Source organism: Curtobacterium sp. 260, from assembly GCF_030803485.1.
GTDB lineage: Bacteria > Actinomycetota > Actinomycetes > Actinomycetales > Microbacteriaceae > Curtobacterium.
In genome coordinates this window covers 57,672-280,959 of the sequence record NZ_JAURUY010000001.1, presented here as the reverse complement: position 1 = coordinate 280,959, position 223,288 = coordinate 57,672, and the positions used below count along the sequence as shown (strand labels likewise).

The 223,288-nt window shown below is 72.7% G+C and carries 221 protein-coding genes, 2 pseudogenes and 1 riboswitch (2 of these 224 only partly in view); of the genes and pseudogenes, 96 read left to right on the top strand and 127 right to left on the bottom strand.

Annotated elements, in window-relative coordinates:
- Positions 1–582, top strand: the end of a protein-coding gene (locus J2X59_RS01360) for an isochorismate synthase (protein ID WP_326495434.1). Its footprint begins 771 nt before the window's first position; 582 of the gene's 1,353 nt are visible here — the last part of the coding sequence; its start codon lies beyond the left edge, outside the window; it ends in the stop codon at positions 580–582.
- Here the strand turns inward: J2X59_RS01360 and menD are convergent.
- Both menD and J2X59_RS01350 read right to left on the bottom strand, forming a co-directional pair.
- On the bottom strand, positions 533–2,320 hold the full coding sequence (gene menD, locus J2X59_RS01355) for a 2-succinyl-5-enolpyruvyl-6-hydroxy-3-cyclohexene-1-carboxylic-acid synthase (RefSeq protein WP_326495433.1): 1,788 nt from the start codon (positions 2,318–2,320) through the stop codon (positions 533–535). The genes J2X59_RS01360 and menD overlap by 50 nt on opposite strands.
- On the bottom strand, positions 2,268–2,645 hold the full coding sequence (locus J2X59_RS01350) for a PLDc N-terminal domain-containing protein (protein ID WP_251154611.1): 378 nt from the start codon (positions 2,643–2,645) through the stop codon (positions 2,268–2,270). Before J2X59_RS01350 ends, menD begins: the two co-directional genes overlap by 53 nt.
- Before the next feature lie 78 nt (positions 2,646–2,723).
- Here J2X59_RS01350 and J2X59_RS01345 point away from each other — a divergent pair, with 78 nt between their 5' ends.
- Positions 2,724–3,065, top strand: coding sequence for a DUF4229 domain-containing protein (locus J2X59_RS01345; RefSeq protein ID WP_066655275.1), 342 nt, complete (start codon positions 2,724–2,726; stop codon positions 3,063–3,065).
- Between the two features lie 82 nt (positions 3,066–3,147).
- Here the strand turns inward: J2X59_RS01345 and J2X59_RS01340 are convergent, their stop codons facing one another.
- The 4 genes from J2X59_RS01340 to J2X59_RS01325 form a co-directional block, all read right to left on the bottom strand.
- Complete coding sequence (locus tag J2X59_RS01340; protein WP_235426349.1) at positions 3,148–4,143, bottom strand: 1,4-dihydroxy-2-naphthoate polyprenyltransferase; 996 nt, start codon at positions 4,141–4,143, stop codon at positions 3,148–3,150.
- 24 nt (positions 4,144–4,167) lie between these two features.
- Positions 4,168–5,319 carry an AMP-binding protein gene (locus J2X59_RS01335; protein ID WP_326495432.1) on the bottom strand — a complete coding sequence of 384 codons (1,152 nt, stop codon included), beginning with the start codon at positions 5,317–5,319 and terminating at the stop codon, positions 4,168–4,170.
- Positions 5,320–5,335: 16 nt separating this feature from the next.
- Positions 5,336–6,265 carry a 1,4-dihydroxy-2-naphthoyl-CoA synthase gene (locus J2X59_RS01330; protein ID WP_066655279.1) on the bottom strand — a complete coding sequence of 310 codons (930 nt, stop codon included), beginning with the start codon at positions 6,263–6,265 and terminating at the stop codon, positions 5,336–5,338.
- Positions 6,266–6,344: 79 nt separating this feature from the next.
- Positions 6,345–6,929, bottom strand: coding sequence for a hypothetical protein (locus J2X59_RS01325; protein WP_066655281.1), 585 nt, complete (start codon positions 6,927–6,929; stop codon positions 6,345–6,347).
- A 198-nt stretch (positions 6,930–7,127) separates the two neighbouring features.
- On the opposite strand from J2X59_RS01325, the gene J2X59_RS01320 reads away from it, so the two are divergent.
- On the top strand, positions 7,128–8,108 hold the full coding sequence (locus J2X59_RS01320) for an o-succinylbenzoate synthase (protein ID WP_066655283.1): 981 nt from the start codon (positions 7,128–7,130) through the stop codon (positions 8,106–8,108).
- 249 nt (positions 8,109–8,357) lie between these two features.
- Here the strand turns inward: J2X59_RS01320 and ccsB are convergent, their stop codons facing one another.
- From ccsB to J2X59_RS01290, 6 genes are all read right to left on the bottom strand, one after another.
- A complete protein-coding gene (gene ccsB / locus J2X59_RS01315) occupies positions 8,358–9,338 on the bottom strand; it encodes a c-type cytochrome biogenesis protein CcsB (RefSeq protein WP_209685265.1) in 981 nt (326 codons plus the stop codon).
- A gap of 8 nt (positions 9,339–9,346) precedes the next feature.
- Positions 9,347–10,975: a cytochrome c biogenesis protein ResB gene (gene resB, locus J2X59_RS01310; protein WP_251154660.1), complete on the bottom strand. Its 1,629-nt coding sequence runs from the start codon at positions 10,973–10,975 to the stop codon at positions 9,347–9,349.
- Between the two features lie 73 nt (positions 10,976–11,048).
- The gene (locus J2X59_RS01305) at positions 11,049–11,747 is read right to left on the bottom strand and encodes a cytochrome c biogenesis CcdA family protein (protein WP_251159651.1); all 699 of its coding nucleotides are present in this window, start codon (positions 11,745–11,747) and stop codon (positions 11,049–11,051) included.
- A 45-nt stretch (positions 11,748–11,792) separates the two neighbouring features.
- Positions 11,793–12,404 (bottom strand): TlpA family protein disulfide reductase, encoded by a 612-nt coding sequence (locus J2X59_RS01300; RefSeq protein WP_066655286.1) that lies wholly within the window; start codon positions 12,402–12,404, stop codon positions 11,793–11,795.
- Positions 12,404–13,060 carry a histidine phosphatase family protein gene (locus J2X59_RS01295; RefSeq protein ID WP_326495431.1) on the bottom strand — a complete coding sequence of 219 codons (657 nt, stop codon included), beginning with the start codon at positions 13,058–13,060 and terminating at the stop codon, positions 12,404–12,406. Before J2X59_RS01295 ends, J2X59_RS01300 begins: the two co-directional genes overlap by 1 nt.
- 108 nt (positions 13,061–13,168) lie before the next feature.
- Positions 13,169–14,659, bottom strand: a complete 1,491-nt coding sequence (locus J2X59_RS01290) for a SulP family inorganic anion transporter (RefSeq protein ID WP_066655289.1) — start codon at positions 14,657–14,659, stop codon at positions 13,169–13,171.
- A 136-nt stretch (positions 14,660–14,795) separates the two neighbouring features.
- On the opposite strand from J2X59_RS01290, the gene J2X59_RS01285 reads away from it, so the two are divergent.
- Positions 14,796–15,170: a MerR family transcriptional regulator gene (locus J2X59_RS01285; RefSeq protein WP_235426653.1), complete on the top strand. Its 375-nt coding sequence runs from the start codon at positions 14,796–14,798 to the stop codon at positions 15,168–15,170.
- Between the two features lie 39 nt (positions 15,171–15,209).
- Here the strand turns inward: J2X59_RS01285 and J2X59_RS01280 are convergent, their stop codons facing one another.
- Positions 15,210–15,422 (bottom strand): hypothetical protein, encoded by a 213-nt coding sequence (locus tag J2X59_RS01280; RefSeq protein ID WP_251154607.1) that lies wholly within the window; start codon positions 15,420–15,422, stop codon positions 15,210–15,212.
- Between the two features lie 475 nt (positions 15,423–15,897).
- Between J2X59_RS01280 and aspS the strand changes: the two genes are divergently transcribed.
- A complete protein-coding gene (gene aspS / locus J2X59_RS01275; protein WP_066658463.1) occupies positions 15,898–17,238 on the top strand; it encodes an aspartate--tRNA(Asn) ligase in 1,341 nt (446 codons plus the stop codon).
- Between the two features lie 72 nt (positions 17,239–17,310).
- Here the strand turns inward: aspS and J2X59_RS01270 are convergent, their stop codons facing one another.
- The 5 genes from J2X59_RS01270 to J2X59_RS01250 all read right to left on the bottom strand — a co-directional run bounded on the left by J2X59_RS01270 (position 17,311) and on the right by J2X59_RS01250 (position 19,016).
- Complete coding sequence (locus tag J2X59_RS01270) at positions 17,311–17,604, bottom strand: Dabb family protein (protein WP_209685037.1); 294 nt, start codon at positions 17,602–17,604, stop codon at positions 17,311–17,313.
- Complete coding sequence (locus J2X59_RS01265) at positions 17,601–17,864, bottom strand: glutaredoxin family protein (protein WP_066655297.1); 264 nt, start codon at positions 17,862–17,864, stop codon at positions 17,601–17,603. The genes J2X59_RS01270 and J2X59_RS01265 overlap by 4 nt, the downstream gene beginning before the upstream one ends.
- A gap of 71 nt (positions 17,865–17,935) precedes the next feature.
- A complete protein-coding gene (locus J2X59_RS01260; RefSeq protein ID WP_003792170.1) occupies positions 17,936–18,034 on the bottom strand; it encodes a 30S ribosomal protein bS22 in 99 nt (32 codons plus the stop codon).
- A gap of 125 nt (positions 18,035–18,159) precedes the next feature.
- Positions 18,160–18,354 carry a helix-turn-helix domain-containing protein gene (locus tag J2X59_RS01255; protein WP_058729786.1) on the bottom strand — a complete coding sequence of 65 codons (195 nt, stop codon included), beginning with the start codon at positions 18,352–18,354 and terminating at the stop codon, positions 18,160–18,162.
- Between the two features lie 146 nt (positions 18,355–18,500).
- The gene (locus J2X59_RS01250; RefSeq protein ID WP_066655298.1) at positions 18,501–19,016 is read right to left on the bottom strand and encodes an ArsR/SmtB family transcription factor; all 516 of its coding nucleotides are present in this window, start codon (positions 19,014–19,016) and stop codon (positions 18,501–18,503) included.
- A 71-nt stretch (positions 19,017–19,087) separates the two neighbouring features.
- Here J2X59_RS01250 and J2X59_RS01245 point away from each other — a divergent pair, with 71 nt between their 5' ends.
- Together J2X59_RS01245 and J2X59_RS01240 are read left to right on the top strand one after the other, a co-directional pair.
- Positions 19,088–20,527: a TrkH family potassium uptake protein gene (locus J2X59_RS01245; protein WP_066655299.1), complete on the top strand. Its 1,440-nt coding sequence runs from the start codon at positions 19,088–19,090 to the stop codon at positions 20,525–20,527.
- Between the two features lie 67 nt (positions 20,528–20,594).
- Positions 20,595–21,233 carry a potassium channel family protein gene (locus J2X59_RS01240; RefSeq protein WP_066655303.1) on the top strand — a complete coding sequence of 213 codons (639 nt, stop codon included), beginning with the start codon at positions 20,595–20,597 and terminating at the stop codon, positions 21,231–21,233.
- Positions 21,234–21,327: 94 nt separating this feature from the next.
- On the opposite strand, the gene proC is transcribed toward J2X59_RS01240, so the two are convergent.
- Entirely contained in the window at positions 21,328–22,158 is an 831-nt protein-coding gene (gene proC, locus J2X59_RS01235) for a pyrroline-5-carboxylate reductase (protein WP_326495430.1), read from the bottom strand.
- A gap of 95 nt (positions 22,159–22,253) precedes the next feature.
- Here proC and J2X59_RS01230 point away from each other — a divergent pair, with 95 nt between their 5' ends.
- Positions 22,254–23,210 carry a cation diffusion facilitator family transporter gene (locus tag J2X59_RS01230; protein WP_271825128.1) on the top strand — a complete coding sequence of 319 codons (957 nt, stop codon included), beginning with the start codon at positions 22,254–22,256 and terminating at the stop codon, positions 23,208–23,210.
- Between the two features lie 67 nt (positions 23,211–23,277).
- On the opposite strand, the gene J2X59_RS01225 is transcribed toward J2X59_RS01230, so the two are convergent.
- Complete coding sequence (locus tag J2X59_RS01225) at positions 23,278–23,709, bottom strand: nucleoside deaminase (protein WP_251154659.1); 432 nt, start codon at positions 23,707–23,709, stop codon at positions 23,278–23,280.
- 75 nt (positions 23,710–23,784) lie between these two features.
- On the opposite strand from J2X59_RS01225, the gene upp reads away from it, so the two are divergent.
- The 6 genes from upp to J2X59_RS01195 all read left to right on the top strand — a co-directional run bounded on the left by upp (position 23,785) and on the right by J2X59_RS01195 (position 30,200).
- Entirely contained in the window at positions 23,785–24,420 is a 636-nt protein-coding gene (gene upp / locus J2X59_RS01220; RefSeq protein ID WP_066655308.1) for a uracil phosphoribosyltransferase, read from the top strand.
- A gap of 709 nt (positions 24,421–25,129) precedes the next feature.
- Positions 25,130–25,900, top strand: coding sequence for a winged helix-turn-helix domain-containing protein (locus J2X59_RS01215; protein WP_144411342.1), 771 nt, complete (start codon positions 25,130–25,132; stop codon positions 25,898–25,900).
- 309 nt (positions 25,901–26,209) lie between these two features.
- Entirely contained in the window at positions 26,210–26,704 is a 495-nt protein-coding gene (locus tag J2X59_RS01210) for a MarR family winged helix-turn-helix transcriptional regulator (RefSeq protein ID WP_326495429.1), read from the top strand.
- Positions 26,701–28,050 (top strand): cryptochrome/photolyase family protein, encoded by a 1,350-nt coding sequence (locus J2X59_RS01205; RefSeq protein WP_326495428.1) that lies wholly within the window; start codon positions 26,701–26,703, stop codon positions 28,048–28,050. The genes J2X59_RS01210 and J2X59_RS01205 overlap by 4 nt, the downstream gene beginning before the upstream one ends.
- Positions 28,047–29,537: a serine hydrolase domain-containing protein gene (locus J2X59_RS01200; protein WP_326495427.1), complete on the top strand. Its 1,491-nt coding sequence runs from the start codon at positions 28,047–28,049 to the stop codon at positions 29,535–29,537. Before J2X59_RS01205 ends, J2X59_RS01200 begins: the two co-directional genes overlap by 4 nt.
- Before the next feature lie 90 nt (positions 29,538–29,627).
- Positions 29,628–30,200: a hypothetical protein gene (locus J2X59_RS01195; protein ID WP_326495426.1), complete on the top strand. Its 573-nt coding sequence runs from the start codon at positions 29,628–29,630 to the stop codon at positions 30,198–30,200.
- A gap of 149 nt (positions 30,201–30,349) precedes the next feature.
- On the opposite strand, the gene J2X59_RS01190 is transcribed toward J2X59_RS01195, so the two are convergent.
- The 5 genes from J2X59_RS01190 to J2X59_RS01170 all read right to left on the bottom strand — a co-directional run bounded on the left by J2X59_RS01190 (position 30,350) and on the right by J2X59_RS01170 (position 36,462).
- The gene (locus J2X59_RS01190) at positions 30,350–30,964 is read right to left on the bottom strand and encodes a superoxide dismutase (protein WP_065960721.1); all 615 of its coding nucleotides are present in this window, start codon (positions 30,962–30,964) and stop codon (positions 30,350–30,352) included.
- Positions 30,965–31,008: 44 nt separating this feature from the next.
- Complete coding sequence (locus tag J2X59_RS01185) at positions 31,009–31,518, bottom strand: flavin reductase family protein (RefSeq protein WP_326495425.1); 510 nt, start codon at positions 31,516–31,518, stop codon at positions 31,009–31,011.
- 131 nt (positions 31,519–31,649) lie between these two features.
- Positions 31,650–33,173 carry an MFS transporter gene (locus J2X59_RS01180; RefSeq protein ID WP_066658484.1) on the bottom strand — a complete coding sequence of 508 codons (1,524 nt, stop codon included), beginning with the start codon at positions 33,171–33,173 and terminating at the stop codon, positions 31,650–31,652.
- Positions 33,174–33,397: 224 nt separating this feature from the next.
- Entirely contained in the window at positions 33,398–34,420 is a 1,023-nt protein-coding gene (locus J2X59_RS01175) for a LacI family DNA-binding transcriptional regulator (RefSeq protein WP_326495424.1), read from the bottom strand.
- On the bottom strand, positions 34,399–36,462 hold the full coding sequence (locus tag J2X59_RS01170; RefSeq protein ID WP_326495423.1) for an aldo/keto reductase: 2,064 nt from the start codon (positions 36,460–36,462) through the stop codon (positions 34,399–34,401). The genes J2X59_RS01175 and J2X59_RS01170 overlap by 22 nt, the downstream gene beginning before the upstream one ends.
- A 136-nt stretch (positions 36,463–36,598) precedes the next feature.
- Here J2X59_RS01170 and J2X59_RS01165 point away from each other — a divergent pair, with 136 nt between their 5' ends.
- The gene (locus J2X59_RS01165) at positions 36,599–37,153 is read left to right on the top strand and encodes a TetR/AcrR family transcriptional regulator (protein WP_066655324.1); all 555 of its coding nucleotides are present in this window, start codon (positions 36,599–36,601) and stop codon (positions 37,151–37,153) included.
- 91 nt (positions 37,154–37,244) lie between these two features.
- Complete coding sequence (locus tag J2X59_RS01160; protein ID WP_153257430.1) at positions 37,245–37,415, top strand: hypothetical protein; 171 nt, start codon at positions 37,245–37,247, stop codon at positions 37,413–37,415.
- Between the two features lie 279 nt (positions 37,416–37,694).
- Here the strand turns inward: J2X59_RS01160 and ribH are convergent, their stop codons facing one another.
- The 7 genes and pseudogenes from ribH to J2X59_RS01125 all read right to left on the bottom strand — a co-directional run bounded on the left by ribH (position 37,695) and on the right by J2X59_RS01125 (position 47,255).
- The gene (ribH, locus tag J2X59_RS01155) at positions 37,695–38,174 is read right to left on the bottom strand and encodes a 6,7-dimethyl-8-ribityllumazine synthase (protein ID WP_066655326.1); all 480 of its coding nucleotides are present in this window, start codon (positions 38,172–38,174) and stop codon (positions 37,695–37,697) included.
- Positions 38,175–38,194: 20 nt separating this feature from the next.
- Positions 38,195–38,833, bottom strand: a pseudogene (gene ribB / locus J2X59_RS01150) (3,4-dihydroxy-2-butanone-4-phosphate synthase); the annotation flags it as partial.
- Between the two features lie 29 nt (positions 38,834–38,862).
- Positions 38,863–39,504, bottom strand: a complete 642-nt coding sequence (locus tag J2X59_RS01145; RefSeq protein WP_326495421.1) for a riboflavin synthase — start codon at positions 39,502–39,504, stop codon at positions 38,863–38,865.
- A 96-nt stretch (positions 39,505–39,600) separates the two neighbouring features.
- Positions 39,601–39,734, bottom strand: a riboswitch (FMN riboswitch).
- 182 nt (positions 39,735–39,916) lie between these two features.
- Positions 39,917–42,361 (bottom strand): bifunctional lysylphosphatidylglycerol flippase/synthetase MprF, encoded by a 2,445-nt coding sequence (locus tag J2X59_RS01140; RefSeq protein ID WP_326495420.1) that lies wholly within the window; start codon positions 42,359–42,361, stop codon positions 39,917–39,919.
- Positions 42,358–43,686 carry an alpha/beta hydrolase gene (locus J2X59_RS01135; RefSeq protein ID WP_326495419.1) on the bottom strand — a complete coding sequence of 443 codons (1,329 nt, stop codon included), beginning with the start codon at positions 43,684–43,686 and terminating at the stop codon, positions 42,358–42,360. Before J2X59_RS01135 ends, J2X59_RS01140 begins: the two co-directional genes overlap by 4 nt.
- A 171-nt stretch (positions 43,687–43,857) precedes the next feature.
- Positions 43,858–45,777, bottom strand: coding sequence for a hypothetical protein (locus J2X59_RS01130; RefSeq protein ID WP_326495418.1), 1,920 nt, complete (start codon positions 45,775–45,777; stop codon positions 43,858–43,860).
- Between the two features lie 92 nt (positions 45,778–45,869).
- Entirely contained in the window at positions 45,870–47,255 is a 1,386-nt protein-coding gene (locus tag J2X59_RS01125; RefSeq protein WP_326495417.1) for a hypothetical protein, read from the bottom strand.
- Between the two features lie 111 nt (positions 47,256–47,366).
- Between J2X59_RS01125 and J2X59_RS01120 the strand changes: the two genes are divergently transcribed.
- On the top strand, positions 47,367–47,798 hold the full coding sequence (locus tag J2X59_RS01120) for a GNAT family N-acetyltransferase (RefSeq protein ID WP_126892230.1): 432 nt from the start codon (positions 47,367–47,369) through the stop codon (positions 47,796–47,798).
- An 82-nt stretch (positions 47,799–47,880) separates the two neighbouring features.
- Here the strand turns inward: J2X59_RS01120 and J2X59_RS01115 are convergent, their stop codons facing one another.
- The 3 genes from J2X59_RS01115 to J2X59_RS01105 are packed head-to-tail and all read right to left on the bottom strand — an operon-like array spanning position 47,881 to position 49,375.
- A complete protein-coding gene (locus J2X59_RS01115) occupies positions 47,881–48,408 on the bottom strand; it encodes an Lrp/AsnC family transcriptional regulator (RefSeq protein ID WP_066655337.1) in 528 nt (175 codons plus the stop codon).
- 31 nt (positions 48,409–48,439) lie between these two features.
- Positions 48,440–48,955, bottom strand: a complete 516-nt coding sequence (locus J2X59_RS01110) for a hypothetical protein (protein WP_066655339.1) — start codon at positions 48,953–48,955, stop codon at positions 48,440–48,442.
- Between the two features lie 30 nt (positions 48,956–48,985).
- The gene (locus J2X59_RS01105; RefSeq protein ID WP_066655342.1) at positions 48,986–49,375 is read right to left on the bottom strand and encodes a DUF5997 family protein; all 390 of its coding nucleotides are present in this window, start codon (positions 49,373–49,375) and stop codon (positions 48,986–48,988) included.
- A gap of 33 nt (positions 49,376–49,408) precedes the next feature.
- Between J2X59_RS01105 and J2X59_RS01100 the strand changes: the two genes are divergently transcribed.
- Together J2X59_RS01100 and J2X59_RS01095 are read left to right on the top strand one after the other, a co-directional pair.
- The gene (locus J2X59_RS01100) at positions 49,409–50,191 is read left to right on the top strand and encodes a LysR family transcriptional regulator substrate-binding protein (RefSeq protein WP_326495416.1); all 783 of its coding nucleotides are present in this window, start codon (positions 49,409–49,411) and stop codon (positions 50,189–50,191) included.
- A complete protein-coding gene (locus J2X59_RS01095; protein WP_326495415.1) occupies positions 50,188–50,658 on the top strand; it encodes a GNAT family N-acetyltransferase in 471 nt (156 codons plus the stop codon). The genes J2X59_RS01100 and J2X59_RS01095 overlap by 4 nt, the downstream gene beginning before the upstream one ends.
- Here the strand turns inward: J2X59_RS01095 and J2X59_RS01090 are convergent.
- The 4 genes from J2X59_RS01090 to J2X59_RS01075 all read right to left on the bottom strand — a co-directional run bounded on the left by J2X59_RS01090 (position 50,624) and on the right by J2X59_RS01075 (position 53,987).
- The gene (locus J2X59_RS01090) at positions 50,624–51,265 is read right to left on the bottom strand and encodes a DNA-3-methyladenine glycosylase I (RefSeq protein WP_326495573.1); all 642 of its coding nucleotides are present in this window, start codon (positions 51,263–51,265) and stop codon (positions 50,624–50,626) included. The two genes, J2X59_RS01095 and J2X59_RS01090, sit on opposite strands and share 35 nt — an antisense overlap.
- A 55-nt stretch (positions 51,266–51,320) precedes the next feature.
- A complete protein-coding gene (locus J2X59_RS01085; protein ID WP_326495572.1) occupies positions 51,321–51,728 on the bottom strand; it encodes a VOC family protein in 408 nt (135 codons plus the stop codon).
- A gap of 237 nt (positions 51,729–51,965) precedes the next feature.
- A complete protein-coding gene (locus J2X59_RS01080; protein ID WP_194074877.1) occupies positions 51,966–52,292 on the bottom strand; it encodes a hypothetical protein in 327 nt (108 codons plus the stop codon).
- A gap of 24 nt (positions 52,293–52,316) precedes the next feature.
- The gene (locus tag J2X59_RS01075; protein ID WP_066655354.1) at positions 52,317–53,987 is read right to left on the bottom strand and encodes a sodium:solute symporter family protein; all 1,671 of its coding nucleotides are present in this window, start codon (positions 53,985–53,987) and stop codon (positions 52,317–52,319) included.
- Between the two features lie 136 nt (positions 53,988–54,123).
- On the opposite strand from J2X59_RS01075, the gene aroQ reads away from it, so the two are divergent.
- Positions 54,124–54,603 carry a type II 3-dehydroquinate dehydratase gene (gene aroQ / locus J2X59_RS01070; protein ID WP_326495414.1) on the top strand — a complete coding sequence of 160 codons (480 nt, stop codon included), beginning with the start codon at positions 54,124–54,126 and terminating at the stop codon, positions 54,601–54,603.
- 236 nt (positions 54,604–54,839) lie between these two features.
- On the opposite strand, the gene J2X59_RS01065 is transcribed toward aroQ, so the two are convergent.
- Entirely contained in the window at positions 54,840–55,436 is a 597-nt protein-coding gene (locus J2X59_RS01065; protein ID WP_209685020.1) for an NAD(P)H-dependent oxidoreductase, read from the bottom strand.
- 87 nt (positions 55,437–55,523) lie between these two features.
- Between J2X59_RS01065 and J2X59_RS01060 the strand changes: the two genes are divergently transcribed.
- Positions 55,524–55,985, top strand: coding sequence for an MSMEG_6728 family protein (locus tag J2X59_RS01060; RefSeq protein WP_326495413.1), 462 nt, complete (start codon positions 55,524–55,526; stop codon positions 55,983–55,985).
- A 361-nt stretch (positions 55,986–56,346) separates the two neighbouring features.
- Here J2X59_RS01060 and J2X59_RS01055 read toward each other — a convergent pair whose 3' ends face one another.
- The 6 genes from J2X59_RS01055 to J2X59_RS01030 all read right to left on the bottom strand — a co-directional run bounded on the left by J2X59_RS01055 (position 56,347) and on the right by J2X59_RS01030 (position 62,537).
- Positions 56,347–56,613 (bottom strand): hypothetical protein, encoded by a 267-nt coding sequence (locus tag J2X59_RS01055; protein ID WP_326495412.1) that lies wholly within the window; start codon positions 56,611–56,613, stop codon positions 56,347–56,349.
- 79 nt (positions 56,614–56,692) lie between these two features.
- The gene (locus J2X59_RS01050) at positions 56,693–57,877 is read right to left on the bottom strand and encodes a cysteine desulfurase family protein (protein ID WP_326495411.1); all 1,185 of its coding nucleotides are present in this window, start codon (positions 57,875–57,877) and stop codon (positions 56,693–56,695) included.
- Between the two features lie 4 nt (positions 57,878–57,881).
- Positions 57,882–58,769 (bottom strand): carboxylating nicotinate-nucleotide diphosphorylase, encoded by an 888-nt coding sequence (gene nadC, locus J2X59_RS01045; protein ID WP_326495410.1) that lies wholly within the window; start codon positions 58,767–58,769, stop codon positions 57,882–57,884.
- Positions 58,766–60,505 carry an L-aspartate oxidase gene (locus tag J2X59_RS01040; protein WP_326495409.1) on the bottom strand — a complete coding sequence of 580 codons (1,740 nt, stop codon included), beginning with the start codon at positions 60,503–60,505 and terminating at the stop codon, positions 58,766–58,768. Before J2X59_RS01040 ends, nadC begins: the two co-directional genes overlap by 4 nt.
- Positions 60,506–60,537: 32 nt before the next feature.
- On the bottom strand, positions 60,538–61,809 hold the full coding sequence (nadA, locus tag J2X59_RS01035; RefSeq protein ID WP_326495408.1) for a quinolinate synthase NadA: 1,272 nt from the start codon (positions 61,807–61,809) through the stop codon (positions 60,538–60,540).
- A gap of 8 nt (positions 61,810–61,817) precedes the next feature.
- Positions 61,818–62,537 (bottom strand): NUDIX hydrolase, encoded by a 720-nt coding sequence (locus tag J2X59_RS01030; protein ID WP_209685015.1) that lies wholly within the window; start codon positions 62,535–62,537, stop codon positions 61,818–61,820.
- Between the two features lie 102 nt (positions 62,538–62,639).
- Here J2X59_RS01030 and J2X59_RS01025 point away from each other — a divergent pair, with 102 nt between their 5' ends.
- From J2X59_RS01025 to J2X59_RS01015, 3 genes are all read left to right on the top strand, one after another.
- Entirely contained in the window at positions 62,640–62,921 is a 282-nt protein-coding gene (locus J2X59_RS01025; RefSeq protein ID WP_326495407.1) for an acylphosphatase, read from the top strand.
- 142 nt (positions 62,922–63,063) lie between these two features.
- Positions 63,064–64,548, top strand: coding sequence for an MDR family MFS transporter (locus J2X59_RS01020; RefSeq protein WP_326495406.1), 1,485 nt, complete (start codon positions 63,064–63,066; stop codon positions 64,546–64,548).
- A gap of 70 nt (positions 64,549–64,618) precedes the next feature.
- The gene (locus J2X59_RS01015) at positions 64,619–65,866 is read left to right on the top strand and encodes a D-arabinono-1,4-lactone oxidase (RefSeq protein WP_326495405.1); all 1,248 of its coding nucleotides are present in this window, start codon (positions 64,619–64,621) and stop codon (positions 65,864–65,866) included.
- Positions 65,867–65,893: 27 nt separating this feature from the next.
- Here the strand turns inward: J2X59_RS01015 and J2X59_RS01010 are convergent, their stop codons facing one another.
- Positions 65,894–66,385 carry a 2'-5' RNA ligase family protein gene (locus tag J2X59_RS01010; protein ID WP_209685012.1) on the bottom strand — a complete coding sequence of 164 codons (492 nt, stop codon included), beginning with the start codon at positions 66,383–66,385 and terminating at the stop codon, positions 65,894–65,896.
- A 237-nt stretch (positions 66,386–66,622) separates the two neighbouring features.
- On the opposite strand from J2X59_RS01010, the gene J2X59_RS01005 reads away from it, so the two are divergent.
- From J2X59_RS01005 to J2X59_RS00995, 3 genes are read left to right on the top strand one after another with little or no spacing between them, the layout of a single operon-like run.
- On the top strand, positions 66,623–67,573 hold the full coding sequence (locus J2X59_RS01005) for a MetQ/NlpA family ABC transporter substrate-binding protein (RefSeq protein WP_326495404.1): 951 nt from the start codon (positions 66,623–66,625) through the stop codon (positions 67,571–67,573).
- Positions 67,573–68,613: a methionine ABC transporter ATP-binding protein gene (locus J2X59_RS01000; RefSeq protein ID WP_326495403.1), complete on the top strand. Its 1,041-nt coding sequence runs from the start codon at positions 67,573–67,575 to the stop codon at positions 68,611–68,613. The genes J2X59_RS01005 and J2X59_RS01000 overlap by 1 nt, the downstream gene beginning before the upstream one ends.
- Positions 68,610–69,284, top strand: a complete 675-nt coding sequence (locus J2X59_RS00995; RefSeq protein ID WP_326495402.1) for a methionine ABC transporter permease — start codon at positions 68,610–68,612, stop codon at positions 69,282–69,284. The genes J2X59_RS01000 and J2X59_RS00995 overlap by 4 nt, the downstream gene beginning before the upstream one ends.
- 404 nt (positions 69,285–69,688) lie before the next feature.
- On the opposite strand, the gene J2X59_RS00990 is transcribed toward J2X59_RS00995, so the two are convergent.
- Entirely contained in the window at positions 69,689–70,468 is a 780-nt protein-coding gene (locus tag J2X59_RS00990; protein ID WP_251154580.1) for an endonuclease/exonuclease/phosphatase family protein, read from the bottom strand.
- Positions 70,469–70,634: 166 nt separating this feature from the next.
- Positions 70,635–72,047, bottom strand: a complete 1,413-nt coding sequence (locus J2X59_RS00985) for an MFS transporter (protein ID WP_326495401.1) — start codon at positions 72,045–72,047, stop codon at positions 70,635–70,637.
- A 165-nt stretch (positions 72,048–72,212) separates the two neighbouring features.
- Between J2X59_RS00985 and J2X59_RS00980 the strand changes: the two genes are divergently transcribed.
- The 5 genes from J2X59_RS00980 to J2X59_RS00960 are packed head-to-tail and all read left to right on the top strand — an operon-like array spanning position 72,213 to position 77,713.
- Positions 72,213–73,448 (top strand): alanine racemase, encoded by a 1,236-nt coding sequence (locus J2X59_RS00980; protein ID WP_326495400.1) that lies wholly within the window; start codon positions 72,213–72,215, stop codon positions 73,446–73,448.
- Positions 73,448–74,299, top strand: a complete 852-nt coding sequence (locus J2X59_RS00975) for an IclR family transcriptional regulator (RefSeq protein ID WP_326495571.1) — start codon at positions 73,448–73,450, stop codon at positions 74,297–74,299. Before J2X59_RS00980 ends, J2X59_RS00975 begins: the two co-directional genes overlap by 1 nt.
- Positions 74,296–75,378, top strand: coding sequence for a sugar kinase (locus tag J2X59_RS00970; protein WP_326495399.1), 1,083 nt, complete (start codon positions 74,296–74,298; stop codon positions 75,376–75,378). The genes J2X59_RS00975 and J2X59_RS00970 overlap by 4 nt, the downstream gene beginning before the upstream one ends.
- A gap of 56 nt (positions 75,379–75,434) precedes the next feature.
- The gene (locus tag J2X59_RS00965) at positions 75,435–76,103 is read left to right on the top strand and encodes a bifunctional 4-hydroxy-2-oxoglutarate aldolase/2-dehydro-3-deoxy-phosphogluconate aldolase (RefSeq protein ID WP_209685004.1); all 669 of its coding nucleotides are present in this window, start codon (positions 75,435–75,437) and stop codon (positions 76,101–76,103) included.
- Positions 76,100–77,713 carry an N-acyl-D-amino-acid deacylase family protein gene (locus tag J2X59_RS00960; protein WP_326495398.1) on the top strand — a complete coding sequence of 538 codons (1,614 nt, stop codon included), beginning with the start codon at positions 76,100–76,102 and terminating at the stop codon, positions 77,711–77,713. Before J2X59_RS00965 ends, J2X59_RS00960 begins: the two co-directional genes overlap by 4 nt.
- Positions 77,714–77,747: 34 nt before the next feature.
- Here the strand turns inward: J2X59_RS00960 and J2X59_RS00955 are convergent, their stop codons facing one another.
- The gene (locus J2X59_RS00955) at positions 77,748–78,134 is read right to left on the bottom strand and encodes a RidA family protein (RefSeq protein ID WP_066655379.1); all 387 of its coding nucleotides are present in this window, start codon (positions 78,132–78,134) and stop codon (positions 77,748–77,750) included.
- Positions 78,135–78,387: 253 nt separating this feature from the next.
- Here J2X59_RS00955 and J2X59_RS00950 point away from each other — a divergent pair, with 253 nt between their 5' ends.
- Positions 78,388–79,641 carry a hypothetical protein gene (locus J2X59_RS00950; RefSeq protein ID WP_326495397.1) on the top strand — a complete coding sequence of 418 codons (1,254 nt, stop codon included), beginning with the start codon at positions 78,388–78,390 and terminating at the stop codon, positions 79,639–79,641.
- Positions 79,642–79,753: 112 nt separating this feature from the next.
- Here the strand turns inward: J2X59_RS00950 and J2X59_RS00945 are convergent, their stop codons facing one another.
- The 3 genes from J2X59_RS00945 to J2X59_RS00935 all read right to left on the bottom strand — a co-directional run bounded on the left by J2X59_RS00945 (position 79,754) and on the right by J2X59_RS00935 (position 82,586).
- Complete coding sequence (locus J2X59_RS00945) at positions 79,754–80,245, bottom strand: pyridoxamine 5'-phosphate oxidase family protein (protein WP_326495396.1); 492 nt, start codon at positions 80,243–80,245, stop codon at positions 79,754–79,756.
- 389 nt (positions 80,246–80,634) lie between these two features.
- Entirely contained in the window at positions 80,635–81,261 is a 627-nt protein-coding gene (locus J2X59_RS00940) for a hypothetical protein (RefSeq protein ID WP_326495395.1), read from the bottom strand.
- A gap of 215 nt (positions 81,262–81,476) precedes the next feature.
- Positions 81,477–82,586, bottom strand: coding sequence for an LLM class flavin-dependent oxidoreductase (locus J2X59_RS00935; protein WP_326495394.1), 1,110 nt, complete (start codon positions 82,584–82,586; stop codon positions 81,477–81,479).
- 114 nt (positions 82,587–82,700) lie between these two features.
- Here J2X59_RS00935 and J2X59_RS00930 point away from each other — a divergent pair, with 114 nt between their 5' ends.
- Complete coding sequence (locus J2X59_RS00930) at positions 82,701–83,630, top strand: SDR family oxidoreductase (RefSeq protein ID WP_326495393.1); 930 nt, start codon at positions 82,701–82,703, stop codon at positions 83,628–83,630.
- Positions 83,631–83,688: 58 nt separating this feature from the next.
- Here the strand turns inward: J2X59_RS00930 and J2X59_RS00925 are convergent, their stop codons facing one another.
- The gene (locus J2X59_RS00925) at positions 83,689–84,456 is read right to left on the bottom strand and encodes an SGNH/GDSL hydrolase family protein (protein WP_326495392.1); all 768 of its coding nucleotides are present in this window, start codon (positions 84,454–84,456) and stop codon (positions 83,689–83,691) included.
- A gap of 87 nt (positions 84,457–84,543) precedes the next feature.
- Complete coding sequence (locus J2X59_RS00920; RefSeq protein ID WP_326495391.1) at positions 84,544–85,332, bottom strand: NRDE family protein; 789 nt, start codon at positions 85,330–85,332, stop codon at positions 84,544–84,546.
- 65 nt (positions 85,333–85,397) lie between these two features.
- Here J2X59_RS00920 and J2X59_RS00915 point away from each other — a divergent pair, with 65 nt between their 5' ends.
- From J2X59_RS00915 to J2X59_RS00885, 7 genes are all read left to right on the top strand, one after another.
- A complete protein-coding gene (locus J2X59_RS00915) occupies positions 85,398–86,684 on the top strand; it encodes a bifunctional phosphopantothenoylcysteine decarboxylase/phosphopantothenate synthase (RefSeq protein ID WP_251154657.1) in 1,287 nt (428 codons plus the stop codon).
- Positions 86,685–86,729: 45 nt separating this feature from the next.
- The gene (locus J2X59_RS00910) at positions 86,730–87,128 is read left to right on the top strand and encodes a DoxX family protein (protein WP_326495390.1); all 399 of its coding nucleotides are present in this window, start codon (positions 86,730–86,732) and stop codon (positions 87,126–87,128) included.
- Positions 87,125–87,922, top strand: a complete 798-nt coding sequence (locus tag J2X59_RS00905; RefSeq protein ID WP_326495389.1) for a DUF2071 domain-containing protein — start codon at positions 87,125–87,127, stop codon at positions 87,920–87,922. Before J2X59_RS00910 ends, J2X59_RS00905 begins: the two co-directional genes overlap by 4 nt.
- A complete protein-coding gene (locus tag J2X59_RS00900; RefSeq protein ID WP_326495388.1) occupies positions 87,919–88,350 on the top strand; it encodes a DUF1810 domain-containing protein in 432 nt (143 codons plus the stop codon). The genes J2X59_RS00905 and J2X59_RS00900 overlap by 4 nt, the downstream gene beginning before the upstream one ends.
- A gap of 107 nt (positions 88,351–88,457) precedes the next feature.
- The gene (locus J2X59_RS00895; RefSeq protein WP_326495387.1) at positions 88,458–89,120 is read left to right on the top strand and encodes a GntR family transcriptional regulator; all 663 of its coding nucleotides are present in this window, start codon (positions 88,458–88,460) and stop codon (positions 89,118–89,120) included.
- A 166-nt stretch (positions 89,121–89,286) separates the two neighbouring features.
- Positions 89,287–89,748 (top strand): MarR family winged helix-turn-helix transcriptional regulator, encoded by a 462-nt coding sequence (locus tag J2X59_RS00890; RefSeq protein WP_326495386.1) that lies wholly within the window; start codon positions 89,287–89,289, stop codon positions 89,746–89,748.
- A gap of 295 nt (positions 89,749–90,043) precedes the next feature.
- Positions 90,044–90,925, top strand: coding sequence for a phospholipase (locus tag J2X59_RS00885; RefSeq protein ID WP_326495385.1), 882 nt, complete (start codon positions 90,044–90,046; stop codon positions 90,923–90,925).
- Between the two features lie 127 nt (positions 90,926–91,052).
- Here J2X59_RS00885 and J2X59_RS00880 read toward each other — a convergent pair whose 3' ends face one another.
- The 3 genes from J2X59_RS00880 to J2X59_RS00870 are packed head-to-tail and all read right to left on the bottom strand — an operon-like array spanning position 91,053 to position 92,577.
- Positions 91,053–91,361, bottom strand: coding sequence for a hypothetical protein (locus J2X59_RS00880; RefSeq protein WP_251159616.1), 309 nt, complete (start codon positions 91,359–91,361; stop codon positions 91,053–91,055).
- Complete coding sequence (locus tag J2X59_RS00875) at positions 91,358–92,032, bottom strand: hypothetical protein (protein WP_326495384.1); 675 nt, start codon at positions 92,030–92,032, stop codon at positions 91,358–91,360. The genes J2X59_RS00880 and J2X59_RS00875 overlap by 4 nt, the downstream gene beginning before the upstream one ends.
- On the bottom strand, positions 92,023–92,577 hold the full coding sequence (locus tag J2X59_RS00870; protein ID WP_066655417.1) for an RNA polymerase sigma factor: 555 nt from the start codon (positions 92,575–92,577) through the stop codon (positions 92,023–92,025). Before J2X59_RS00870 ends, J2X59_RS00875 begins: the two co-directional genes overlap by 10 nt.
- 98 nt (positions 92,578–92,675) lie before the next feature.
- On the opposite strand from J2X59_RS00870, the gene J2X59_RS00865 reads away from it, so the two are divergent.
- Positions 92,676–93,311 carry an MOSC domain-containing protein gene (locus tag J2X59_RS00865; protein WP_251154568.1) on the top strand — a complete coding sequence of 212 codons (636 nt, stop codon included), beginning with the start codon at positions 92,676–92,678 and terminating at the stop codon, positions 93,309–93,311.
- Here J2X59_RS00865 and J2X59_RS00860 read toward each other — a convergent pair.
- The gene (locus J2X59_RS00860; protein WP_326495383.1) at positions 93,213–93,695 is read right to left on the bottom strand and encodes an MmcQ/YjbR family DNA-binding protein; all 483 of its coding nucleotides are present in this window, start codon (positions 93,693–93,695) and stop codon (positions 93,213–93,215) included. The two genes, J2X59_RS00865 and J2X59_RS00860, sit on opposite strands and share 99 nt — an antisense overlap.
- Before the next feature lie 131 nt (positions 93,696–93,826).
- Between J2X59_RS00860 and J2X59_RS00855 the strand changes: the two genes are divergently transcribed.
- A complete protein-coding gene (locus J2X59_RS00855) occupies positions 93,827–94,126 on the top strand; it encodes an excalibur calcium-binding domain-containing protein (RefSeq protein ID WP_326495382.1) in 300 nt (99 codons plus the stop codon).
- A gap of 91 nt (positions 94,127–94,217) precedes the next feature.
- Here J2X59_RS00855 and epsC read toward each other — a convergent pair whose 3' ends face one another.
- The 4 genes and pseudogenes from epsC to J2X59_RS00840 form a co-directional block, all read right to left on the bottom strand.
- Positions 94,218–94,802 carry a serine O-acetyltransferase EpsC gene (gene epsC, locus J2X59_RS00850; protein WP_235426355.1) on the bottom strand — a complete coding sequence of 195 codons (585 nt, stop codon included), beginning with the start codon at positions 94,800–94,802 and terminating at the stop codon, positions 94,218–94,220.
- Positions 94,799–95,737 (bottom strand): cysteine synthase A, encoded by a 939-nt coding sequence (gene cysK / locus J2X59_RS00845; protein WP_209684990.1) that lies wholly within the window; start codon positions 95,735–95,737, stop codon positions 94,799–94,801. Before cysK ends, epsC begins: the two co-directional genes overlap by 4 nt.
- A gap of 355 nt (positions 95,738–96,092) precedes the next feature.
- Positions 96,093–96,365: pseudogene (locus tag J2X59_RS15890) on the bottom strand (DUF1016 N-terminal domain-containing protein); the annotation flags it as partial.
- 157 nt (positions 96,366–96,522) lie between these two features.
- Positions 96,523–97,557, bottom strand: coding sequence for a dipeptidase (locus J2X59_RS00840; RefSeq protein WP_326495381.1), 1,035 nt, complete (start codon positions 97,555–97,557; stop codon positions 96,523–96,525).
- Positions 97,558–97,602: 45 nt separating this feature from the next.
- Here J2X59_RS00840 and J2X59_RS00835 point away from each other — a divergent pair, with 45 nt between their 5' ends.
- The gene (locus J2X59_RS00835; RefSeq protein ID WP_326495380.1) at positions 97,603–98,175 is read left to right on the top strand and encodes a GNAT family N-acetyltransferase; all 573 of its coding nucleotides are present in this window, start codon (positions 97,603–97,605) and stop codon (positions 98,173–98,175) included.
- The gene (locus tag J2X59_RS00830; RefSeq protein ID WP_326495379.1) at positions 98,172–98,666 is read left to right on the top strand and encodes an SRPBCC family protein; all 495 of its coding nucleotides are present in this window, start codon (positions 98,172–98,174) and stop codon (positions 98,664–98,666) included. The genes J2X59_RS00835 and J2X59_RS00830 overlap by 4 nt, the downstream gene beginning before the upstream one ends.
- On the opposite strand, the gene J2X59_RS00825 is transcribed toward J2X59_RS00830, so the two are convergent.
- The 6 genes from J2X59_RS00825 to J2X59_RS00800 form a co-directional block, all read right to left on the bottom strand.
- Complete coding sequence (locus J2X59_RS00825; RefSeq protein WP_326495378.1) at positions 98,633–99,463, bottom strand: MurR/RpiR family transcriptional regulator; 831 nt, start codon at positions 99,461–99,463, stop codon at positions 98,633–98,635. The genes J2X59_RS00830 and J2X59_RS00825 overlap by 34 nt on opposite strands.
- Positions 99,460–100,761, bottom strand: coding sequence for an allantoate amidohydrolase (locus J2X59_RS00820; RefSeq protein WP_326495377.1), 1,302 nt, complete (start codon positions 100,759–100,761; stop codon positions 99,460–99,462). The genes J2X59_RS00825 and J2X59_RS00820 overlap by 4 nt, the downstream gene beginning before the upstream one ends.
- Positions 100,758–101,999: a pyridoxal-phosphate-dependent aminotransferase family protein gene (locus J2X59_RS00815; protein WP_326495376.1), complete on the bottom strand. Its 1,242-nt coding sequence runs from the start codon at positions 101,997–101,999 to the stop codon at positions 100,758–100,760. Before J2X59_RS00815 ends, J2X59_RS00820 begins: the two co-directional genes overlap by 4 nt.
- Complete coding sequence (gene allB / locus J2X59_RS00810; protein WP_326495375.1) at positions 101,996–103,402, bottom strand: allantoinase AllB; 1,407 nt, start codon at positions 103,400–103,402, stop codon at positions 101,996–101,998. The genes J2X59_RS00815 and allB overlap by 4 nt, the downstream gene beginning before the upstream one ends.
- A complete protein-coding gene (locus J2X59_RS00805; protein ID WP_326495374.1) occupies positions 103,399–104,175 on the bottom strand; it encodes an aspartate/glutamate racemase family protein in 777 nt (258 codons plus the stop codon). The genes allB and J2X59_RS00805 overlap by 4 nt, the downstream gene beginning before the upstream one ends.
- Positions 104,176–104,295: 120 nt before the next feature.
- Positions 104,296–105,858: an NCS1 family nucleobase:cation symporter-1 gene (locus J2X59_RS00800; RefSeq protein WP_326495373.1), complete on the bottom strand. Its 1,563-nt coding sequence runs from the start codon at positions 105,856–105,858 to the stop codon at positions 104,296–104,298.
- A 215-nt stretch (positions 105,859–106,073) separates the two neighbouring features.
- On the opposite strand from J2X59_RS00800, the gene J2X59_RS00795 reads away from it, so the two are divergent.
- Positions 106,074–106,628 (top strand): VOC family protein, encoded by a 555-nt coding sequence (locus J2X59_RS00795; RefSeq protein WP_209684983.1) that lies wholly within the window; start codon positions 106,074–106,076, stop codon positions 106,626–106,628.
- A 97-nt stretch (positions 106,629–106,725) separates the two neighbouring features.
- On the opposite strand, the gene J2X59_RS00790 is transcribed toward J2X59_RS00795, so the two are convergent.
- Both J2X59_RS00790 and J2X59_RS00785 read right to left on the bottom strand, forming a co-directional pair.
- Positions 106,726–107,301 (bottom strand): uridine kinase family protein, encoded by a 576-nt coding sequence (locus J2X59_RS00790; protein WP_326495372.1) that lies wholly within the window; start codon positions 107,299–107,301, stop codon positions 106,726–106,728.
- A gap of 159 nt (positions 107,302–107,460) precedes the next feature.
- Complete coding sequence (locus J2X59_RS00785; RefSeq protein ID WP_251159625.1) at positions 107,461–107,877, bottom strand: SecDF P1 head subdomain-containing protein; 417 nt, start codon at positions 107,875–107,877, stop codon at positions 107,461–107,463.
- Positions 107,878–108,048: 171 nt separating this feature from the next.
- On the opposite strand from J2X59_RS00785, the gene J2X59_RS00780 reads away from it, so the two are divergent.
- Both J2X59_RS00780 and J2X59_RS00775 read left to right on the top strand, forming a co-directional pair.
- The gene (locus J2X59_RS00780; protein WP_326495371.1) at positions 108,049–108,624 is read left to right on the top strand and encodes a VanZ family protein; all 576 of its coding nucleotides are present in this window, start codon (positions 108,049–108,051) and stop codon (positions 108,622–108,624) included.
- 16 nt (positions 108,625–108,640) lie between these two features.
- Positions 108,641–109,120, top strand: a complete 480-nt coding sequence (locus J2X59_RS00775; RefSeq protein ID WP_326495370.1) for a hypothetical protein — start codon at positions 108,641–108,643, stop codon at positions 109,118–109,120.
- 23 nt (positions 109,121–109,143) lie between these two features.
- Here the strand turns inward: J2X59_RS00775 and J2X59_RS00770 are convergent, their stop codons facing one another.
- From J2X59_RS00770 to J2X59_RS00760, 3 genes are all read right to left on the bottom strand, one after another.
- Complete coding sequence (locus J2X59_RS00770; protein WP_271825056.1) at positions 109,144–109,677, bottom strand: GNAT family N-acetyltransferase; 534 nt, start codon at positions 109,675–109,677, stop codon at positions 109,144–109,146.
- Between the two features lie 88 nt (positions 109,678–109,765).
- Positions 109,766–110,125: a hypothetical protein gene (locus J2X59_RS00765; protein WP_326495369.1), complete on the bottom strand. Its 360-nt coding sequence runs from the start codon at positions 110,123–110,125 to the stop codon at positions 109,766–109,768.
- A 134-nt stretch (positions 110,126–110,259) separates the two neighbouring features.
- A complete protein-coding gene (locus tag J2X59_RS00760; RefSeq protein ID WP_326495368.1) occupies positions 110,260–110,406 on the bottom strand; it encodes a hypothetical protein in 147 nt (48 codons plus the stop codon).
- A gap of 140 nt (positions 110,407–110,546) precedes the next feature.
- On the opposite strand from J2X59_RS00760, the gene J2X59_RS00755 reads away from it, so the two are divergent.
- Positions 110,547–111,002, top strand: a complete 456-nt coding sequence (locus tag J2X59_RS00755) for a VOC family protein (protein ID WP_326495367.1) — start codon at positions 110,547–110,549, stop codon at positions 111,000–111,002.
- Positions 111,003–111,101: 99 nt separating this feature from the next.
- On the opposite strand, the gene J2X59_RS00750 is transcribed toward J2X59_RS00755, so the two are convergent.
- From J2X59_RS00750 to J2X59_RS00740, 3 genes are all read right to left on the bottom strand, one after another.
- Entirely contained in the window at positions 111,102–111,824 is a 723-nt protein-coding gene (locus J2X59_RS00750; protein WP_209684975.1) for a VIT1/CCC1 transporter family protein, read from the bottom strand.
- A gap of 87 nt (positions 111,825–111,911) precedes the next feature.
- On the bottom strand, positions 111,912–112,406 hold the full coding sequence (locus tag J2X59_RS00745) for a GNAT family N-acetyltransferase (protein WP_066655463.1): 495 nt from the start codon (positions 112,404–112,406) through the stop codon (positions 111,912–111,914).
- A 61-nt stretch (positions 112,407–112,467) separates the two neighbouring features.
- Positions 112,468–113,868, bottom strand: a complete 1,401-nt coding sequence (locus J2X59_RS00740) for an LLM class flavin-dependent oxidoreductase (protein ID WP_326495366.1) — start codon at positions 113,866–113,868, stop codon at positions 112,468–112,470.
- 113 nt (positions 113,869–113,981) lie between these two features.
- Here J2X59_RS00740 and J2X59_RS00735 point away from each other — a divergent pair, with 113 nt between their 5' ends.
- Entirely contained in the window at positions 113,982–114,470 is a 489-nt protein-coding gene (locus J2X59_RS00735; protein WP_326495365.1) for an SRPBCC family protein, read from the top strand.
- A gap of 10 nt (positions 114,471–114,480) precedes the next feature.
- Here the strand turns inward: J2X59_RS00735 and sufU are convergent, their stop codons facing one another.
- From sufU to J2X59_RS00705, 6 genes are all read right to left on the bottom strand, one after another.
- Complete coding sequence (gene sufU / locus J2X59_RS00730) at positions 114,481–114,927, bottom strand: Fe-S cluster assembly sulfur transfer protein SufU (protein ID WP_326495364.1); 447 nt, start codon at positions 114,925–114,927, stop codon at positions 114,481–114,483.
- Entirely contained in the window at positions 114,924–116,219 is a 1,296-nt protein-coding gene (locus J2X59_RS00725; protein WP_326495570.1) for a SufS family cysteine desulfurase, read from the bottom strand. Before J2X59_RS00725 ends, sufU begins: the two co-directional genes overlap by 4 nt.
- Before the next feature lie 98 nt (positions 116,220–116,317).
- Entirely contained in the window at positions 116,318–116,530 is a 213-nt protein-coding gene (locus tag J2X59_RS00720; protein ID WP_066655469.1) for an antitoxin, read from the bottom strand.
- A gap of 169 nt (positions 116,531–116,699) precedes the next feature.
- Positions 116,700–117,995 carry a chloride channel protein gene (locus tag J2X59_RS00715; protein ID WP_209684972.1) on the bottom strand — a complete coding sequence of 432 codons (1,296 nt, stop codon included), beginning with the start codon at positions 117,993–117,995 and terminating at the stop codon, positions 116,700–116,702.
- Positions 117,996–118,116: 121 nt separating this feature from the next.
- Positions 118,117–120,237, bottom strand: coding sequence for an alpha-galactosidase (locus J2X59_RS00710; RefSeq protein WP_326495363.1), 2,121 nt, complete (start codon positions 120,235–120,237; stop codon positions 118,117–118,119).
- A 136-nt stretch (positions 120,238–120,373) separates the two neighbouring features.
- Positions 120,374–121,357: a magnesium and cobalt transport protein CorA gene (locus tag J2X59_RS00705; RefSeq protein ID WP_326495362.1), complete on the bottom strand. Its 984-nt coding sequence runs from the start codon at positions 121,355–121,357 to the stop codon at positions 120,374–120,376.
- Between the two features lie 99 nt (positions 121,358–121,456).
- On the opposite strand from J2X59_RS00705, the gene J2X59_RS00700 reads away from it, so the two are divergent.
- On the top strand, positions 121,457–122,305 hold the full coding sequence (locus tag J2X59_RS00700) for a tryptophan-rich sensory protein (protein ID WP_326495361.1): 849 nt from the start codon (positions 121,457–121,459) through the stop codon (positions 122,303–122,305).
- A gap of 147 nt (positions 122,306–122,452) precedes the next feature.
- Here the strand turns inward: J2X59_RS00700 and ald are convergent, their stop codons facing one another.
- The 3 genes from ald to J2X59_RS00685 all read right to left on the bottom strand — a co-directional run bounded on the left by ald (position 122,453) and on the right by J2X59_RS00685 (position 125,702).
- Positions 122,453–123,553 (bottom strand): alanine dehydrogenase, encoded by a 1,101-nt coding sequence (gene ald / locus J2X59_RS00695; protein WP_066655475.1) that lies wholly within the window; start codon positions 123,551–123,553, stop codon positions 122,453–122,455.
- Between the two features lie 141 nt (positions 123,554–123,694).
- Entirely contained in the window at positions 123,695–124,699 is a 1,005-nt protein-coding gene (locus tag J2X59_RS00690) for an AraC family transcriptional regulator (protein WP_326495360.1), read from the bottom strand.
- A gap of 61 nt (positions 124,700–124,760) precedes the next feature.
- Entirely contained in the window at positions 124,761–125,702 is a 942-nt protein-coding gene (locus J2X59_RS00685) for a sugar-binding transcriptional regulator (RefSeq protein WP_251154656.1), read from the bottom strand.
- Positions 125,703–125,931: 229 nt separating this feature from the next.
- On the opposite strand from J2X59_RS00685, the gene J2X59_RS00680 reads away from it, so the two are divergent.
- Positions 125,932–127,674, top strand: a complete 1,743-nt coding sequence (locus J2X59_RS00680) for a glycerol-3-phosphate dehydrogenase/oxidase (RefSeq protein WP_326495359.1) — start codon at positions 125,932–125,934, stop codon at positions 127,672–127,674.
- A gap of 216 nt (positions 127,675–127,890) precedes the next feature.
- Here the strand turns inward: J2X59_RS00680 and J2X59_RS00675 are convergent, their stop codons facing one another.
- Both J2X59_RS00675 and ykgO read right to left on the bottom strand, forming a co-directional pair.
- Entirely contained in the window at positions 127,891–128,547 is a 657-nt protein-coding gene (locus tag J2X59_RS00675) for a histidine phosphatase family protein (RefSeq protein WP_326495358.1), read from the bottom strand.
- Between the two features lie 27 nt (positions 128,548–128,574).
- Entirely contained in the window at positions 128,575–128,697 is a 123-nt protein-coding gene (ykgO, locus tag J2X59_RS00670; protein ID WP_058743312.1) for a type B 50S ribosomal protein L36, read from the bottom strand.
- Positions 128,698–128,756: 59 nt separating this feature from the next.
- On the opposite strand from ykgO, the gene J2X59_RS00665 reads away from it, so the two are divergent.
- Complete coding sequence (locus J2X59_RS00665; protein WP_326495357.1) at positions 128,757–129,794, top strand: GTP-binding protein; 1,038 nt, start codon at positions 128,757–128,759, stop codon at positions 129,792–129,794.
- Positions 129,795–130,003: 209 nt separating this feature from the next.
- On the opposite strand, the gene J2X59_RS00660 is transcribed toward J2X59_RS00665, so the two are convergent.
- The 3 genes from J2X59_RS00660 to J2X59_RS00650 form a co-directional block, all read right to left on the bottom strand.
- Positions 130,004–131,506, bottom strand: a complete 1,503-nt coding sequence (locus J2X59_RS00660; RefSeq protein ID WP_326495356.1) for an MFS transporter — start codon at positions 131,504–131,506, stop codon at positions 130,004–130,006.
- Between the two features lie 310 nt (positions 131,507–131,816).
- On the bottom strand, positions 131,817–132,782 hold the full coding sequence (locus J2X59_RS00655) for a sugar-binding transcriptional regulator (protein ID WP_326495355.1): 966 nt from the start codon (positions 132,780–132,782) through the stop codon (positions 131,817–131,819).
- A gap of 52 nt (positions 132,783–132,834) precedes the next feature.
- Complete coding sequence (locus J2X59_RS00650) at positions 132,835–133,653, bottom strand: GolD/DthD family dehydrogenase (RefSeq protein ID WP_326495354.1); 819 nt, start codon at positions 133,651–133,653, stop codon at positions 132,835–132,837.
- A gap of 142 nt (positions 133,654–133,795) precedes the next feature.
- On the opposite strand from J2X59_RS00650, the gene J2X59_RS00645 reads away from it, so the two are divergent.
- The 4 genes from J2X59_RS00645 (at position 133,796) to J2X59_RS00630 (ending at position 138,726) form a co-directional block, all read left to right on the top strand.
- Positions 133,796–134,971 carry a zinc-binding dehydrogenase gene (locus tag J2X59_RS00645; protein ID WP_326495353.1) on the top strand — a complete coding sequence of 392 codons (1,176 nt, stop codon included), beginning with the start codon at positions 133,796–133,798 and terminating at the stop codon, positions 134,969–134,971.
- A gap of 19 nt (positions 134,972–134,990) precedes the next feature.
- The gene (locus tag J2X59_RS00640; RefSeq protein WP_326495352.1) at positions 134,991–136,316 is read left to right on the top strand and encodes an MFS transporter; all 1,326 of its coding nucleotides are present in this window, start codon (positions 134,991–134,993) and stop codon (positions 136,314–136,316) included.
- 155 nt (positions 136,317–136,471) lie between these two features.
- Entirely contained in the window at positions 136,472–138,211 is a 1,740-nt protein-coding gene (locus J2X59_RS00635) for a dihydroxyacetone kinase family protein (RefSeq protein WP_326495351.1), read from the top strand.
- Positions 138,208–138,726: a ribose-5-phosphate isomerase gene (locus tag J2X59_RS00630; RefSeq protein WP_326495350.1), complete on the top strand. Its 519-nt coding sequence runs from the start codon at positions 138,208–138,210 to the stop codon at positions 138,724–138,726. The genes J2X59_RS00635 and J2X59_RS00630 overlap by 4 nt, the downstream gene beginning before the upstream one ends.
- Here the strand turns inward: J2X59_RS00630 and J2X59_RS00625 are convergent.
- Positions 138,648–140,279, bottom strand: a complete 1,632-nt coding sequence (locus J2X59_RS00625; protein ID WP_326495349.1) for an FGGY family carbohydrate kinase — start codon at positions 140,277–140,279, stop codon at positions 138,648–138,650. The genes J2X59_RS00630 and J2X59_RS00625 overlap by 79 nt on opposite strands.
- A 150-nt stretch (positions 140,280–140,429) precedes the next feature.
- Between J2X59_RS00625 and J2X59_RS00620 the strand changes: the two genes are divergently transcribed.
- The 3 genes from J2X59_RS00620 to J2X59_RS00610 are packed head-to-tail and all read left to right on the top strand — an operon-like array spanning position 140,430 to position 143,315.
- Positions 140,430–141,500 carry a LolA family protein gene (locus J2X59_RS00620; protein WP_326495348.1) on the top strand — a complete coding sequence of 357 codons (1,071 nt, stop codon included), beginning with the start codon at positions 140,430–140,432 and terminating at the stop codon, positions 141,498–141,500.
- Positions 141,497–142,486, top strand: coding sequence for an ABC transporter ATP-binding protein (locus tag J2X59_RS00615; RefSeq protein ID WP_326495347.1), 990 nt, complete (start codon positions 141,497–141,499; stop codon positions 142,484–142,486). Before J2X59_RS00620 ends, J2X59_RS00615 begins: the two co-directional genes overlap by 4 nt.
- Positions 142,473–143,315: an ABC transporter permease gene (locus tag J2X59_RS00610; RefSeq protein ID WP_326495346.1), complete on the top strand. Its 843-nt coding sequence runs from the start codon at positions 142,473–142,475 to the stop codon at positions 143,313–143,315. Before J2X59_RS00615 ends, J2X59_RS00610 begins: the two co-directional genes overlap by 14 nt.
- A gap of 76 nt (positions 143,316–143,391) precedes the next feature.
- Here the strand turns inward: J2X59_RS00610 and J2X59_RS00605 are convergent, their stop codons facing one another.
- Both J2X59_RS00605 and J2X59_RS00600 read right to left on the bottom strand, forming a co-directional pair.
- Positions 143,392–144,453, bottom strand: coding sequence for an NADP-dependent oxidoreductase (locus J2X59_RS00605; RefSeq protein WP_326495345.1), 1,062 nt, complete (start codon positions 144,451–144,453; stop codon positions 143,392–143,394).
- 81 nt (positions 144,454–144,534) lie between these two features.
- Positions 144,535–145,455 (bottom strand): metallophosphoesterase, encoded by a 921-nt coding sequence (locus tag J2X59_RS00600; RefSeq protein ID WP_326495344.1) that lies wholly within the window; start codon positions 145,453–145,455, stop codon positions 144,535–144,537.
- 96 nt (positions 145,456–145,551) lie between these two features.
- Between J2X59_RS00600 and J2X59_RS00595 the strand changes: the two genes are divergently transcribed.
- The gene (locus J2X59_RS00595; RefSeq protein ID WP_326495343.1) at positions 145,552–146,562 is read left to right on the top strand and encodes a threonine aldolase family protein; all 1,011 of its coding nucleotides are present in this window, start codon (positions 145,552–145,554) and stop codon (positions 146,560–146,562) included.
- A 42-nt stretch (positions 146,563–146,604) separates the two neighbouring features.
- On the opposite strand, the gene J2X59_RS00590 is transcribed toward J2X59_RS00595, so the two are convergent.
- From J2X59_RS00590 to J2X59_RS00575, 4 genes are all read right to left on the bottom strand, one after another.
- Positions 146,605–147,039 carry a hypothetical protein gene (locus J2X59_RS00590; RefSeq protein WP_326495342.1) on the bottom strand — a complete coding sequence of 145 codons (435 nt, stop codon included), beginning with the start codon at positions 147,037–147,039 and terminating at the stop codon, positions 146,605–146,607.
- A 72-nt stretch (positions 147,040–147,111) separates the two neighbouring features.
- Positions 147,112–147,387, bottom strand: coding sequence for a type II toxin-antitoxin system RelE family toxin (locus tag J2X59_RS00585; RefSeq protein ID WP_066655542.1), 276 nt, complete (start codon positions 147,385–147,387; stop codon positions 147,112–147,114).
- The gene (locus J2X59_RS00580; RefSeq protein WP_066655545.1) at positions 147,380–147,643 is read right to left on the bottom strand and encodes a type II toxin-antitoxin system prevent-host-death family antitoxin; all 264 of its coding nucleotides are present in this window, start codon (positions 147,641–147,643) and stop codon (positions 147,380–147,382) included. Before J2X59_RS00580 ends, J2X59_RS00585 begins: the two co-directional genes overlap by 8 nt.
- 60 nt (positions 147,644–147,703) lie before the next feature.
- Positions 147,704–148,903 carry an ROK family protein gene (locus J2X59_RS00575; RefSeq protein WP_326495341.1) on the bottom strand — a complete coding sequence of 400 codons (1,200 nt, stop codon included), beginning with the start codon at positions 148,901–148,903 and terminating at the stop codon, positions 147,704–147,706.
- Between the two features lie 134 nt (positions 148,904–149,037).
- Here J2X59_RS00575 and J2X59_RS00570 point away from each other — a divergent pair, with 134 nt between their 5' ends.
- From J2X59_RS00570 to J2X59_RS00545, 6 genes are all read left to right on the top strand, one after another.
- Positions 149,038–150,336: an ABC transporter substrate-binding protein gene (locus J2X59_RS00570; protein ID WP_311206052.1), complete on the top strand. Its 1,299-nt coding sequence runs from the start codon at positions 149,038–149,040 to the stop codon at positions 150,334–150,336.
- Between the two features lie 10 nt (positions 150,337–150,346).
- Positions 150,347–151,297, top strand: coding sequence for a carbohydrate ABC transporter permease (locus J2X59_RS00565; RefSeq protein ID WP_326495340.1), 951 nt, complete (start codon positions 150,347–150,349; stop codon positions 151,295–151,297).
- The gene (locus J2X59_RS00560; RefSeq protein ID WP_066655554.1) at positions 151,297–152,202 is read left to right on the top strand and encodes a carbohydrate ABC transporter permease; all 906 of its coding nucleotides are present in this window, start codon (positions 151,297–151,299) and stop codon (positions 152,200–152,202) included. The genes J2X59_RS00565 and J2X59_RS00560 overlap by 1 nt, the downstream gene beginning before the upstream one ends.
- Before the next feature lie 86 nt (positions 152,203–152,288).
- Positions 152,289–153,950 (top strand): glycoside hydrolase family 13 protein, encoded by a 1,662-nt coding sequence (locus J2X59_RS00555; protein WP_326495339.1) that lies wholly within the window; start codon positions 152,289–152,291, stop codon positions 153,948–153,950.
- 185 nt (positions 153,951–154,135) lie between these two features.
- Positions 154,136–155,104, top strand: coding sequence for an ABC transporter ATP-binding protein (locus tag J2X59_RS00550; protein WP_326495338.1), 969 nt, complete (start codon positions 154,136–154,138; stop codon positions 155,102–155,104).
- Positions 155,101–156,327: an ABC transporter permease gene (locus J2X59_RS00545; RefSeq protein ID WP_326495337.1), complete on the top strand. Its 1,227-nt coding sequence runs from the start codon at positions 155,101–155,103 to the stop codon at positions 156,325–156,327. The genes J2X59_RS00550 and J2X59_RS00545 overlap by 4 nt, the downstream gene beginning before the upstream one ends.
- A 64-nt stretch (positions 156,328–156,391) precedes the next feature.
- Here the strand turns inward: J2X59_RS00545 and J2X59_RS00540 are convergent, their stop codons facing one another.
- Complete coding sequence (locus tag J2X59_RS00540) at positions 156,392–157,024, bottom strand: TetR/AcrR family transcriptional regulator (RefSeq protein WP_209684953.1); 633 nt, start codon at positions 157,022–157,024, stop codon at positions 156,392–156,394.
- A gap of 74 nt (positions 157,025–157,098) precedes the next feature.
- A complete protein-coding gene (gene pnuC, locus J2X59_RS00535; RefSeq protein WP_326495336.1) occupies positions 157,099–157,764 on the bottom strand; it encodes a nicotinamide riboside transporter PnuC in 666 nt (221 codons plus the stop codon).
- Positions 157,765–157,863: 99 nt separating this feature from the next.
- On the opposite strand from pnuC, the gene J2X59_RS00530 reads away from it, so the two are divergent.
- Positions 157,864–158,406 carry a hypothetical protein gene (locus J2X59_RS00530; protein WP_326495335.1) on the top strand — a complete coding sequence of 181 codons (543 nt, stop codon included), beginning with the start codon at positions 157,864–157,866 and terminating at the stop codon, positions 158,404–158,406.
- Positions 158,407–158,431: 25 nt separating this feature from the next.
- Here J2X59_RS00530 and J2X59_RS00525 read toward each other — a convergent pair whose 3' ends face one another.
- Positions 158,432–159,190, bottom strand: coding sequence for a TetR/AcrR family transcriptional regulator (locus J2X59_RS00525; RefSeq protein ID WP_326495334.1), 759 nt, complete (start codon positions 159,188–159,190; stop codon positions 158,432–158,434).
- 85 nt (positions 159,191–159,275) lie between these two features.
- On the opposite strand from J2X59_RS00525, the gene J2X59_RS00520 reads away from it, so the two are divergent.
- On the top strand, positions 159,276–160,139 hold the full coding sequence (locus J2X59_RS00520) for an NAD(P)H-binding protein (RefSeq protein WP_326495333.1): 864 nt from the start codon (positions 159,276–159,278) through the stop codon (positions 160,137–160,139).
- Positions 160,140–160,196: 57 nt separating this feature from the next.
- On the opposite strand, the gene J2X59_RS00515 is transcribed toward J2X59_RS00520, so the two are convergent.
- A complete protein-coding gene (locus J2X59_RS00515; protein WP_326495332.1) occupies positions 160,197–160,937 on the bottom strand; it encodes a hypothetical protein in 741 nt (246 codons plus the stop codon).
- A 68-nt stretch (positions 160,938–161,005) separates the two neighbouring features.
- Between J2X59_RS00515 and J2X59_RS00510 the strand changes: the two genes are divergently transcribed.
- Positions 161,006–161,560, top strand: a complete 555-nt coding sequence (locus J2X59_RS00510) for a TetR/AcrR family transcriptional regulator (RefSeq protein WP_326495331.1) — start codon at positions 161,006–161,008, stop codon at positions 161,558–161,560.
- A 12-nt stretch (positions 161,561–161,572) separates the two neighbouring features.
- Here the strand turns inward: J2X59_RS00510 and J2X59_RS00505 are convergent, their stop codons facing one another.
- Positions 161,573–162,457 carry an aminoglycoside phosphotransferase family protein gene (locus J2X59_RS00505; RefSeq protein WP_326495330.1) on the bottom strand — a complete coding sequence of 295 codons (885 nt, stop codon included), beginning with the start codon at positions 162,455–162,457 and terminating at the stop codon, positions 161,573–161,575.
- A gap of 191 nt (positions 162,458–162,648) precedes the next feature.
- Here J2X59_RS00505 and J2X59_RS00500 point away from each other — a divergent pair, with 191 nt between their 5' ends.
- From J2X59_RS00500 to J2X59_RS00485, 4 genes are all read left to right on the top strand, one after another.
- Positions 162,649–164,418 (top strand): hypothetical protein, encoded by a 1,770-nt coding sequence (locus tag J2X59_RS00500; RefSeq protein ID WP_326495329.1) that lies wholly within the window; start codon positions 162,649–162,651, stop codon positions 164,416–164,418.
- 218 nt (positions 164,419–164,636) lie between these two features.
- Positions 164,637–166,142 carry a cryptochrome/photolyase family protein gene (locus tag J2X59_RS00495; protein WP_326495328.1) on the top strand — a complete coding sequence of 502 codons (1,506 nt, stop codon included), beginning with the start codon at positions 164,637–164,639 and terminating at the stop codon, positions 166,140–166,142.
- A gap of 196 nt (positions 166,143–166,338) precedes the next feature.
- Positions 166,339–167,655 (top strand): GNAT family N-acetyltransferase, encoded by a 1,317-nt coding sequence (locus J2X59_RS00490; protein ID WP_326495327.1) that lies wholly within the window; start codon positions 166,339–166,341, stop codon positions 167,653–167,655.
- On the top strand, positions 167,655–168,119 hold the full coding sequence (locus tag J2X59_RS00485) for a DUF2087 domain-containing protein (protein WP_326495326.1): 465 nt from the start codon (positions 167,655–167,657) through the stop codon (positions 168,117–168,119). Before J2X59_RS00490 ends, J2X59_RS00485 begins: the two co-directional genes overlap by 1 nt.
- A 122-nt stretch (positions 168,120–168,241) precedes the next feature.
- On the opposite strand, the gene J2X59_RS00480 is transcribed toward J2X59_RS00485, so the two are convergent.
- The 5 genes from J2X59_RS00480 to J2X59_RS00460 form a co-directional block, all read right to left on the bottom strand.
- Entirely contained in the window at positions 168,242–169,240 is a 999-nt protein-coding gene (locus J2X59_RS00480; protein ID WP_326495325.1) for an ABC transporter permease, read from the bottom strand.
- Entirely contained in the window at positions 169,237–170,175 is a 939-nt protein-coding gene (locus J2X59_RS00475) for an ABC transporter permease (protein WP_326495324.1), read from the bottom strand. Before J2X59_RS00475 ends, J2X59_RS00480 begins: the two co-directional genes overlap by 4 nt.
- Positions 170,172–171,836 carry an ABC transporter ATP-binding protein gene (locus J2X59_RS00470; protein ID WP_326495323.1) on the bottom strand — a complete coding sequence of 555 codons (1,665 nt, stop codon included), beginning with the start codon at positions 171,834–171,836 and terminating at the stop codon, positions 170,172–170,174. Before J2X59_RS00470 ends, J2X59_RS00475 begins: the two co-directional genes overlap by 4 nt.
- Positions 171,833–173,500, bottom strand: a complete 1,668-nt coding sequence (locus tag J2X59_RS00465) for an ABC transporter substrate-binding protein (RefSeq protein WP_209685711.1) — start codon at positions 173,498–173,500, stop codon at positions 171,833–171,835. The genes J2X59_RS00470 and J2X59_RS00465 overlap by 4 nt, the downstream gene beginning before the upstream one ends.
- Positions 173,501–173,847: 347 nt before the next feature.
- Positions 173,848–175,128, bottom strand: a complete 1,281-nt coding sequence (locus J2X59_RS00460; RefSeq protein ID WP_326495322.1) for an MFS transporter — start codon at positions 175,126–175,128, stop codon at positions 173,848–173,850.
- Between the two features lie 56 nt (positions 175,129–175,184).
- On the opposite strand from J2X59_RS00460, the gene J2X59_RS00455 reads away from it, so the two are divergent.
- Positions 175,185–176,141: an ArsR/SmtB family transcription factor gene (locus J2X59_RS00455; protein ID WP_326495321.1), complete on the top strand. Its 957-nt coding sequence runs from the start codon at positions 175,185–175,187 to the stop codon at positions 176,139–176,141.
- 18 nt (positions 176,142–176,159) lie between these two features.
- On the opposite strand, the gene J2X59_RS00450 is transcribed toward J2X59_RS00455, so the two are convergent.
- The 6 genes from J2X59_RS00450 to J2X59_RS00425 all read right to left on the bottom strand — a co-directional run bounded on the left by J2X59_RS00450 (position 176,160) and on the right by J2X59_RS00425 (position 183,885).
- Entirely contained in the window at positions 176,160–177,110 is a 951-nt protein-coding gene (locus J2X59_RS00450; protein WP_326495320.1) for a cation-transporting ATPase, read from the bottom strand.
- 210 nt (positions 177,111–177,320) lie between these two features.
- Entirely contained in the window at positions 177,321–178,580 is a 1,260-nt protein-coding gene (locus J2X59_RS00445) for an FAD-binding protein (protein WP_326495319.1), read from the bottom strand.
- A 10-nt stretch (positions 178,581–178,590) separates the two neighbouring features.
- Entirely contained in the window at positions 178,591–180,117 is a 1,527-nt protein-coding gene (araA, locus tag J2X59_RS00440) for an L-arabinose isomerase (RefSeq protein ID WP_326495318.1), read from the bottom strand.
- A complete protein-coding gene (locus J2X59_RS00435) occupies positions 180,114–180,824 on the bottom strand; it encodes an L-ribulose-5-phosphate 4-epimerase (RefSeq protein WP_326495317.1) in 711 nt (236 codons plus the stop codon). Before J2X59_RS00435 ends, araA begins: the two co-directional genes overlap by 4 nt.
- Complete coding sequence (locus J2X59_RS00430) at positions 180,821–182,599, bottom strand: xylulokinase (RefSeq protein WP_326495316.1); 1,779 nt, start codon at positions 182,597–182,599, stop codon at positions 180,821–180,823. Before J2X59_RS00430 ends, J2X59_RS00435 begins: the two co-directional genes overlap by 4 nt.
- 281 nt (positions 182,600–182,880) lie before the next feature.
- Positions 182,881–183,885: a LacI family DNA-binding transcriptional regulator gene (locus J2X59_RS00425; RefSeq protein ID WP_326495315.1), complete on the bottom strand. Its 1,005-nt coding sequence runs from the start codon at positions 183,883–183,885 to the stop codon at positions 182,881–182,883.
- Positions 183,886–184,036: 151 nt separating this feature from the next.
- Between J2X59_RS00425 and J2X59_RS00420 the strand changes: the two genes are divergently transcribed.
- Entirely contained in the window at positions 184,037–186,106 is a 2,070-nt protein-coding gene (locus tag J2X59_RS00420; protein WP_326495314.1) for a glycoside hydrolase family 127 protein, read from the top strand.
- Positions 186,107–186,223: 117 nt separating this feature from the next.
- Here the strand turns inward: J2X59_RS00420 and J2X59_RS00415 are convergent, their stop codons facing one another.
- Positions 186,224–187,273, bottom strand: a complete 1,050-nt coding sequence (locus tag J2X59_RS00415; RefSeq protein WP_326495313.1) for a LacI family DNA-binding transcriptional regulator — start codon at positions 187,271–187,273, stop codon at positions 186,224–186,226.
- A 181-nt stretch (positions 187,274–187,454) separates the two neighbouring features.
- Between J2X59_RS00415 and chvE the strand changes: the two genes are divergently transcribed.
- The 3 genes from chvE (at position 187,455) to mmsB (ending at position 191,409) form a co-directional block, all read left to right on the top strand.
- A complete protein-coding gene (gene chvE, locus J2X59_RS00410; RefSeq protein ID WP_066655659.1) occupies positions 187,455–188,588 on the top strand; it encodes a multiple monosaccharide ABC transporter substrate-binding protein in 1,134 nt (377 codons plus the stop codon).
- Between the two features lie 102 nt (positions 188,589–188,690).
- Positions 188,691–190,241 (top strand): multiple monosaccharide ABC transporter ATP-binding protein, encoded by a 1,551-nt coding sequence (gene mmsA, locus J2X59_RS00405; RefSeq protein ID WP_066655660.1) that lies wholly within the window; start codon positions 188,691–188,693, stop codon positions 190,239–190,241.
- Entirely contained in the window at positions 190,228–191,409 is a 1,182-nt protein-coding gene (gene mmsB, locus J2X59_RS00400) for a multiple monosaccharide ABC transporter permease (protein ID WP_066655663.1), read from the top strand. The genes mmsA and mmsB overlap by 14 nt, the downstream gene beginning before the upstream one ends.
- Positions 191,410–191,512: 103 nt before the next feature.
- Here the strand turns inward: mmsB and J2X59_RS00395 are convergent, their stop codons facing one another.
- Positions 191,513–192,793: an alpha-amylase family glycosyl hydrolase gene (locus J2X59_RS00395; protein WP_326495569.1), complete on the bottom strand. Its 1,281-nt coding sequence runs from the start codon at positions 192,791–192,793 to the stop codon at positions 191,513–191,515.
- Between the two features lie 124 nt (positions 192,794–192,917).
- Here J2X59_RS00395 and J2X59_RS00390 point away from each other — a divergent pair, with 124 nt between their 5' ends.
- The 3 genes from J2X59_RS00390 to J2X59_RS00380 all read left to right on the top strand — a co-directional run bounded on the left by J2X59_RS00390 (position 192,918) and on the right by J2X59_RS00380 (position 194,753).
- Complete coding sequence (locus tag J2X59_RS00390) at positions 192,918–193,316, top strand: DUF3253 domain-containing protein (RefSeq protein WP_066658549.1); 399 nt, start codon at positions 192,918–192,920, stop codon at positions 193,314–193,316.
- Positions 193,317–193,351: 35 nt separating this feature from the next.
- Entirely contained in the window at positions 193,352–194,446 is a 1,095-nt protein-coding gene (locus tag J2X59_RS00385; RefSeq protein ID WP_326495312.1) for an SDR family oxidoreductase, read from the top strand.
- Between the two features lie 130 nt (positions 194,447–194,576).
- The gene (locus J2X59_RS00380) at positions 194,577–194,753 is read left to right on the top strand and encodes a CsbD family protein (protein ID WP_126891475.1); all 177 of its coding nucleotides are present in this window, start codon (positions 194,577–194,579) and stop codon (positions 194,751–194,753) included.
- Between the two features lie 65 nt (positions 194,754–194,818).
- Here the strand turns inward: J2X59_RS00380 and J2X59_RS00375 are convergent, their stop codons facing one another.
- Positions 194,819–195,892, bottom strand: coding sequence for a spore photoproduct lyase family protein (locus J2X59_RS00375; protein WP_326495311.1), 1,074 nt, complete (start codon positions 195,890–195,892; stop codon positions 194,819–194,821).
- A gap of 45 nt (positions 195,893–195,937) precedes the next feature.
- On the opposite strand from J2X59_RS00375, the gene J2X59_RS00370 reads away from it, so the two are divergent.
- Entirely contained in the window at positions 195,938–196,258 is a 321-nt protein-coding gene (locus J2X59_RS00370) for a biopolymer transporter Tol (protein WP_326495310.1), read from the top strand.
- A gap of 9 nt (positions 196,259–196,267) precedes the next feature.
- Here the strand turns inward: J2X59_RS00370 and J2X59_RS00365 are convergent, their stop codons facing one another.
- The 4 genes from J2X59_RS00365 to J2X59_RS00350 all read right to left on the bottom strand — a co-directional run bounded on the left by J2X59_RS00365 (position 196,268) and on the right by J2X59_RS00350 (position 201,519).
- The gene (locus J2X59_RS00365; protein ID WP_326495309.1) at positions 196,268–198,094 is read right to left on the bottom strand and encodes a glycoside hydrolase family 35 protein; all 1,827 of its coding nucleotides are present in this window, start codon (positions 198,092–198,094) and stop codon (positions 196,268–196,270) included.
- 75 nt (positions 198,095–198,169) lie between these two features.
- Complete coding sequence (locus J2X59_RS00360) at positions 198,170–199,501, bottom strand: ABC transporter substrate-binding protein (RefSeq protein ID WP_326495308.1); 1,332 nt, start codon at positions 199,499–199,501, stop codon at positions 198,170–198,172.
- Between the two features lie 102 nt (positions 199,502–199,603).
- Positions 199,604–200,587, bottom strand: coding sequence for a carbohydrate ABC transporter permease (locus J2X59_RS00355; protein WP_066655680.1), 984 nt, complete (start codon positions 200,585–200,587; stop codon positions 199,604–199,606).
- Complete coding sequence (locus J2X59_RS00350) at positions 200,584–201,519, bottom strand: carbohydrate ABC transporter permease (protein WP_066655681.1); 936 nt, start codon at positions 201,517–201,519, stop codon at positions 200,584–200,586. Before J2X59_RS00350 ends, J2X59_RS00355 begins: the two co-directional genes overlap by 4 nt.
- 188 nt (positions 201,520–201,707) lie before the next feature.
- Here J2X59_RS00350 and J2X59_RS00345 point away from each other — a divergent pair, with 188 nt between their 5' ends.
- From J2X59_RS00345 to J2X59_RS00335, 3 genes are all read left to right on the top strand, one after another.
- The gene (locus J2X59_RS00345) at positions 201,708–202,736 is read left to right on the top strand and encodes a LacI family DNA-binding transcriptional regulator (RefSeq protein WP_326495307.1); all 1,029 of its coding nucleotides are present in this window, start codon (positions 201,708–201,710) and stop codon (positions 202,734–202,736) included.
- 63 nt (positions 202,737–202,799) lie between these two features.
- Positions 202,800–203,657: a 3-hydroxyacyl-CoA dehydrogenase gene (locus J2X59_RS00340; RefSeq protein ID WP_066655686.1), complete on the top strand. Its 858-nt coding sequence runs from the start codon at positions 202,800–202,802 to the stop codon at positions 203,655–203,657.
- Positions 203,658–203,681: 24 nt separating this feature from the next.
- Positions 203,682–205,190, top strand: a complete 1,509-nt coding sequence (locus tag J2X59_RS00335) for a GNAT family N-acetyltransferase (RefSeq protein WP_326495306.1) — start codon at positions 203,682–203,684, stop codon at positions 205,188–205,190.
- Between the two features lie 258 nt (positions 205,191–205,448).
- Here J2X59_RS00335 and arfA read toward each other — a convergent pair whose 3' ends face one another.
- Positions 205,449–206,951, bottom strand: a complete 1,503-nt coding sequence (gene arfA / locus J2X59_RS00330) for an arabinosylfuranosidase ArfA (RefSeq protein ID WP_209685681.1) — start codon at positions 206,949–206,951, stop codon at positions 205,449–205,451.
- Positions 206,952–207,182: 231 nt separating this feature from the next.
- On the opposite strand from arfA, the gene J2X59_RS00325 reads away from it, so the two are divergent.
- The 3 genes from J2X59_RS00325 to J2X59_RS00315 all read left to right on the top strand — a co-directional run bounded on the left by J2X59_RS00325 (position 207,183) and on the right by J2X59_RS00315 (position 210,489).
- A complete protein-coding gene (locus J2X59_RS00325) occupies positions 207,183–208,550 on the top strand; it encodes an extracellular solute-binding protein (protein ID WP_326495305.1) in 1,368 nt (455 codons plus the stop codon).
- A gap of 123 nt (positions 208,551–208,673) precedes the next feature.
- Positions 208,674–209,570: a carbohydrate ABC transporter permease gene (locus J2X59_RS00320; protein WP_066655692.1), complete on the top strand. Its 897-nt coding sequence runs from the start codon at positions 208,674–208,676 to the stop codon at positions 209,568–209,570.
- Between the two features lies 1 nt (position 209,571).
- A complete protein-coding gene (locus J2X59_RS00315) occupies positions 209,572–210,489 on the top strand; it encodes a carbohydrate ABC transporter permease (RefSeq protein ID WP_066655694.1) in 918 nt (305 codons plus the stop codon).
- Between the two features lie 244 nt (positions 210,490–210,733).
- Here J2X59_RS00315 and J2X59_RS00310 read toward each other — a convergent pair whose 3' ends face one another.
- Both J2X59_RS00310 and J2X59_RS00305 read right to left on the bottom strand, forming a co-directional pair.
- Positions 210,734–211,111: a VOC family protein gene (locus J2X59_RS00310; RefSeq protein ID WP_066655697.1), complete on the bottom strand. Its 378-nt coding sequence runs from the start codon at positions 211,109–211,111 to the stop codon at positions 210,734–210,736.
- Positions 211,112–211,134: 23 nt separating this feature from the next.
- Positions 211,135–211,962 carry a siderophore-interacting protein gene (locus tag J2X59_RS00305; RefSeq protein ID WP_066655700.1) on the bottom strand — a complete coding sequence of 276 codons (828 nt, stop codon included), beginning with the start codon at positions 211,960–211,962 and terminating at the stop codon, positions 211,135–211,137.
- 29 nt (positions 211,963–211,991) lie between these two features.
- On the opposite strand from J2X59_RS00305, the gene J2X59_RS00300 reads away from it, so the two are divergent.
- The 4 genes from J2X59_RS00300 (at position 211,992) to J2X59_RS00285 (ending at position 216,190) form a co-directional block, all read left to right on the top strand.
- Positions 211,992–213,071, top strand: coding sequence for a FecCD family ABC transporter permease (locus J2X59_RS00300; RefSeq protein ID WP_326495304.1), 1,080 nt, complete (start codon positions 211,992–211,994; stop codon positions 213,069–213,071).
- A complete protein-coding gene (locus J2X59_RS00295) occupies positions 213,068–214,189 on the top strand; it encodes a FecCD family ABC transporter permease (protein ID WP_326495303.1) in 1,122 nt (373 codons plus the stop codon). The genes J2X59_RS00300 and J2X59_RS00295 overlap by 4 nt, the downstream gene beginning before the upstream one ends.
- Positions 214,186–215,091: an ABC transporter ATP-binding protein gene (locus tag J2X59_RS00290; protein ID WP_326495302.1), complete on the top strand. Its 906-nt coding sequence runs from the start codon at positions 214,186–214,188 to the stop codon at positions 215,089–215,091. Before J2X59_RS00295 ends, J2X59_RS00290 begins: the two co-directional genes overlap by 4 nt.
- A 73-nt stretch (positions 215,092–215,164) precedes the next feature.
- Positions 215,165–216,190, top strand: a complete 1,026-nt coding sequence (locus tag J2X59_RS00285) for an ABC transporter substrate-binding protein (protein ID WP_326495301.1) — start codon at positions 215,165–215,167, stop codon at positions 216,188–216,190.
- A gap of 81 nt (positions 216,191–216,271) precedes the next feature.
- On the opposite strand, the gene J2X59_RS00280 is transcribed toward J2X59_RS00285, so the two are convergent.
- Positions 216,272–218,332, bottom strand: a complete 2,061-nt coding sequence (locus J2X59_RS00280) for a transglycosylase domain-containing protein (RefSeq protein WP_326495300.1) — start codon at positions 218,330–218,332, stop codon at positions 216,272–216,274.
- Positions 218,333–218,551: 219 nt separating this feature from the next.
- Between J2X59_RS00280 and J2X59_RS00275 the strand changes: the two genes are divergently transcribed.
- The gene (locus J2X59_RS00275) at positions 218,552–219,544 is read left to right on the top strand and encodes an alpha/beta hydrolase (protein ID WP_326495299.1); all 993 of its coding nucleotides are present in this window, start codon (positions 218,552–218,554) and stop codon (positions 219,542–219,544) included.
- A 21-nt stretch (positions 219,545–219,565) separates the two neighbouring features.
- Here the strand turns inward: J2X59_RS00275 and bla are convergent, their stop codons facing one another.
- Positions 219,566–220,525, bottom strand: a complete 960-nt coding sequence (gene bla / locus J2X59_RS00270) for a class A beta-lactamase (protein ID WP_442781406.1) — start codon at positions 220,523–220,525, stop codon at positions 219,566–219,568.
- 171 nt (positions 220,526–220,696) lie between these two features.
- Positions 220,697–222,178, bottom strand: a complete 1,482-nt coding sequence (locus J2X59_RS00265; protein ID WP_326495297.1) for a mannitol dehydrogenase family protein — start codon at positions 222,176–222,178, stop codon at positions 220,697–220,699.
- 182 nt (positions 222,179–222,360) lie between these two features.
- On the opposite strand from J2X59_RS00265, the gene J2X59_RS00260 reads away from it, so the two are divergent.
- Both J2X59_RS00260 and J2X59_RS00255 read left to right on the top strand, forming a co-directional pair.
- A complete protein-coding gene (locus J2X59_RS00260) occupies positions 222,361–222,996 on the top strand; it encodes a TetR/AcrR family transcriptional regulator (RefSeq protein WP_158407762.1) in 636 nt (211 codons plus the stop codon).
- Between the two features lie 72 nt (positions 222,997–223,068).
- Positions 223,069–223,288, top strand: the beginning of a protein-coding gene (locus J2X59_RS00255) for an MMPL family transporter (protein ID WP_326495296.1). 2,489 nt of this gene lie beyond the right edge of the window; 220 of the gene's 2,709 nt are visible here — the first part of the coding sequence; the start codon lies at positions 223,069–223,071; the stop codon falls past the right edge of the window.

The following is a 223,288-nucleotide window of genomic DNA, read 5'->3' as shown; positions in this document are numbered from 1 at the left end:
GCCGAGGCCCTCGCGTCGAGCGCGAAGGACGTCGAGGAGCACGGCTTCGCGATCGCCAGCCTGCTGCAGGCGCTCCGGACCGTCGCCACCGACGTCCGCGCGGACCCCGAGCCGTTCCGGCTCCAGCTGCCGAACCTGTGGCACCTGGCCACCGACGTCCGCGCGACCCTGCCGGTCGGCACCACCTCGCTCGACGTCGCCGACGCCCTGCACCCGACCGCGGCCGTGGCGGGCACCCCCACCGACGTCGCCGTCCGACTGGTCGCCGAGCTCGAGGGCGTCGACCGCGGTCGCTACGCGGGGCCGGTCGGCTGGCTCGGCGCGAACGGCGACGGCGAGTGGATGCTCGCGCTGCGCAGCGCCCGGATCGACGACGACGGGACCGTGCGCGCGTGGGCCGGCGCGGGGATCGTCGCGGGGTCGGACCCGGCGCGCGAGGTCGCCGAGACCGCACTGAAGTTCCGTCCGATCCGCGACGCGCTCGCCGACCCCCGACTCCTGAGCCCTGGCCTTCGGTCCCTGGCCCCCGTGGTCAGTCGGTCAGCGGCACCTCGACCACCAGGCGCTGGGCCGGATCGGTGAGTGCACCCTCGAGGTCGCCCCACGTCCCGGCCCGTCGGTAGGACCAGCCGAGACCGGTCACGACACGCTCGACGTCGACGTGCTGCGGCGTCGTCATCATGCGGCGCATGTCCTGCTCCGGGGTGGTCGCGGCGACCTCCAGCCCGCGGAAGATCGCACCGCCACCGTCGTTGCCGACGACGACCTGGACGCGGTGGGTCGGCTCCTCGGTCCCGGTGACGAACGCCCCGAGGTCGTGCAGGAAGGTCAGGTCGCCGACGAGCACCCGCGTGGTGCCGACGGAGTCGGGCGTCCGTTCGAGCGCGGCCGCGATGCCGAGTGCGGTCGAGACCGTCCCGTCGATGCCGGCGAGACCGCGGTTGGCGTGCACCCGGACCTTCTTGCCCGGAACGTGCGCGTCGGCGACACGGATGAGCTGCGAGGCACCGAGGACGAGCCGGTCGTGCGGCCAGGTGGCGCCCCAGACGGCGTCGACCAGCATGGTGCGGTCGACGGGCCTGCGACGCAGGGCGACCTCGTCGCGCAGGTACCGGTTGCGCTCGGCGCGGTCCCCCGAGCGCTTCGCGTCGAGGTCCGGACCGGCGTCACCGTCCCCGAGGAGCGCGCGACTGGTCGTCACCCACCGCCCGACCCACGCGCGGTGTCCCGGGGTGGTGCGCCCCGTCACGCGCACGTCGGACACGAAGGTGGTCGCGGCGTCCGGCCGGGAGGCACGGGCCGGGTCGAACGGGTCGGCCCCGGGTCCGCGGACCACGATCGTCTCGACGTCGGCCCGCTGCAGCAGGGCCGGGACCTCGCGACTGAGCGTCGGGTGTCCGAGGACGACCGCGCGACGGACCGCTCCGCCGAGCTCGGGGTCGCGCAGCAGCTCGCGGTAGGTGACGACCAGGTTGCGCCCGAACCGCGCGCCGCTCGACACCTCGGCCAGCAGCGGCGCACCGAGCTCCCAGGCGATCCGTTCGGCGTCCTCGCCGGCGTCGTGTCCGGCGATGACGACCGTCGCGGGTTCGTCGTCCGGCGCGAGTTCGACGACCGGCAGTCCGGCGTGCACCCGACGACGGGCGTGGTCGGTGTCGACCTCGTCGTGCGGCACGGCGGCGACGTCCTCGGCACGCAGCCCGGCGGAGAGCGGTTCGCGGAACGCGACGTTCAGCTGGACGGGACCGGGCTGCCCGGTGTACCCGGCGGCGACGGCGACGGCCTCCCGGGCGAGCGTCCGGACGGCGCCCGCGTCGACAGCGCCGTCCGCGGTGGGCGCCTGCACGTCGCGCACGAAGGACACGGCAGGGCCGAACATGCCCGGCTGGACCGTGGTCTGGTTGCTGCCGATGCCCCGCAGCTCGTCCGGCCGGTCGGCGGAGAGGACGACCATCGGCACGCCGGAGTGGTGCGCCTCGAGCACGGCCGGGTGCAGGTTGGCGACGGCGGTGCCCGAGGTCGTGACGACCGCGGCCGGACGGCCGGACTCGACGGCGAGCCCGAGGGCGAAGAACCCGGCGGTCCGCTCGTCGAGCCGGACGTGCACCGTCGTGCCGCCCGCGCGCTCGAGCGCGACCGCCGCGAGGGCGAGCGCCTGCGACCGGGAGCCCGGGCTGACGACGACGTCGGTCACCCCGGCACGGGCGAGTTCCCGCAGCAGTGCCAGGGCGAAGTCGGTGGCAGCGCTGCCGGACCCCGCGGACCCGTCAGCGATCGGCGGGGCGGTCGTCGTCTCGTTCGTCGCGGTCGCGTCGTTCATCGCGGAACTGGTCCTCGAGGTCTCGGAGGGTTTCGTCGTCCTGGTCCGTTCCGGTGCGGAGTGTCCCGGGGCCGCGCGGGCCACCGAGGAAGTCGGGGTCGTCTTCGGGTCCACGGTACCGGGGCGTCGGCCCCGGGGTGGCGGGCGCCCGGCCGAGCACGAACCACAGCAGGCCACCGAGCACCGGGAGGACGAGCACGAGGAGGATCCACCACCCGCGCCGCAGGGAGCGGATGCGCTGCCGCGGCATGGTCGCGCAGTCGATGACCGCGTAGACCGTGAAGGCCACGGCGGCGACGGCGATGATCAACCACAGACGGACCATGCGACGACTCTAGGCAGCGCGCCTGGGACCGGGCTGCCCGTCAGCCGGTGCACGAACGACGCCACGTAGGATCATCGGGTGAAAGCGTGGCTCGTCTACACCCTTGCCCGACTCGGCATCTTCGCCGCGGCGCTGGCGGTCCTGTTCGTCATCGGCCTGCGGTGGTACTGGGCGGCGATCGGCGCCGCGCTGATCGGCCTGCTCGTGTCGTACATCGCGCTGCCCGGGCTCCGCGGTCGGGTGACCTCGGACATCGCCGCTCGCCGGGGTCGACCGGAGCGGGACGCCGACTCGGACTTCGAGGACGACTTCGTCGACGCCGCCGACACCGACGCGGCCGACACCGGTGCGCCCGCCGCCGACCGAGCGGTCTCGGACGCCGACCGGCACCGCGCGCGTCGCGAGCACGACGAGGACTAGTCCCGGTCCTCGTCGTTCGTGCGGGCGTTCGAGCGACCGAGGTCGAGCGGCGGCTCGACCTCGGTCCCCGCGTCCGACGCCGCTACGGCAGGAGGACCAGGGTCAGGCCGAGCACCACGCCGTAGGCGAGCGACGCGAACGACGACAGCTGCAGCGCCGTGATGAGCTCGCGGGGCTTGCGGGACGAGACGCCGATCGCGAGCGCGGGGAGCGCGAGCAGGAGCGAGAAGTACGCGAAGCCGGTGCGGAAGTACAGCAGCACGAACCAGAGCAGCACCACGTACGGCAGCATCAGGAACAGGCCGAACAGGACCCGTGCGACGGGTCGGCCGACCACGACGGCGAGCGTGCGCTTGCCGGCCTGTCGGTCCTCGTCCACGTCGCGGATGTTGTTGACCATGAGCACGGCGCAGGCGAAGAACCCGGCGGCGACCGCAGCCGCCCAGCCGCTCGTGGTGACCGCCTGGATCTGCACGTACTGGGTGCCGAGCACGGCGACCAACCCGAAGAACACGAAGACGAAGACCTCGCCGAGGGCGTTGTAGCCGTAGGGCTTCTTCCCGCCCGTGTAGTACCAGGCCGCGACGATCGCCGCCGCCCCGACGAGGAGCAGCCACCACGTGCCGGTGAGCAGCACGATCACCAGTCCGGCGACCGCCGCCAGTCCGAAGAACGTGAGCGCGACCGTGAGCACGGTGCGCGGCTTCGCCAGCCCCGCACCCGTGAGCCGGGCCGGGCCGACGCGGAACTCGTCGGTGCCCCGGACGCCGTCCGAGTAGTCGTTGCTGTAGTTCACGCCGATCTGCAGGAACAGCGCGACCGCGAGCGCGAGCAGGGCGACCGCCAGGTGGTGGTCGCGGCCGAGGTACGAACCGAAGTCGCCCGGTTCACCGGAGTCGACGAACGCGACGCCGGTGCCGAGCACGACCGGCACGACACCGAGCGTGAGGGTCCGGAGCCGGGCGCCGCCGATCCAGTCGCTCGCGGTCGCCCGCTGCTTCGTGCGCTGCGGTGCCGCGGCCTTCGCCGGGTTGCCGCTGCGGCCCTTGACCGGGGTCCTGTTCTTCGTACGTGCCACGGCCGACCATCGTATCCGTGACCGCTAGGGGGTCGGTGCGCCCCCGCGGTCCGCGAGTGCCCGGACGGCCCGGCGGTCGGGCTTGCCGGACGCGAGCATCGGCACCGCGTCGACGACCAGGACCTCCGCGGGACGGGCCGCACGGCCCAGGGTCTCTGCGACGTGGGCGCGGACCTCGTCGAGGTCGAGCGGACGTTCCGTGACGACGACGGGCACCTCGCCCCACTCCCCGGACGCGCGCCGCGTGACGACCGCGGCGTCCTGGCCCGCGAGCTCGCGCACGCGCCGTTCCACCGCCCCGAGCGGGACCTTCTCGCCACCGGACACGATGACGTCGTCGAGCCGCCCGAGCACCCGCAGCCGTCCGTCGTCGTCGGCGGTCGCAGCGTCGCCGGTCCGGTACCAGCGGTGGCCGTCGCGCTCGACGAAGGTACGGGCCGTGCGCTCGGGGTCGTCGAGGTACCCCTCGGCGAGCATCGGGCCGGCCAGTTCGAGGGCGCCGTCGACGAGTTCCGCGCGGACCGTCCCGAACGGCGTGCCGTCGTACACGCAGCCACCGCTCGTCTCGCTCGCGCCGTACGTCGTGACGACCCGGACACCGGCGTCGAGGGCACGCTGCCGGAGCGGTGCGGGCGTGGCCTGGCCCCCGACGAGCACGGCGTCGAAGCGGGTCGCGGCGGCGGTGGCGCGGGGGTCGTCGAGCACGCGGGCGAGCTGCACCGGGACGAGCGAGGTGTAGCGCCGCGGCGCCTCGGGACCGACGTCGAGCCGGTCCACCGCGTCGGCGAACGCCCGGCCGTCGAAGTGTCCCGGCGGGAGGACGACGGGCGTCGTGCCCGCCGTGACCGATCGGGTCAGCACGTTGAGCCCGGCGATGTAGTGCGTCGGCAGCGCGAGCAGCCACCGGCCGGGCCCGCCGAGCGTCGCGTCGGCGGACGCGGCGCCCGCGAGCAGCGCCTCCGACGACAGTGCCACGCGCTTGCCGGTCCCGGTGGAACCGCTCGTCTCGACCACCAGGGCGACCCGGCGGGCGACGTGCGACGGCGGGCGCGTGGGCAGCGCCGGGCCGTCCTCGGCGACGGGGAGCAGCGCGGGTCCGCCGGCGAGGGCAGCCTCCAGGCCGCGCAGCACCGCCGACGGGTCGGACGCGCCGACGGCGACCAGCGCGCGGTTCACCGGTGGGCCCGCGGGGTCAGTAGTGCCACGGGAAGGACGTCCACTCCGGCGGGCGCTTCTCGAGGAAGGCATCGCGGCCCTCGACCGCCTCGTCGGAGGCGTAGGCGAGGCGCGTCGCCTCGCCCGCGAAGACCTGCTGGCCGACCATGCCGTCGTCCACGGCGTTGAACGCGTACTTGAGCATGCGGATGGCGGTCGGGGACTTGCCGAGGATCGTCTCGCCCCACCGGATCGCCTCGCGTTCGAGGTCCTCGTGCCGGACAACCCTGTTCACCGCGCCCATCTCGTACGCGCGCTGCGCCGAGTACTCCTCCGCGAGGAAGAAGACCTCGCGCGCGAGCTTCTGGCCGATCTGGCGGGCGTAGTAGGCGCTGCCGTACCCGCCGTCGAAGGACCCCACGTCGGCGTCGGTCTGCTTGAACCGGCCGTGCTCCGCGCTCGCGATCGTCAGGTCCGCGACTGCGTGCAGCGAGTGCCCGCCGCCGGCGGCCCACCCGGGCACGACGGCGATGACGACCTTCGGCATCATGCGGATGAGGCGCTGGACCTCGAGGATGTGGAGCCGCCCCATCGACGCCTGGGCGGCAGCGGGGTCGACGCCCTCCGGCGGGGCGCCCTCGTCGCCGACGTACTGGTAGCCGCTGCGGCCGCGGATGCGCTGGTCACCGCCGGAGCAGAAGGCCCAGCCCCCGTCCTTCGGGCTCGGGCCGTTGCCCGTGAGCAGGACGACACCGACGCGGGGGTCCTGTCGCGCGTCGTCGAGGGCGCGGTACAGCTCGTCGACGGTGCGGGGGCGGAAGGCGTTGCGGACCTCGGGCCGGTCGAACGCGACGCGGACGATGCCCTGCGAGACGTGCTTGTGGTACGTGATGTCGGTGAAGTGCTCAGCGACCGGTGCGGCGGTCCAGACGTCGGGGTCGAACAGGTCGGAGACGGGAGCAGCCATGTGCCCACCGTATCGCCGGCGCCCGGCGCCCGGCGCCGGCCCGCGCCCGAGGCGGGCCGTGGTGCGGTGCCGTCCCGCGCTAGGTGCCCGAGAGGGCCTCGGGCACGAGGACGACGAGCAGCACGATGAGGATGACCGGGTTCGCGAAGAAGGCGAGCACGACCCCGATCGCGCCGTACCAACGGCCGAACGACCCGACCGCGGCGATGAAGCCGAGCACCGCAGCGATGAGGGTGAGGAAGACCACCACGAAGCAGATGCCGAACGCGAAGGTGGTGTCGCCGCCCATGAAGACCGCGAACGCACTCGCGTCGACCGCGGCGGAGACGACGGCGAGCCCGAGGGCGATCTTGCCGACGATCGGGTTCCGACGCCGCCGGGCGGACCGTTCGAGGGCCCGGGCGTCGACGGTGTTCCGCTGCATCAGCCGCTCGAAGTCGCCGGTGTCACCGGACCGGCTCCCGGCGCTCGCTGTCGGCCGTGTCGTCCCGGGGGCGGCGGCGCGCTGCGGCGCCGCCGGTCGCGCGGCACCGGAGCGCTGCACTGCCGAGCGCTGGGCTGCGGCACGTTGGGCCGCCGCGCGCTGGGCCGCGGTCGGCTGCGCGGCCGCACGCTGCGCTGCTGCACGCTGCGCGGCTGCGCGCTGCTGCGGATCCGACGCCACCGGCCCTCCCTCTCCTCGGTCCCCTCACGGACGCGCCACGGTGGTCCGTGACGACGCCGGCGCTGGGCCGACCGGTGCATGCTAGTGCCCGGCCCTGGCGGTCGGCTCCGAGGAACCGGCGGGAGCGCTGGACGCGCGACCAGCCCCTGCCGCCCACCGCGTCCGGGCACCGCACCTGCCCGTGCGCGAGGATGGGGTGTGCTCCCCGACCTCGCCGACCTGACCGCCGACGCCCACGTCGTCGCACTCCCGATGCGCGTCCGCTTCCGCGGCATCACCGTCCGCGAGGCCCTGGTGCTCCGCGGACCCACCGGGTGGACCGAGTTCTCGCCCTTCGTCGAGTACGACGACCGGGAGGCGACCGCGTGGCTCCGGAGCACGATCGACTTCGGGTGGACCGAGCACGACCCCGCCGCCGACGCCGTGCCCGTCAACGCCACGGTGCCCGCCGTCGGACCGGACGCGGTCGCCGACCTCCTGGCCCGCTACCCCGGCTGCACGACCGCGAAGGTCAAGGTCGCCGAGCCCGGCACGAGCACCGACGACGACGTCGCCCGCGTCGCCGAGGTCCGTCGGGTGATGGGGCCGGGAGCGGCCGTCCGGGTGGACGCCAACGGGCTCTGGTCCGTCGACCAGGCCGTCGAGGCCCTCGAACGACTCGCGCCGTACGGACTCCAGTACGCCGAACAGCCGTGCCGGTCGGTGCCGGAACTCGCTGAGCTCCGACGCCGGATCGCGGGACTCGACGTGCCCGTGGCCGCGGACGAGAGCGTGCGCCGGGCCTCGGACCCGCTCGCCGTCGCCCGGGCGGGGGCGGCGGACGTGCTCGTCGTGAAGGCCCAGCCCCTCGGCGGGGTCACCGCGGCACGGGCGATCGTGGCCGAGGCGGGGCTGCCGTGCGTCGTGTCGAGTGCGCTCGACACGTCCGTGGGGCTCGGGACCGGGGCGTTCCTCGCGGCGGCGGCGATGAGCCCCGGCTACGCCGCCGGGCTCGGGACGGCGGCCATGTTCGAGACGGACGTCACCGACACGCCACTGCTGCCGGTCGACGGTCGGGTGCCGGTCCGCCGTGCGGAGGTGTCGCGGGAGCTGCTGGAGCGGAACGCGGCATCGCCGGAGCGGACGGCGTGGTGGCTCGCGCGGCTGGAGCGCGTCCACGCCCTGCTCGCCGCCGCGTAGACCGGGCTGCCGCGGGCGACGACGAGGGAGCAACCGACCGAACGGTGTCCGGGCGGCGACGAGCGCGCAGGACGTGCCGCTCACGTCCGCCGGACGGGCGAGACTCGTCGGCCTCGACCGCCGAGCGTGACAGATCGTGCCCGCTCTCGCGAGGCAGGAACGCCCGGACACGACGGACGGGAGGCGCGGTGCCCGATGGCACCGCGCCTCCCGTCCCGGGGTCGCCGCCGCAGCGACGCCCGGTCGGCCTCACAGGCCGGAGTAGCTGTGCAGGCCCTTGAAGAAGACGTTGACGACCGAGAAGTTGAACATCACCGCGGCGAACCCGATGAGCGCCAGCCACGACGACCGCGCACCGCGCCACCCGCGGGTCGCACGCGCGTGGATGTACCCGGCGTAGACCACCCAGATGATGAAGGTCCAGACCTCCTTGGTGTCCCACCCCCAGTACCGGCCCCAGGCGCGCTCGGCCCAGACCGCACCCGCGATGAGCGTGAAGGTCCACAGCACGAAGCCGACGAGCAGCACGCGGTAGGTCAGGACCTCGAGCCGTTCGGCGTCGGGGAGCGTCTCCATGAAGCGGAGCTGCTTCGACGCGGGACGACCCTGGCGGTACGTCTGCACGAGCTGCGCCACGGCGAGCCCGGCGCCGAGGGCGAAGAAGCCCGTCCCGGCGATCGCGACGAAGACGTGGATGACCAGCCAGTACGACTGCAGCGCGGGCTGCAGCGGCACGACGGGCACCCAGTAGTTCACGGTCGCGATGCCGAGCAGGATGATCGTCAGACCGGTGATGAACACACCGAGGAACTTCAGGTTCTGCCAGAGCTGCACGAGCAGGAAGATCAGCGTGATGAGCGCCGTGCCCGTGAGCGAGAACTCGAACATGTTGCCCCACGGGACACGGTCGGCCGCGATGCCGCGCAGGACCGTGGCACCGACGTGCAGCACGAGCGCGAGGATCGTCATCGCCATGCCGACCCGCTCGAACTTCGTCCCGCCGCCGCCGGGGCGACCCCGGTCGGCCTCGACCTTCTCGAGCACGACCGTCCCGCCCTGCACCGTCGCGACGGTGCGCGCGGCGGGCGCTGCCGGCGCAGCAGCCGAGGCGGACGCCACCTGACCCGACCGCTTCGCCATGTCGAGCGCGAACGAGATGAACGCGATGACGTAGACCGCCATCGCGGAGTACGTCAGGACGACCGAGTAGGTCGCGAGGTTGGTCGTCATGTCCGGGTTCACGCAGGGATCCTAACTCCGAGGTCCGACAGGTGCCTCTTGGCGATGTCGTCGACGGCGCGCTCGAGGTTGGGGTCCTCGCCGCGCGCCAGGCCGGCGTACTCGAGGTCGTACTCGCCGTGCTCGGCTCCCCGGCGCGGGACCGCCTTCACCCACACGCGGCGGCGGGGCACGAACAGCGAGGTGAGCAGGCCGAGCACCGCGAGCACCGCGAACCCGGCGACGAACGCCTGCGAGGGGTCGTGGTGCACGTCGAGCGAGACGTAGCGCTTCACGCCGTCGAAGGTGATCGAGCCGGTACCGTCCGGCAGGGTCTTCGTCTGGCCGGGCTTCAGCTCGATGCTCGGGGTCGTCGACTGCCGCCCGGCGATCTGCTCGAGACCGCTGGTGTCGAGCGAGTACACGCTCTGCGGGACGCCGCTGTCGAGACCGAGGTCGCCGCGGTACACCTGCAGGGTCAGGAGCGGGTTCTGCGCGTCCGGGTAGGCGCTGGCGAACGCACCGGTCGACAGCTTCGACGCCGTCGGGTAGAAGAACCCGACGAGCCCGAGCTGCGACGGCGAGGCGTCGGGCACCTTGATGACGCCGGTGGACGTGTAGTTCGCGTCCTCGGGCAGGAACGGCACGACGTCCTGGAACGCCACGTTCCCCTTGCCGTCGCGGATCGTGACCTGCATCGCGTAGCCGTTGCCGAGCAGGTAGACGTTCGTGCCACCGACCGACAGCGGGTCGTTCACGCCGATGCGACCGGTCTTCGGCTCCTGGCCCTTCTCGCGGCTCGTCACCGTCGCCGAGTAGTCCAGTGCCTGGCCGAGGGCGTCGAGGTTCTTCTCCTCGTACGTCGTGGTGAACTTGTCGAGCGTCAGGTTGTAGCCCTGCAGGTCGGTCTGCCGGAACCAGCGGCCGGGGTTGAACGAGTCGTAGGAGCCGAGGACGTTCGAGAACGTCTGCCCCTCGACGAGGAGTCGCTGCCCGGTGTAGCTGAAGCCACCGCCGAGGCCGACCGCCACGAGCACGCCGACGAGCGCCGCGTGGAAGACGAGGTTGCCGGTCTCGCGCAGGTACCCGCGCTCCGCGCTCACGGAGTCGCCGAACCGCTCGACCCGGTAGCCGGACCGCTTGAGCAGTGCCGCCGCGCGGGTCACGGCGTCGTCGACGGACGGGAGGCTCGTGGTCGCGTCCGCCTCGACCGGGACGGACCGGTAGCCGGCGAGTCGGCCGAGACGCACCGGCGTCCTCGGCGGTCGCGTCCGGAGCGCCTGCCAGTGGTGCTTCGTGCGCGGGACGATGCACCCGATGAGCGAGACGAACAGCAGCAGGTAGATCGCCGAGAACCACACCGAGGTGTAGGTGTCGAAGACCTGCAGTGTGTCGAGCACGGGGAAGAGCTGCGGGTGGTCCGCCTTGTACTGCACGACGCCGTTCGGGTCGGCGGTGCGCTGCGGCACGAGGGATCCCGGGATCGCCGCGAGCGCCAGGAGCATGAGCAGGAAGAGCGCCGTCCGCATGCTCGTCAGCTGCCGCCAGAAGAAGCGGACGTAGCCGACGAACCCGAGCTTCGGCTGCGTCGGGCCGTCGTCCGCTCCGGGGGCCGGTGCGGCACTGTCGACGTGGTCGGACGGCCGCATCGGGTCGGCGCCCGCGGACACGTCGTCCGCGGACCCCGGTCCGCTACCCGACCGCTCGGGGGTGGTGTCGCGCTCAGACCGCGGGGACAAAGCTCTGGATCACCGCCCCGAGGCTCGACATGACGGCCGACCAGATGCCGGTGACCATGAGCAGACCGATGACGATCAGGATCGCTCCTCCGATGATGTTGACGGTGCGCATGTGACGCTTCACGATGCGGATCGCGCCGGTCGCCCACCCGGCGCCGAGCGCGACGAGGACGAACGGGATGCCGAGCCCGAGGCAGTACGCGACGCCGAGCCACATGCCCTGCCACGCGCTGCCGGACTGCACGCTGAGCAGGTTGATCGCTGCGAGCGTCGGCCCGAGGCACGGGGTCCAGCCGAGGCCGAACACGATGCCGAGCAGCGGCGCCCCGACCAGGCCCGTCGCGGGGGTCCACGACGGCTTGATCGAGCGCTGCAGGAAGGTGAAGCGTCCGATGAACACCAGGCCCATCGCGATCACGACGACACCGAGGACCTGCGTGATGAGGTCACGCCACCGGACGAGCCAGAAGCCGAGCGCACCGAAGACCGTCGTGTAGGCGACGAACACCGCGGTGAAGCCGAGCACGAAGAGCACGACGCCGAGCACGACCCGACCGCGGCGCTGCCCACCCTCGGCGATCCCGCCGACGTACCCGAGGTAGCCCGGTACGAGCGGGAGCACGCACGGGGAGAGGAACGACACGAGTCCGGCCAGTGCTGCCACGGGCAACGCGACCAGCATCTGGCCGCTCAGGATCGCGTCCGCGAAGGGGTTGCCGGGCACGGGTCAGGACGCCTTGCCGTCGAGCTCGTCGCTGACCAGGGTCTGCAGGATGCTCTTGCCGTCGATCGCGCCGAGGACGCGGGCGGCGACGCGGCCCTGCTTGTCGAGGACGATCGTGGCGGGCACGGCGTTCGGAGCGATCTGCCCGGACAGCGCGAGCTGCACGGTGCCGTCGCGGGCGTCGAGGACGGTCGGGTAGTCGACGCCGAAGGTGCGCTCGAACGCCGCCGCCGTGCCCTCCTCGTCACGCACGTTGACGCCCACGAAGACCACGTCGTCGTCGGCGTACTGGTCGTGCACCTGGTTGAGGTACTTCGCCTCGGCCCGGCACGGCGGGCAGCCGGCGTACCAGAAGTTGAGCACGACGACCTTGCCGCGGAGCTCCTCCGCCGAGACGGTGTCGCCGTCGGTGTCCTTCGTCGTGAAGTCGACCGGGGCGCTCCGCTCGTCCGTCGCGACCTCGGTCACCGCACCGGTGCCGGAGATGTAGTTCTGGGTGGTGCCGCTGCCGTACTGGCGGGACAGGTCGTCGTTCGACGACGAGCACCCGGCGAGCGCCAGGGCTGCGATCACCGCCGAGGCCGCGACGGCGGCGATCCGGCTGCGTGCGGACATCAGACTGCTCCTTCGTCGACCGCGGACGCACGCAGGGACTGCGCGGGGTCCGCGTACCCGACCTCGGTGAACCGACCGGACGAGGTGGCGGGCACACGCTCGAGGGTCGTGATGCTGGACAGGTCGCACCGACGCTTGCGCGGGTCGTGCCAGAGCGGCTCCCCCGCGAGCTTGCGGTGCACGGTCCAGATGGGGAGCTGGTGGCTGACGAGGACGACGTCGCCGCCGTCGACGCTCTCCCAGGCGGAGGCGACCGCGGCGAGCATGCGGTTCGCGATGGACTCGTAGGCCTCGCCCCAGCTCGGCCGGAACGGGTTCGCGATCCAGGGCCACTCCGCAGGGCGTCCGATGGAGCGCTTCGTGAAGCCGGGGCGCTGGCCCTCGTAGCGGTTCGTGGGCTCGATCAGGCGCTCGTCGAGCGAGACCTCGAGCCCGTAGGCGGCGGCCCAGGGCGCCGCGGACTCCTGCGTGCGCTGCAACGGCGACGCGACGATCCGTCGGACGTCGACCCCGGCGTCGTACCAGGCGGTCGCCGACGCACCGGCCATCCGGGCGCCGAGTTCGCTGAGCCCGAAGCCGGACAACCGGCCGTAGAGCACGCGCCCCGGGTTGTGGACCTCGCCGTGCCGGACGAGGTGGATCCGTGTCGCGGGCATGGGTTCCAGTCTAGGTCGCTCCACCGTCATCACCCGCCCCACAGCGGATTCACCGGATGTGCGACCGTTCAGCCCCTGCGACCGTTCGGCCCCGCTCGGTCGCTGCCGTCAGCCCAGCCGTCCGGTCAGTCGGCCGTGCAGTGCCACCGACCCGGTGTTCAGGTTCACGACCTCGACGGTCGATCCGTGTCGCGCGTACCGCTGTTCCACGCCGTCGAGTGCCGCGACGGTGCTGGCGTCGAACACGTGCGCGCCCGACATGTCCACGATCACCCGCTCCGGGTCCTCGGCGTAGGAGAACCGCGTCACCAGGTCGTTGGACGACGCGAAGAACAGGGCCCCGTGCACGCGGTACCGCACGGTGCGCTCGTCGACCGGCTCGCGCACCACGGACACGACGTGCGCCGCGCGACGGGCGAAGACGAGGGCCGCGACGACCACGCCCACCAGGACACCCGTCGCGAGGTTCTGGGTGACGACGACCACCACGACGGTCACGACCATGACCGCCGTCTCGCCGAGCGGCATCCGCCCGAGCGTGCGGGGCCGGACGCTGTGCCAGTCGAAGGTCGCGACGCAGACCATGAGCATCACGGCCGTCAGGGCCGCCATCGGGATCTGCGCGACGAGGTCGTGCAGCACGATGGTCAGGACGAGCACCGCCGCGCCCGCCGTGAAGGTGGACACCCGGGTCCGGGCGCCGGCGGTCTTCACGTTGATCACGGTCTGGCCGATCATCGCGCAGCCACCCGTGCCGCCGAAGAACGCCGAGGCGATGTTGGCGATGCCCTGGCCCCACGACTCGCGCCAGCCGCTGGACCGGGTCTCGGTCAGGGAGTCGACGAGCTGCGCGGTCAGGAGCGTCTCGATGAGGCCGACGATCGCGACCCCGAACGCGTACGGCGCGATGATCTGCAGGGTCTCGAGCGACAGCGGGACCGTGATGCCGCCGAACCCGGGCAGCGCGGTCGGCAGGGAGCCCTCGTCGCCGACCGTCGGCACCGCGACCCCGAACACGATCGTGATCGCCGTGACCACGACGACCGCGATCAACGGCGCGGGGACGGCCTTGGTCAGGAAGGGGAACGCGACGATGATGCCGATGCCGAGCGCCGTCAGCGGCCAGACCACGAACGGGACGTCGTCGCCGAGGAGGTTGGGCAACTGCGCCGTGAAGATCAGGATCGCCAGCGCGTTGACGAAGGCCACGTTGACGCTGCGCGGGATGAAGCGCATCAGTCGGGCCACCCCGAGGAAGCCGAGCACCAGCTGGACCACACCGCCGAGCACCACCGCGGGGACGAGGTAGGCGACGCCGTGGTCGCGCACGAGCGGAGCGATCACGAGCGCGACCGATCCGGCTGCGGCCGAGATCATCGCGGGTCGCCCGCCGACGATCGAGATGACCACCGCGATGACGACGCTCGAGAAGAGGCCGACGGCCGGGTCGACCCCGGCGACGACCGAGAAGGAGATGGCTTCGGGGATGAGGGCGAGTGCCGTGACCACGCCGGCCAGGACCTCACGGGTGAGGAGCCGGGGCGACCGGAGCGCGGTGAGGACGGTGGGTGCCGCGGGGGCGAGCGGTGCGAGGGACATTGCCAGCGACCATACCCTGACGTGAGGGGAGGGTTGCGCCGGGCAGACGAGCACTCCGAGCGACCCCGGACGGCGGTCTGCCACCATGGCTGCCGTGCACGCGATCGACTCCCCCGCCCCGACGCCGGGCGACACCATGCACATCGGTGAGCTCGCCGAGCGCGCCGGCATGTCCCTGCGGACGATCCGGCACTACGACGAGGTCGGGCTGCTCGTGCCGAGCGGACGGACCACCGGAGGGTTCCGGGTCTACACGGCGCAGGACCTCGAGCGACTGCTCGTCATCCGTCGGATGAAGCCGCTCGGGTTCTCGCTGGACGAGATGGCGGAGCTCCTGCGCGTCGTCGACGCCCTCGCCGACGCCGGACCCGAGGACCAGCCGGCACTCGCCGCCCGCCTCGACGCGTCGCTCGAGGACGCCCGCGCCCGGCACGCGAAGCTCGTCGAACGGGCCGGCATGGCCGAGGAGTTCATCGGCACGCTCAGCACGCTGCGCGCCACGCTCCCCTGAGCCCCGGACGACACCCGGCAAGCCGGAGACACCGCTCGGTCACCGGTCGACCTGCAGCTCACCGGACTCGATGAGCCGCGCCCGCTCCCGTTGTGCCGCCCGGAGTTCATCGCGCCACCGGAGCAGGTCGTCGTGGACCCGGATGATCCGTCGTGCCTCCCAGGGTCGGAAGCGGTACTGCCGTCGGATCAACTGCCGCCACTCGTCACGATCGCGTTCGATGAGCGCGACCACCGGGTCTTCCACTGCCATCTGCGTTCCCTTCCGTGATGAGGTCGAGCACGATCTTGCCGATCGCGGCGTCATCGGCGCGAAGGATCTGCATTCTGGACATCGCCCGAGCGCTGAACCGACCGACCTCAGCCCGGCCGACGTCGCCGTCGCACACCTGGTCGACAGTCCACACGAACCGCGCCCAGGCCCGGTCGCGTTCCTCGCGCCCGACGTCCCGCCGCCACCGCACCAGCGCCCAGACGCCTCCCACGGCCGCGCCGACCAACGTCAGCACCGACCCGACCGCAGCCGCGACCACCGCCGCCACCGCGACGGGCGGCCAGGCCGCGAGCCCCGCTCCCGTTGCCGTCATCCGGGATCCCCTCTCGACTCGCGACCCGACCACACGGACGACGCTACGGACGTGCCGGGGCCGAACCGCGCCTCCCGGCCGACGCTGTGGAGAGAACGGACCGGGACCCCACCTGTGGAGGAGGCCGTAGACTCGACGACCGTGATCGAACGCACCCGCATCGCCGACCTCGCCGCCCTCCCCGACGGCCCCGTTGCCGTCGCCGGCTGGGTGGAGACCGTCCGCGACCAGAAGAAGGTCCAGTTCGTCGTCCTCCGCGACGAGACCGGCGCCGCGCAGCTGGTGAACCCCGCCACGCGCGAGGCCGAGGACGGCGACGACGACGCCCAGGCCCGGCTCGCCGTCACGAACGAGGTCTCCGGGCTCGCGCACGGCACCTTCGTGCACGTCCGCGGCACCCTGAAGCACGACGAGCGCGTGAAGCTCGGCGGGCTCGAGGTCAAGGTCGGCTCGCTCGAGGTGGTCAGCGCCGCGAAGCCGGAGACGCCCATCGCGGACGACTCCTCGCTCGACAAGCGTCTCGACTGGCGCTTCCTCGACCTGCGCAACCGCAAGCAGAACCTGATCTTCCGCATCCAGACGACGCTGGAGCACGCGTTCCGCACGTACTGGGTCGAGCGTGACTACATCGAGATCCACACCCCGAAGCTGATGGCGTCGGCGTCCGAGTCGCGCGCCGAGCTCTTCCAGCTCGAGTACTTCGAGACCACCGCCTACCTGGCGCAGTCCCCGCAGAACTTCAAGCAGATGGCGCAGCCCGCCGGCTTCGGCGCGGTGTTCGAGATCGCGGACGCGTTCCGCGCGGACCCGTCCTTCACGAGCCGTCACGCCACCGAGTTCACGAGCGTCGACGCCGAGATCTCGTGGGTCGAGTCGCACGCCGACGTCATGGCGATGCACGAGGAGCTCCTCGTCGCCGGCTTCACCGCCGTCAAGGACAAGTACGGCAAGGAGATCGAGGAGGTCTTCGGCTTCGAGTTCGTCGTCCCGACCGCTCCGTTCCCCCGCGTCACCCTGGCCGAGGCCCGGAAGATCGTCGCCGACAGCGGACACGACGTCGTGCGGGCGGACGGCGACCTGGACCCCGAGGGCGAGCGTCGCGTCAGCGCCTGGGCGAAGGAGACGCACGGCTCGGAGTTCGTGTTCGTCACGGACTACGACGCCTCGATCCGCCCGTACTACCACATGCGTCACGCCGACGACCCGACGCTCACGAACAGCTACGACCTGCTGTTCAACGGCGCCGAGATCTCCACGGGTGCCCAGCGTGAGCACCGCGTCGACGTGCTCGAGGCGCAGGCCGTCGAGAAGGGCCTCGACCCCGAGGAGCTCGGCTGGTACCTCGACTTCTTCCGCTACGGCGTCCCGCCGCACGGCGGCTTCGGCATGGGCCTCGCCCGCGTGCTCATGCTCGCCCTGCACGAGCCGTCCATCCGCGAGGTCACCTACCTGTTCCGCGGACCGACGCGCCTGACCCCGTAGTCACCACCGACGACGACGGCCACCCTCCGACAGGAGGGTGGCCGTCGTCACGTGCGGGCCGGGAGGCGCGGGTCAGCTCTCCCAGTCGATGGCCGCTCGCCCCGTGACGAGCTCGCGGATCTCCGCTGCCGCCGCCTGGTGGTCCGGGTGGAACTGGTACTCGTCGAGACCGGCCAGGTCGTCGAACGTCGCCACGACGGCCAGGTCCTGGTTCTTCCCCGGGTAGGCCACGTTGTCGACGACCTCGAGCGACCGGATCGAGCCGATCGTGCCGACGAGCCCGGTCAGGAGCTCGCGGACGTGCTCGACCGTCGCGGTGCGGTCGAGGTCCTCGCGGACGGTCCAGGAGACGACGTGGTGGATCATGCGCTGGCCTCGGCCTTCTCTGCCTTCTCGAGGGCACCGTGCAGCCGGTCGGCGTCCACGTGCCAGTTGCTGTGGACCCGGCCGTCGACGAGGACGACCGGGATGTCCTCGGCGTACTCCTCGCGCAGCGCGTCGTCGTCGAGGATCGACCGCTCCTCGAGGGTGACACCGGGGTGGGCGGCCACGACCTGCTCCACGACCGGACGGGCGTCGTCGCAGAGGTGGCAGCCGGGCTTCGTCAGGAACGTCACGGCGGGCATGTCCCCCACGATAACGCGCCCGGGAACACGAAAGCCCCGGCGGACCGGGGCTTCGGGTGCAAGTACTGGACTTACTTCTTGTTGCGACGCTGGTGACGCGTCTTGCGAAGGAGCTTGCGGTGCTTCTTCTTCGCCATGCGCTTGCGACGCTTCTTGATGACAGAACCCATAGTGGACCTCGCTCGGAACGATGCAGATGTGTGGACACCGGGCCCGAAGAGACCGCGGAAAATCAACCCGGCCGAGTCTAGCGGAGCGCAGCGGTCCTGTCGAACGGGCGCGCGCCGGGCCGACCTCAGCCGACGTCGGCGATGCCGCCGCGCAGGAGTTCGGCGACCGCCGACTCCGGGACGCGGAAGGACCGGCCGAACCGGATCGCGGGGAGCTCCCCCGCGTGCACCATGCGGTACACCGTCATCTTCGAGACGCGCATCATCTCGGCCACCTCAGCGACGGTGAGGAAGCGCACGTCGTCGAAACTGCCGGTCATGGTCCGCCTTCGGGTTCCCGCGGATCGCGCGGGGTCGGTGTGACCAGTGTGGTCAAGGGCGAGTGTAGGGGCGCGTGGGACCACGTGTCCAGGAGACTCCGAGCGGACGCTCGACCGCGGTGCGCGAGGGGTCTCCGACCCGTCGGTCAGTCGTCCTCACCGCGGCGCGTGAAGCGCTTCCGGCTGCGGTCGACGACACGCTCCCAGCCCTGCTGCGCACCCGAGAACGCGGCGGTCGCGCGGTGCGAGGCCTCCGCCATGACGCGACCCAGCTCGGTGCCGACCTCGACGGTGGACCGCGCTGCGGTGCCGGTCCGGCGGAACGAGACCGGCTGCCCGTCGAGCGTCCACGAGGTCGTCGCCGGGGTACCGTCCGCGTCGACCGCTCCCGTGAAGGGGACGACCCACTCCTCGAGCCGGACGAGCGGCTCCGGGTCGAGCCGGTAGAAGCGGTGCTGGCCCTCCTCACGGCTGGAGACGAGACCGTGGTCGCGCAGGACGCGGAGGTGCTTCGACACGGTCGGCTGGCTGACGCCGATCTTCTCGACGAGCTGCCCGACGCTGAGTTCGCCGCCGGTGGCGTCCGAGCCGTACGCCGTCAGCAGCGCCCCGAGCAGCTCGCGCCGGGTCGGGTCCGCCACGACGGTGAAGATGTCGGCCATGCGGCAAGGCTAGCCGGACCCGTACGCATGTACCATGACCGCTGACCTGCCCACGGCTCCGGAGGCACAGGATGCTCGACCGCACCGAGCCGCTCAACCGGCACACGCCGACGAGCGGGGTGAGACGGCGTCTGGACGGTGCCCTCGGCGTCCTCCGGTCGTCGCCGTCGCGGCTCGCGATCCTGGTGTTCGTCGCGCTGATCCTCATCTTCACGACCCTGTTCATGACGCCCTGGGCGGCTGCGGACCGGACCCCGACGCACTTCGCGGACGCGCTGTTCACGGCGGCGTCGGTCGTCTGCGTGACCGGGCTGGCGACGGTCGACATGGCCACGCACTGGTCGGTCTTCGGCAAGGTGCTCATCGTCGTCGGGACCCAGATCGGCGCCGTCGGCGTCCTCACCTTCGCCTCGATCCTCGGCCTGGTCGTGACACGGCGGCTGGGGCTCCGTGCCAAGCTCATCGCCGCCGGCGACTCGAACCCGCTCCGCACGCACTCCGGCGCCGTCCCCGAGGGGCAGGCCGTGCGGCTCGGGGAGGTCGGCACGCTCCTGCTCACCGTGGCGGTGAGCACCCTGACGATCGAGATCGCGATCGGCGTGCTCCTGCTGCCGTCCACGCTCGCCGCCGGCTACCCGTTCTGGACCGCCGTCGGGGACGCCTTCTACTACTCGGCGATGGCCTTCACGAACACGGGCTTCTCGCCGAACGCCGAGGGGCTCACCCCCTTCGCGAACGACTACTGGTTCCTGTCGCTCCTCATGGTCGCGGTCGTGGCGGGCTCGATCGGGTTCCCGGTGATCCGGGCCGTCACCAAGCAGTTCCGCACCCCGCGGCGGTGGCCCATCCACGTGAAGCTCACGCTGGCCACCAGCGCGGTGCTGCTCGTCCTCGGCGCGGTCGTCTACACGGCGCTCGAGGCCTCGAACCCCCGCACGCTCGGGGACGCCGGCGCCGGACACACCGCGTTCCAGGCGCTGTTCTTCTCGACGATGACGCGGTCCGGCGGGTTCGCCACGATCGACGTCGAGCAGATGCACGGCGCCAGCCTGCTCGTCACCGACATGCTCATGTTCATCGGTGGCGGTTCGGCGTCGACGGCCGGCGGCATCAAGGTGACGACGCTGGCGGTGCTCTTCCTGGCCGCGGTCGCCGAGGCCCGCGGGCGCCAGGGCATGGAGGCGTTCGGGCGCCGCATCCCCGGTGACGTCCTGCGCGTCGCCGTCGCGGTCGTGCTCTGGGGGGCGACGATCGTCGCCGTCATGACGGTGGTCCTGCTGCAGATCACCGGCGACTCGCTCGACCGCGTGCTCTTCGAGGTCATCTCCGCCTTCGCGACCTGCGGCCTGAGCTCCGGCATCTCCGCCGAGCTCCCGGAGGCGGGCAAGTACGTCCTCGCCGCCACGATGTTCCTGGGCCGGGTCGGTACAGTGACCATCGCCGCCGCGCTGGCCGCAAGCCAGAGCCGGCAGTTGTTCCGCCGCCCCGAGGAGAGGCCGATCGTTGGCTGACCGCCGTCCCCGCGCCGACCGTCGCGCACCCCACCCCGTCACCGGAGCCGTCAGCCACGACGCCCCCGTGCTCGTCCTCGGCCTCGGCCGCTTCGGCGCCGCCACCGCCGGTCAGCTCGAGCGCCAGCACCGCGAGGTCCTGGTCGTCGACACCGACGCCGGCCTCGTCCAGAAGTGGTCGGACCGCGTCACCCACGCCGTGCAGGCGGACGCGACGGACATCGACGCCCTGCGGCAGATCGGCGCGCAGGACTTCGCGATCGCGGTCGTGGCAGTCGGTTCGCACCTCGAGTCGAGCGTGCTCATCACCTCGAACCTCGTCGACCTCGGCATCCCGCAGATCTGGGCGAAGGCCGTCAGCCGCTCGCACGGCACGATCCTGTCCCGCATCGGGGCGAACCACGTCGTGTACCCGGAGCGCGAGGCCGGCGAACGGACCGCGCACCTGGTGTCCGGTCGGATGCTCGACTTCATCGAGTTCGACGACGACTTCGCGGTCGTCAAGATGTTCCCGCCGCGCGCCGTGCGCGGCAAGGACCTCGCGACGACCGTCATCCGGACCCGGCACGGCCTCACGGTGCTCGGCATCAAGTCGCCGGGCAGGGCGTTCGTGCCGGCAACCCCGGACAGCGTCATCGGCGAGGACGACGTCATCATCGTCTCGGGGACCGAGACCGACCTGGAGCGCTTCGCCGCGCTCGAGTAGCGACCCGACGTCGGACGGGAGGCCCGTGGCGGCGCTGCCACGGGCCTCCCGTCCGTCCCGTGGTCACGCCGGACAGGCCGACCGGCACCCGCGGTCAGGACGCGGCGATCTCCTCGGCCCGGGCGATCGCGGCGCGCGACGCGCGGGTGAAGGTGCCGGCGAGGTCGGCCTCCTGCAGGACGGCGACCGCACGCTCGGTGGTGCCCTTCGGACTGGTGACGGCGCGGCGCAGGTCGGCGGGCTCCCGCCCGGACGCGGCGAGGAGTTCGACGGCTCCCCGCACGGTCCCCTGCACCATCGTCGCGGCCTGCTCCGGGGTGAACCCGAGCGACTCGGCGGCCTGCTGCCACTGATCGACGAGCAGGAACACGTACGCGGGCCCCGATCCGGAGACGGCGGACAGGGCGTCGAGCTGCGACTCCGGCACCTCGATGACCTGTCCGGACGCGGCGAACACGCTCGAGGCGAGCCCGACCGCCTCGTCGTCGGCCGTGGACCCTGCGCTGATGCCGGTGACGCCGTGGCCGACGCCGATCGGGGTGTTCGGCAGTGTCCGGACCACACGGACGCCCGCCGGGACACGCGCCTCCATCGAGGCGAGCGTGGTGCCGACCGCGACGCTCACGACCACCGTACCGGGGTGGAGCGACGCGGCGACCTCGTCGAGGACCTCGCCGATCATGTGGGGCTTGACCCCGAGGACGACGAGCCCGGCCCCGCGGACGGCCTGCCGGTTCGCGTCCGGGTCGGTCTCCGTCGCCGACGCCTCGAGCCCACGCTCGCGCCATGCCGCCGCCGACGCTCCGGACCGGGTGGTGAGCGTCACGGTCGCGGGGTCGAGGCCGGCGGCGAGCAGGCCCTCGAGGACGCTGCCGGACATGGAGCCGACGCCGAGCATGGCGGTGCGGGGCAGTTCGATCGTCATGGTCCCGACCCTACCCAGCGCCCACGCCTAGGATCGGTCCGTCAGGGGGCCGCCTGCGGTGCGGGCCCGGTGCACGGCAGGGAGAAGGGACACCCGTGAGCGCTTCGGGAGGCACGAGGGCGATCGTCGCCGCACTCGCCGCGAACGTCGGCATCGCGATCGTGAAGTTCGTCGCGGCCGCGATCAGCGGGTCCGCCGCGATGCTCGCCGAGGGCGTGCACTCCCTCGCCGACTCCGCGAACCAGCTCCTGCTCCTGCTCGGCGGCCGCCGTGCGCGCCGCGCAGCCGACCAGGAGCACCCGTTCGGCCACGGCCGCGAACGGTACGTGTACGCGTTCGTCGTCTCGATCATCCTGTTCACCATCGGCGGGGTGTTCTCGTTGTACGAGGGCATCGAGAAGCTCGCCGACCCGCACCCGATCACGAACTGGTGGCTCCCCGTCGCCGTGCTCGTCGTCGCGATCGGCCTCGAGGGCTTCTCGCTCCGCACCGCCCTGCGCGAGGCCCGTCCGCACAAGGGCTCGCAGTCGTGGGTGCAGTTCGTGCGTCGGGCGAAGGCCCCGGAGCTCCCCGTCGTCATGCTGGAGGACACCGCGGCGCTGACCGGTCTCGTGTTCGCACTGCTCGGCGTCGGGCTCACGGTGGTCACCGGCAACGGGGTGTTCGACGCGATCGGCACGATCCTCATCGCCCTGCTCCTCATCGCGGTCGCCGTCGTGCTCGGCATCGAGACGAAGAGCCTGCTCGTCGGCGAGGGCGCGAGCGTCGCCGACGTGGAGCGCATCAGGGCCGCCGTGCTCGACGGTCCCGAGGTCGAGTCGATCGTGCACCTCAAGACGCTGTACCTCGGGCCGGACGAGCTCATGGTCGGCATGAAGGTCGCGGTCGACGGGGACCGCCGGCTCGGGGACGTGGCCGCGGGCATCGACACCGTCGAGCAGCGCATCCGCGCCGCGGTGCCGGTCGCCCGCGTGATCTACGTCGAGCCGGACGTCCTCCGGACCGGACCGCGGCCGCCCACCGAAGCGATCGTCATCCGCGCCGCCGACTGAGCGCAGGCCCGTCGAGCCAGGCCTGTCCGGACAGAGCCGTCCGGGCAGGGCCGTCCGGGCAGAGCCGTCAGCGGCGATCGCGGAAGAACGCGTCGAGCAGGTCGGCACAGGCCTGCTCGCGCACCCCCGCGACGACCTCGGCACGGTGCGGCAGACGCCGGTCCCGCGCGATGTCGTAGACGCTGCCGCTCGCCCCGGCCTTCGGGTCCCAGGCCCCGAACACGATCCGCGGCACCCGTGCGGCGAGTGCGGCTCCCGCGCACATCGGGCACGGCTCGAGCGTGACGACCAGGGTGTGCTCGGCGAGGTGCCAGTCCCCCGTCGCCTCGGCCGCCGCCCGCAGCGCGAGCACCTCGGCGTGGGCGGTCGGGTCCTGCCGGGCCTCGCGTTCGTTCCGGCCGACCGCGACGACCTCGCCCGCAGCGTCGAGGACGACGGCACCGACCGGCACGTCCCCGGTCGACAGGCAGGCACGCGCCTCGTCGAGCGCTCGGTCCATCGCCGCGGTGAACGGTCGTCCGGCTGGGTGCTCCACGCGTCGATCCTGCCCCATCGGCACGGTACGCTCGACACCATGCGAGTCCACGTCGCCGACCACCCGCTCATCACCCACAAGCTCTCGGTGCTCCGCGACCGGACCACACCCTCCCCGACCTTCCGTGCGTTGACGGAGGAGCTCGTGACGCTGCTCGCCTACGAGGCCACGCGCAGCGTCCGGGTCACCGCCACGCCGATCGACACCCCCGTCGCGCACACGATGGGTGTCGCGATCGCGAAGCCCCGTCCGCTCGTCGTGCCGATCCTGCGCGCCGGGCTCGGCATGCTCGAGGGCATGGTCAAGCTCGTCCCCACCGCCGAGGTCGGCTTCCTCGGCATGGCCCGCAACGAGGACACGCTCGAGCCGCAGACCTACGCGGAGCGCCTGCCCGACGACCTGTCCGGTCGGCAGTGCTTCGTGCTCGACCCGATGCTCGCGACCGGTGGCACGCTGGCCGCCGCCATCGACTTCCTCTTCGACCGCGGCGCGGAGGAGGTCACGTGCGTCTGCATCCTCGGCGCACCCGAGGGCCTGGCCGCCGTCGAGCAGGCCGTCGGTGACCGCAACGTGAGCATCGTCCTCGGCGCCCTCGACGAGAAGCTCGACGAGAACGGCTACATCGTCCCGGGTCTCGGCGACGCCGGCGACCGCCTGTACGGCCTGGCCGAGTAGCACCCGCTCCCCCGACGCCCCCGTCGACCCGGCTCCGGCCGTGTCGACGGGGGCGTCTCGCGTCTTCGGCGCTCGCGCGGGACGGTGTCGTCGTCGCGAGACGCCGCCGACTCGACGAGACACCGCCGCTTCCGGGTGCGTCTCGCGCGAAGGGCGGCGTCTCGCGCGAGAAGCGGCGTCTCGCGCGCCGACCGCGTCACGCGCACCGCGCCCCGCCCACGCGACGGCGGACGGGAGGCCCGTGGCGGGCCGGCAGCGCGCCTCCCGTCCGGCAGCGGGGTCCGCCCGACCACCGGCTGTCCGCTCTCGTCACCGTCCGTGCGGACGGTTGACAGCGCCTTGGTATACCGCGGATACTCGTCCCATGACTGCAACCGTGTCCTCCCGAGTCCTCTCCGAGGCCCTGGGGAACGCCGGCACCATGATGCCGGCGTCGGCGGTCATGCGTTGTCGAATGTGTGCCTGATCGGTACCCGTTCCAGCCGGATCCCCCGCGACACCACCCCGGTCGCGCGCATGTGATCCCCGGGTGACAGCACCTCGACGACGCCCCCACACCGCGTCCCATCGGAGCGCAGACCACCCGTACCTCCCGGGAGGCCCCGGTCCACCGCAGGACCGCTGGGCGACACGGCGATCAGCCGTACCCGGACCGACGCACTCGACACCGCACGGTGCACCGCACCGCAGCCCCGCCCGGAGAACCGCCATGTCGCTCACGATCCCCCAGCCCCGCACCGCCCTCCGTCCCGCCACCACGGTGCCGACCGACCTCGGCACGGTCACGCCGATCCGTCCGCGTCGCACGCCCGTCGCCCCGCCGGTACCGAGCGGGATCCCGACGAGCCCGGTCGTCGCACCGCAGCGGAACCGGGCGCTCCCCGAGGGCACCGAGGCGCGTGGCTTCGCGCTCTACGTCGGCATCGACGAGGCCGCGGCCGCTGCCGCCGGGACGAGCCTCGCGGCCGTGGTCGAGCAGCTCAAGGCCCTCACCGCCCAGCTCGTCCCGTCGTCGGAGACCTACGCCGCCGTCGCCGTCGCCGCCGAGGGGTCCGGGGGCCGCGACGTGGACGTGGTCCGTCTCGCGCTGCAGGACCGCTCCGCCGTGGCCGCCCGCAAGCAGGCCGAGAAGCCCGAGCCGGAGGAGACCGGTGTCGTCATCGACATCTCCCGGAAGCGCGTGACGCTCGACGGCGAAGCCGCTCCCCTGACCTACAAGGAGTTCGAGCTCCTGCAGTTCCTCGTGCTGCGCGAGGGCCAGACCGTCGACCGTGCCGCGATCATCGAGGGCCTGTGGTCCGACGATGAGGACGAGACCCCGAACGAGCGCACCATCGACGTGCACGTGCGTCGGCTCCGCTCGAAGCTCGGTGCGTTCGAGGAGATCGTGCGGACCGTGCGCGGCGTCGGCTACCGCTTCGACCGGCACGCCGACGTCGCGGTGCGCTACGCCTCGACGCCGTCGCCCGACCTCTTCTGATCTGCTCCGACGACGTTCGGCGAACTCGCAGCGAACGGAGCCCGGACACGCTGGCGCGCCGTTACCTCGCCGTTATACAGTCGGAGTCGCAGGCAGTGTTTGCTGTGGCACCGCCTGCGGAATGTGATTGCAGGACACTCTTGGTGCAAGGGAGAGGGCCGGTCGCTCAGAAGGCGACCGGCCCTCGTCACGTCCCGGCCCTCGTCACGTCCCGGCCCGGCCCACCGGTCCGCTGTCCCCCGCGACCCGACCGGTGTCACACGCCCCTCGGTAGTGTGGACCGACCGTACGACCGGAGGGACGACGACCGTGGACGACGTACGCCGCAGCGACAAGGCGACCGCCGTCGCGGCCTGGGAGGCCCTGTTCCGGGCACAGGTGACCGTGATGCGCGCACTCAACACCGACTTCCCGGGCGGTGAGATCTCCTTCAACGAGTACGACGTCTGCTTCAACCTGTCGACGCAGCCCGGACGACGCTGCCGGATGCGCGACCTGACCGGTCACCTGCTCCTGACCCAGCCGAGCGTGAGCCGCCTCGTCGACCGCCTCGCCTCGCGCGGCATCGTCGAGAAGCAACCCGACCCGTCGGATGCGCGCGGCGTGATCGTCGCCCTCACCGCGCACGGCTTCGACGTCTACCGCTCGGTGGCGGTGCAGCACGCGCAGACCATCGCCGACCAGGTCGGAGCCGGACTCGACGACGACGAACTCCGCACCCTCACGGAGCTGTGCACGAAGCTGCGCACCGCAGCCGGCGGTACCGACCCCCGTCCCCGTCCGGCCGAGGCGGTGTCCGCATGAGCGGCGCGGTCGTCTGGCTGCGCGAGGACCTGCGGCTCGGCGACAACCCGGCGCTCCGTGCCGCGATCGACCACGGCGGCCCGGTCACCGTCGTGGTCGTGCTCGACGAGGAGTCCGCGGGCATCCGTCCCGTCGGCGCCGCGAGCCGCTGGTGGCTCCACCACTCCCTCGCCGCCCTCGACGCCGAACTGCGGTCCCGGCACTCGCGGCTCGTCCTGCGCCGTGGCGGTGCCGCGCGGGTGATCCCCGCGGTGGTCGCGCAGGCCGGGGCGGACGCCGTCTACTGGAACCGTCGGTACGGCAGGGTCGAGCGCGATCTCGATGCGGGGATCAAGAGCGCCCTGACGGACGACGGCACGGAGGCCCACAGCTTCGCGGCGAACCTGCTCTGGGAGCCGTGGACGGTGCTCACCGGTCAGGGCGAGCCGTTCAAGGTGTTCACCCCGTTCTGGCGAGCGGCACAGGCCATGCCCGAACCGCGGCACCCGCTGCCGAAGCCGCGCGACCTGCCCGCTCCTGCGGACGTGGACTCCGACGACCTCGACGACTGGGCCCTGCTGCCGACGGAGCCGGACTGGGCCGGCGGCCTCCGCGACGCGTGGGAGCCCGGCGAGGCGGGGGCGCACCGCAAGCTCGAGCAGTTCGTGCACGACGCGCTCGAGGACTACGACCAGCGTGACGAGCCCGCGATGGCGGCGACCAGCGACCTGTCGCCGCACCTGCGCTGGGGCGAGGTCAGCCCGTACCAGGTGTGGCACCGCCTGCACGGCGAGCTCGAGCCCGAGCAGCGCCGCCAGGCCCCGGCGTTCCTCCGCCAGCTCGCGTGGCGGGAGTTCAACTGGAACGAGTACTTCCACTGCGACGACATCGCGACCGTGAACGTCCGCCGCGAGTTCGACGCGTTCCCGTGGCGTGACGTCGACGACGACGAGCTCGACCGCTGGCGGCACGGGCGGACGGGCTTCGACCTCGTCGACGCCGGCATGCGGGAGCTCTGGCACTCGGGGGCGATGCACAACCGCGTCCGGCTGGCCGCGGCGAGCTTCCTCGTGAAGAACCTGCTCGTCGACTGGCGCATCGGCGAGCAGTGGTTCTGGGACACCCTGGTCGACGCCGACCCGGCGAACAACGCGGGCAACTGGCAGTGGGTCGCGGGCTCGGGCTTCGACGCCGCGCCGTACTTCCGCGTGTTCAACCCCGACCGGCAGATGGAACGCTTCGACCCGCACAGGGAGTACGTGCGGCGCTGGGTCCCCGCGGACGAGGAACGCCCCGAGCCGATGGTGGACCTCAAGGCCTCCCGGCAACGTGCACTGGACGCCTACGACCAGATGCGTCGCGCATGACGGTCCCGCGAGACGTGCTCGCCGAGGTCGACGCCCTGTTCGCCGCGCGGGTCGCCGACCGGGTCGCGCCGAGCAGCGTCTGGGGCGTGTTCGACCGGGAGGGCCTGGTCGCGTCCGGAGGTCACGGTGACCGAGGCGACGGGCGCGCGCCCGACGCCGACACCGTCTACCGGATCGCGTCGTGCACCAAGAGCGTGACCGCGGCGACGCTGCTCACCCTGGTCGCCGAGGGGTCCGTCGCCCTCGACGACCCGATCACCACCGCCGTACCCGCCTTCGCCGAGGTCGCCCTCCCGTCGCCGGACGCCCCGGTGCCGACGCTCCGGATGCTCCTGACGATGTCCGGCGGGCTGCCGACCGACGACCCGTGGGCGGACCGGCAGGAGTCGATCGACGACGACGCCCTCGACGCCGTCCTCCGGGCAGGGCTGCTGTTCGACTCCGTCCCGGGCACCCGCTTCGCGTACTCGAACACCGGTTACGCCCTGCTCGGGCGCGCGATCGCCCGAGCAGCCGGCACGCCGTACGCCCGGGCGGTGACGGACCGCGTGCTCCGGCCGCTCGGGCTGACCGACACCGTGTTCAGCGCCGTCGAGGCGCGCGGTTTCGTCGTCGTCGGCCAGCGCGACGACGACGGGTCGTGGACCCCGCAGCCGATGTCCGGGCCGGGCGCGTTCTCGCCCATCGGCGGACTCTTCTCGACCGTCCGCGACCTGGCGCGGTGGGCCCGGTACCTCGCGTCGGCGTCCACCGCTGCGCCGGAGGACGGGCCGGTCTCCCCCGCGGACCGTCGCGCGATGCAGCAGGCGATGCGGATCGTGCCGTCCGCGGTGGTGCCCGCGGCGAAGCGACCGACGGCGTACGGGTTCGGGCTGTTCGTGGAGCAGGACGACCGCGCGGGTGAGATCGTGTCGCACTCCGGCGGCTACCCCGGCTTCTCCGCGCACGTCCGGTGGTCGGTGGAGCACGGGCTCGGCGTGGTCGCGTTCGAGAACGCCACGCAGGCGAAGGTCTCGGCACCGGCCGAGCGGGCGCTCGACCTGCTGCTCGCCGAGACGCTCGACGCCCGTGCGGCGGCGCCGGCGGCCTCCACCACCACGAGCGGATCAGCAGCCACGCCGGGCGTCCGTCGGACCACGGAGGCCACGCACACCGCGCGTCGGGCCGTCACCACGCTGCTGCGGGCCTGGGCCGACCCGGCCGTCGACGACGACATCGCGGCAGACCTCGGCGCCGCCGTCTGCACGCCGAACGTCCCCCTCGACCGCGCGTGGACCGCTCGACGGCGCGCCCTGCTCGAGTCCGCGCACGCCGTCGGTGCAGACCTCGCCGCCGCACCGGTCGACGAGCAGTCCTCGGTGCCGTCGCACCTGCGCTGGTGGCTGCCCGGCAGCGCCGGCCGTCTGCGGATCGAGATCCGGCTCGCCCCCCTCGCGGCGGGTCGGGTGCAGAGCCTGACGGTGACGCCGGAGCGTGCCGAGCACTGAGTCACGCGGACCGGCCGGTGATCGGCTAACATATCAGGTGATCGTGTGCGCACGGTCGCCGACCGATCACTCGACCTCGCGGGAGACGCCATGCCCAGGAGACCCGACCCGACCCTGAAGCCCGCGATCGTCGCGAAGGTCGCCCGGCACCTGCAGGACACCAAGCTCGAGGACGCCTCCGTCCGCAGCCTCGGCCGGGTGCTCGGCACGAGCGCCTACCCGATCGTGTACCACTTCGGCTCGCGGGAGTCCCTGATCGACGCCGTGGTCGACCACCTGTCCGTCGACCAGGACCGGGCGCTCGACCCCGCCGCGGAGCCGTGCGCGCTCACCGACCACCTGCTCGCCGTCTTCGGCGGGCTCGACACTCCGGAGCGGCGACTCGCGGCCCGTCTGACGTTCGAGCTCGGCTGCGTCGAGGGCCTCGACGGTCGTGACCACCAGCAGCGGCTCCACCGACGACGGGTCGACGAGCTCGCGGCCTGGTGCCGTGCGCACGGCCGGTGCGGGACGGACGCCGAGCGGACCGCCCGGGCGGTGGTCGCTGCGGCACGCGGTGCCCAGTGGAGCGCACTCGTCGACCCCGACCGCTCGGACGTGGACGGCGCGCTGCGGGCGATCGCCGAGGAGCTGGCGTCGTCCGTCCGTCTGGCGGCCGCCTGACGGCCACACGGCACGACGGACGGACCGGCACCGTCGGATCGAGCGGCACCGTCGGACGGACCGGCACCGTCGGACGGACGGGAGGCGCGGTGCCAGCCGGCACCGCGCCTCCCGTCCGTCAGCCGGTCAGCACGTGACCGGCAGCCGCGTCACAGGGTGACGAACGACTGCGACTTGGCGTTCGCGAAGCGGGCCGCGACGTTCTCCCAGTCGACGATGTTCCACACGGCCTTGACGTAGTCGGCCTTGACGTTGAGGTAGTCGAGGTAGAAGGCGTGCTCCCACATGTCGAGCATGAAGATCGGCACGACGCCCAGCGGCACGTTGGCCTGCTGGTCGAAGAGCTGGAAGGTCACGAGCTTCTGACCGACCTGGTCCCACGCGAGCACCGACCAGCCGGAGCCCTGGATGCCGTTGGCGACGGCGGCGAACTGCGCCTGGAACTGCTCGAACGAGCCGAAGAACTCGTCGATGGCGGCGGCGAGCTCGCCCTCCGGGACCTTCGTGTCGGGGCCGAGGTTGGTCCAGAAGATCGAGTGGTTGACGTGGCCGCCGAGGTGGAACGCGAGGTCCTTCTCGAGCTTGTTGATCGCACCGAAGTTGCCGGACTCGCGCGCCTCGCCGAGCTGCTGCAGCGCGGTGTTCGCACCGGTCACGTAGGCCTGGTGGTGCTTGTCGTGGTGCAGCTGCATGATCTTGCCGCTGATGTGCGGCTCGAGGGCGGCGTAGTCGTACGGCAGCTCGGGCAGGGTGTACTCGGCCATTCGAGGTCCTTTCGATCTGGGGTTGGTGGAGCGGGCTCCGCGGCTCAGGAGAGCCGGGAACGTTCGGAGAGGGAGTGGAACTCCCGGTTGTGGTAGACGAGCGGCTCACCGTGCGCCTGACCCACCACGATGTCGAGCACCTCGGCGACGACGACGGTGGACGAGCCGATCTCGGTCGTCGATCGCGGTCGGCACCGCAGCGCCGTCGCGGCGGCGGGCAGGTACCGGTCCCCGGTCGGCAGCGTGCCCCACATCGGGTCGCCCGCTGCGGGGCTGCCGGTCGCGGCGAACCGCTTGGCGAGGCCCACGCTGAGCGAGTCCACGAGGTGCACGACGAAGACGTCCGCGCCGAGCACGACGCCGGCCGAGCCGGACTTGGTCGACAGCGAGAAGACGAGCACGGGTGGGTCGACCGCGACGCTCGCGACGCTGGAGGCGGTCAGGCCCGTGGGACCGTCCGGCCCCTCGGCGGTGATGACCGCGACACCGGCGGGGTGTCCGCGGAAGGCGGCCTTGTACGCGTCGGCGGTCGTGGCCGGGGCTTCGTCGGGCATGGCAGTCGTGGTGTTCCTCCGGGTGGGATCGGCCGCGGCTGCGCGGCCACCTCCCAACGTAGGACCTCGACCGGGGTTCCGGTCAACGATTCCCAGCTTCGTCCGATCCCGGGCGCGCCGGACGACCCGGCTCAGTCGCGCTTGAGCATGACCACGGAGGCCGCCGCGGCGACGAGCATGAGCACCGCCGCCACGGCGCCGGTGATCGTCACACCGGAGTCGAACGCCGCACGAGCGCTCTCGAGCAGCGCCTGACCGGCCGAGCCTCCGAGGTCGGCGGCGGCCGACACGGCACCGCCGAGGGTCTCCTGCGCCGCCGTCCGCGCCGAGCCGGCGAGGGCGTCCGGCACCACCACGTGCGACCGGTACGCGGTCGCGAGGATCGTCCCGAGCACCGCCGTGCCGAGCACCGCGCCGATCTCGTACGCGGTCTCGGACACGGCCGACGCGGCACCGGCCTTGTCCGCGGGGGCCGTCGAGATGATGAGGTCGTTCGTGACGGTCTCGGACGCCCCGATGCCGATGCCGAGCAGCACGAAGGCGAACGCCAGCGCGACGATCGACGCGTGGTGTCCGAGGACCGACACCATCGCGTACGCGGCGGCCGAGAACGTCAGGGAGACGGCCACGACCCAGCGGGGTGCCACCCGCGCGACGATCGGCACGACGACGAGTCCGGCGACGATGGTGAGCACCGAACCGGGCACGAGCACCAGACCGGACGCGAAGGGGTCGAGCCCGGCGACGAGCTGCAGGTGCTGCGCGATGAAGAACAGGAAGCCGGTGAGCGAGAACATCGCGGCCATGTTCATGAGCACGCTGCCCGTGAACGCGGTGCTGCGGAACAACCGCAGGTCGAGCATGGGCGCGCGGGAGCGGAGCTGGCGGCGGACGAAGGCGATCCCGCAGAGCACGCCGACGGCGAGCAGCGCGATCGCGAACCCGCGCTCCTCGGGGTGCACGACCGACTTGATCGCCCAGGCGGTGGGGGCGAGGGCGCCGAGCGACAGGAGCATGCTCGGGACGTCGACGGGGCCGGGCTGCGGGTCGCGCGACTCCGGCACGGTGAACGGCACCGCGACGAGCATGACGACGAGGATCGGCACCGCGACGAGGAACACCGCACCCCAGTGGAAGTGCGCGAGCAGGACGCCGCCGACGAGCGGACCGAGTGCGTTGCCGGCCGCGAACATCGTCGACCAGACGGCGAGCGCCATCCGCCGTTCCCCGGCGTCGACGAAGACGTTGCGGATGATGGAGAGCGTCGCCGGCATGAGCATCGCACCGAAGACCCCCATGACGGCGCGGGCTGCGACGAGCATCCAGGCCTCGGTCGCGAAGGCCGCCGCGACGGACAGCAGTGCGAAGCCGGTCGCGCCGATCACGAGGATCCGGCGTCGCCCGATGCGGTCGCCGATGCTGCCCATCACGACGAGCAGGCCGGCGAGCACGAGGGGGTAGGCGTCGACGATCCAGAGCTGGGTCGTCGCGCTCGGGTCGAGGGCGCGCGCGATGGTCGGCAGCGCGAAGCTCAGCACGGTGTTGTCGACGGAGATGAGCAGCACCGGCAGCATCAGGACGGCGAGCGCCGCGAACCGTCGGGCGCGGCTGCCGGTGACGGCGGTGGCGACGGGGCTGGTGAGCAGAGTGGACACGGTGACTCCCTGGGGAACGAGCCGGACCAGGTCGACGGCGGACACTTTCGGTGGGGCAGACGAGACGGGACGCGGAAGTGGTCACGCGCCCCGTCAGGACTCCATGAGTGTACCGTCTGGACGGTTGTGGTTGCAAGTGCAACCAACGGGCGGACGGGAGGCCCGTAACCGGACCGCCACGAGCCTCCCGTCCGCCTTCCGCGCTCGCCGGCGGCCGTGGGCACTCAGGCGGACTCGCGCACCAGCAACCGGTGGCGGACGGTGCGCTGCACCGCCGCGCCGGAGCGCGGCAGGTCACCGGCGAGCATGCCGATGGCGAGGTCGAGGGCCTCGCGCGCGACCGCGTCGAGGTCGACCGCGAGCGTCGTGAGGGTCGGCGCGACGAGCGTGCCGATCGCGAGACCGTCGACCCCGACCACCCGCACGTCGCCCGGCACGTCCACCCCGGCCCGGCGGCAGGCACCCAGGACCCCGAGCGCCATGAGGTCGTTGAAGGCCAGCACCGCGTCGACGCGACGGAAGCGCTCGAGCGCCCTGGTCGTCATCGCCGCGCCCAGCTCCGAGGTCGGCGCGTCGGCGATCGCGATCTCGGGCAGGTACCCACGGCGCCGGAGGGCGTCGAGCATGAGCCGACCGCGACCGCTCGGACGGCCGGTGTCCGACGCATCGACGATCACCGGGTGCCGGACCCCCGTGTGCACGAGGTGGTCGGCGAGGTCCTCGACCGCCTCGGCGGGGTCGATGCGGACGGCACCGCGGAGGACCTCGCCGGCGGGGTCGAGCTCCACCACGGGGACGGAGCCCAGGCGCTCGATGAGCTCGGGCGCCCGGGCACCGAGGTAGCCGAGCACCACGTCCGTCTGGACCCCGAGCGCCTGGACCGCGCGGTCCGAGTCGCCCGCGAGCCCCGCGTCGGCCAGCATGACGTCCCACCCACGACCCGCCGCGAGCCGGAGCACCGCCGCCGCGAGCTCCGGCGAGTACGGGTTCCGCAGGTCGTCGACGACGAGACCGAGCTGCCGGTCGCCACCCGTGACGAGCCCACGGCCGAAGCGCGACGGGCGGTAGTCGAGCGCCGCAGCCGCCGCGAGCACGCGCTCCTTCGTCGCCGGGCTGATGCCGTACAGGCCGTTCACCGCGCGGGTGACCGTCTGGCGCGAGACCCCGGCCGCGGCCGCGACGTCGTGGATCGTGGCGCGCGCCGGGGTCCGGCCGACGGTGCGGCTCAGGCGCGCAGGTCCAGCCACGCGACCTGCTCCGCGCTGAGCTCGACCGACAGCCCCGTCATCGATGAGCGGGCCTCGGCGATCGTGCGCGGCCCGAACAGCGGGAACGTCGGGAACGGCTGGTGCAGCACGTACGCCAGGGCGATCGCCGTCGCCGGCACGCCGTACTGCTCGCCGAGCTCACGGGCGCGACGGAGCCGCTCGAAGTTGTCGTTCGAGTAGTAGCAGCGCACCAGTTCGGCGTCGCTCGTGTCGTCCGGGGCGGCGCGGCCGGTGAAGAACCCGCGGGCCTGCGACGACCACGGCAGCAGCGGCACCTGGCGCTCCTCGAGCCAGCGCTTCGACGCCGGGTCCGTGGCGTGCTCGCAGCCGTCCCACGGCACGTCGTACGCCTCGGCCAGGCCGAAGTGGTTGCTGAGGACCTCGAAGCCGTGCTTCCCGTTCGCCGCCGCGTAGGCGTTCGCCTCGTCGAAGCGTGCCGGCGTCCAGTTCGATCCGCCGAAGACGCGGATCCGGCCTGCGCGACGGTGCTCGTCGAGGACGTCGACGAACTCCCCCACCGGCACGTCCGGGTTGTCGCGGTGCATCATGTAGATGTCCGCGTGGTCGGTGCCCTGGCGCTCCAGGCTCTCCAGCAGCTGCCGGGTCAACGACTCCGGGTCGCAGTACGGCGTGTGCGCACCCTTCGTGATGACCACGACGTCGTCGCGGATCCCGCGGTTCTGGATCCACTGGCCGAGCCGACCCTCGAGCACCCCGCCGCCGTAGACGTAGCCGGTGTCGAAGACGTTGCCGCCCTGCTCGACGAACATGTCGAAGATCGCGCTCGCGTGGGCGAGGTCGGGCTGGTTGTCGACACCCATCACCAGGCGGGACATGCGCTTGCCGACGCCGGGGACCTCGCCGTAGCGCATCGGGGCGTCGTCGCGGACGCGCAGCGGACGGCCGCTCACCGTCGGGACGTCGGCGGTCTCGGCCTCGAACGGGTAGCGCAGGCCGATCGCGGCGCGCCAGCGGTCGAGCGTGCGGGCGGTGGCGAGGCTCTCGTCCAGGGTCATCTGCGCCGCCTCGACCGCGCCCGACGCCAGCGCCGCCGTGGTCGCGTCGGCCTCGAGCGCGTAGGGCTGCGCACCGGCGAAGGACAGCGTGCGGGGCTCCTCGTCGACCGTGTGGACGGTGATCGTCGGGTCGGCGGAGAGCGTCCACGGGTCGGTCAGCACGATGCGGCCGCGCGAGCCGTGCACCGTGACGGCGTTCTCGTCCTGCACGCGGACGCCGGTGCGGACGCTGGCGGTGGTGCCGTCGCGGTAGGTCAGGTGCGCGACCGTCCACTCGTCGACGCCGGTCGGCCCGAGGGTGCCGGTGGCGGTCAGCTCGACGGGCTCGGCGACAGCGACGCCCGTGGCGGCCTGCACGACCGCGGCGGCCATGGTCACCGGGTACCCGCCGACGTCGAGGATCCCGCCGCCGGCCGTGGCGACGTCGAACAGCCGACCGGTGCGCTCCTCGCTGCGGAACGCGAAGGACGCGTCGACGTGCACGACGTCACCCACGACGCCCTCGCGCACGAGGTCGAGCAGTGCGGCGGTCTGCGGGTGGAAGCGGTACATGTACGCCTCGACCAGCGGCAGTCCGGCCTGGCGGGCGGCGTCGGCCAGGGCCATCGCCGTGCCGTGGTTCGGGGCGAGGGGCTTCTCGCAGAGCACGGCCTTGCCGGCGTCGAGGGCGCGGAGCACCAGGTCGGCGTGGCCGGTGTGCACGGTCGAGACGTACACCGCGTCCACGGCGGTGTCGGCGAGCACGGCGTCGTACTCCCCCGTTCGGACGTCGGTGAAGCCGTGGTCGGCCGCCTCGTCCGCGAACGCCTGCGCCCGGTCGGTCGAGGAGCTGCCGGCGGCTACGAGGGTACCGGTGCTCGCAGGCAGCTGGGAGAGGAAGCGGCGGGCGATGCCACCCGGACCGAGGACGGCCCAGTCCGCTCTGGTCGGGGCCGGGGTCGCCGAGCCGTCCGTCCCGGGGCCGTCGGCGGGCGTGCTGGAGGGGGTCGCGGTCTGCGCTGACATGCGGATCCTGTTCGTGTCGTGAACCTTCACGGTCACGGCGACGCTAGCCGCGCAGATGCTGCGGGACAACCCGTTCGTGAACGTTCACGGAACCCGGCGGTCGTCACGGTCCGGACGGTTCCCTAGACTCGTCCGCATGGCAAGTGCCCGAGACCGTGTCCTGGACAGCTTCGTCGCCATCGTGTGCGAGGAGGGCGAGCGTCCGGCGACCCTCGACGCCGTCGCCGCGCGGGCCGGTGTCTCGAAGGGCGGGCTGCTCTACCACTTCGGGTCGAAGGCAGCGCTGGTCGAGGGGCTGTGCGAGCGCCTGTCCGACCTGTCCGCCATCGACGTCGACCGCATGCGCGACGCCGAGGACGGCGCGGCGCGGTACTTCGTGCGCAACTGCCTCTTCGTGGGCAGCGAGCTCGACCTCGCCCTGCTCGCGGCCAGCCGGCTGCAGCAGGCCGGGTACGAGGAGGCCGGGCGCACCCTCGACGAGACCGAGAACGCGTGGCTGGAGACCCTGGTCGATGCGCTCGGGGACGTCCCCACGGCGCAGGCGGTCAAGTTGCTCGGCGACGGGCTCTACCACCAGGCGTCCCTCGGCGCCGCGATCGCGACCGACGTCCGCCCGAACCGCGGCACCGTCGACATGGACGCCCTGCTCGCGGTCGTCGACCGGCTCATCGCGACCCGGCCCGCAGCCTGACGTCGGCGTCTCCCGGACGTCCGTGAACCGGTCTGCTCCTTCCTGGGGATAGACTGGTCCCGATCCACCCGCTCGAACCGGAGGTACCACCGTGGGCCGCGTCATCGCCGCTTTCTTCTCGATCCTGCTGCTGCTGGTGTCGATGTACCTGTTCGGGTTCGCGTTCCAGGTGCAGTCGGGCCAGGCCTTCGTCTTCATGGGCGGCCTCGTCCTCATGAGCCTCTCGTTCTTCCTGCCGATCCACGTCTTCGGCAAGAAGTAACCACAGCCGTACCGCGACGGCCCCGCACCTCTCCGGAGGGTGCGGGGCCGTCGTCGTCCGTGCGGGCGCCGTGGCGGACGGGCGGTCGGGACGGCGGTCGGACGGGCGGTCGGACGGGCACGAGCACGTCGTGGTTGCAACTGCACCGCACAACGGGAAGCACCTCGCGCCACGCAGTTGCGTGGCGCGAGGTGCTTCCCGTTGTGCGGTGGGCGCGAGGAGGTGACCCTGCTGCCCCGCAGGGCTCGTGCCCGCTCGGCCGCTCCTCAGCGTCGCGGGTCAGGCCATCTGGCGCAGGCTCCGCAGCGAGAGGGCCGTGGCGATCGCGGCGTGCGCGGCCTCGGCGCCCTTGTCCTCCTTCGACCCGGGCAGACCGGCGCGGTCGATGCCCTGCTGCTCGTCGTCCAGCGTCAGCACGCCGAAGCCGACGGGCTTGCCGGTCTGCAGCGCGACGCTCGTCAGGCCGTCCGTCGCCGCACTCGACACGTACTCGAAGTGCGGGGTGCCCCCGCGGATGATCACCCCGAGGGCGACGACCGCGTCGAACCCGCTCTCGAGCGCCGCCTTCGCGACGACCGGCAGCTCGAAGCTCCCCGGCACCGGGACGACCTGTGCGGTGGCGCCGAGGCGCTGCACCTCCCGCTGGGCTCCTGCGAGGAGGCCCCCGGCGATCGTCTCGTGCCACTGCCCGGTCACGATCGCCACCCGGACGCCCGTCCCGTCGACGTGGTCGCGCTCAGCCGCTCCTGCTCCGCTCATCGTGTCGTTCCCTCCTGGGGTGCGGACTCCGCCGCCGCCCGGTCTGCCGCCTCGAGCCACTCGACGAGTGCGGCGATGGTGATGACGGGCACGCCCTCGCGCGCCCCGAGTTCGACGAGGCCCGGCAGACGCATCATCTCGCCGTCCTCGCCGACGATCTCGCAGATCGCCGCCGCGGGCCGGAGCCCGGCTGCGGTGACCAGTTCGATCGCAGCTTCGGTGTGCCCGGCACGCTCGCGGACGCCCCCGGGCCGTGCCCGCAGGGGGACGACGTGTCCGGGCCGGTGCAGATCGTCGCGCACAGAGGCCTGGTCGGCGAGCACCCGGAGCGTGCGCGCCCGGTCGTGAGCGCTGATGCCCGTCGTGACGCCCACGGCCGCGTCGACCGTCACGGTGTAGGCCGTGCCGCGGACGTCCTCGTTGTGCGCGACCATCGGGGGCAGGTCGAGTGCGTCGGCGATCTCGGCGCTCACCGGTGCGCAGATGAACCCGGACGAGTGGGCGACCGTCCACGCGACCCACTCGGGCGTCGCGAGCTCGGCGGACAGGATGACGTCGCCCTCGTTCTCGCGGTGCTCGTCGTCGGCGACGATGACGGGACGGCCCGCGGCGATCGCGGCAACCGCGTCCTCGATGCGCGACAGCGCCGGGCCGGTCACCTGCGCGGCGTCCGGGGTCCCGACGGCGGTCACCGTGCCTCCAGGACGGGCGCCGTCGCGGCGTCGAGCCGCAGCATGCGGCGGACGTGTCGCGCGAGGACGTCGGTCTCGATGTTGACCCGGTCGCCGGGCACGCGGGTACCGAGCGTCGTGGCCTCGAGTGTCTCCGGGATGAGGCTGACCTCGAACCAGGCATCGGTCGGCGGGACGTCCTCGGCGGAGACGGCGCTGACCGTGAGCGAGACGCCGTCGATCGCGACCGACCCCTTGTCGACGACGAGCGGGCTGAGGTCGGGGGTGAGCGAGAACCGGACGCGCCGCCAGCCGTCACCGTCGGCGGTCTCGAGCACCGTGGCGGTGCCGTCGACGTGCCCCTGCACGATGTGGCCGCCCAGTCGGTCGCCGACCGAGGCCGCTCGCTCCAGGTTCAGTCGATCACCCACATCGAGCGCGCCGTGCGCGCTCATGTCGAGCGTCTGCTTCATGACGAAGGCGGTGAAGGTCTCGTCCGTCTGCTCGACCACGGTCAGGCAGACGCCGCTCGTGGCGATGGAGTCGCCGTGCCGCGCGTCGGCGACGACCTTCGGGCCGCGGACGGTGAGCGCGACGGAGTCGCCGTGCTGCTCGACGGCGGTGACGGTGCCGAGTTCCTCGATGATGCCGGTGAACACTGGTGTCCTCTCAACGGGACTCCGGGGGTGCTCGACGATCGTCGGCATGGACGGACGGGTCGTGGAACCCCGGGTACGAGGGCACGTCCTGCCCGCCAGCGCTTCCTCCCGTCCGGACTCTCACCGTCGGTCCCGGAGTTCCGCCGGGTCAACATCGGCGGGGTTCGCACCCTGCGTCAGCTCGTGGACTGTCACCACCGGTTCGGAATTGCACCGACCCCGGAGCGCTTGCGTGACTGAAATGATACCCCACACACCGGGCGCCCGCCCGGGGCCGTTGCCCCGTGTGACGTGGAGACGCCTGCCGGGCACGGGACGGACGGGAGGCGCGGGGCGGCGCCGCCACGGGCCTCCCGTCCGTCCCGTGGTGCGTGCGGGACGCCGGCGTCGGTCCGGCACGGCCGGACCGTTCTCAGCTCCGCCCGCGGACCAGCGCCACCGCCTGCCGCAGGGACAGGTCCGGCAGGTAGGCCCGCACGACGGCGACACCGATCGCCGGGAGCGCCACCGGGTCCGGGTAGGCGAGCACCAGCGGGTGCAGCTCCGGCCCGAACTTCGCCTTGAAGCGCAGCAGCGAGCGGAACCCGTAGACCGGTTCGAGCACGCCGCCCACCAGGTCGAGCAGGTCCTGCACGCCCTCGCCCGCGGGGGCACCCTCCGCGGACTGCGCGAGCGGTGCGGCGGACAGGCTGAGCCGCTCGACGCCGTCCTCGCGCATCCGCTGCGCCGCACTCGCGACGAGGAACTCCATCACCCCGTTCGGGGCCGCGCCCGTGCGCCGCATCACGTCGAGCGTCCACCCCACGACCCTGCCGGCTCGGTGGCTCGGCAGCCAGCTCGTGACGGCGAGGACGGTGCCCTCGGGGTCGAGCGCGACGAGCGTGCGCACCGCCGGGTCACGCATCTCGTCGACGCCGCCGAGCGTGAAGCCCATCTCGGGCAGCTCGCGCTCCGAGACCCACTCCTCGGAGATCGCCTCGATCTGCCGGACCGTCGCCGGGGGCAGGTCCTGCCACGAGGACCACAGGGCGGTGATGCCCTCGCGGTCCGCCTTGTTCACGGCGGTGCGGACGTCCTGCTTCTTCTTGCCGCTCGTGGTCCACGTGCGGGGGTCGAGGTCGGCGTCCTCCGCGACCGGCAGCGTCTCCCACCCCTGCGCGGTGAGGGTCCCGGCGGCCTCGGTCCCGATGCCGTAGAAGACGGCGGTCCAGCCGTTGTCGTCGCACCACCGCGCGAACGCGACCATCGCCGCGTCGCGGGCGTCCGGCCACCCGAAGGGACCGCCGACCGTCACCGCGACCCGGCCGTTGCGGCGGAACGCGACACCGGCGCGGCCGTCCTCGCTGAACCAGTACGCGTTGCCCTGCCAGGTGGTCATCCACCCGAAGGTGTCGCCGCCGGCGGCCTCGAGCAGCGTGCGGGCGCGGAGTCGGCTCTCGCGGAGTCCGTCGACGTCGGCGTCCGGCTCGACAGCGCCCGTGGGACGGACGGCGGCACCGGCCACGACCAGCCAGAGCACCGGGCCAGCGGCGCCGAGCACGAAGCGCAGCGCCGGGTCGAGGGACGCCAGCCGGTCCCAGAACACCACGGGCGACAGCGGTCCGAGCGCCGCGACGACGAGCCGCAGCGGGTCCGCGACCGTCTCCCGCGTGGACGCCGCGGTGACGAGCACGACGGTCGTCACCACGCCGAGTGCGACGAGGACGACCACGGCGAAGGTCACGACGCGTCGCCGTGCGGGCAGCACCGTGAACGAACGGCGGAGCAGCACGAGCACGAGCGCGGTGGCGAGCGGCACGACGACGGAGGCGGTCACCGAGACGGTGACCACGAACCGGTTCTCGGCCCCGTGCAGCTCCGCTGCCCCGGCGGGCAGGAGCCCGTAGGTCACGGCGGCCGCGACGGCGAGCACGACGTCGACGACCACGGCGAGCCAGACCGCGAAGCGACTCCCCCGGAACAGCCCGAGGCCGGCGACGAGGAGCACGAGGAGCGGTGCGACCGCGAGCACGAGCGTCCATGGGTCGGTGGCCCGGTACGCCAGCAGCCCCCGCAGGCACTCGCCCGACGCGCTGCCCGCGTGGCAGCCGTGGACGTGAGTGACCGGCCCGGTGCCGACGACGGCCGCGAGCGGGGCCAGGAGCCCGACACGGGCACGGGAGAGGAGCGCGATGACCGGACCCACGGCCGACACGAGGACCACGGTGCCGAGCAGGACCCGGGTCTCGCGGTGCGAGCTCCGGGTCCAGCCGATCCGGGCGGGGCCTCGGCGGAGCAGGTCGCCGAGCAGCCACCCGGCCGCCGCCGCGAGCGATGCATAGAGGTCCGAGGCGTGTCCGGCGTACAGCAGCAGCGCGGCGACGACGGCGACGACGTTGACCCGGATCCGTCGGCGCCACAGCGGGCCGGCGAACGCGCTCGCGGTGACGATCGTCCCGACGATGGCCGTCCACGGGTCGAAGCTCGTCGCGCGTCCGAGCAGCAGCGCGCCGGCCGCGCGGCCGTCCTGGTCGACGAGGGCGGTGAGGGCGCCGAGCCCCGTGCCGACGACGGTGGTCACGACGAACGCGAGGGCCGTCCGCCTGCTGCCCATCAGTCGCTCCGACGCCCCGACGAGCGCCACGACACCGGCGAGGGTGAGGACGAGCGCCAGCGCCCCGGTGGTGACGGCGAAGACCCGGAAGGGTCCGAAGTGCACGGTGTCCAGGGAGCCGGTGTGCCCGACGACGCGGACGACGAGGCCCGCGATCGAGGTGAGGAGCACGAGGACGACGACGACCGCCGTGACCGGGTGCCGCCGGGTCGACCTGACGATCCGCGACCCGAGGGCGGCCGCTCCTGACGTGGTCCTGCTCACAGCGCACCGTCCTCCTGCGGGAGACCGAGGTGTGCCAGGACGACCGGCAGTCCGTGGGCCAGCACGTACCGCACGGTGTTCCAGTCGTGCGCCGAACCGGGCGACACGATGACCTGCGTCTGCATGCCCGCACGGACCGCTGCGGCGTGCAGGGTCTCGGTCGACGCCCGGTAGGGGGCGTCGTCCTGACCGTAGCCGAAGACGGTGAGGTGGTCGTGGTACGGCCCGTGCGCCGCCATGATCGCGACGGGCGCCGCGGCACGGTAGGCGGCAGCCGAACCACCGAACGCCAGCGCGGTGCTCCGCTGCGCGTCACCGGTCACCGGGGCGAGCTCGCTCGAGATCGCCAGGGCGGCACCGAAGACGTCGGGGTGCTCGGTGGAGAACTGCATCGTGCACGTCGCGCCCTGCGAGAACCCGAGGATGCCCCAGGCTCCTGCTCCGCTGGCGACCGGCAGGTGCCGCTCGATCCAGTGCACCGTGTCCGTCATGACGTAGGTGGCGCTCCTGCCGAGGCGCCGCGAGTCCACGCACATCGGGTTCCGGTTCGGCGCCGCGAGCTGGTCCGGCGACACGACGATCGGGGCGAGGCCGTGGTGCGCGGCTGCGTAGCGGTCGAGGAAGCTGCCGAGGTCGCCGGTCTGGAACATGTCGGCCGGTTGCCCGGGCTGCCCGGAGAGCGCGACGAGGACGGGCAGCCGCGGCGGGTGGGCCACCTGTGCGGCCGGCGGGAGCCAGACCACTGCCTTGCGCGCCCGGAAGTGCGACACCGTCCCCGGGATCGTCACGCTGATGGTCTCGCCCTTCGACGGCATGCCCGCCGGCGCGTGCCAGTCCGCCGCGTCGACCTCGAGGTGCGACCCCGGGTCCGACAGCGGCGGCAGGTCCCGGCTCCGGTAGGGGTTGGTCGCGACGGCCTGCTCGATGTTCTTGTAGAACCCGAAGTCCACGTTGACGCCGAGGCCCGCCGACAGCACGAGCGCACCGGCAGCGGCGACGGCGAGGACCCGTGCGAGCCACCCGCCCTGCACCGCCACGACGAGCAGGAGCGCCACACCCGCGAACGCGAACGCCACCCACATCCGGGTGACCGGGGTGAACTGCACGCCGAAGTCGTCCTGCACGTCGCCGGTCCACCACACGGCGACGAGGCCGATCGCCGCTCCGACCGCCGCTCCCCCGACCCGGACCGCGGCACGACGCAGCCGGTGCCGCTCGTGCACCGGACCGACCAGGACCCACCCGGCGAGGAGGGCTGCGAGGACGTACACCGGGACGAGCAGGCGGCTGCCGGTGATCGGGACGCGGAGGAGTTCGTGGAGCACGGGTTCATCGTGGCCCCGCACCGCTGCCGCACAGCCTCGGAAGCGCTTCCACTGCGCACAGGTTGGGCACTGATTGCTCCCAGGGATGCTCCAGGCGCTCCACAGCGGCATCCGGTTCGCGGACACGGGTCGGAGGGGCGCCGCGGACGACGCCCCTCCGACTCCCTGGTGTCAGGCGGTGCGCCTGCGGAGCACGAGCACGCCGGCTCCGAGGAGCAGGAGCAGGAACGCGATGCCCGCCGGGACCGTCTGCGAGCCGGCTCCGGTGTACGCGAGCTCCGGCTGCGCCGCCGGCGCAGCAGCGGCGGTCGTCCCCGTCGAGGACGCCACGGTCGACCGGGAGGCGCTGGTCGCCGTGACCGCGCCGGCCGCGGTGACCTCCGTGCTCGCGACCGGGACGGTGGTCGCCTCCGGCACCGAGGTGCCGGGGGTCGTCCCGCCCGTCGTGTCACCGGGCGTCACGCCCGGGTCCGTGCCGGGGTCGGTCCCCGGGTCCGTACCGGGTTCGGTTCCCGGGTTCGTACCGGGGTCAGCGCCCGGGTCCGTACCGGGGTCGGTCCCCGGGTCCGTACCGGGGTCGGTTCCCGGGTCCGTACCGGGGTCAGTGCCCGGGTCCGTACCGGGATCGGTGCCCGGGTCGGTACCCGGGTTCGTGCCCGGGGTCGTGGTGCTGGTGCCGTCACCGACGATGCCGATGCCGTTCCCGCCGACGGTGATCGGCACACTGATCACGGGGATCACCTGCGTCCCGCCGAGCAGACCGCCGTCACCGGAGGTCGTGCCACCCGCGACCGGGGTCGAATCCGAGCCGGTGCCGGTCGTGCCGATGCCGGTGCCGGTGCTGGTGCCGTCACCGACGACGCCGATGCCGTTCCCACCGACGGTCACCGGGATCGAGACCACCGGGGCGACCTGCGTCCCGGAGCCCACGCCGTCGTCACCGGACGTCGTGCCACCCGCGACCGGGGTCGAACCCGGACCCGAACCGGTGCCGGTCGTCCCGGTGCCGGTGCTGGTGCCGTCACCGACGACGCCGATGCCGTTCCCGCCGATCGTGATCGGCAGGTCGACGATCGGTGACACCTGCGTGCCGTCGAGCACAGCGTCGTCACCGGACGTCGTGCCACCCGCGACCGGTGTCGAACCCGGACCCCCGCCGGTGCCGGTCGTGCCGGTGCCGGTGCTGGTGCCGTCTCCGACGAGGCCGATGCCGTTCCCGCCGATCGTGATCGGCAGGTCGACGATCGGTGACACCTGCGTGCCACCGAGCACAGCGTCGTCACCGGACGTCGTGCCACCCGCGGTCGGAGTCGAACCCGAACCCGAACCCGGGGCAGCGCTCGGCGCCGTCCCCGTCGCGGAGCCGTCACCGAGCACCCCGATGCCGTTGCCGCCGACGGTCACGGGGACGGACACGACCGGGGCGACCTGCGTCCCGGACGCGATGCCGTCCGAACCGGACGTCACCGGCTCGGCTGCCGGTTCCGGGACCGCCGGGCTGCTCGTCGCCGCGGCCGGAGCGGACGCCGGAGCGGCTTCCGCGTCACCCGCGACACCGACGGCGTTGCCGGTGACCGACACCGGAGCTGTGACGTCACCGACGACCTGCGTCCCCGACGCGACAGCGTCCGAGCCGGTCGTCGTCGGAGCAGGAGCAGGAGCCGGGGCGGGTAACGGTGCCGGAGCGGGTGCCGGAGCGGTCGCCACGGCGTCGCCCGCCACGGCGACCGCGTTGCCGGTCGCCTGCACCGGTGCCGTCACGACGGGCGCGACCTGGGTGCCGGACGCGATGCCGTCGTCACCCGAGGTGGCCGGGGCAGGGGCAGGAGCCGGGGCCGGAGCAGCCGGAGCGGGAGCCGGAGCAGCCGGAGCAGCCGGAGCCGAGCCAGTCGTGGACACGGCGTCGCCGAGCACCCCGAGGGCGTTCCCGGAGACGGACACCGGGGCACTGATCGACGGCGCCACCTGGGTGCCGGACAGGAGGCCGTCGTCACCGGAGGTCGTGGCGGCGTTCGCCACCGCGGTCCCCCCGAGCGTCAGGCCGCCGACGAAGAGGGTGAACCAGAGCCCTCTCGAGACGTACTTGTTCATGGTCGTTCGTTCCTCACTGATCGAGATCTGTCCTCCGACCGCGATCGCGGTCGGGTGGTGCGTGCCTGCCGTGCTGGACAGGCGCACCGATCTCAGTCAGGAGCGACGTCGTGGTCGCCGACGACGGACGCGGGGACCACGTCGTCGGCGAGGCTGCCGCGTGACCCCACGGCGAGGGAGAACCGGACACCGGAGGTGCCGTCGAGCCCGACGGGCGCGGCGCCCGCGGAGCCGGAGGTGGCACCGCCCGCGGCACCGGAGACGCCCGGGCCGGACGGGAGGCCGTCGTGGCCGTCGCCGTCCGCCGGGACGAGCAGCGCAGCCCCGCCGACGGTCGCCGCGGCCGGCACCGGAGCGGCCGGGGCGGCAGCACCGACGACGGTGGCGACCGCCACGTGCTCGGTGGCCGGAGCGACGTCGCGTGCGACGTCACCCGGCACTGCCGGGACACCGGCCACCGTCAGTGGGCCGCTGGCGCCGTCCACGGCGACGGCGGAGGCTGGGGTGGGCGCGTCGTGCCGGACGCGCACCGGCTGCTCGTCCGTGCCGCCCACCGGGGTCGGCGCGGTCCCGGGGACGGGCGCCGTGCCTCCCGGCAGGAGGGGCGGCAGCGGGGCCGGCGTGACGGGGAGCGGCAGGACCGGCGTCACCGGGAGCGGCAGGACCGGCGTCACCGGGAGCGGCAGGACCGGCGTCACCGGGAGCGGCAGGACCGGGAGCGCGTCCTCGACGGGCGGGAGGACCTGCTCGACCGTGCCGGGCAGCGATCCGACGGTCGTCCCGACACCGTCGACCACGTCGTCGACCGCTCCGGTGACCGGCGCGGTGACGGTGCCGACGGTGTCGTCACCGAGCAGGTCGCGGGTCACCGGGAGGGCGCCGACCACGCTGTCGACCGTGTCGACGACGCCCGTGACGGGCCGTGCTCCCGTGACCGTCTGCACCGTCTCGGTGACGGGGCGGAGGGTGCCGGTGAGGGTGTCGGTGAGCGGCCGGGAGGCACTGCTCGCCACGTCCTCACCACCGGCGGTCGTCGGCGTGGCCGGGATCGCGGCGGTGCCGGTCGGCGGAGTCGGCGACGCCTGCGGCGTGGTCGGGGCCTGCTGGGCCGCCGGCGTCTGCTGTGCGGTCGTCGTCTGCTGGGTGGTCGGAGCGACGGGAGCCGGAGCAGCGGGGGCTGCGGGAGCCGGAGCTGCGGGAGCCGGAGCCGCTGGCACCGGGGCAGCGGCGGGCGGTGCGACGGCCTGCCGCACGGGGGCGACCGCACTGTCGACGGCCTGCGTCGCTCCCTGCACGGTGTCGCCGACGTCCTGGACCAGCCCGCTGACCAGCCCGCGCTGCTGCGGAGCCCCCTCGGCTGCTGCCGCCGGACGGGCACCGAGGAGCAGCGAGAGCAGCACGAGCGCAGCGGCGACCCCGACGCCCACGAGGGCGGTCCGGAGCAGCGCGCCCCAGGGGTCGCGCAACGGCTGGTCCATGCGCTCACCTCCTGATCTCGGCTGCGCACGTAGAGTGGTTGACCGGCACTGTACGCCGATCGATCCCGGACCGGAACCGGTCACGGAAGAAATTCTCAGGAAAGGCCGCACGTGGTCTCGATCTTCTCCGCCCCGACGCGCAACCTCGACATCGTGACGCTGCACGAGATCCTGCGGCTCCGACAGGACGTGTTCGTCGTCGAGCAGGAGTGCGCCTACCCGGACATCGACGGTCGCGACCTCGAGCCGGGCACGGTGCAGTTCTGGGCAGGTCAGGGCTCGGTGGACGCCACGCTCCGGCTGCTCCGCGAGGACGACGGCACCGAGCGCATCGGCCGCGTCGCCACCGCCCGGCACGCGCGGTCGCAGGGGCTCGGGGCGCAGCTCATGGAGGCGGCGATCGCCGAGTCCCGCTCGTCGTCGATCGCGATCAACGCGCAGGCGCACCTCGAGCAGTGGTACGGCCGGTTCGGTTTCGTGCGGTCCGGCGACGACTTCCTCGAGGACGCGATCCCGCACGTCCCGATGACGCGCACCCGCTGAGCGCACTGTCGTCCGCGTCCCGGGTCGGTGCGACGTCGTCGGCCCGGATCAGGCTCGCCGGCGCCGCAGCTCGTCGCCCGGGTCAGGCGCGCCAGCGGCGGAGCTCGTCGAACGACCGCCCCTGGTGCGCGCGGTCCGCGACGAGCCGCTCGAACACGATGTTCGTCTGCGTCGTCGCGACGGCGGGGTCCCCGCTCAGCTCGTCGGCGACGAAGTCCCGCAGCTGCTCCGTCGACGTGCAGGCGATGTGCACGAGGAAGTCCTTGTCGCCGGCGAGGAACGCCACGTCCTGCACGACGGGCACCCGGAGCAGGCGCTTCGCGAAGTCGCGCAGCTCGTGCCGGGCCGCGGCGTGCACCCGGACGGACACCATCGCCTCGATCGCGAACCCGAGCTTCGCGACGTCGACGTCGGCCCGGTAGCCGCGGATCACCCCGGCGTCCTCGAGCGCGCGCACCCGCGTCAGGCACGTGGACGGCGCGACCCCGACCGCGGCGGCCAGCCGGTTGTTCGGCATCCGGGCGTCGCCGGCGAGGGTCCAGAGGATGCGCTCGTCGACCTCGTCGAGGCGCGGTGCGGGATCGGGGCGACGGACGGTTCGGTCGGACACGCCCCGACGTTACCGCTGGTCGACCCCCGCGCTACATCGCCAGCGTCATCCCGACCACGGCGACCGTCATCGCGAAGACCTCGCCGCTGCGGACGGCTCGACGGTCCTCGCGCGCCCACTCGTACCGGAGCAGCCACCCGCTGAACGCGCAGTAGCCGATCACACCGGCTCCGAGGACCGCGGAGAGCGCGATCCCGTGTCCGGCGTGCCCGTCGGACAGCCCGGTCGCGTGCCCCATCAGGAGCATGCCGGCCATCACGACCGACGACAGTGCCCGGTGCACGTCCATCGGCTCCGCCCGACGCCCGTCCGGCCGACGGCGCCGCAGCACGGGCAGCGGCGCGAGGAGCAGCAGCGTCGCCGCGGCCAGCAGCGTCCACGAGGCGCCCGCCTGCACGACGGGGAGCACCATCGCCACGAGCATCACCGCGGCGGGGACGATCACACCCGGTCGGGGCCGGTAGCGGTCCCCCACGATGCAGCAGACCGACGCGAACTGCGGCACGACGAGCATCGCGTCGGCGACGGTCTCGTGCACGGCGGTCACGGCGAGCGGCGTCCGGGTCGGTCCGGTCGGTCAGTCCTGGGCGCGCGCAGCGGCCTTGTCGGCACGCTCCTGCTTCACGCGGGCGTTCTCGGCGTGCACCTCGGCCTGCGTCGCACGCTCACGCACGAGCCACTCGGGCATCTCCTGCAGGAGGGCCTTGACCTCGGCGGTGGTCAGGGGCTCCTCGACCCCGGCACGCACGAGGCCGGAGATCGACACGCCGAGCTTCTGCGCGACGACCGGACGCGGGTGCGGCCCTTCGCGACGGAGTTCCTCGAGCCACGCCGGCGGCTGCGTGCGGAGCTCGTCGAAGGCGGTCCGGGTGACCGGCTCCGCGCGGAACGACTCCGGGGCTGCCGCCAGCAGGATGCCGAGCTTCTTCGCAGCCGTCTCGGGCTTCATCGTCTGTTCCTGCGCCATGCGTACCAGGGTACGGCCCCTACACTCGGTTGCATGACCGCGGCCCTCACCATCGCCTTCGTCCCGGGGGTCTCCCCCGCGAAGTGGGTCCGGGTCTGGCGGGAACGCTTCCCGGACGCCGAGCTCGGCCTGCTGCCGATCGGACCGACCGACGTCGACGACGCGCTCACCGGCGAGGCCGACATGGCCTTCGCCCGGATGCCCGTCGGCGCCCACCTCAACGCCATCCCGCTCTGGACCGAGACGGCCGTCGTCGCGATGCCGAAGGACGCGTCCCTCGCCTCCTCCGACGTGGTGACCGAGGCCGACCTGGCCGACGTGCACGTCGTCGACGCCGGGCCCGTGCCGGAGGACGTGTCCGCCGCCCTCGACCTGGTCGAGGCGAACGTCGGGGTCGTCGTGCTCCCCCAGTCCCTCTTCCGCGCGGCCAGCCGCAAGGACCTGGTGGCGAAGCCCCTCGACGGCGCAGCGGGCACCCGGATCGCCCTCGTCTGGCGCGACGCGGACGCCTCCGACACCACCGAGGAGTTCATCGGTGTCGTGCGCGGTCGCACCGCCAACAGCTCGCGGAACGCCGCCGACCGACCGGGAGGCACGACGAACGCCGACGACGCCGGCTCGCGCGGCACGCGGGACGGCTCCGGAGCCGGTCGCGGCAGCACCGCCCGCGCCGGTGGTGGCAAGGCCACCGCGAAGCAGGCCGCCGGCGGCAAGGCGGGCGGCAAGGGCGCGCGCAAGCCGCGCGGGACCGGACGACCGGGCACCCAGCGACTCGGCAACGGCAAGCCGAAACGCGGGTCCAAGGGCAACCGGTGACGGACACGCGGCTCGTCCCGATGCCGGCCACGCGCCTCCCGGCCTGGCTGGACCGCACGATGGCGGAGTACGTCGGATCGCGCATGCGGGCCGGTGAGACCCGCGAGCAGGCCGAGGCGAACGAGCAGCGGTCGCTCGACCAGTGGTTCCCGGACGGGGCACCCCTGCCCGACCACTTCGTCTGGGACCTCGTCGACGACGCGGACGCCGTCGTGGGGTACCTCTGGATCGGACCGTTCTCGTCGGGCAGCACCGAGTGGTGGGTGTTCGACGTCGAGGTCGACGAGCCGTTCCGTCGCCGCGGTCACGCCCGACGGGCGCTCGAGGCCGGGCAGCGGGTCGCCCGTGAGCACGGCGCCACGAGCATCGGGCTCAACGTGTTCGGGTACAACACGGGCGCGCAGGACCTGTACGCCGCGCTCGGCTACCGCGTCACCGCGACGCAGATGCAGCTCCCGCTCGACTGATCGCGGCCTGTGAGGCCCAGACGCCGGACGTGCCGCGTCGGTGACTGCCGACCAGGTGCGTGTCGACGATGCCGAGTGCCTCCATCAGGGCGTGCATCGTCGTGGGCCCGACGAACGCGAACCCGCGCTTCCGCAGGGCCGTCGACAGCGCCACGGACGCCTCGCTCGTCGTCGGGACCTCGGCGATCGTCCGCGGCGCCGGTGTCGCGTCCGGCCGGAAGGACCACACGAGGTCGGCGAGCCCACCGTCGGCGCGCAGGGCGATCGTCGCGTTCGCGTTCGTGATCGTCGCGCGGATCTTCGCCCGGTTCCGGACGATGCCGGCGTCCGCCATCAGGCGCTCGACGTCGTCGTCCCCGAAGACCGCGACCACGTCCGGGTCGAAGTCCGCGAAGGCCGCGCGGAACGCGGGGCGCTTGGCCAGGATCGTGCGCCAGGACAGCCCGGACTGGAACGCCTCGAGCGACAACCGCTCGAACACCCCGCGCTCGTCGCGGACCGGCATGCCCCACTCGGTGTCGTAGTACTCGCGGAGCATCGGGTCGGTCGCGGCCCAGACCGGGCGCGCGAGGCCGTCCTCTCCGGTCACCAGGCCGTCGGAGATCATCGTCGGGTCGTCGCTCACGCGTCCATCCTGGCCGACCGCACCGACGACCCCGGGGTCACCGGTCGGTGCCGTCGCCCGTCATCGCGGCCTGGTCCATCCAGACGTACTCCCACCGGTGGCCGTCCGGGTCGGTGAAGCTGCGCTGGTACATGAAGCCGAGGTCGGTCTCCGAGCGGTCCTCGTTCCCGCCGCTCATGACGGCGGCGTCGACGATGCGGTGCACCTCGTCCTTCGAGGCTGCGCTCAGCGAGTTGATCACCTCGACCGTCCCGGGGGCGGCGATCGTCCCGTCGGTGAACTCCTGGAACTTCGCATGCGTGAGGAGCATCACGTACACGGTGCTGCTCACGACGATGCACGCGGCGGTCTCGTCGGTGAACTCCGGGTTCACCGTGTAGCCGAGCGCCTCGTAGAAGCCGACTGCCCGGTCCAGGTCGGTGACCGGCAGGTTGATGAACACCATCTGCTCCACGGTGGTTCCCTTCGTCGAGCACCAACCTGGCGCAGCCGCCCGTCGAGCGCAACCGTCCCGTCCCGGGACCGACCGCGTCCCGGCCGCCCGTTCCTTCCCAGAACGCCCGAGATGGATCGTGAGAACGGGCGTACCTGGTCGGATGATCCGACCCGGTACGCCCGTTCCCACCAGATACGCCCGTTCGTGCTGGCGGGCCGTTCAGCCGCGCAGCCGCGCGCAGCGGGGTCAGACCCGCTCGCGCCCCTCGCCTGCGGCGCGCTGGTCGGCCTCGGCCTCGGCCTGCCCGACGATGTCCTCGGCGGGCACCGGGTTCAGCCGGTCCCACAGGAAGAAGAGCAGCCCGCCGACGAGCAGCGACAGCCCGACCCACAGGTTGATGTGGATGCCGCCGGTCTTCTCGGGGTCGGTGTCCCAGTGGACGATGCCGACGATGGTGGTGATCACGCCGTAGAGCACGAACAGGCCGCCGAGGATGCGGCGCAGGTCGAGTCGGCGGGTGGAGCGGACGAGCGCCGCCTGCTCCTCGGTGAGCTTCGTGGTGTCCTCACGCATGGGAGTACTCCTTCGGGTCCGGGCCTAGAGGAACGGCAGGTAGAGGGCGACGCACAGCACGAGCGCGACGGTGCCGAGCAGCGCGGGCGAGCGGTACCAGGCGGTGTCCGTCGCGACGGCTCCGGCGGTCATGTCGATCTTGCCGACGCCGTACACCAGGCCGCCGAGCTCCGACACGTCCTTCGGCTTCGTGGCGAGCGAGACGAGCACGCCGACGACGAGCACCGTGACGAACGAGATGATCGCGCCGTACATCGTCTCGGCGGTCGCCGTCGAGAACAGCGACGGGTTCACGAGGTACGCGATCCAGGTGATCGTCGGCGTCACGATGCCGAGCACGTAGCCCCAGAGCGCGCCCTGGGTGGTCATCCGCTTCCACAGCAGTCCGAGGATGAAGACGCCGAAGAGCGGTGCGTTGAAGAACGAGAACAGCGTCTGCATGTAGGTCATGATGTTGCCGGCCTGCGCGGCGAGGAACGCCGTGCCGATGCCGACGACCACGCCGACGACCGTGACCCAGCGACCGGTCTTCAGGTAGTGCAGGTCGGGCATGTTCGGCTTGATGTACCGCTGCCAGATGTCGTACGTGAAGACGGTGTTGAACGAGGAGACGTTCGCCGCCATGCCCGCCATGAACGAGGCGAGCAGACCCGTCACGGCGATGCCGAGCACGCCGGTCGGCAGGTACATCTGGATGAGCTTCGGGATCGCGTCGTTGTAGGTCAGCTCCCCCGAGGCGAACTGGTTGCCCACGACGGCCGCGGCGATGAGCCCCGGCACGACGACGATGAACGGGATGAAGAGCTTCGGGATCGCCGCGATGAGCGGGGTCCGGCGGGCTGCCGACATGTTCTTCGCCGAGAACGCGCGCTGCACCTCGGTGAAGTTCGTCGTCCAGTAGCCGAAGGAGAGCACGAAGCCGAGGCCGAGCACGATGGCGAGCCAGTTCGCCCCGATCGGGTTCGTGACGTCGCCGATGCCGGTGCCCGTCCAGGCCTGCAGGTGCTGCACGCCCTGGGTCTGCTTGATGGCCTCGGTGAGACCGCCCCACCCGCCGACACGGTGCAGGCCGACGATCGTCAGCGGCACGAGGCCCGCGATGATCACGAAGAACTGCATGACCTCGTTGTAGATCGCGCTGCTCAGGCCACCGAGGGTGATGTAGGCGAGCACGAACGCGGCGGACACCAGGATCGCGAGCCACTCCGGCCAGCCGAGCATCGCCTCGATGACGATCGCCATGGCGTAGAGGTTGATGCCGGCGATGAGCACGTTCGACACCGCGAACGCGATCGAGTTCACCAGGTGCGGCGCCTTGCCGAAGCGGCGGAGCATGAACTCCGGCACCGACCGGACCTTGGACCCGTAGTAGAAGGGCATCATCACGAGCCCGAGGAACACCATCGCGGGCACGGCACCGATGAGGTAGTAGTGCAGCGTCGCCATGCCGATCTGTGCGCCGTTCGCCGCCATGCCGAGGATCTCGGTCGCGCCGAGGTTCGCGGACACGAAGGCGAGGCCCGTGATCCAGGCCGGCATCGAGCGGCCGGACAGGAAGAAGTCCATGCTCGTCCGGACCTGCTTGCGGGCGGTGAACCCGATGCCGATGACCACCGCGAAGTACACGATGATCATCAAGTAGTCGACCCAGCCCAGTTCGAGCCGGATCCCGTTGGTCGCCGCAGCGAGAACCATGCGATCTCCACATCAGTGTGTTGCAGTCGGCAACTGCGCCGACCCGAGCGGGAACGTTACACCGCGATGTGACCGTTCACATAGCTCGCGCATCCGTCGCCGTGGCCGCAGCCCCGTCGCTCGGTAGGCTCTCCCCATGAGCGAGCCGGTCACCGACACCACGACACGCCCCCGGCGGATCCTCGTCCTGAACGGGCCGAACCTCGACATCCTCGGGCGTCGCGACCCGGCACAGTACGGCACCGTGACGCTCGCCGAGCTCGAGGCGATCGTGCACACGGAGGCGGCGGTCCACGAGCTCGAGGCGGACTTCCGGCAGACCAACCGCGAGGGCGAGCTCGTCGAGTGGCTGCACGAGGCGCTCGACGACTTCGTCGCGGTGGTCGTCAACCCCGCCGCCTACGCGCACACCTCGGTCGCGCTGCATGACGCGGTCGAGGCGCTGAGCGTCCCGGTCGTCGAGGTGCACCTCTCGAACACGTGGAAGCGCGAGCCGTTCCGGCACGTCGACCACGTCGCGACCGCGGCGACCGCGGTCATCGCCGGTGCGGGCGCCGACGGCTACCGCCTGGCGGTCGCCCACGTCGCGTCGCTGGTGGCCGACCCGACCGACTGACGGCCTGGAGGCGCGGCACCCGCCCGCCACGCGCCTCCCGTCCGCCCCGCGTCCAGACGTCCCGTCCGTCCCGTCCCGTCCCGTCCCGGTGAGGTTCCGAGCGGGCGATGTACGTCACGGTCGCGCTCGACCGTGACTACATCGCCCCCTCGGCGGACGACGCGCGGCGTGTCGTGCCCGCTCGGCGGCGCGACCGGCGGCGCGTCGTGCGACCGCGAGCGGCGGGCGGGCGGCGACTAGAAGTCGGCGGGACGGCGGACGTCGTCGGCGCCGACGGCGGCGAACCCTCCGCGGACGATCGGCAGCGCGCGCCGGACCGCCTGGTCGATGCGCAGCTCGAGGTCGACGCTGGCGATGTCGTACCCGCCCTCGCGCTTGGTGAAGTCGCGCTCGTTCCCGAACACGCCGAGCGGCAGGGTCGTCGACTGGAAGAAGCCGAACAGCGGCCGCATCTGGTGCTCGACGAGCAGTGCGTGCCGGTCGCTGCCGCCCGTGGCGGTCAGGAGCACCGGGGTGTCGACGAGGTCGTACTGCCCCACCCAGTCGAAGAAGAGCTTGAAGGCACCGGAGTAGGCGGCCCGGAACGCCGGGCTGCCGACGACGAGCACGTCCGCTGCCTCGACGGTCTCGAGCGCTCGCCGGGTGCGGTCCGACATCGCCTCGCGGGAGGGCGCGGCACCGAGGTCCGCGAGCAGGGGTCCGATCTCGACCTGTGCGGTCCGGGCGTCCGGCAGGTCCTCAGCCATGCGCGCCACGGTCGCCCCGACCAGGGTCGAGGTGCGCGAGGGGTCCGATGGGCTGCCGCTGACGCCGACGACGAGTGCTCCGTCCATGCGGTCGATGCTCACACGTCGTCCGAGGGCCCGTCCGGGTGTGACGACTTGTGTCGCCCACCAGCACGCGCGGGTACCGTCCGGGTGATGCAGACGTTCCTGCCGTACGCCGACTTCCGCGCCTCGGCCGAGGTCCTCGACGACAAGCGACTCGGCAAGCAGCGCGTCGAGACCCTGCAGGTGATGCGGGCGTTGACCCTGCCGGACTACGGCTGGCAGCACCACCCCGTCGTCGCCATGTGGCGCGGGTACCGCCCGGCGCTGATGGCCTACCAGGACGCGACGTGCCGGGTGTGGCTCGAGCGCGGGCACGCCGACACCTGCCTGGAGAAGACCCTGGCCGACCTCGGGCTGGTCCCCGAGGACCTGGTCGCGTACGAGCGCGGCGACTTCGCGGTGCCCGCGTGGAACGCCGACCCGGCGGTGCACGCGTCGCACCGGTCGAAGCTCGTGCAGAAGGCGCCGGAGCACTACCGACCGTTGTTCCCCGACGTGCCCGACGACCTGGACTACGTCTGGCCGGGCGTCCCCGAGCCGCCGGCACGCTGACACGCTGACACGCGAGCGCGTTGGACCGCCGACGCGCTGATCCGCCGACGCCCCGATCGACCGGCACGCTGATCCACCGGCACGCTCACCCCCCCGGGCACGACGACCGGTCGGCCGCTCGACGGCGGGACGGGAGCCGCGCGGCCGTTCGACGCCACCGCGACCCGTCGTGGACTGACAGGGGGTGCGGCGCCGGTCAGGGTCCGGCGCCGCGTCCACGACGGGCGCGGCGGCCGCTCGGGCACGACGACAGGGGATGTCGTGTCCGGCGCCGGACGCGGTCAGGGGTGCTGCGTCCGGTCATGGGCACCGCGGGCCCCGGGGTGACGGGACCGCGCGGTGCTGGCCTCGGGTGGGTTCCTCAGAGGTGTTCGGTGTCTCCTCGGTACCGGTCCGTCTCGCTGGGGGCGGGCATGGCCCGACGGAGTGCCGCGGTGCCGACCGTCGGGAGCAGGGCGCTCACGACGGTGGCGAGTGCCCCCACGGTCGCGACGGCGCCGAGCGGGGCGGTGCCGAGGTCGTGCTGCGCAGCGAGTGCGATGGCGACCACGGTCGCGGGTGCCGGCAGGAGCTGGACCGCACGGAAGGGGACCTCCTGTCGGTCCCGGGTGGTGATCGCGTTCGCCATGGCTCCATCGTGACGGACGATCGCTGTCCGCAGAAGGGGGGACATCACCCCCAACTATGGAGTAGAACGTCTAGTACACTCAGCTCAGGCGCCGGACCGCGGCGACCGATTCGGCGACCGCCCGCACGACGACGGCCACGTCCTCGTCCGTGAGCCCGTCGTCGAACGTCAGTCGCAGGGCCGTGCGCGCGGTGTCCTCCGACAGTCCGAGGGCGGTGAGGACGTGGGAGGCCTCGGTGCTCCCCGCGGCACAGGCGCTCCCGGAGGAGGTCACGACGTCGCGCTCCTCGAGTTCGAGCAGCACGGTCTCGCCGTTGACCGCCGGCGGACCACCCGGCACCGCCGGGAAGCAGAACGACGCGTGCCCCGGGAGCCGACCCGCCCCGCCCTGCGCCGACCCGACCGGCGCCGCCCCGGTCAGCACGGCACCGAGCACCGACGCCAGCACGCCCTCGACCACGGCGTCCCGGGTCACGGTCGCACGGGCGGCAGCGGCGTCCCGGGTGCCCTCGACGAGCGACACCGCGGTGGCGAGGGCGACCGCGCCCGCGACGTCCTCGGTCCCCGACCGTCTCCCCCGCTCCTGTCCCCCGCCGTGCAGCAGCGGCTCGAGCGGTACCCCACCCCGGACCGCCAGTGCGCCGGTGCCCTTCGGGGCGCCGAGCTTGTGCCCGGAGAACGACAGCGCGTCGACGCCGAGCCGGTCGAGCCCGAGGGGCAGCCACGGTGCGCTCTGCACGGCGTCGGTGTGGAACCGGGCGCCGACGCGGTGCGCGACCGCCGCGAGGGCCGGGACGTCCTGCACGGTGCCGACCTCGTTGTCGGCGTGTGCCACCGAGACGAGCGTGGTGTCCGGACGGACGACCCGCGCGAGCGCCTCGGGCGTCACGGTCCCGTCGCGTTCGACCGGCACGAGCGTGACGGTGAACCCGTGGTGGCGCTCCAGGTACCGGCAGCTCTCGAGCACCGCCTCGTGCTCGATCGCGCTCGTGACGACGTGCCGGCCCCGGGGTGCCGCGAGCGCGATGCCCTTGACCGCGGTGTTCGCACCCTCGGTGCCGCCGGTGGTGAGGACGACCTCGCCCGGACGGCACCCGAGGAACCGGGCGATCGTCGCCCGGGCGTCGGCGAGTCCCCGGGCCGCCGCCTCCCCCACCCCGTGCGTGGACGACGGGTTGCCGAAGACGCCGGTGAGGTACGGCCACATCGCCTCGAGCACCTCGCGGCGGACCGGCGTGGTCGCGGCGCGGTCGAGGTAGAACACCGGGTCAGCCGCCGGTCACGTCGACGTCGAGCCCGAGGTCGAGCGCCCGCGCCGAGTGGGTGAGTGCGCCGACGGAGACGACGTCGACCCCGGTGCGCGCGATGGCGCCCACCGTGTCGAGCGCGACCCCGCCGGAGGCCTCGACGAGCGCACGGCCCGCGACCAGCCGCACGCCCTCGACGAGCTGCTCCGGCGTGAAGTTGTCGAGCATGATCGTGTCGACACCGGCCGCGACGACGGGTTCGACCTGGTCGAGCCGGTCGACCTCGACCTCCAGGTGGACCGTGTGCCCGAGCCGACCACGGGCTCCGCGGACGGCGTCGCCGATCGCGGTGCCGCCGGCGAGCAGCACGGCCAGGTGGTTGTCCTTGGCGAGGACGGCGTCGGACAGCGAGTTCCGGTGGTTGTGGCCACCGCCGCAGCGCACGGCGTACCGCTCGACGGCCCGGAGGCCCGGAGTGGTCTTGCGGGTGTCGACGATCCGTGCGCCCGTCCCCGAGACGGCCGCGACGTACCGCGCGGTGACGGTCGCGATGCCGGACATCCGCTGCACCAGGTTGAGCCCGACCCGCTCGGCGCGCAGGACCGAGCGCGCAGGGCCGTGCACCGTGGCGAGGACCTGTCCGGCGTCGAAGGGCTCGCCGTCGGCCAGGTGCAGCTCCGTGCGCACCGTGGGGTCGACGGCGTGCATCACGGCGGCGAACACCGCGCCGCCCGACAGCACGCCGGGTTCGCGGGCGGCCATGGTCGCGATCGCGCGGGCGTCGACGGGGATGAGCGTCTCGCTCGTGACGTCACCCCACGGAGCGTCCTCCTCGAGCGCCGTCTCGATCACGCGACGCAGGGCGTGCGGCGGGATCGTCCCGGGGTCGACTGCGGTGGTGGTGGTCATGCGGGGACTCCCTGCTGGACGGGCGCGGTGCTGCTGGACTGCGCGGTGCTGCTGGTCGGGACGGAGGTCGGGGCGCTGCCGCGCCGGACGGCGCGGACCCACCCGGTCGACACCGGCACGGAGGGATCGGTCTCCGGGTGGTCGGTGCGCGCGTGCGCCCCGCGCGACTCGGTCCGGGAAGCCGCCGCGAGCGCGGTGACCCGCGCCAGGTCGAGCAGGGCGCGGTCCTCGTGGTCCCGCACGGTGCGCGCCACCGGCGACCGGAGCGCAGCGAGCGCGCGACGTGCGGCGGCGAGTCCGTCCGCGTCCCGGAGCAGGCCGACCCGCTCCGTCATCTCGGTCTGGACCGCCTGCCGGAGGTCGGTGGCACGGTCCGGGTGGGCGGTGCCTCCAGGCCGTCCGCTGCGGTCCGTCCCGTACGGCGTCGATCCCGGCACCCCTCCGTCCGGCCGGGAGGCACGGTGCGGCTCCGCCTCCGTGCCCACCTGGTCGTCGGGCACGGTGCGCACGGGCAGGGCCGCGTCGCCGCGCAGGCGCAGCTGCGCGGGTCGTGGGGCACCGATCGCGTCGGCGGTCCGCACGCCGAAGACGAGCCCCTCGAGCAGGGAGTTCGACGCGAGTCGGTTCGCGCCGTGGACGCCGGTGCATGCGGCCTCGCCGACGGCGAGTAGTCCGGGGAGGCTGGTGCGCCCCTCGCTGTCGGTGGCGATCCCGCCCATCGCGTAGTGCGCCGCCGGGGCGACCGGCACGCCCTCCCGCGTCCAGTCGAAGCCGGCCGCGCGGGTCGCGCGGGTGAGGCCGGGGAAGCGTGCGACGAGCCGGTCCGCGCCGAGCCCCGTGGCGTCGAGGAGCACGGGGGCGCCGCCCTGGTCGCGGACGGCGGCCGCGATGCCGCGGGCGACCACGTCGCGCGGCGCCAGCTCGGCGTCCGGGTGCACGGCGCTCATGAAGCGTCGTCCGGCGGCGTCGCGCAGGACGGCACCCTCGCCGCGGACCGCCTCGGAGACGAGCCCACCGTCGGGCACGGCCAGCCGGGTCGGGTGGAACTGGACGAACTCCAGGTCGGCGAGGACGGCCCCCGCCCGCCAGGCCGCTGCGACGCCGTCGCCGGTCGCGACCAGCGGGTTGGTCGTCTCGCGGTACAGGTGGCCGGCGCCCCCGGAGGCGAGCACGACCGTGTCCGCTTCGATGCGTCGGGGCTCGCCGAGCAGGTCGAGCACGTCCACACCGACCACCGCTCCGTCCCGGACGACCAGGTCGGTGAGGCAGGTGCGCTCCAGGACCGTGACGTGCTGCCGGTGCAGGGCGGCGACGAGCGTGCGCTCGACCGCGGCGCCCGTGGCGTCGCCGTCGGCGTGCAGGACGCGCCAGCGACCGTGCGCGGCCTCGCGCCCGCGTGCCAGGTCGTCGCCGTGGCGGTCGAGGGACGCGGGGTCCGACGTCCGGTCGAACGGGACGCCCAGCGCGAGCAGGTCCCGCACCCGGGCGGGCCCGTCGGCGCAGAGCAGCGCGACGGCGCGCGCATCGGCCCCACCGACGGCCGCGACGTGGGTGTCGTGCTCGTGCAGCGCGACGGTGTCGTCGGCGCCGAGCGCGACGGCGATCCCGCCCTGGGCAGCGGCGGTGGCGCCGTCGGCGAGCCCGCCCTTCGTCACCAGGGTGACGTCGTGGCGGGCGCTGGCGCGGATCGCGGCGGTGAGCCCGGCGATGCCGGACCCGACGATGACGACGTGCACGGTGCGGTCCCCGGTGTCCTCGCGCGGGGCCGTCAGCCGCGGGGCTTCGCGGCGAGCATGCGCTCGAGCGCGACCCGGGCGTCGGCCTGCACGTCGGCGGGCACCGTGATCTCGTTGAGGACCTCGCCGCGGACGAGTGCCTCGAGCACCCAGGCGAGGTAGCCCGGGTGGATCCGGTACATCGTCGAGCAGGGGCAGACGACGGGGTCGAGGCAGGTGATCCGGTGCTGCGGGTACTCGGCCGCGAGCCGGTTCACCATGTTGATCTCGGTGCCGATCGCGAACGAGGTCGGTTCGGTGGCGGCGGCGACGGTCCGGCGGATGAGGTCGGTGCTGCCCGCAGCGTCCGCGGCATCGACGACGGCCATCGGGCACTCGGGGTGCACGATGACCTGCACACCGGGGTCCTCCCGACGGGCCTGGTCGATCTGCTCGACCGTGAACCGGCGGTGCACCGAGCAGAACCCGTGCCAGAGGACCACCTGCGCGTCGAGCAGGGTCTGTGCGTCGTTGCCGCCGAGCGCCTTCCGCGGGTTCCACATGGGCATGCGGTCGGTGCTGATCCCCATGGCCTTCGCGGTGTTCCGACCGAGGTGCTGGTCGGGGAAGAACAGCACGCGCTGCCCCCGCTCGAACGCCCACTCGAGCACGGTCGCCGCGTTCGACGACGTGCAGACGATCCCACCGTTCCGGCCGCAGAACGCCTTGAGGTCGGCGGCGGAGTTCATGTACGTGACGGGGATCACCGGCACGCGCCCGTCGGCGTCGGGCTCGGTGCCGTACACGGCGGCGAGCTCGGCCCAGGCCTCCTCGACGCTGTCGATGTCGGCCATGTCCGCCATCGAGCACCCGGCGGCGAGGTTCGGCAGGACCACACGCTGGTCGTCACGGGCGAGGATGTCCGCCGTCTCCGCCATGAAGTGGACGCCGCAGAACACGATGGCCTCGGCGTCGGGCCGGGTCAGGGCGGCGTTGGCGAGCTGGAACGAGTCGCCGAGGAAGTCCGCGTGCCGGACGACCTCGTCACGCTGGTAGAAGTGGCCGAGCACGACGACCCGGTCCCCCAGCGTCGCCTTCGCCCGCTCGATGCGCTCGTGGAGTTCCGCGTCGCTCGCGGTCCGGTACTCGTCGGGGAGCTGCCCCTGCCGCGGTGCGGAGGTCGGGGTGACGTCGGACATCGACGAGCCGGGGCCGTAGCCCGGGCGGCTGTCGAAGTCCCAGGTCGGCGCGGCGAGGTCGGGGGTGCAGGTGCTGCCGTCGGCCTTGCCGTTGGAGATGAGCTCGATCGTGGTGGCGATGGACACTGTGGTTCCTATCGGTTCTGCGGGTGGTGCTGCCGGGGGTGGGCGGGCTGCAGCGGGCCGTTGTCCGCGTAGGCCAGGTCGGGGTTCGAGCGGTACAGCCGAGCCGGGCGGTGCCGGTCACCGCTCGTGGTCTCGTCCGTCGCGATGACGGCGTCGGACTGCGCGACCTGTCGACGGAAGTTCGCGGGGTCGAGCGTCCGCCCGAGCACGGCCTCGTACACCCCGCGCAGCTCGGCGAGGGTGAACCGGTCCCCGAGGAACGCCTGCGCGATCCGCGAGTACGACACCTTGTTGCGGAGCCGCCAGAGGGCGTAGGCGACGATGTGGTCGTGGTCGAACGCGAGTGCGGGGTGCTCGTCGGCCAGGAACCAGCGGACGTTCCAGTCGTCGGGGACGGACTCGGCCTCGTCGGGGTGGACGAGCGCCCAGTAGACGATCGACACCACGCGGCTCGGCGAACGGTCGACGTCGCCGAACGCGTACAGCTGCTCGAGGTACCGCGGCTGCACGTTCGTCGTCTCGCGCAGGCGCGCCGCGGCGGAGTCCTCGAGCCCCTCGTCCGGGCCGACCCAGCCACCGGGCAGCGCCCACGACCCCTCGAACGGATCGGCGACGCGGCGCACGAGCGGCATCCACAGCGCCGGGGCACCGGTGTCGGGGTGCGGGCGCAGGGCGACGATCACGGTGGAGACCGCGACGCGGATGCTGGTGGGAGGTGATTGTGTCATGGTGACTCGAAGTGTTCGGGTTGCAATGACACTATCAGTCGGTTCACGGAATCGGAACAGCGCCGTAACGTGCCGGGTCCCCGACGTGCCTACATTGGCGCCATGACGACGGTGACGAGGGTGCACGCCGTGGTGTCCGGCTCGGTGCAGGGGGTCGGCTTCCGGTACTGGACCGCACGCAAGGCAGACGGGCTCGAACTCGACGGGTACGCCAGGAACCTGTTCGACGGGACCGTCGAGGTCGAGGCCGAGGGGCCGTCCGAGGCGGTCGAGGCGCTCATGGCGTTCCTCCGCACCGGTCCGCCGACCGCCACGGTCACCGAGGTCGCCCGACGCAGCGTGGTCCCGCACGGCGACGGCGACGGGTTCGCGATCCTGCGCTGACCGCGCTCGGGGTGGACCTGTTCACGAGGACGACACACGGAAGCGGAATACTCGGATCCGTTCAGGCGGTTGCCCTGTCTGCGCGGTCCGCGCGCCCTCGTCCTCTCCGCCGTACTCCCCCGTCACTCCCCAGGAGCCCCGCATGACCCAGGCCGTCGATTCCGCCCCGCGCACCGGGAGCGTCTCGCAGCCCTCCGCCGGCGAGACCAGACTCGTGATCGGGCTGTTGCTCGTCTCCGCGTTCGTCGTCATCCTCAACGAGACGATCATGGGTGTCGCGCTCCCCCGGCTCATGGAGGACCTCGACATCTCGGCGGCCACCGGGCAGTGGCTCACCACGGGCTTCCTGCTCACCATGGCGGTGGTGATCCCGATCACCGGGTTCCTGCTCCAGCGCTTCAGCACGCGCCAGGTCTTCATCGCGGCGATGGCGCTGTTCAGTCTCGGCACGCTCGTCGCCCTCGCGGCACCCGGCTTCCCCGTGCTGCTCGTCGGCCGCATCGTGCAGGCCAGCGGCACCGCGATCATGATGCCGCTGCTCATGACGACCGTCCTCAACCTGGTCGAGCCCGCGCACCGCGGCCGCATCATGGGCAACATCTCGATCGTCATCTCGGTGGCGCCCGCCGTCGGCCCGACCATCTCGGGCCTGATCCTCAACGCGTTCTCGTGGCGCTGGCTGTTCGGGTTCGTGCTGCCGATCGCCCTCGCCGCGCTCGTGCTCGGCGTGCTCAAGGTCCGCAACGTGACCACGCCCCGCCGCGCGCCGCTCGACGCCCTGTCGGTCGTGGTCTCCGCCGTGGCGTTCGGCGGGATCGTCTTCGGGCTGTCCAGCTTCGGCGAGGCCGGGTCGACCGGGCCGCTCGTCCCCGTCCTCGCCCTGGTCGTCGGCTTCGCGGCACTGGCGTTCTTCGTCGTTCGGCAGACCCGCCTGCAGCGCACCGACAGCGCCCTGCTCGATCTCCGGACCTTCCGCACGAAGGGCTTCACGGTCCCGATCGTCGCGATGGGCATCAGCTTCATGGCGATGTTCGGCACGCTGATCCTGCTGCCGATCTACCTCGAGCGCGTCCTCGGGCTCGAGGTGCTGACCGTTGGGCTCCTGCTCCTGCCCGGCGGCCTGATCATGGGGCTGCTCTCCCCCGTCGTCGGCCGCATCTACGACCGCCGCGGCCCCCGCGTGCTCCTCGTGCCCGGGTCGATCATCATCAGTGCCGTCCTCTGGGCGCTCTCCACGGTCGGGGTCGACACCAGCGTGTGGTTCGTCCTCGGCGCCCACGTCGTGCTGAGCATCGGCCTCGCGCTCACCTTCACCCCGCTCTTCACCGCCGCGCTCGGTGGCCTGCCGCCGAAGCTGTACTCGCACGGCAGCGCGGTGCTCGGGACGACGCAGCAGCTCGCAGGTGCCGCGGGGACAGCGCTCTTCGTCACGCTCCTGACGATCGGTGCGGCCTCGGCGGGAGCCGACGCGGACGCCGCCGGGGTCGCCGCCGCGACCGCCTCGGGCGTGCAGACCGCGTTCCTGGTGGGCGGCGTCATCTCCCTCGTCGGCATCCTCACCTCGGCGTTCGTCCGCCGCCCGGCGACGCCCGAGGGCGCCCCCGCTGGCGCCCCCGCGATGCACTGACCCGGAACACCACCGGACCGGCCGACGGTCCGCGATGCCACGTCGACGACGGCGTGGCATCGTGGGCGGCATGCGGTCGACGGCGCGCGAGGTCAACTGGTCCGGTACGGTCACCTACTCGGCCGAACGGGTCGAACGGCCGCGCACCCTGGAGGAGGCCGCCGAGGTCGTCACCCGGTCGCAGCGGGTGCACGGGCTCGGCACCCGCCACTCGTTCAACGACGTCGCGGACACCCACGGGGTGCTGCTCGACCTGACGGGGCTCCCCACGGACCTCGTCGTCGACGCCGCCGCCGGCACGGCCTCGATGGGTGCCGGTACCCGCTACGGGGTGGTCGCGCCGGAACTCGACGCCGCGGGGGTCGCGCTGCACAACACCGGCTCGCTGCCGCACATCTCGATCGGCGGCGCGATCGCCACCGGGACGCACGGGTCGGGCACGACGCTCGGGTCGCTGAGCACCGCCGTCCGGTCGTTCGAGCTCCTCGGGGCGGACGGCGCCGTGCGGACGGTCCGTCGCGGCGAGAACGACTTCGACGGGGTTGTGCTGCACCTCGGGCTGCTCGGCATCGTGACGCGCGTCGAGGTGGACGTCGAACCGTCCTACCGGATGCGCCAGGACTCGTACGGGCCCATCCCGTGGGACCGGTTCGTCGCGCACGTGGCCGACGTGCACGCCGCGGCCTACTCGGTGTGCTCCTACACGGTGTTCGGGGACGAGGTCGGCGAGGTGCTGCTGAAGTCCCGCGTGCCGGACGGCGCCGACGACGTCGACGTCCCGGAGGCCCTGCTCGGCGCACCGCGGCTGCCGGGACGCCTGGCCGACGGACACGTCACCGCTCGCGACGGCACCGTGGGCCCGTGGTGGGACCGGCTGCCGCACTTCCCGATCGACGCGGTGCCGAGCGTCGGGTCCGAGGTGCAGAGCGAGCACTTCGTCCCGCTGCGGCACGCTGCCGCCGCACTGGAGGCCCTCCGCGGGCTCGCCGACCGCATCCAGCCACACCTGCACGTGTGCGAGCTCCGCACGATGGCCGCCGACCCGTCCTGGCTCAGCCCGACGCAGGGCGAGGACGTCCTCTGCATCGCGTTCACCTGGCGGAAGCACCCCGAGGCGGTCGCGGCGCTGCTGCCGGACCTCGAAGCTCGGCTCGCGCCGTTCGACGGCCGGCCGCACTGGGGCAAGACGAGCTCGCTCGACGCCGACGCGGTCGAGGCCCTCTGGCCGCGGCTGCCGGACTTCCGCAGGCTGGTGGCGGCGGCCGACCCGGAGCGGCGGTTCGCGTCCGTGTTCGGTGAGCGGGTGCTGCGGACCTGAGCCGCGCCTCCCGACCGGGGCCACCCCTCACGCGACGGGGGTGACCGTCTTCGTCTCGCCGTCCCAGTGGCGGACCCCGCCGACGGTCAGGGTCTCCGGCAGCGGGGTCGCCCGGAGCGTCGCGACCGCGGCGGGCAGGTCCTCGTCGCGCACCCGACGGGCGAAGGTGACGTGCGGCGACCAGCCGCCGGGCAGCGAGGTCTCCACGGCGTCGGGTGCCCTCCGGTGCACCGCCGCGTGGAAGGCCGCGAGGACCGGGTCCACGACGACGGCACGGACGAGCACGGACCGCCCGGCGCCGGCGGGGAACAGCAGGAGGCCACCGAGCCGGAGCGTCGTCGGCACCGCGGCGTCGAACCCCTCCGGGACCGGCAGCGCGTCGCCGGCCGCGAGGGTGACGTGCGGGTCGTTCGTCCCCGACCGGCCGAGGCTCGGCAGGTCGGCTGCCGTCAGGGCGTCCCACGCGGCGCGCACGGCGGCATCGGAGTCGGGGTCGAGGACGAGTTCGAGGCTGCGCACGCTCCGAGTCAACCAAGCCCCGCAGCGCCCGGTGCTCGCCGTGCGGCACCTGTGGAGGACGGCACGGATGTAACACGGCGGAACGGATCGTGCGTGTCGCGCCGCGGGCAGCCACACTCGGAACCTGGCCGCGGCATCCCGCGGCTCCCCACGCACCGCCCGTGCACGCCGCCGTCCGGGCTCGCCCCGCCCGGCCCCGCCCCACCCGTCCGGGCACGTCCCCCACGAGGAGCACCCATGTCCGCAGCACCCGTCCTGCCCCAGAAGCCGAAGGGCAGGCGCCCCGTCGGCTGGATCATCGCCGCCGCGGTCGTCGTGGTCGCGATCGTCGTCGCCGTCGTCGTGGCGGCCGTCCGCTCCGGCGGGTCCGAGGGCGCTGCCTCCGGTGACGGCGCCGGGAAGACCGTGACGATCGGCGTCGCCGACAAGTCGCTCGGCTACTGGAGCACGTACACGAAGCTCGCGAAGGACGAGCTCGGCGTGACGGTGGAGCTCACCAACTTCTCGGACTACTCGCTGCCGAACCCCGCACTCAAGGACGGCCAGCTGGACATCAACCAGTTCCAGCACATCCAGTACCTGGCGGACTACAACGTCACCTCGGACGACGACCTGCAGCCGATCGGCTCCACCGCCGTGTACCCGCTGCCGCTGTACGCCACGCAGTACTCGAAGCCGAGCGAGCTGCCCGAGGGTGCGAAGGTCGCGATCCCGAACGACTCGATCAACCAGGCGCGCGCGCTCCTCATCCTGCAGTCCGCGAAGCTCCTCGAGCTCAAGGACGGCGGCTCGGCCTTCTCGACCACGACCGACATCGAGTCGTCGAAGGTCGACGTCCAGCCCCTCGACGCCTCGCAGACCGCGAACGCGCTCCAGCAGGGCTCCGTCGCCGCCGCGGTCGTGAACAACAACTTCGCCACCGCCGCGAAGCTCCCGACCAGCGACATCGTCTTCCAGGACGACCCGGCCAGTGCGAGCGCCGCCCCCTACGTGAACGTCTTCGCGGTGCGCGACGCCGACAAGGACAACAAGACCTACCTCGACCTGGCGAAGCTGTTCCAGGACCCGGCGGTGCAGAAGGCCTTCGCCAAGGACCTGCCCGAGGCCGTCGCCCGCGACGAGAGCGCCACGAAGCTCCAGGCCGAGCTCGCGACGGTCGAGCAGGACGCGAAGGCGGCCAAGCAGTAGTGCCCGCCCTCGTCGAACTCCGCGGCGTCTCGAAGCACTACCGCCGCGCCGACACCGGCGAGACCGTGGTGGCCGTCGAGGACGTCTCCCTGGACGTGCACCAGGGAGAGGTCCTCGGCGTCATCGGGTACTCCGGTGCCGGCAAGTCCACCCTCGTCCGCCTCGTGAACGCCCTCGAGCTCCCCTCGTCCGGCACGGTCACCGTCGGCGGCAGGGAGCTCACCGCGATCCCGGAGAAGGAACGCCGCCTGGCCCGCCGGAAGATCGGCATGATCTTCCAGCAGTTCAACCTGTTCCGCTCGCGGACCATCGCCGGCAACGTCGCGTACCCGCTCAAGGTCGCGGGTGTCGCGAAGGCCGAGCGGGACCGCCGTGTGGCCGAGCTCCTCGACTTCGTCGGGCTGCTCGAGCGCGCACACGCGTACCCCGAGCAGCTGTCCGGCGGCCAGAAGCAGCGCGTCGGCATCGCCCGCGCGCTCGCCTCGAACCCCGAGCTGCTCCTCGCCGACGAGGCCACGAGCGCCCTCGACCCGGACACCACCTCCGAGGTGCTCGCACTCCTCCGTCGCGTGAACCGCGAGCTCGGTGTCACCATCGTCGTCATCACGCACGAGATGGACGCGGTCCGCCGGATCGCCGACCGGGTCGCCGTGATGGAGAACGGCCGCGTGGTCGAGGTCGGCGACGTCTACGACGTGTTCGCCTCGCCGCAGACCGGTGCGGCGCAGCGCTTCGTGCGCACCGCCCTGCACGACCGCCCCTCGGCGGAGCAGCTGGCGCGGCTGCGGGAACACCACCGCGGCCGCCTGGTCACGGTGCAGATCACCGACGAGGTCGGCCTGCAGAACCGGATCGACGCGGCCTTCCGCATCGCCGGGGTGTCGGCCGAGCTCGTGTTCGGCGGCGTCGGCGAGATCCGCGAACGCCGCATCGGGTCGCTGACCTACGAGTTGACCGCGGACGACCCCGCCGCCGTCGACCGCGCGATCGGGGCACTGCGCGACGGACACGTCACCGTCGACGAGGAGGTCGCAGCATGAACGGCAACGGCTTCCAGAGCGTGATCGACACGTCCGACGTGTTCCTCGCCGCGATCCGCGACACCCTCGTGATGACGCTGGTCTCCCTCGTCTTCGCGGGCGTGATCGGCCTCGCGCTCGGGTTGGTCCTCTACGCCACCCGTCCGGGCAACCTGCTCGGCAACCGGGCGGTGTACACGGTCGTCAACGTGCTCGTGAACGTCGTGCGCCCGATCCCGTTCGTGATCTTCCTGGCCGCGATCGCACCGCTGTCGCGCGTCGCCGTGCAGACCACGATCGGCGTCCCCGCGGTGACGTTCGCGATCTCGCTCGCGGCGTCCTTCGCGGTGTCCCGGATCGTCGAGCAGAACCTGCTCGCCGTCGACCCGGGCGTGGTCGAGGCAGCGCGCGCGTCCGGGGCCCACCCCGTGTCGATCCTGCTGACGGTGCTCATCCCCGAGGGCGTCGGACCGCTCATCCTCGGCTACACGTTCATCTTCGTGGGCATCGTCGACATGACCGCGCAGGGAGCCCTGATCGGTGGCGGTGGCCTGGGCGAGTACGCGATCGTGTACGGCTCGCAGCGGTACGACTGGTGGATCGTCTACGTGTCCGTGGCGGCGATCGTGGTGATCGTCCAGCTCGGGCAGTTCATCGGCAACCGGCTCGCGCGGGCGACGCTGCGTCGCTGAGGCGCGGACCGGTCGCCCCGGCGACCGACGACGGACGGGAGGCACGGTGCCAGCTGGCACCGTGCCTCCCGTCCGTCGGCGGTACCGTCCCGCCGCGGGGGCGGGTCGGGCGGGCACGATCCGTCACGCTCGACGCTGCCGACGACCGATCGCACCCGTTCGACGCCGGAGCCGCGGCATGTCCTACCCGCTGAGTGGACCCGGCGGCCGCGGCTCCGTGCTCGGCGGACCCGTGCGCGGCGGACCTGCGCGCGGCCGACGGCGAGCGGGCAGGATCCGTCACGCCCGGCGCTGCTGGCGGCCGGACGTGCCCGCTCGACGGACGGACACGGCACGTCATGCCCGTTCGGCGGGACGGTGCCGGAACGCGGGCGAGGGACAGCGAGCACCGCGACGTGGCGGCGTCAGGCGGCGGGGGTCTCCGGGACCTCGACGGCGGCGGTCGCGACGCCGGGGTGCTCGTAGTGCGCGCGGACCAGGATCGGCCGGTGGTCGGAGATGCCCGCGGGCAGGGTCTCGACGCCGGCGATGTGCAGCCCGACACTCGTCGCGAAGTCGAAGTGGCCGGTGAACTTGCGGTAGCGCAGGTAGGTCGGCTGGTCCGACAGCGACAGCGCGAAGCCGTGCTCCTCGATCTTCCGGCGCAGGTTCGTCTGGAACCACGGGTAGTTGAAGTCGCCGACCATGATCGCCGGAGCCTCGTCGGACAGCTCACGGACGAACTGGTGGGCCGCCTCGATCTGCTTGCGTCGCAGGGAGTTCGTGGCCGTCAGCGGCGAGGCGTGGAACGAGGCCACGATGACCTCCGTCTCGGCCTCGGTGTCGCGGAGCCGCATCGCGATGAGCCGTTCGTGCGCGGGGGCGAGCACCCGGTCGTGCAGCGACTTCTGCAGCGAGTGGATGCTGAAGTCCTGCACCTCGAAGCGGTCGTCGCGCTTGTAGATCGCGAGACCGAGACGGTTGGCCTTCGTGGAGGCGGCGAGCGACAGCCCGGCGACCTCCGGCGCGAGGTCGTTGCTGTCGCACTCCTGCACGCAGATGACGTCCGCCTGCGACGCTTCCGCCAGGGCGGCGAGCTCGCTGTTGGCGGTGTGCTCGCGGAGGTTGTAGCTGACGACGCGCAGCTCGGTCGGCTGCACGGCGGTGTCGTCGGCGATCGTCCCCTGCTGCTGTGGCCCGGCCATGCTGCCTTCCGTCCTGGGTGTCTCGGTCACCCTGCCGCGGCAACCGTACTCGGCTGTCGCGGACAGTTGCTGTGACCGTAGCGCACCCGGGGTCCCGATCGTGTGACCGTGTCGCGAACGGACAGTGGACGGCCGACAGCCCCGCCGGACAGCGGGACGGCGCCGGTCAGCGCGCCGCTGCCCGCACCCGGCGCGCCGGTCGCACCGTGTCCCCCGCGGTCCGGCTCATCAGGACACCCTCGACACAGGCCACCACGAGGAGCACGGCGATCACCCAGAAGGCCACGTCGTAGGGCCCGGTCCCGCCGAGCCCGGCCGCAGCCCGGATGGCCACGGCGGCGACGGCGACCCCGAAGCCCGCTGCGACCTGCTGCAGCGTCGACGAGAGTGTGTTCGCCGGCGTCATGTCCGCCTGCTCGACGTCGGCGAAGGCGATCGTGTTGTACGCCGTGAAGCCGACCGACCGCGCGGCGCCGCTCACCACGAGCAGCACGGCGAGCAGCCAGAACGGGGTGTCCTCGGTCAGGAACACCATCGCGACGACGCTCAGCGCTGCGATCGCGCTCGACACGACGATCACCGGCCGGTAGCCGAACCAGCGGAGGAACGGCGTGGTCATCGGCTTGATCCCGAGGTTGCCGACGAAGACCCACAGCACCGCGGACCCGGCGAGCACCGCGCTCCAGCCCCAGGCGTCCTGGAAGAGCAGCGGCAGCACGAACGGCACGGCCGACACGGCGAGCCGGAACAGGCTGCCCCCGGCGTGCGAGACGCGGAAGGTCTCGAGCCGGAACGACCCGAGGCCCATGATCGGGTGCGGGGCCCGACGGAAGTGCCGCACGGCGAGCCAGCAGCAGACGCCCCCGACCACGCCCGACACGACGACCGCGACCAGGGGGATCTCCTCGAGTGCGAGCAGGGACGCCATCACCACGAGCGAGCCGAGTCCGAGGCAGGCGAGCAGCGACCCACGCCAGTCGAACGGGACGCGTTCCGGAGCGCGCTCCTGCGGCACGAGGACCAGTGCGGCGACGAAGGCGATCACCCCGAGCGGGATGTTGACGAGGAAGATCCAGTGCCAGCTGAGGGTGTCGACGAGCACGCCGCCGACGAACGGGGCGATGATCGGTGCCGCGAGTGCGGGCCAGGTGAGGATCGCGATGGCGGTGACGAGCTGTTCGCGTCCGGCACTCCGCAGGACGACGAGCCGTCCGACGGGCACCATGAGTGCTCCGCCGAGCCCCTGCAGGATCCGCCAGAGCGTCAGCTCGACGAGCCCCTCCGACGCCGCGCACAGGGCGGAGGCCACCGTGAAGAGCGCGATCGCGCCGGTGAAGACCGTGCGGGAGCCGACCCGGTCGGTGAGCCAGCCGCTGACCGGGATGAACACCGCGAGCGTGACGAGGTAGGCGGTGATCGCGACACCGATCGCGGCGGAGTCGACGCCGAGGTCGCGGCCCATCGCCGGGGCTGCGGTCGCGAGGATCGTGCCGTCCAGGAGCTCCATGAAGAAGGTGCCCGCGACGAGCACGGCCACCGCCGTGCTCCCCCGTCGTCGTGTCGTCGTCATCGTCGTCATCACGTCGAATGCTATGCCCGCTCGGTTTCTGCCCGACGCAGCCGGCAGGCGCCGGGGGCGTATCACCGTTCTGCACCGCAGAATGGGCGGGACGAGGACGTTGCCCGGTGGACCCGGCACCGGGAGCGTTGCCCCAGGAGCACACCGCACGACGCAGGAGGACCGATGACGACCACCCCCGCAGCAGCAGGGCACCCCGTCCGCCCGCCCGGCACCGTCACGACGAAGGGCGCGGCCGACCCCGCCGCCCCCGTCCTCGGCCGGCACGTCCTCGACCACGCGCACCTCCCGGTGATGACGCTCCGCGAGTCCGCCCTCGCCCACAACACCGCCGTCATGCAGTCGTACGTCGACCGCCACGGGCTGCTGCTCGCCCCGCACATGAAGACGCACATGGCCCCGGCCCTCGCCGACCGCCAGGTCCGTGCCGGCGCCTGGGGCGTCACGGTCGCCTCCGTCCAGCAGGCCATGGTCGCGTGGGCACACGGCGTGCACCGGATCCTCGTCGCCAACGAGGTCCTCGACCCCGCCGGCCTCGCCTGGCTCGCCTCCCGCCGGAGCGTCGACCCCGACGCCGACGTGCTCTGCAACGTCGACTCCGTCGCCGGTGTCACCGCGGCGGCGAGCGCCGCCCGCTCCGTCGACGGCACCGTCCACGTGCTGGTCGAGGTCGGGTTCCCCGGCGGCCGGACGGGCGTGCGCTCGGCCGAGCAGGCGCGCGAGGTCGCCGTCGCGGCGCACGACGCGGGTCTCGTCCTCCGCGGGGTGACCGGGTACGAGGGGGGCCTGCCCGACGTCGACACCGCACGCGCCTGGGTCGCCGAGGTCCTCGCGATCGCCAGCGACGTGCGTCGTCTCGTCGCCGGCCGCACCCTGCTCAGCATGGGCGGCAGCGCCTGGTTCGACGGGGTGGTCGACGCCGTGCAGGGCCGCCCGGACGACGTCGACGTGCTCCTGCGCTCGGGCGCCTACCTCACGCACGACGACGGCTTCTACGCCGAGCGCACGCCGTTCGGCCGCCGCCCGGAGGAGGGCTCGCTCCGCCCGGCGATCGAGGTGTGGGGCCGCGTCACGTCCTGCCCGGAGCCGGGCCGCGCGCTGGTCGCGGTCGGCAAGCGCGACGTCTCGTTCGACGAGGGCCTGCCGGTGGTGCGCGGCGTCCGGCCGGGAGGCACGGCACACGACCCGCAGGTCGTCCCACCACCCGGGGCGGTCACCGTCACCCGCCTCGACGACCAGCACTGCTACCTCGCCCTGGATGACGGGGCGCCCGGGCTGACGCCCGGCGACGTCGTCGTGCTCGGGGTCTCCCACCCGTGCACGGTCTTCGACAAGTGGCGGCAGGTGCAGGTGCTCGCGGACGACGACACCGTCACCGAGACGATCGCGACGTGGTTCTGATGCCCGACGACGAGCAGTCGCCGCCGTCGCCCGTGCCCGCGCGCAACGCCGCACTGTCGCTCCGCCGGGGCCTGACGCTCCTCGACCACGTGGCCGACCGCACCCGGAACGGCGCCGCCTCGGTGTCGCTCGGCGAGCTCGCGACGGCCCTCGGCACCGCGAAGTCGACCGTGCTGCGCCTGACCGCGCCGATGGTCGAGACCGACCTGCTCCGCCGCACCCCGGACGCCGGCTTCACCCTCGGGCTCGGCGCACTGCTGCTCGGCCAGAGCTACCTCGAGGGCATCGACCTGCGCGCCGCAGCGGCGCCGTTCATGCGGCGCACCGCGGAGTCGACCGGCCTGACCTGTCACCTGGTGGTGCCGGACGGCACGGACATCGTCTACGTCGACAAGGTCGAGACCCGCGGAACGGTCCGGATGGGGTCACGCATCGGCCACCGCCTGCCGATGCGGAACACCGCCTCCGGCAAGGCGATCGTGGCGTTCGGCGACCCCGGGCTCCTCGGCGCGGTGCTCGCCGTGCCCGCGACCGCGATGACCCACCAGTCGATCACCGACGACGGACGCTGGCGGCAGGAGGTCGACCGCACCCGGGCGCGCGGGTACGGGATCGACGACCGCGAGAACGAGCCGGGCATCCGCTGCGTGGCCGCGCCCGTGCTCGACCACGCGAACCAGGTCGTCGGCGCGATGAGCATCTCGGGGCTGGCGTCCCGCTTCCCGGCGGCGGCGGTCCGCGAGCTCGGCGACGGTGTCGTGCGGACCGCGCTCGAGATCTCGGTCGCGCTCGGGTCCTCGTCGGCACAGCTCGCCCTGCGTCGCACGGCACCGGGTGGGGTGACCCGGTGAGCGCGGGCACGGGGGTCCTCACCCTCGGCGAGACGATGCTCCTGCTGGCCGGCCCCGGTGTCGGCGAGGTGTGCGACCTCGACCACATGCGCGTCGACACCGGCGGGGCGGAGAGCAACGTCGCGATCGGGCTGGTCCGTGCGGGTGTCCCGGCCACGTGGGTCGGACGCGTGGGGGCGGACCCCGCCGGCGACCGAGTCCTGCGGGACGTCGGGCAGGCCGGGGTCGAGGTCACCGCGGTCGTCGACCCCGAGCGTTCGACCGGGCTCATGATGAAGGAACGACTGCGGGACGGCCGGACCCGCGTGACCTACCACCGTCGACACTCCGCCGGCTCGGCACTCGCACCGGAGGACGTCCCCGCGGGGCTCGTCGAGGGGTCGGCGCTCGTCCACGTCAGCGGCATCACGCTCGCGCTCTCGGAGTCCGCCCGGCGGACCGTCACCACGGTGCTCGACCGCGCCGAGGCCGCCGGGGTCCCGGTGTCCTTCGACGTGAACCACCGGCAGAAGCTGCTCGACGCCGCGGTCGCCCGGGAGCACTACCGCGCCGTCGCCGCCCGTGCCGCGGTGGTCTTCGCCGGCGACGACGAGGCCCGCATCCTGCTCGGTGACCCGGACGGTGCCGGGGACGACGGGGCGAGCCCGCTGCAGTCCGACGAGGACCTCGCCCGTGGGCTCGCCGACCTGGCCCGTGGTCGTGCCGTGGTGAAGCTCGGCTCCCGCGGCGCTGTCTCGGTCGTGGACGGGCGGACGACCCGCCGCGCGGCGACACCGGTGCGCGTCGTCGACCCGGTCGGCGCCGGTGACGCGTTCGTGGCGGCCTGGCTCGCGGCGACGCTCACGGGGGCCGACGCGGACACCGCGCTCGACCGGGCCGCCGACGCCGGAGCGCTCGCCTGCACCGTCCCGGGCGACTGGCGGTTGCCGGTCCCCGGCGCGAGCACCGACACGCTCACCGCCGACGCGTCGGACCCGTCCGACCCGTCGGACCAGTCAGACCCGTCGGACCCGTCAGACCCGGCCGGCCCCCGAGCAGCCGCTGTCGACACCGCGGTGCACGACCGCGTCGACCGCTGACCGCGACCACCACCCGTCCGGCACGAACCCGCCCGACCGATCCGAGGAGCCACACCGTGAGCACCCACCACACGTCCACCGGCGACAGCCCGTCGGTGCCGGACCACGGCACCCGGCACGGCGCGGGTCCGGCCGTCGCGATCCTCCGCGGCGGCACGGGCGAGCACGTCGAGGCGGTCGTCGACACCCTGGTGGGCGCCGGCGTCCGCGCGGTCGAGCTCACCACGAACACCCCGCGCTGGCGTGAGGGCACCGCGTGGACCGCGCGACGGTTCGGCGACGGCGTCTCCGTCGGGGTGGGCACGGTCCTCGACCCGGAACAGGTCGACGACGCCGCCGACCTGGGGGCGTCCTTCGTCGTCAGCCCGCACCTCGACCCCGCGATCGGCGAGCGTGCCCACGAGCGGGGCCTCGGCTGGTACCCGGGGGCAGCGACGCCGACCGAGATCGTGCGGGCGTGGCGGCTCGGCGCCCGGGCGGTGAAGGTGTTCCCGGCGGCACAGCTCGGCGGCCCCGCGTACCTGCGGCAGGTGCTCGCCCCGCTCGACTTCGTCGACGTGGTCCCGACCGGCGGCATCGGGATCGACGATGCTGCCGACTACCTGGCAGCCGGTGCGGTGGCGGTCGGACTCGGATCCCCCCTGGTCGGTGACGCCCTGGGTACCGGGGACACGGTCGCGCTGCGGTCCCGCGCGGAGCGGCTCGTCGCGGGGCTCGCCCGGTGACCACCACCGCGGAGACCGGTGCGCCGCTCGTGCTCCGCGGCGGGTCCGTCGTCGACCGGGACGGCCCCACCCGCGCGGACGTGCTCGTGGAACGCGGTCGGATCACGGCGGTCGGTGCGACGCTCCCCGTGCCGGACGACGCCGGCACGATCGACTGCGGTGGCCGCACGGTCCTCCCCGGGGCCGTCGACGCGCACTCGCACGCCGGGTCCCGGGTCTTCGACGAGGACGTCCAGCTCGCGCTGCTCCGTCAGGGCGTCACGTCGATCGTCACCGGCCAGGACGGCGTCGGCCCGGCCCCCGGCGACGGCAGGTGGGCGGGCCGGTACTTCGCGGCGATCGACGGCCCGCACCCCCGGTACCGCGGCGGCGGCACCGCCGGCCTGCTGGCGACGTACGACGGCACCACGCCGCTGAACGTCGCGACCCTGGTGCCCGCCGGGACGATCCGGCACGAGGTGCTGGGCGACGAGGACCGACCCGCGACCGCCGAGGAGACCGCGGCGATGCGCGCGCTCGTCCGCCGCGGGCTCGCCGAGGGAGCGCTCGGGCTCGCCACCGGGCTCGACTACGTGCCGGGGCTGTACGCCGACACCGCCGAGCTCGCGGCGCTCTGCGCGGAGGTCGCCGCCGTCGACGGGATCTACGTGTCGCACGTCCGCGGCGGGTACGAGGCGAACCTCCGCGTCGGGCTCGAGGAGGTCGCCGAGATCGTCCGGTCGAGCGGGGTCCGTGCGCACGTGTCGCACCTGCACGCTCCGGTCGACACGGCCCTCGGCGTGCTCGAGGACCTGGCGGCCGCGGGGGTACGGCTGACCTTCGACGCGTACCCGTACTCCCGCGGGTGCACGATCCTGTCGATGCTGCTGCTCCCCGCTGCACTCGCGCGCCCCGGCACCGACGACCTCGCCCGCGCGGTCGCCGACGTCGCCGGACGCCGCCGGGTCCGCACCGCCGTGCTCGACCGGGTCACCGCACGCCCGGACCTCGGACCGGGCTGGGCGGACCAGGTCACGCTCTCGCACGTGCCCTCCCCGGCGCACCACGACCTGCAGGGCCGCACCCTGACCGACGCCGCCGCCGCGCGGCGCACCGACCCCGTGTCCCTGGCGATCGACCTGCTCGTCGCCTCCGACCTGCAGGTGACCGCGATCATGCGGGTCCCGCACCCGCGCTCCCCCGCCGACCTCGCACCGCTCGTCCGGCACCCCGGGCACACCGCGGGGTCGGACGGCATCCACGTCGGCACGCACCCGCACCCGCGGGCCACCGGCACCGTGGCGCGGTACCTCGGCGACTTCGTGCGTGCCGGGCTGCTGTCGTGGCCGGAGGCCCAGCGGCACCTGTCGACCACCGCCGTCGAGCACCTGCGGCTCGGCGACCGCGGGGTCGTGCGTCCGGGGGCGGTCGCCGACCTCGCGGTGGTCGATCCCGAGCGGGTGGCGGCGCGGTCGACCTACGACGACCCGACGGCCACGGCTGTGGGGACGGACGACGTCGTGGTGGCGGGCGTGCCGGTACTCGCCGACGGACGTCTGACGGGCACCACCCCGGGCGCCGGGATCCGGCGTGCGGGCGCGACGGCACCGAGGGGCACCGGAGGTCGGTGAGGTTCCGCTCAGGGAGCGGGACGGCGGGTGACGATCAGGAGGCGCTGGGCAGCACCGCGACGACGTCGATCTCCACGAGGATCCCGGCCAGGTGCGACTGCACGGTCGTGCGGACCGGGTACGGCTCCGAGAAGTGCTTCGCGTACTCCTCGTTGAAGGCGGCGAAGTCCCGGTCCGAGTGCTCGAGGTGGACGGTCGACTTCACGACGTCGTCGAGGGTCGCGCCGTGCTCGGCGAGGACGGCGGCGACGTTGGCCAGCACCTGGGCGGTCTGTCCGGCGACGTCGTCGGCCATCGCCCCCGTCGCCGGGTCCTGCGGCCCGAAGCCCGCGGTGTAGAGGAACCCGCCGGCCACGATGCCCTGGCTGTACGGGCCGGCGGGTGCCGGGGCGTTCGCGGTGACGATGGCGGTCTTCGGCACGGGGACTCCTCTGGTCGTCGGACGCGGTCCGTCCGGGTGGGCCTCCAGGCTAGGGCCGGCCCCACTGCGCGGACCGACCACCCGCCGGAGCCGTTGCGGTGTGCAGAACGCGGGACGGGCCTCCCGGCCGACCACCGACGACCGGCCCGTGCGCGACCGGCCACCGGCCACCGGCGTGCCGGAGGGTGCCAGGCGACGGTCGGTACGCTCGGTCCGTGCCCACCGAGAGCCCTGCGCCCGCCGGAGCGGGCCGGTGAGCCGCACCGACGGCGCCGTCACCGGAACGCTCGCGAACGGTCGACGTCGCATCGTCGACCTGGCGACGAGCCTGCCCGTCTGGGCCGCGGTGCTGCTGGTGTGGGGCGGCGGCCGTCTCGTCTCCACGGTCTGGCTGGCGCTCGCCTACCCGTTGATGGCCCGGCAGATGCCGGACAACGCCATCTGGGGCAACGAGCACGGGTTCGGGTCGTTCCTCACCGCGTGGGACGGCCAGTACTACGAGCAGATCTCGGTGCACGGCTACCCGACGACGTTGCCGCTCGACGCCGCCGGGCACGTCGCCCAGAACGCGTGGGCCTTCCTCCCGGCGTTCCCCTTCGCCATCCGCATGCTGACGGCCTCGACCGGGGTGCCGTTCGCCGTGGGGGCGCCCCTCGTCGCGCTGGCCGCCGGGCTCGTGGCGACGTTCCTGCTGCACCGGCTGGTGAGCGACCGTGCCGGCAACGCCGCGGGCATGTGGGCGGTCTTCTTCTTCACGTGCGGTCCGCTGTCGTTCCTGCTGCAGGTCGGCTACGCGGAGAGCACGTTCCTGGCACTGACGTTCGGTGCCCTGCTGGCGCTCGAACGACGGCGCTACGGCCTGCTGACGGTGCTCGGCGTGATTGCGGCGTTCACCCGTCCCGGGGCGCTCGCGCTGCCGCTCCTGCTCGGGGTCGTCGCGCTCGTCCACTGGGTGCGTGCACGACGAGCCGCCGCGGGCGCCGGTGTGCGGTCCCTCGAGGCGTTCCCGATGGCGGAACGCGTCCGGGTCGTCGCCGCCGGCGTGGTGATGGCCGCGGCGGGGCTGGCCTGGCCGGTCATCGCGGCGCACGTCACCGGGCGGTCGGACGCCTACCTGGAGACCGAGATGTCCTGGTGGGTGAACTTCATCGGGCGGGTCGACTTCACACCGATGACGCCCTGGTTCCTGATCGCCGGGCGGTGGCTCGGGGTCGGTGGGGTCCTGATCGTGGTCTTCCTGCTCGTGGCGTACCCCGTCTGGCTGCTGCGGCGCTCGACCCGGGCGCTCGGCTCGACGACCGTGCTGTACTCCGCCGCCTACGCGCTCTACATCTTCGCGGTGTCCCTGCCGATGGCGTCCACCCCGCGGCTCCTCATGCCGCTCGCGCCGTTGTTCGGCTCCCCCGAACTCGTCGCCCGGCCCTGGATGCGCTGGACGTTCGTGAGCTGTGCACTCCTCGGGCAGCCGGTGCTCGTCGCGGTGCTGTGGCTGCTCGGCCCGCCCTGACCCCGGTCGCGGGGCGGTCGGAAGACTCGCGGAACGCAACCTCGGCGGCTCCTCGCAGGGCTCTACCGCTGCGAGGAACCGCCGACGTTGCGTGGTGCGGAAGGGAGACGGGCTAGAGCTCGACGGTGCCGTGGTGGCCGGTGTCGGGCTGGCTCTGCTTGCCGATCGCGGCCTTGAGGGTCTGCACGAGGCTGCCGACCGGACCGGTGTCCTGCGTCCAGTACTCGACCGAGTCGCCCTCGACGGTGAGGAGTCGGATGGTCGGGTCCTGTCGGCCGTCCGGGAACCACGCCTCGGCGAACGAGGACCAGAGTTCGTCGATGACGGACTCGTCGCGGGTGACCGTCGCCGTGCCGGCGATCGAGAGGTACCCGCCCTGCGACTCGATGGCGACGTTGACGTGCGGGTTGCGCGCGATGTCCTCCACCTTCTCGCTGCCGTCCTGCACCAGGAAGCGGAGGGTCCCGTTGAACGCCTTGTCCTGCACGGCCAGCGGACGGGCGTGCAGCTGGCCGTCGTCGCTGACGGTGGTGAGCAGGGCGGTTCGAGCGCCGTGGACGATGTCCGAGATGGCTGCGCGGTGGTCTGCCTGCGTGTCGGTCATGATGCTCCTGTTCGTCGTGCGCCCCGTTGTGCTCGACGTCCGGCCGGGCACTGCCCGGGCGCGTTCCGTTCCCGCCAGTGTGCCCCTCGTCGCTGGGACCTGCCCGCCCGGGTCCCGGGCCCCCGCACGAGTGGCTGCGGCGTGGACGAGTGCCACGCGGGACCGGGCGTGCAGGGCGACAACGGGCGCACCTGGCGAGGACGGGCGTCCCTGACGAGAACGCGCGTACCTGGCGAGAACGCGCGTACCTGGCCGTCGGAGAACAGGAGGTACGCCCGGAACGATCGGGTACCGCGGTCGTCATGGGAAGGAACGGGCACGGACGGGCGCCCACACGCTCCGACCCAGCGACCCCACACCGCGCCGCCCCCGGGGCCGAGGGTGACGCGTCAGACGGCGGGCTCGCGGATCGTCGTCTCGACGTCGACGACCTGCGGGACGCGCGGCATCGAGGCGAAGCCGAACGCCACGGGCGGGTCGAGCGGGGCCAGGGACCCGAGCGGCTCCCCCGCCCACGACCCCGTGACGGCGGTCACGTCGTGCGCGCCGGTCACGCCGTAGTACTCGCGGCGGCCACCACCGGCGGTGCCGGCCGTGCCCGCGCCGGGCGCGACCAGTCGTGCGACCGGATCGATCACGCTGAGCCACCGCGGATCACGCGCGATCGGCTTCGGCACGATGCGGAGCACCCGCCCGAGCGGCGAGATGGATCCGACGTCGATCGAGGCGCGGAGCGGGCCGGCGTCGAGCTCGAGACCACGAGCGGTGCGCCGGGCGTCGATGTCGACCACCGAAACCGTGTCGAAGCGGTAGGTCCCGGAGACGTACGCGGCGACGATCTCGTCCGGAGCGAGCAGCACGCTCGATCCGTCCGGCTGCTCCACGAAGACGTCCGTGAAGGCTCCGAACGGCGACTGGTCCCACATGCCGACGACGAACCGCACGCCGGACGTCGTGCCGACGCCCATGATGCGACCACGGAACCGACGCTCGACGATGTTGGGGCGGGGCGACATGCGGTGGACGGTACCCGGCGCTGCCGTGAGTCGGCGTGGCGGCGGTGGGGCGCGCCTCCCGGCCGACGGGACGCTGCCGGACCCGGCACAACGGGAAGCACCCCGCGCCACGGAATCCCGTGGTGCGGGGTGCTTTTCGTTGTGCACGAGCACGCCGCACCGGCCCGCACCGGCTCGCACCGAGCCGCACCGGCCCACCCCGAGGAGGCGTCCGCCTACGGCACCGGCACCGGCTCGGCGAGCAGCTCGCGCACCCGCGGTGCGACCCGCGTGCCGTAGAGCTCGATCGACCGCATCATGTCCTCGTGCGGCAGGCGCCCCGTCGCGTAGCGCATGTCGAAGCGCGAGACGCCGAGGATCCGCATGTTCCGCGCGATCTTCCGCGCCACCGTCTCCGGCGACCCGACGTACAGCGACCCGCCGGCGGACAGTCCCGCCTGGTACTGCGCGGCGTCGAGGGGCGGCCAGCCGCGCTCGCGGCCCAGCCGGTCGGTGACGGCCTTGTGGTACGGCCAGTAGCGCTCGGCTGCCTCGGCGTCGGTCTCGGCGACGAAACCCGGCGAGTGCATCGCGATGGGCTGCTGCGGGAGCTCGAGCTGCGTGAGCGCCTGGCGGTACAGCCGCGAGAACGGGGCGAACTGCGCCGGCTGCCCGCCGATGATCGCGAGGAACAGCGGCAGGCCGTAGGACGCCGCACGGATGACGGACTGCGGCGAGCCGCCGACGCCGATCCAGGTCGGGATCGGGCCGTGCTCGAGCTTGGGGAAGACGTCCTGGTCGACGAGCGCCGCGCGCTTGGTGCCGGACCACGTCACCGCGTCCCCACCGCGCAGGGAGTTCCAGAGCTGCAGCTTCTCCTCGAACAGGACCTCGTAGTCGGCCAGATCGTAGCCGAACAGCGGGAAGGACTCCGTGAACGAGCCGCGGCCGAGGATCACCTCGGCGCGCCCGTCCGACAGGGCGTCCACGGTGGCGAAGCGCTCGTACACGCGCACCGGGTCGTCCGAGGACAGGACGGTGACGGCGGAGCCCATGCGGATCGACGAGGTGCGGGCGGCGATGGCGGCGAGGACGACCTCGGGAGCGCTGACCACGAAGTCCTCGCGGTGGTGCTCCCCGACGCCGATGAAGTCGATCCCGACCTGGTCCGCGAGGACGGCCTGGTCGACGACGTCGCGGATGCTCTGCGCGTCCGAGCGGAGCGACCCGTCGGCACGCTCGGTGACGTCACCGAAGGTGTCGAGGCCGAGCTGGACCGGCCCGATGCGCTCGGGTGCGGGCGGCGGGACGTCCGACGGGCGGTCGGTGCCGAATGCGTTGCTCATGTGCGCCTCCTGATCGATGCGTTTGCATGAACTGTAGCACCGCGGGAGCCGGACGTACAGCCCCGACGGCGCGCGCCCGGCGGGTCACCAGACCGCCGGCGTACCGTGCCGCGCATGGCGAACATCCCCGACCAGACCGGCCGTCGCATCGTCGTGACCGGCGCGAACAGCGGCACGGGCAAGGAGACCGCGAAGCGGCTCGCCGGTGCCGGCGCGAGCGTCGTGCTCGCCGTCCGCACCACCGCGAAGGGCGAGGACGCCGCGACCGAGATCCGCCGGGAGCACCCGGGCGCCGACCTCGAGGTGCGCGAGCTCGACCTCGCCGACCTCGCCAGCGTCCGCCGGTTCGCCGCGGGCATCGCCGACGACGGCCGTCCCCTCCACGTCCTGGTGAACAACGCCGGCGTGATGGCCCCGCCCGAGCGCTTCGAGACCGCGGACGGCTTCGAGCTGCAGTTCGGCACGAACTTCCTGGGACACCTGGCGCTCACGAACCTGCTGCTGCCGACGTTGCTCGGCACGGCCGCGGGCAGCGACGACGCCCGGCCCCCGCGCGTCGCGACGATGTCGAGCCTCGCCGCCGTCCCCGGCAGCATCCGCTTCACCGACCCGCAGTGGGAGCGCGGCTACAACGGCTGGCGGGCCTACTCGCAGTCCAAGCTGGCCGACCTGCTCCTCGCGCTGCACCTGCACCGGCTGTCCGTCGAGCGGGACTGGCCACTCGTCAGCACGGCGGCCCACCCCGGCTACACGCGCACGAACCTGCAGTCCACCGGCCGCTCGCTCGGCCGGTCGCGTCCGGTCCGCGCGAGCGACCGCGCGCTCCCCTTCACGCAGGCGGTGGAGCAGGGCGCGGAGCCGCTCCTGTACGCCGCCGTCGGTCCGGCCGCGGTCGGCGGGGCCTACTACGGGCCGTCCGGGTTCGGGGGGCTGACCGGACCGACCACGACGGTCTCGGTGCCGCGCTCGGCGCGCAGTGCGGACCTCGCCCGGTCGCTCTGGGCGGTCGCCGAGGACCTCACCGACACGCACGCGCCCGCCTGACCGCTGGCTCGGCACCCGCACCGGCCGGGAGGCACGACCCGACCGCGCCCCGTCGGCGTCAGAACCGCAGGTGGTCGCGCGCGAACGCGTCGATCACTCCCGCCTCGAGGGCACGCTGTCCACGGGCGGTCGGGTGCACGTCGTCGGACTGCATCCACTCCGGGTGACCGGACAGCGGCTGCCCGACGTCGACGTAGGTGCCGCCGTCGCGCCGGGTCGCCCGCTGCAGGGCGTGCGAGATCGTCGCCAGCTGCGCCGGCGGGGCCTGCTCGTTCCACACGGCGCTCAGCCCCACCACCCTGGCTCCGGGCAGGTCGCGGTGGACGAGGGCCACGAGCTGGTCGGTGGCGCTCGTCACCTGTGCGTCGTCCTCGCCCAGGTCGTTCGAGCTCGCCTGCACGAAGACGACCCGGGGGCGCAGGTCGACCGCACGCTTGACGAGCCCCGGGTAGGCACTGGCGCACTCGTCCGGGTCCCCCGTGGCGACGACGCCGGCCCCGTCGCAGGACAGGTTCGTCAGCTGCCACCGTTCGGTCCGGGCGAGGAGCGCTGGCCAGGCCTGCTCCGGCGTCAGGCCGTGGCCGCCGCTCACCGAGTCGCCGATGACGACGATCCGCTCCCCCGGGGCGTGGTCCCAGGCGCGGCCGGTCGGGCTCGGCGAGGAGGCCGCGACCACCGAGGAGTCCTCGCTGCAGCCGACGAGGGCGAGCGCGGTGAGGGCGGCGAGCGTCGTCGCGAGGACGGCTCGACCGCGGGGACGGCGCCGCGGAGCAGGGTCACCGATGCCCGCGACGGTGCGCGGGGACGGCCGTGTGGTCGGGGTCACGACGGGGACCGTACGCCGCCGGACCACGGCGGGACCGGCCGGTGCGCTGCTGCTCCTCACAGCATCGGGGACGTCCGGGCGGGACGATCACGCCCGGTGCAGCTCCACCGAGCCGTCGAGGCGTCCCGGGTGGGCGAGCCGCGCGTGCTGCAGCACCGTCCGACCGGGCCCGACCGCGGCGGCGACGACGGACAGCGTCGCGACGTGGCCGTCCGGCTCGACCGCGTCGCGCAGGATCGCGTCCGGGTGGTCCGGGGGCAGGGCCGCGGAGTCGGCGAGCACGCCGAACCAGCCGCTCCAGCCGTCGCCCGCGTCGTCGCCGAGGTCGGCGGTACGGAGTTCGTCGAACGGGCCGAGCGCCGGCGGTCCGGCCGGCGCCGGGGCCGCGCGGAAGGCCTCGAGCCACCGGCCGACCCGCGGCGCGGCGGGGTCGTCCGGGGCTCCGTGGGTCACCATGTGCACGCCGGGCTCGAGCAGGGTCGTCCGCACCGCCCTGCCGTCCCAGGTGTCGACGGCGGCGCCCTCGGCCGTGGCCCGTACCAGGTTGAACGCACGCGTGGTCGGGAGCGAGCCGCCCGCGCCCGGCGCCGCGCCGGTCAGCGCGTCGAGCGGCAGCACGCCGCGGGTGGTCCAGGTGCCGTCGTCGCTCGGCACCGGTTCGGCACGGTTCAGCACGACGGCGAGCCCCGCGGCGTCGGACGCGGCGAGCCACGCTCCGCCGGCCGACCGGTCGCGCACACCCCGGACGGCGGGGTCGAGCTCGGGCCACCAGGCGGCGGGCGGGTCCCAGGGACGGTCGGGCGACTCGTCACGGAGCGCCAGCACGGTGACGGGCCACGCGGCGCCGCGGTCGACGCGGACGACGACGGTGCACATGGGCTCGATCCTCGCACGGCCGTCCGGGTAGCGTGACCGACGTGGATGCTGCAGCAGGTCGCCGTCTGTCCGTCGTCGTCGGGATCACCGGGGGCATCGCCGCCTACAAGGCCGTGGGGGTCGTCCGCGACCTCGTCAAGCGCGGCCACGACGTGCACGTCGTCCCGACCGAGGGTGCACTCCGCTTCGTCGGACTGCCGACACTCGAGGCGCTGAGCCGGAACCCGGTCACGACGAGCGTCTGGGACGACGTGGCCGAGGTGCGGCACGTGGCGCTCGGACGCCGGGCGGACCTGGTCGTCGTCGCGCCCGCGACCGCCGACTCCCTGGCGCGGATGGCCCACGGACTCGCCGGGGACCTGCTCGGGACGACGCTGCTCGCGACCGAGGCGCCCGTGGTGGTCGCCCCCGCGATGCACCCGCAGATGTGGGAGCACCCCGCGACCCGGGCGAACGTCCGGACCCTGCGCGACCGCGGGGTGCACTTCGTCGGGCCGGTGGTCGGCGCGCTGACGGGTGACGACGCCGGGATCGGCCGGATGGCGGAACCCGAGGACATCGCGGCCGCGGCGCTGGCGGTGCTCGACCGGCCGACCGAGGCGGGCCGACGGGACCAGGGCGGCGCGGGCCTCCCGGCCGGTGCCGCAGCGGGGTCGGGGACGGGGGCGCGAGGTGACCAGGGCGACCTCGCCGGGGTGCGTGTCGTCGTGAGCGCCGGAGGGACGCGCGAGCCGTTCGACCCGGTGCGCTTCGTCGGCAACCGGTCGAGCGGACGCCAGGGCGTGGCGATCGCCGCGGACGCCGTCCGACGCGGCGCGACCGTGACGCTCGTCGCCGCGAACGTGGACGCCGGGCTCACCGCGGAGCTCGGTGCGACCGTGGTGCCCGTCGGGTCCGCCCAGGAACTCGCCGACGCGGTGCACGCCGCGGCGGTCGACGCCGACGTGGTGGTGATGACCGCCGCGGTCGCGGACTACCGACCGGCCGAGGTCCGCCCCGACAAGCTGAAGAAGGACGACCAGGGCGACACCATGACCCTCGAGCTCGTCCGCAACCCCGACGTGCTGGCCGACCTCGTCCGAGCACGCCGCACGGGTCAGGTCATCGTCGGGTTCGCCGCGGAGACCGAGCCCGACAGAGAGGCCCGGATCGCCCTCGGACGCGCCAAGATCGCCCGGAAGCCGGCCGACCTGCTCGTCGTGAACCACGTCGGGTGGGACGCGGGCTTCGAACGCGAGGAGAACGCGATCGAGGTGCTCGTGCCCGGCGGCGACGTCGTCCGGGAGACCTCCGGCAGCAAGGCGGACGTCGCCACGGCGGTGCTCGACCTCGTCGCGACCGCCCTGACCTGAGCGACGCCCGACACCCGCTCGGGCGAGGGCGTGCACGATGGGCGCATGCGACGACGCGAGCGCGCCCGACGTGCCACCCGGACCGCCACCATGCTCGCCGTGCTCCTCGGCGGAGCCGGCGTCACCCACTTCCTGCGCCCGCGGGGCTACGACCGGATCGTGCCGGAGGGCCTCCCCCCGCGCCTGACCACGGTCGCCTCCGGCGTGGCCGAGCTCGGCATCGCCGCCGGACTCGCCGTGCCGGCCACCCGTCGCGCGTCCGGCTGGGCGGCAGCGGCACTGTTCCTGGCGGTCTTCCCCGCGAACGTCAAGATGGCCGCCGACCTCCTCGACAGCCCACGCGCAGGGCGCGCCGCACGGCTGGTCGGCGTCGCGCGGCTCCCGCTGCAGGCGCCGCTCGTGGCCTGGGCCGTGCGCGTCGCACGACACGCGCCACGACGGTGACCGACGCGGTCCGACAGCGGGCGGCGGTCCCGCTCGTGCACCGGCCCGTCGCCGTGCACGCGTGGGAGGACATCGTGTTCGCGCACTGGCGGCGGCACCCGGCCTCGCTCGCCCGGCTCGTGCCACGCGGCACCCGGCCCGACGTGGTCGACGGCAGCGCGTGGGTGGGTCTGACCGCCTACGTGTTCCGCGAGACGGCCCTCCCGCCGTTCCCGCCCTCACGACGACTCGGTTCGATGACCGAGGTCACGATCGAGATCCCGACCGTCGACACCAGGGGTCGCCACGGCATCGTCTACCGCACGGTCGACACCGGCCACGTCCCCGCCATCGTCGCCGCGAACACGCTGCTCGGCGTGCCGTACACGTTCTCCCACGTCCGGGCGACGCGTCGCGGGGACACCCTCGACCACCGGTCGGTCCGACACCCGGCCCGGGCGGCGCACCCGGTCCGCTGGGCGCGGGCGCTCGTGCACGCGGGGAACGCACGCCCGCCACGACCCCGCCCGCGGCACGACGTCCTCGTCCGGGTCACCGCGGGCGACGTCGTGGACACGCCGCTCGCCGCCGCGCTCACCACGCGCGCCGGCATCCACGCGCGACACCTGGCGCAGACGCTCTTCTGGCAGCGGCAGCACGCGCCGCTGACCGTCCGCAGCGCCCGGCTCGAGCGGCTCGAGGGCGACCTGCCGGCCGCTGTCGGCCTGCCCGGGCTCCTCGACCGCGACCCCGACTCACTGCTCGTCGTGGACGCGACGACCGTGCGCTACGCGTGGGGCGAGGTGGTCCGGTGAGCGACGACCCGTACGACCTCGACCGGTTCGTGCGTGCGCAGGAGGGCGTCCACGAGCAGGCACTCGCGGAGCTGGCGGCCGGCCGGAAGCGGTCGCACTGGATGTGGTTCGTGTTCCCGCAGCTCGCCGGCCTCGTGCGCAGTGCGACAGCGCAGCGGTACGCGATCGAGGGGCTCGCCGAGGCGCGGGCGTTCCTGGCACACCCCGTGCTCGGGCCGCGCCTGCTCGAGGCCGCCCGCACCGTCGTCGACGCACCGGCCCGGAGCGCGGACGACCTGTTCGGTGGGATCGACGCGCTGAAGGCCCGGTCGTCCGCGACCCTGTTCGCCAGGGCCGCCGAGGACCCGGCTCCGTTCCGTGCCCTGCTGGACCGGTGGTTCGACGGGACCGAGGACCCGGTGACGGTCCGGCTGCTCGCCGCCACCTGAGGCACGGCGGTCGACGGACGACCGTTCACATATCAGGTACTGTGATCAGGCGTCGACACCGACCGGTCCGGCGCTCCCGACCGTCCACCGAGAACGAGGACACCCGCATGCCGGTCCCCAGCAGCGCCCCCACCGAGCACCAGCTGCTCCGCGACACCGTCCGCCACAAGATCCACGCCGCGATCATGGACGGCACGCTCGAGCCCGGTGAACGCCTCAACGACGACGAGCTCATCGCCTGGCTCGGCGTCTCCCGCACCCCGATCCGCGAAGCCCTCAGCCAGCTCGCCCGCGCCGGTCTCATCGAGATGGCACCGAACCGGTACACCCGGGTCACCACCCCGAAGGCCGAGGAGGTCGTCGAGGCGATGCAGACCCTCGGCGTGCTGTTCGGCGGGGTCGTCCGGCTGGCCGTCCCCCGGCTCACGGCGCCGACGCGGAAGAAGATCCTCGCGCAGCTCGACCGGACGATCACCGAGCTCGACGCGCACGACGTCCCCGCCGTCAACCACGACGCGCTCTCGGTCTTCGGGCTGTACGTCGACGCCTGCGGCAACGAGAACCTGCAGCGGGTGTGCCGCGACACGACGGACGGTCTGGCGTTCCGCCTGCGCCTGCCGAACCTCGACGAGCTCATCGACTGGGACCAGATGACCGCGGACTTCCGCCGGCTGCGCGACGCGACCGAGAGCGGTGACAACATCGCCGCCGAACTCGCGACCGAGGCGATCCACCTGCTCCCGGGCGAGAAGCGGCACCGCTCCAGCTGAGCACACCTGTCACGTCGTACAGGAACGCCCGTCCCGAACCCCGGGACGGGCGTTCCTGCACCCGGCGGCAGCACCCCGCACGGCACTCGGTCACACGCCCGTGGGGACCGGTAGCATCGCTCCGACCCGCTCGAACAGCCTCGACCCGACGACCCGGGAGCACCGCATGAGCCACCGCCAGCCGGACCGCACCGAGATCGCCGCGCGCCTCGCCGCCGCCGTCGGACGCATCAACCGCCGCGCGCGCACCGACTCGGCCGCGCTGGGCTACGGGCTCGTCTCCGCACTCGCGACGATCCAGGCAGAGGGACCCCTGCGTCCCGGCGACCTGTCGCGGATCGAGGTCGTCACGAAGCCCACGATGACGCGCATCCTCACCGAGCTCGAGCAACGCGGTTTCATCGAACGCGAGGCCGACCCGCGTGACGGCCGGGCGTTCATGGTGTCGGCCACCCCCGCGGGCATCGCCGCCGTCGAACGGGCCCGCTCCGACCGCACCGGCATCGTCGCCGGGCTCATCGCGGACCTGCCCGACGACGAGGTCGACTCCATCGCCGCCGCCCTCGCCGCCCTCGAACGGATCGGCCAGGGCGAGCGCTCCCAGGAAGCACGCACCTCCGAGCGCTGACCCGGCCGCGTCAGCACCGTTACCGAACCGTCACCAAGAGGTGGACGGACGGTTCTGCCAGGGGTTCCGGACGGGCCGTCCAGGCTGGCACGTCATCGTGGCGGCTTCGCCCGAGCAGGCGGCCACCCGGTCGCCCAACGGCGGACGGACGGGCCCCACACCACCGTCCGGTCCTCCCCCGGCTCGCGGCTCCCCCACGACGGCCGTCCCGACGGTCGTGCACGCTCCCCCACACCCGCGTGCCCGATCCGGCGTGCCCGGGAGTCGCCCTCCAGCCGGCCGACCACCGGAACCGATGACGCGAACCACCCCCGAAGCCCCCACCACCGCGACCACCCGACGCCAGGCGCTCGACACCCCGAGCCGCCGTGTCCGCCGTGCGCTCCGCAGTCGCTCCGCCCTCGTCGTCGGGGGCGCTGCCGCCGTCGCCCTCGTCGGCGGACTCGCCACCGTCGGCACACAGCCGGCCATCGGCGAGGCCATCGGCGTCCCCTCCGCGAGCGCCTCGGCCACCCCGGCGCTGCACGGCGCGGACCTCGACCGCGCCCAGGCCGCTGCGACCATCGCGACCGCCCGCACGGTGCTCGCCGACGCGAACGACAAGACCGACACGCGCGCCCTCGAACGCCAGGTCGCAGCCCTGTCGGACTACCGCGGCATGTCCGGCTCCGCGATCACCACCCGCATCGCCTCGACCGTCGACGCCACGACGCAGGTCGCCGACGAGAGCGCGTCCCAGGACAAGGCGGACGCCGACGCGGCGGCAGCGGCAGCAGCGCAGGCGAAGGCCGACGCCGAGGCGAAGGCCGCAGCCGAGCGTGCGGCAGCGGAGGCTGCGGCAGCAGCCGAGCGCCTCGCCGCTGCGAACACCGTCGCCGGCGCCAAGGCCACGGCGTCCTCGATGGCGTCGTCGCAGTACGGCTGGGGCTCCGCGCAGTTCCAGTGCCTCGACAACCTGTGGACCAAGGAGTCCGGCTGGAACTACCGGGCCGTGAACCCGAACGGTGGCGCGACGGGCATCCCGCAGGCGCTCCCCGGCTCGAAGATGGCCACGGTCGCGGCCGACTGGCAGACCAACGCCACCACCCAGATCACCTGGGGGCTGCGGTACATCAGCGCGGCCTACGGCACGCCCTGTGCCGCGTGGGCCCACTCGCAGGCGAACAACTTCTACTGAGCCGCGAGCGGGTGACGGGCGTCACCGGATGACGGACGGGAGGCACGGTGCCGGCGGGCGCCGTGCCTCCCGTCCGTCCCGTGGTCCGTCGTCGTCGCCCTGCCGCCGTGCGAGCGAGCCCGTCGGGTCAGCCGACGCGCGCGATGCGCACGTCCACGCGGCCGAGCGCGAGCCCGCGCTCGCCCGCGACGCGGAGCGCGGCGTCGTGCGCCGCACGCGCCGCAGCCCGCGCGGGGGCCGATCCGTCGGTGCCGATGACGACGCGGAGGACGTCGTCGTCGAGCACCACCCGGGAGACCGGCGCACGCGACGCGAGCCGCCGGGCGGACTCGACCGCGCTGCCGAGGGTCGGCCGCGCGCGGTACAGGTCGGCAACGCCGGGCGCCGCGAGGACCGCGGCCTCGATCGCCGCGGCCGTCTCGTCGTCGATGCTCATGCGCGGCCCTCCTCGTCGATCGCTCCGGATGCAGCCTGGACCCCGTCGTGCGCGGGCGGGAGCGGGGGCAGGAGGTCCCGGACGTGCACGTCGACCGCCTCGACACGGAGGTCGGTCTGCTCGGCGAGGATCTCGGCGACGGTCTGGCGGACGTGCTCGGCGGTGGCGTGGATCGGTGCCCCGGACCGGATCGCCAGCTCGACCAGGACCCGGACGGGTGCATCGAGCAGCGTGACGTCGCCCTGCAGCGCGCAGCGGGCGATCACGACACCGGGGACGACGTCCCCGGCGGTCCGGATCAGGGACCGGATGGCTCCCTCCGTCATCACGGGACGCTCGGTCGGGACGGACGGGCGCAGCGGGACGTCGCGACCGGCGCGGGCCTCGAGCGAGATGTTCGCCAGGACACCGCCGATCCACGACTCGTCCGCGGGTGCCTCCTGAGCAGCGGCGGTGTCGAGCGAGCCGAGGGACGACTGTCGGAGCCGGACGAGTGCAGCGAGCGCGTTCTGGCACGCCGCGGAGTCGTCGATGCTCGGGTCGGCCGGTTGCATCCCGGCGTCCAGGTAGTCCGCGAGCTCGTCGATGGTGTGGCCGTCGAGGTCCTCGGGTTCGAGCGCGTCGAGCGGTACGTCGTCGGGGCGCGTGCGGTCGGGTCCGGTCATCGCCATGCCTCCATGAGACGGATCATGTTCTTCCTCGCACGCGAGAGCAGGCCGCGCACGGTCGACACCGGCAGGTCGAGCTCCTCGGCGATGTCCTCGTAGCGGTACTCGAGCATCTCCTTCATCACCCAGCACCGTCGCTGCGCCTCGGGGAGCTCGGCGAGGGCGGTCTCGACCGCCTCCTCGCGGGACCGGGCCTCGGCGACTCGCTCCGGAGCGTCGTCCCGCGGTGCCGCGACCTCGAGCTCGGTGACGTCGAGGTGCTCGCGCCGCGCCCGGATGCGGTCGATGCACTTGCGACTGAGGATCCGCATGAGCCACGACTTGACCTTGGCGCCGTCGTCGAGCGCGTCGAGCCGGTTCCACGCGGTGATGAAGGTCTCCTGCACGACGTCGTCGAGCTCGTCGGTGGATCCGAGGGTCCGCCGGGCGTAGGCGCGGAGCAGCGGTGTGTACCGCCGGATCAGGACCTCGAACGCCCGGACGTCGCCGTCGGACGAGCGGCCCGCGAGGACGGCGTCGTCGAGGTCGGCGAGGGGCTGGTACGGCACACCACCCTTCTACCGGTCAGTGGTGGAGGAAGTCTGGGCGGGTGGCCGCGCACGAGGGCGGGCTCGGCTCAGTGACCCCGGTGCGCCAGGATGTGGGCATGAGCCACGTCACCGCCGTCTGCCGCGTCGACCAGCTGCTCCGCGACTCCGGGACGATCGGTATCACCGCCATCGACAAGCGCCCGGTCGTGGGGCCCGTCCGTGTCCGCCCGCTCGGGCTCCACGCCGACGTGCAGGCGGACCGCAAGCACCACGGCGGCGAGGACCAGGCGGTGTACGCCTACGCCGACGAGGACGCCGCGTACTTCGCCGAGGCCCTGGGGCGCGACGTCCCACCCGGGCTGTTCGGCGAGAACCTGCGCACGAGCGGGGTCGACGTCACGGGTGCCGTCACGGGCGAGCGGTGGCGCATCGGCGAGACGCTCGAACTCGAGGTGACCATCCCACGGGTGCCGTGCGGGACCTTCGCCCGCCGGATGGGGATCCCCGGCTGGGTGAAGCGGTTCGCCGCGGAGAACCGGCCGGGTGCGTACCTCCGGGTCCTGCACAGCGGACCGGTGGCGGCCGGCGACCCGGTGGTCGTCACACACCGCCCGGAGCACGGCGTCACGATCGGCGAGATCTCGGCCGGCCCGTCACCCGAGCGGGCCCGCGCGGTGCTGGACTCCGGGGACCGACTCGCCCCGACGGTCGTCCGCGACCTCGCGAAGGTCCTCGCGCGCGGCCGGGTCTGATCCGTCCGCCCGCCGGCTCGCCGCCGGGTCGAGGGGACGCCGGTTCCGCGGGAGGCCGGCGACGACCAGGTCGTACGAGTTCGCCACGAGGTCCTCGACCATGGTCTCGTCGAGACCGTCCCCCGGTGACAGGGTGATCCAGTGACGCTTGTCCATGTGCCACCCCGGGCTGATCTCGGCGTGGTCGCGGACGAGTGCCGCCCCGTGCGGCGGCGCGCACTTCAGGTTGACGATCGGCACCCCGCGCAACGTCGTGGCGAGCACGAACATCCGGCCGACCACCTTGTGGACGACGGACCGCTCGCCGAAGGGCTGCGTCTCCTCGACCGCGGGCAGGGCCAGTGCCGTCCGGAAGGTCACCTCGTGCAGTGCTGCGCCGTCCATCGCACCAGCATGCCGCACACGCCTCGTTCGGGGGGATCAGGGAATGAGTGCCGCTCGGGTACGCTCGGTCCGCCGTGCACCCGACGCGGCGGCCGCGCGAGCGGTCACGACCCGTCCCAGGGGAAGAACCCGTGCGCATCATCCACAGCCTCGGCGTCGCCGCCGTCACCACCGCTCTCGCCGCGACCGTCGTGCTCGGCGGCGCGACCACCGCCTCCGCCGCGCCGAAGACCTACGTGAACTGCACCGCCGTCCACAAGGTGTACTCCGGTGGCATCGCGAAGAAGTCCGTGACGAAGAACCGGGTGACCTCCGGTGGGAAGACCACCTACCGCGCACTCAAGGGCACAGTCAAGAAGGACGACGCGCTCTACGGGGCCAACAAGAAGATGGACCGCGACGGCGACGGGATCGCCTGCGAGAAGAGCTGACGTCCGACGGACCGAGGGTCCGGTCAGGCGGGCGACGGACCGCTCGGTCGACCGGGGCGCTCGATCGCCCGGCGCTCGCGGCCGCCCACGGTCAGAGCGTCGGGACGCCCTCGTGCCCCGACCTCGGCCGGGCCGTACCGGCGACGCCGGTGACGACCGAGCCCGCGGGGACGTCCTTCGTCACGACCGTGTTCGCGCCGACCACGGAGTCCGCGCCGATCGTGATCGCGCCGATCAGCGACGACCCGGCTCCGAGCACCACGCGGTCACCCACGGTCGGGTGCCGCCGCCGCCCCGGGCCGTGCTCGCCCCCGCGCCCGCCGAGCGTGACGCCGTGGAACACCAGCACGTCGTCACCGATGACCGCCGTCTCGCCGATCACGACACCGAGGCCGTGGTCGATGAAGAAGCGCCGGCCGATGCGGGCGCCGGGGTGGATCTCGATGCCCGTGATCGATCGAGCGACCTGCGCGACCACCCGGGCCGCGAACCGGGATCCAGGGAGACCACGCGCGAGCCACAACCGGTGCGTGAACCGGTAGGTCCAGATCGCGTGCAGCCCCGAGTAGACCACCGCGTTCTCCAGGTCACCCCGGGCAGCGGGGTCACCGCGGCGTGCCGCAGCGAGGTCCTCGCGGACCCGCCACAGCACGCCGCGTCGGACGGCACGCGTCACGCAGTGAGCCCCTCGAACAGCGGTGTCGACAGGTAGCGCTCGCCGGTGTCGCACACGATCGCGACCACGCGCTTGCCGGCGTTCTCCGGACGGGCGGCGATCTCGACGGCGGCGTGGATGATCGCGCCCGACGAGATGCCGGCCAGGATGCCCTCCTCGGTACCGAGCGCGCGGGCGAGCCGGAGTGCGTCGTCGAGCTCGACGTCGAACACCTCGTCGATGACCTCACGGTCGAGGACCTCGGGGACGAAGTTGGCGCCGATCCCCTGGATCTTGTGCGGCCCCGCCTTGCCCTCGGTCAGCAGCGGGGAGTCCTTCGGCTCGACAGCGACGATCTGCACGCCCGGCACGCGCTCCTTGAGCACCTGACCGACACCCGTGATCGTCCCGCCGGTCCCGACACCGGCGACGAAGACGTCGACGTGGCCCTCGGTGTCGCGGAGGATCTCCTCCGCCGTGGTCCTGCGGTGGATCGCGGCGTTCGCGGCCGTCTCGAACTGGTGGGCCAGGATCGCGCCGGGGGTCTCGTCGACGATCTGGCCCGCACGCGCCACGGCGCCCTTCATGCCCTCGGAACCCGGGGTCAGGACGATCTCGGCGCCGAAGGCACGGATCAGGGCACGCCGCTCGACGCTCATCGTCTCGGGCATCGTGATGACGACGCGGTAGCCGCGGGCGGCGCCGACCAGCGCCAGGGCGATGCCGGTGTTGCCGGACGAGCCCTCGACGACGGTGCCGCCGGGGCGCAGCTCGCCGGACTCCTCGGCCGCGTCGATGATCGCGACACCGAGGCGGTCCTTGACGCTCGAGCCCGGGTTGTAGAACTCGAGCTTCGCGAGGACCTCGGCGCCGTCGGCCTTCGGCAGGCGGTTGAGCCGGACGAGTGGGGTGTTGCCGAACGCCTGCGAGATGTTGTCGTAGATGGTGCCGGTCATCCGTTGTCGTCCTCCGGGTCGAGTTCTCACGCCGTCGGTGGCGGCGCTGCGGTCCGCTCGCGATCCTAGCGACGGCGCCCGGTGTTCCCCTGTCGATGACGCCCCTTGACGCTCCCGTCATCCACCACCGAGCAGCGCCCGACGCAACTGTGCTTCGGTCGGCAGCGACCGCTGCAACTCCGGCGGCAGGAGCTCGGAGGAGGCGACTCCCACCGGTGCGCTCGTCGCGGTCGCCGTCCACCGCGAGGAAGTCGAGGACGTACGGGTCGCGGGTGATCTGCTGGGCCAGGTCGGCACCGTCAGCGTCGAGCAGACGGCTGAGGTCGGTCCGGGCAGCACCCTGTCGTCCGAACGCGTCGCTCCTGATGTTGTGACGCAGGACGTGCCGCGACCACCCGGAATCGGCAGCGTCGGCTGCGTACCACTCCCGTGCGTCAGGCTCTCGCACACCGAGCAGGAGCGTGATGTGGCCCCAGGGCGATCGCAGCTCCTGACCGATCGTCCAGGAGAGGTGGACCAGGTGCGCGTTCGCGGCGAGTTGCACCCTGGTCCTGGTGCCCCGGACGTGATCACGGATGGCGCAGAGCGTGTCTCGGTAGGCCGCTGGCAGCAGGTTCCCCTCGTTCATCCCACGAGTGTCGTGGGCGCGACGGGCGCAACCGAGCAATCCGGATGTACGGCAACCGCGATCAGAACGCGATGCGCTGACGGGCCGGGCGGGAGGAGGCGGGCACACACCGCGCCTCCCGGCCGCCCCTGCCCCACCGCGCCGGCGCCCACGCGGCTCAGCGCAGCGCGCTCCGCGCGAACCGCTCGTCCGTCGCCTCGAGGACCCGCAGCACGTTCCCCCCGGCGAGCGCCCGCAGGTCGTCGTCACCCCAGCCGCGTCGCCGCAGCTCCTCCGCGAGCACCGGGTACCGCGACACGTCCCGCAGGTCCGGCGGCAGCACGGGCGTGCCGTCGTAGTCGCCTCCGAGGCCCAGGTGGGCCGCGCCCGCGACCGCACGGGCGTGGTCGACGTGGTCGGCGACGTCCGCCACCGTGACGATCGGCGGTTCCCCCTCGGACCCCGCTTCCTCCCAGTCGGCCCACGCGCGGGACACGAACTTCGGCACGAAGGTGATCATCACGACGCCCCCGTTGTCGGCGAGCCGGGCGAGCACGTCGTCGGGCACGTTCCGCGGGTGGTCGTCGACGGCGACGGTGGACGAGTGGCTGAACACGACCGGTTGCGTCGCGACGTCGAGGGTGTCGCGCATCGTCGCCGGCGCGGTGTGCGACAGGTCGACGAGCATGCCGATCCGCTCCATCTCGGCGACGATCTCGCGTCCGCGGTCGGTCAGGCCGCCGTGTGCCCGGGCGCCGGTGGCCGAGTCGGCCCAGGTCGTGTCGTCGTTGTGCGTCAGCGTCATGTAGCGGACGCCGAGCCGGGCGAAGGACCGGAGCACCGCGAGGTCGTCACCGATGGAGTGCCCGCCCTCGGCGCCGAGCAGCGACGCGATCCGTCCGGCGTCGACGGCGGTGCGCAGTTCGGCAGCGGTGCGGACGAAGGTCAGGTCGTCGGGGTACCGCGCGATGATCCGGTGCGCGGTGTCGATCTGCTGCAGGGTGGTGCGCACCGGGTCCGGGTCGTCCGACGGCACGAACACCGACCAGAACTGGCCCACGACCCCGCCGGCCCGGAGCTTCGGCAGGTCGGTGTGCAGCGTGCCCTGTCCGCGGTCGATGCCCTCGACGCCGGAGTCGTGCGACTCGCGGCGTTCCCACGGGAGGTCGTTGTGTCCGTCGATGACCGGGAAGGCGAGGGAGTCGAACGTCATGTCGCCGACGCTACCGCGTGGTCGCGCCGTCGCTAGGCTCGCGGTGTGCTCCCCGTGACGCTCCGGACCGACCGGCTCGTGCTCTCCGCGCCGGGTCCCGCCGACGCCGACGCCGTCATCGCGTACGCGAACGACCCGGACGTCATCGCGTTCACCCCGGTCCCCGTGCCGTACGGGCACGCCGAGGCCCGTCAGTGGCTCGACCTGGTCGAGGTCGGGTGGCGTGACGACACCCGGTACGACTTCGGGATCCGCCGTGCGGAGGACCCGCGGCTGCTCGGTACCGTCGGTGTCTTCGGCTTCGTGGACGGGGCCGGCGAGATCGGCTGGGCGCTGCACCCCGACGGCCGCGGGCAGGGACTGATGGCCGAGGCCGCCGATCGTGTGCTGGCGTGGGCGTTCGCCGCACCACCGGACGGGATCGGCCTGGTGCGGGTGCAGTGGCGCGCACTCGGGACGAACGCCGCGTCGTCCGCGACGGCCCGGCGGATCGGCATGCGCTTCGAGGGTCGGTCCCGGTCGGCCGTCGTGCACCGGGGCGTCCGCAACGACCAGCTGCTCGCCGCGGTGCTGCGCGACGACGACCGCACGGTGCCGCAGGTCTGGCCGGACGCGTGACCGTCGCCTTCCGGGTGGACACCGAGATCGCCGCTCCGGTGGAGCGCGTCTTCGCGCTGTCGCTCGACATCGGCGCGCACGAACGCTCGATGGCCGACACCGACGAACGCGCCGTGGCCGGGACGACGACCGGCACCATCGGGCTCGGCGAGAGCGTCACGTGGCGCGCACGGCACTTCGGGATCGTCTGGTCGATGACGAGCAGGATCACCGCCCTGGAGGCTCCGGGTCGCTTCGTCGACGAGCAGGTGCGTGGTCCGTTCGCCCGGTTCCGGCACGAGCACCGGTTCGAGCCGTCGGCCGACGGGACGCGGATGGTCGACGAGGTCGTCTTCCGCGCGCCCCTCGGTCCGCTCGGGTGGCTGGCCGAGCGGATCGCGCTGGCCCGCTACCTGCCGCGGTTGATCGCCGCGCGCAACGCATCGCTGCGCGACGAGCTCGAGCGGGACGGGGACGGTCAGCGGGGGGCGAGCTCCCCGAGCGCGTCGTAGGCCGCCGCCACGGCGTCCACCCGGGCACGCCCTGCCGGCCCGGAGGCCTCGTACACGTCGTTCGCGATCGCCGCGACGACCGCGAAGAGCGCCGCCATCGAGTCGAACGCCGACGGCGAGTCCACCGGGCAGAGCACCGCGGTCGCCGCGGGCGCCGCGATCACGGCTGCGGTCGGGTCGCCGAGCACGACCACGTCGGCGCCGGTCGCGACACAGTGCCGCACGAGCCGTTCGGCACCCGCCGCGTGCCGCCTGACCGTGACGAGCACGACGAGGTCGCGGCGGTCGAGGTCGGCGACCTCCTCGCCCAGGCGCTGCCCCGGTGCCGGACCGATCCGGACGTCCGGTCGCACCTGGGCCAACTGCGACCGGAGCTGCATGGCGACGGGGTGTGCGCCGCGTTCCCCGACGACGAGCACCCGCCGGGCACGGACGATCCGGCGGGCGAGCCGGACGCGGTCGGCGCGGGCGAGCGAGGCGAACGCGGCGTCGAGGTTGCGTGCCTCGACGGCCCGCTGGTCGACGTGCGCGGCGTCCTCGGCAGCCCACGGCAGGCCGCTCCCCCGCGCGGACATGAGCTCCTGGCGGACCTCGGCGGCGTCCTGGAACCCCAGGGACCGGACGAGCCGCGAGACGGTGGCCTTCGACGTGCCCGACTCGGCCGCGAGCTCGGCGGAGGTGCCGACGAGCAGCAGCTCCGGATCGTGCCGGACCATCGCGGCGACCCGGCGTTCCGCGGGCGACAGGCGATCCCAGACCGCGTCCACCCGGGCACGGACGTCGGGCGCGGCGCTCACCGGGTCTCCGCACGGTCGTCGGCGATGCGCTCGACGGCGACGGCCAGCGCGTCGAGGCCGAGCGCGACGTCGTCCTCGGAGACGAACTCGTCCGGGTGGTGGCTGATGCCGTCGGGGTTCCGCAGGAACAGCATCGCGACGTCGGTGACCAGCCCGAGGGACATCGCGTCGTGCCCGGCGCGCGAGAAGAGCTCCGCGGGGGTGGCCTCCCCGGTCGCGGCGATCCCCGCACGGACGGCGTCCATCAACACCGGCGCACAGAACACCGCCGAGGCACGGTGCACCTCGGTCGGCGACACGGTCACGCCACGACGGGCTCCGATCTCGTCGAAGACCGCCGTGATCGACTCCCAGACGCGGTCACGCCCCTCGTCGAACTCCCCCCGCAGGTCGACGCTGAACCGGGCCAGGCCGGGGACGACGTTGACCGCCCCGGGCTCGACGGACATCGTACCGACGGTGCCGACGTGCTGCTCGGCGCGACAGATCCGCTCGACGGCGAGCGCCGCCTCGGCCGCGGCGAGCAGCGCGTCGTGACGCCGCTCGTACGGGGTGCCGCCGGCGTGCCGTGCCTCGCCGACGGCCTCGACGGTGAACCGCCGGGCGCTCGCGATGCTCGTGACGACACCGAGCGCCTGCCCCGCCTGCTCGAGGTGGGGGCCCTGCTCGATGTGCGCCTCGAGGTAGCCGACGAGCCGCTCCGGGGGCAGTGCCGCCTCGCCGACGCGTTCCGGATCGAGCCCGAAGTCGGTGAAGGCCCGGCGGAGCGTGACACCGTCGCCGTCCTCGAGGTCCCACCACGCGTCGTCCCAGACCCCCGCCACGGCCGACGAGCCCAACAGTGCCTTGCCGAAGCGCGTCCCTTCCTCGTCGGAGAACGCGATCACCTGCAGCGCGAAGGGCAGCGGGCCGGAGGCCGTGAGCCGCGCCACCGTGCGGATCGCCATGAGCACGCCGACCACTCCGTCGTACCGGCCGGCGTCCACCACGGTGTCGAGGTGTGAGCCGAGCAGCAGCACGGGTGCGTCCGGCGTCGCACCGTCGACGATGCCGTGCAGGTTGCCCGCGGCGTCCTGCCAGGTGCGGAGTCCGGCGTCGCGCATCCACTCCGCGACCACGGCGTTCACCCGGGCGTGCTCCGGCGACAGGTAGACGCGGGTGGTGCGTCCGTCGTCCTGCGAGATCCCGGCGAGCGCGTCGCACCACCGGACGATCGTCGCGGCGTCGGCGATCGCCCGGGTGCTCGCGGTCGGCGCCGCGGGGGCCTCGGCCGTCGCGGGTCCGGTCGTCGTCGTCACAGGGCTGCCCCGACCGGCGCGACGCGGCCGGCGTGGACGTCGAGCGCGGCGTCGACCCCGGCGCCATGCGGGACGGCGTGCCCGGCCCGGCGCAGGCAGTGTTCGAGGGCGGCCAGCGTGCGCACGACGGTGTCCTTGCGGGCGTTGTAGCCCATCGTGCCGATGCGCCAGACCCGTCCGTGCAGCGGCCCGAACGAGGTCCCGATCTCGATGCCGTGGTCCTCGAGCATCGCGCCCCGTACCTTGTCGCCGACGACGCCGTCCGGGATCTCCACGGCGACCACGTTGTGCATCTTGTGCGCGACGTCACCGAACACCTGCAGTCCGAGCGCCTCGACCCCGGCGAGCATCGCGCGACCGGCGATCGCGTGGCGCTCGACCACGGCGTCCCGCCCCTCCTCGAGCAGGATGCGGGCGCACTCGTTCGCGGCGTAGAGCATCGACGCGGCCTCGGTGTGGTGGTTGAGGCGCCGCGGACCCCAGTAGTCGAGGATCATCGCGAGGTCGAGGTAGTTCGAGCGGATCGGGTCGTCGGACACGACGTCGTCGGCCTCGCGGATGCCGGCCTCGATGCTGCGGCGACCGTCGAGCACGGCCACGGCACGCGGCGACAGGGTGATCGGTGCACTGCCGGAGGGGCCGCCCAGGCACTTCTGCAGGCCGGCGCTCACGACGTCGATGCCCCAAGCGTCGGTCTCGAGCGGGTTGCCGCCGATGCTCGCCGTCGCGTCGGTGTAGAGGAGGGCGCCGTGCCGGTCACAGATCGCCCCGAGCTCGTCGAGCGGCTGGTTCATCGTCGTCGAGGTGTCGCCCTGCACGATCGCCAGGACCTTCGGTCGGACCCGGCGCACCGCGTCCTCGATCACGGACGGCGGGAAGACCTGCCCCCACGCGGTCTCGATGGTGTGCACCTCGGCACCGGCACGGGTCGCGATCTCGGCGAGCAGGTGCCCGAAGCGTCCGAAGACCGGCACGAGCACCCGGTCCCCCGGGGCGAGCAGTGACACCAGGGCCGCTTCGATGCCCGCGCGGGACGTGCCGTCGACGAGCACGGTGGCGTCGTTCCGTGTCCCGAAGACCTGGCGGTAGAGCTCCTGCGTCGCGGTCATCGTCGTCGTCATCCACGGGTCGTACTGCCCGACGAGCGGGGTCGACAGCGCGCGGAGCACGCGGGGGTCGGCGTCGATCGGCCCCGGTCCCATCAGGAGTCGGGCGGGTGGGTTGACTGGCTGCGTCATGATGCCTCCGTTCCGGGAACGAGCGTAGCGAAACGTCCGTTTCGTGCGTGTTGCGGCGCCGCGGGGCGGTCGAGCAGGACCCCCTCGACGGCGGTGACCCCGTGGCCGGCCGTCGCCACGAGCCGCCCGCGGAGCCAGGTCTCGGTGACGACCCCGAGCGTGTGCAGGCCGGCGTACGCGGACACCGGGTTGCGGTGGGCCAGGGCCGACACCTCGACGACGCCCTCGGCCGCCGGGTCGAGGACGGCGAGGTGCGCGACCGCACCCGGCGCGATCCGACCGCGGTCGTGGAGGCCGACGATCGCCGCGGGGCCGGTCGTGAACCAGGGCAGGACGGCCTCGAGCGGGAGCCCCCGGCGCACGGCCTCGGTCCAGACCGCCCGGAAGCCGACCTGGAGTCCGGCGATGCCGCCCCACGCCGACCCCCAGTCGTCGGTCTTCAGGTCGGCTGTGGACGGCGAGTGGTCCGACACGACGCAGTCGATCGTGCCGTCGAGCAGCCCCGCCCAGAGCGCGTCGCGGTTCGCGTCGTCGCGGATCGGCGGGCAGCACTTGAACTCGGTCGCGCCGTCCGGGATCGACCCGGCCTCGAACGCCAGGTAGTGCGGACACGTCTCGACGGTCACCCGGACCCCGTCGGCCTTCGCGGCGCGGATCATCGGGAGGACCCCGGCGTCGGACAGGTGCAGCACGTGCACGCGGGCACCCGTCGACCGCGCGCCGTCGAGGACCCGCGCGACCGCGGACTGCTCGGCGCTGCTCGGACGGGTGGCGAGGAAGTCGGCGTACCGTCCGCCGAGCGTCTCGTGCGGCACGAGGTGGTCCGGGTCCTCGGCGTGCACGATGAGCAGGGCGTCGAGCTCGGCGACCTCCTCGATCGCCGCTCGGAGCCGTGCCGGGTCGAGGTGCGGGAACTCGTCGACGCCGCTCGGCGCGGTGAAGCACTTGAAGCCGAAGACCCCGGCGTCGTGCAGCGGACGGCGCTCCCCCGCGTTGGCCGGGACCGCACCGCCCCAGAACCCGACGTCCACCGCGACCCGGCCCGCGGCGCTCGCCCGCTTCGCCGCGAGGGCGTCGACGTCGACCGTCGCCGGGATCGAGTTCAGCGGCATGTCGATGATCGTGGTCACCCCACCGAGTGCGGCCGCTCGCGTGGCCGAGGCGAAGCCCTCCCACTCGGTGCGACCGGGTTCGTTGACGTGCACGTGCGTGTCGACGAGCCCGGGCAGGAGCACGTGCTCGTCGGGCACGGTGCGGTCGAGCGGAGCCACGACCGCGGCACCGAACGGCAGGACCGCGTCGACCACGCCGTCGCGGACCATCACCGCGGCCGGGCGGAGGACGCCGTCGACCCACGCCCGCCGAGCGCGGAGCACCAGGTCGGCGCCCACCGCGGCGCTCATGCCGAGGCCCCCGCGAGCACGATCGGCGCGGAGACGTCGGACGTCTGCAGCGTGAAGCCGGACAGCAGCCCGGTCACCGGCTTCGGCGGCGGAGGGGCGTACTCGCCGGTCTTGCCCGTGCGCAGCCCGAGCCGGACGAGCGACTCCGCGAGCACCGTCGCCGCAGCCACCCCGTCGACCACCGGCGCACCGATCTCGCGCGAGACCTCGGCACAGAACGCGGCCATGCCCGCGCAGCCGAGCACCACCGCATCGGCGCCGCCGGCGAGCACGGCGCGGCACTCCTCGACGACGAGCTCCCGGGCGCCCGACGTCGGATCGTCGAGCTGCAGCACCGGCACCTCGCACGCACGGACCTCGGTCACCAGGGACGCGAACCCGTAGCGCTCCGCGAGCTCCCACGCCCGTCCCGTCGTGCGCGCCAGCGTCGTGACGACCCCGAACCGGCGCCCCAGCATCGCAGCGGCGTGGAAGCCGGCCTCGGCGATCCCGAGCACCGGCCCGACGGCCAGCTCGCGCGCGGCGTCGAGACCCGGGTCGCCGAAGCACGCGACGACGTACGCGTCGACACCCTCCTGCTCGCCGAGCGCGATCTGCTCCAGGAGCCCGGGGACCGCCAGGGCCTCCTCGTAGTGACTCTCGATCGAGGCGGGTCCGGTGGTGGGCGTCACCGCCTCGACGACGGTGCCGGTTCCGGCGACCGCGGCCGCGGCGCGGCCGATCGAGGCCGTCATCGACGGGGTGGTGTTGGGGTTGACGACGCGGATGCGCAAGCGGGGCCTCTCAGGCGGGGGTGGGGACGAGGAGGAGGTGGTGGACCCGGGCGGCGACGGTCCGGCCGGGAGGCGTGTCGCGCCTCCCGGCCTGGGTCGGTGCAGGGGTGTGGCGGACGGTCAGTCGCGTCCTGCAGCCGCGCCGTCGTCGACCGTCGGGTCCTCCGATGCCAGCACCGGCATCCGCGGCGACCGACGCTCGAGCGCCCAGAAGACGACCAGCCCGAGCCCGCAGCCGATGAACCAGCTGTAGTTGCTCAACCACGGCAGGACACCCGTCGCGGGCGGCAGCACCGCGCTGGCGACCGACACCGCGCCGGCGAGCAGCAGGGTCCACATCGCGTTCGGGTTCCAGCCCGCGCGGTACCAGTACCGGGCGGTGGGCTCCTTCGTGTACATGTCGTCGACCGCCACCCGCTGCTTCGCGACCAGGTAGTAGCCGGCGATCAGGATCCCGAACAGCGGGCCGATCAGCGCGCCGAGGATGCCGAGCGTGTAGAGGATCGCCTGGTCGTTGCCGTACCAGTTCCACGGCGTCAGCAGCACGGAGCCGACGGCGGCGATCATGCCGCCCGTCCGCCAGCTGATCCTCCGCGGGGCGACGTTCGAGAAGTCGAACGCGGGGCTGATGAAGTTCGCGACGATGTTGATGCCGACCGTCGCGGTGACGAAGGTGAGGCCGCCGAGCAGGATCGCGAACGGTGCGTCGATCGCCTGGACGGTCTCGATCGGGTCCGTGATGAGCCTGCCGAACACCGGGACCGTCGCGCTCGCGCAGAGCACGGTGAGGACCGAGAAGAACAGGAAGTTGACCGGCAGGCCCCAGAGGTTGCCGCGCTTGACGGCTCGGAACGAGCGACCGTAGCGCGAGAAGTCACCGAAGTTCAGCATCGGGCCGGAGAAGTAGCTGACGACGATCGCCACGGCCGAGAGCATGACCGGGATCGAGGCACCGAACGACATCGGCGCGCCGGTGTGCAGCGTCAGCGAGATGTTGCCGATGCCGGCCCGGGCGACGAGGTAGACGGCGAGCGCGATCATCACGACGTAGACGGCCGGACCGGCGAAGTCGATGAAGCGGCGGATCGCCTCCATGCCCATCGAGAACAGTGCGGCCTGCGCGACCCAGAGGATGCCGTACGAGATCCACCCCAGCGCGGAGAGCCCGAGGAACGAGTGGTCGAGCAGCGACGCTGAGCCCGGGACGAACTTCAGGAACACGATGTTGAGCGACTGCGCGGCGAGGAAGGTCTGCACGCCGTACCAGGCCGTCGCGATCAGGCCGCGGATGACGGCGGGGACGTTCGCCCCGATGACGCCGAACACCGCGCGGTTGATGACCGGGTACGGCACCCCGGTGCGCTGGGACGGCTTCGCGACGAGGTTCGCGAAGACCTGCACGATGAGGATGCCGACGACGAGGGCGACGAGCACCTGCCAGCTCGCGATGCCGAGCGCGAAGAGCGACCCGGCCGTGACGTACCCGCCGACCGAGTGCACGTCGGACATCCAGAAGGCGAAGATGTTGTAGCTCGTCCAGCGCTGCTCGCGCAGCGGGGCGAGGTCCTCGTTGGTGAGCGCCGGGTCGTACCCGGGCTTGACGATGCCGGCGCCGGCGGCTGCCGACGACGTCGTCCGGGGGGCGTGGGGCGCGGCGACCGGGGTCGCGATCTCTGTGACCAAGGCGTCCTCCGTGGGAGTGGGCGGCGGGGGTCCCCGCTCGAGGACGACGCTACGAAGACACTTCGCGTCGCCCGTTTCCCTCGTGTAACGGTCGTGTGACACGGTCAGCCCGCTGGAACGCTCGTTCCGGGCGGCAGCTGCGGGATGCCGCAGGGAACGCCGCAGGTCCTGCCCCAAGCCCGTCCAGGCCGCCCGACCGGCTCCATCATCGAGGGATGACCACGGGCATCCGGATCGACCACGTCGGCGTCACCGTGCCGGACGTGGAGGCCGCCACGGCGTTCTTCGCGAACGCCTTCGACGCCGTCGTGCTGTACGACGTGCGCCGGACCACCGACGAGCCGAACGGCACACCGGAGGCCCACCGCTACCTCGGCATCCCGTCGTCGATGGCGCAGGGCGCGATCCGCATGCTCGCGCTGCCCGAGGGACCCGGACTCGAGCTCTTCGAGTACCGCGGGCCCGACCAGCGCGCCGCCGCGCACCCGTCGGACCTCGGGTGGCAGCACCTGGCGCTGTACGTCGACGACCTCGACGCAGCCCTCGCCCGCGCGGAGTCCGCCGGTGCCGTCCGCAACTCGGACCCGCGGCCGCTGCGCGGCGAGGAGGCCGGGGAGGGCAACCGGTTCGTCTATACGCGCACCCCGTGGGGGTCGACGCTCGAGTTGGTCACCTACCCGACGCCGCAGCCGTACCTGCTGCACGCGCCGCGGGCGAAGTGGGCGCCGTGGCCGGACGTCGCCCAGCTCCGGCAGCTGGACCGGGCCTGACCGCATCCGGCTCGTGACCGGCCTGGAGGCACGGCTCGCGGCCGCCGCGCCGGTCACTGCGGGCGCCGGGTCGCGTCCACGTCGAGAGGCGGACGGGTCAGCGGGACGGCTCGACGAGCAGGTCGGCAGCGTCGCGCGGCGCGAAGCGCTGCGCGAAGTCCCGGTCGTTCGGGATCCAGACGTCGCGCCAGAGCGCGTCGTGACTGCGGCCGAGTGCCCGGTCACGGGCCGTACCGCGGCGAGCTGCGGTGTCGAGGTCGACGTCGCACCAGACGGTCGCGTCGAGCGCGGGCAACGCCTCGGGGTGGAAGAGTCCGATGAGGTCCAGGACGAGGATCCTCGCCTGCGGGAGCGGTTCCTCGGGACCGAGGGCCCGCCGTGCCCAGTCGTACCGCTGGAAGTGCCCGGGTCGTCCTCCTCGGAACGGTTCCAGCACCGTCGAGACCAGGCGGTGGCGCTCCACCCCGTCCCAGTCCGAGGAACGGCGGTGTGATCGAGCGGGGTCCAGGAAGTCGTCGCCGCGGAGGCGCACGGCATCGGGCAGTGTTGCGACGAGGCTGCGTGCGAGCGTCGACTTGCCGGAGCCGCAGAAGCCGGAGATGCCGACGACCAGCGGGTGCCCCACGACCCGCGCTCGCTCGGCGATGTGCTCGAGGACGGTGTCCTGGTCCATCCGGCGAGTGTACGAGGAGCGGTCACTCCCGACGTCGATCCGGTGCGCCTCCGCTCACCGACCGGGACGGAACTGCACCTGGTTGGAGGTCGATGACGAGCAGCGCAGTGACGGTGGGCATGCCCGACCCTCTCACCGGGCGGTTCCGGGAGGGACCGGCTACCGGGAGTCCCCGGACGTCGTCGCGCGGAGGCGGTCGTCGACCTCGCGAGCTTCGGCGGAGGACCCGAACGCGAGGGTGACCTCACCGCCGGTGAGGGGTTCCATGACCTGGGGTGCCGAGAGCACCCTGCCGTCGAGGAGGATCGCCATGCGCTCGTCGATCGTCTCGCGGGTGGCCGAGGCCAGGACATCGCTGTCGGTCCTGTCGAACTGCAACACGATCGAGCCGCCCGCACCCTCACCGTCGGAGCGGTGCGCGGAGGTCGGCGTGATCGACCCGAGCGACTTCGCCAACCGGTAGGTGGTCGCGCCGTCCTGGTCACACGCCGACGCTGCGACCTCAGTGGTGACCGGAGGCGCAGTGCACGCCTCCTCGACCTCCGACACGACGGCTCGGAGCTGCAGCGACTTCATCGTCGGACCGTCAGCAGGCGGCGCCTGGGTCGCGCAACCGGTGAGGACCGCGACCAGGCCAGCGGCGGCCGCGAGGCGAGTGACCCGTGAACCCTGCATCGCACCAGGATAGGACTCGACGGGAACTCACGACAGTCCCCCGCCCGCCGGCTACCCCGTAGTGTCGTGCTGATGTCCGACAACCCGTACGGCGAAGTCCCCGCCCTGCCCGTTGCATCCGTCTTCGGCATCATCGTCTTCGTCGTGCAACTGGTGCTCCTGCGCCGTCACGCACGGTTCACCTGGCAGCGCGCGACCGTCGCTGGGGTGATCGCTGTCTACGCCGCGGGCATCCTCGCGAACACCGTCTTCCCCGTGTTCCTCGATCCGCTCCCCGACGCTGAGCCGTGGACGCCAGCGCTGGCGCTGATCCCGTTCTCCGACTACGAAGCTGCGGACGCGGTGACCAACGTGGTCGTGTTCGCCCCGCTGGGCGTCCTGATCCCGCTCCTGATGCGCCGCCCGTCCTGGTGGAAGGTCCTCCTCGCCGCCGCGGCGGTGAGCCTGGCGATCGAACTGCTGCAGCTTGCTGCGCAGCGGCTCTTCTCCGGTGGCCACGTCGCCGACGTCAACGACTTCATCTGGAACACCGTCGGTGGGGTCCTCGGCTACGCGGTCTTCGTCCTGGCGTCACGGACGCCGGGCCTGTCCCGTCTCCTCGACGTCTTCCGCTGGCACCCGGCACCGAGGGAAGAACACGTCGCCTGAGATCGTACGATGCGGCATGGTTGCTGCTGTGGAACCGTGGACCTGGGCGACGACCTACAAGCTCGTCCTGACGAGCTACATCTGGCTCGCTGGAGCTGTCGCTCCGACCGGTGCGGTCATCACCTGCATCGTCATCGCCATCCGGGGCGGTGTCTCGCTCGACGGAGCCGCCAGCGCCCTCCTGTTCGTCGTCGTCTTCGTCGTCGTCTTCGCCGTGATCGCCGCCGTCGGCGCTGCCGTGGCGCTGCCGTTCACCCAGCTCCTCGGCCGCGCGCTCCGACGCACTCGGAGCCGTGCCGTCCGTGTGAGCGCACATGCCGTCCTCGGCGGAACACTCGCCGCGATCGGCATGCAGGTGCTCCTGCTGGCCTTCGAGGACGACCACCTCACTTGGCAGTACCCACTGGCCGTCTCGGTCCCCGCAGGGATCGCGGCTGCCATCGGCCGCTGGCGACTCGACGAAGCGGAACGCCGCCGGTCGTTGCTGTCCGAGTAGCCGATCGGGTACCGAGTCCCGCGTCAGCACTCATCGCTTGCTGGTGGTCGCTCCCGCCAGAGGACCTCGCCGTCGCAACGGGTGCTCGTCGGGTGCATCCCGATCCGCAGGGCGACACGTGCTGAGGCTCCGTGCTCCGGGTGGATCCGCGCCCTGAGCTCCCGCACGTCGACCGAGCGCAGCCACGTCGCTGCGCGCTCCGCGGATTCGGTCGCGAACCCGTGCCCTTGCGCGCTCGGCGTGACGAGCCAGGCGAGGTCCGCCGTCGTGACTTGGGCGGTCCGGTGCAGGGTCGCCTGCACGAACCCGATCGGCGCGCGGCCCTGGCGGGGGCGGATGATCCAGTTCAGCCACCCTGCGGTGCCGTCCTGGGACCGACCCCGGACCTGACGGGTGTAGCGCGCACGGAGTTCCTCCAGGCTCGGCGGTCCGCCGCCGGTGAAGTGGTACAGCTCCACCGGCGCGAGCACGTCCACCATCACGTCGGCGTGTTCGACGGTCAGGGGTTCGAGGCAGAGACGGTCTGCGCTGAGCGGGACGGCGCGCGGCCACGGCATGCTCGCATCCTTCCAGCTGTTCAGTCGGTCACCGGACCTCCGCCGAGACCAGCAGTCACGGGCCGGAGGCGTTTCCCAGCACCGAGCGTCACCTCCTGCTGCACGGAGGTGCGCACCGTGACGGCGGTGTCCGCACCGTGACGATCTCGCTCACGCACACGAGATCGGCAGCGGCGAAGGACTCCACCTCTCGGGGAGGCAGGGCTCGACGTTCGATGAGTTCCAGCACCTGGTCATCAGGGCCGTCGAAGTACATCGACCGCGAGTCCCACGACGGGGGTCCTCCGAACTCCGTCCGATCGTCGACCGACAGGAGCAGCACGCGCTGTCCGAGCCACCGGCGGGCCAGGTCGAACGACCCGGTCGGGATGGTGAACGCGAGGTGGTGCGCGCCCTCGAAGTCGCTCTCCACGAAGCGCAGCCGGCTCAGGCCGATGGCCACGGTCACGCTCGGACCGTCCCGCTCGACCTCACACCCGAGTCGGTCGAAGAACCCGGCAACGACCGACGCGGACCGTGTGGGCAACAGGGCTTCTCCGATCTGCATGCGTCCACCTCACACCCGTGGCCCTGGACCATCGATCACCGGACGCGCACCATGAGCTCGGACGGGTCAGCCGACGGTGCGAAGCCGAACTGCGCGGAGAGACCGTGCGCATCTCGGGTCGACGGGAGCGTGCGCTCCAGGCCGGGCGGTCCGAGGTCCTCGACCACGGCAGCGAGGAGCATCCCGCCCTCTCCTCGACCACGTACTCCCGGTGCGACGAAGGTCGTCGTTCCGCGCCCCTCGGCTCCGGTTGCTCGCACGTCGTGATCGCGACGACAGTGCCCGTGGGCCGAGCTGTCCGGTGGAGCGCGATACTGATCGGATGACAGCACCACTCGTCTCGGACGTCGCTCACGCCGGGCTCACCGTGGACGACCTCGACGACGCGCTGGTGCTGTGGTGCTCCGGTCTCGGCTTCGCGCTCGAACGGACCTTCACGCTCGACACGCGGACCACGACTGCGACCACCGGTGTCCGGGGATCCACCATCCGTGCAGCCACGGTCACGCTCGGGGACCAACGGATCGAACTGCTGCAGTACGACCCTCCCCGCTCGGGTCGAGCATCCGACTCCCCCGCGCACACCGGCACGGTCCACATCGCGCTGACCGTGTCGGACCTCGACCGCGTGCTCGACCTCTGCGCAGCACACGGCTGGCGGCCCGTCGGGGAACCGCACGAGATGACCAGTGGCGCCCGGACCGGCACACGGATCATCTACCTCGAGGGTGCGCTCGGCGGCTTCCTCGAACTGATCGCCCCACCGCAGCTTCCCTGACGCCATGAGCGGGGACGGCCTCGGATCGCTCCCGGGAGCGCATCGCCCTGACGCGAGTGGTCGCTGATCGCGATCGCAGACGCGACCGTGCCCGTCCGGTCAGAGCGCGTGCGTCCCGAGCAGCGCCCCGGCCACGTAGGTCGCCGCGAGCGCGAGCGCCCCGCCGACGACCACCCGCAGCGCCGCGCGACCCCGACGGGCACCGCCGAGCACCGCACCGGTCGTGCCGGTCAGGGCGAGCGCGACGAGCGAGGCGGTCACGGTGACCGGCACGCGGAGGGCTTCCGGCGCGAGCAGCATCGCGAGGAACGGCAGCAGTGCGCCGACCGTGAAGGTCGCCGCCGACACCCAGGCGGCACGCCAGGGGCTGACGATCTCGTCCTCGGCGTCGTGCAGGGCCGCTTCGGCGCGGCGACGACGGACCTCGGGCCGCGTCAGCTCCCGCGCGACGGCATCCGCGACGTCCCCCTCGACCCCGAGCGACCGGTAGTGCGCCGCGAGCGCCGGGGCGTCCTCGGCGTCGGCCTCGAGCTTCGCCTGCTCGGCGGCCTGCCCGGTGCGCTGCGCATCGCGGGCACCGCTCACCGAGATGTACTCGCCGAGGGCCATCGAGATCGCCCCGCCGACGAGCGCCGCGGTGCCGGCGGCGACGATCGGCCCCGTGCCCGCGCCGGCTCCGGCGACCCCGACGAGCACGGCCGCGACGGACACGATGCCGTCGTTCGCGCCGAGCAGCCCGGCCCGGAGCCAGTTGAGCCGCGCGGCGCTGGTGGCGTCGTCGTGCTCGGAGGTGGGGAGCGAGAGGTCCGAAGCGGTCGACATGACGGCCATCGAACCACTCCGGAGCGGTTCGCGCCAGCAAGGTGAGGCAAGCCTGATCAGGGCTTTCGTGGTGAGGTGAGCCTCACCTCACCGAACGGAGGCCGCCTGCCAGACCCGGGTCGGACGGCCGTTCAGCGCGTGCGGGAACGGGTCACCGACCGGTCGGAAGCCCGCGCTCGTGTAGAGCGCGAGGGCGGGTGCGTTGTCGTCCAGCGCGTGCAGCTCGCACCGGTCGTGCCCGGCGGCTGCGGCGGCGTCCACCGCGGCGGTGAGCAGTCGACGGCCGAGTCCGTGACCCTGTGCCGCCGGCGCGACCGCGAGGAGGCTGAGGTACGCGCCGTCGCTCGGCGCGCCGCCGGTGCCGGGTGCGGTGACGAGGGCGAACCCGAGCGGGGCGCCGCCGTCGTCGGCGACCACCAGGGCCACCCGCTCCGCGGCGAACTTCTCGTGCGCACGTGCGCGCACGGCGTCGGAGGCCGGCACCCCGTCCCGGTCCGCGACGGCGGCGACCCAGAGCGCGATGCACGCGGCCGCGGTCGCTTCGTCGTCCGCGGTGCGCACGACGAAGGACGACCCGATCACCCGACCACCATACGTCGCACGCCCCGACCGGCGGTCAGGTCGGAGCCCGCCGCGCGATCGGTCAGACGGTCGCCCGCGAGCCGACCCGGTACCGGGCTCCGCGGTGCTCCTCCGGCAGCCGGTCGCCGCGGCCGTGCAGCTTGTGACGGAGCGACCCCTCGACGTACTCGTCCGGGTAGGCACCTCGCGCGCGGAGCTCGGGCACGACGAACTCGATGACGTCCTCCCACGTGCCGGGGGTCACCGCGTACGCCAGGTTGAACCCGTCCACGTCGGTCTGCTCCTGGATGTCGATCAGCTGCTGGGCGATCGTCGCCCCGGAACCGACGGCGACCGGACCGAGGCCGCCGATCGCCGTGTGCTCCGCGATGTCCCGGACCGTCCAGTTCGACCCGTCCTCCCCCGTCGCCGCGGACAGGTTCGCCGCCGCCGACTGGATCGCGTTCGACTCGATGTTGCCGAGCGGCTCGTCCAGGTCGTACTGCGACAGGTCGACGCCCATCCAGCCGGAGTTGAGCACGAGCGCGCCCTCGGCCGACGCGTACGACCGGTAGTCGCGGTACTTGGCCCGGGCTGCCTCGTCGGTCTCGTCGGTGATGACGGTGAGCAGCGTGTAGACGCGGGCGGCGTAGCGGTCGCGACCAGCGGCCTCCAGGGCGTCACGGATCCTGCCGACGGTCGCGGCGAGCTGCGGGATGGTCGGCGCGCCGACGAAGACCGCCTCGGCGTTCTCAGCGGCGAAGCGGATGCCGCGGGGCGAGGCGCCCGCCTGGTAGACCACGGGGCTCCGCTGGACCGAGGGCTCGGTCAGGTGGATGCCGGGCACGTCGAAGTGCGTGCCGTGGTGCTCGATCGGGTGCACCTTCGACGGGTCGGTGAAGACACCGGTCTCGCGGTCCTCGACGACGGCGTCGTCCTCCCACGAGCCCTCCCACAGCTTGTAGAGCACCTCGAGGTACTCGTCGGCGACGTCGTAGCGGTCGTCGTGGGAGAGCTGGTCGGTCTGCCCCATGTTGCGCGCGGCGCTCGGCAGGTACCCGGTGACGACGTTCCAGCCGATGCGGCCCTTCGTCAGGTGGTCGAGCGTCGAGATGCGCCGTGCGAACGGGTACGGGTGCTCGTAGGCGGTGCCCGCGGTGATCCCGAAGCCCAGGTGCTCCGTCACGGCGGCCATCGCGGAGACGAGCAGGATCGGGTCGTTCACCGGCACCTGCGAACCGGTGCGGAGCGCGGCCTCGTTCGTCCCGCCGTACACGTCGTAGGTGCCGAGGACGTCGGCGATGAAGATGCCGTCGAAGCGCCCGCGCTCGAGCAGCTGCGCCAGGTCCGTCCAGTACGACAGGTCGTTGTAGTGCCGCGAACGGTCGCGGGGGTGGCGCCACAGCCCCGAGGACTGGTGCGCGACGCAGTTCATGTCGAACGCGTTGAAGCGGATCTGCCGGGTCTCGTTCGTCGAGGTCACGCGGCGAAGCTACGTCCAGCAGCCCGACGCGTCACGTGAGGTGACGCCGTGTGACGCCCGCCCGACGCACGGCGCCGCAGACCTGAGTCGATCTCGCGTGGCAGCATGGCGGCGTGCCCGTCGTCGAGTCCCGCTGCGTCGTCCCCGTCCCCGTCGAGGTCGCCTTCGCCGTGTCGCAGGTGCAGGGACCGGTCCGGAAGCGCTGGGACCCCTTCATCCGTCGACAGCACCTCATCGGCGTCGACGCGCCGGCGAAGGGCGTCCGGACCTTCACGGTGCAGCGCTCGGGCCTGCGGATGGAGAGCGAGTACGTCTCGTACAACCCGCCCTCGAACGTCGGCATGAAGATGACGAAGGGCTCGTGGTTCTTCGAGAAGATGGGCGGTGGGTGGCGCTTCACGCCGGTGGAGGGCGAGCCGGGCCGCACGCTGGCGGTGTGGCGCTACAACTTCACGTGCCGACCCGCCTGGCTCGCACCGCTGGCCGAGCGCATCGGCGCGTTCGTCCTGCAACGCGACATCGACCGACGGATCGCCGGGTTCGCCCGGGGGTGCAGCGACCCGGTCGTGCTCGCACACGTCGGTGCCGCTCCTGGGAGCTGACCGGACCGGTTCAGACCGCGGTGGCCTCGCGGACGGCAGCCTCGACAGCCACCCAGGCGAGCATCCCGCACTTCACCCGCATGACGAACTTCGAGACGCCGTGGAAGGCGACGAGGTCCTCGAGGACGTCCTCGTCGGGCTCCCCGGCCCCGCGCGACCGCATCATCGTGCGGAAGGACTCGGTGAGCTCGAGCAGCTCCGGGACGGTCCGGCCGACGGCCATGTCGGTCAGCACCGACGCCGAGGCCATCGAGATCGAGCACCCGTCGCCCTGCCAGCCGATGGCCGCGATGCGGTCCGACCCGGGCTCGAGCCGCACGCTGACGGTGATCTCGTCGCCGCAGGTGGGGTTCCGCTCGAAGTGCGACGCGTCGGCGCCGTCGAGCACGCCGTCGCCGTGCCGCGCCTTCGCGTGGTCGAGGATGACCTGCTGGTAGAGGGAGTCGAGGCCGTTCACGAGGCCGCTCCGAAGTACCCGCGGACCTCGCCGACGGCGGTCAGGAAGCGATCGACGTCCTGCTCGGTCGTGTACACGTAGGTGCTCGCCCGGCTGGTCGCGACGAGTCCGAGCCGACGGTGCAGCGGCTGGGCACAGTGGTGCCCGGACCGGACCGCGATGCCCTGCGCGTCGAGGTACTGCGAGACGTCGTGGGCGTGCACCCCGTCGACGTCGAAGGACACGAGTCCGGAGCGCGGCACCCCGGCGGGCGGGCCGACGACCCGGATGCCCGGCACCGCCGCCAGACCGTCGAGCATCCGGCGGGCGAGGTGCTCCTCGTGGGCGCGGACGCGTTCCATGCCGATGCCCTGCAGGTAGCGGACCGCCTCGGCGAGTGCGACGGCCTGGGACACCGGCTGCGTCCCGGCCTCGAAGCGCTCGGGCGCCTGCATGTACTCCGACGACTCCATCGTCACGGTCGTGATCATCGACCCACCGGTGCGGAACGGCGGCAGGGCGTCGAGGAGTTCCCCGCGACCCCACAGGACGCCGATGCCGTTCGGCCCGAGCATCTTGTGCCCGGAGAACGCGGCGAAGTCGACGCCGAGCTCCTGCACGTCGAGGGGCCGGTGCGGCGCGGACTGGCACGCGTCGAGGACGACGAGGGCGCCGTGCGCGTGGGCCGCTGCCACCACCGCGGCGACGGGCGCGACCATGCCGGTGACGTTCGAGACGTGCGCGAACGCCACGATCCTCGTGTGCTCGGTGATCCGGGAGACCGCGTCCTCGGCGGTCCAGGTGCCGTCGTCGGCCACCGGGACCCAGCGCAGGGTCGCACCGGTGAGCGCGGCGAGCTCCTGCCACGGCACGAGGTTGGCGTGGTGCTCGGCCTCGGTGATCAGGACCTCGTCGCCGGGGCCGATGCGGAAGCGCTCCGCCGCCGCTCCCCCGCGTCCACGGCTGGCGTTGGCGATGCCGTACGCCACGAGGTTCAGCGCGTCGGTGGCGTTCGCCGTCCAGACGACCTCGGACGGCGACGACGCCCCGACGAAGCCGGCGACCGTGGCCCGTGCGTCCTCGTAGGCGTCGGTGCTCAGGGCCGCGAGCGTGTGCGCACCGCGGTGGACGGCCGCGTTGTCGTGCTCCAGGAACCGTCGCTCGGCGTCGAGCACCTGCCGCGGCCGCTCGGCCGTCGCGCCGGAGTCGAGGTACGCGAGCGGCTGCCCGTTCACCTCCTGCTGGAGGATCGGGAAGTCCCGCTTGATCGCGGCGACCTCGGACTCGGTCAGCGGCTGGTTCGGGGCGAGCACGGTCACGCGGTCAATCGTGGTCGGTCCCGCCCCGTGCGTCCAATCGCCTGCAGCGGACAAGGAGCCGGAACGGCGGCGGGACGCAGGCAGGCCGGCCGCTACTCGTTGCCGATGCGCTTGTCGGCCTGCTCGCGTGCGGCGTCGATCTTGTCGTCGTACTTGCCGCCCGTGGCCTTCTTCACCGCGTCGGCCACACCGCCCAGGACCTTGTCGCTGACGTCCTCGGCCTTCTCGCTCTTCAGGGCGTCCTGGACCTTGCCGTCCTTCAGGAGCTCCTGAGCCTTCTTCGTGATGTCGTCGAACCCCGCCATGGACGGCTCCTCACCTCGTGCGGGGCCCGTCGCCCCGACCTGCCGCCGATGGTAGGCGCGGCCCCGGCGCCTGTCCGGGTGGGCCGGCCCGGTGTCGCGGCTCCGGCGCCTGTCCGGGTCGCGGCCGGCCCGGAGTCGCGGCCGGCCCGACCCGGTCCGGACGGACGACTCAGACCATCTGCGCGCTGCGTCGCCGCGCGAGCAGGTAGGAGACCGCGACCGAGCCCGTGATCGCCAGGAGCGACGGGATGAGGATGTCCGTGCCCTCCTGCGTGAACTCGACGACGAGCACGAGCGCGGTGAACGGCGCCCGCATCGTGGTCGCCAGCAAGGCCGCCGCGCCGACGAACGCGAACGCCGCCAGGCTCGAGCCGTCAGCGGGCCAGAGCAGCACCCACAGGCCGCCGAGCGCGGCGCCCACCGCGGAGCCGACGGCGATCGAGGGCGTCAGCGTGCCACCGACCGCACCGGCTCCGATGGTCGCCGAGGTCGTGATCGTGCGGATGACGCCGAGGAGGAGCAGGAACACGATCGGTGACAGCCCGGCGAACGTCGGCGCCTCGGTCGTGGCGTTCATCGCGACGAGGCCGAGCGCGCGCCCGTTGCCGAGGATCTCCGGGAACGGCACGGCGATGAGCCCGACCATCGCGAAGACGACGGGCAGCACGACGAGCAGGTGCCACCCCTTCGGCGCCGTGGCCTGCAGCCGGTTCGTGAGCTTCACGAAGCCGACGCCCGCGAAGCCGAGCAGCGGCCCGACGACGACCGCCCAGACCAGCAGCGACGGCGACAGGTGCATCGCGGGCACGTCGTAGAGCACCTCGTCCGGGATCACGAGCCGTGCGGTGAACGCGGCGATCGCGCTCGTCGCGAAGGCCGGCAGTGCGGTCGCGAACGTGAGTTCACCGAGCAGCACCTCGACCGCGAAGAGCGCGCCACCGAGCGGCACGTCGTACACCGCCGCGAGGCCGGCAGCAGCACCGCAGGCGACGAGGATGCGCGTCTCGCGCCCCGTCAGGCCGGCACGAGCGGTGACGAGCTGGGACAGCCAGGCACCGATCTCGCGGGGCGCGACCTCCTTGCCGATGGAGGCGCCGAGCCCGACGGCCAGGATCTGCACCGCGGCGTTCGCGACCGTGGCGAGCGCCGGCATCCGCTTGCCGTCGACCGCGCCGGTCACCGACACCACGGGCTTCGCCCACCGCCGGAGCGCCCACCACGCGACGCCCGTGAGCACGCCGGCCGCGGCGAGCGCGAGGAAGCGGTTGAGCCCGGAGGGCGCATCGGCCGCTTCGCGGTGCCCGCCGAACGGGTACCCGAAGGCGACGAACTGGATGGCCTGCAGGGCGAGCCACACCGAGATGCCCGCGACGCCGCCGGCGATGCCGACGAGCCCGGTGATCACGGCGAGCTTGAGGGCCCAGACCGGCGTGGTCGTGCGTGTCGCGTTCCCGGTCTGCGGCATGACCGGAAGCCTAGCGGCGATCGGGACCGGCCCACGGACGGCCGACGGCACCCGTGGACGGACGGGAGGCCCGTGGCGGGGCCGCCACGGGCCTCCCGTCCGGCTGCTGGTCGCGTCGCGGTCAGACGGCCGTCACGCGGAAGGGGACCACCCGGTCGGCCGGCAGGAGCGGCGGCTGCAGGCCGACCTGCTCGAGCACGCGGCCGCTGAAGACGCGGTCGCCGGCCCACCAGTCGGGCGCCCGGACCTCGTGGTCCTCACCGACCAGGACCGGGTCGACGCGGTACCGCGTGTCCGGGTCGAGGTCACGGAGGACCACGCGCCCGATGCCCGACACCTCGGACCGGCCCGTGCTCGCGACGAAGAACACGGCCTGGCGGCGGTCCTCGGCGACCACGCCGTAGACCAGGCGCGTGGGGTCGACCTCGTCGACGCGGACGAGCAGGCCGCCGTGCAGGAGTGCGCGCCACTCCTTGTGCAGCGCGATCCACGACGCGAGGGTGCGCTCCTCGTCCGCGGTGGCCTGCGCGAGGTCCCACTCGATGCCGAAGTGCCCGATCAGCGCGGTGCCCGCACGGAAGGACACGTCGTGGAAGCGGCCCGTCGTGTGGTTCACCCCGCTGGCGACGTGCGCGCCGAGGAGCTCCGGCGGCAGCAGCTGCTGCGTCCAGCGGTGCATCTGCTGACGCTCGAAGGGGTCGATGTCGTCGGACACCCACACGCGGTCGGTGTGCTCGATCACCGCGAGGTCGACACGCGCACCGCCGGACGAGCACGACTCGATCTCGAGCCCCGGGAAGCGTTCCTTGAGCGTCGCCATCAGGCGGTAGGTGGCGAGGGTCTGCTCGTGCACGGCTGCCCCGCCGCCCGGGTGCCCGGCCTCGACCAGGTCGCGGTTGTGGTCCCACTTGACGTAGTCGACGCCGTACTCGCCGATGATCGCGGTCATCCGCTCGAGCACGTACGCGTACGCCTCCGGGATCGCGAGGTTGAGCACCTGCTGGTCGCGCGAGCGGACGGGCAGCCGGCCGTCCGCCTGCATGATCCACTCCGGGTGCGCCCGGGCGAGGTCGCTGTCCTCGTTCACCATCTCGGGCTCGAACCACAGCCCGAACTCCATGCCGAGGGCACGGACACGGTCGACGATCGGACCGAGGCCGTCCGGCCAGACGTCCTCGTCGACGTACCAGTCACCGAGACCGGCGTGGTCGTCACGGCGACCGCGGAACCAGCCGTCGTCGAGCACGTACCGCTCGACGCCGAGCCGGGCGGCCCGCTCGGCGAGGTCGGTGAGGCGGGCGAGGTCGTGGTCGAAGTAGACCGCCTCCCAGACGTTGATCGTCACCGGCCGCGGGGTCGACGGGTGCTGCGGGCGGCTGCGGAGCCAGTGGTGGAACCGGCGGGCCTGGTCGTCGAGGCCGTCACCCCACGCGCCGTACACCCAGGGGCCCTCGTAGGTCTCGCCGGTGTCCAAGCGGACCTCGCCGGGGAGCAGGAGCTCGCCACCACCGGCCACCTGGCGCCCGGTCGCGAGCCGCTCGGCGAAGTGACGGTGGTTCCCGCTCCACGCGGTGTGCACGCCCCAGACCTCACCGCGGGCGAACCCGAATCCGGGCTCCCCCACGCTGAGCACGGTCGCGGCGTCCGCTCCGGTGCGACCCTTGCGGCTGTCGCGCTCGTGCGTGCCGACGACGAGCTCGCGACGCTGCGGGGTGCGCTCCTTGCCCCAGCGGCCGGCGAAGTCGAGGACCTCGCGGGCGCGGGAGGGCACGGGCAGCGCCACGGTCAGGTCGTCCACCGTGTAGGTGCCGACGGCGGTGTTCGTGACGGCGGCGCGGGCGCGCACCAGGCCGGACACGAGCAGCTCGAGCGTCACGCGGACGGCGAGGCCCGCGGTGGTGTCCTCGGCCTCGGCGGTCACGTGGGTGTCGTCGACGTCGATCGCCGTGACGGTGAAGGCCGGTGACCAGTCGCGACCACCACGGTGGCCGGAGAGCCCGGGGCGACCGGTCCACCCGCGGTGGGGCTCCGGCAGCAGTGCGAGGCGGACGGGCACGTCGGCCTCGTTGTTCGCGACCGGGGCCACGTCGGCGTCCGCGAGGGCGACGAGCTCGTCGTGGGCGAGCGGCCCGAGGGCAGCGCCCCAGTGCACGACGGCGGGCAGCGCGCCGTCGCGGCAGTCGAGCACGACGGACACCCCACCGGCGGTCAGGTGGACGAGGTCGTTCGTGGTGGTGGGCATCGTTGCTCCGGTCGGCGTCGTCGACGCCTGTGCGTCGTGGGCACGACGAGCCTGGCTGGCGCGGCGCGTGCTGCGCAACACGACGCGCGAGGGTCCGCGGAACCGGCGGGGCCGGGCCGTCCGGGACGGTGGGTCGTCAGAACCAGCGCTTCACCTTGAAGACGACGAACAGGATCGCGGCGAAGGCGATCATCGCGACGAGCGACAGCGGGTACCCCCACGTCCACGACAGTTCGGGCATGTGCGTGAAGTTCATCCCGTAGATCGCCGCGATGAGCGTCGGCGCGAACAGGATCGCCGCCCAGCCCGAGATGCGCTTCGTGTCGTCGTTCTGCTTCTGCGCGGCGAGGGTCGAGTCGACCGTCAGCGCGTTCTGCAGCAGCTGTCGGAAGGTGTCGAGTCGCTCGACCGTGCGGATGACGTGGTCCAGGACGTCGCGGAAGCGGCGCTGCAGCTCCACCGGCAGGTGGTACTTCTCCGCGCCGCGGTGCAGGTTCTCGATGATGCCGATGAGCGGACGGGCCGCGCGTTGGAAGTCGACGACCTCGCCGAACAGCTCGTAGATGCGCCTCGACACCCCCGCCACCCCGGAGAACAGTTGGTCCTCGATCTGGTTGATGTCCTCCTCCAGGCCGTCGATCACCGGTGCGTAGCCGTCGACGATCGAGTCCATGAGCGCCCAGAGCTGCGCCTGCGGTCCCGCCGTCACGAGGGCCGGCTTGCCGCTGAGCCGTCGGAGCGCGTGCGGGACGGCCTGCGCGCCACGTGGGTCCGCCGGGACGACCGCCAGGAAGAAGTCCTGCCCGACGAAGGCGTGCACCTCGCCGAACTCCACCTCCTCCGGGCCGTCGTGGTAGACCGCCGGCTTCAGCACCGTGAAGAGCGTCGAGCCGTAGCGTTCGAGCTTCGGGCGCTGGTGCCCCTCGGCGGCGTCCTCGACCGCGAGCTCGTGCAGCCCGAGGGCGACAGCGACGTCCCCGAGCTCCTCGGCGTCGGGGCGGTGCAGCACGATGCACGCGCTGGCGCCCTGCTCGCCGATCATCCGGAAGGTGTCGTCGAGCGACGGGCAGGCTATCGGGGCGATGCGGTCGACGTAGACGGTGTTGAGCTCGACGGTCACGATGCCACCGTACGCACCGCCCGTCGGCCCGTCCCCCGGCCACCTGGACGTCGGCTGCGTCCGACGCGACGGCACGGGCCTACCGTACGGGTCATCAGCATGCTGACGAACGGAGCGGACATGAAGAAGATCTGGAAGCGCATCGCGGTCGCCGTGAGCGCTGTGGTGGCAGTGGTCGGCGCCTTCGTCGGCTCGGGCGCAGCGGGCGGGACCCCCATCGCCGAAGCAGCCGGCGGTGCACTCTCGGCGTCGTCGACCGCGATCGCACCGGCCGGCCCCGCGTTCTCGATCTGGAGCGTCGTCTACGTCGGGTTGATCGCCTACACGGTGCGGCAGTTCTTCCGCACCGCCGACGACGAGCGCCACGAGCGCCTGTTCCTCCCCGCGGTGCTGTCGCTGCTGCTCAACGCGGCCTGGATCCTGTCCGTGCAGTTCGGGTTCCTGTGGGCGAGCGAGCCGATCATCGTCGCGCTGCTCGGCGTCCTGGTCTGGGCGTTCGCGGTGCTGCGGCGGACGCGTCCCTCGGGTGCCGTCGAGGCGATCGTGACCGACGGGACGTTCGGGCTCTACCTCGGGTGGGTCTGCGTCGCGACCGCGGCCAACACCGCTGCGGTGCTGACGGCCGCGGGCTTCCGGGGCTTCGGACTCGGGCAGGACGCCTGGGGCGTGCTCGTCGCCGCGGTCGCCGGGCTCGTCGGGGTGCTCCTGGCGATCTGGGGCGGCGGACGACTCGCACCGACCGCGGCGCTGTCCTGGGGTCTCGCGTGGGTCGCGGTCGGACGGCTCGACGGGCCGCTCGTGTCCGTGCCGACGGCGGTCACGGCCGTCGTGGCGATCGCCGCCGCGGTCGTGGTCACCCTCGTGGTGCGCGCCCGGGTCGGCTGGGCCGCGCGCTCGCGCGGGGCGCGCGGCGCGGCCGGCGCCGCGGCCGCGGCCCGCGCGGCGTAGCCGCGCCCGGCGGCCGCCCGCGCGGCGCCGCCGCGAGACTCGGCTGGGCGGACACTTTCGTAGCGTTCCAGCCGCGAAAGTGTCCGCCAGGCCGAGTCTCGCTGCCTCGGCCGCGGTGGCGCAGCGGCGACGCGCGGCGCCGGCGCGTCAGCGCGCGGCGGCCGCAAGGCCGTGCGCGGCCGCGACGGCCTCGTTCACGACCTGGCCGGCGTGCACGTTCACGCCCTTCGCGAGGGCCGGGTCGACCTCGGTGGCCCGCTCCCACCCCTGGTCGGCGATCGCGAGAGCGTAGGGCAGCGTCGCGTTCGTCAACGAGATCGTGCTGGTGCGCGGGACGGCACCCGGCATGTTCGCGACGCAGTAGTAGACGGCGTCGTGCACGCGGAAGGTCGGGTCGTCGTGCGTGGTCGGCCGCGAGCCCTCGAAGCAGCCGCCCTGGTCGATCGCGATGTCGACGAGCACCGACCCCTGCCGCATGTCCGCGACCATGGCGTCGGTCACGAGCTTGGGCGCCGAGGCACCGGGGATGAGCACCGACCCCACGACGAGGTCCGCCTCGCGCAGCGCATCGGCGATCGCGTGCGACGACGACCGCAGCGTCGTGATCCGACCGTCGAACCGGGCGTCCAGCGCACGCAGCCGCGGCAGGCTGATGTCGAACACCGTGACCTCGGCGCCGAGCCCGAGGGCCATGGTCGCGGCGTGCTCCCCCGCGACCCCGCCGCCGATGACGACGACCCGGCCGCGCGGCGTGCCGGGGACCCCGCCGAGGAGCAGTCCGCGGCCGCCCTTCGTGCGCATGAGCTGATCGGCGCCGACCTGCACGGAGAGTCGCCCGGCGATCTCGGACATCGGCGAGAGCAGCGGCAGCGACCGGTCCGGCAGCTGCACGGTCTCGTAGGCGATCGCGGTCGCACCGGAGGCGACGAGCGCGTCGGTGAGCGGCCGGTCGGCAGCGAGGTGCAGGTAGGTGAAGAGCACCTGTCCCGGACGGATCGACGGGTACTCGGAGGCGACGGGCTCCTTCACCTTGAGGACGAGCTCCGCCTGCTCCCAGACCTCGGCGGCCGTGCCGACGACGGTGGCTCCCGCAGCCCGGTACTCGTCGTCCGAGAAGGACGATCCGGCTCCGGCGCCGGCCTGCACGAGCACGCGGTGACCGTGCAGCGCGAGCTCACCCACACCCGCCGGCGTGGCCGCGACGCGGTACTCGTTGTTCTTGACTTCGGTGGGGACGCCGATCAGCATCACGGACTCCTTCGTGGGCGGTGCAGGACGCCTCCACGATGCGCCGGAGTTCGTTTCGGACGCGTTTCCGCCGAACATCTGCACGGTTTCCGCCGATACGGTCGCACGAGATTCGGCTCGGCCCGCGCACGTCCCGGCTGGTCAGTGCGTGCGGAGCGACTCGCTCGGCAGCTCGCCGAAGCGGGCGCGGTAGGTCGCCGAGAACCGGCCGAGGTGCCCGAACCCCCAGGCGCGAGCGATGTCCGCCACACTGGTGCCGTCGCGGTCACCGCGGAGCAGGTCCCCTCGGGCGCCGTCGAGCCGCACGCTGCGCAGCAGGTCACCCGGCGTCTGGTCGAGGTGCCGCCGGAGTGACTGCTGCAGCCCACGCGGACTGAGCCCGGCCGCCGCAGCGATCTCGGCGGTCCCGATGGCGTCCCGCGCGTGGGCGTGCACGTACTCGAGCGCCAGCCGCAGTCGGGCGTGCTCCGGACCGTTGCCGGTGACCGTCGACTGCCAGCGCTCGCGGTGCGGGAAGGCGTCGACCGCCGCGGTCACGAAGGCGTCGACGACCCCGCGCCGTGCCGCCGGGCTGAGGTCGTTGTCGCTGTGCAACCAGGTCGACGAGTGCGCGCGCACGACCGACTGCCAGGTGCGCACGCCGTCGGCGGTCGGACGGTGCATCGCGTCGAACGTGAAGTCGGCATCGCCCACGAGCGACCTGACGTGCGCCTTGTCGAGCTGCACCAGGTTCAGCCCGATGTCGCGGTGGTGCAGTTCGTACGCATCGGGCAGGACCACGGGCACGCCGGGCTCGAGGTCGATGCTCCGGCCGCCGAAGGTGAGGGTACTGGACCCGGACCGCAACCACGCGACGAGGACCTGGTCGTCCACGACACTCTCGGTCCGCAGGTCGACGAGGAACCGGGCCGTCCGCAGGGACAGCAGCCCGTCGCTCACCCCCGCGAAGTCCCACTGGGGACGCTGCCGGGTCCGTCGGACCCGGGGCGCCCGGAAGTCGTAGTCGCCGGTGAAGAACGACAGGGCTTCATCCACGTCGGTGCCGGCGATGCGGCGGAAGGAGCGGCCGTCCGTCGCGGTCGCAGGTGCCGCCGGGACGGCGCCGTCGGACTCCACCCGATCGGGGTTCTCCTGAGAAGGCACCATGCACCAGAACCTACGGGGCACCACCGACAAAGTAGGTCGGCACCTGATCCAGGCGGAGCGGTCAGGGCTGCAGGATCGCCTGCCCGACGCTCTCGTCCAGGATGAGGTCGGTGACCAGCCCGGCCGCGAGCGCCCCCTTGAGCGACGCCGCCTTCGAGCGCCCGGCGACCACGCAGACCCGACGCGGCGCCCGCTTGATCGTGTCGAGGTCCGGCGCACCTGCCCGGGCGTTCACGCCGATGTCCTTCCACGAGCCGTCGGCGCGGTAGAACACGGTCGAGACGTCCCCGACGACGCCGGCCTCGGTGAGCTCGTCGCGGTCGGACGGGTCGAGGTACCCGCCCGAGTACACGTGCGACGGCACCGGCGCTTGCGGAGCACCGACGCCGAACACGACGAGGTCCATCCGCTCGTGCAGGTCGAGGACGCGGCGGATCGAGCGCTCGCGGAACAGCGCCTCCTTCGTCGCCGGGTCGTCGAAGAACGCCGGCACCGGGAACTGCTGCACGAACGCGCCGTACGCCTCGCCGAACCGGCGCAGGATCTCCGACGCGTAGACGATGCCCGTGGTGCGGGTGTTCGCGGCGCCGTTGATCTGCACCACGGTGGACCCGTGCGTCGTCTTCGGCACCAGGTAGCGGCTCACCGCGCTGACGGTCGATCCCCACGAGATGCCGATCACCATGTTCGACTCGACGTACTGCGTCAGGATGCGCGCCGCGGACAGCGCCACCCGCTCCAGCCGGTCCACGTCGCTCGTGTGGTCCGGCACCGGCACGACGTGCGCGTGGACGCCGAACCGCGCGCGGATGTTGCGACTGAGCGCGGCGGCCTGGTCGAGGGGCGAGCGGATCTGGATGTCCACCAGCCCGGTGTCCCTGGCGTACTTCAGGAGGCGCGACACCGACGACCGCGAGGTCCCCAGCTCGTCGGCGATGGCGTCCATCGTCAGGTCCTGCAGGTAGTACAGGTGCGCGGCGCGCAGCGCCTGCTGCGTTCGCATCGGCTGCGCTGCGTCACTCACGGAACCGAGCATGCACGGACGTGCAGGGCCTCTGCAACCCCTGTCGCGCCTCCCGGCCGTCGCCCCCGCACCCGCAGCGGCGTCGGGAGCCGGCCCGCCGACCCGATCGACACGTGTGCTGCACGTTCGTGCACGCAAGTTGCCCGCCCTCCCACACAGGCGCACCATCGGAGGAGTCCCACGGAACCGACCAAGGAAGCGACGCACCATGTCGAAGAAGACGCAGCCCCGGAAGACGGTCAGCGCGCTCACCGAGCGCCCGAACGCACAGGTCCTCATCGTCGGTGGCGGCATCAACGGCATCGCCACCTTCCGCGACCTCGCCCTGCAGGGGGTCGATGTCGTGCTCGTCGAGCGCGGCGACTACGCCGGCGGGGCCTCGGCCGCGTCGAGCCACATGATCCACGGTGGCATCCGGTACCTCGAGAACGGCGAGTTCCGTCTCGTGCGCGAGAGCGTGCAGGAGCGCAACGGCCTGATCCGCATCGCTCCGCACTACGTGAAGCCGCTGCAGACCACGATGCCGATCTTCTCGACGTTCTCCGGCATCATGAACGCTCCGCTGCGCATGCTCACCCACAAGCAGCGCTCGACCAAGGAGCGCGGTGCCGCGCTCATCAAGATCGGCATGACGATCTACGATTCCTTCTCGCGTGACGGCGGCTCGGTGCCGAAGCACCGCTTCCTCACCAAGAAGGCCGCGCTCGCCGACATGCCGGCGCTCAACAAGGACCTCAAGTACACGGGCACCTACTACGACGCCTCGGTGCACGAGCCGGAGCGCCTGGCGCTCGACGTGCTCAAGGACGGCCTCGCCGCCGCGCAGGGCACCGGCAGCGCCGCGACCGCCCGCGCCGTCAACTACGTCGAGGCAGCCGGCACCCGTGACGGTGGCGTCGTCCTGCGTGATCTGGAGACCGGCGAGGACTTCGTGTTCACCGCCGACGTCGTCGTGAACGCGTCCGGCCCCTGGACCGACCTGACGAACCAGGCCTTCGGCGGCGAGACGAAGTTCATGGGCGGGACGAAGGGTTCCCACATCGTCGTCAAGAACGACGAGCTGCTCGAGGCGACCAAGGGCCGCGAGCTGTTCTTCGAGAACAACGACGGCCGCATCGTCCTCATCTACCCGCTCAAGGGCCGGGTGCTCATCGGGACGACGGACATCGACGCGGACCCGTCGAAGCCGGTCACCACGACCGAGGAGGAGATCGACTACTTCTTCGGCCTGGTGAAGCACGTCTTCCCGCAGATCGAGGTCACCCGCGACCACATCGTCTACAGCTACTCGGGCATCCGACCGCTCCCCCGCCACGAGGACACCGCCCCCGGCTTCGTGTCCCGCGACTACCGGATCGTCGACACCCCGATCGCCGGCCTCCCCGACACGACGGTGCTGAGCCTGGTCGGTGGCAAGTGGACCACGTTCCGCGCCCTGGCCGCGCACCTGTCGAGCGACGTCACCACGAAGCTCGGCACCGCCCGGAAGGTCGACACGACCGGCATGGCGATCGGCGGCGGCAAGGACTTCCCGACGACCGACGCGCAGCGGGCGCTGTGGATCAAGTCGCACCGTGACGGCCTCGACGAGTCCGTCGTCGAGGGGCTGCTCGAGCGCTACGGCACCCGTGCGGCCGAGGTCGTGGACGTCCTCACCGACGGCCCGGTCGAGCCCCTCGAGTCCGACCCCTCGCTCACGCGGGCCGAGGTCGCGTACTTCGCGCAGCACGAGCAGGCGGTCCACCTGGTCGACGTGGTGCTCCGACGCACGAACCTCGCCTTCGTCGGCGGCGTCACCATCGACCTGCTCGACGAGCTGGCGGACGTGCTCGCCGACACCCTGGGCTGGGACACCGAGGAGCGCACGGACGAGGTCCAGCGCACGCTCGACGTCCTGCGCGAGTCGCACGGCGTGATCGTGCCGCTGCACACGACGGCACAGCCCGCGTAGTCCACGCGAGCGCAGACGGACGGGAGGCGCGGTGCCGGCTGGCACCGCGCCTCCCGTCCGTCGCGTGGTCACGCACCCGCGCACCGGTCGGATCACCAGACGCTGCCGTCCCGGCGAGACGCCGCCGTCCCGGCGAGACGCCGCCGGTTCCGGCGGCGTCTTGCTCGGCTGCGGGCGTCTCGAGTCGACGCCGGTTTCTCGGGCGCGGCTCGGCCGTCAGAACGCGTCGCCGGTGGGGTCCTGCGCCGTCCGGTCGATGAGGTCCTCGCCGCCGACAGGTTCGCCCTCCCAGTCGACCAGGCGCCAGCCGTCCTCGAAGGACCCCTCGACCTCGACGATCCCGGTGTTCTCGAGGTGCCGCTTCGTGCCGAACTCGTCCGGGGTGTTCTGCGCGACCGCACTGGCCCAGGTGCGGATCGCCGCGCCGTGGCTCAAGGCAGCCGCGACCTCGACCCCGGTCCCGAGGATCTGCCGCACGGCGTCGTCGTAGCGCGCGAAGAAGTCGTCGCCGCTCTCGGCACCGGGCATCCGGCCCGCGCGGTCGCCCGCCGACCAGCCGTGCACGGTCGAGATGTAGAGCTGCACCGAGGTCCGGTCGCGCTTGCCCTGCAGGTCGCCCGCCGCGATCTCACGGAGCCCCGGCAGCACGACGGGTTCGAGCCCGAGCGCGGCAGCGAGGGGCGCGGCGGTGTGCTGCGTCCTGACCATGGACGAGACGAAGAGCCGCTCGATCCCGCGGTCGGCCAGGGCCGCGGGCAGCGCGTCCGCCTGCTGCTGCCCGAGCTCGGTGAGCCCGGGCCCGGGCACCTCGGCGTCGAGGACACCGTTCACGTTCGCGGGGGTCTGGCCGTGCCGGATGAGCAGGAGTCGCATGACCCCACCCTACGGACGGCCGGTGACCTACCCCTGGCGGGCCTTCCAGCGCGGGTCGCGCTTGTTGATGACGTACACGCGACCGCGGCGACGCACGATCTGCGAGCCGGGGATCTTCTTGAGCGCCTTGAGCGAGTTGCGGACCTTCACGGGGTCTCCTTCCTGCACCGGCTCCTTGTTGAGAACGGTTGTCATGTAGGGTACTCGACATGCGCCCCGCAGCAATCACCCTCGTCACCGCCCTGCACGATGCCGACGCCGTCCGCGTCGCCGGCAGGATCAGCAGCGGCCACCGCATGCACGTCGCCGGCAACGCCCTCGCCGCGGCCCGGGGCATCGCCGCGCGGCGCGACCAGCTCGACCGCGTGTGCGGACCCGATGCCGACCACGACCTCGTCGTGACGCTGGCGCCCGAGGTCGACGTCCGCGCGGTCGGCATGATGCTCGCGAACGCCGCGCGCTCGGAGACCGGGGACGATCGGATCCTGCGCCACGTGGTCGCCGTGCTCCGCGCGGACGACGTGGCCCACCTGCTCTGGTCCGACGTGGACGACGCCTTCGTCGCGGCCGAGCGGGTGGTCTCCGTCGTCGAGTACGCCACGGTGATCGCGCTCGACCGGGTCGAGCCGCTGTCCGGGCGACGACGTCGCGCCCTCGTGTCCCTCCTCCACCGCATGGCACCGCACGCGGTGATCGTCGCCGCACCCGCCGTGCGCAGCGCCCTCGACCTGCCGGCGTCCAACGGCGGCGCAGCACGGCTGCTGGCCTCGGGGGCCGGGTGGATGCGCGCCCTGTCGTCCGACTCCGGCCGGACCGACACCGGGCGCGGTCCGCGGGACGACCTGGTGACCGTGCGGTACCGCGAGCCCCTGCCGTTCCACCCGGGGCGGCTCGCCGACGTCATCGCCGACGACCTCGCGGCGGGGGCGAACGGCCGGGTGCTCCGCTCGAAGGGGTTCTTCCGACTGGCGTCACGGCCGGACCACGTCGGCTCGTGGTCGAGCTTCGGCGCGATGCTGGCGCTCGACCCGACCGCGAACCCGTCGTGGGACGAGGACGCACCGGTCGGTCAGGCGATCTGGTTCGTCGGCGAGCGCCTCGACGTGCACGCCGTCGAACGTGCGCTGGACGGTGCGCTCCTCACCCCGGAGGAACTGCTCGCCGGGCCCGACGTGTGGCGTCGGTGGCCGGACCCGTTCCCGGTGTGGCCGGCGCTCGATCCGTCGCACGAGCACCGGCACGACTGAGCGCCCCGGACAGTCGACCGCCGCGGGCGCGGACGCCGGCGCCGGCACCGACGGCGGAGGCACTGATCGCCAGGGACGTGGGAATCCCGGAAGACGCGGGTGACGCGCGAACCGCGACGTTGCACGCGTCGATCGACACGTGCAACGTCGCGAACCTGGCACCGCGCATCGGGCGCCGGGAGCCGGTCACCCGGGCGAGCCGCACACCGTCAGCGCTCGGCGGCTGCTTCCGCCCGGTCCTGCGCCGCGAACGGCAGGTCCCCCAGGTCGAGGTTCGGGTTCGTGTCCTGCGTGAGGACGAGCTCGCGAGCCTCGTCCTCGGACTCCACCGCGGGCATCGACCCCGGCAACGGGCGCTGCGACGACTCCCGCATGCAGAACACACCGAACGCTCCGACGACGCTCATCGCGACGAGGAAGTACGCGGGCGCCAGCTGGTCCCCCGTGACGGTCAGGAGTGCCTGCACGATGAGCGGCGTCGTCCCGCCGAACACCGCGATGGCGATGTTGTAGGCGAAGCCCATGCCGCCGTACCGGGTCGACGTCGGGAAGAGCGCCGGCAGCGACGCCGCCTGGTTCGACACCCACAGCGCGGTCATCAGCGCCAGCAGCCCGAGGCCGGCGAGGGTCGACCACTGCGCGCCGTGCCCGATGAGCAGGAAGGCGGGGACGGCGAGCACGACGGTCGTCCCGGCGCCGATCCACATCACGGTGCGGCGACCGATCCGGTCGGACAGCCGTCCGGCGACCGGCAGCATCACGGCGAGCAGCACGAGCACGGGGATGGTGAGCAGCGTGCCGTCGATCGCGGAGTAGCCGAGCGAGTCGGTGAGGTACGTCGGCATGTACGAGGTCAGCGCGTAGCCGACCGTGTTCGATGCGCCGACGAGCATGATCGCGATGACGATGGGGCGCCAGTGGTCGCGCACCATGACGAGCACGTTCGCCGGTCGGCCGCCCGCTGCGGCCTCGCGGTCCGACGCGGCGGCCTCCTGCGCGGCCTGGGTCGCCTGGAACACCGGCGACTCCTCGATGCGCAGGCGGAACCAGATCGCGACGACACCGATCACGCCGGCGAGCAGGAACGGCAGGCGCCAGCCCCAGGCGGTCATCGTCTCCTCGCCCAGGGTCACCTGCAGCACGGTCACCACGGTCGCACCGAGCGCGAATCCCATGTAGCTGCCGAAGTCGAGGATGCTCGCGAAGAAGCCGCGCCGACGGTCCGGGGCGTACTCGGTCACGAACGTGGTGGCCCCGGCGTACTCACCACCGGTCGAGAACCCCTGCGCGAGCTTCAGCACGACGAGCACCACCGGAGCGACCGCACCGATGGTCGACCACGCAGGCAGGACCCCGATGAGGAAGGTCGACGACGCCATCAGGATCAGCGTCGTGGCGAGCACCTTCTGTCGTCCGAGCCGGTCCCCCAGCCGCCCGAACACGATCCCGCCGAGGGGCCGCGCGACGTAGGTCGCCGCGAACACCCCGAGACTGAACAGGATCTGCACCGACGGTTCGGCCGTGGGCAGGAACACCCGGCCCATCGTGACCGCCAGGTAGCCGTAGACCCCGACGTCGTACCACTCCATCGTGTTGCCGACGACCATGCCGCTGACGGCCCGGCGCATCATGCTCCGGTCGACCACCGTGACGTCGCTGACCCGCAGACGTCGGGGTGGCCGGGTGTCGGTACTGCTGGGGTCGGAACCCATTCGCGATCTCCTCGTGGTGGGGCAGGCCGATCGGTACCGGCCCGGAACAGCCAGCAACGCTAGGGAGCGCGAGGTCGGTCGCTGCCACGGGATTCACAGGGAACGGCGTGTCACCCGGACGGGGGTCCCGCCCGATCCGCACGCCTGCGGCGATGCGCGCCGGCGGGTGCACAGTGTCACGGAACGGTAACGGCGTGCAGGGACGTGCCACCGGCGGACGGGAGGCACGGTGCCGGACCGCGCCGCGCCTCCCGTCCGTAGCGCGCTCCCCGTCCGCCGGTGGCGCTGTCGCGGGTGGTGCCGTCGGGGGTCAGACGAGCGCGTCGAGCAGGGCGCGCGCGGTCGCGGCGTCGGTCACCAACTCGTTGACCATGCCGGCGCGGACCGCGCCGACGATGCTCGGCACCTTCGCCGCCCCCACGGCCACACCGACCGCGTGCGGGACGCCGGCCAGGACCTCGCGCGAGGTCCGGACCATGCGCTCGCTGCCGGGGAACTCGATCGGCGAGCCGTCTGCGGCGAAGAAGTTGAGGCAGACGTCACCGGCGGCCTGGTCGAACACGGCGTCCTCGACCGGGATCCCCCGTGCCAGCGCGTCGCGGGTCGGGGTCGGTGCGCCGACGCCGAGGATCGCACCCTTGGCCCGCCCCCACAACCCGACCACGTGCTGGAAGGCGGGGTCCTCGTCGAGGGTGGCGCGCATCGCGGCGGACGGCAGGGCCTGCGCGAAGAGGAACGCCGGGATCGCACCGGAGTGCTCCGCGGCGGTCCGCGTGATCTCGTTCGTCTGGAACCAGGGCATCGGGTCCGCCTGGCCGCCCACCGTCGGAACGATCTGGACCCCGGCCAGCGGTGGCATCCCGGCGTGTGCGACGTCGTACACGGTGCGACCGGAGGACATCAGCACGGCGTCGCCGGGCGTGAGCCCCATGCCCTCGACCGCGGTCGCGATGGGGGCGGCCAGGTCGGCGCCGAGCGTCGCCTGGTGCGTCACGGCGGCCAGGTGCACGGCTCGGAGTCCGAGCACGACCTGCAGGCGCTCGGCCAGTGCGACGGTCTCGTCCTGGAAGGGGTCCACGACGTCGATCCGGACGAGTCCGGCGCGGCGGGCCTCGGCGACGAGACGGCTGACCGTGGGACGGGAGACCCCCAGGCGCGACGCGATCTCGACCTGAGTGGCGTCCTCGAGGTAGTACATCCGCGCCGCCTGGTACACGGTGTCGAGCGGGAAGCGGGCCCGGGCCCCCTCGGCGCCGGTGGTGCTCTCGGAGGACATGCTGCGGACCCTTCGGATCGGTCGGACACTCGGATCGTAGTCCGACCGGGGGTCACCGGATCGTGAACCCGCCGTCCACCCGCAGGTCGGCGCCGTTCACCATCGCGGCACCGTCGCTCGCCAGGAACAGCACCGCGGCGGCGATCTCGGCGGGGGTGGCGAAGCGACCGGTCGGGATCTCGTCCTGGTGGCGGAGACCCGCCTCGTTCGCCCAGGCCGCCCGGCCGAGGTCGGTGAGCACGACGGTCGGCGAGACCGTGTTGACCGTGACCCCGCGTCCGCCCCACTCGAGCGCGAGCACCCGGGTCAGCCCGAGGACGCCGGCCTTCGACGCGCAGTACGCCGCGTGCCGGTCGAGGCCGACGTGTGCCGCCTGCGACGCGATGTTCACGATCCGACCGCTGCCCGCCGCGAGCATGTGCCGCCCGACCGCCTGCGCCAGCCGGAAGGTCCCGGTCAGGTTGACGTCGAGCGTGCGCGCCCACGCGCCGCCGTCCAGGTCCTGCGCTGCGTCGAGCGCGACGATGCCGGCGCAGTTCACCAGCACCTCGATCGACCCGGCGGCGTCGACGACCTGCTGGACCGCCGCCGAGACGGAGGCGTCGTCCGTGACGTCGCAGGCGAGCCCGAGGTGCGCACCGGTGGGGACGTCGGGCAGCCCGGCGGCTGCAGCGGCCGAGGCGTCCGTCCGGACGTCGACGATCGCGACCCGGGCTCCGCGCGACGCGAAGGCGTGGGCTATCGCGTTGCCGATGCCGGACGCCCCACCCGTGACGACCGCCGTTCGGCCGGTCAGGTCGTTCGTCAGGTCGACGGCGTCGGGGCCCGGTCGGAGTGCGGCGGCGAGGTCGGTCTCGGTGGCGGTGGTCATGGTCGCTCCCTTGCGATGCGCGGTCGTGGTGTCGGAACGATAGCAGAAATTGTGTTCTGGACATCTGTTCCCGACCGTGTACAGTCGTCGCCGAACCATCGGAACGGGCACACCGCCCGGCTGACCAACGGAGGACCAGCTCATGTCGACGACGACGACCGAGACCCCGGCGCAGGGCGACGCGCACCGCGAGATCCCGACCACGATGCGTGCCGTGGTGGTCCACGGTCCGGGCGACTACCGACTCGAGGACCGTCCGGTCCCGCAGCCCGGGCCGGGTGAGCTCCTGCTCCGCACCGACGCCGTCGGCATCTGCGCCAGCGACCTGAAGTGCTACCACGGCGCGGCGAAGTTCTGGGGCGACGAGAACCGCCCGGCATGGGCGGAAGCCGACCGGATCCCCGGCCACGAGTTCGTCGGGACGATCGTCGCCGGCGCCGACGACGCGCTCGCGAAGCGTGGTGTGGCACTCGGCGACCGCATCGCCTGCGAGCAGATCGTGCCGTGCTGGGAGTGCCGCTACTGCCTCGAGGGCGCCTACTGGATGTGCAACGTCCACGACATGTTCGGCTTCAAGGGCTTCGACGGCGCGATGGCCGAGTACGTGCTCGTGCCGAGCGGCGCCCTGACGCACCCGGTCGACCGCGCGCTGCCGGGCCAGGTCGCCGCCTTCGCGGAGCCCCTCTCCTGCGCCTTCCACGCCGTCGAGCGCGGCGACATCCGGTTCGGTGACACGGTCGTCATCGCCGGCGCCGGCCCGATCGGTCTCTCCGCGATCGCCGGCGCCCGCCAGAAGAACCCGCTGCGGATCATCGCGCTCGACGTCGTCGACGAGAAGCTCGCGCTCGCCCGCAAGGTCGGTGCCGACCTGACGATCAACATCGCGCACGAGGACGCCGTCGCCCGGGTGAAGGAGCTCACCGACGGCTACGGTGCCGACGTCTACATCGAGGCCACCGGCCACCCGTCCGCGGTACCGCAGGGCCTGAACCTGCTCCGCAAGCTCGGCACGTTCGTCGAGTACTCGGTCTTCAAGGACGCCGTCTCCGTCGACTGGTCGATCATCTCCGACGACAAGGAGCTCGACGTCCGCGGTGCACACCTCGGCCCGAACACCTGGCCGGCGGCGATCAAGCTGCTCGAGTCCGGCACGCTGCCGATGGACGAGATCTGCACGCACCAGTTCCCGCTCGAGGACTTCCAGCAGGCACTGGACCTGGTCGGCGACTCCGCCGGTGCGTCCGTCAAGGTGTCCATCATCCCGTCGCTGTCCGCACCGACCACGTCCGCGCCGTCCACGTCCGCCGCGCGGGCCTGACACCCGAGGAGTCCCCGCGATGTCGACGACGACCGCGCGCACCACCGCCTCCACGCCCCCCGCCGGCCGGTCCGAGGGCCGGCTGGACCGGATGGGGATCCCCCGTCCGCTCGCCCTCGGCTTCGTCGCCGTGCTGGTCTTCATGACCGGCAACGGCGTCGAGTCGAACTTCATCACCCCGCACATGGTCGCGGTGCTCGGCAGCCCCGAGGCCACCGTGGCGACGATCGTGACGTTCTACAGCCTCGCCGCCCTGATCGGCAGCTACGTCTCCGGCGCCCTGTCCGACCTGGTCGGTCCGCGCCGGGTGATGATCCTCGGCTTCGCCGTCTGGGTCGTCTTCGAGGTGCTGTTCCTGCTGGCCCTGGACGTGCAGAGCGTGCCGTTCGCCGCCGTCGCGTACGCCCTGCGCGGCTTCGGCTACCCGCTGTTCGCGTTCGCCTTCCTGGTGTGGGTGAACATCACGACGCCGGTGGAGCGCAACGGCTCGGCCGTCGGCTGGTTCTACGTCGCCTTCACCGGCGGGCTGCCGACCCTCGGCTCGCTGTTCGCCATCGGGGCGATCCCGGTGTTCGGCGGCGGCACGGTCGGCGAGGCGGGCGCGATGGTCGCGTCGATCGGCCTCGTGGTCGTGGGCTTCCTGATCATGCTGTTCGGCGTCCGCCTGCCCAACGGCTTCACGCGGATCGCACCCGCCGGTGAGAGCGCCTGGCGCGTGATGACGAGCGGGATCCGCCTCACCGCCACCCGGCCGAAGATCCTGATGGGCTTCCTCGTCCGCCTCATCAACACCGCGCCCGAGTTCGGCATGTTCGTCGTGCTGCCCGCGATCATCGCGAACGACCGCGGGTGGGGCCAGAGCCGCTGGCTGCTCATGACCGTCTGCGTCTACGCGACGAACATCCTGGTCAACGCCCTGTTCGGATGGGTCGGCGACCGGATCGGTTGGCAGCGCACGGTGAAGTGGTTCGGCATCGTGGGCTCGGCGACCGGGCTCGTCGCCTGGTGGTACGTGCCGCAGCTCGTGCCCGCGGGCTCCGACTGGGGCTACGTGCTCTCGGTCGTCGCCGGCTGCGTGTTCGGCTGCCTGCTCGCCGGCTTCGTCCCGATGGGCGCGATCATGCCCGCGCTCGCCCCGGAGCACAAGGGTGCCGCGATGGCGATGTACACCACCGCTGCCGGTGGCGCGGCGTTCCTCGGCACCGGCGTCGTCGCCGCGGTCTTCGCGCTCGGCGGCGGCGGCCAGGCGGTGACCTGGACCTTCGTCGGCCTCTACGCCTGCGCCTTCGTGATGATCCACTTCCTCGACGTGCCCCAGGGACGCCCGCACCGCGGCACCCGCTGAGGCCCGCCGAGCCGACCCCGGGCGGCGGTGGCCGTCCCGCCGCCGCCCGGTCCCCCGACCCGTCCCCTCCGACCCGACCGACGCACCCGGTCGTCCGACCCGATCCTGACCCCATCCACCGGACCCCGGTCCACCGCACGACAGGAACGCACGCCATGACCACGATCCACGACGACCCCGAGGACTTCGCCGACGACCAGCTGGCCGGCTGGCTCGCCCTGTACGCCGACCGGGTACGCGGCGTGCACGGCGGGGTGGTCGCCCTCCCGACCGAGGGCGCCGACCGGCAGGTCGCCGTCGTGGTCGGCGGCGGATCCGGGCACTACCCCGCGTTCTGCGGCGTCGTCGGCCCCGGCTTCGCCACCGGCGCCGTCGTCGGCAACGTCTTCACCTCGCCGTCCGCGGCCCAGGTGTACTCGGTGGCCAAGGCCGCCGACCAGGGCCGCGGCGTCGTGCTGTCGTTCGGCAACTACGCCGGTGACACGATGAACTTCGGCCTCGCCGCCGAGCGCCTGCGCGCCGAGGGCATCGACACGCGGATCGTCGTGGTCACCGACGACGTCGCGAGCGCCGACGAGGTCGCGCAGCGGCGGGGCATCGCCGGCGACTTCTCGGTCTTCAAGGCGATGGGTGCCGCCGCAGCGGCGGGACTCGACCTGGACGAGGTGGAGCGCGTCGGCACCGCGGCGAACGCGGCCACCCGGACGATCGGCGTCGCGTTCTCGGGCTGCACCATGCCCGGCGCCACCGAACCGCTCTTCTCCGTCCCGGTCGGACACCTCGGACTCGGGCTCGGCATCCACGGTGAGCCGGGCATCCAGGACGTCCCGGTGCTGCCCGCGCGGGAGCTCGCCGCACTGCTCGTCGAGCGACTGGTGGCAGAACGCCCCGAGGGCGCCGGGCCGCGGGTCGCACCGATCCTCAACGGCCTGGGCGACACCAAGTACGAGGAGCTGTTCCTGCTCTGGGGCCGCGTGCTGCCGCTCCTCGAGGACGCCGGGCTCGAGGTCGTCGAGCCCGAGGTCGGCGAGCTCGTCACCAGCCTCGACATGGGCGGCTGCTCGCTCACACTGCAGTTCCTCGACGACGAGCTCGAACAGTACTGGCGCGCGGACGCCTACACGCCGGCGTACCGCAAGGTCGCCGCTCCGGTCGCGGCGCTCGTGGCGGCCGACGCGGTGGCCGAGGCCGAGGCGGAGGCGACCGTCGTGCCGGACGCGACCGAGGCCTCCCGGCGGGCAGCCGAGACCGCCCGCGCAGCCGTGGTGGCGATGGACGCGCTGCTCCGCGAGCACGAGGAGACCCTCGGGCGCATCGACGCGGTCGCCGGCGACGGCGACCACGGGCGCGGCATGGTGAAGGGTGTCTCGGCGGCTCGCCGGTCGGTCGAGCAGACCGACCCCGGCGCGGGTGTCGCGTTCGTGCTCGGTCGGGCGGGCGACGCCTGGGCAGCGTCCGCCGGCGGGACGTCCGGTGTGCTCTGGGGCGCGGCCCTCGAGTCCTTCGGTCGTGCGCTCGGCGACGACCGGGAGACGTACGGTCCGACCGACGTCGTGGCTGCCGCGCAGGCGTTCGCGGACTCGATCGTCCACCTGGGCGGCGCGGCCCGCGGCGACAAGACGCTGCTCGACGCACTGCTGCCCTTCGTCGACCAGCTGCGGTCCTCGGTCGACGACGGCGTCGACCTGCCGGCGGCCTGGCGGACGGCAGCGCGGGTCGCCGTCGAGCAGGCGGAGGCCACGGCGGACCTGCGGCCGAAGGTCGGGCGGGCCCGACCCCTGGCCGAGAAGAGCGTGGGGACGCCCGATGCGGGCGCCACCTCGATGGGGATGGTCCTCACACGGATCGGCGAGGTGCTCGCCGACCGCGCACGACGCGAAGGAGTGGACGCATGACGCTACGACTGGTGGTGGGCTCGGACGACGCGGGCTTCGACTACAAGGAGGTCATCAAGCGGGACCTCGAGGCCGACGACCGCGTGGCCAGCGTGGTCGACGTGGGCGTCGACGCGGACGGCCACACGGCGTACCCACACGTCGCCGTCGACGCCGCCCGGATGGTCGCGGACGGTGAGGCCGACCGGGCGATCCTGGTCTGCGGCACCGGGCTCGGGGTCGCGATCAGCGCGAACAAGGTCCCCGGCATCCGGGCCGTCACGGCGCACGACTCGTTCAGCGTCGAGCGGTCGGTGCTGTCGAACGACGCGCAGGTGCTCTGCATGGGCCAGCGCGTGATCGGTGTCGAGGTCGCCCGGCGCATGGCGAAGGAGTGGCTCGGGTACACGTTCGACCCGTCGAGCGCGAGCGCGGAGAAGGTCGCCGCGATCTGCGGCTACGACGGCTCAGCGCCCGTCGGCACCGACGCCGGAGGCGCACCCGGCACCGACGCCGGGGGCACCGCCACCGCGTGACCCGACGCCGGTCGGCCCCTCGGGACCGCCACCGCACCCGCCGGACCGGCCGGTGCAGTGGCGGTCCCGCCGTCGCGCTGGCGGCGCGCCAACCGGTGCACGACCGGCGCGGTCGCCTCGTAGAGCTCCCGGTAGTCCCGGTACCCGAGGTCGTACCGCTCGGAGGCCGCCGGATCCGGTTCGATGACGACCGCCGGCGGGTTCCAGGCGTGGATGTCGACGCGGTCCGCGCCGTCGACGAGCAGCGCGGCCAGGTACGCCGTGCCGAAGCACGCTCCCGTGGTGACGGACGGGATGGTCTGCGGGAGCCCCGTGACGTCCGACACGATCTCCGGCCACAGTCGTCCGAGCACCCCGCCGCCGACGCCGACGAGTTCGTGCACGTCGATGCCGGCCTCGCCCAGCACCTCGAGGTTGTGGCGGACCGCGTAGGCCGTCCCCTCGAGCGTCGCGCGGTAGAGGTCACCACGCGTGTGCCGGACCGTCAGCCCGGCGACCACTCCGCGGGCGTCCGGGTCCGCGATCGGGGTCCGCTCCCCGGCGAAGTAGGGCAGGACGAGCAGTCCCCCGGCGCCCGGACCGGCGGCCCGCGCCTCGGCGAGGAGTGCTGCGCGGTCGCCGTCGACGAGCCGCCGGAGCCAGTCGGTGACGGCGCCGGAGGTCGCGGTGCCCCCCGCGACGCAGGGCTGCCCAGGGCGGGTCCCGACCGTGGTCCACAGACCCGGGACCGACGTCGGCCGGTCGGTGGGCGCGATGAGGAACATCGTCGACCCGTACTGCAGGAACACCCGCCCCGGCGCGGGGACGCCGGAGCTGACCCCCTCGGCCCACGCGTCGATGGTCCCCGCGATCACCGGGATCCCGGCCGGGAGGCCCGTGGCTGCGGCGGCGGCGGCCGTCACGTCACCGGCCCGGTCACCGGGCCAGAGCAGCCGCGGCATCCGCAGACCGGGCGCGAGCCGCGCGCACCACTCGTCGATCCAGCGCTCGGCGTGGACGTCGTACAGCGGGGTCGTCTGGCTCGCCGAGTGGTGGTCGAGGACGTACTCGCCGGTGAGCTGCTCGACGATCCGCGACGAGGGCATCGTGAACCGTCCGGCACGACGCCACGTGTCGGGTTCGTTCCGGGCGAGCCATGCGAGCTTCACCCCGGCGGCCTGGGTGCTGAGCCCGCTGCCGCACCGGGCACGGACGGCGTCGTCACCGCCGAGCTCCGCCGCGACCTCGTCGAGCATGTCCGCCGTGCGGGTGTCCACCCCGTAGAGGATCGCGGGCCGCAGCGGCCGTCCGTCCTGGTCCGACAGCAGGACGCACGGACCGATGCCGCTGACCCCGACCGCCTCGACCCGCGCGTGCGGGACCCGTGCGAGCAGCTCGGTCGTCAGGTCCACGAACTCGGCCCACCAGGCGTCGCCGTCCATCTCGACCCGCCCCTCGACGGGGCGGTCGACGCTGTGCTCCCGGCAGCCCTCGGCGAGCACCCTGCCGTCGAACCCGGCCAGCAGCGCCTTCGTGCTCGAGGTACCGATGTCCAGTCCGAGGACCGCGCGCATGCCGTCTCCTTCGCCGCCGTGTCGTCCCGTCGCCGGGCGGACCGATCCTACGAGTGCCGGACACCGGGACGACAGCCGCGGACGCCCAGCCGACTGTCGGCAGCCCGACGTACGGTGCTCGCGACCCACCGCTCCACCGAAGGGGACACGATGCAGAAGTCAGCCTGGCTGCCCGCCGCGATCGCACCGGTCGTCGTCGCCGGCGTCATCGCCGCACCCGTGATCGCGAACGCCGCTGCCGAACCGGTGGCGGGCTCGGACCCCACCGCGGCCGAGGTCCTCGCGAGCATCGCGGGGTCCAGCAACGCGCAGTACTCCGGCACGATCGCGCAGACGAGCGACCTCGGGCTGCCGGAGCTCCCCTCGGGCAGCGGCGGCTCCTCGCTCGAGGGCGACGCGTCCGACGTGCTCGGACTGCTCACCGCCGCGCACACCGCGCGGGTGTACGTCGGCGGCGAGGACGAACAGCGCTTCCAGCTGACCCAGCAGCTCGCGGAACAGGACGTGGTCCGGAACGGGTCCGACGTGTGGACCTGGGACTCGAAGGAGCGCACGGCGGTGCACCTGACGCTCCCCGCGGGCGCCGACGCCCCCACCGCCGGCGCGACCACGCCGGCGCAGGCGGCCGAGCGTGCGGTCGACGCGATCACCCCGAGCACCCGGGTGTCCGACCCGACGACGGTCCGCGTCGCCGGACACGACGCATGGCAGGTCACCCTGACGCCGAGGTCCGACGACACCCTGGTCGGTTCGGTCCGGCTCGCCGTCGACCAGCAGACCGGGCTGCCCCTGCGCGTCACCGTGACCGCGGCCGGGCAGCACGACCCGGCGTTCCAGGTCGGGTTCACGAGCCTCGACTACGGCGCGCCCGACGCTCGACTGTTCGACTTCACCCCGCCGTCCGGCGCCGAGGTCACGACGAAGGACCTCTCGGACGCCCACCAGCACGGGCAGGGCGGACGGGCACACGGTGACGACCGGAGCGGCGTCGGTCCGACGGTGACCGGCTCCGGGTGGGACAGCGTCGTGGAGCTGCCCGCCGGCGACACCGCCGGACCGGGTCGCGACTCCGACGCCTCGGCGCTCCTCGACCAGGTGACGAAGCCCGTCGACGGCGGCCGCGCACTGCAGACGTCGCTCGTGTCGGTCTACCTGACGGACGACGGCCGGGTGTTCGTCGGCGCCGTCCCGGTGGCCGCGCTGGTCACCGCCGCGAAGTGACGACAGCTCCGCAGCCGGACCGGGCAGCGACGGAGCCCGGCCGGTCCGTTCCCGACCTCGCGATCCGGACGCAGTCGCTCGTCAAGGTGTTCCGCCGGCAGCGCGCCGTCGACGGCATCGACCTGGCCGTCCCGCGCGGATCGGTCTTCGGGTTCCTCGGACCGAACGGCTCCGGCAAGACCACCACCATCCGGATGCTCCTCGGCCTGTCGGCGGCGACGAGCGGCACGATCGAGGTGCTCGGTCGTGCGGTACCGGGCGCGTTGCAGGAGGTCCTCCCCCGCGTCGGCGCGCTCGTCGAGGGTCCGGCCGCCTACCCGTACCTGTCCGGTCGGGCGAACCTGCAGCGGTTCGACTCGGCGGACCCGACCTCCGACCCGCGCACCCGCCACGACCGTGTCGCGGCGGCGCTCGACCGCGTCGGGCTCGGCCACGCCGCCGACAAGAAGGCACACGCCTACTCGCTCGGCATGAAGCAACGCCTCGGCCTGGCGGGCGCACTGCTCGCGCCGCGTGACCTCCTCGTGCTCGACGAGCCGACGAACGGCCTCGACCCGCAGGGGACCCGCGAGGTCCGCAACCTCATCCGCTCGCTGGCCGACGACGGCACCACGGTCTTCGTGTCGAGCCACCTGCTCGCCGAGATCGAGCAGGTCTGCACGCACGCCGCGGTGATGCGGAGCGGGCGCCTCGTGGCGCAGGGGTCCCTCGACGAGCTCCGGGCGACGGGCGGCCGGACCCTGACCGTCCGGACCCCCGACGTGGGCGAGGCCTCGGCGGTGCTCGTGCGGATGGGGCTCTCCCCGCGTCGGGACACCGGTGCGGACGTCCTGGTCGCCGACCTGCCCGACGACGTCCTGCCCGAGACCGTCACGGCTGACCTCGTCCGTGCCGACGTCCGGGTCCGGGGCGTGGCGGTGGGCGGCGGCACCCTCGAGGACCTGTTCGTCGCGCTCACCGGAGAGGGCTTCGATGTCGCAGCCTGAGCCCGTCTGCCGTCCCGTCCGCCCCTTCGCCCTGCTCGGGTCGGAGCTCGCGCTGCTGTTCCGGCGCCGCCGGACCTGGGCGATGCTCGGTGCCCTCGCCCTGGTCCCGGTGCTCATCGCGATCGCGGTGCGCCTGACCACCGACGGTGACTCCGGTGGTCCCGCGTTCCTCGGGGACATCACGAACAACGGCCTCTTCGTCGCGTTCACCGCGCTGACCGTGTCGATCCCGCTGTTCCTGCCCCTGACCGTGGGGGTCGTGTCGGGTGACACGGTCGCGGGCGAGGCGTCGCACGGCACGATCCGCTACCTGCTGGTGGCCCCGACCGGCCGCCTGCGGTTCATCCTGGTCAAGTACGTCGCGACGGTCGCGTTCTGCCTGGCCGCGACGTTCCTCGTCGTGCTCGTCGGCGCGGCGATCGGCGCACTGCTCTTCCCGATCGGCCCGGTGACCCTGCTGTCGGGGACGCAGGTCGGCGGCTGGTCGTACGCCGGCCGCGCACTGCTCCTCGCGCTGTACGTGGCCCTGTCGATGCTGGGGCTGGCCGCGATCGGGCTCTTCGCCTCGACGCTGACGACGGTACCGGTCGGGGCGATGGCCGCGACGGTCGTGCTCGCCGGGGTCTCGCAGGTGCTCGACCAGCTCCCGCAGCTCGACCGGCTGCACCCGTTCCTGTTCTCGCACCTGTGGCTCGGCTTCGGCGACCTGCTCCGCGACCCGATCGCGTTCGACTCCTTCGGGGCGAACGCGCTGCTGCAGCTCGGCTGGGTGGCCGTGTTCGGTGCGCTGGCGTACGGACGGTTCGCGACGAAGGACGTCCTCAGCTAGCCGACGCACGCTCCCCCGCGCACGGATCGGGCCCGGCCTCCTGCCGGAGACCGGGCCCGATCGTCGCGCGTGTGGCTCAGGCCTCCGGGCTCGTCGACCCGCCGGCCATCGTCTCGGCGTCCGCGCCTCGTGCATCGGCGTAGCGGTCGCGCAGGTCACGCGCCTTCTCCGAGCGGTACCAGTCGAGTCGCGCACCGGTCTCCACCGTCTGCATGCCGATCACGACCTTGCCGCGGGAGCGCATCTCGGCCAGGTCCTCGTAGGCGTCGACGATGTACTCGAACGGGTAGAAGCCCGAGATGAGCACCTGCACGCGGCGGTCCTGCACGGCCTTGCCGAGCAGGGTGAGCAGGTCACGGGCCTCCTCGTCGTCGGCCGGTGCCCGCAGGAACCGGATCTCGACGTCGCGGCGGTGCTCGGAGGTCACCAGCCGCTCCGACGGCACGCCGAGCCGCGATGCGAGGTCCGCTGCACCGCCACCGCCGTGGTTGTCGATGAACGCGGTGATCGGCCGGCCGGCCGCCATCTGCCGGATGCGGTCCTCCTCGCCCTCGCCGTACGCGACCGGCAGCGTGCCGATCTGCCGCAGGTAGTCGTGGTTCCGCGGGCTGCCGAGGGCGATGACGGTCGCGCCGGCGTCGTGCGCCAGCTGGCACTCGATGTGCCCGACACCGCCGGCAGCGGCGGAGATCACGATGGTGTCGTCGGGCCCGAGACGGAGTCCGCGGACGATCGTCGCGGCGGTGGCACCGGCCAGGTAGAGGCCGCCGGCGACCTCCCACCCGACGTGCTCGGGCTTCTTCACGACCGCACCGCGGCGCACGCGGATCCAGGTGGCGTGCGCACCGCCCTCGGGCGCGTGGCCCATCACCTCGTCGCCGACCTTGAGGTCACGGACCTCGGCGCCACGGGCCCGGACGATGCCGGCGAAGTCGACGCCCTGGTGGGCAGGGAACTCGAGGTCGATGTGGTCGCGCAGCTTCCCCTCGCGGAGGAACCGCTCGACGTGGTTCAGGCCGGCGGCGACGACCTCGACGACGACGTCGCCGGGTCCGGGCTCGGGACGTTCCTGCGGGACGAGGTCGACGACGTCGAACCCGCCGTACCGGTCGTACTGCACTGCACTACCGATGCGCATGGGGGACTCCTTCCGTGGGCATGGCTCCGGTGTACTCGCGACGCCGGGACGGTGTCCGTGAGCGAGGGGTCTCGAGCACCGTCAGCGCGCGGCGGGCCCCGCCTGCTCCGCGATCCGTGCCACCGTCTCGGCGTCGAGCGCGAAGGCGAGCACGTCGCGGTCCGGGTCGGGGACGCGGACCGGTGTCGACCAGACGGAGCCGTCGGTGGCGACGTCGACGACCAGTGCGCCGTGGGCGACGTGGGCGGACTCCTCGGCGTACGGTCCGACGACGTCCGTGTCGTTCGCGACCCCGGGCGCGACGAGCACCGGGACGCCGGCGAGCGACCCGGCGCTGTGGTGGTGCTGGTGCCCGCCGAGCACCACCCGGACGTCCGAGCCGTCGAGGAGCTCGGCGAGGTCCTCGGGGTCCTGCAGGCGGAGGGCCTCGTGCAGCAAGGTCGGCGAGGGCACCGGCGGGTGGTGGAGCACGACGACCGTGCCGTGTGGGACGGGCTCGCCGGTGAGCGCCGCGCGGAGTCGCTCGAGCGCGGTGTCGCTGAGCGCGCCGTAGCCGGCACCGGGGACGCTCGTGTCGACCGTCACCACGCGGAAGCCGGCGACGACCGACTGCCCGGAGACCGGCACGGACGGCGGGACGTACTCCATCGTGTGCGCGAGCGGCGTGCCGCCCTCGCCGAGGACGTGGCCGTTCGCGAGGACCTGGCGGAAGCCCTCGCGGAGGTCGTGGTTGCCGGGGACGAGGACGAGTGCGGCGCCGTGCCGCTGGGCCCAGGCGCCGATCCGCTCTCGAGCCGTGCGGTAGGACGCGGGACTCCCGTCTTCGGACACGTCCCCCGAGACCACGACCAGGCCGACGCCCGGGACCCCGTCGACGTGCGCGAGCACCGCGTGCAACGCCGCCGTCGTGTCGACCGACCCCTGGTGCAGGGCACCGTCACCGGTCAGGTGCGTGTCGGACAGGTGGAGGATGCGGAGGGTCCCGGCTGCTGGCGGCTGCATGGGCCTCACGGTAGCGACGCCGGTGATCGACGGACTGGACGGCGGGTCGGTGTTGCCTGGTGATCGACGGACCGGACGGCGGGTTAGCGTTGCCCGGTGACCGACGCTCCGATCGACCTGCGCTCCGACACCGTGACCCGCCCGACGCCCGCGATGCGCCGGGCGATGGCCGACGCCGAGGTCGGTGACGACGTCTTCGGCGAGGACCCGGAGACGAACGCCCTCGAGTGCGAGATCGCCGACCTGCTCGGCCACGAAACCGGGCTCTTCACCCCGACCGGCTCGATGGCGAACCAGCTCGGGCTGCGGCTGCACGTCGCGCCGGGCGAGGAACTCCTGGCGGACGTCCGGGCCCACGTCGTCCGCGCCGAGCTCGGTGCCGCGGCGGTGTTCTCCGGCATCACGACGCGCACGTGGTCCTCGGAGCGCGGACGCCTCGTCGCGGCGGCGGTCGCGGAGGTGGCTGAGCCGAACGCCGGCGCCTACAGCGTGTCCACGACGGCGATCGCGATCGAGAACACGCACAACTTCGGTGGCGGGACCGTGCAGCCCGTCGACGAGGTCCACGCCGTGCAGGCGTTCGCGCGGGAGCACGGCATCGCGGTGCACCTCGACGGTGCCCGGCTGTGGAACGCCCACGTCGCGTCGGGGGTCGCGCTGCGCGACCTCGCCGCGGGGTTCGACACCGTGTCGGTCTGCCTGTCGAAGGGGCTCGGCGCGCCGGTCGGCTCGGTGCTCGTCGGCTCCCGGGAGCACGTTGCCGCGGCCCGCACCTGGCGGAAGCGCTACGGCGGGGGCATGCGGCAGACGGGCTTCCTGGCCGCGGCGGGCCGGTACGCGCTCCGGCACCACGTCGACCGTCTCGCCGAGGACCACACCAACGCCCGGGTGCTCGCGTCCGCGCTCGACGTCGACCCCGCGACCGTCGACACGAACATCGTCTTCGCCGAGGTGACCGATCCGGCAGCCTTCGTGGCCGCGGCCGCCGAGCAGGACGTGCGGGTGATGCAGCTCGGCCCGAGGCACGTCCGGCTCGTGACGCACCTCGACGTCAGCGCCGAGCAGGCCGCCCGTGCCGCCGAGGTCCTGGCGGCGCTCCCCCGCTGAGGGGCCGCGACCGGTCGCCGGGCGCTCGCGTCCTGCGCCCGGTCAGGCGCACATCCAGCGCGAGCCGAAGGCGTCGTGGACCCGACGCAACGCGTCCGGGGTCCCCCACTCCTGGACATCGACGCAACCAGGACCCGCCTGCGCCGCGACGACGCCGAACCGCCCGACACCGCTGTACGCGTACCGGACGCCCGACGCGGCAGCCTGCGAACCGGCGCCGAGCGATCCCTCCGGCAACTGCAGCCGGCCGCCGTCGGGGAAGACGAGCACCTGACCGATCGGCTCGCACTCCGGCGGGTCGTCGGACGCCAGGGCGGAGACCGAGACGGGCGCTGCGCCGTTGCACGCCGGGAGCGGGGCCGCGTCGCTGCCCGACAAGGTGAGGACACCCTCCTCCGGATCGACGGCGACGCACCCGGTGCACAACACCGCGAGCACGCCGAGGACCGCGGGAACGAGGACGGGTCGGATCGTCACGGGCCCAGTCTGCCGCGGACCGCGCCGCGGTGTCAGCGGTCGGCCCAGGGGGCGGCGGTCGGTCGGTCGGGTTCAGCGGTACACGTCACGGCGGTGGCCGATGACCAGCACGAGGACCACCAGACGGTCGTCGACGATCTCGTAGACGATCCGGTGGTCGCCCACACGGACCCGGAACTCGCCCGGCCGGCCGACCAGCGCGGTCGACCCTGGCGGACGCGGCGTGGTGCGGAGCAGGACCAGGGCGGCGAGCAACCGCCGCTGCACGACCCGGTCGAGCTTCGTCAGCGCCTTCGCGGCACGCTTGGTCAGCTCGACCCGGTACTCGACGGGCGAGGCTTCACCCAAGCGTGATGCCCAGCTCGCGGGCGACCTGCTCGAGGGGCAGCGTCTCCGGGTCCTCCGCGAGTTCCCGCCGAGCTCGATCGACAGCGGCCCGGTCCATCGCGTCCTCGAGCGCCTGCAGTGCCCGGCGAGCCAGTTCCGCCTCGAGCACGACGACCTGCTCGCGGCCGCGGACCGTGATGGCGACCGGTTCGCGGTGCGCATGGTCGATGAGGTCGGACCATCGCTGGCGTGCTTCACTCGCGGGCAGGTTGTACATGTACCGATCGTACGACTCGTACGTCCGGTTGGGAAGGGCTCGGTGGGAGCGGATCGGCGGTCAGGTCGCGACGGCGGGGGTCTCGGCGGGCAGCGGGAAGGCCAGCGGATCGGCGTGCACGAGGTCGAGCGCACGCGCGACGGCGCCGAGGACCACGACGTCGCCGCCGAGCCGCGACGGCACGACCTCGGGCGTCGGGTCGTACTCCCAGGCAGCCAGGTGCTCGCGCGCCCGCTCGATCACGGGAGCGGCGGCGTCGGCGATCGCCCCGGCGACGACCACGCGGTCGATGTCGAGCAGGCTCGCGAGCAGGACGCAGACCCGGGCGAGGCGGTCCCCCAGCCGGTCGACGACCTCGAGCGCCACCGGGTCGAGCAGCGCGGCGGCGGCGAACACCGCCTCGGCGCCCGGCTCCTCGACGCCGCCGAGCAGGGACGCCGGACCGATGCGCCCGTCGGCCCGCGCCGCGCGGACGAGCTCGCGGGCGGTGCGTCCGATGCCGTTCGACGAGGCCACCCCGTCGACCAGGTCGAGCACCCGGAGCTCACCGGCACCGCCCCGGGCACCGCGGAGGAGCGCGCCGTCGACGACCAGGCCGGCGCCGAACCGCTCGCCCGAGAGCAGCGCCGCGAACGAGGCGTCCCCCGACGAGGGCCGTTCGGCCAGCGCGGCGGCGTTCGCGTCGTTCTCGACCACGACGACACCGTGGGGCACGACGTCCGAGAAGCCCGGGTTCATGCTGTCCCAGAAGCCGCCGTCGCGGGGTGACGCACCGAGCGCGTCGACCGGAGCCGGGATGCCGACGACCGTCACGAGCACGCGGGCGGCGTCCACGCCGGCCGCGGTGAGTGCCGCCGCGACGGTGTCGGTCGTCACACTGAGCCGGACGGGCACCTCGAGCCCGGACTCGCCGAGCGCCCCCTCGGTGCGGGCGAGGACGGTGCCCCGCAGGTCGGCGACGAGCGCGGTGACGCGGTGCTGCCCCGCGTCGACGCCGACGACGACCCCCGCGTCCGCGACGAGTTCCCAGCGCCGGGCGGGCCGGCCCTTCCGGTACTCCCCTGCCGTGCGGGCGTCGTCGAGGTCGCGGAGCCAGCCGAGCCGGACGAGCTCCGCGCACGCGGCGAGGACGGTCGAGCGGGTCAGCCCCGTGGCGTCGATCGCCTCGGTCGCCGTGAAGGCACCGGACGTCGGCTCGAGGGCGTACGCCAGGACCGTCTCGGCGCTGGTCGCGCGGGGGGTCACACGGCGCTGTGGCATGCGCCGACCCTACCGCGACGCGACTTGCTTGCGCGATTAGATTTTCTGAGTACATTTAGTCGCGCGAGCCGACACCGACGCCGGCACGCGAGTCGGAACGGCAGGGACGCCGGGTCCGGACGGACGGAGACGACGTGCAAGCACACGCCACCACCAGGAGCACGGCCGGGGTCACCCGCCGCGGGTTCCTGCTCGGTGCGGGCGGCATCGGCGCGGGCCTGGCACTCGCTGGGTGCGCCCCGCTCGGAGGATCGAGCAGCCGACCCGAGACGATCACCTTCTACGTGTCGAAGCCCGAGGTCATCGGGTACTTCGACGACGTCATCGCGAAGTTCCACGACAGCCAGTCCAAGATCCGCGTGGTCCGCGACTCGACGTCGAACATGTCCGCGAACTTCGTCCGGAACCGACCGCCGGACCTCGGGTGCCTGAACTACAACTACGCGATGGTGTCGTTCGTCGAGCACGGGGCCCTGACCGACCTGTCGGACCTGCCCGAGAAGGACACGATCAACCCCGACCTCTGGCCCCTGATGCGCCAGACCGCGGACTACCCGGGCCGGACGAGCGTCCTGCCCTACTCGGTGACCGCCGCGTCGGTGATCTACGACAAGCAGCTGTTCGCGCAGCAGGGTCTGGAGGTGCCGACGACCTGGAGCGCGTTCACCGACGTGTGCGAGCGTCTCGTGAAGGCCGGGATCACCCCGATGTACGGCACGTACAAGGACAACTGGACGATCGCCCAGGGCATGTTCGACTACTCGGTGGGCGGCATGCTCGACGTGCCGTCGACCTTCGCGGCGCTCGACCGCGAGGGCACCTCGGTCGGCAGGGGGTCGGCGGTGTCGTTCGAGAAGGACTTCGCCGCTCCCGTCGGCCGCATGGTGGACCTGCTGCAGTGGCACCAGCAGGGCGCCGCCAGCCGGGGCTACGGCGACGGCAACCTCGCGTTCGCGCAGGGGAAGGCGGCGATGTACCTGCAGGGCCCCTGGGCGCTCGGCGAGATCGCGAAGACGAACCCCGACATGGACCTCGGCACCTTCCCGTTCCCGGCGACCGACGACCCCGCCGACAACAAGGTGCGCGTCAACGTCGACCTCGGGCTCTGGATCCCCGAGGCCTCACGGAAGCAGGAGGCCGCCCGCGAGTTCCTGTCCTTCCTGATGAGCCCGGAGATCAGCGACCGGTACAACGCCGACAACAACGGCTTCGGTGTGCGGAAGGACTCCCCTCCGGTCTCGAACCCCGCGCTCCGCGGCATGCAGGACTCGTACGACCAGGCCGCGTTCTACCTCGGCGCCTCGCAGCTCATCCCCGCCGAGATCCCGGTGGCGAACTACCTGCAGTCCATCGCCTTCGGCGGTGCGCCCGACCCGCAACTCCGCACCCTCGACGGCGACTGGGCGCGGCTCGCGCTCCGGTCGGCCGCGTAAGGAGACGACCTTGGCCACCACGACCACCGAATCGATCACGACGGCGGACCGCCGCCGCCGGGGCGGAGCCGCACCGCGCGTCCAGGCCGGCGTCCGCGGACGCGCCAAGCGCGTCGATCCGCTCTTCCTCCTGTTCCTCGTCCCCACGCTCGTGCTCTTCACCCTCGCCATCACCCTCCCCGCAGCGATGGGCATCGTGCTGAGCTTCACGAACTCCGTCGGCTTCGGCGAGTTCCGGTTCACCGGCCTGACGAACTACGTCGCGGTGTTCTCCGACCCCGCGATCCTGCAGGCGTACCTGTTCACCATCGGGTTCTCGCTCGTCACCGTGCTCCTGGTGAACGCCGTGGCGTTCCTGCTCGCGATCGCGCTGACGTCGAAGATCCGCGGCAAGATCGCGCTCCGCGGCGTCTTCGTCCTGCCGATGGTGATCTCCGGCATCGTCATCGCCTACGTGTTCTCGTTCCTCTTCGCGAACAGCCTGCCGGCGCTCGCGACCACGCTCGGCATCGCCCCGCTCGAGCAGAGCATCCTGGCGAACCCCGACCTGGCGTGGGTCGCGATCGTCGTCGTGACCGCCTGGCAGGCGATCCCGTCGACGCTCCTCATCTACATCGCCGGCGTCCTGTCGATCCCCGGCGAGGTGTACGAGGCCGCGGCGCTCGACGGTGCCAGCGCCTGGCGGCAGCTGGTCTCGATCACCGCACCCCTGACGGCGGGCTACATCCTCATCAACCTCGTGATCGGGTTCAAGAACTTCCTGAACTCGTACGACATCGTCGTCGGCCTGACCGACGGCGGCCCGGGCACCTCGACCACGACGGTCGCGATGTCGATCTTCAAGGGCTTCAGCGGCGGCGACTACGCGTACCAGATGGCGAACGCGACGATCTTCTTCGTGATCGCCGTCGTCATCGCCGTGATCCAGCTGCGGGCGACCCGCGGGAAGGCAGCGCTCTGATGACCATGCAAGCACCCCTCCGTCCGGGCACGACGGCGACCGGCAGCATCCGGTCGGTCGACGCCGACCGCACCGCCGGACGCCGCGGTGAACGGTTCAACTGGCCGGTCACGATCGTCCTCGCGCTGTGCACCCTGTCCGTCCTCGTCCCGCTCTACGTCACCGTGACGATGGCGTTCAAGACCACGACGCAGGCCGTGGACGGCAACGCGTTCTCGCTGCCGGCGCCGTTCAGCGTCGACGGCTTCGTGCAGGCCTGGGAGCTCACGGACTTCCCGCGGGCGTTCGGCGTCTCGGTGCTCATCGCGGCGATCACCGTCGTCGGGACGATCCTGCTCGCGTCGTTCACGGCGTACGCCATCGCCCGGAACTGGGAGCGCCGCTTCTTCCGCTGGTCGTTCTTCTACCTGCTCGCCGCGATGTTCCTGCCGTTCCCGGTGCTCGCACTGTCGCAGGTGAAGCTCACGGGCCTCGCCGGGCTGGACAACCCGTTCGGCGTCGCGATCCTGCACGTCATGTTCCAGCTGTCGTTCAGCGTGCTGCTCTTCACCGCGTTCCTGCGCTCGATCCCGGCCGAGCTGGAGGAGAGTGCCCGCATCGACGGTGCGAGCACGGGGCAGGTGTTCTGGCGACTGGTGTTCCCGCTCCTCGCGCCGATGAGCGCCACCGTCGGCATCTTCGCGTTCCTGGCGTCCTGGAACGACTTCGTGATGCCGTCGCTGATCACCTCGGACCCGGCGCTGCAGACCCTGCCGGTGCTGCAGCAGATGTTCCAGACGCAGTTCAGCAACAACTACAACGTGTCGTTCGCCTCGTACCTGATGGCGATGGCCCCGGCGATCATCGTCTACCTCGTCACCCAGCGATGGGTGATGGCCGGCGTGACCCAGGGCGCGATCAAGTGACCCCGCCGTCGCAGTCCGCGACCGCGGACACGAACGCAGCTGCAACGACCACGACCACCACCCGCACGAACAACGAAAGGCCCGACGTGACCGACACGCTCGTCCAGCCCGCAGCCGCCACCGACGCCGAGACCTGGTGGCGCCAGGCGAGCGTCTACCAGGTGTACCCCCGCTCGTTCGCCGACGCGGACGGCGACGGCATCGGCGACCTCCGCGGGGTGACCTCGCGGGTGCCGTACCTGGCCTCCCTCGGCATCGAGGCCGTCTGGCTCAGCCCGTTCTACCCGTCCGCACTGGCCGACGGCGGCTACGACGTCGACGACTACCGCGAGGTCGACCCGCGTCTGGGCACCCTCGCCGACTTCGACGAGATGGTCGATGCCCTGCACGGCGCCGGCATCCGGGTCATCGTCGACATCGTGCCGAACCACACGAGCGACCGGCACGAGTGGTTCCGCGAGGCGCTGGCGTCGCCGAAGGGCAGCCCGGCCCGGGACCGCTACGTGTTCCGCGACGGCACCGGTCCCGACGGGTCCGAGGCGCCGGCCGACTGGGTGTCGATCTTCGGCGGCCCGGCCTGGACCGCCGTGGGCGACGGCCAGTGGTACCTGCACAACTTCGCGACGGAGCAGCCCGACCTGAACTGGGCGAACCGCGAGGTGCGCGACGACTTCCTGCACACGTTGCGCTTCTGGTCGGACCGTGGTGTCGACGGCTTCCGCATCGACGTGGCGCACGGCCTGGCGAAGGACCTGCCCGCAGGCGAGCTGCCCACGTGGGCCGAGGTGCTCGCCGCCCCGAAGGACGGCTCGCACATCCTCTGGGACCGCGACGACGTGCACGAGATCTACGCCGAGTGGCGGACGGTGTTCGACGAGTACACCCCGGCACGGACCGCCGTCGCCGAGGCCTGGGTCGCAGCCGACCGCCGTGCCCGGTACGCCAGCGCCGAGGGACTCGGGCAGGCGTTCAACTTCGACCTGCTCGAGGCGGACTTCGACGCACAGCAGTTCCGCACGATCATCGAGTTCAACCTCGGGCTCGCCGAGCAGTCCGGCTCGTCGACGACGTGGGTGTTCTCGAACCACGACGTCGTCCGGCACGCCACCCGCTACGCACTGCCCGCCCGGAACGGCGACGAGCAGAAGCAGGGGTCCGCGTGGCTGCTCGCGGGCGGTGACCAGGCGGCGCTCGACCGTTCGCTCGGACTCCGTCGGGCCCAGGCGGCGACGCTCCTCGAGCTCGCACTGCCCGGCTCCGCCTACCTTTACCAGGGCGAGGAACTCGGCCTGCACGAGGTCGGCGACATCCCCGACGCCGAGCGCCAGGACCCGGCGTTCTTCCGGAACCCGGGCGTCGACGTGGGCCGTGACGGCTGCCGCGTGCCGATCCCGTGGACGCGGCAGGGTTCGTCGTTCGGGTTCGGCGACGGCGGCTCGCACCTGCCGCAGCCGGCGTGGTTCGCGCAGGTCTCGGTCGAGGCGGAGGACGCCGACCCCGACTCGACGCTGAACCTGTACCGGAAGGCCCTGGGCCTGCGCGGCCAGCTGCAGTCCGAGGAGCACCTCGAGTGGCTCGAGACCGGTCGCGACGACGTGCTCGCGTTCCGCCGGCCGAACGGCTGGACGAGCGTGACGGTGTTCGGCGACGAGCCGTACGCACTCCCCGCCGGCGAGCTGCTGCTCGCCTCCGCGCCGGTGGCAGACGGCGCACTGTCGGGTGTGGGGACCGCCTGGTTGCGTTCCTGACGGGACCCGGTGGCGGACGGGAGGCGCGGTGCAGGCAGGCACCGCGCCTCCCGTCCGTCAGGGGCCGTTCCGCGCGAAGGAGGGCGAATCGCTCGTAGGAGGCCCGGAGCTCCGTCCTCCTACGAGCGGATCGTCCTCCCACCGCAAGCACGATGGACTCATTCGTCGCCGGTAGGGTCGGCAGCATGAGCGGCGCGAGCATCAGCGTGCGGGACCTCGTCATGCGCTTCGGGGACCGGGACGTCGTCGACGGGCTGTCGTTCGACGTGGCCCCCGGCGAGACCTTCGGGCTGCTCGGCAGCAACGGTTCGGGCAAGACCACCACGATCCGGGCCCTGCTCGGCATCACGACGCCGACCTCCGGCACCCTGCTCGTCGACGGCGCACCGTACCGACCCGCGACCGGCGGCATCGGGTACCTGCCCGAGGAGCGCGGGCTGTACCGCAAGGAGTCCGTGCTCGACGTCATGACCTACTTCGGCACGCTGCGGGGCCTCCGCCGCACCGAGGCCGCGGCATGGAGCACCGAGTACCTCGAGCGCGTCGGGCTCGCCGGCCGCGCGAAGCTCCGTGTCGACAAGCTGTCCGGCGGGCAGCAGCAGAAGGTGCAGCTCGGCATCACGATCATGGACCGACCGCGCCTGCTCATCCTCGACGAACCGACGAAGGGGCTCGACCCGGTCAACCGTCGGCTGCTCCTCGACCTGGTCGACGAGCGGAAGGCGGACGGCGCGACCGTGGTCCTCGTCACGCACCACATGGACGAGGTCGAGCGCCTCTGCGACCGCATCCTGCTGCTCAAGGACGGCCGGGCAGCCGCGTACGGCAGCATCCCCGACGTGCAGGACGCCTTCGGTGGCGCCGTCGCCCGGGTGCAGCTCACCGGCACGGTCCCCCGTTCTCCCCTGTACCGCCTCGCTCGGCACGAGGGTCACGTCGCCCACCTGGTGCCCACCGAGGCAGCCGCGGTGGACGGGTCGGACATCCTCGCCGCGCTCATCGGCGCAGGTGCGCACGTGACCGCGTTCGAGATGCGCCGCATCCCGCTCGACGAGATCTTCGTCCAGGTCTACGGCCACGACGCCGGGGCCGACCAGGCGCCGGCCGGACGGGCGTCGACGCAGCACACCACCGCGAGCGGGGCGGTGGCGTGAGCCGGCTCGGGACGGTCGTCCGCTTCGAGTTCGTCCGCGCCGTCAAGAAGCCCGCGTTCTGGATCGGCACCCTCGCGCTCCCGATCGTCGTCGTCCTGGTCTCGGTGCTCGTCGGCGTCGGACAGGCGGCCGGCTCCGACTCGATCTCGTCGAGCGCCTCGGCGGCGAAGACCTCGTTCCGGTACGTCGACCACTCGGGCCTGGTGTCGGCGCGGATCGCGGCCGAGTGGGGCGGGTCGCCGTCCGACGACCCGGCCGCCGACCGCGCGGCCGTCCGGGCGGGCACGCTCGAGCTCTTCGTCGAGTACCCGGAGAAGCCGTCGGCGCAGGCGATCCGGCTGGATGGCGCCGACCGAGGACTGTTCGAGAACGGTGGCTACTCCTCGCTCGCCGAGCGGGTGCTCGAACGCAGCGTCGCGGCCTCGGTCGGTGACGACGAGGCCGTCGCGCTCCTCCGCGCCCCGCCGTCGACCGACCTGACCACGTACGCCGACGGCCGCGTCGCACCGGGCTGGCTGTCGATCGTCCCGCCGCTGCTCTACGCCCTCGCGTTCTTCGGCATCGTGATCCTGCTCGCGACCCGCATGGTGACGGTGGTCGTCGAGGAGAAGGAGAACCGCATCTCCGAGATGATCCTGACCGCGGTGACGGCCGGTGACCTGATCCGGGGCAAGGTCCTCGCCATGTTGCTCGTCGGGCTCGTGCAGGTCGGGGTCGTCGTGCTGCCGGGGCTCGCGGTCGCCCTGGTCGCACTGCCCCTCGTCGCGTCGCGGCTCGGCGGCCTGACGGTGGACCCGTGGCGGATGGTCGTCGGTGCGCTGCTGCTCGTCGGCGGGGTGCTGCTCGCCTGCGGGCTCTTCGTCGCCGTCGGCGCTGCGGTGCCCTCGATCAAGGACGCCTCGACGCTGCAGTCCGCCGCGATCTTCGCCCTGATCATCCCGCTCTACGCGGCGTTCTTCGTGATGACGACGCCGTCGTCGCCGGTGGCGGCGTTCTTCACGTACTTCCCCACCTTCACGCCGATCACCGCCATGGTCCGGAACGCCGTCGGATCGCTGTCCGTCGTCGAGTCCGTCGTCTGCATCGTCGAGGTGTTCGCCGTGGCCGCGGTGCTGCTCTGGTTCGCCGAGTACCTGTTCCGCCACTCGGTGGCGCAGTACGGGTCGAAGGTCACGGTGCGGCAGATCGCCGGCTGGCGCCGGGGCCGAGCCCGGGCACGCTGACGCGGTCCGACGAACGCGGGTCGTCGACGGGCCGACGGGTGTCGACGGCGGCACCGCTCGTGGGTCAGCCGCGGACGAGCGCCTCGTCCACGTCCCAGGCCACGGCTTCGGGCTCACGCCAGCCGTGCCGGAGCGTGTGCACGGCACGGTCGTACTCGACCAGGACGTCGAGGTACGGCCGGACGAGCATCTGCAGCTGGAGTCCCTCGTAGACCGCGAGCAACTGGGTCGCGGCCTGGTGGGCGGGGATGCCGATGGTCTCCAGACCGGCGTCGACGTCGCGCTGCAGCCCGACGGTGAGCTCCTCGACGTACTCCTCGAAGCGCTTGCGGAAGAAGCCGGCGAAGTCCCGTTCGGACGCGGCGAGGGTCACGACGCCCGCGAGCACCCGGACGAGACCGGGGTCGGCGACGTCCTCGGCCAGGGTCATCCGCACGTGCTCGAGCGTGCACCGCGGCACCGACGACCGGCGGGATCCGCGGAGCTGCAGCCAGCGGTCGTAGACCACCAGGAGCAGTCCGTCCCAGGTCGGGAAGAGCCGGTCGACGACCGTGCGGTCCACGCCGCAGGTCTCGGCGACCGTACCGGCGTCGACCTCGTGGAACGGGTGCAGCCGGTAGGCCCGGATCGCCCCGCGCACGATCCGCTCGGCCAGCGACGCGTCGTCCTCGACGGACCCGCCGTGCATGTCTGCCATCCCGACAGTCCACCGCACCCGGCCCCGGCGTGTCTCCACCCAGTGCGGGGGTCAGGCAACACCTGTCGAGCGCGTCAGCCCACCGTCACCGGCGCCGCCGAGGGCTTGCGCCCCTGCTGTACCCAGACGAAGAACCCGGTCAGGGTGAAGGCGCCGTAGAAGACGTACATGAGCCCGGACGCGTAGTAGCCGGCCGAGAAGAGCAGCGGCACCCCGACCAGGTCGACCGCGACCCAGATCAGCCAGAACTCGACCCAGCCCTTCGCCATGCCGTACGTCGCCAGCACGGACCCGACGAAGATCCAGGCGTCGCTCCAGACCGGCTCGTACGAGCCGAGGGCCCGGAACACGGGCGTCAGGACGGCGGTGCCGCCCACCAGCGCCACCACCAGCAGCCCCCGGGTCGACCAGGAGGCCCACCGCGGCTCGACGACGGTCGTCGCCTCGTCCGCGCGGTGCGTCCACCGGTACCACCCGTAGACGCTGACGACGATGAACATGACCTGTCGGCCGGCTTGGCCGAGCAGGTTCACCGGGTTCGGGGTGTCGAAGAGCGCACCCATGAACACCGTGAAGAGCAGGGCGTTCCCGAGGATCCCCACCGGCCACGCCCAGACCCTGCGACGCATCCCGCCGAGCGCACTGAGCAGCCCGAACACGTTGCCGATCACCTCGCGCCAGAGCACGGTCTGGTCGCCGATGACGAGCTGCGCGTCGAACAACCACCGCACGATGCCCATGGGCCCTCCTCGTTCCGAGACCGTGCAACCGTACGGGCAGCGGGCACATTCCTCCGGCCGCGCGACCCCGTGTGACGTGCCGGTCTAGGCTCGGGCAGCGTGACGGACGGGCTCGTGGAGGACGCGGTGCGGCGAGCGCAGACCCTGCTCGACCACGCGGCCGCGCGCCTGCGGGGAGCGGGCGTCCGCGACGAGGCCCTCGGCGAGTACGTCGAGCCCCGTGCGGTCCTCGGGATCCGTCGGGAGCCGACGATCCGCTCGCTCGGCCGGGTCTGGCGCCTCGGAGCCCTGCTGCTCGGGTCGTCCTCCGAGACCGCCGGTGAGGTCTGGGCGACCGGGCGGATCACCCGCGTGACCGACCCCGGACGCCAGCAGTTCGTCTCGGTCTCCGCCGAGGTGCGCCGCGCCTACCGGGCGGCCGCGGCGAAGGGGCACTTCGCCGCGGGCGACACGGTCAACCACGGGGCGGTGCCGATCCCGCTCGACGACTCGCTCGTCGGGGCCGACGGTGTGCTCGCCGTGGTCGACGGCGAACCGGTCGTCCGCTGGTCCCCCACCTCCGGGACCGTCGTGCCGCTCGAGGACTACCTGCGGGACCGGGTCGCGCTGCTCGTGGACCCGCCGAGGGGCGCGACCGACTGAGCTGCGTCCGACGCGGGTCGGAGGGTCAGGCTCCTCCGGAGTCGGACTCCCGACGCCCCGCCGCCACGCGGTCGAGCCACTCCGCCAGGACAGCGCGCTCGGCTGCCGTCAGTCGGTCGAGTTCCTCGACGCCGGCGCGCAGGGTCGACGCCGCGGTGCGGAGCGCCCGGTCGGGACCGGCGACGACGTCGCGCTCGGGGACGACGACCTGCGCCTCGACCGCGGCCCAGACCGTCTCGGCCAGGGCAGGGTCGCGTCGGCCCTCCGGTTCGCCCAGGATCGCGAGCACGGCACCGGTACCGGCCGCGTGCACCAGCCGGACCGCCTCCGACGCCCCGACGAGGAGACGTCCGGCCGCCGCGACCCGTCGCAATCGTTCCTCGAGCACACGCAGCCCGGCCGCCACGGCGGGTGACCCTCGCCCGCGACGCGGGTCGCTCATGATGACGAACAGGTCGGGGTTGGCGAGCCCGAAGGCGATGGTCGCGTCCCATCCCGCGCGGAGCGCCTCGACCGGGTCCGTCCCGTCCGCTCCGGCGGCGTCGACCATCGCGGCCTTCTCGGCGCTGAACACCGTCATGACGTGCTCGGCGACCGCGTCGAGCAGTCCGTCCTTGTCCCCGAAGAGCCGGTAGATCGTGGGCGCCTGCACTCCTGCTCTTGCGGCGACCGCTCGCGTCGTCACCGCGTCGACACCGCCGTCGTGGAGGAGCTCCGCAGCGCCGACCACGATGCGCTCGCGGACGTCGCGACGGGAGTCGATCGCCGGTGCGGTACTGGTCACGGATCAACGCTAACAGGTGCTTGCTTCCACCGAAAACCAGCGCTACGGTTCTCGTGTTTCCACCGATAACACGAACGAGGCCACCATGATCACGATCACCGGAGCGACCGGCGCACTCAACGGCGCCACCGCCGACCACCTCCTCGACCACCTCCCGGCATCCCGCCTCACGGTGGTGACACGGGACCCCGCACGCGCCGCGCGGTTCGCCGAGCGCGGCGTGACGGTGCGTCACGGCGACTACGACGACCCGGCGGGCCTGGTCGAGGCCTTCGCCGGCTCGGACCGCCTGCTGCTCGTCTCGTCGAACGACCCCGGAGGGGACACCGTCCGGCAGCACCGGAACGCCGTGCAGGCCGCGGCGAGCGCCGGCGTCGGAGAGGTCTTCTACACGAGCCACCAGGGCGCGGGAGCGGCGTCCCCGTTCGTGCCGGCACAGCACCACGCCGCCACCGAGGACCTGCTCGCCGAGTCGGGCCTCCGGTGGACCTCGCTCCGGAACGGCTTCTACGCCCACAGCCTGCAGTGGCTGCTGGGGCCGTGGCCGGAGACGGGGACGGTCGCCCTGCCGGCAGACGGACCGGTGTCCTGGACCGCCCGCGAGGACGCAGCCGAGGCGGCTGCCGCCCTGCTGCTGCAGGAGACGCCGGCCGAGGGGCCGGTGACCATCACCGCGACCGCGGCACCGACCTTCGGGGAGCTCACGGACCGGCTGGCCGCGCGCGTCGGTCGCGACGTCGGCTTCCGGCTCGTCGACGCGGAACAGTGGGTCGACGGCGCCGTCGCGGCGGGGCAGGACGAACGCATGGTCCGGTTCCTGCTCGGCATGTACGAGGCAGCGGCCGGAGGGTGGTTCGCAGGGACGGACCCGACCCTCCGGACGCTGCTCGGCCGCGAGCCGAGGTCTGCGGACGACGCACTCGACGCCGTCGTCGCCGGCACGCGCTGAGCGGACGCCGTCGTGCCGGTCGGCCTGCCGCGAGCGCGACGCCCCGGCCGACCGGCATCAGTGGCGCGACCGCGCGGTGAGCCACTCGTCGAAGGACGGTCCGACCACCTCCGTACCCACGTCCGGCAGGAGCGCACCGTCGCGGAACGCGCGCCCCAGCCGACCGGGGATGCGGAGCGGCAGCGCACGGACACCGGGAGCGGGCAGCGACTCCGTCATCGCCAGCAGTGTCGTCCGCCGCGGCCCGGCGACCTCGACGCGACGCTCCCTGCGCTCACCCGAGACGACCTCCGCCACGACGGCGGCCACCGCGGTCAGCGCCACGGGAGCGATCGTCATCGCCGGGACCAGCGCGACGCGACCGACACCGAAACGCTCGGCGTTCTGCTCCGCGAACTCGTGCCACTGCGTCGAGCGCACCACCGACAGTTCGGCACCGGTCGTCGCGGCGGCCCGTTCCTGCGCTGCCTTGCCGGCGAAGTAGCCGTACCCCTGCACCTCCGGACGCTCGCACCCGAGGACCGAGAGCAGGACGTGCCGCGCCCCGACCGCTGCGGCAGCCGAACCGACCGCGGTGGTCGACCGGACGAAGAAGTCGGTGGCTCGTCGGCGGCTCGTCGTGAAGCGACCGGTGGCCTCGACCACCACGTCGGCGCCCCCGAGCACAGCCGCGACGTCGTCGCGCAGGACGTCGAACCCCGTCCGCCGCGACGACACCTGCACCGCCCAGCCCCGCGCGGCGATCGCCGCTCCGATCGCTCGACCCGATGCTCCCCCGCCGACGACGACTGCGCGCACCACACCCTCCCGATCGATCCTCTACAGATGTAGAGAACAGTACGATGTCCTGGCCGAGAGGGGAAGCCATGGGACGACGCGACGACCTCGCCGACGCGGCGGTCCGTCTCGTGGCGCGCGGCGGCGCGCGGTCGCTCACCCACCGCGGCGTCGACACCGAGGCAGGGGTCCCGCCCGGGTCGACGACGTACTACGCGTCGACCCGGCACGCACTGCTCGCGCTGGTGGCGGCGCGGATCACCGAGCAGCTGGCGTCCGACGTCGCCGGACTCCGACTGCCGGAGGACCCGGACGACGCCTCGGTCGTCGCGGTCGCCACCGGGTTCCTCGACGCACTCGCTGCTCGCGGCGATGCACAGGCCGCCCGGCTCGCGCTCCTCGTCGAACTGCGCGACGACCCCGGACTGCGTGCTCCCCTGACCGGCGCCGACCCGGTGCGTGACGACCTCGTCCGAGCGGCACGGACCCTGCTCGACGGCATCGGCGTCGTGGACCCGGACGGCTCCGCACGGGACCTCGTCGGGGTCGTCGACGCCCTGCTGCTCTACCGGGTCGGCGCGGTCGCCGCCGTCGATCCGAACGCGGTGCTCACGGCCTACGTCGCCGGGCTCCCGCGGAGGTGAACCCCGCGGTGGTCAGGCGCCGAGCCCGTCGACCACCGCAGCACGGGCCATCGCGTCGACACCGTCGCCGAGCGCTCCCCTGCTCACCGACCAGAGGGCGGACTCGACCAGCCGCGCCGTGCACCAGGCGGCGATGCGGTCCGGGGACTGGCCGGTCGTGTCCGACAGCACGGCGACCCGGTGCCGGACGGCGCGCAGGGGGTCGCCCGTGCGGAAGGGGTCGCCGACCTGCACGAGCACCGGGCTCAGGTCGTAGGCCGGGTCGCCGACCATCGGCTTCGGGTCGATGACGAGCCACGGCTCCCGGCCCGCCGCGAGCACGTTGCCGGGGTTCGCGTCCCCGTGCACGACCACCGACCGTGGGGCGCCGCGGGGCAGGGTGCGGAGCAGATCGGTGCCGCGGCGCACGAGTCCGGGGTCGAACGGAGGCGCGAGTTCGAGTATCCGGGCATCGGCGAGCGCCGCCCACTCCGCGGCGACGTCGGCGACGGACTCGAACGGGTGGTCGTCCGGGATCCCGGTCGCCCAGAGCCGCGTGAGCAGACCACCCGCGGTACGCAGGCGCTCCTCGGCCGGCACGTCGTCGCACTGCACGAGGCGGGTGCCGGGGTGGCAGCGCTCGAGCAGCAGCACGAAGGGGTCGTCCGGGTCCACGGCGAGCAGGCGGACCGCGCCGGCACCGTCCCACCACGCGAGCGCTGCTGCCTCGTGCTCGGCCTCGCGGTGCGGCAGGGACAGCTTGAGGACGGCATCGCCGCCGTCGGGGAGCCGCACTCGGACGACGTGCGAGACGCTGCCGCCCGCGTACGGCTCGCCCGGGTGCAGGTCCCAGCGCTCGACCGCCCGGGCGAGCAGACGCGGGACGGACGCACGCCAGTCCTGCTCGTTCGTCCACATGCTCGGAGCGTACCGAGCGCCGGGACGGGGGTGGCGGGGCGAGGGCGATACGGGCCTCCCGTCCGACCCCCGAACGGGGTACGCACTTGTCCGCCGCAGCACCGACTGCCGCGGCGTCCGGGCGGGTCTACCGTCTGTTGCGGGCGGCAACGGGGCCGTCCGACGACGAATCGAGCATCATGCAACGACGGATGAGCACGCTCCTCGCGACGATCACGGCGGTCGGACTGGTCGGCGCCCTCGCGCCGGCCGTGCAGGCACAGGCAGCCGTGCCGACCAGCGACACCCCGGACCTCGGCAGCAACGTCAAGGTCTACAGCCCGTCGACACCGACCTCGACCATCCAGGCCGACGTGGACGCGGCGTTCGACTCGCAGCTCCGCAGCAGCACGGCGCAGTTCGGCTCGCAGCGGTACGCCTTCCTCTTCAAGCCGGGCAGCTACGGTCGGCTCTGGGCGAACCTCGGCTTCTACACGTCCGTCGCCGGCCTCGGCAAGAACCCGGACGACGTCACGATCACCGGTGCGATCAACGTCGACTCCGGGTGGAACGCCGGTGACGAGAAGAACGCGACGCAGAACTTCTGGCGGTCGGCGGAGAACCTGTCGGTCGTCCCCGAGGGCGGCACCGACCGCTGGGCGGTGTCGCAGGCCGCACCGATGCGGCGGGTCCACGTCAAGGGGAACCTGACGATGGGGCCGTCCAACCAGGACGGCGGTCAGGGCTACTCGTCCGGTGGGTACATCGCCGACTCGAAGGTCGACGGCACCGTCACCAGCGGGTCCCAGCAGCAGTGGTACACCCGGAACTCCTCGCTCGGCAGCTGGCAGGGCGGGAACTGGAACATGGTGTTCTCGGGGGTGCAGGGCGCTCCCGCGAACGACTTCTCGAAGAGCTGGACCACGCTGTCGACCACGCCGGTGACGCGTGAGAAGCCGTACCTGTACATCGACTCGTCGAACAAGTACCACGTGTTCGTGCCGTCGCTGCGGACGAACTCCACCGGGGTGACGTGGCCGAACACGCCGGGGACCGACATCCCGATGCGGAACTTCTACGTCGCACACCCCGGTGACAGCGCGGCGACGATCAACAGCGCGCTGGCGCAGGGGCTGAACCTGTTCTTCACCCCGGGCACGTACCAGCTGGACGCCGCGCTGAACGTCACGCGTCCGGACACCGTCGTCACGGGCGTCGGCTTCCCGACGCTCGTGCCGACGAAGGGCAACGCGGTCCTCACCAGCTCGGACGTCTCGGGTGTGAACGTCTCGAACCTCGTGGTCGATGCGGGCACGACGAACAGCGCGCAGCTCGTCCGACTCGGCACCGGCGGCTCGCACGCCGACCACGCGGCCGATCCGCAGAGCATCCAGGACGTGTTCTTCCGCGTCGGGTCGAGCATCCAGGGCAAGGCGTCGACGACGCTGCAGGTCAACGCGGACGACACGCTGGTCGACCACATCTGGGCGTGGCGAGCCGACCACGGCGGAGCGGCCACGGGGTGGAACGTCAACACCGGCGCCACGGGTGTCGAGGTGAACGGGGACGACGTCCTGGCGACCGGGTTGTTCGTCGAGCACTACCAGCGGTACGAGGTGCTGTGGAACGGCAACCGGGGTCGGACGATCTTCTTCCAGAACGAGATGCCGTACGACGTGCCGGACAACGCATCGTGGCAGAGCCCGACCGGGGCCGGGTACGCGGCGTACAAGGTCGCGTCGGGGGTGTCGAACCACGAGATCTGGGGCGGTGGTGTCTACTGCTTCTTCAACACGAACCCCTCCGTGCACGCAGACCGGGCGTTCGAGACGCCGACGGGCGCGGGGATCCGGGCGCACGGGCTCGTGACGGTGTCGCTCGGTGACACGGGCACGATCTCGAGCGTCATCAACGGGGTCGGCGGGGCGGTACCGACGCCGGCGGGCAACACGGCGCCGAACCGGCTCGCGTCGTACAACTGACCGGGCCGGCCTGCCGCGACGGGGCCGTCGACGGCCCTCGGTTGCACGACGTGCCGCCGGCGGCACGTTCCGGTCGCACGACCTGCCGCGCCCGCCGAACACGAGCGGCACGTCGTGCGACCGGAACGCGGCCGCCGGGCCAGCCCTGGCCGCCGACGCCGACGTCGGGGCACACGCGCCGTCAGCCGGGCGTCACACGCCGCCGGTAGCGTCCGGGCATGGCACCCGACCACGGCAGCACCGACGCCGGCAGCACCGACCGCACCCGGCTCGTCCTGCCGGGGCAGTACGGACCGCTGTTCGACGACGGCGGCCCCGCGCTGGTGGTCGAGGCGCGCGAGTTCTTCACCGCCCGACCGATGCACCGTGCGAAGGCACACCTCTGGCTGAGCGCCCTCCGCCACCGGGTGCGGGAGCTCGGCGACCGGGCCGAGCACGTGCAGGTCGAGGGCCTCAAGGACGCCCTGGTCGGCCGGGACGACCTCGACGTGGTCGACCCACCCTCCCGCACCCTGCGCGCGCAGGTCCGGCACTGGGGCAGGGGCACCGAGATCCTGCCGAGCCGCGGCTTCATCACCGACGAGGCCGAGTTCGCCGAGTGGGCCGCCGAGCGCACCGGACGCTTCCGGATGGAGACCCACTACGAGCGGGTCCGCCGCCGCGAGGGCTGGCTCATGCACTCGGACGAGCCCGTCGGCGGGAAGTTCAGCCTCGACGACCAGAACCGGGAACCACCGCCCAGGGGAGCGACCACGCTCGGGCTGCCCGATCCGTGGTGGCCGACCGAGGACGAGATCGACGACGAGGTCCGCCACGACCTCGACCGCTGGGAACACGACGGCGACGTCCGCTTCGTCGGCAGGGACGACACACGCCGCTTCGCCGTGACCGCCGACGAGGCCCGGCAGGCCCTCGACGACTTCGTGCAGGTCCGGCTCGGGGACTTCGGGCCGTTCGAGGACGCCACGCTGACGAACGACTGGACGATGGCGCACTCGTTGCTCAGCGTGCCGATGAACCTCGGCGTGCTCGATCCTCTCGAGGTCGTCGAGGCAGCCCTCACCGCGCACCGCGACCACGACGCCCCGCTCGCGAGCGTCGAGGGCTTCGTCCGCCAGGTCGCAGGCTGGCGCGACTACGTCTGGCACCTCTACTGGTGGTTCGGCGACGACTACGGCGCCGAGGAGAACGCCCTCGGCGCACACGAGCGGCTCCCCCGCTGGTGGCAGGAGCTCGACGCGTCCGAGATCGACGCGGTCTGCCTGTCCACCGCGATGGAGGGCCTGCACGACCACGGCTGGCTGCACCACATCCAACGGCTCATGGTGCTCGGCAACTGGGCCCTGCAGCGGGGCTACGACCCGGTCCACCTGACGGAGTGGTTCACCGACGTGTTCGTCGACGGCACCGAGTGGGTGATGCCCGCGAACATCATCGGGATGTCGCAGCACGCGGACGGCGGGATGGTCGCGACGAAGCCGTACGCCTCCGGTGGCCGCTACATCGACCGGATGTCGGACCACTGCGGCGGGTGCCGCTACGACCCGACCAAGCGGCTCGGCGAGGACGCGTGTCCCTTCACCGCCGGCTACTGGGCGTTCCTGTCGCGCACCGAGCCCGCGCTGCGGGAGAACAACCGGATGGCGCGGCCGCTGCAGCAGATGCGGAAGCTGGCGGACCTCGACGAGGTGGTGGACCAGGAGGCGCGGCGCGGCACGCCCTGACCGGCCACGCGTCCCGTCGTGACCAGGCGTCGGACGGGAGGCCTGTGGCGGCGCCACCACGCGCCTCCCGTCCGCCACCCGGTCGCCCGGTTGCGTCGGTGGGCAGGAACGGTCGGGGCGCCACCGCCCACCCGACGGTTGCTGCTCCACCGCGCGAGGGAGGCGCCCGCGTGGAGCGCACCGGTAGGGTCGGCTCGTGGCCAGCAACGACGCATTCGACGACCGCTACGACCTGCGCGAGTTCGCGCCGACGACCGACGCCGAGGGGGCGCCGACGCCGGAGACCGAGGCGTGGATGCGCGCCGTCGGGTTCGGGTTCCACGAAGCCCACCCCAACGCCGAGGGTGCCGCGCGGATGGCGTCGCACTTCCTGGAGGACCAGGAGACGTTCCTCGGCGTGTACCTGCGCGACCCGTTCCCGGGCTCGGTCGACGAGACGTGGCCGGCCGGGACCTTCACGTGGTTCCGCAAGCGCCTGACGTGGGCCGAGGGCGCCGCGATCGACACGCAGGCGATCTCGGCCGTGACGGTCCGACCGACCGAGCGTCGGCGCGGGATCCTCCGCCGGATGATGACGCACGCGCTCGAGCGCGGCATCGCCGAGGGCTACGCCGTCGCGTCCCTCACCGCGTCCGAGGGCACCATCTACCGCCGCTTCGGCTTCGGCTGCGCGATCCGTGAGCGGGCGGTGACCGTCCGCCGCGAGCGGGCACTGCCGCTGCTCGCGCCGACCACCGGCACCGTCGCGGTCGTCACGCCGGAGTGGCTCGCCGAGGGCACCGGGCGCGCCGTGTTCGACCGGTTCGACGCACGCACCCCGGGCTCGATGGTCCGGAACGCCGGCACGTGGCCGATCGTGTTCGGGCTCCGCGACGGCGAGGGCCAGCCCGCGAAGGACGTCCGCGCCGCGGTGCACCGCCCCGACGACTCCGACGAGGTCGACGGCTACGTGACCTGGCGCGTGAAGGAGGGCAAGGGCGACACCGTCCTCGAGATCGTCGACCTGGTCTACGCGAACGATGCCGCGTACCTGTCGCTCTGGGAGTTCCTGCTCTCGATCGACCTGAACGACGTGGTGCAGTACAGCCGCTCGCGGCTCGACGACCCGATCGTCGCGGCCCTCGGCGACAACCGCGCCTACGACGTCGAGCACGAGGAGGACCACGTCTGGCTCCGGGTGCTCGACGTGCCGGCGGTGCTCAGCAGCCGGCCGTACGCGGTCGACGGTTCGGTGACGCTCGCCGTCTCCGACGCGATGGGGTTCGCGTCGGGCACCTACCGGCTCGACGTCACCGACGGGCAGGGCACGGTGACGCGCCTGTCCGACGGTGACGACGGCGAGGCCGACCTGCGGCTCGACGTGGCGGACCTCGGCGCGGTGCTCATCGGCTCGGTGTCCCCGGTCACCCTCGCCGCGGCCGGACTCGTCCGTGCGGCGGACCCGGCGGCGCCCGCGCTGCTCCGGGCGATGCTCACGCCGGCCCGAACGCCGCACGGGATCACGTACTTCTGATGCCGGACGGCGAGCTCACCACGTCGATCGGACGTGCGCGGCAGGCCGTGGCCGTGCTGGCCTCCCCGACGCTCCGCGCCGCGGTGGTCGGTGGCGGGACGCTCGACGACCGGACCGCGGCGTCCGTGGCGGCGTTCGACTGGCTGGGCGACGACGGACCGGACAGCGCCGTGCTCGGACGGACGACGAAGGACCTGCAGCGGTTGCAGGGCACAGCGGCGCTGCTCGAGTTCGGGCGGATCGAGCGCATGCCCGCGCCGGAGGACCAGCGGCACCCGCTGTCGGTGCGCATCGTCGGCATCGTCGGGGATCGCCTCGGTCGAGCGCGTCCGGTGTCGGAGCGCGAGCTCAACGCGGCGATCGCGATGTTCTGCGCCGACGTCGCGATCGTGCGACGCGACGCGGTCGACCTCGGTGTGCTCGAGCGGACCGACGACGGCGCGGCCTACCGCTTCACCCGCTGACGACCGGCGGGGCCCCTTCCGCAGAACGCACCGTCGGCGACTCCTCGCAGCGCTGTACCGCTGCGAGCGGTCGCCGACGTTGCGCGTCGCGGGCCCGAGCTGCCGGCCGAGCGGGCCTCGCCCTAGGCCCGGCGACGCACCCGTGGGTCGACGAACGCGTAGACGACGTCCACGATCACGTTCGCGGTGACGATGAGCAGCGCCGAGAACACCGTGAAGCCGACGACCACCTGCAGGTCGAGGGTGTGCACCGCATCGATGAGCAGCGCTCCGAGGCCCTGCATCGAGAAGACCTTCTCGGTGATGACCGCGCCGCCGAGCAGCGACCCGAGGTCGAGCCCGAACAGCGTCACCACGGGCAGGATCGCGGTCCGGAGTCCGTGCCGCACGACGACCTGCCGCTCCCGCAGGCCCTTCGCACGCGCGGTCAGGACGAAGTCCTGCGACATCGACTCGAGCATCTCGCCGCGGGTCAGGCGCGCGTAGATGGCCGCGCTGATGAAGGCGAGCACGCACCACGGCAGCACCAGGTGCGTCACCCACCCGACCGGGTCCTCGACGAACGGCACGTACCCGCTCGTGGGCAGCCAGCCGAGGGTGAACCCGAACAGCAGGATCGCGAGCAGCCCGATCAGGTACGCGGGCGAGGACACCCCGGCGACGGCGACCGTCATGACGGCGCGGTCGGCCAGCGTCCCCCGCTTGAGCGCGGACACCGTGCCGCCCGCCACACCGGCGACGAGCCACAGCACGGCCGCCCCGACGGCGATCGACGCGGTCACGGGCAGGCGCGACGCGATGAGGTTCGTGACGCTGTCGTGCAGCTGGAACGAGTACCCGAAGCACGGTGCCGCGCACGTGATCGTGGAGGCCCCGGAACCGAAGGTGCGACCGGCGAAGATGCCGGCGAGGTACGCCCCGAACTGCGCGAACCATGGCTTGTCGGTGCCGAGGAACGCCTGCACGTCAGCGAGCCGCTCGGGCGTGCACGGCTTGTCGCAGATCGCCCGGGCCGGGTTCGTGGGCAGCAGCATGAACAGCGCGTAGGTGATCGCCGCGACGACGAACAGCACGACGACGGCGCCGAGGATCCGGACGGCCAGGAAGCGGACGGTGCTCATCGGTCGCCCCCGCGCGGGTCGAGGGCGTCGCGCAGGGCGTCACCGAGCACGTTGAAGGCCAGGGTGATGAGGAACAGTGCGGCTCCGGGGAAGACGAGGTACATCGGATCGGTCTGCACCCAGCCGATCGCGTCGCCGATGCTGCGGCCCCACGACGGCGTCGGCGGGTTCACCCCGACGGCCAGGAAGGACAGCGCGGCCTCGGCGCCGATCATCGACGGGATCGAGATGGTCGCGTAGACGGTGATCGTCGCGGCGAGGTTCGGCAGGAGCTGCTTGCGGATGACGTGCCAGCGCCCCGCACCCATCGCGGTCGAGGCGACGACGTAGTTCCGGCTCACGAGCGAGAGCGTCTGCCCGCGCACGACACGGGCGACGGAGGGCCACCCGAAGAACCCGATCACGAGCACGACGAGCAGCGGCTTCGGGAACGACGTCGGCACGACCGCGGTGAGCGCGATCATGAAGACCAGGGACGGGAACCCGAAGATCACGTCGACCACGCGCGACAGCACCCGGTCGTACCAGCCGCCGAGGAACCCGGTGGTGACACCGACGAGCACCCCGATCACGATCGACATCGCGGTCGCGGCGAGCCCGATGCCGAGCGAGGTCCGTGCGCCGTAGGTCACGATGGCGAACAGGTCCCGCCCGGTCAGCGGCTCGACGCCGAACCAGTGCTCGCCGCTCACGCCGCCGGCAGCACCGCGGGGAGCCCCGAAGTCGTTCAGTGCGTCGACGTCGTAGCTGTACGGGTTCTGCCCGGTGGCGGCGGCGATGAGCGGTGCGGCGATCGCCACGACGACGAACACCGCGATGACGATCGCGGCGGCCACGGCCCAGCGGTCCTGACGGACCCGGCGCACCACGGCGCGGAACCCGGTGGTCCGACCGGCCGACGTGGAGACGGGCCGGTCGACGACGTTCGCGGTCACGAGACCACTCCTTCCCAGGCACGCCAGGCCTCGCGGCGGGCGGCCTGTCGCGCGGGATCGGCGACCGGGGCCGCCGCGAGCAGCATGCGCGTGTAGTCCTGCTGCGGGTGGTCGAGCACGGCGGAGGTCGCGCCGCGCTCGACGATGCGGCCGTCGTGCAGCACGACGACGTCGTCGGCGAGCTGGCGCACGACGGCCAGGTCGTGGCTGATGAGCAGCATGCCGAAGCCGAACTCGTCCTGCAGGTCCGCGAGCAGGTCGAGCACGGCGGCCTGCACGGTGACGTCGAGGGCGCTGGTCGGCTCGTCGGCGATCACCAGCGCCGGTCGGAGCGCCAGTGCCCGGGCGACGGCGACGCGCTGCCGCTGGCCGCCCGACAGCTGGTGCGGGAACCGTTCGGTCCACGACGGGTCGAGCTGCACCGCGGACAGGAGCTCGCGGGCGCGGTCGGCGCGCGAGGCCGGTGTGCCCTCGCCGTGCACGAGCAGCGGTTCGGCGATGCTCCAGCCGATGGTCTGTCGCGGGTTCAGCGACGACGCCGGGTCCTGGAAGACGATGCCCACGCGGCTGCGGAGCTCGCGCAGTCGCTTCCCGCGTGCGGTGCGCAGGTCGTTGCCGTCCACCTCGACCGAGCCGTCCACGACGGGGACGAGTCCGGCGAGCGCGCGGCCGATGGTCGACTTGCCGGACCCCGACTCCCCCACCAGGCCGAGCGTCCGACCGGCCGTGAGTTCGAGGTCGATCCCGTGCACCGTGGGGTCGCCGCGGCGTGCGTAGCGCACGGCGACGTCGCGCAGGCGCGCGACCGCGGGTGATGGCCGGGAGGCACGAGACCCAGCCCCGGACCCGGCCGCGGCCGACGGTGCGGACGCGGGGTGTGCCTCCAGGGCGGGGACCGCGGCGAGGAGCTCGCGCGTGTAGTCGGCCTCCGGGTGCGCGAAGACGTCGGCGACCGCTCCGTGCTCGACGGGGTCACCGCGGCGCATCACCAGCACCTCATCGGCGACGTCCGCGACCACACCCATGTCGTGGGTGATGAGCAGGACGGCGAGGTCGCGCTCGCGACCGAGCCGACGAAGCAGGTCGAGGATCCCGGCCTGGACCGTCACGTCGAGTGCGGTCGTCGGCTCGTCGGCGAACAACGCGACGGGGTCTCCCGCGAGCGCCATCGCGATCATCGTCCGCTGGAGCTGCCCGCCGGACAGCTCGTGCGGGTAGGCCTTCCGGATCCGGGCCGGGTCCGGCAGCCCGGCAGCCCGGAGCAGCTCGTCGACGCGGGCGGAGACGCCCGCCCGGTCCAGGTCGGTCGGGTGCGCCCGCACGGCCTCGGCGATCTGCGTGCCGATCGCCAGCACGGGGGTGAACGAGTTCATCGGTTCCTGGAACACGACCCCGATGCCCGCACCACGGACGGCGCGCAGCTCGTCCACGGAGGCGCCGATGAGCTCGGTCCCGCGGAACCGGGCGCTGCCCGACACACGGGCGGAGGGTGGCAGGAGTCCGAGCACGCTCATCGCGCTGACGGACTTGCCCGAACCGGACTCGCCGACGAGCGCGAGCACCCGGCCGGGCGTCAGGGTGAAGGAGACGTCACGGACGACGGGCTCCGCGTCGCCGAACGCGACGCGGAGCCCCTCGACCTCGAGCAGCGGTGCACTCACTGCGAGAGCGAGACCTTGAGGTAGTTCGGGTAGGCCGGGAAGTCCGCGATGCGGAAGTTCTCGACGTTCGACCCGGCCAGGAAGGACTGCTTCGCGTAGATCAGCGGGACCACGGGTGCGTCCTCCATGATCCGCCGGTCCGCCTGCGCCCACAGCTCCTGCGCCTCGGACTGGTCGACCGTGCCGGTCGCCTTCGCGATGAGGGCGTCGACCTCGGGGTTGCTGTACTTCGAGACGTTGTACCCGCCCCCACCGATCTCCGACGAGTCGTAGAGCGGCTGGATGTTGGCGTTCGCGCTCGGGAAGTCCGGCTGCCAGCTCGACAGCGAGAGGTCGAAGTCGGTGCCGTTCGTCGTCGCCTGGGTGAACGAGTCGTAGTCGAGCGGCTTGAGCGTGACCGTGATGCCGGCGCGCTTCAGGCCCGCCTGCAGGGCCTGCGCCTGGGACAGGTAGGTCGGGTCGTTCTGCGTCACCAGCGTGAGCTTCAGGTCCTCGGCACCGGCGTCCTGCAGCAGCGCCTTCGCCTTGTCGACGTCGCCCGTCGCGCCGGTCTCGTACAGGTCGTAGTCCTGGCGTCCGGCGATGCCCGGCGTCACGAGCGTCGATGCGTACTCGCCGGCGAGCGCGCCGCCGGCAGCGATGCGGAACGACTTGCGGTCGACGGCGTACTGCAGCGCCTGGCGGACCTTCAGGTCCTTGAGCGCCCCGCGCTGCGTGTTGATCGCCATGTAGGTGATCGGGCCGGCCTTGCTCGTCGCGAGGCGGTCCTGCGCAGCGGGGTTGGCGCGCACCTGGTTGAGCTCGGCGGCACCGAGGAACTGCGCACCGAAGGCGTTCTTCGCGTCACCGTTGTCGGCGATCAGGCTCTGCGTCGTGGTCGACGCGTCCTGGCTCTCCTTGAAGACGATCTTCGACGGACCGGCCGTGCGGATCGCGTCGGTCTTCGCGCTCCACTCCTTGTTCCGGACGAGCGTCACCTGCGAGCCCTGCGTGTTCGACTCGATCTGGTACGGGCCGCTCGACACGGGCTTCGCGTCGTACGCGCCGGTGTCCTTGCCCTCACCCTCGGGCACGGGCGCGAACGCCGGCATCGACGCGAGCCACGGCCAGTCGCCGTACGGGGCGTCGAGCGTGAAGACGATGGTCTTGTCGTCGGGGGTCTCGATGCTGTCGAGCGTCTTCCCCTCGAACGGGCCCTGGTAGTCGGAGCCGCCGACCAGCAGGGACTTGTGGTAGCTCAGGCCGCCGGTGAGGTTCGGCGCGAAGGACCGCTCGATCCCCCACTTGATGTCCTTCGTGGTGATCGGCGTGCCGTCCTGGAACTTCAGGCCGTCCTTGAGCGTGTAGGTCCAGGTCCTGCCGCCGTTGCTCGACTCACCCGTGGTGGTCGCCAGGTCGGGGACGACCTTCGCGGTCTTCCCGGGCTGGACGTCCCACGTGGTCAGGCGGCGGGCGACCAGGCCCATCGAGGTGATGCCGAGGCTCTGGCTCGTCGCCGGGTCCCAGTGCAGCGCGGTCTGCGCGGTGAGGATGTCGAGCGTGCCCCCCTTGCTCGTGCCGGTGGACGCGTCGTCCGACGCGCCGCCACCCGAGCAGCCGGTCAGCACGAGGGCTGCGGCGGCGGCGACGGCCGCGGTGATCGTCAAGCGCTTGGGGCGGTGCATGGTGTGCTGCTCCTCGTGGGGGGGGTGGGGGTGTCGAGCGCCGCCGACCGGAGGTCCGGTCTGCTGCGGCCAGCGTCGTCGTGGTGGACGGGGTGTCCGTCCCGGTTCGGGTGGCCGGGCGGTCCATGGTGGCACCGGTCGGTGCGCGGACCCGAACGCTCGCGTGGTCCGGACGACATGCAACGCAACATTGCACGACGCAACAGCACAACGCCTGCGGCTCGAGCGTATTCCCGCGGCGCGCAGGGCGTCCGGTCACGCCCGACGGACGGCGACGACGGACACCGGTCGGGAGGCGCGGCGCGGCCCCGTCAGGCCGTGACCGTCGTCCTCACGGCGCGGCCCCGTCAGGCCGCGACCGTCGTCCCCGCGGCTCGGCCGGCGATCGCTCCGACCCCGAGCGCCGAGCCGAGGAACACGACGGCGAGGATCGCCCAGCCGGCGGTCCCGAGGTCGACGGCGGTGAGGGTCACCACGGTGGGCGCGATCATCGCTGCGACCGCGTACCCGGTGCCGTACACGCCCTGGTACGCACCGATCCGGTCCGCCGGTGCGAGCTCGAAGCTCAGCGCCCACCCCGCCGCACTCGACGTGATCTCCGCGAGCGAGTGTGCGACGGCCGCGAGGACGAGCACGGCGGTCGCGGTCGCAGCCGCCGCCCAGTCGTCCCCGCGGACCCACCCGGCGGCGGCCCACAGGCCGCAGGCGACCGCCATGACCCACCCCGCGTGCCGCATCACCCGGCCCGCTCCCGCGACGGTGTCCGTCCCGCGGCTCAGCCGGACCTGCAGCAGGACGACGATCACGGTGTTCACGAGCAGCAGCGGCGAGACGAGCACGTCCGGGGTGACGGTGTGCTGCACGACCCAGATCGGCACCCCGACCTCGAACAGGCCGAACTGCATGCCGAACAGTCCCGTCAGTGCAGTGACGGCGAGGAACCGCACGTCGCGGTAGGGGCTCCGGCCGGCGGGTTCCCGACGCACGATCGTGCCGGTGTCCGTACGGTCCGCGGGAGCCGCGTCGACGCGCGCCGCCGACAGACCCGCGACGAGGACCGCCGACGCCAGGAACAGCGCGCCGGAGAGCACCATCGTCACGCGGTAGGCCTCGCCGGTGCCGATCGCGAGCGGGACCGCGGCGAGCGCCGTCCCCACGCCGATGCCGACGTTCGTGACCGTGCGCATGGTCGCCCGGACGCGGACCCGCTCGGTGCCCGGGAACGCCCGGCCGACCACGGCGCTGCGGACGGCGCTGCCGCCCTGCTGCGCGAGGGTCACGACGGACGCCGTCACGACGAGCGTCGGCAGGTCGTGCACGAGCACGTAGCTGATGAGCGCGAGCCCCTGCACCAGGTGCAGCCAGACGAGCATCCGTCGCGCGCTGAACCGGTCCGCGAGGTGCCCGAACACGAGCGACGCGGCGACGCCGACCGCGCCGGCGACCGTGAGGCCGAGACCGACCGCGACGGCCGGGAGCCCGACGATCGTGATGAGGTACAGCGAGGTGAGCGTGAAGAAGGCACCGCGCCCGAGGGTGTCCACCAACGTGACCGTGAGCAGACGTCGGAGCGTCGGGTCCTGTCGGACCAGGGTGCGGATGGGGACCGGTTGCGCCGTGGTGCTCACGGTCCTGTTCTCGCAGCAGCGCGGTGCGGACCAGAACGGATGTAGCGTCAGGCTTCATGATCCGCTACCGACTCGAGCCCTCCGACGTCTCGGCGGTGCGGTTCGGCATCTCGCCGCTGTCGGAGCTCGGCCTCGGGCTGCGCGCCTTCCGAGCACCCGAGCGGTACCCCTTGCAGCGGCCGTGGCTCGAGCGCATCGCCGGCGTGCTGCCCGTCCTCGACCGCCCTGTCCTCGCCGCCCTGGTCGACGAGCGCCGGTGGGTCGCGGACTTCGTCAACCCCCGTCCGGAGTCCCCGCTGGGGTCGTTCGACGACGAGCTCCGGGCCCTCGGTCGGATCTCCCCCTCCCGGCTCCGGACCGACCTCGAGCGGGTGCACGGCACCGTGCCGGACGTGTTCGTCGGGCGCCACGAGGACGTCGTCGACCGACTCGTCCGGGCGCTCGCCACGACGTGGGAGCTCTGCTTCGCACCGTACTGGCCGCGGATGCGCCGCGTGCTGCAGGCCGACGTGACGCACCGCGGCCGGATCGCCGCGCACGAGGGCGTCGGCGCGGTGCTCGGCGGGCTGTCCGAGTCGGTGCGCTTCGACGGCCGACACGTCGACGTCCGGTTGAGCAGCCCGATCGCGCGCGACCGCCCGGTGCAGGGTGCGGGGCTGACGCTCGTCCCGTCGGTGTTCGTCGTCCGCGCGTCGACGCCGATCGACGACGACATGCCCCCGACCGTCATGTACCCGGCGCGGGGGCAGGGCGCGATGTGGTCGACCGCGTCACACCCCGACGCCGGCGCCGTCCGCGACCTGCTCGGGGGCACGCGGGCCGCGCTCCTCGACGCGCTCGGCGAGCCTGCGTCGTCGACCGACCTCGCGATGCGGTTCGGCGTCTCGACCTCGGCCGTCAACCAGCACCTGCGGGTGATGGAACGGGGCGGGCTGCTCAACCGGACGCGGTACGGCCGCGCGGTGCTGTACTACCGCAGCACCGTCGGCGACGCGCTCGTCCGACGGGAGTGAGCGCGTCGCCGTCGGGCGTCACCGGTCGAACAGCCCACCGAGGAAGTCGTTGCCCAGGTTCGACGCCTGCTCCCCCAGACCGGACGCCTGCTCGCCGAGGCCGGACGCCTGCTCGCCCAGTCCGCCCAGGAACTGCTCGCCCTCGGCAGCGAAGCCCTCGACGCCGCCGCCCAGATCCGCGAGACCGAGGTCGCTCATGCCCGAGGCGATGCCCTCGAAGTCGACACCGAGGTCGGCCGCGCCGGCCAGCACGGGTGCCGCCGCTGCGCTCACCACCGCTCCTCCGGCGACCGCCACCGCGAGACCACCGAGCGCCACCGCACCGGCGCCGACGGCAGCACCGCCGGCGAAGGCGCCGCCCCTGCCGCTGCCCGGTCGTCCGGAGCCGCCGAGCACACGGCGGATGAGCCCGGGTCGGGACATCTCGCCGCGGGTCATCGCCCGTGCCATGCCGCCGGACGAGTCGTCCCGGAGGTGCTCGTGCGGCGGGAGCTCCGAGTTCAACCGGTCCCGCACCTGCTGCCGCTGCGCCGGGGTGAGCCGGGCGAAGGCGTCGTGGTGCACCTGCTCGATCTGGTCCGGGTTCGCCGTCCGCAGCAGGTAGTCGTACTTCGCCAGGGCGACCTTGTCGGCGTCGGCGTGCCCGCCGTGCGCCTGCGGCTGCCCCGGGTGCTGCTCGGGCCGACCGTACTGTTGCTGCGGCTGCCCGTACTGCTGCTGTCCCGGCTGCTGCTGCCCGTACTGCTGCTGTCCCGGCTGCTGCTGGCCCGGCCGCTGCTGTCGCGACCGGTCGTCGCCCGTCAGCTTGTCCGCGGCAGTCCGGACGATGTCACGCCAGTCGGTCCCGCCCCCGGTGCCGTGCGGGTTCTGCTGGTGGCCGGCTGCGGCGTTCCCCTGCGCGCGCTGCTTCTGCATCTGCTTGTCGATGACCTTCGAGGCCATGCCGAGGATCCGGTTCAGGTTCGCCATGCCCCAACCTTTGTGATCACACATGTGAGCACTCAGCGACGGAGCAGTGCGCCACCCCCCGATCAGGTCCGAGAGCGCTGGGAGCGCGACACCGGCCGCGGCACGCTCGCGTCGAACCACGATCCCGACATCGAACCAGCCGCAGTACCTGGTTCGGTGTCGGGAGCCTGGTTCGGAACCGCGCCCGGCACCCGGCACCCGGCAGGCGCGTCAGGACAGCAGGCGCGCCAGGAACGCGTTGCGGAACCGCCCGGACGGGTCGAGGTCCCGCGCGAGCGCCGCGAAGTCGTCGAGGCGCGGGTACGCCTCACGCAGGCGTTCGACGCTCGCGGCGGAGACCTTGCCCCAGTGCGGGCGGGGATCGAAGGGCGCGAGGACCTCCTCGATCCGCTCGACGGCGGCAGCCACGGCCTCGGCGTCCCGTCGGAAGGTGAAGTGCAGCCCGACCGACTGCCGTCCCGACGAGGGCGCCAGCCATGCCGTGTCGGCGGCGATCGTCCGGACCTCGGCCGCGATGAGCAGCGGCGCGAAGAGCGGCTCGAGCGGGCGCAGCGCATCGAGCGCGGCGACGGCGTGCTCTGCGGGGACCAGGTACTCCGCCTGGATCTCGGCACCGGTGGACGGCTCGAAGGTCGACCGGAAGTGCGGCAACCGCTCGGCCCACGGCCCGGGGACCCCGCCCTGCTCGGTGACGCTCGCGGCGTCGTTCTCCCCCGGGTGCACGGGCCCGTCCGCCCGACGGGCACCGAGCGCGACGAGGTCGACCGACGGTGCAGGTTCGTCGACGCGGTGCTTCGTCCAGACCTGTCGGGCACCGCGGTCGTCGAACGAGGTGAACAAGGACACCGAGTACGCGTCCGACACCACCCGGTCGACGTGCTCGAGGACGGCGTCCCACGGCAGGTCGAGGTGCACGGTCGTGGCCACCTGGAACGTCGGCTCGATCGCGAGCTCGACCGCGGTGACGACGCCGAGCGCACCGAGTGCCACCCGGTGCGCGTCGAGGGCGCCGTCCGGCGACGACGCGTCGACCCGGACGACGTCGCCGGAGGCCCGGACGACCTCGAGCCCGACCACCGCCTGCGCGAGCGACGGGTTGCGGACGCCGGAGCCGTGCGTGCCGGTGGCGACCGCGCCGGCGACCGAGATGTGCGGCAGGGAGGCGAGGTTCGCGAGGGCCCAGCCACGAGCCTCCAGGCCGGCCGCCACCTGTGCGTGCGTCATGCCGGCGGCGACCCGCACCACGCGCCGGTCGGCGTCGACCTCGAGCACCGGCGGGAGGCCGGCGAGCGTGACCTGGACGGCGTCGGTGTCGGCGATCTCGTTGAACGAGTGCGTCGAGCCGAGCGCCGTCAGGCGCGGTGTGGCCGCGACGAGCTGCTGGACCGCCGCGACCGAGGTGGGGCGGTCGAGCGCGGAGGCGCGGTAGGTGACGTTCCCCGCCCAGTTGGTGCGCGTCGTCGCGGCCACGGTCACGGTCCTAGAACCCGCGGTCGAGACGGTGCCACGCCTGCTGCAGGCGGAGCTCGTCGCGGAACCCGCGAGCCGTGGTGTGCTCGTCGATGACGAGGAACTCGGTGCCGACCATGGTCGCGAGGTCCTCGACGACCTGCAGGCCGACGGCCGTCGTCATGACGGTGTGGTGGGCGGCGCCGGCGGTGAGCCAGGCCTCCGCGGCGACCGGGAACGACGGACGCGGCTCCCAGACGGCACGACCGACCGGCAGGTTCGGCAGCGCCTCGGTCGGCGGGACGACGTCGACGACGTTCGCGGTGAGGCGGAAGCCGTCACGCGTGTCGGACAGGGCGACCACGACGGCCTCGCCGGCGTCCGCGGTGAAGACCAGGCGCACCGGGTCGTCCTTGCCGCCGATGCCGAGCGGGTGGATCTCGAGCGTCGGCGTCGCGGTGGCGAGCGTCGGCGAGACCTCGAGCATGTGCGCGCCGAGGATCTTCTCGGCACCCGGGGTGAGGTCGTACGTGTAGTCCTCCATGAGGGAGGCCCCACCGGGCAGGCCCGCACCGGCGACGTTCATCGCGCGGACGAGGACGGCGGTCTTCCAGTCGCCCTCGGCGCCGAAGCCGTAGCCGTCGGCCATGAGCCGCTGCACCGCGAGGCCGGGCAGCTGCTTGAGCGTGCCGAGGTCCTCGAAGTTCGTCGTGAACGCGGCGGAGCCGTTCCGCTCCAGGAGTGCACGGAGGCCGAGCTCGATCGCGGCGCCGTCGCGGAGCGCCTGGTGACGGTCACCGCCGTCGCGCCGCAGCGACGCGTCGACGTCGTAGTCGCGCTCGTAGACGGCGACGAGCTCGTCGACCGCTGCCGTGTCCGCCTCGGCCTCGGCCACCGCTGCGGCCAGCTCGTTCACGGCCCAGGTGTTCACCTGCACGCCGAGCTCGATCTCCGCCTCGGTCTTGTCGCCCTCGGTGACGGCGACGTAGCGCATGTTGTCGCCGAAGCGCGTCAGCTTCAGCTCGCGGACGGCCGCCGCACCGGCCGCGGCGCGCGTCCAGTCCTCCACCCGCGAGACCACGCGCGGGTCGGACACGTGCCCGACGGCGGTCGCGTGCCGGACGCCGAGGCGGGCCAGCGCGTAGCCGAACTCGCGGTCGCCGTGCGCGGCTTGGTTGAGGTTCATGAAGTCGAAGTCGATGTCGCCCCACGGCAGCGCGACGTTCGCCTGGGTGTGCAGGTGCAGCAGCGGCTTCGTGAGCGCCTGCAGGCCACCGATCCACATCTTGGCCGGGCTGAACGTGTGCATCCACGTCGTCACACCGATGACCTTGTCGTCGGCGCTCGCCTCGATGAGCGCGCGACGGATGCCGTCGGCGTCCTTGAGCACCGGCTTCCACACGAGCTTCACGGGCAGTGCACCCGCGAGCTCCGCGTGCACGGCCTTGCTCTGCTCCTCGACCTGGCGCAGGGTCTCCTCGCCGTACAGGCCCTGCGACCCGGTGAGGAACCAGACCTCGTAGCTGTCGAGGGTGGCCTGGGGGTTCACCTGCGTCATCGCATGGCTCCTTCGGGGTTCTGTCCGTAGACGTTCTGGTAGCGATCGAAGAGTCGATCGATGTCGTCGGGGGCGATCGGCACGAGCTCCCCGCCCTGCTTCGCGATGTGCACGGTGCGTGCGACGTCCTCGCACATCACCGCCGCCTTCACGGCGTCCTTCGCGTCCTTGCCGATCGTGAAGACGCCGTGGTTCTGCATGAGCACGGCACGGCTCCGGTGACCGGCGAGGGTGTCGACGATGGCGCGGCCGATGGAGTCGTCGCCGATGATCGCGAACGGGCCGACCGGGATCGGACCGCCGAACTCGTCCGCCATCGCGGTGATCACGCAGGGGATCTCCTCGGCGCGGGCGGCCCACGCCGTGGCGTACGTCGAGTGGGTGTGCACGACGCCGCCCACCTCGGGCATGTTCCGGTAGACGAAGGCGTGCGCGGCGGTGTCGGACGACGGACCGTGCGCGTTGCCCCACCCGTCGGCGGGCAGCCCGTCGAGGGTGCAGACCACCTGGTTCTCCGGGGTGAGGTCGTCGCTGGAGACCCCGCTCGGCTTGATGACGAACAGGTCGGTGCCCGGCACGCGCTCGGAGACGTTGCCGCCCGTCCAGATGACGAGGCCGTAGCGGACGAGCTCGCCGTGCAGGGACGCGACGCGCTCCCGCGCCGCGGCGACCGCCGCCCTCGTCTCGTCCGTGATCGGTCCGGTCATGCGGCTGACTCCTTCTCGGTCTGGAGGCGCGCCTCGACCACGTCGGTCGGCTCGCCCTGGTCGGTCGGTGCGGGCTGCCCCGTCGGTGCGGCCTGGTCCGTCGGTGCGGCCTGGTCCGTCGGTGCGGTCTGGTCGTTCGCCCCGCTGGTGCGGGTCGCCGCGGCGGCGACGTCCTGCACGGGGAGGGCCGTGCGGTAGCGGGCCAGGTAGTCCTGGAAGCCCGCGACGTCGCGGTCCTCGGGCTCGGCGACGTGGACCGCGTCGCCGCGGAACACCGTGTCGGCGAGGAAGTCCTCCAGTGGGCGGTCGGTGTGCTCCAGGTACGCCGCGAGCACCGCGATGCCCCAGGCGCCACCCTCGCCCGCGGTCTCCTCGAGGGCGACCGGCACGCGGAGCGCTGCGGCGAGCAGGCGCTGCGGGGCACCCGGCGTGCGGAAGAGGCCGCCGTGCGCGGTCATCCGGTCGACGGCGACCTCCTCACCGTGCAGGACGTCCATGCCGATCGCGAGGGTCGCGAAGGCACCGTGCACCTCGGAGCGGACGAGGTTGCCGAGCGTGAAGCGGGCACCGGGGGTGCGCAACAGCAGGGGTCGGCCGTCCTCGACGTGCGTGACCGGCTCGCCGGCCAGGTAGTTGAAGGAGAGCAGCCCGCCGGCGTCCGGGTCCGCGTCGGCGGCCTCGGCCAGCAGGGTGGCGTAGACGTCGTCGACGGGGACCGACGCGCTGCCGGTCCGCTCGCTCGTGGCCTCGGCGAACCGGCCGAAGACACGGGCCCAGGCGGCGATCTCGCTCGCACCGTTGTTGCAGTGCACCATCGCGACCGCGTCACCGGCCGGGGTCGTGACGACGTCGAGCTCCTCGTGCGGGGTCCGGAGCGCCCGCTCGAGCACGACCATCGCGAAGATGCTCGTGCCGACGCTGACGTTGCCGGTGCGCGGGGCGACGGCGTGCGTGGCCACCATGCCCGTGCCGGCGTCGCCCTCGGGCGGGCAGAACGGGACGCCGGGCTGCAGCGTGCCGGTGGGGTCGAGCCACGCGGCTCCCTCGGGGGTGAGCGCGCCCGCGTCCTCACCCGCGACGAGCACCTCGGGGAGCAGGGCGCGGAGGTCCGGGACGCGGTCGCCGAGCAGGTCCTGCGTGGCGGCGAGCATCGACGCGTCGTAGTCGCGGCGACCGGGCTCCCCCGGGGCGCTCTCGACCGGGCCGGACTCGATCGGGAACATGCCGCTCGCGTCGCCGACGCCGAGGACGTCGCGGCCCGTGAGCATGCGGTGCACGTACCCGGCGAGCGTCGTGACGCCGGCCAGCTGGGCGACGTGCGGCTCGTCGTCGAGCACGGCCTGGTACAGGTGCGCGACCGACCAGCGCTGCGGGACGTTGAAGTCGAGCGCGGCGCTCAGCTGCTCGGCGGCCGGGCCGGTCGAGGTGTTGCGCCAGGTGCGGAACGGGACGAGGAGCTCGCCGTCCTCGTCGAACGCCAGGTAGCCGTGCATCATCGCCGAGACGCCCGCCGCGCGGAAGGCCGTCGGGCGGACGCCGAACTGCCGCTCGACGTCGGCGACCAGGTCGGCGTAGGCCGCACGGACACCGGTCTCGACGGCGACCAGCGGGTAGGTCCACCGCCCGTCGACGTACTCGTTCTCCCACTCGTGGGAGCCGCTCGCGATCGGTCGGAGCTGCTCGTCGACGAGCACGGCCTTGATCCGGGTGGAGCCGAGCTCGATGCCGAGTGTCGTGCGGCCGTCCTCGACCTGCTGTCGGCGGTCGTCGCTCATGTGTCCTCCCGAGACCTCGTCGTCCTGCGTGAGCGCTCACATCCTGGCACGTGAGCGCTCACGCCTGCAACGCGTCGGCGCGCCGCGGGCGCCGGGCTCCCGCCCGCTCCCGCCCGCTCCCCCCGCTACTCCCCCCGCCGAGCGGGCACGATCCGTCACGCTCGACATCCCTCGCCGACACATCCCACCCACTCGGCGGCACGCCCGCGGCGGGTCGTGCCCGCTCGCGCAGCCGGGCACCCCCGCCCGCCGCCCGGCGACCGCGCGCGCCTGCCGCCGGACTACGCGCCGAGGGTGCTCTCGCGGACGACGAGCGACGGGGTGACGGCCGTCGAGACCGGACTCCCGCCGGCCACGAGCTCGAGCAGCGCACGGCCCGCGATGCGACCGAGCTCGTCGAGCCGCATGTCGACGGTGGTCAGCGGGGGCCGCGACGCGAGCGCCACCACGTCCCAGTCGTCGTACCCGGTCACGGCGACGTCCCCCGGCACCGACCGCCCGGTCTCCCGCAGTCGGTCGCACACGCCACGGGCGATCTGGTCGTTCCCGCACAGCACCGCGTCCACCGCGGACGGCTCCCGGTCGAGCAGGTCGACGGCCTGCCGCCCCCAGCGCTCGGACCACTCCCCGTGCATCGGAGCGCCCACCATCCGGTCGCCGAGCACGGGGGCAGCCCCGCGCGCCCGGTCCACCGCCGACCGTGCGTCCTGCGGGCCCGTGACGACGGCGACCCGATGCCGCCCGAGTCCGACCAGGTGCGCCGCCGCAGCAGCAGCGCCGGCGGGGTCGTCGAGCGTGATCGAGACGTCCGTGGGGTCGGTGGACGGGGTCAGCGCGTAGACGACGGGCACCGGGACCGGCACCTCGATCGGCGGCCGGGCATCGGCGGAGCGGCCCGTGACGATGATGCCGTCGACGCCGCGGGCGACGAGCGACCGGAGGTAGTGGGCCTCGCGCACGTGGTCGTCGCGGGTGTCGGCGACCAGGACCATCACCTCGCCGGCGGACAGGGCGTCCTCGGCCCCGAGCAGCACCGGCATCGTGAACCGTCCGAACGAGTCCGTCGTCACCATGCCGACCGTCCACGTCCGACCGGACGACAGTGCACGGGCACGTGCGTCGCCGACGAACCCGAGCTTCTCCGCCGCGTCCTTCACCCGCGCCCGAGTCTCGTCGCGCAGCTGCCCGGTGTGGTTCAGCGCCTTCGACGCCGTCCCGATGGACACCCCGGCGAGCGCGGCGACGTCGCTGATGCGAGCGAGTCGGGCTCTGCGGTCCGTGGTCACGGCAACGTCCTTTCCGGGAGGGGGCCCGGACGACCGAGCCCGCGCCGATCCTAGGCGACTGCACGCTTGTACTGCCGCACCACCTGTCGTACAGTCATCCCGGAAAGCGCTTTCCGCACGGACGGCCGCCAGTCAGACGCAAGGAGGCGCCATGACCACCACGACCGGAACCCCGACGGCCACCCCCGCGACGGGACGCGGGGCGCGGACCGCGACCCCGGTCCTCCCGACCGCAGGTGCGCACCTGGCGTCCCGTCCGCTCCCCGCCGGTGATGCGCGCATCACCGGGGGCTTCTGGGCACTGCGCCAGGACCGCAACGGTCGCGACGCCGTCCGCAGCGGGTACGAGCGCCTCCGCGACGCAGGGAACTTCCGGAACCTGCGCATCGCCGCGGGTGACGAGCAGGGCGAGGCGGTCGGGCCGATCTTCATGGACTCCGACGTGACGAAGTGGCTCGAGGCCGTTGCGTGGGAGTACGGCCGGGCCCCGGCCGACGACCTGCTCGAGCTGCAGCGCGAGGTGACGGCGCTCTACGCCAGGGCGCAGGCGGAGGACGGCTACCTCGACTCGGTGCAGCAGGTCCGGGGCGGGGGCGAGCGGTACGTCGACCTGAAGTGGAGCCACGAGATGTACTGCGCCGGGCACCTGTACCAGGCCGCGGTCGCGCAGCACCGCGCCACGGGTGACACCGGTCTGCTCGAGGTGGCCGTGCGGAACGCCGACCACCTCGTCCGGACGTTCGGCCCGGGTGACGACCGCACCCAGGACGTCGACGGCCACCCCGTCGTCGAGATGGGGCTCGTCGAGCTGTACCGCGAGACCGGCACCCGCGCCTACCTCGACCTGGCGCACTGGTTCGTCGACGCCCGCGGGCGCGGCATCATCGAGCGCGCCGGCGGCGAGCCGACGTACTTCTCCGACCGGGTCCCCGTCCGCGAGGCCACCACCGTCGAGGGCCACGCCGTCCGCGCCGTCTACCTGGCCGCCGGCGCCGTGGACGTCGCGATCGAGACCGGCGACACCGAGCTCCTCACGGCGAGCGAGCGCCAGTTCGCGGACATGACGGCCACGAAGGCGTTCATCACCGGCGGCCTCGGCGCCCGCTGGGACTGGGAGGCGTTCGGCGACCCGTACGAGCTCCCGACGGACCGCGGCTACGCCGAGACGTGCGCGGCCATCGGCGGCATCCAGTGGGCGTGGCGGCTGCTGCTCGCGACGGGGAAGCCCGTGTACGCCGATGCGATCGAGCGCCTGCTCTACAACGCGTTCCTGCCCGGCGTGAGCCTCGCCGGCACCGAGTACTTCTACGTCAACCCGCTGCAGCACCGCGACGGCGCGCACCAGGACGAGAACCGCTCCCCCGCCCACGGACGTCGCGGCTGGTTCGACTGCGCCTGCTGCCCGCCGAACATCATGCGCACGTTCGCGAGCCTCGACGGGTACCTGGCGACGGCGACCGACGGCGGCCTGCAGGTCCACCAGTACGCGGACGCCGACCTCGGCCCCGTCCGCCTCGCGACCGGCTACCCGCACGACGGCCGCGTGGTCGTCACGGTGACCGAGGACGGCCCCCTGGCGCTCGGACTCCGCATCCCGGCGTGGTCGGACACCACCACCGTGACCACCCCCGACGGCACCGCGACCCCGGAGCCCGGCACCCTGCACGTGGTCGAGCGCGCGTGGACGGCCGGTGACACCGTCGAGCTCGCCTTCGACACGACGCCGCACCGCTACGTGGCGGACCCCCGCATCGACGCGGCACGGGGCCAGGTGGCGATCGAGCGCGGGCCGCTCGTCTACGCCGTCGAGCAGGCGGACCAGCAGGGCTTCACGGTCGACGACCTGACGGTCGACGCGAGCGCGCCGGTCACCGAGGAGCGCCGCGACGACCTGCTCGACGGCGTCGTCACGCTGCGCGTCGCCGGGCACGCTCCGGCGCGGTACGAGCAGGCGGCGTGGCCGTACCGACGGCTGGAGCGGACGGGAGGCGCGACGCACCCCGCCGACGCGACCCCCGTCACCCACGCGGCCGGCTCCGCGACCGCAGCCGGCCCCGCCGACACGACCCCCGTCACCGACGCGGCCGGCTCCGCGACCACGGCCGGTCCCGCCGACGCGACCACCGGCCTCCAGGCCGTCACCGCGACCGCCGTGCCGTACTACGCCTGGGCGAACCGCGGCCCCGCACCGATGCGCGTCTGGCTCCCGCTCGCCCACTGAGCGCGGCACCGCTCAGGTCACGCGACGTGCCGTCCGTCCGCGCGACGGACGGCACGTCGTCCGACCGGGACGACCGCTGACGGCACGTCGTGCGACCGGGACGACCGGCGCCGCCGCTCAGGCGGAGCGCCGCACCACGAGCTCGGGCAGCAGCAGCGTCTCGTCGAGGGGCTCCCCCTCGACGACGGCCCGGACCGCCTCGAGCACCCGCTGCCCCATCGCCATGAAGTCCTGGCGCACGGTGGTGAGCGGCGGGGTGAAGTGCGCGGCCTCGGGGATGTCGTCGAACCCCACCACGGCGATGTCGTCCGGCACGCGGAGTCCCTCGTCGGCGAAGGCGTGCAGCACCCCGAGCGCCATCTGGTCGTTGCCGGCGAAGACCGCGTCGACCGCGTGCACGTCGATCGTCCGCGCCGCCGCGAAGCCGCTCGCCGGGGTCCAGTCGCCGTCGAGCACGACCGGTTCGAGTCCGGCTCCGCGCATGATCCGCCCGTAGGTCTCCCGGCGGACCTCGGACTCCTGGGACACCGCGGGTCCGGCGATGTGCACGACCCGGCGGTGCCCTCGGGCGAACAGGTGCTCCATCACGAGGGTGGTGCCCGCGGCCTGGTCGATCGCGACGGCGGCGACACTGCGTGCCGCCGGGGTCCGGACGGCGTCGCGCTGCACGGCGTTCGCGACGACGACCGGCACGGTGACCGGGATCGTCAGCGACGCGAGCGCGTCGAGCACGCGGTTGTCGGCGGCGACCAGCACGATCGCGGCGACGTCCTGCGCGAGCAGCGTGGTGAGCGCCCCGGACAGGTCCACGGGGCGCGGGTCGTCCGGCAGCGTCGAGAGCAGCACGTGGTACCCGGCCGAGCGCGCGGCCCGCTCGAAGCCGACCGCGGTGCTCGAGGGTCCGTACAGCGCGTCGCCCGCGGTGATGATGCCGAGCGCGCGACTGCGTCCGCCGGCGAGGGCACGGGCGGCGGCACGCGGTCGGTAGCCGAGCTCGGCCACGGCGTCGGTGACCTGCGACCGGTAGGCGTCGCGGACGGTCGGATCGCCGTTGATCACGCGGGAGACGGTCTGGTGGGAGACCCCGGCGCGCTCGGCGACGTCGAAGATCGTCGGGGCCTTCCGGCGTCTGCCGCCGGGGCCCCCGAGCGCGGTCGTTGTCGTCACGTGGCCGAGCGTAGCGTCCGGTCCGCTCGGCGCAACAACATCTCGGAACGGTCACGACGAGTTGACACCCCGGTACGGAACCCTCAGTATGTGAGCGCTCACACGAGCACATCCCACGGGGCACAGCAGCCCCAGCACCTGAGCGCGTCGAGGACGACGCGAGAGGAACAGAGGTACTTCGATGATGAAGCGCAGGATCATCGCGGGGGTCGCGGCCCTCGGCATCGCGTTCTCCCTGGCAGCATGCTCGGCCGGCGGCCGTGCGTCCACCGAGGGCGGCGGCGACACCGCGGACGGCAACAAGGGCGCCCTCGTCGGCGTCGCGATGCCGACCAAGGTCTCCGAGCGGTGGATCAAGGACGGCAACGCCGTCAAGAGCGACCTCGAGAAGGCCGGCTACAAGGTCGACCTCGAGTACGGCGACAACAAGGTCCAGCAGCAGGCCCAGCAGGTCAGCAACATGATCACCAAGGGCGCGAAGGTCCTGATCATCGCGTCGATCGACGGTGGTGCACTCTCCGACCAGCTCGACGCCGCCGCCAAGGCCGGCATCAAGGTCATCTCGTACGACCGCCTGCTCACCGGCAACAAGAACGTCGACTACTACGTGTCGTTCGACAACTACAAGGTCGGCGTCGACCAGGCCACCTCGCTCCTCACCGGGCTCGGCGTGCTGGACGACAAGGGCGAGAAGACCGGCAAGAAGGGCCCCTTCAACATCGAGGTCTTCGCCGGCTCGCTCGACGACAACAACGCCGGGTTCTTCTTCAACGGCGCGATGGACACCCTCAAGCCGTACCTCGAGGACGGCACGCTGAAGATCGGCTCCGGCCAGGACCAGCTCTCGCAGGCCGCCACGCAGCAGTGGGACCCGGCGACCGCCAAGGCCCGCATGCAGAACCTCGTCGCGTCGACGTACTCCGGCGGCACGAAGCTCGACGGCGTGCTCTCGCCCTACGACGGCATGTCGATCGGCATCATCTCGGCCCTGCAGGGCGCCGGCTACGGCTCGGGTGACCGTCCGCTGCCGATCGTGACCGGCCAGGACGCCGAGGCCGCCTCGGTCAAGTCGATCATCGCGGGCCAGCAGTACTCCACCATCTACAAGGACACCCGCAAGCTCGCGAAGCAGTCCGTGACGATGGCCGAGGACCTGCTCTCCGGCAAGACCCCCGAGGTCAACGACACCAAGAGCTACGACAACAAGGTCAAGGTCGTCCCGACCTACCTGTTCCAGCCCACGGTGGTGACGAAGGCCAACTACAAGGAGGTCCTCGTCGACAGCGGGTACTACACCGAAGCCGACCTCAAGTAGGACGCAACCATCCACAGGACTGGAGGCGCGGTGCACCCCCGCACCGCGCCTCCAGTCCGTCTCCACTCGCGCCCAGGCGCGGACGACGGAAAGGCGGTCCACATGGCGGACACCATCCTCGAGATGCGGGACATCACCAAGACCTTCCCCGGTGTGAAGGCGCTCCAGGGCGTCTCGATCGAGGTCGAGCGCGGTCAGGTCCACGCGATCTGCGGCGAGAACGGCGCCGGCAAGTCGACCCTGATGAAGGTGCTGTCGGGCGTCTACCCGCACGGCTCCTTCGACGGCGAGATCCTGCTCGACGGCAAGCCGGTGCAGTTCGGTGACATCAACGGCTCCGAGAAGGCGGGCGTGGTGATCATCCACCAGGAGCTCGCCCTCAGCCCGTTCCTGTCGATCGCCGAGAACATCTTCCTCGGCAACGAGCGCGTCAAGGGCGGGCTCATCGACTGGAACCAGACGAACCTCGAGGCGGCGGCGCTGCTCAAGCGCGTCGGACTCAGGGACAACCCGGTCACCAAGGTCACGGACATCGGTGTCGGCAAGCAGCAGCTCGTCGAGATCGCGAAGGCGCTCTCGAAGGAGGTCCGGCTCCTCATCCTCGACGAGCCGACCGCCGCGCTGAACGACGACGACTCGGAGCACCTGCTCGAGCTCATCCGCTCGCTGCAGGCCGAGGGCATGACGGCGATCATCATCAGCCACAAGCTCAACGAGATCAAGGCGATCGCGGACAAGGTCACGATCATCCGCGACGGCAAGACCATCGAGACGCTCGACATGCACGCCGACGACGTCTCCGAGGACCGGATCATCCGCGGCATGGTCGGTCGCGACCTGTCCAGCCGCTACCCGGAGCGCGAGCCGAAGATCGGCGAGGAGCTCCTGCGCATCGAGGACTGGACCGTCCACCACCCGCTCGACGGCTCCCGCGAGATCATCCACCAGGTGAACCTGAACGTCCGCGCGGGCGAGGTCGTCGGCATCGCCGGCCTGATGGGCGCCGGCCGCACCGAGCTCGCGATGAGCGTCTTCGGGCACTCGTACGGCACCGGCATCTCCGGCACCGTCTACAAGCGCGGCGTGCCGATCAAGACGAACACGGTGACCCGGGCGATCGACAACGGCATCGCCTACGCCACCGAGGACCGCAAGCGGTACGGCCTCAACCTCATCGACGACATCAAGCGGAACATCTCCGGCTCGGCACTGGGCAAGCTCGCCGACTGGGGCTTCGTGAACGCGTCGAAGGAGACCACCGTCGCCGGCGGCTTCCTGAAGAGCATGAACATCAAGGCGCCGAACGTCGACGCCGTGACGGGCAAGCTCTCCGGCGGCAACCAGCAGAAGGTCGTCCTGTCGAAGTGGATGTACGCCGACCCGGACGTGCTCATCCTCGACGAACCGACCCGCGGCATCGACGTCGGCGCGAAGTACGAGATCTACACGCTCATCAACGACCTGGCCGACCAGGGCAAGGGCGTCATCGTGATCTCGTCCGAGCTGCCCGAGCTGCTCGGCATCTGCGACCGCATCTACACACTCTCCGAGGGCACGATCACCGCTGACGTGCCCCGCTCCGAGGCCACGCCAGAGGTCCTCATGCAGTACATGACCCAGGAACGGGAGACCCCAGTCAATGAACGCGCTTAAGTCCGCCGCCGGCTACCTCACCGGGCAGCTCCGACAGATCGGCCTGTTCATCGCGCTGATCGTCATCGTCATCTTCTTCCAGGTGGCGACGAACGGCATCACGCTGGCCCCGATCAACGTCTCGAACATCATCGTCCAGAACAGCTACATCCTGATCCTGGCGATCGGCATGGTGATGGTGATCATCGCCGGCCACATCGACCTGTCCGTCGGGTCGGTCGTCGCCTTCAGCGGTGCGATGGCGGGCGTCATGATCACCCAGTGGGGCCTCCCCTGGCCGGTCGCGGCGCTCCTCTGCCTGGTCGTCGGCGCCCTCGTCGGTGCCTGGCAGGGCTTCTGGATCGCGTACTTCGGCATCCCGGCGTTCATCGTGACGCTCGCCGGCATGCTCGCGTTCCGCGGCGCCACCCAGATCGTGCTGCAGAACCAGCAGATCTCGCCGTTCCCGGAGGGCTTCCGCTCGCTCGGATCCGGCTTCCTGCCGTCGTTCGGCACCACGGGCTACGAGCCGCTCACGATGATCCTCGGCATCGCGGCCGCCGCCGTCATGGTGATCTCGGCCTTCCGGGGCCGCATCACGCGTCGCAAGTACCAGCTCGAGAGCGAGCCGTTCGCCTGGTTCATCGTGAAGACGGCCTTCGGCGCCGCGCTCGTGATCTACGTGGCGCTGCTCCTCGCCAGCTACAACGGCACCCCGATCGTGCTCGTCGTCCTCGGTCTGCTCGTGGTCGTCTACTCGGTCGTCATGCGCAGCTCGGTGTTCGGCCGCCACGTGTACGCGATCGGTGGCAACGCCCTCGCCGCGCAGCTGTCCGGCGTCAAGACGAAGCGCGTCACGTTCCTGCTCTTCGTGAACATGGGCGTCATCGCGGCCCTGGCGGGCGTGGTCTTCACGGGCCAGCTCAACCTGGCTGCCCCGGGCGCCGGCAACGGCTTCGAGCTCGACGCCATCGCGGCCGTGTTCATCGGTGGCGCCGCCGTCACCGGCGGCATCGGTACGGTGCCGGGTGCGATCGTCGGTGGTCTCATCATCGGCATCCTGAACAACGGCATGTCGATCCTCGGTGTCGGCACCGAGTTCCAGTCCCTCATCAAGGGCCTGGTGCTGCTCGCCGCCGTCGCGTTCGACGTGTTCAACAAGCGCCGGGCGGCGTCCGCGCGCAAGTAGCGGTCGATCCCCCTTCGCCGAGGCTCGGGTCGGCGGACAGTTCCGTGGTCGTGGGACCGCGGAACCGTCCGCCGGCCCGAGTCTCGTTCTGTACGCGGAAGCGTCAGGCGGTCAGGACGGCCCAGGCGGCGGCCGGGAGGCGCAGGGTGCCGTCCCGCAGGTCGCCCCCGCCCGCCTCGACCCGCGTCGCGTCGGCTGCGGGCACCTCCACCGGGTCGTCGGCCAGGTTCAGGGCGGTCACCACCGCGGCGTCGGCCGTCGCGGTGCGCAGGACCACGGCCGTGTTGGTCAGGTGGACGACGTCGGTGTGCGCCCGGTGCAGCCAGGGGTTCCGCCGACGCAGGGCGACGAGGGCCTCGTGCGCGTGGGTCAGGTCGTCCGGCTCGGGCGGCGTCGCGGGCAGCTCCGGACGGACGGCGTCGTCGCCACCCTCGCGTTCCTCCTTGACCCCGGTCCAGCCGTACTCGTCCCCCGCGTAGACCACGGGGGTGCCGGCCACGGTGAACAGCACCGCGGCGGCGTGCCCGGCGAACCGCTCCCCCACCGCGCTCGCGATCCGCGTCACGTCGTGGTTGCCGACGAACGTGGTGGGGACGAACGTCGCGAGCAGGGCATCGTGCCGCTCCACGGCGTGTGCCAGCTCGAAGCAGTTCCGGTCGGCGATCCCGTGCCAGACCGCCTGCCACAGCTCGTACTGCGTGGTGGAGTCCATCGTCGACGCCGCGACGATCGCGGCTGCGTCACCGTGGATGACCTCGCCGCTGAACCAGGCGTCGGGGTACTGCTCGCGCACCCGCGGCAGCACCCGTGCCCAGAACGACGGCGGTACCGCGTACGCGGCGTCGAGCCGCCAACCGTCGACCCCGCGGGCGAGCCAGTAGGTCATCACCTCGACCACCAGGTCCTCGGCGGTGCGGCCCTCGTGGTCGAGCGCGACGAGGATGTCGTGCCCCTCGAAGTCGCGGACCGGCACGGGGTCCCCGGCCTGCCAACCGGACCGCTCGACCGCGAAGAGCTCCGCGGTCGGGGCGTCCGGGCCCTGCTCCTCGAGCGCACGGAAGGCGGGGTGCTCGCGCCCGACGTGGTTGAACACGCCGTCGAGCACGACCCGGACACCGCGCTCGTGGGCGGCCCCGACCAGCTCGACGAGCTCGGCCTCGTCGCCGAGTCGGGGGTCGACCCGGAAGTGGTCGACGGTGTCGTACCCGTGCGTCGAGCTCGCGGAGACCGGCCCGAGCAGCAGGCCGTTCAGCCCGAGGGCGACGACGTGGTCGAGCCAGGGCACGAGCCGCTGGAGCCGGTGCTCGACCGGACGGTCGTCGACGGGCGTCGTCGGACGGACCTCGGCGCCGACCGCGCCGAGCGGGTAGACGTGCCACCACATCGCGTGCTCGACCCAGGCGGGTCCGTGCGGGCGGGGGACGTTCGGTTCGGGCTCCACCGGTCCGATCGTGCCAGCCGAGCCTGTGCTGTGGGTCGTGTCGGACCGCAGGACCAGGATGGTGCGCATGGGACGAGCGATCAGGACCGCTGCGGACGCCTCGGCATCGCAGGAGGCGCACGCGGAACGGACCTGCGCGTCGTGCGGTCGGCGGATGCCGTCGTCCGCCTCCCCCGACGCGAAGTGGTGCTCGGCTGCGTGCCGGAAGCACGGCGTCGACGCCACCGACCGTGCCCTGGAACAGCGGATCGACGAGCTGCTCGCCGCCCGTGCACGGACGTCGAGCATCTGCCCGTCCGAGGTCGCGCGGTCCCTCGAGCCCGACGACTGGCGACCCCTGATGGAGCCCGCCCGACGAGCAGCACGCCGCATGGTCGCGCGGGGTGAGGTCGAGATCACCCAGCACGGCAGCGTGGTCGACCCGTCCACGGCGAAGGGGCCGATCCGGATCCGACGCCCCCGGTAGGGAACACCTGTCGTCGGCGCGCGTTGCACCCGACGATGACGACCACCACAGAACCGACCCCCGCCCGCCCCGAAGCCCTCGTCGTGGGTGCCAGCGGCATCACCGGCTCCGCCCTCGTCGACCACCTGCTCGGTCTCGGGTGGGACGTGACCGCGCTCTCCCGTCGGCCGCTCGCGCGCGACGGTGTCCGGGCCGTCGCCGCCGACCTCCGCGACCCGGACTCGCTGACGGCGGCCCTCGCCGACGAGCGGCCCACGCACGTGTTCTTCACCGCGTGGCAGCGCCAGGAAACCGAAGCCGAGAACATCCGCGTGAACGGCGGCATGGTCCGCGACCTGCTCGCCGCGCTGTCCCACGCGCCGCTCGCCCACGTCGCCCTGGTGACCGGGCTGAAGCACTACCTCGGCCCGTTCGAGGCGTACGCGGCGGGCGAGATGCCGGACACGCCCTTCCACGAGGAGGAGCCGCGGCTCGACACCCCGAACTTCTACTACGCGCAGGAGGACGAGCTCTTCGCCGCAGCCGAGCGCCAGGGGTTCACGTGGTCGGTGCACCGCTCGCACACCGTCATCGGGTACGCCGTCGGCAACGCCATGAACATGGGCCTGACCATCGCCGTGCAGGCCACCCTCGCGAAGGAGCTCGGCCTGGACTTCGTGTTCCCGGGCAGCGAGGCGCAGTGGAACGGGCTGACCGACATGACCGACGCCGGCATCCTCGCCGAGCACATGGTCTGGGCATCCACCAGCCCCGAGGGTGCGGACGAGCCGTTCAACGTCGTGAACGGTGACGTGTTCCGGTGGCGGTGGATGTGGCCGCGCCTCGCCGCACGCCTCGGCGTCGACCCGGCTCGGGTCGTCGGCTACCAGGACCGTCCTCGGCCGCTCGAGGAACAGATGGCTCCGCACGAGGGCGCGTGGGCCGGCATCGCCGAGCGGTACGGGCTGGCCGAGCCGGACGTCACGCGGCTGGCCTCGTGGTGGCACACCGACGCCGACCTCGGCCGGGCGATGGAGGTCGTGACCGACATGGGCAAGAGCCGCGAGGCGGGCTTCACCGCCTTCCGCCGGACCGAGCGGGCCTTCACCGACCTGTTCGACCGCTACCGCGCCGAGCGGCTCGTCCCGTAGGCGTACCCCGCGCGACCCGGTCGGGGTACACGAACCTCCGACCGGGCCGCGAGTCGGGGCCAGCGCCCTGGTTGTCTCGGTTCCACAGACGCCGGGAGCCCTCGGCGGTTCCCGGAGGAAGGAAGACACCATGTCGCTCGGAGACAAGGCCAAGGACGTCACCCAGAAGGTCGCCGGCAAGGTCGAGGAGGCCGTCGGCAAGAAGACCGACGACGCCGAGCTCACGCACCAGGGCCAGAAGGACCAGGTCATGGGCGAGGGTCGCCTCGACAAGGAGAAGGCCAAGGACGCGTTCGACGGCAAGTGAGCCTCGCGCTCTGACGCCCGTACCGCTCGAGCGGTGCGGGCGTTCGTCGTTCCGGGGCGAGGTGCCTAGAAGGCGTACCGGATGCGGCAGGACGGCAGGTGCTCCGCCACCAGCTCGCGGAACCGCTCGACGAGCTGCCCCTTCATGCCCGACCGGTAGCGCACGTTGACCGCACCGTTCTGCGACACCTTCTGCTCCTGCAGGTCGGGACGCCAGAGCAGGTCCTCGGCCTTCGGGTGCCACCCGAGGTTGACCTCGTGGAGGGGCTGGTTGTGCGTCAGGAAGATCACCTCGGCCGCGAGCTGCGCCTTGGCCGCGGGGGACAGCACGTCGTCGACCTGGCGCAGGAGCTCGGCCCAGTCCGACTCCCACGTCGGCGTCAGGATCACGGGCGAGAAGTTGAGGTGCACCTCGTACCCGGCGTCCACGAAGTCGTTGACCGCGGCGATCCGCTCGGCGATCGGGCTCGTGCGGATGTCGGTGACCTTCGCGGTCTCGTGCGGCATGAGCGAGAACCGGATGCGCGTGCGGCCCATCGGGTCCCAGTCGAGCAGCTCGCGGTTGACGTACTTCGTCGCGAAGGACGCCTTCGCGGTGGGCGTCATCCGGAAGAGGTCGCAGAGGTCGCGCACGTTGTCGCTGATCACCGCGTCGACCGAGCAGTCGCTGTTCTCGCCGATGTCGTAGACCCAGGCGTCCGGGTCGCACTGGTTCGGCTCGGTCTTCGGCCCCTGCTTCGCGATGTTGCGCGCCACGTGCTTCGTGATCTGCTCGATGTTCGCGAACACCGTCACCGGGTTCGAGTACCCCTTGCGCCGCGGCACGTAGCAGTAGGCGCACGCCATCGCGCACCCGTTCGCCGTCGACGGGGCGATGAAGTCGGCGGAGCGCCCGTTCGGTCGGGTGACGAGCGACTTCTTCACGCCGAGCACGAGCGCCTCGGTCTTGATCCGGACCCAGCGCTGCACGTTGCGCTCGTCGCCGTGGACCTCGGGGATGTTCCAGTGCGAGGCGACCGGCACGATCTCGGCGTCCGGCCAACGCCCGAGGACCTCCTGCCCGCGCGGGAGCTCGAGGGCAGCATCCTCGGCGTAGATCCGCTTGACGTCGAGCATGGGTCGCACGCGTGGTTCCGTCATCGACACCTGTCTACCGCCGACCACCGACGGTGCAGACTCGGGAGCATGACCGCCGAGCCCGACGACCACTTCTTCGTCGTCGACGGCCGCCGGTGGCGTCGCACCGACCCTGCGCTGCCCGACGACGTCGCCGCGGCACTGCGCTCGCACCTCGGCCGCGGGCGCAACGCCGTGCGGCAGGCGAAGCGCGCCGGCGACGAGGACGCCCTCGCCGCCGCCCGGCAGCGGAACGGCCTGGCGAAGCACGGGCTCGGCGAGCGCGGCCCCGAGTGGTGGACCCGACCCGAAGCCGACCGGATCGCCGACGCCGAGCGCGCCCTGGCCGACCTCGACGCCCTCGACGCCCTCGACGCCCTCGACGCCTGACCCTGCCCGCTACGCCTCGGTGTACCCCAGGTCGGGCTCGAGCAGCATGCAGACCGTGCGGGACGCCGAGGCGTGCAGCTCGAACACGACGACCTCGTTCCGACCGGCACGGAGCACCGGCCCCGGCACGGCCAGCGTCTGCTGCGGCCCGCGCGACCAGTACCGCCCGAGGCAGAACCCGTTCACCCAGGCGACACCCTTGCGGAAGCCGTCGAGCGACAGGTAGCGGTCCTCGGTGGACCTCAGGTCGAACGACCCGGCGGCGAGCACGGGCCCGGCCAGCACGTCACCGTCGGTGGGTGCCAGCGCCGCCAGCTGGTCGATTGCCGCCGGTGCGATCGGGTCGAGCGCGAGCGGCGCCGCCGACCACCGGGCGAGCGGCACACCGTCGACGGCCACGCCGCCGATCAGGCCCTTCGGCTCGCCGATGCGGGGGCCGTAGTCGACGCGCCCCTGGTCCTCGACGAGGAGTTCGAGCGTGCCGGTGACCGGCGGGAGCGCGATCGCCCGGTCGTGGTGCTCGCGCTCGAGCACGCCGACGACGACCCCGTCCACCGAGACGACCGCACGGTCGCGGACCTCGGTGCCGACGGTCAGGACGCCGCCGTCCGGCAGGTCGACCTCGGTCCGGTACAGCACGAAGCCGCTCGCTGCGCCGAGGGCGTCGAAGGTCGGCGGCTCGTCGTGCGTCGACCAGTCGGCGAGCGTGGGCAGCAGGGAGCGGAGCGACGCGACGCGGTCCAGGCGGACCGCGAGGTCCGTGGCGGGGGCTACTCGGGCCTCCCGGCCGCTCGAACGATCATACGATTCAAGGCGGCCCGACCCACCCTCCCGCATCGACTCGGGCAGCGGCGGGACGGGTGCGTAGCGCTCGATGACCGCGCGGAACGCGTGGAACTTCGCCGTCGGGCGACCGGCCTCGTCGAGCGGGGCGTCGTAGTCGTACGACGTCGCGATCGGCCGGTACACGCCCTTGTCGTTCGCGCCGTTGGTGAAGCCGAAGTTCGAGCCGCCGTGGAACATGTAGATGTTGACGGAGCCGCCGGCGGCGAGCAGGTCGTCGAGGTCCGACGCCGACGCGGACGCCGGGGTGGTGTGGTGGTGCTCGCCCCAGCTGTCGAACCAGCCGTCCCAGAACTCCGAGCACATGAGCGGGCCGGTCGGCTGCGCCTGGCGGAGGCGCGCGAGACGCTCCGTGGAGCGGGACCCGAAGGAGCCGGTCTTGTGCAGCGAGGGCAGCGAGCCGTCCTCGAGCATCGAGTCCATCGGCTGGTCGACGCTCGTGAACGGGACGGTCAGACCGATGGCCCGGTGCATCTCCTCGAGCGCCCGCAGGTAGGACGCGTCCGAGCCGTAGGCGCCGTACTCGTTCTCGACCTGCACGAGCACGATCGGGCCGCCCTGGTCGATCTGGCGCGGAACGAGCACCGGCGCGAGGTGCTCGAGGTACTCCTGCACGGCGGCGAGGAAGCCCGGCTCGTTCCGGCGGACGCCGACGGTGCCGTCGGCGAAGAGCCAGTAGGGCAGGCCGCCGTTCGACCACTCGGCGCAGATGTAGGGCCCGGGGCGGACGATGGCGTGCATGCCCTCGGCGGCGACCAGGTCGAGGAACCGGCCCAGGTCGAGGCCGCCGGTCAGGTCGAACACACCGGGACGCGGCGCGTGGGCGTTCCAGGCGACGTAGGTCTCGATGGTGTTGAGGCCCATCAGTTTCGCCTTGCGGATCCGGTCCTGCCAGAGGTCCGGGTGCACGCGGAAGTAGTGGATCGCGCCGGACAGGACCCGGTGCGGCTCGCCGTCGAGCAGGAAGTCGGAGTCGCCGATGGCGAAGCGCATGGTGTGTCTCTCTCGTACGACGGGGCCGTGCGGACGTGGTGTCCGCACGGCCCCGGGGTGTGGGGAACGCGGGTGTTACTTGCTCTCGACCGTGAAGCCCTGGTCCTTGCCGTACTTCACGAGTGCCTTCTGCCAGGCCTCCAGACCGCCCTCGAGCGAGGTGCCGTTCTGGTAGGACTGCCCGACGGTGTCGGCGTAGACGCTGTTCGCGTAGACCTGGTACGGCAGGTAGGTGAAGTCGTTCGCCGAGGACTTCGAGGCGTCGACGAGGACCTTGTTGATCTCCTGGCCACCGAAGTACTCCGGCTTCTCGTCCAGGAACGAGCTCGAGTTCAGGTCAGCGGTCGTCGACGGGAAGCCGCCGGACTGCATGAAGACCTTCGTGGACTCCTCCGACGAGTTCAGCCACTTCAGGAAGCCGGCGGCGAGGGCCGGGTTCTTCGACTGCTTCATGACGACCTGCGAGCTGCCGCCGTTGCTGGCGGTCTGGGCCTGGCCGCCGTCGTAGGTCGGCATCGGGGCGACGCGCCAGTCACCCTCGGCGTCCGGCACGCTGGCCATCAGGTTGCCGGGCATCCAGGCGCCGGTGACCATCGTGGCGATCTGGCCGTTGCCGAGCTGCTTGTACCAGTCGTCGGTCCAGCCGGTGGTCTTCGACAGCAGGCCCTGCTCGACGAGCTGGTCCCAGGTCTTCGCCCACTTCTGCGTGCCGGCGTCGTGCAGGTCGATGGTGATCTTGTCGCCGTCGGTCGTGAACGGGGTGCCACCGGCCTGGGCGATCATGCTCGTGGTGAAGCCGGCGTCGCCGGAGTCCGCCGCGATGTACTTCGACGAGTCCGCCTCGTGCAGCTTCTTGCCTGCGGCGATGTACTCGTCCCACGTCTTCGGCACCTCGATGCCGTACTCGTCGAAGACCTTCTTGTTGTAGAACAGCGCCATGGGGCCGGAGTCCTGGGGCAGGCCGTAGACCTTGCCGTCCATGGCGACGTTGCTCCAGGTGCCCTTCGAGAACTTGCTCTCGAGGTCGCCGAAGCCGTACGACGACAGGTCGACGAGCGAGTCGGACAGCGCGAACTGCGGCAGCGCGTAGTACTCGACCTGCGCGACGTCGGGAGCACCCGAGCCGGCCTTGATCGTGTTCTGCAGCTTCGTGTACTGGTCGGCACCGGTGCCGGCGTTGACCAGCTTGACCTTGACCTTCGGGTACTGCTTCTCGAACGCGGCGACCTGGTCCTTGGCCGAGGGGGTCCAGGACCAGTAGGTCAGCGTGCCGCCGTCCTTGAGGGCCTTGTCGATGTCGTCCGCCGAGCCGCCGGCGGAGCTGCCGGAGGCGCAGGCGGTCATCGCGATGGCGGCGGTGACGCCGATGGCGAGGGCGCTGAGCCCGCGCCGGAGACGCTTGTTCATGGGTTGCCTTCCACTTCTTCGTGATCTGGGGCTGGGGTGGTGCTGCTGTGTCCCGGTCGGGAGGCGCGTGGCGGGCTGCCGGCGCGCCTCCCGTCCGGTGGGTCAGGCCTTGACGGAACCGGCCGCGAGGCCGGACTGCCAGAAGCGCTGGAGGAAGAGGAACGCGACCACGATCGGGATGATCGTGAGGAGCGATCCGGTGACGACGAGGTTGTAGATCGGCTGCGCGCCGGAGCCGGTGGCCTGGGCGTTCCACTGGTTGAGGCCGACCGTGAGCGGGTACCACTTCGGGTCGCTCAGCATGATGAGCGGCAGGAAGTAGTTGTTCCAGGTGGCGACGACCGCGAAGAGCAGGACGGTGACGACACCGGGCGTGAGGAGCTTCAGCGCGATGGTGAAGAAGATCCGGAACTCGCCGGCGCCGTCCATGCGGGCGGCCTCGATGAGCTCGGTCGGGATCGCGTCGATCGCGTAGGTCCAGATGAGGTACATGCCGAACGGGCTGATGAGCGACGGCAGGATGATCGCCCAGGGGGTGTTCGTCAGGCCGAACTGCGAGAAGAGCAGGAAGGTCGGGACGGCGAGGGCGGTGCCGGGGACGGCGATCGCCCCGAGGACGACGGCGAAGACCGCGCGACGGCCGGGGAACTGGAACTTCGCCATGCCGTAGCCGGCGACCGTGGCGAGCAGGGTCGCGCCACCGGCACCGACGACCACGTACAGCAGCGTGTTGCCGAGCCACTGCAGGAAGATGCCGTCGTTGTAGGTCAGGGTGTCGACGATGTTCTGCCAGAGGTTGAAGTCGCCGCCGAACCACAGGCCGAACGTCGACAGCAGGGACGCCTGGGTCTTGGTGCTGTTCACCAGCAGGTAGAACAGCGGTGCGAACGAGTAGACGACGAAGACGACCATCACGGCGGTCAGGAGACCGGAGCGCTTCACCTTGCGTCCGTCGACCGGCTTGCCGGCGCGGCGCGACCGGGAGGCGCGGGTCGCCCGGTCCCCCGGGTCGCGCTGGGTGGTGGTCGCCTCGGTGACCGTGGCCGGGCTGGTCGCGCCGGCGGCGGGCTGCTGCAGGGTGCTCATCGGTTCTCCTGGCGGGTTCCGCGGACCTGGACGACGTAGGCGATCACGGCGGTGATGACACCCATGACGATGGCGACGGTGGCGGAGTAGTTGAACTGCTGACCGCTGAAGGACAGCGAGTAGGCGTACATGTTCGGGGTGAAGGCGCTGCCGATGACGTTCGGCGCGAGCGTCTTCAGCAGGTTCGGCTCGTTGAAGAGCTGGAAGCTGCCGATGATCGAGAAGATCGTCGCGATGACCATCGGGCCGCGCAGGGCGGGCAGCTTGATCGAGAAGACGGTGCGCAGCGGGCCGGCGCCGTCGAGCTCGGCAGCCTCGTAGAGCTCACCGGGCACGACGCGCAGGGCGGCGTAGAAGATCAGCATGTTGTAGCCGAGGAACTCCCACGTGACCACGTTGCCGATCGACGTGAGGACCCAGGTCGGGCTGAACGGCTGGAGCAGGTCGATGCCGAGCGCGCTGTTCGCGGCGCCGGTGAGACCGAACTGGTTGCCGTAGATGAAGCCCCAGATGAGGGCGGCGACCACGCCGGGCACGGCGTACGGCAGGAACACGGCGATGCGGAAGAACCCGGTACCCCAGAGCCGTGCACTGTCGAGCGCGAGGGCCGCCACGAGCGCGAGGCCGAGCATGATCGGGACCTGCACGACCAGGAAGAGTGCGACGCGACCGAGGCCCTCCCAGAACTGGGCGTCCTGGAACAGCTGCACGTAGTTGGCGAACCACACGAACTGGTTGCCACCGATGAGCTGGTCGCGGAACAGGCTGAGCCAGAGCGCGTAGCCGATCGGCACGATGAGCATCGCCACGAGGACGACGACGAAGGGGCCGACGAACAGCCAGCCGGTGTACCGCCCCCGGACCTTCGGGCGGCGAGCGGTCGGCCGCGCCGGCGGTGCCGCCTCGGCCGGGCGCGCTGCGAGCGTGCTCATGTGACTCCCTTGTCTGCTGCGTTCGGGTTCCGGACCGGGCACCTGACGGCGCCTACGGGTCGTGCCCTGCCTGCGCTGGCACGGATCCGGAGGACGTCGATGTTGACGTCAACATCGAACGACGTCACCGTAGCATGGCAACGTCAACATGCACTAGCGTTCGGGGAAGTCGAACGGAGGGAACAGCGTTGTCGACCGATCTGACCGCACCGCGCCGTGCGCCGTCGCTGGCCGCCGTGGCCGACGCCGCCGGCGTATCGATGCAGACCGTGTCGCGCGTTGCCCGTGGCTTCGACAACGTCAGCCCGGACACCCGGGACCGGGTCCAGCGCGCCATGGACGACCTCGGCTACCGGCCGAACCGTGCGGCGCGTGCGCTGCGGTCCGGGCGCTTCCGGACCATCGGCGTGATCATGTTCACGCTCGCGTCGTTCGGCAACATGCGCACGCTCGAGGCCATCTCGGCTGCTGCGGCCGCCGCGGACTTCACCATCACCCTGCTTCCCATGGCGTCGCGCACCGGCGAGGGCGTCCGCACCGCGCTCTCCCGGCTGCACGAGCAGGCGGTCGACGGCGTCGTGATCGTCATCGAGTCGCACATCATCGACACCGCCGAGGTCGTGCTGCCGAGCGGTGTCCCGCTCGTGGTCGTCGACTCCGCGGGCACGACCGACCGGCCCTCCATCGACATCGACCAGGCCGAGGGCGCACGGCTCGCCACGCAGCACCTGCTCGACCTCGGGCACGAGACCGTCTGGCACGTCGCCGGGCCCGCCGCCTCGTACTCCGCGGAACGCCGCCTCGTCGCGTGGCGCGAGACGCTCGAGCACGCGGGCCGCAGGGTCCCCCGGGTCCTCCCCGCAGGGTGGTCGACGGCCGACGGGCACCGCGCCGGGCAGGAGATCGCGGCGCGGCCCGAGATCACCGCCGTCTTCGCGGTGAACGACCAGACCGCGCTCGGGGTCCTCCGGGCGGCGCACGAGGCCGGTCGATCGGTGCCGGAGAGCCTCAGCGTGGTCGGCTTCGACGACTTCCCCGAGTCGGAGTCGTTCTGGCCGCCGTTGACCACCGTGCACCAGTCCTTCGACGAGGTCGGGCGGCGGGCGGTCGCGACGCTGCTGGCGCAGATCGAGGGCACCCCCGTCCGCACGTCGACCGACCTCGTGCCGGTGCGCCTGGTCGAACGGGCGAGCACGGCACCGCCGCCGCGGGCCTAGGCGCCCGCGGCGGGTCAGGCGCTCGCCCGCGCACTCCCACGGGTCGGGAGCACACTGGGCAGCATGACCACCTTCAGCTCCGTCACCGTGCTCGGCGCCGGCGTCCTCGGCACCCAGATCGCCCTCCAGACCGCCCGACACGGCATCCCCGTCGTCGTGTACGACATCAGCGAGGACGCGGTCGCCGCCGGTCGTGAGCGACTCGCGGGCATCGTCGAGCAGTACCTCGGCGACGTCGGGCAGGACGCCCGACCGGACGCCGACGCCGCCGTCGCGCGGATCACCTTCGACACCGACCTCGCCCGGGCCGTCGGTGGGGCCGAGCTCGTCGTCGAGGCGGTCCCCGAGCGACTCGAGACCAAGCGCGAGGTCTACGGCCGGCTCGCCGAGGTGGCGTCGGCGGAGACCGTCTTCGCGACGAACTCGTCGACCCTGCTGCCGAGCGCGATCGCAGACGCGACCGGCCGCCCGGACCGCTTCCTCGCGCTGCACTTCGCCAACCACGTCTGGCGGCAGAACACCGCCGAGGTGATGGGGACCGAGCAGACCGACCCCGAGGTGTTCGAGCGCGTCGCGACGTTCGCCGAGGAGATCGGCATGGTCCCGATCCGCCTGCACAAGGAGCAGCCGGGCTACGTGCTCAACTCCCTGCTCGTGCCGCTCCTCGACGCCGCCGCGGGCCTGGTGCTCCGCGGGGTGGCCGACCCCGCCACGATCGACACCACGTGGCAGATCGGGACCGGCAGCCCGGTCGGGCCGTTCCGCATGTACGACGTCATCGGGCTCCGCACCGCGCACGCGGTCGCGAGCGCGTCCCCCGAGCCCGGCGCGCAGGCCTGGGCGGCGTACCTGCAGTCGGAGTACCTCGACCAGGGCAAGTACGGCGTCGAGTCGGGTGAGGGGTTCTACCGCTACCGCTGACGTGAGCACCCCTAGGATCTCGGGATGGAACTCGTCGCCCCCTCCCCCGAGTACCACCCGTCCTTCCGCCGCGCCCTGCAGGAGTGGGACGGTGCCCACCAGGACGGCGCCGGGATCCGGGACGCCGCGGCGCTGCAGGACCGAGCGGGCTTCGAGCAGTGGGTCGACCAGCTCCTGGCCGAGGAGACGACCCCGGCCAGCCCCGACCACGTGACGTGCACCTACCGCTGGATCGTCGAGGGTGACGAGTACCTCGGCAGCATCGCGCTGCGGCACGAGCTCAACGACTTCCTCCGCTCGTACGGCGGGCACGTCGGGTACGGCGTCCGGCCCTCCGCCCGGGGCCGGGGCCTGGCGTCCGCGGCCCTCGCCGAGGTCGTCCGCGCGGCAGCCGAGCGCGGGCTGCCCGAGGTCATGCTGACGTGTGACGCGACGAACCCCGCGTCCCGCCGGGTCATCGAGCACGCCGGCGGCCGGTACGAGCGCAGCGTGGTCGACCCGGACGGGCACACCCTGCTCCACCACTGGATCCGCACGGGTGCGCACGCGCACCCCGACGTCACCGAGGTGGACATCGTCGGCGGCCCCGAACCGCTGACCGTCGGGCTCCGGGACCACGATCCCGCCTGGTCCGCCCGCTACGAGGAGCACCGCGCACGGATCGCCCACGCCCTGGACGGCCAGCACGTCACGATCGAGCACATCGGCTCGACGTCCGTGCCGGGACTCGCCGCGAAGCCGATCGTCGACGTCGCGGTCGCCGTGCCGGACGTCACCGACGAGGCCGCGTACCTCACCCCGCTGCTCGGCGCCGGCTACGAGCTCCGGGTACGCGAGCCCGGGCACCGCCTCGTCCGCACGCCCGAGCGCGACGCGCACGTGCACGTGTACGAGCACGGCGCTGCCGAGCTCGACGACTACCTGCTGCTCCGCGACCAGCTCCGCCGCGACGACACCGACCGGCAGCGGTACGAGGACACCAAGCGTGCGCTGATGGAGCGGTCGTGGGACGACACGAACGCCTACGCCGACGCGAAGACCGCCGTGATCGTGGACATCAGGTGTCGAGCGCGGGCCGCGGTCGTGCGCATCCGTCCGGTGCGGTCGACGGACGCCGCGGCGTGGCAGGCCCTGTACGCCGGCTACCGCGCGTTCTACCGACTGCCGGAGGACACCGAGGCCGTCCGGACCACCTGGCGGTGGGTGTCGACGGGTGCACACGGGCTCACCGGCCTGGTCGCCGAGGACGCCGACGGCCACCTGCTCGGGCTCGCCGACCTCCGGCGGTTCGCCCGCCCGTCATCGGCGACGACCGGCCTGTACCTCGACGACCTGTTCACGGCTCCCGACGCCCGGGGGCGCGGCGTCGCGACGGCACTGCTGCACGAGGCGGCGGCCACCGCCGCTGCCGAGGGCGCGAGCGTCGTCCGCTGGATCACCGCCGAGGACAACGCGACCGCGCGGGCGGTCTACGACCGCGTCGCCGCGGCGACCCCGTGGGTCACCTACGACATGCGGCCGTCCGCGGACTGACCGAGCGGCGGACGGGAGGCTCGCGGCCGGACCGCACCGCGCCTCCCGTCCGGCACGTCCCGGGTCGGGAGGTCCGTGGCGGTACCGCACCGCGCCTCCCGTCCGGCCCGCGCCGGCACGCTCCGGCCCGCGCCGGCCCGCTCCGGCACGAGCGAAGGGCACCGGTCCGCTCGCGCGGGCCGGTGCCCTCCGTGCTCACTCGACGCTCACCGGAGCGCTCGCCGAGGCGTTCGTGCGCCGACGTGGTCGGCGGTCGGGTCAGCCGATCGACACCGCGGTCCAGGAGACCGGGGGCAGCTCGATCGTGATCGTGTCGCCCTCGCGACGGACGGTCTCGTTCGTGCGGAGTCCGACGCGCTCACGGCCCTCGAGGTCGTTCACGGCGTGCACGTCGTCGTCCCAGATGCCCTCGGCGCGGACGTCACCGTCGGCGCCGATGCCGGCCAGGTCGATCGTGACGGTCGTCGACTCGGTCTGGTGACGGTTCACCAGGAAGACCGCTGCCCTGCCGTCCTCGACCGTCGCGGCGGAGTCGACGACGGGGACCTCGCCGTACTTGCCGCCGTCGACCGTGTCACCCGAGGCCTTGACCTGCAGCGACGTGCCGTTCGCGAGCTTCGAGGTGAGCGAGAACGGGAAGAACGTCGTCTGGCGCCAGGCCGGGCCACCGGGCTCGGTCATGATCGGGCCGATGACGTTCACGAGCTGCGCGAGGCTCGCCGACGCGACGCGGTCGGCGTGCCGGAGCAGCGAGATGAGGAGCCCACCGACGACGACGGCGTCCGCGACGGTGTAGACGTCCTCGAGCAGGCGCGGCGCGACCGGCCAGTCCTGCAGCTCGAAGGTCTTCTGCTGCTCGTTCCACTTGCTGATCGACCAGACGTTCCACTCGTCGAACGAGATGTCGATGCGCTTGTCCGACTTCTTGTGCGCCTTGACGTGGTCCGCCGCGGTGGTGACGGTGTCGATGAAGTGGTCCATGTTGACGCCCGAGGCGAGGAACGTCGACATGTCGCCGTCCTCCTCGTAGTAGGCGTGCGCCGAGATGTAGTCGACGTCGTCGTAGGTGTGCTCGAGGACCGTGCGCTCCCACTCGCCGAACGTCGGCATCGAGGCGCCGGACGAACCGCAGGCGACCAGCTCGAGGTCGGGCTGGATCTGTCGCATGGCCTTCGCGGTCATGGCGGCGAGCTTGCCGTAGTCCTCGGCGTTCTTGTGGCCGAGCTGCCACGGGCCGTCCATCTCGTTGCCGAGGCACCACATCTTGATCGCGAAGGGCTCCTGGCGGCCGTTCGAGCGGCGGTACTCGCTGAGCGCGGTGCCGGCGTCGATGTTCGCGTACTCGAGGAGCTCGATGGCCTCCTGCGTGCCGCGGGTGCCGAGGTTCACGGCGAGCATGAGCTCGGAGTCGACCGCGTCGAGCCAGTGCTGGAACTCGTGCAGGCCGACCTCGTTGGTCTCGGTCGAGTGCCAGGCGAGGTCGAGGCGACGGGGGCGCTGCTCGACGGGCCCGACGCCGTCCTCCCACTTGTAGCCGGAGACGAAGTTGCCACCGGGGTAGCGGATGGCGGAGACGTTCAGCTCCTTGACGAGGTCGATGACGTCCTTGCGGAAGCCGTGCTCGTCGGCGGTCTCGTGTGCCGGCTCGTGGATGCCGTCGTAGACGTGGCGCCCGAGGTGCTCGACGAACCCACCGAACAGGCGACGGCGCACCGGCCCCACGGTGAACGCGGCGTCGAGGACGAGGTGTGTGCGAGGCATGGATCTCCTTTGATCAGCGTGGGGGCTCGTGGTGCGACGTGATCGGCCCGGAACGAAAGTGAGCGCTCACGTCCCCATGAACGCTAGCGGGTTCCGGGCGGATGGGGAAGCGGGGACGCGCCCCGGTCGTGACCTTCACGAAAGGGGTGGCGCACCCCCGGACCTGCCGCTACTGTGAGCGCTCACGGAGCAACGACCGCTCCGCTCGGCCCGTCCCGATGGAGTGATGCCATGCCGATCCGACCAGCCGTACCCACCCCGCAGTCCCGCGGCGGTGCCTTCACCCGCAGGACCCTGCTCGCCGGTGCAGCCGCCGGCGCCGCGGTCCTCCCCCTCGCCGCGTGCTCGAGCCCGCTGGCCGCCGGCGTCGCCGGTGCCCCGCTGAACCCCGAGACCCTCGTCTTCTGGAACCTCTTCGGCGGTGGCGACGGTGTCCGCATGCAGACGATGGAGGCCGGCTACGCGAAGCAGCACGGCGGGCCGTCCTCGCTGCAGGCGACGACGTTCGCCTGGGGCAACCCGTACTACTCGAAGGTCACACTGGCCACCGTCGGGAACAAGCCGCCGGACGTCGCGATCGCTCACCTGACCCGTGCGAAGCCGCTCTGGGACGGCGGGCTGCTCGACCCGATCACCGAGGACGACCTGGCGAGCGTCGGCCTGAGCGCCAGCGACTTCAACCAGAAGGCCTGGACCGCGCAGAAGACCGACGGCAAGAACATCTGCGTGCCGCTCGACACGCACCCCTTCGTGCTCTTCTACAACGTTGACGTGTGCCAGAAGGCCGGGCTCATCGACTCCGACGGCAACCTGAAGGACCTCAACGGGCTCGAGAACTTCGAGGCCGCGCTGGCCGCCGTCGCGAAGGTCACCGGCGGCACCGCGCTCAACGTCGCGAACGTCAGCGAGGTCGCGACCCCGTGGCGCTTCTTCTGGTCGATGTACAACCAGATCGACGGCGCGACGCCGTTCATCAGCGACGGGGGCGCGAAGCTCACCGTCAACGAGGACGCGTACACGAAGGTCACCGACATGACCCAGAAGTGGGTGAAGGAGGGCTGGCTGAACAAGGGGCTCGACTACGCCACCGCCCAGACGCTGATGTTCACGGGCAAGGCTGGCTTCTTCATGCAGGGCGAGTGGGAGATCAGCACCGCGCAGTCCATCAAGGGGCTGAAGTTCGGCATGGTCCCCGTCCCGCAGCTGTTCGACGAGCCGGCGACGCAGGCCGACTCGCACACGTTCATCCTGCCGCGGAAGGACCGGACGCCCGAGCAGCGCAAGGCGCACATGCTCTTCATCAAGCAGATGCTCGAGCAGAGCCTGACCTGGGCCGAGGGCGGGCACGTCCCCGCGTACATGCCCACGTTCGACAGCACCGCGTTCAAGGACCTGAAGCCGCAGTCCAACTACGCATCGGCAGCCGAGTCCGCCGTCTTCGACGATCCCGCCTGGTACGGCGGATCGGGCTCGACCTTCGAGAACACCGTCGGCGCCCAGCTCGCACTGGTGCAGCAGGGCAGCAGCTCGCCCGCCCAGGCGCTCTCGGCCATCAAGGACCAGCTCGCCACCTACCTCAACACCCCGAGCCCGCTGTGACCGGGCAGGCCTCCCCGACGACCGACGTGAACACCGCGCGAAAGGCACGATGACGTGACCGCTGCACCAGTTCTCACCCGACCCACGGACGCCGCCGCGGTCACCCGTGGCACGCGCCCCCGCGTGAACTCCACCAACCGGGGACAGGGCCGCACCGGCTGGCTCTTCCTCGCGCCCTTCGGCCTGTTCTACCTGGCCTTCCTGCTCGGTCCGACGGTCTGGATGATCGTCACGAGCTTCTTCAACACCTCGACCGTCCGCACCGGACTCGGCAGCTTCGCGGGCTTCGCGAACTACGCCGAGATGCTCGGTCGCGCCGACTTCTGGTCGTCGCTCTGGCACACCCTGCAGTTCACGCTCTACACGACGCCGCCGCTGGTGATCCTGGCCTTCGTCTTCGCCGTGCTGACGAACCGGATGAACCGCGGGCAGTGGTTCTTCCGCCTGGCGTTCTTCCTGCCGTTCATCCTGCCGTCGGCGACGATCTCGCTCATCTGGGTGTTCATCTTCACCCCGGCGACGGGCCTCTTCGCCTCGATCCAGCAGGCGATCGGCCTGACCCCGGGTGCGGGTGTGCTCGCGAGCCCGAACACGGCCATGATCGGCGTCGCGATCGCCACCGTGTGGTGGACCCTCGGCTTCAACTTCGTGCTGTACCTGGCCGGCCTGCAGGAGATCCCCCGCGAGCTGTACGAGGCCGCCGCGGTCGACGGTGCGTCCAGCTGGCAGCAGATCAAGTCGATCACGCTGCCGCTGCTCGGCCGCACGACGACGCTGGTCATCCTGCTGCAGATCATCGCGAGCCTGAAGATCTTCGACCAGGTGTACCTGATGACGAACGGCGGCCCGGGCATCTCGACCCAGGTCTCGCTGCAGCTCATCACCGGCGTCGGCTTCACCGACAACCGTCTCGGCGCCGCGTCCGCCGCGTCGGTGCTCCTGTTCATCGTGATCGTCGCGATCGCGGTCATCCGGCAGCTCGTCGAGCGCGCTGCCGCCAAGCGAGAGATCGGGGCCTGACATGACCGCCACCGAGAGCATCACCACGTCGCGTCCGCGGAAGCTGCGGTCCGGCGTCTCGGCAGCCGCTCCCGCGAACGCGGCGAAGATCGGCGTCTCCGGCAAGGGCTTCAACACCGCCGCCGCGATCATCCTGACGGTGTTCGCGATCATCTGGCTCATCCCGAGCCTGTTCGCCCTGAAGACGTCACTGTCCGACAACGGGGTCGCGGCCCTGGGCGCGAACGCGATCCTGTCGAACTGGAACCCGACGCTGCACTCCTACGCGTCGCTGTTCCGGTCCGGCGACATCTGGAACTGGTACCTCGCCAGCGGCGTGACGAGCCTCGTCACCACGGCGCTGACGGTGCTGTTCGCCTCGATGGCGGCCTTCGCGCTGTCCCGTCTGGCGTTCCGCGGCCGGAACGTCGCGTTCCTGCTCATCATCCTGGGCATCATGATCCCGACGCAGGTCCTGATCATCCCGATCTTCCAGGAGCTCAACGCGGTCAACCTGCTCAACACGTACTGGTCGGTGATCTTCCCGCAGGTGCCGGCCGTGATCGCGGTCTTCATCTTCAAGCAGTTCTTCGACGGCATCCCGAAGGAGCTCGAGGAGGCGGCGCGCATCGACGGTGCGGGCATGTGGAAGATCTACTGGTCGGTGATCATGCCGCTGTCCCGTCCGGTGATCGCCGCGGTCGCGATCCTGACCTTCGTCGGGGTGTGGAACAACCTGCTCCTGCCGCTGTTCGTCCTGTCGAACCCGGACCTCATGACGATCCCGGTCGGGCTCGCCACGGTGCAGGGCAGCTTCGGGCAGCGCTACGCCGACATCCAGGCCGGCGCGATCCTGGCGGCGCTGCCGCTGATCATCCTCTACCTGGTCTTCCAGCGGCAGATCGTGGAGGGCGTGACGGGCTCGGGCCTCAAGGGCTAGACGCTCCGCGTCGACGGACGGGAGGCACGGTGCCAGCTGGCACCGTGCCTCCCGTCCGTCGTGCGCCTGGTCGGACCGGGCGCAGCGACCCTTCCGCACACCGGTGACGCTTCCGCGCTCGGGTGACGCTTCCGCGCTTGGGTGACGCTTCCGCGCAAGGGAGGCCAGAAGGAACGACCTGCCACGCGCGGACCCGCTTCCTACTGCACGCGCGATGGGTCGTTCCGTCGTGTGGGGGCGCAGGTCAGAGCGGGTCGAGCCGCGTCCGCAGCAGGCAGAACTCGTTCCCCTCGGGGTCCTGCAGCACGTGCCAGGACTCCTCGCCGGTCTGCCCGACGTCGGCGGGTCGGGCACCGAGCGCGAGCAGCCGCTCGAGTTCGGCCTCCTGGTCGCGATCGACCGGCGAGAGGTCGAGGTGGAGCCGCAGGGTCTGGGTCGGCGCGTGCTCGACCCGGTTGAGGATGATCGTCGGGGTCGCGCCGCCGAAGCCCGATGCGGGCCCGATCTCGATGCCGTCGTCGTCCTTCCCGAGTTCGACGTAGTCCAGGACCGCGCACCAGAAGCGCGACAACGCCTCGGGGTCGCGGCAGTTCAGCACGAGTTCACTCAGTCGACTGCTCATGCCCGCACGCTACGCGGAGACGGTCAGGCGGGGACGACCTGGCGCGCGTCGTGCTTCCAGAAGCCGGAGAAGGTGATCCGGGTCTTCGGCAGACCGGCACGGTGCAGGTGTCGCCGGCCCTCGGTCGCGAGCCGCGACTCCCCGACCACGAAGGCGTACCCACGGTCGTCGGCGGGCACGTACCGCTGCAGTTCGGCGAGCGCCGCGCGTCCGGGGACGTCGTGCTCGGTGTCCGCCCGGACGATCCACGTCACCGTGACGCCGACCGGGGCGTCGAGCACGCGGACGTCGGCAGCGGTCGGGACCTCCTGGATGATGCGGCCGACGGCGTCGCGCGGCAGCGACGCCGCGATGCCGACCACGGCGGGCAGGCCGGTCTCCTCGGCGGCGACGACGACCTCGCCGGCGTCGTCCGGGCAGTCGAAGATGCAGCCCTGGTCGAGCATCGCGAGCTCGTCACCGGGACGGGCACCGCAGGCCCAGATCGCCGCGCGGCCCTCGGGCTCGCCGTCGGCGTCGCAGTGCACGACGAAGTCGACGTCGAGCTCGCCGACCTCGGGACGGAAGGCCGCGACCGTGTAGTTCGCGCAGTGGGGACGGACGTCCTCGGGGATGGCGAGGAACGACGGCCACCAGCGACGACCGTCCAGGTCGGGCATCCGGAAGGCGTCCTGGTCGGGGCGCGGCACGAACAGGCGGAACCAGTGGTCGAACCCGAGGAACGGGAACTCGTGCAGGTCGTCGCCCGTCACGGTGACCCGCTGCACCGACGGGGTGTGCCGGACGGAGCGGAGCACCCGAGCACGGAAGAGCCGGGGTGCCTCGGGCATGAGCCGCGGGATCTTCGCCATGAAGGGAAGGCTACCCTAAGCTGGCCTGCGTGCCATCCCCCGAAACCGTCCTGACGCCCGACCGGGCTGCCCGGAGCGAGGTCCCGCCGCGTGCCGACGGCGTGCACCGCCGGGCCGTCCGTCGTCGGCTGCTGGTGGTCGTGGCCCTGGTCGTCGCGCTCGTCGTCGCCGCGGTCGCGAGCATGCTCCTCGGGAGCAACCGGCTCGGCGTCGACCAGGTGCTCGCGGGGCTGACGCGCAGCGGGTCGAGCACCGCCGAGGCCGTCGTCTGGGGTTCCCGCATCCCGCGCACCCTGATCGGTGCCGCCGTCGGCGCAGCGCTCGGCATCGCCGGGCTCCTCATGCAGGGCCACACCCGGAACCCGCTCGCCGACCCCGGGCTGTTCGGGGTCTCCTCGGGTGCCGGGCTCGCGGTCGTGCTCGGCGTGTACGTCTTCGGGGTGACGAGCACCGGGGCCACCGTCTGGTTCGCCCTCGTCGGGGCCGTCGTCGCGAGCGTCGTCGTGTTCTCGGTGACCGTCGCCGGCAGCGGCACCGCGAGCCCCGTGCCCCTCGCCCTGGCCGGGGCCGCCGTCTCCGCCCTGCTCGGGGCGATCACGTCGTTCATCGTCCTGACCGACCAGGACTCCCTCGATGCCTACCGCCTGTGGGTGGTCGGGTCGCTCGCCTCCCGGCAGCTCGACGTGCTCGTGGCCGCGGCGCCGTTCCTGCTCGTCGGCGCCGTGCTCGCGGTCTGGAACACCCGCGCCCTCGACGCCCTGGGGCTCGGCGCCGAGCTGGCGAAGGGCCTCGGCGAGAACGTGCTCGTCGCCCGGCTCGTCGGGCTCGGCGGCATCACGCTCCTGGCGGCCGGTGCCACCGCCGCCGCCGGACCGATCGGCTTCGTCGGCCTCACGGTGCCGCACGTCGCCCGCGCCCTGGTCGGGACCGGGCACCGCTGGACGCTCCCCGTGTCGGCACTCGTCGGCGCCGCGCTCGTGCTCGTCGCCGACGTGGTGGGCCGACTGGTCGGCGGGTTCTCCGAGGTCGAGGTCGGCATCGTGCTCGCCGTGCTCGGCGGTCCGGTCTTCGTCGCCGTCGCCCGTCGCCGATCGCTGGTGTCCCTGTGAGCGCCGCCACGGACGGACGGCTCGAGGCCGAGCGGGCGGTGACGACCGGCACGGGCCGTCCGCCCGCCGGTCGCCGTGGTGTCCGGGTCGGCCCGGTCGGACTCGCCTGGCGTCCGCGGGTGCTCGGCTGGACGGTCGGCTCGCTCGCCGTCGCCCTGGCCCTCGTGGTGCTCGGCGTTGCGGTCGGCAGCACGTTCATCGCGCCGGGCACCGTCGTCCGCGCACTGCTCGGCGCCGAGGACGGCCCCGAGGGCTTCATCGTCACCACGCTCCGACTCCCCCGCGTGCTCACCGGCGCCCTGGTCGGCCTGGTGCTCGGGACGGCCGGCGCGCTGACCCAGACGGTGACCCGGAACCCGCTCGGCACGCCGGACATCATCGGTGTGACCTCGGGAGCGAGCGTCGGCGCGGTCGCCGCGATCGTGCTCGGCGGTGGCACCTACTCGGTGTCGGCGATCGTCCTGAGCGGCGGCATCCCGGTGGCGGCGACGATCGGCGCACTCGTCGCCGCGGCAGCCGTGTACGGCCTCGGCTGGCGAGGCGGCGTGCAGAGCTACCGCTTGGTGCTCGTCGGCATCGGGGTGAGCGCGACGCTCGACGCCGTGACCAGCTACCTGCTCGTCCGCGCGAAGATCACCGTCGCCACGGCGGCGTCGCAGTGGCTCGTCGGCAGCCTGTCGAGCACCTCGTGGACGACGGTCTGGCCGCTCCTGCTCGTCGCAGCGGTCTGCGTCCCGATCGCCCTCGCCACCAGCGCCGCGCTCGGCATCGGGCAGCTCGGCGACGAGGTCGCGACCGGCGTCGGACTCGGCGTGCAGCGCCACCGGCTGCTCGTCCTCGCCCTCGCGGTCGTCCTCACCGCCGCCGCCGTCGCCGCCGCCGGACCGATCGGCTTCGTCGCGTTCGTCGTCCCCCAGGTGGCCCTGCGGCTGGCCGGGACGAACCGTCCGCCACTGCTGCTCGCGGGGGCGCTCGGGACGGTCCTCGTCCTCGGCGCCGACCTGCTCGCGCGCTCCGCCTTCCCGTGGCAGGTGCCCGTCGGCATCGTGACCACCGTCGTCGGGGCCCCGTACCTGATCTGGCTCCTCGTCCGCCACCGCAAGGAGATGTCCCGATGACCGCCACCACGACCGACACCCGGACCACGGGCGCACCGGACGCGACCGCCCACCGGAGCGCGGGCGGCGCCTCGACCGGCACCGTGCCTCCCGTCCTCGAGGCCCGCGGACTCTCCGTCGGCTACGACCGCGACCCCGTCCTCCGCGACCTGGACCTGCGGATCGAGCGCGGGACGGTGACGACGTTCCTCGGCGCGAACGGGTGCGGGAAGTCGACGCTCCTCAAGGCGTTCGGTCGCGTGCTGAAGCCACAGTCGGGCGAGGTGCTGCTGGACGGCTCCCCGATCCGCCGGGAGCCGAACCGCGCCGTCGCCCGGCGGCTCGCGATCCTGCCGCAGACGCCGGTGGCTCCCGCCGGCACGAGTGTCCTCGACCTCGTGATGCGCGGACGGAACCCGCACCAGTCGTGGGCGAAGCCGTGGACGGCCGACGACGCCGACGTCGCCGAGCAGGCCATCGCGGCGACCGGACTGACCGACGTCGCGCACCGCGACGTCGCGAGCCTGTCCGGCGGCCAGCGGCAGCGCGCCTGGATCGCGCTCGTGGTGGCGCAGCAGGCGGAGACGCTGCTGCTCGACGAACCGACGACGTACCTCGACCTCGCGCACCAGCTCGACGTGCTCCGGCTCGTGCGGCGCCTGAACCGCGAGCAGGGGTCGACCGTCGTGATGGTGCTGCACGACCTGACGCTCGCGGCGCGGTACTCGGACCGGCTCGTCGTGCTGCACGACGGCGGTGTCGTCGCCGACGGCACGCCGCAGGACGTCCTGACACCCGCCGTGCTGCAGACCGCCTTCGGGCTGCACGCCCGCGTCGTGCCGGACCCGGTCACCGGCGCGCCGATGATCGTGCCCGAAGCGGACGAGCACGAGGCGGACGAGCACGGGGCACCACGCGCCTGACCGCCGCCGGTCCGGGTCCGTGTTCGCGTCCGATGCTGGCGGGTCTCTCAGAGTTAGGTTAGGCTCTCCTAACGTGAAGATCCCCCGCCGCGGCTCCCTGCGCGCCGCCCTCGTGACCTCCGTGGCCGTCTCGGCCCTCCTCCTCACCGGCTGCTCCGGTGCGAACGACGAAGCCGGCTCCGGCGACACCGCGGGCACGGGCTCGGCCGCCTCCGGTCCCTGGTCGTACGAGGACGCCACCGGCGCGACCGTGAAGACCGACAGCACCCCGAAGCGCGTCGTCGTCCTCAACGACGTCGCCATCTCGTTCATCGAGTACGGGCTGCGCCCGGTCGGCACCTTCGGTCAGCTGACGATGGCGAAGGACAAGCGGTTCGCCGACCTCGACACCGACGGCATCACCCAGCTCGGCGAGGCGTACGGCGACATCGACCTCGAGGAGCTCGCGGCCCTGAAGCCCGACCTCGTCGTCACGTCGGTGTACCCGAAGGACGAGCAGGGCACGCTCGACACGACCCAGCCCGGCTACGGCTTCAAGGACAAGGAGCAGCAGCAGCAGGTCGAGGCGATCGCACCCGTCGTCCAGGTGAAGTGGGGCGGCAAGGGCGAGGACGTCATCGAGACCATCGCCGACCTGGCCGAGTCGCTCGGCGCCCCCGAGGCGAAGGTCCAGGCCGCCGAGGACCGCTTCGACGCGGCCGAGGACGAGCTCGAGCAGGCCGCGAAGTCGAGCGACGTCTCCGTCGTGTCGATGTTCGCCGACGGCTCCGGCGCGTACGTCACCCGCCCGACCGACGAACCGAGCCTGCAGATGTACTCGTCGTTCGGTGTCGACTTCGTGGACCCGAAGCCGAAGGGCTTCTACTGGGGCGTCTACTCGTGGGAGAACGCGGGGCAGATCACCGGTGACGTGCTCCTGCTGTCGCAGCAGGGCTACCAGGTCGCGGACCTCGAGAAGCAGCCGACCTTCGCCGACAACGCCGCGCTCGAGGCGGGCCAGGTCCACAGCTGGACCTTCCCGGCGCTCGACTACGCGTCGCAGGCGGACTACATGACGAAGCTCGCGGGCTGGCTCGAGAACAGCAAGAAGGTCTCGTAGCGACCCACGTGCGGACGGAAGGCGCGGTGCCGGCTGGCACCGCGCCTTCCGTCCGTCACGGGGTCGCTCCGCAGCGGACGATCAGCCGGCGGGCAGCGCCGCGTTCACCGCCGTCTGTGCCTGCCGCCACACGTCCGCCCGGGACCCGGCGTAGGTGCCGCCCTGGCCGCTCCCCACGTACCGCAGGTTCGTCTTCCCGCCGTCGGTGTTGCCCTGCCAGTACGCGGTCACCGCCCGCGAGGTCCCGCCGACGAGCCAGATCTGGTCCGCCGCGTCGGTCGTGCCCGTCTTGCCGAACAGCGTCGCCCCGTCGAGGGTCTGCCCACCCGACGCCGTGCCGCCGCGGAACGCACCCTGCATCACCGCGAACGCCTCGGCCGCGACCGACGCCGACACCGCCTGCGTGCAGGACCGCGGCTGCCCACCGAGGGCCGTCCCGTCCGGCCCGGTGACCTGGTCGACGACGACCGGGGCGCAGTACACGCCGCCGTTCGCGATCCCGGCGTAGGCGGCCGCCATCGTCAGCGGTGCGATGCTCGTCGTCCCGAGGATCGCCGCCGGGTTCGCCGGCAGCTCCCCACCCGTCGCCGGGTGGACGCCCAGTCGCGCGGCGGTGTCCCGGATGTCGCAGAGATCGAGCTGCGACGCCATGTCCGCGTAGGCCGCGTTCACCGACTGGGCCGTCGCCGCGCGGACCGAGTACGGCCCGGTCTGCCCCGGCGAGTCGTTCTTCGGGTCGTACGGGGTGTCCAGCGTGACCCGCTGCCCGCACTGCGTCCACGTGGCGCGAGCCTTCCGCGTCCCGTCCACCACCGTGTCGGGGCTCCGGCCGGACTCGAGCCACTGCAGCAGCGTGAACATCTTGTAGGTCGAGCCGACCTGGAACCCCTTCGAGCCGCCGTTCGACTCGTCGGTGGCGTAGTTGAGCGAGGTCGCCGTCGCCGGGGCGTCGGCCGACCGGTCGAAGTCCTTGTTCTGCGCCATCGTCAGCACGCGACCGGTGCCCGCCTCGACGGTGTCGAGCGTCGCACCGAGGGCGAGCCGGCTGTCGGCCGCCGGGTCGTGCAGGGCGAGCAGGTCCTTCTGCTGGGTGTTGAGGTCGAGGTCGAGGGTGGTCTGCACCCGGTACCCGCCCGTGCGCCACGCGGCGGCGCGGGCACCGGGGTCGGCGCCGAGCTGCGGCAGCTCCTTCGCCACCTGTTCGGCGTACGCGCAGAAGAACTCCGCGCCGCGCACCGCCGACTCGCACCCCTGCTGCGGCGCCGTGAGGCGGACGTAGTCGGCCGGACGGGACGCGAGCGCCGTCGCGAGGTCCGCGTCGCCCAGGTGCCCCTGCTCGTGCATCGAGCGGAGGATGACGTCCCGCCGCGCCTGGTTGTCGTCGTGGTGCTCGGGCGTCGACAGGTCGCGGCGCTCGGGCCACTGCACGATGGCGATCAGCGACGCGGCCTCGGCCGGGGTCAGGTCGGAGGCGTCCTTGCCGTAGTACCGCTGCGAGGCTGCCTGCACACCGTAGGTCTGGTCGCCGAAGTACGCGATGTTCAGGTAGGCGGCGAGGATCTCGTCCTTCGAGTACTCCTTCGCGAGTCCGATCGCCAGCTTCACCTCGGCGAGCTTGCGCTCCGGGCTCTTCTTCGTCGCCTCGCGGTAGCCGGCCTCGCGCTCCTCGGCGGTCGGCAGTTCGCTCGCCTGCTGCATCTTGATGTTCCGCACGAGCTGCATCGTGATGGTCGAGCCACCGGACCCGCCCTGCCCGCCGGAGGCGATGACGCTCGCGACCGACCGCACCAGGCTCGTCGGGTCGACACCGCCCGTCTCGCGGAAGCGCTTGTCCTCGCCGTCGATCGCGGCGTGCTCGAGGGTGTCGCTGATCTGGTCGAGCGACAGCTCCTGGCGGTTCTGGTCCCACACGTCGACCAGGTGCACGGGCTGTCCGCCCTGGTTCGCCCAGATCTCGTTGCGCTCGGGCAGGTCGCCGATCTCGATGTACTCCGGCATCGAGTCGAACAGGTCGATCGCCGAGGTCGTCCCCACGCCGGCCACCGCGAGCACCGGTGTCACCCCGACCCCGACCAGCAGCCCCGCCAGCACGCTGCCGCCCACGAAGCCCAGGGCTGCCCCGGTCGCACGTCGCATCGCCATGTCTCCCCCTCGTCGTCCCGCCCCCGTCGTCCGGAGGCATCGGGTGACCCTCCCAATGCTGTTCGGACGTCTGCCCGGGGTTCCCCGGGCAGAACCGGCACGACCGCTGGGAAAGGACCGAATCGGTACGGATCGTTACCGCAGGGGCTCCCGCCGTCATCGTCCCGTGACCCGACCGTGACCGCGTCGTGACCGTGTGCTCGTCGGTACCCTCGGGGGATGGGGACCGGACGGTGGCACGAGGACGTGCTGGGGGCCGCGTTCGAGCGCCTCGAGCTCCCGCTCGGCGAGGACGGTGAGGGACCGGTCGTCGCGACCCTGGTCCGGCGCCGGCGGTCACCGAACGACCTGCTGCTGCACGCCCGCGGCCCCCTGCACGGCGTGGACGTGCTGTACGTGCACGGCTGGTCCGACTACTTCTTCCAGGTGGAGCTGGCGGAGCACCTCGAGCGGCTCGGGGCGCGCTTCCACGCCCTCGACCTGCGGAAGTACGGCCGGAGCCTCCGCCCGCACCAGACGCCCGGGTTCGTCGACGACCTGGCCGTGTACGACGAGGACATCGGCGCCGCCCTCGACGCGATCGCCGCCGAGCACCACGGCGGTCCGCGCCGACGACTCGTCCCCATGGGGCACTCCACCGGCGGACTGACCCTGGCGCTCTGGGCCGCGCGGCACCCCGACCTCGTCGACGGCCTCGTGCTGAACAGCCCGTGGCTCGAGTTCCAGGCGAGTGCACTCGGCCGGGCGATCGTCACGCCGGTGATCAAGCTCGGAGCGAAGCGGAACCCGCTCGCGCCGATGCCCGCGGTCGATCCGGGCTTCTCCACCCGCACGGTGTCCGCCACGGGCGAGGGGTCGTGGACCTACGACCAGCGCTGGCGGCCCGAACGGGGCTTCGCCCTGCACCCCGGGTGGCTCGCCGCGGTGTTCGCCGGGCAGGAACGGGTCGCGCAAGGGCTCGGCATCGCGGTGCCGACCCTCGTGCTGCTCAGCGACAAGAGCATGCTGCAGCCGCGGTGGGACGACGCGATGACGCGCGCCGACGTCGCGCTCAACGTGGACGTGGTCGCGCACCGGGCCCTGTCGCTCGGCGCCGAGGTGACCGTCCGGCGCCTGCACGGGGCCCTGCACGACGTGGTGCTCTCCGCACCCGAGGTCCGCGACCAGGTGTGGGACGTGCTCGGGCGCTGGGCCACGACGCTCCCGCGCTGAGCACCGCCCTGCGGGTGTCCGTCAGACGATCCGCTGCACCGCCAGTCGGGTCGCCGCGGCGACCAGGGCGTCCGACGGCTCCGCGTCCGCCCGCTCGTGCGCCGTGAACACGACGAGCACGACGGGATCCCGGCCCGGCGGCCGGACGACGGCGATGTCGTTGCGCACCCCGTACGAGGCGGTCCCGGTCTTGTCCGCGACCGACCAGCCCCCGGGGACCCCCGCCCGGATCGTGCCGTCGCCGGTGGTCGTCCCCGCCATCGACGACCGCAGCAGCTCGCGGTCCCCGGCGTCGAGCGCGTCGCCGACGAGCACCGCCCGCAGGTCGCTCGCCGACTGCGCCGGGGTCGTCGTGTCCCGCGGGTCACCCGGGACCGCCGTGTTGAGGTCGGGCTCGACGCGGTCCACCCGGGTCACGTCGTCCCCGATCCCCCGCAGCCACCGCGACACCCCGCCCACCCCGCCGAGCCGCTCCACGAGCAGGTTCGCAGCCGTGTTGTCGCTCTCGCGCACCGCCGCGTCGACGAGCGCCCGGACCGTCATGCCCTCGTCGACGTGCCGGCTCGTGACGGGTGCGTACTCGAGCAGGTCGCCCCGTCCGTAGTGCACGACCTCGTCGAGGTCCTCGCCGCTCGACGCGTCGAGGACCGCCGCGGCGATGAACGCCTTGTTCGTCGAGGCGAAGGCGAACCGCTCGTCGGCCCGGTACCCGACGCTGCTGCCGTCCGCCGTGTCGATCGCGACGACGCCGATCCGGGCGTCGTCCCGCTCCTCGAGCGCGGCGAACGCGCGGGACGTCGCCGCGTCCGCGGTCGCGGTCGGTGTCGGTGTCGGTACCGGCGTCGTGGTCGCCGTCGGAGCACCGCCCGCCGTGCCCGAGGGGTCGCCACCACCACTGCCGCTGCACCCGGCGAGCGTCAGCGCGGCCACCGCCGCGATCGTGGCCAGGGTCGTCCTCGTCGTCCGCACGCGGACGAGCATGCCGACCCCGCCCGCGATCCACCTGCACGTCGCGTCCCGCCGTGCGAGCGACGCGGCCACGGTCGGACGGGAGGCACGTGGCGGTGCCACCCCGCGCCTCCCGTCCGGTGGTGGCGGACCCGGCACGCGTGGTCGGGGTCCGCACGCGCCTCCCGTCCGGCGGGCGACGTGTCAGGAGCGCGACAGGCGGGTGACCGTCGGGTGTGCGCCGTCCTGCAGGAGCCCGTCGAGCGCGTCGCGGTACGCCGCGACGAACCGGTCGTCGTCGACCAGGTCGCCGAACACCTGGCGGTCCTGCAGGAAGGCGAGCCGGTCCTCGTCCTGCCGCCGCGCGGCCGCCGTCAGCCGGTCGGCGAGGCGGTCCACGACCTGGATCGGCTGCCCGTCCTCGTCGGCGCCCTCCGCGTAGCGCGCCCACGAGGCGACGATGCCGGCCGAGAGCGCGACGGGACCTCCGGATGCGAGGTTCTCGCGGACCACCGGGAGCAGCCACTTCGGGATGCGGTCGCTCGACTCGGCGCAGAGCCGGGCGAGGGTGTCGCGGACCTCGGGGTTCCGGAAGCGCTCGATGAGCGTCGCCGTGTAGTCGTCGAGGTCGATCCCGGGGACCGCGTGGAGCGTCGGGGTCGCCTCCTCGGCCATGTAGCGGCGGAGGAAGGTCGCGATCGCCTCGTCCTGCGTGGCCTCGTGGGCGTAGCGGTACCCGGACAGGTACCCGAAGTAGCAGAGCCCCTGGTGGCTGGCGTTGAGGAGCCGGAGCTTCATCAGCTCGTACGGCTCGACGTCGTCGACGAGCTGCACGTCGGCGTCCTCGTACCGGGGGCGGCCGGCGGGGTGGTCGTCCTCGAGCACCCACTGGAAGAACGGCTCGGCGACGACCGGCCAGGCGTCCTCGATGCCGAGCTCGTCACGGACCCACGCCCGGTCCTCGTCGGTCGTGACCGGGGTGATCCGGTCGACCATCGAGTTCGGGAACGACACGTGCTCGCCCATCCACGCCGCGAAGGCCGGGTCCTGCAGGCGGGCGTAGGCGGTGAACATCTGCCGGGCGACGTGCCCGTTGCCCTGGATGTTGTCGCACGACATCACCGTGAACGGCTCGAGATCCCGGTCGCGACGACGCCGGAGCGCCTCGACCACGAGGCCGAAGACCGTCCGCGGCGGGGCGTCCCCGCGCAGGTCCGCTGCGACACCCGGTTCGTCCGCGACGAACTCCCCCGTGACGTGGTCGAAGTTGTAGCCGCCCTCGGTGATGGTCAGGCTGACGATCCTGGTGTCCGGGTGCGCCATCTTCTCGACGACCGCGTCCGGGTCGTCCACCGCGAGCAGGTACTCGACGATGCTGCCCACGACCCGCGACTCCCGCGTACCGTCCGGGTGCTTGAGCACGAGCGTGTAGAGGCCGCCCTGCTCCGCCATCGCGGCGGCCATGCGACGGTCCTGCTCGAGCACACCGACACCGCAGATGCCGTACTCGCGGGCCTCGCCCTGCTGCAGGAGCCGGTCCACCACCATCGCCTGGTGCGCACGGTGGAAGCCGCCGACGCCGAAGTGCACGATCCCCGGGGTGATCCCGTCGCGGTCGTAGCTCGGCACGGCGACGCCGCTCGCGGCGATCCGGTCCAGGGTCTCCGGGCTCAGACGGACGGTCATGGGTACTCCTTCGTACGGCGGTCGCGAGCCCCCAGTCTGGCAGCCGGAACCGGTGTGCGGAACCGGTGTTCCGACCCGACGCACCCGGATCGACCCGCGGCCCTCCGTGCCCGGGGGACGAACCTGAGGGAGCGCTCGGAGAAGGTGCACCGAGTGCATCGATGCACCTAGTGTTGGCACACGTGACCACCACCGACCGTCGTGCCGCGCTCAAGGCGAAGCACCGTGCAGCGATCCTGCAGGCAGCGCGGGACCTGGTCGACGAACGCGGCGGACGCGGGTTCGGCGTCGACGACCTGGCGTCGCGTGCCGACATCGCGCGACGGACCGTCTTCAACCACTTCGCATCGCTCGACGAGGTCCTGCTCGCGGTGTGCGAGCAGGAGCTCTCGGTGATCATCGACCGGTTCCTGGCCGACATGGCCCGGACCCCGATCGGTGACGGCAGCCGCGCGTCGATGTTCGAGGAGCTCGAGTCGGCCGCACGCGGGGCCGACCTGGCCCCGGCGATCTCCGGGATGTACCGGATCATCGGTGAACCGGGGAAGGAGGACCCGAAGGCCGCGGTCCTCACCCAGACCGCGTTCTCGCGGGTCACCGACCGGCTGCGCGACGAGGTCGCCCGGCGACACCCGGGTGCCGACCCGCTCGACACCGCGCTGCTCGTCGACTCGCTCATGAGCGGGATCGTCGTCATCGCCGACCACTGGCTCACCAACGACGGCCCCGAGCTCACCCCGGCGTCACTGACCGCCTGGGACGCCCTGCTGAGCAGACTCGTGCACAGCGTCCGCTCCGGCTACATGCCGGCCTCCTGACCACTCCCCCCGGGGTCCACCGGCGCACCCCGCACCACCACAGCACCTGACACGAAAGGACGGGGCAACCGCATGGCCGGTCTCCTCTACCGTCTCGGACGGTTCTCCGCACGACGCCACTGGCTGGTGATCATCGCCTGGATCGTCATCATGGGCATCGCGGGGCTCACCTACAGCCTGTTCGCGGGCACGATCTCCTCGTCCATCACGATCCCGAACACCAAGACGAGCCAGGTGCAGGACGAGCTGGCGGACAAGTTCCCGTCGGCGAACGGCGGCAACGGCACGCTGG

Bases quoted from the DNA above. Each gene is read 5' to 3' on its own strand.
- J2X59_RS00275 (WP_326495299.1), top strand. From the start codon at position 218,552: ATGGGGACCGGACGGTGGCACGAGGACGTGCTGGGGGCCGCGTTCGAG.
- J2X59_RS00580 (WP_066655545.1), bottom strand. From the start codon at position 147,643: ATGTACAACCTGCCCGCGAGTGAAGCACGCCAGCGATGGTCCGACCTC.
- mmsA (WP_066655660.1), top strand. From the start codon at position 188,691: ATGGCGGACACCATCCTCGAGATGCGGGACATCACCAAGACCTTCCCC.
- J2X59_RS00465 (WP_209685711.1), bottom strand. From the start codon at position 173,500: ATGCACCGCCCCAAGCGCTTGACGATCACCGCGGCCGTCGCCGCCGCC.
- ald (WP_066655475.1), bottom strand. From the start codon at position 123,553: ATGCTGATCGGCGTCCCCACCGAAGTCAAGAACAACGAGTACCGCGTC.
- J2X59_RS00760 (WP_326495368.1), bottom strand. From the start codon at position 110,406: ATGCTCCTCGCTGCCGTGGTCGAGGACCTCGGACCGCCCGGCCTGGAG.
- J2X59_RS01280 (WP_251154607.1), bottom strand. From the start codon at position 15,422: ATGGCAGTGGAAGACCCGGTGGTCGCGCTCATCGAACGCGATCGTGAC.
- J2X59_RS00895 (WP_326495387.1), top strand. From the start codon at position 88,458: ATGCCGGTCCCCAGCAGCGCCCCCACCGAGCACCAGCTGCTCCGCGAC.
- J2X59_RS00890 (WP_326495386.1), top strand. From the start codon at position 89,287: ATGAGCCACCGCCAGCCGGACCGCACCGAGATCGCCGCGCGCCTCGCC.
- J2X59_RS00575 (WP_326495341.1), bottom strand. From the start codon at position 148,903: ATGCCACAGCGCCGTGTGACCCCCCGCGCGACCAGCGCCGAGACGGTC.
- J2X59_RS00910 (WP_326495390.1), top strand. From the start codon at position 86,730: ATGCGACGACGCGAGCGCGCCCGACGTGCCACCCGGACCGCCACCATG.
- J2X59_RS01085 (WP_326495572.1), bottom strand. From the start codon at position 51,728: ATGGTGTTCATCAACCTGCCGGTCACCGACCTGGACCGGGCAGTCGGC.
- J2X59_RS01100 (WP_326495416.1), top strand. From the start codon at position 49,409: ATGACCGCGGCCCTCACCATCGCCTTCGTCCCGGGGGTCTCCCCCGCG.
- araA (WP_326495318.1), bottom strand. From the start codon at position 180,117: ATGACGCAGGTGAACCCCCAGGCCACCCTCGACAGCTACGAGGTCTGG.
- J2X59_RS01065 (WP_209685020.1), bottom strand. From the start codon at position 55,436: ATGGACGGAGCACTCGTCGTCGGCGTCAGCGGCAGCCCATCGGACCCC.
- J2X59_RS00685 (WP_251154656.1), bottom strand. From the start codon at position 125,702: ATGCGAACGCAGCAGGCGCTGCGCGCCGCGCACCTGTACTACCTGCAG.
- J2X59_RS01015 (WP_326495405.1), top strand. From the start codon at position 64,619: ATGCGGTCGACGGCGCGCGAGGTCAACTGGTCCGGTACGGTCACCTAC.
- J2X59_RS01105 (WP_066655342.1), bottom strand. From the start codon at position 49,375: ATGGCGCAGGAACAGACGATGAAGCCCGAGACGGCTGCGAAGAAGCTC.
- J2X59_RS00310 (WP_066655697.1), bottom strand. From the start codon at position 211,111: ATGAGCAGTCGACTGAGTGAACTCGTGCTGAACTGCCGCGACCCCGAG.
- J2X59_RS00920 (WP_326495391.1), bottom strand. From the start codon at position 85,332: ATGTGCACCGTCGTCGTCCGCGTCGACCGCGGCGCCGCGTGGCCCGTC.
- J2X59_RS00360 (WP_326495308.1), bottom strand. From the start codon at position 199,501: ATGAACAAGCGTCTCCGGCGCGGGCTCAGCGCCCTCGCCATCGGCGTC.
- J2X59_RS00790 (WP_326495372.1), bottom strand. From the start codon at position 107,301: ATGGACCAGGACACCGTCCTCGAGCACATCGCCGAGCGAGCGCGGGTC.
- J2X59_RS00500 (WP_326495329.1), top strand. From the start codon at position 162,649: ATGAGCACGCTCCTCGCGACGATCACGGCGGTCGGACTGGTCGGCGCC.
- J2X59_RS00780 (WP_326495371.1), top strand. From the start codon at position 108,049: ATGTCCGACAACCCGTACGGCGAAGTCCCCGCCCTGCCCGTTGCATCC.
- J2X59_RS00430 (WP_326495316.1), bottom strand. From the start codon at position 182,599: ATGAGCGACGACCGCCGACAGCAGGTCGAGGACGGCCGCACGACACTC.
- J2X59_RS00315 (WP_066655694.1), top strand. From the start codon at position 209,572: ATGACCGCCACCGAGAGCATCACCACGTCGCGTCCGCGGAAGCTGCGG.
- J2X59_RS00710 (WP_326495363.1), bottom strand. From the start codon at position 120,237: ATGCCCACCACCACGAACGACCTCGTCCACCTGACCGCCGGTGGGGTG.
- J2X59_RS01025 (WP_326495407.1), top strand. From the start codon at position 62,640: ATGACGACGGTGACGAGGGTGCACGCCGTGGTGTCCGGCTCGGTGCAG.
- J2X59_RS00520 (WP_326495333.1), top strand. From the start codon at position 159,276: ATGATCACGATCACCGGAGCGACCGGCGCACTCAACGGCGCCACCGCC.
- J2X59_RS00655 (WP_326495355.1), bottom strand. From the start codon at position 132,782: ATGTCCTCCGAGAGCACCACCGGCGCCGAGGGGGCCCGGGCCCGCTTC.
- J2X59_RS01130 (WP_326495418.1), bottom strand. From the start codon at position 45,777: ATGAACAAGTACGTCTCGAGAGGGCTCTGGTTCACCCTCTTCGTCGGC.
- J2X59_RS01190 (WP_065960721.1), bottom strand. From the start codon at position 30,964: ATGGCCGAGTACACCCTGCCCGAGCTGCCGTACGACTACGCCGCCCTC.
- J2X59_RS01305 (WP_251159651.1), bottom strand. From the start codon at position 11,747: ATGCTGGTCGCGTTGCCCGTGGCAGCACTGGCCGGACTCGTGTCGTTC.
- J2X59_RS00390 (WP_066658549.1), top strand. From the start codon at position 192,918: ATGGGACGAGCGATCAGGACCGCTGCGGACGCCTCGGCATCGCAGGAG.
- J2X59_RS00455 (WP_326495321.1), top strand. From the start codon at position 175,185: ATGATCCGCTACCGACTCGAGCCCTCCGACGTCTCGGCGGTGCGGTTC.
- bla (WP_442781406.1), bottom strand. From the start codon at position 220,525: ATGCTCGTCCGCGTGCGGACGACGAGGACGACCCTGGCCACGATCGCG.
- J2X59_RS00385 (WP_326495312.1), top strand. From the start codon at position 193,352: ATGACGACCACCACAGAACCGACCCCCGCCCGCCCCGAAGCCCTCGTC.
- J2X59_RS01260 (WP_003792170.1), bottom strand. From the start codon at position 18,034: ATGGGTTCTGTCATCAAGAAGCGTCGCAAGCGCATGGCGAAGAAGAAG.
- J2X59_RS01170 (WP_326495423.1), bottom strand. From the start codon at position 36,462: ATGTCAGCGCAGACCGCGACCCCCTCCAGCACGCCCGCCGACGGCCCC.
- J2X59_RS00775 (WP_326495370.1), top strand. From the start codon at position 108,641: ATGGTTGCTGCTGTGGAACCGTGGACCTGGGCGACGACCTACAAGCTC.
- J2X59_RS00645 (WP_326495353.1), top strand. From the start codon at position 133,796: ATGTCGACGACGACGACCGAGACCCCGGCGCAGGGCGACGCGCACCGC.
- J2X59_RS01330 (WP_066655279.1), bottom strand. From the start codon at position 6,265: ATGGCTGCTCCCGTCTCCGACCTGTTCGACCCCGACGTCTGGACCGCC.
- J2X59_RS01030 (WP_209685015.1), bottom strand. From the start codon at position 62,537: ATGACACAATCACCTCCCACCAGCATCCGCGTCGCGGTCTCCACCGTG.
- allB (WP_326495375.1), bottom strand. From the start codon at position 103,402: ATGAGCGCCGCGGTGGGCGCCGACCTGGTGCTCCGCGCTCGGCGGGCG.
- J2X59_RS00610 (WP_326495346.1), top strand. From the start codon at position 142,473: ATGTCGCAGCCTGAGCCCGTCTGCCGTCCCGTCCGCCCCTTCGCCCTG.
- J2X59_RS01295 (WP_326495431.1), bottom strand. From the start codon at position 13,060: ATGCCCGCGACACGGATCCACCTCGTCCGGCACGGCGAGGTCCACAAC.
- J2X59_RS00340 (WP_066655686.1), top strand. From the start codon at position 202,800: ATGACCACCTTCAGCTCCGTCACCGTGCTCGGCGCCGGCGTCCTCGGC.
- nadC (WP_326495410.1), bottom strand. From the start codon at position 58,769: ATGACCACCACCACCGCAGTCGACCCCGGGACGATCCCGCCGCACGCC.
- J2X59_RS00325 (WP_326495305.1), top strand. From the start codon at position 207,183: ATGCCGATCCGACCAGCCGTACCCACCCCGCAGTCCCGCGGCGGTGCC.
- J2X59_RS00875 (WP_326495384.1), bottom strand. From the start codon at position 92,032: ATGGCGATGACCGGACCCGACCGCACGCGCCCCGACGACGTACCGCTC.
- ribH (WP_066655326.1), bottom strand. From the start codon at position 38,174: ATGAGCGGAGCAGGAGCGGCTGAGCGCGACCACGTCGACGGGACGGGC.
- J2X59_RS00375 (WP_326495311.1), bottom strand. From the start codon at position 195,892: ATGACGGAACCACGCGTGCGACCCATGCTCGACGTCAAGCGGATCTAC.
- J2X59_RS00605 (WP_326495345.1), bottom strand. From the start codon at position 144,453: ATGCGCATCGGTAGTGCAGTGCAGTACGACCGGTACGGCGGGTTCGAC.
- J2X59_RS00795 (WP_209684983.1), top strand. From the start codon at position 106,074: ATGACCACGGGCATCCGGATCGACCACGTCGGCGTCACCGTGCCGGAC.
- J2X59_RS00935 (WP_326495394.1), bottom strand. From the start codon at position 82,586: ATGAGCAACGCATTCGGCACCGACCGCCCGTCGGACGTCCCGCCGCCC.
- J2X59_RS00265 (WP_326495297.1), bottom strand. From the start codon at position 222,178: ATGACCGTCCGTCTGAGCCCGGAGACCCTGGACCGGATCGCCGCGAGC.
- J2X59_RS00665 (WP_326495357.1), top strand. From the start codon at position 128,757: ATGCGCCCCGCAGCAATCACCCTCGTCACCGCCCTGCACGATGCCGAC.
- J2X59_RS00540 (WP_209684953.1), bottom strand. From the start codon at position 157,024: ATGGCAGACATGCACGGCGGGTCCGTCGAGGACGACGCGTCGCTGGCC.
- J2X59_RS00485 (WP_326495326.1), top strand. From the start codon at position 167,655: ATGCCGGACGGCGAGCTCACCACGTCGATCGGACGTGCGCGGCAGGCC.
- aroQ (WP_326495414.1), top strand. From the start codon at position 54,124: ATGAGCGAGCCGGTCACCGACACCACGACACGCCCCCGGCGGATCCTC.
- J2X59_RS00715 (WP_209684972.1), bottom strand. From the start codon at position 117,995: ATGCCGCAGACCGGGAACGCGACACGCACGACCACGCCGGTCTGGGCC.
- J2X59_RS01265 (WP_066655297.1), bottom strand. From the start codon at position 17,864: ATGCCCGCCGTGACGTTCCTGACGAAGCCCGGCTGCCACCTCTGCGAC.
- J2X59_RS00690 (WP_326495360.1), bottom strand. From the start codon at position 124,699: ATGGTGCCTTCTCAGGAGAACCCCGATCGGGTGGAGTCCGACGGCGCC.
- J2X59_RS00550 (WP_326495338.1), top strand. From the start codon at position 154,136: ATGAGCGGCGCGAGCATCAGCGTGCGGGACCTCGTCATGCGCTTCGGG.
- J2X59_RS00985 (WP_326495401.1), bottom strand. From the start codon at position 72,047: ATGACGACGATGACGACGACACGACGACGGGGGAGCACGGCGGTGGCC.
- J2X59_RS01215 (WP_144411342.1), top strand. From the start codon at position 25,130: ATGTCGCTCACGATCCCCCAGCCCCGCACCGCCCTCCGTCCCGCCACC.
- J2X59_RS00930 (WP_326495393.1), top strand. From the start codon at position 82,701: ATGGCGAACATCCCCGACCAGACCGGCCGTCGCATCGTCGTGACCGGC.
- J2X59_RS01060 (WP_326495413.1), top strand. From the start codon at position 55,524: ATGCAGACGTTCCTGCCGTACGCCGACTTCCGCGCCTCGGCCGAGGTC.
- J2X59_RS00290 (WP_326495302.1), top strand. From the start codon at position 214,186: ATGACCGCCACCACGACCGACACCCGGACCACGGGCGCACCGGACGCG.
- J2X59_RS00660 (WP_326495356.1), bottom strand. From the start codon at position 131,506: ATGGGTTCCGACCCCAGCAGTACCGACACCCGGCCACCCCGACGTCTG.
- proC (WP_326495430.1), bottom strand. From the start codon at position 22,158: ATGACGATCGAACTGCCCCGCACCGCCATGCTCGGCGTCGGCTCCATG.
- J2X59_RS00975 (WP_326495571.1), top strand. From the start codon at position 73,448: ATGCCCGACGACGAGCAGTCGCCGCCGTCGCCCGTGCCCGCGCGCAAC.
- J2X59_RS00435 (WP_326495317.1), bottom strand. From the start codon at position 180,824: ATGACCGGACCGATCACGGACGAGACGAGGGCGGCGGTCGCCGCGGCG.
- J2X59_RS01055 (WP_326495412.1), bottom strand. From the start codon at position 56,613: ATGGCGAACGCGATCACCACCCGGGACCGACAGGAGGTCCCCTTCCGT.
- menD (WP_326495433.1), bottom strand. From the start codon at position 2,320: ATGAACGACGCGACCGCGACGAACGAGACGACGACCGCCCCGCCGATC.
- J2X59_RS01300 (WP_066655286.1), bottom strand. From the start codon at position 12,404: ATGTCCGCACGCAGCCGGATCGCCGCCGTCGCGGCCTCGGCGGTGATC.
- J2X59_RS00630 (WP_326495350.1), top strand. From the start codon at position 138,208: ATGACGCTACGACTGGTGGTGGGCTCGGACGACGCGGGCTTCGACTAC.
- J2X59_RS00880 (WP_251159616.1), bottom strand. From the start codon at position 91,361: ATGAGCATCGACGACGAGACGGCCGCGGCGATCGAGGCCGCGGTCCTC.
- ccsB (WP_209685265.1), bottom strand. From the start codon at position 9,338: ATGACGACCAACCTCGCGACCTACTCGGTCGTCCTGACGTACTCCGCG.
- J2X59_RS00885 (WP_326495385.1), top strand. From the start codon at position 90,044: ATGACGCGAACCACCCCCGAAGCCCCCACCACCGCGACCACCCGACGC.
- J2X59_RS01005 (WP_326495404.1), top strand. From the start codon at position 66,623: ATGTCCGCAGCACCCGTCCTGCCCCAGAAGCCGAAGGGCAGGCGCCCC.
- J2X59_RS00860 (WP_326495383.1), bottom strand. From the start codon at position 93,695: ATGGACGGCGCAGCACTGCACGAGGTGACCTTCCGGACGGCACTGGCC.
- J2X59_RS01200 (WP_326495427.1), top strand. From the start codon at position 28,047: ATGACGGTCCCGCGAGACGTGCTCGCCGAGGTCGACGCCCTGTTCGCC.
- J2X59_RS01090 (WP_326495573.1), bottom strand. From the start codon at position 51,265: ATGATCTCCGACGGCCTGGTGACCGGAGAGGACGGCCTCGCGCGCCCG.
- J2X59_RS01185 (WP_326495425.1), bottom strand. From the start codon at position 31,518: ATGCCCGACGAAGCCCCGGCCACGACCGCCGACGCGTACAAGGCCGCC.
- J2X59_RS01080 (WP_194074877.1), bottom strand. From the start codon at position 52,292: ATGCGTGAGGACACCACGAAGCTCACCGAGGAGCAGGCGGCGCTCGTC.
- J2X59_RS00365 (WP_326495309.1), bottom strand. From the start codon at position 198,094: ATGCGCTTCGCCATCGGCGACTCCGACTTCCTGCTCGACGGCGAGCCG.
- J2X59_RS00305 (WP_066655700.1), bottom strand. From the start codon at position 211,962: ATGGCGAAGATCCCGCGGCTCATGCCCGAGGCACCCCGGCTCTTCCGT.
- mmsB (WP_066655663.1), top strand. From the start codon at position 190,228: ATGAACGCGCTTAAGTCCGCCGCCGGCTACCTCACCGGGCAGCTCCGA.
- J2X59_RS00280 (WP_326495300.1), bottom strand. From the start codon at position 218,332: ATGGCGATGCGACGTGCGACCGGGGCAGCCCTGGGCTTCGTGGGCGGC.
- J2X59_RS00770 (WP_271825056.1), bottom strand. From the start codon at position 109,677: ATGCCGTGGCCGCGCGCCGTCCCGCTCAGCGCAGACCGTCTCTGCCTC.
- J2X59_RS00995 (WP_326495402.1), top strand. From the start codon at position 68,610: ATGAACGGCAACGGCTTCCAGAGCGTGATCGACACGTCCGACGTGTTC.
- cysK (WP_209684990.1), bottom strand. From the start codon at position 95,737: ATGACCGGCACCATCTACGACAACATCTCGCAGGCGTTCGGCAACACC.
- J2X59_RS00635 (WP_326495351.1), top strand. From the start codon at position 136,472: ATGACCACGATCCACGACGACCCCGAGGACTTCGCCGACGACCAGCTG.
- J2X59_RS00865 (WP_251154568.1), top strand. From the start codon at position 92,676: ATGAGCCACGTCACCGCCGTCTGCCGCGTCGACCAGCTGCTCCGCGAC.
- J2X59_RS01165 (WP_066655324.1), top strand. From the start codon at position 36,599: ATGGCAAGTGCCCGAGACCGTGTCCTGGACAGCTTCGTCGCCATCGTG.
- J2X59_RS00395 (WP_326495569.1), bottom strand. From the start codon at position 192,793: ATGTGGTGGCACGTCTACCCGCTCGGCGCGGTCGGCGCCGAGGTCCGT.
- J2X59_RS00990 (WP_251154580.1), bottom strand. From the start codon at position 70,468: ATGGCCGGGCCACAGCAGCAGGGGACGATCGCCGACGACACCGCCGTG.
- arfA (WP_209685681.1), bottom strand. From the start codon at position 206,951: ATGCCTCGCACACACCTCGTCCTCGACGCCGCGTTCACCGTGGGGCCG.
- J2X59_RS00675 (WP_326495358.1), bottom strand. From the start codon at position 128,547: ATGCGACTCCTGCTCATCCGGCACGGCCAGACCCCCGCGAACGTGAAC.
- J2X59_RS00510 (WP_326495331.1), top strand. From the start codon at position 161,006: ATGGGACGACGCGACGACCTCGCCGACGCGGCGGTCCGTCTCGTGGCG.
- J2X59_RS00600 (WP_326495344.1), bottom strand. From the start codon at position 145,455: ATGCAGCCGCCAGCAGCCGGGACCCTCCGCATCCTCCACCTGTCCGAC.
- J2X59_RS00840 (WP_326495381.1), bottom strand. From the start codon at position 97,557: ATGACGTTCGACTCCCTCGCCTTCCCGGTCATCGACGGACACAACGAC.
- J2X59_RS00980 (WP_326495400.1), top strand. From the start codon at position 72,213: ATGACGACCACCCCCGCAGCAGCAGGGCACCCCGTCCGCCCGCCCGGC.
- J2X59_RS00940 (WP_326495395.1), bottom strand. From the start codon at position 81,261: ATGTCGCCCCGCCCCAACATCGTCGAGCGTCGGTTCCGTGGTCGCATC.
- J2X59_RS00380 (WP_126891475.1), top strand. From the start codon at position 194,577: ATGTCGCTCGGAGACAAGGCCAAGGACGTCACCCAGAAGGTCGCCGGC.
- J2X59_RS01270 (WP_209685037.1), bottom strand. From the start codon at position 17,604: ATGATCCACCACGTCGTCTCCTGGACCGTCCGCGAGGACCTCGACCGC.
- J2X59_RS01020 (WP_326495406.1), top strand. From the start codon at position 63,064: ATGACCCAGGCCGTCGATTCCGCCCCGCGCACCGGGAGCGTCTCGCAG.
- J2X59_RS00560 (WP_066655554.1), top strand. From the start codon at position 151,297: ATGACCATGCAAGCACCCCTCCGTCCGGGCACGACGGCGACCGGCAGC.
- J2X59_RS01255 (WP_058729786.1), bottom strand. From the start codon at position 18,354: ATGACCGGCAGTTTCGACGACGTGCGCTTCCTCACCGTCGCTGAGGTG.
- J2X59_RS00650 (WP_326495354.1), bottom strand. From the start codon at position 133,653: ATGACCACCGCCACCGAGACCGACCTCGCCGCCGCACTCCGACCGGGC.
- J2X59_RS00625 (WP_326495349.1), bottom strand. From the start codon at position 140,279: ATGCGCGCGGTCCTCGGACTGGACATCGGTACCTCGAGCACGAAGGCG.
- J2X59_RS01250 (WP_066655298.1), bottom strand. From the start codon at position 19,016: ATGGCCGACATCTTCACCGTCGTGGCGGACCCGACCCGGCGCGAGCTG.
- J2X59_RS00620 (WP_326495348.1), top strand. From the start codon at position 140,430: ATGCAGAAGTCAGCCTGGCTGCCCGCCGCGATCGCACCGGTCGTCGTC.
- J2X59_RS00480 (WP_326495325.1), bottom strand. From the start codon at position 169,240: ATGAGCACCGTCCGCTTCCTGGCCGTCCGGATCCTCGGCGCCGTCGTC.
- J2X59_RS00370 (WP_326495310.1), top strand. From the start codon at position 195,938: ATGACCGCCGAGCCCGACGACCACTTCTTCGTCGTCGACGGCCGCCGG.
- J2X59_RS00750 (WP_209684975.1), bottom strand. From the start codon at position 111,824: ATGTCGACCGCTTCGGACCTCTCGCTCCCCACCTCCGAGCACGACGAC.
- J2X59_RS00450 (WP_326495320.1), bottom strand. From the start codon at position 177,110: ATGGCGAACCTGAACCGGATCCTCGGCATGGCCTCGAAGGTCATCGAC.
- J2X59_RS01125 (WP_326495417.1), bottom strand. From the start codon at position 47,255: ATGGACCAGCCGTTGCGCGACCCCTGGGGCGCGCTGCTCCGGACCGCC.
- resB (WP_251154660.1), bottom strand. From the start codon at position 10,975: ATGCGGCCGTCCGACCACGTCGACAGTGCCGCACCGGCCCCCGGAGCG.
- J2X59_RS00420 (WP_326495314.1), top strand. From the start codon at position 184,037: ATGACCACCACGACCGGAACCCCGACGGCCACCCCCGCGACGGGACGC.
- J2X59_RS01285 (WP_235426653.1), top strand. From the start codon at position 14,796: ATGCACATCGGTGAGCTCGCCGAGCGCGCCGGCATGTCCCTGCGGACG.
- J2X59_RS00700 (WP_326495361.1), top strand. From the start codon at position 121,457: ATGCTGACGAACGGAGCGGACATGAAGAAGATCTGGAAGCGCATCGCG.
- J2X59_RS00335 (WP_326495306.1), top strand. From the start codon at position 203,682: ATGGAACTCGTCGCCCCCTCCCCCGAGTACCACCCGTCCTTCCGCCGC.
- J2X59_RS01075 (WP_066655354.1), bottom strand. From the start codon at position 53,987: ATGGTTCTCGCTGCGGCGACCAACGGGATCCGGCTCGAACTGGGCTGG.
- J2X59_RS00720 (WP_066655469.1), bottom strand. From the start codon at position 116,530: ATGGCGGGGTTCGACGACATCACGAAGAAGGCTCAGGAGCTCCTGAAG.
- J2X59_RS01350 (WP_251154611.1), bottom strand. From the start codon at position 2,645: ATGGTCCGTCTGTGGTTGATCATCGCCGTCGCCGCCGTGGCCTTCACG.
- J2X59_RS00640 (WP_326495352.1), top strand. From the start codon at position 134,991: ATGTCGACGACGACCGCGCGCACCACCGCCTCCACGCCCCCCGCCGGC.
- J2X59_RS00495 (WP_326495328.1), top strand. From the start codon at position 164,637: ATGGCACCCGACCACGGCAGCACCGACGCCGGCAGCACCGACCGCACC.
- J2X59_RS00680 (WP_326495359.1), top strand. From the start codon at position 125,932: ATGTCGAAGAAGACGCAGCCCCGGAAGACGGTCAGCGCGCTCACCGAG.
- pnuC (WP_326495336.1), bottom strand. From the start codon at position 157,764: ATGGGCATCGTGCGGTGGTTGTTCGACGCGCAGCTCGTCATCGGCGAC.
- J2X59_RS00755 (WP_326495367.1), top strand. From the start codon at position 110,547: ATGACAGCACCACTCGTCTCGGACGTCGCTCACGCCGGGCTCACCGTG.
- J2X59_RS01290 (WP_066655289.1), bottom strand. From the start codon at position 14,659: ATGTCCCTCGCACCGCTCGCCCCCGCGGCACCCACCGTCCTCACCGCG.
- J2X59_RS00945 (WP_326495396.1), bottom strand. From the start codon at position 80,245: ATGACCGACACGCAGGCAGACCACCGCGCAGCCATCTCGGACATCGTC.
- J2X59_RS00505 (WP_326495330.1), bottom strand. From the start codon at position 162,457: ATGTGGACGAACGAGCAGGACTGGCGTGCGTCCGTCCCGCGTCTGCTC.
- J2X59_RS00350 (WP_066655681.1), bottom strand. From the start codon at position 201,519: ATGAGCACGCTCGCAGCGCGCCCGGCCGAGGCGGCACCGCCGGCGCGG.
- J2X59_RS01245 (WP_066655299.1), top strand. From the start codon at position 19,088: ATGCTCGACCGCACCGAGCCGCTCAACCGGCACACGCCGACGAGCGGG.
- J2X59_RS00355 (WP_066655680.1), bottom strand. From the start codon at position 200,587: ATGAGCACCCTGCAGCAGCCCGCCGCCGGCGCGACCAGCCCGGCCACG.
- J2X59_RS00815 (WP_326495376.1), bottom strand. From the start codon at position 101,999: ATGACGCAGCCAGTCAACCCACCCGCCCGACTCCTGATGGGACCGGGG.
- J2X59_RS01205 (WP_326495428.1), top strand. From the start codon at position 26,701: ATGAGCGGCGCGGTCGTCTGGCTGCGCGAGGACCTGCGGCTCGGCGAC.
- J2X59_RS01195 (WP_326495426.1), top strand. From the start codon at position 29,628: ATGCCCAGGAGACCCGACCCGACCCTGAAGCCCGCGATCGTCGCGAAG.
- upp (WP_066655308.1), top strand. From the start codon at position 23,785: ATGCGAGTCCACGTCGCCGACCACCCGCTCATCACCCACAAGCTCTCG.
- J2X59_RS01225 (WP_251154659.1), bottom strand. From the start codon at position 23,709: ATGGACCGAGCGCTCGACGAGGCGCGTGCCTGCCTGTCGACCGGGGAC.
- chvE (WP_066655659.1), top strand. From the start codon at position 187,455: ATGATGAAGCGCAGGATCATCGCGGGGGTCGCGGCCCTCGGCATCGCG.
- J2X59_RS00785 (WP_251159625.1), bottom strand. From the start codon at position 107,877: ATGAAGTCGCTGCAGCTCCGAGCCGTCGTGTCGGAGGTCGAGGAGGCG.